This window comes from Rhodanobacter sp. C05 (genome assembly GCF_002001165.1).
Classification (GTDB): Bacteria; Pseudomonadota; Gammaproteobacteria; order Xanthomonadales; family Rhodanobacteraceae; genus Rhodanobacter.
Window position 1 is genome coordinate 115,344 of sequence record NZ_MUNQ01000007.1, and the last position, 208,509, is coordinate 323,852.

Here is a 208,509-nt window from a genome sequence, read left to right on the forward strand (position 1 = left end):
ACGCTGAAGATGGTGGTGCCGACTTTCGGGAGCTTCGTTTCAATCATCATCATTCAGCCGTATGGATGTCCATAAAGGTTAAAGCGTAGCGTATGGCGCCATTGCGTGCATCACGATGACGCCAATCACGGCCGGGGCAGTTCTTCCAGCGGGCGCAGCTTGCACTGTTCGTGCTTCAGCAATGTCGTGGCCGGCAGCCGTTCGGCCAGGAAATCGACCAGCGCACGTACACCCGGCAACATGCCGCGCCGGCTGGGATAGACGAAGTGCATGGTGCCTTCAGGCACACTCCAATCCGGCAGCACTACTTCGAGTTCGCCACGGGTGATCGCAGGCGCACAGACGAACTCCGGCAACAGCGCCACGCCCAGACCGCGGCGGGCGGATTCCAGCAGTACCGTGAAATCGCCGGTGATCAGGCGCGCCTGCACTTCGACATTGACCTGTTCGCCGTTCGCGCCAATCAGCTCCCACACCTGTGCGCCTTCATGCTCGCGCATCGACAGCGCCGGCAGCTTGGCCAATTCCTCCGGTGTGGCCGGACGTCCCTGGGCTTTCAGCAACGCGGGACTGGCCACCAGCTTGGTGCGCGACTGGCCAAAACTGCGCATCACCAGGTTCGCATCGCTGTCCAGCTTGCTGCGTACCCGGATCGCCAGATCGTAGCCTTCGCCGATCACGTCGACACGGCGATTGCTGGCCAGCAGCCGCACCTGCATCTTCGGGTATTGCGTCAGAAAATCCGGCAGCAAATACGCCAGCACCGTCTGCGCCAGCGACTCCGGACAGCTCAGGCGTACCACACCGCGTGGTTCGGCACGCAATTCATCCACCGCGTCCTGTGCTGCCTGCGCCTCTTCCAGCACGGCACGGCAATGCGCGTAAAAGCGCTCGCCGACCTCGGTCACCACGAAACGTCGCGTGGTCCGCTGCAACAGGCGCACGCCAAGGCGCTCCTCAAGCTGGGCCACACGCTTGCTCAGGCGTGATTTCGGTACGCCCAGCGCCCGGCCGGCCGCGGAAAAACCGCCGTGCTCTACCACCGCGGCAAAGAAATACAGGTCGTTGAGATCCTGCAGGGCACCACTCAATACCGTCATGATTGTTTCCTTGAACGGACTATACGTCCGATAAATGCCATCTTATCGCCGCATTGTTCTAAATATAACCTGATCACATCGCCGATTCGTCGGCCCGACCAGGAATCTCACCATGAAACTGTTGCATATCGACTCCAGCGCTCTGGGTGCCCATTCGGTGTCGCGCCAACTGACTACCGACATCGTAGCCGAGCTGAAGCGCCAGGCTGCCGGGATCGAAACCCAGTACCACGACCTGACTGCCGAACCCTTGCCGCACTGGTCGCCGGTGGCCGACGCCAGCGACCCCGCTGTGGCGCTGGGCAACCAGATGCTGGAAGACTTTCTCGCCTCCGACATCGTGGTGATCGGTGCGCCGATGTACAACTTCGGCATTCCCAGCCAGCTCAAGGCCTGGATTGACCGCATCGCCGTCGCCGGCAAGACCTTCCGCTATGGCGCCAACGGCCCCGAGGGGCTGGCTGGCGGCAAGCGGGTGATCATCGCCTCCAGCCGCGGTGGCATGTACGCCAGCGGCCCGGCAGCCGCGATGGATTTCCAGGAGTCCTATCTGCGTACCGTGTTTGGCTTCATCGGCATCACCCATGTCGAATTCGTGCGTGCCGAGGGGCTCAACATGGGCGACGAACCGAAAGCACAGGCATTGCAGTCGGCTCGGAATGCCATCGGCGCGCTGGGCGCCCCTGCCGCCAAAGTCGCCTGATCTCCAGCGCATGACATGCGCAGGCCCCGCAAGATGGGGCCGCTGGAAAACCCGGGTATTACAGACCTGGGGAGGCGGCAGATAGGTATACGCCGCACGCGATTGATCGCTTCAGACCCGTCCCACACCACGAAAGGCCAGCCACTGCGCTGGCTTTTTCGTTATTGGGCAATGACTTGCACTTATAGGCCATCAGTCATGTTGCGCAATCGCATCTTGGCTGTTGACAGCTCGAAACATAGTGTTATAGTTCACTACAACACCGGCTCACGAGATCACTAAGGAGACATGTCATGAATACGCATAAACTCATCGCCAGCGTCGCCGCCGTCTTGTTCACCACCGCCACCCTGGGTGTTCTGAATTACCACGTCGACAGCTATCAGGCACGAGACACCGAAATCAACGGCAGCAAGGTCATCGACCTGGCGCCAGTCAACGTCTACCCGAGCGCCAGCGAGCGCCGCGCTGCTGTCCTGCTGACGGACGTCGAAGTAGCTGGCATCACCATGATCCCGACCATCGGTCGTATGGGTGGCGGCGGCGGTACCGAGCAGTTCAGCCTGATCGGGTCCCAGCTGGCCATGCCCTACTATTCGTTTGGCAACAAGTTCGGCCGCATCAGCAAGGAATAAAACATGACCATTACCTGGAACGACAGCGTCCCGATCTATCGCCAACTGCACCAGCGTGTGGTGGCGATGATCCTGGACGGCGCCTTGAACGAGGGCGACCCGCTGCCGTCGGTACGCCAGGTGGCCGCGGATTATCAGATCAATCCGCTGACCGTATCCAAGGCATACCAGGAACTGGTCGACGAACAACTGGTTGAAAAACGGAGGGGGTTAGGCATGTTCGTCATCGAAGGCGCCCGCGAGGCGCTGCTGAAATCCGAACGCGAGCGGTTTCTGCGCGAAGAGTGGCCGACGCTGTTTGCCCGGCTGCAGCGACTGGGGCTGGATCTCAAGACACTGCTGCGCGAGGCCTGCACCGACAAGGAGGAGAAGTCATGAGCGCGGTGATCACAGCCAACGGCCTGAGCAAGCATTACAAGTCGTCGCTGGCGCTGGACAACGTCAGTTTCCAGATCGCGCCCGGTCGCATCGTCGGCCTGATCGGCCCGAACGGTGCCGGCAAGACCACCGCGCTGAAGGCGATCCTCGGCCTCACCGACTTCACCGGTCAGCTCAACGTGCTCGGTTTCGATCCGCGCAAGCAGCGCGACAAGCTGATGGGCGAAGTCTGCTTCATCGCCGACGTGGCGGTGCTGCCGCGCTGGATCCGTGTGCGTGAGGTGGTCGATTTCGTCGCCAACGTGCATCAGCGCTTCGACCGCAAGAAGTGCGAGGCGTTTCTGGCCCGCACCAAGCTCACGCCCGACCAGCGCGTGAAACAGATGTCCAAGGGCATGATCGTGCAATTGCATCTGGCGCTGGTCATGGCCATCGACGCCCGTCTGTTGATCCTGGACGAACCGACGCTGGGTCTGGACATCCTCTATCGCAAGCAGTTCTACCAGAGTCTGCTGGAGGACTACTTCGACGAGAACAAGACGATCATCGTCACCACCCATCAGGTCGAGGAAGTCGAACACATCCTCACCGACTTGATGTTCATCCGCGACGGCAAGATCGTACTGGACGCCGACATGGACGCGATCGGCGAGCGCTTCATCGAAGTGATGGTGAACTCCGACAACGCGGCTGCCGCCCGCACGCTGAAGCCGCTCGATGAGCGCCAGGTATTCGGCAAGAGCATCTTCCTGTTCGACGGTGTCGGGCGTGCGCAACTGGAGGCACTCGGCGAAATCCGCCGACCTTCCGTCAGCGACCTGTTCGTCGCCACCATGAAAGGAACGTACGCATGAAAACCTTCTATTGGTTGGTCAAACGCGAATTGTGGGAACACCGTGGCGGCTTCTTCTGGGCACCGGTGATCACCGGCGGCGTCTTTCTGCTGCTGAATCTGATGGGCATCATCACCGGCGAGGTGATGGGTGGCCGGCATGGATTCAACGTAGCCTTCGGTGGCGGCCAAAACAACCTGCACCTGCTCGCCAATGCACTGGACAAGCAGTCCATGGACACCGTCGGCGCCGGGCTGGACATGGTGATGTACTCGCCGACCATGATCATCAGCATGGTGCTGGGCTTCGTGGTGTTCTTCTACTGCCTCGGCGCGTTGTACGACGATCGCCGCGACCGCAGCCTGCTGTTCTGGAAATCGCTGCCGATCTCGGATACCGCCACCGTGTTGTCCAAGGTGGTGGCCGCGACGATCGTCGCCCCGTTCATCGCGGTGGTCACCGGCACGCTGACCGGTATCGTGATGCTGCTGATGTTTGCGGTCACGCTGTCCTTCCACGGCGTCGGCGTGTGGCATCTGCTGACCCTGTCGCACCCGCTGCAGGTAATCGCCAACCTGCTGGGGTCGATCCCGCTGTACCTGCTGTGGGCGCTGCCGACGGTGGGCTGGTTGATGCTCTGCTCGGCCTGGGCGCGCAGCAAGCCGTTCCTGTGGGCAGTGGTGCTTCCGGTGGCCACTGGCATCGTGCTCGGCTGGTTCAAGCTGATCGGCACCGTGGACATGTCGACGGCCTGGTACTGGCGCGACGTGCTGGCCCGCATCCTGTTCAGCGTATTCCCCGGCGGCTGGTTTACCCAGATGCAGCACATCGGTGGCAACAACCCCGCCGAGATGCTGTCGGGACTGAGCGTGCTCAACACCTACACCGTCCTGGCTTCGCCGAACCTCTGGATCGGAGTGGCAGCCGCAGCAGCCATGCTCGCCGGAGCGGTCTGGTTCCGCCGCTGGCGCGACGACAGCTGATGTCACTCGCAGCCGTGCAGGCCATTCCCTGCACGGCTGCCGTCATGACAACGAGATACATGCAAGACCGAAGGAGCCCAAGATGCGCGCTTACCTGTTACCCATGATGATCCTGATCGCCACAAGCGTGACGGGCTGCGATCGCAGTGACCACTACGACACCATCACCAACTACATCAGCATCCACGACGGCAGCATCGCAGTTCATGCACCCGGCCGTGCCGATGCCGACATCACGGCCGCAGGAGACCTGAACATCTCCGGCACCAGTGTCACGGTAACTACCGCACAACGCGACCTGCTCAAGCATTACTACAGCACCGCTCTGACCCTGCGTAATCATGGCATCGCCACAGGCAACGCAGGCATAGCGACGGCAGGCAAGGCCCTGAGCAGCGTGGCGTCAGGATTGGCCAGTGGCAACACCGACAAGATCGACAGCGACGTCAACGCCAGCGCGGCCAAGGTCGAAGCCCAGGCGGCCTTGATCTGCAACGATCTGGCCGATCTCAGGTCGACCCAGGAAACACTGGCCGACCAACTCCCCGCCTTCCAGCCCTACGCGTTGATCAAGGCCAACGAAGTCGAGGACTGCCGTGGCCGAAAAATATCACGCGAGTGATCATTGTGATGACCGAATGAAAAGCCACACCGATGGACAACATTCGAGAATGGAGAACACCGTATGAAGCCCACCACGTTCAGCGCGCTCGCACTGATGCTGCTACTGCCGCTGGCCGCTTGCGGCCAGTCCGGACAGACCGACTCCCAGCCGGATACCGCCGTCAACACGGCACAGACATCAAAGGACGCTGGCGAGCAAACCTCCCCGTCGGGAATTTCCGGAGAAATCCACAAGGCAATGCAGGAGGCCAAGCAAGAGTTGGCCACCAAGAACATCGACGTGGGTCGCATTCACATTGGCGATAGCCAACACCACGACAAGGATTCGCACTCCAAGGCCGAGATCACCCCGCAGGGCGAATTGCTGATCGCGGGCAAGCCGGTGCCAGCCACACCGGCGCAGCAGGCTCTGCTGCTGGACTACCGCCAACAGATCGTCGGTATCGCCGAAACCGGCATGGACATCGGGGCACAAGGCGCCGACCTGGGCATGAACGCAGCCAAGGAAGCACTATGGGGCGCGCTCGCGGGCAAAAGCGACAAGGACATCGAGGCGTCCATCAAGCCGCAAACCGACAAGATCCAAGCTGCCGCCCTCAAGCTGTGCCAGCGACTCCCCGATCTACTGTCCACGCAAAAGAAACTGGCCACGGCAATGCCCGAGTTCAGGCCCTACGCGACCATGCAGCAGAAGGATGTCGATGATTGCGGCAAGGACACGACTGACGCGAACGGCAAGAAAGGTTTCGCCGTATCCTCCGATTGATCCGGGCGCTCAAAGCCCTCTCGCACGATGCAGTGAGGGCTTTGGGCACATTCAACCGCCACCGCCTCCGCCGTGAATGCCGCCCTTGGTCAACGTCAGTGGATCGAGCAATTTCCTCAGCTCATCCTTCGACAAACCGGTGGTTTCCAGCGCCACGTCCATGATCGGCCGATGCTCCTTGTAAGCCTGTTTGGCGGTGGCCGCACCCTTCTCGTAGCCGATCACCGGGTTCAGCGCAGTGACCAGGATCGGGTTCATCGCCAGCGCTTGGTTGACCCGCGTGGTGTTGACCTTGAAACCGGCGATCGACTTGTCGGCCAGCAGTACGCTGACCTTGCTCAGGATCCCGATCGACTGCAGCAGGTTGTGCGCGATCAGCGGCAGCATCACGTTGAGCTGGAAGTTGCCGGACTGGCCAGCAATGGTGATCGAGGCATCGTTGCCGACCACTTGCGCAGCGACCATCGCAGTCGCTTCGGGAATCACCGGATTGACCTTGCCCGGCATGATCGACGAACCCGGCTGCAGCGCCGGCAGTTCGATCTCGCCCAGACCAGCCAGCGGGCCTGAATTCATCCAGCGCAGGTCGTTGGCAATCTTCATCAACGTCACCGCCAGCGTCTTCAGCTGGCCGGACAATTCCACCGCGGCATCCTGCGATGCCATGCCCTCGAAATAATTTTCCGCCGACTCGAACTTCACGCCGGTGAGCTTCTTCAGCTGTGCCGCCATCGCCGGGCCGAACTTCGGATCGGCATTGATGCCGGTGCCGACGGCAGTGCCACCCTGCGGCAGCCGGCGCATGCGCTTCAATGCATCTTCGATGCGCTCGATCGCCGAACCGATCTGTGCCGACCAGCCGGACAACTCCTGGCCGAAGGTGATCGGCATCGCATCCATCAGGTGGGTACGGCCGGTCTTGGGTGTATTCCGCAGCTCGCGGGCGCGCTTGTCGATGGTCTTCTGCAGATGCTTCAAGGCAGGCAGCAACTGCTCGCTGACCGTAAGCGTGGCACTGACGTGGATCGCGGTGGGGATCACGTCATTCGAACTCTGCCCGTAATTGACGTGGTCGTTCGGATGCACCTTGGTGCCGCCTTTCACTGCCAGATGCGTAATCACCTCGTTCGCATTCATGTTGGTGCTGGTGCCCGAACCGGTCTGGAAGATGTCGATCGGGAACTGCGCGTCGTACTGGCCATCTGCCACGGCCAGCGCCGCCTTGCGGATCGCCGTGGCCTGGTTCTTCTTCAGATAGCCCATCGACAGGTTGACCTCGGCCGCCGCCGCCTTGATCAGGCCCAGCGCGCGAATGAACGGGCGTGGCAGGTGCAGGCCCGAGATCGGAAAATTGTCGATCGCGCGCTGGGTCTGGGCTCCATATAGGGCGTCCCTGGGTACCTTCAGCTCGCCCATGCTGTCGTGTTCGGTGCGAAAACCGCTCATGGCCGTGTCCTTGAAGTTGGATATTGCCCAACTATAGGCCGCTGCCTGTCGGTGGCGCGACAACCCGATCCGAACCGGGATGGGCCGCGCCCATGTAAAATAGCTATTTACCCTGCCGGAATGCATCGATGTCCTCTCATGCCCTGACCGCCCTGTCCCCACTGGACGGCCGCTACGCCAGCAAGGTCGAGGCGCTGCGTCCGATCTTCAGCGAGTTCGGCCTGATGCACCGCCGAGTGCAGGTGGAGATCGAGTGGCTGCTGGCGCTGGCCGCCGATCCGCGCATCGTCGAATTGCCGGCATTCAATGCCGGACAGGTCGACACGTTGAAGGCGATCTCCACCCGCTTCAGCGTGGAAGACGGCAACCGGATCAAGGCCATCGAGGCGACCACCAACCACGACGTGAAAGCAGTCGAATACTTCATCAAGGAGCGCATCGGCGCCGATGCCGGTCTGGCCCAGGCGAAGGAATTCGTGCACTTCGCCTGCACCAGCGAGGACATCAACAACCTGTCCTATGCCCTGATGCTGCGCGATGCGCGCGAGCAGGTGCTGCTGCCGATGTTCGACGCCGTAATCGCCCAGCTGCGCGCACTGGCGCACGCGAACGCCGCGTTGCCGATGCTTTCGCGCACGCATGGCCAGACCGCCTCGCCCAGCACGCTGGGCAAGGAAATCGCCAACGTGGTGGCGCGTCTGGAGCGTCAGCGCAAGCAGCTTGCTGCCGTGGAGATCTCCGGCAAGATCAACGGCGCGGTCGGCAACTACAACGCGCATGCCATCACCTATCCGGAAGTCGACTGGCAGGCCTTCTCGCAGCGTTTCGTGGAAAGCCTTGGCCTCGGCTACAGCGCCTACACCACCCAGATCGAGCCGCACGATGGCGTCGCCGAATACTGCGATGCGGTGCGCCGCGCCAACATCATCCTGATCGACCTGGCTCGCGACATCTGGGGCTACATCTCGCTCGGCTACTTCAAGCAGTCGTTGAAGGCTGGCGAAGTCGGCTCCTCGACCATGCCGCACAAGGTCAACCCGATCGACTTCGAGAATGCCGAAGGCAACTTCGGCCTGGCGAATGCATTGCTTGGTCATTTCGCCGAAAAGCTGCCTATCAGCCGCTGGCAGCGCGACCTCACCGACTCCACCGTGCTGCGTGCGCTGGGTACCGCATTCGGCCACACCCTGGTGGCGCTGGAATCGCTGAAGAAGGGCCTCGGCAAGCTCACCGTCAATGCCGACCGCCTCGGCACCGACCTCGACACCAGCTGGGAAGTCCTGGCTGAAGCCGTGCAGACCGTGATGCGTCGCTACGGGCTGCCCGAGCCGTACGAACAGCTCAAGGCGCTGACCCGCGGCCAGGGTATCACCCGCGACTCGATGCGCACCTTCATCACCGGCCTCGACCTGCCGGCCGAGGCGAAACAGCGCCTGCTCGAATTGACACCCGCCAGCTATATCGGACTCGCCGAGACACTGGCGAAAGACGTCTGAGTCACACAACAAAAGGCCCGCAGATGCGGGCCTTTTGTTGTCACTCGATCTCGTCCGAGCCTTCGTTGACACCCTCGAACAGGAAGGTCGACAGATAGCGCTCGCCGGTATCCGGCAGCATCGCCAACAGCACCGAGCCATGCGGTGCATCCGTTGCGACCTGCAGTGCCGCGGCAAGCGTGGCACCGGACGATATCCCGACAAAGATGCCCTCCTGCTGCGCCAATGCCCTCGAGGTATCGCGGGCCAGCACATCGTCGACCGGCAAGATCGCATCGACCACCTTGCGGTTGAGTACGGCCGGCACGAAGTCCGGCGTCCAGCCCTGGATCTTGTGCGGCTGCCACTCCTTGCCCGACAGCAACGCCGCACCAGCCGGCTCGGTGGCGATGATCTTCACCTGTGGCCGCGCCACCTTGAGGACTTCACCGACGCCGGTAATGGTGCCACCAGTGCCCCAACCGCTGACGAAATAATCCAGCCGACGACCGGCGAAGTCGCGCAGGATCTCCGGCGCCGTGGTCTGGCGGTGATAGGCCGGGTTGGCCGGATTCTCGAACTGGCTGGCAAGGAACCAGCCGTGCTTCTGCGCCAGCTCTGCTGCCTTCTGCACCATGCCAGTGCCGCGAGCAGCAGCCGGTGTCAGCAGTACCTTGCCGCCGTAGGCGCGGATCAGCTTGCGTCGCTCGATCGAGAAGGTCTCGCTCATCACCGCTACGAACGGATAGCCGCGCGCTGCACACACCGCCGCCAGCGCCACGCCAGTATTGCCCGAGGTGGCCTCGATCACGGTCTGGCCCGGTTTTAGCGCGCCCCGCTGCTCGGCATCGAGGATGATCGCCAGCGCCAGGCGATCCTTCACCGAGCCGGCCGGATTGAACGCCTCCACCTTCACGTACAGCTCGACGTGCTTCGGCGCCAGGCGGTGGAGTTTGATGATCGGCGTATTGCCGATGGTGTCGAGAATGCTGTTGTAGATCATGGGTCACTCCATGGAAACCGGCGGGGAAACAGCGTCGGCGATGATGCGCCCACACAGGTAAAACTATCGTCAGCCACGGTGGATAGCGGCCAGCAGATCGGCATGCACCGGCGATGGCTGGATGCTGCTGCGCCTACCCGTCGCTGCCACGCGAATATCGTGCACCGTCGCACCCAGCGGTGGCTGACCGAACCAGGCCAACGACTGCGCCAGCGCCGCGACTTCGCCCAGGATCAGCAGCGCCGGCGAGCCCACGGCGTGCGCAGACGCGCGCTCGGCCAGGTTCGCCAAGGTGCCGGTGACCACCCGCTGTTCCGCGCGCGAGCCGTTTTCGATCAACGCAAACGGGGTCGTGGTTGCGCGACCGTGTTCGATCAAACGCGCCTGCAGCGACGCCAGTTCGCCCACGCCCATGTAGACCGCCAACGTCTGCCGCTCCTGCGCCAGCGCCACCCAGTCCAGCGTGTCGAGCGAACTGCGGCAGTGCGCAGTGACGAAACGTACCGACTGTGCATGATCGCGATGCGTCAACGGTATGCCGGCATAGGCTGCGCAAGCCACCGCAGCGGTAATGCCAGGCACCACCTCGTAGGGAATTTCGTGGCTGCGCAGGAACTCCAGCTCCTCGCCACCACGGCCGAACACAAACGGATCGCCGCCCTTCAACCGCACCACCCGCCGACCCGCACGCGCATGCTCCAGCAGCAAGGCATGGATGCCATCCTGGGTCGTGTGATGATTGCCCGCCTGCTTGCCGACCTCGATGCGTTCGGCATCGCGCCGCGCCAGTTCCAGCACCTCGGCACTGACCAGCCGGTCGTGCAGGATCACGTCCGCCTCGTTCAGTGCACGCAAGGCGCGCAGGGTCAGCAGACCGGGATCGCCGGGGCCGGCGCCCACCAGCACGACCGATCCCGTGTGCACCGGTGACGCCGAGGCGAGCGCCTGCTCCGCTGCCTGAAGTGCCTCCTTTGGCTGTCCTTGACGCAACAGCGCTGCGACCGGGCCGGCAAACAGAGTTTCGTAAAACTGCCGCCGCGCCGCCATGTCCGGCAGTCGGCTGCGGATGCGCCCACGCAGCCCGGCCGCCAGGGTTGTCAGCGCGCCCAGCGAATGGTCGAGCACGGTCTCCAGCCGTTCACGCAACAGCCGCGCCAGCATCGGTGCTTCGCCGCCACTGGAGATCGCAATGACCAGCGGCGCACGGTCGACCACCGCAGGCACATGGAAACTCGACAGCGACGCATCATCGACCACGTTGACGAAGATCCGCCGCAACCCTGCCAGCGTGGCGACCAGGGCATTCGTCTCGCGATCGGACGTAGCCGCCACCACCAGCCAGAGCCGATCGAGCCAGCCTTCCTGGAAGGCATCGGCACGATGCGCAACACGCCCTTCGCTGACCCAGCGACGCAGTTGCGGCGTCAGCGTCGGCGCATTCACCGTCACCTGGGCCTGCGCGCCTAGCAACGCAGCAACCTTGCGTTCGGCTACCGCACCACCGCCCACCACCAGCACGGCACGATGCGACAGATCCGCGAACAGCGGGTAGAGCTTCATGATGGGATGAACCTGCCTTGCGTGCATGGATGCAGAGCTACGCTACGAAGAGCACACCAGCCCGGCAAATGATTTGTTCCGGCGCGCATATGCCATTGGGTTATGGCCATCCATAAAAATGGTTGACTTATTTGTTAAATGGCCGTATAGACGTCTAACAATGAAAAGCACAACCAATCATCAAGCAAGCATCCACAACGTCCTTGGCATCGTTGCCTCCGCCGTGCCATGCACGATGCCGGCCAGTTCCATGCGATGTATCTGTACTTCGCTCGCGCCTCAATCCATCGACCACGACCGCCTACGGACCCATCGTCATGACACTTACCCAGTTGCGCTATCTCATCGCCATCGCCGACTCCGGCCTCAACATCACGCTTGCCGCCGAGCGCGTGCATGCCACCCAGCCCGGGCTGAGCAAGCAGCTAAGACAGCTTGAGGACGAGCTCGGCTTCCAGCTGTTTGTGCGCAAAGGCAAGAGCCTCGACGCAGTAACCCCAGCCGGCGCCCAGGTGCTGGAACGCGCACGCACGATCCTCGCCGAGGCCGGCAATATCCGTTCGATCGCCGCAAACCTGCGCAACGAGGCGCATGGCGAGCTGCGCATCGCCACCACCCATACTCAGGCACGTTTTGCCCTGCCAACCGCGATCGGCGCGCTCAATGCCGACTATCCGCAGGTCAGCGTGCACCTGCAGCCGGTACGTGATGCCGAAGTGCTGGCGCAGCTGGAGGCCGGCCGGGTCGATCTGGCCGTGGTCAGCAGCACCGGCGCACCGCCAGCGAACGGCATTGCGCTGCCGGCTTATCACTGGCAGCGGGTGATCGTCGTGCCGAGAGGCCATCCGCTGGCTACGCACAAGCAGCCGGTATCGCTGGAACAATTGGCGCAACTGCCGCTGATCAGCTACGACTCCTCGCAAAAAGCGGAGTCATCGCTGCGCCGCGCCTTCGATGCCGTCGATCTGTCACCGCAGATCGCGATGACCGCCAGTGACGCCGACCTGATCAAGACCTATGTACGTGCCGGGCTGGGCGTCGGTGTGCTGGCCGAGATGGCCATGCTGCCCACGGACACCGACCTGCATGTGTTGCCGGCCGATCACCTGTTCCCGCCTTGCACGACCTGGATCGTGCTGCGCCGTGAACGCGTGTTGCGTGCCTATGTGCTGGAGTTCATCAGCCTGTTCGCGCCACACCTGCAGCGCCGCGAAGTGGCGCGGGCGCTGGCCGCCGATGCGGCAGGCGACTGGCCGGCCGTGCCGCACTGGCGGGAACGCTCACGGGCAACGCTGCCGGACGCCGCCTGATCCACCAGCCCCCAGCCCATCGGCCCGGGGTCAACCCGGGCCGTGCAACCCGCATTCACGCTTCAACCCGAAGAAGCGGGTGTCTTCAGCCTCCATGCCAGGCTCCCAGCGACGAGTGGTATGGGTGTCGCCGATCGAGACATAGCCCTGATCCCATAGCGGGTGATAAGGCAAACCGTGGCGTTGCAGATACATGCCCACGTCGCGGTCGCTCCAGTCGGCGATCGGATGGAATTTCCAGCGGTCACGATTCCACTCGACAAACGCGATGTCCTGTCGGCTCCTTGACTGGCTGCGCCGCAGACCGGCAAACCAGCTCTGCACGCCCAGCTCGGTCAAGGCACGCTGCATCGGCTCCACCTTGCGGATATTGTTGTAACGGTCGATGCCGTCCACACCCTGCTCCCACAGTCGCCCGTAGCGTGCCTCGGCCCAGGCGCGGCCGATCGCCGGGCGGTAGACCTTGAGATTCAGTTCGAGGCGCTCGGCCAGCGTATCGACGAATTGATAGGTTTCGGCAAACAAGTAACCCGTGTCGATCAGGATCACCGGGATATCCGGCTGCTGACGCGTCAGCAGATGCAGCGAGACTGCAGCCTGCGCACCGAAGCTCGACGACAGCGCGTGCCTGCCGGGCGTGTGTTGCAACGCCCACGCCACACGCTGCTCGGCTGTCTGTCCGGCCAGCCAGTCATTCAACCTGGCCAGCGCACGTGGATCGCGCGGATTGCGTGGCAACTCGATCGCGCTCATGCGTTGACCTTGAGCGGAATCAACCGCGGCTGACTCAGTATCCCCACACGTAGCAGGAAATCACCGAAGCGCTCCTCCGTGTCGCGTTCACCGGCATAACGGGCAAACAGCTGGTCGAGCACTTCGAGCAAGACCGCTTCATCGACATTTTCCCGGTACAGCTGATTCAGGCGCTGCCCTCGGAAGTCCGCGCCAAGGCGTAGGTCGTAACGACCCGGAGCGCGTCCCACCAGGGCGATCTCGCCAAGGTACGGGCGCGAGCAGCCATTCGGGCAACCGGACAGGCGCAGCAGGATCGGCGCGTCGATCAGCCCATGACGATCGAGCAGCACTTCAAGCCTGGGCAACAGCTGCGGCAGATAGCGCTCGCTTTCGGCCATCGCCAGCCCGCAGGTGGGCAACGCCACGCAGGCGATCGCGTGCTGCCGGATGGCGCTGTGCTTCCGGTAGCCGTCCATGCCGTGACGGGCGACCAGCGCGTCGATGGCAGCACGATCCGCAGCCGCCACGCTGGCGATGATCAGGTTCTGGTTGCAGGTCAGGCGGATGTCGCCTTTGTGTATCGCAGCCAGCTCGCGCATACCGCTGAGCCAGGTGTGCGCTTCGGTATCGAGCAGACGGCCGGACTCGACCTGCAGAGTCAGATGCCAGCGACCGGCATGGCCTTCGATCCAGCCGTAACGATCGCCGTTGTGGTCGAAGCGAAACGCACGCTCCGGCTGCAGCGCAAAGCCGAGGCGATGTTCCAGCTCGGCCTTGAATGCGGCAAGCCCATGCCGGTCGATGGTGTATTTCAGGCGCGCATGTTTGCGCTCATTGCGATCTCCCCAGTCGCGCTGCACCGCAATCACGGTTTCGGCGAGCGCCAGCAGTTGCTCCGGCAGCACGAAGCCGATCACGTCGGCCAGCCGCGGATAGGTCGACGGGTCGCCATGGCTGGCGCCCATGCCACCGCCGATCGCTGCATTGAAGCCGGACAGCCGACCATCCTCGATGATCGCGATCAGACCCAGGTCCTGGGCAAACACGTCGATATCGTTGAGCGGCGGAATCGCCAGTCCGATCTTGAACTTGCGTGGCAGGTAGGTCGGTCCGTACAGCGGCTCGACCTCTTCTTCGCCGACCAGCTTTTCGCCGTCGAGCCAGAGCTCGTGATAGGCGCGGGTCTTCGGCTTGAGATGCTCGGACAGGCGCACCGCCCACGCATACGCTTGCTCATGCGCCTGCGATTCGACCGGGTTGGTATTGCACACCACGTTGCGGTTGACGTCGCCGCACGCGGCGATGGTGCTGGCCATGGCCGCATCGATCGCCGCGATGGTCGGCTTAAGGTTGCGCTTGATGATGCCGTGCCACTGGAAGGTCTGTCGCGTGGTGATGCGCAGACCACTGCTGGCGTAGTCCCCGGCGATCTTGTCGAACGCCAGCCATTGCGCCGTCGTCATCACTCCGCCAGGCAGGCGCGCGCGCACCATGAAAGCATACGCCGGCTCCAGCTTCTGGCGGCGACGCTCGTCCCGGATGTCGCGATCATCCTGCAGGTAGCTGCCGTGGAACTTGAGCAGCTTGTTGTCATCCTCGCTGATCGCACCGGTGACCGTGTCAGCCAGCCCTTCGGCGATGCTGCCGCGCAGGTAGCGGCTTTCTTGCTTGATTGTCTCGAGATGGGAAGGCATGGACTGACTCGTATCAATAGACATCGCGGGCGTAACGGCCCTGTTGCAGCAATTCGGCAAGCCAGGTTCTGGCATCTTCGACGGACAGGCCGCCGTGCGTGGCGACCACGTCCTGAAGCGCCTCATGCACATCCTTCGCCATGTGCGCAGAATCCCCGCAGACATAAAGATGGGCACCCTCGCGCAGCCATGCGTACAACTCGCGGCCGTTCTCGCGTATGCGCTGCTGGACATAGGTCTTCTGGACGGAATCCCGGGAGAACGCCAGATCAAGGCGATGCAATGCACCGCTACGCAGGGCTTCCTGCCATTCCACCTGGTAGAGGAAATCCTGTGAGAAATGACGGTTTCCGAAGATCAGCCAGTTGCGGCCACTGGCTGTCGTCGCCTGGCGCTCCTGCACGAAGGCGCGGAAGGGCGCAATGCCGGTACCAGGACCGATCATGATTACGTCGCGACTGCCATCGGCGGGCAGCCGGAAGCGCTCGTTCGACTCGACGAATACCGGTACCCGCGTGTCATCTCCAGCACCCGCGAGGAAGGCCGAAGCAGCTCCATAGTGAGCACTTCCGTACGCGGCGTACTCCACCACACCGACCGTCAGGTGGACTTCGTCGTGACCAACCAGCCCGGCGCTGGACGCGATCGAGTACAGCCGTGGCGTCAGTGGACGCAGTGTTGCCACCAACTGTGCTGCATCCCAGCTCGCCGGAAATTCGCGCAGCAGGTCGATCGGCTGATGGCTTTCCAGCAAAGTCGCGAAGGCGGCCTGCTGCCCCGGCTCAAGCACACGCTGCAGGTCAGCATGCCTGGTCACTGCGGCCTGAGCCGTCACCAGCGGCCGGGTCAACCGGGTAAGTTCACGCTCATGGCTGAGCCAGCGCGCCAGCGGCAGGCGGCGGCCCTCATGCTCGATCTCGCGCGAACCGTCGAGCCTCAACGCCGACAGCCACTGCTCGACGAGCACGGGTGGATTCTGCGGCCACACACCGATGGCATCACCGGGCTCGTAACGCAAGCCGGAACCTTCCAGCGAGAGCTCGATATGGCGCACGTCGCGAACACTGTCGCGCGACACGATGCGCTGGTTTTCCAGCACGGTGGCCGGAAACGGTTTGTCGCGGGAATGCAGCAACGGCGCACTGACCGCATGCAACGGGCCGGCATGGCGCACCGAGGCGACCGGCACGCTCAAAACCTCTCGTGCCGTCTCCAGCACACCAGCTGACCATTCGGCAGCGGTCGAATCGAAATCCACGTCCGCCTCACCAAGCGCAGCGAAGCGGCTGGCGCCGAGCTCGATCAGGCGCGCATCCAGCTCGCGGCTGACTGCACAGAACTTCGGATAGCTCGAATCACCCAGCCCCAGCACGGCAAACTTCAGCTGTGGCAACCTGGGCGCACGCTTGCCGGAAATGAACTCGATGAAGCCAATCGCATCATCCGGCGGATCGCCATCGCCCTGGCTGCTGATCACCACGACCAGATGGCGCTCCTGCACCAGCTCCCTCGACGGGTAGGCGCCGGCCCGCAACAGGCGCACCGCCAATCCGGCAGCTTCCGCCCTGCCCGCCAACTGCTCAGCCACGCGCCGCGAATTGCCGGTCTGGCTGCCGTAGACGATGCTCAGGCGTTCGCCTGCCTGAGCGATTGGAGCCATCAGTGGCCCGCCGACCACAGTCAGTCCGGCATGCTCCGTGGATCCCGCCGCCAGGGCCGCGCTGTATGCCGCGATCCAGTACAGGTCAGCCGCCGCCAGGCCGCTCGTCAGACTGGCCAGTTGGGCAAGCCGTCCTGCATCAAGTGTCGGGGCTGGCATCGACGGTTTCAGCGCAGCGTTCACGTGCATTCCTTTTGGACGTCTTTACGTCTCGATGTCCATATTACGTATCCATGAAAATCACCGGAAAGCATATGTTGGCATGTCGTTATGCCCGGCACTCATTTCTATGCACTGCGTTGCAGGGCTGATACTCTTCCGGGACGCCCTGAATGACCCGACAGACTTGATCGAACTGCTTACCTTCATCGCCGTCGGCGCTTTCGCCCAGCTGATCGACGGCGCGCTCGGCATGGCTTATGGCGTGACCTCGGCGGGGCTGCTGATGGGGCTTGGCATGCCGCCGGTCGCCGCCAGCGCCAGCGTCCATTACGCCGAGACGTTCACCTGCGGCGCCTCGGGTATCAGCCATCTGATGGCCGGCAATGTGCGGCGATCGCTTTTTCTTGCGCTGGTGATACCAGGCGTACTGGGTTCCCTGCTCGGCGTGCTGGTCGCCGTCAATGTGCCGCCACAATGGATGCGGATCGCACTGACACCGTATCTGCTGGGCATGGGTCTGTTTCTGCTGTTTCGCCGCAGCCACCGGCCGGGGGAACGCACCGACGTGCCACGTGGCACCTCACCCATGGCACTCGCTGCCGGGTTTGTCGACGCGATCGGCGGCGGCGGCTGGAGCGCGCTGACCGTCACTATCCTGATTGCACGTGGCCTGCCGCCACGCGTGGTGATCGGCAGCGTGCACCTGGCCAAATGCGTGGTGAGCATCGCTGCCAGCATGAGCTTCCTGCTTACCATCGGCACCAGTCATGGCATGGCGGTGATCGGCCTGATCATTGGCGGCGTGCTCGCCGCACCGTTCGGCGCGCTGTTCATCCGCCGCATTCCGGCGCGGGCCGCAACCTTGCTGGCCGGCCTCGCCGTGCTCGCCCTGGGCATCAACAACGCCGTTCGCATGTTCGGCTGAGGCCAATCCAAACCCGGCCGCCGCCACTACAATGGGCGGATGAAACCCGCCAACCACCTACCGATTGAAGTCCGCGGCAGTGCCGCGCATCCGCTGGGCATGAGCCCGGCCCGATTCCTGCGCGACTACTGGCAGAAACGGCCGTTGCTGATCCGTCGTGCATTCACGGATTTCAAGCCACCGCTGCAACCGGACGACCTGGCCGGCCTGGCCTGCGAAGATGGTGCATTGGCCCGGCTGATCATCCACGACGAGAAGCGTGACCGCTGGCACGTCAATCCCGGCCCGCTGACCGAGGCCGATTTCAGCAAGACTCCCAATACCAACTGGACCCTGCTGGTGCAGGATGTCGACAAGTGGGATGCGGACGTCGCCGGGCTGCTCGATCACTTCAGCTTCCTGCCGAGCTGGCGCGTGGACGACATCATGGTTTCCTACGCTGAGCCGGGTGGCGGTGTCGGTGCGCATGTTGACCAGTACGACGTCTTCCTGCTGCAGGGCCTGGGCCAGCGCCACTGGGCGATCAACGACGATCCGATGGCGCCGAAGGAATTCCGCCACGACGTGGAACTGAAGCAGCTCGCCCACTTCGAGCCCACCCACGAATGGCTGCTCGAACCGGGTGACATGCTGTATCTGCCGCCAGGCGTGCCGCACGACGGTGTGGCTTTCGGTGGCCCGTGCATGACGTTCTCGATCGGCATGCGCGCGCCCTCGCAAGCCGAACTGACCGGCGACCTCGCCGATCATATTGCCGAGCATCTGCCGGAAGAACTGCGTTATGCCGATCCGGACCTGAAACCGGCCAAGGCCAGCGGTGAGATCGATCGTGCCGCGATCGAGCGTCTGAAATCGGCCCTGCCGTTTGCCGCAGTGCTGCGTGACGACATGCTGCACGACTGGTTCGGCCGCTTCATCACCCGCTACCGCAACGCGCAGATACCGGCGCCGCTGGACAAGCCACTGAGCGAAGAGACATTGATCAAGCAGCTCGCTGCCGGCGCGCAGTTGCTACGTCATCCATGGTCACGGCTGGCCTGGAGCCAGGGCAAGTCCAACTGCACGCTATATGTCAGTGGCCACGCCTATCCGGCCACACCAGCGCTGGCACAGCAGCTTTGCGAACAACGCGTGCTCAGTTCCACCGGCAAACCGAACGCGACCGAACGCGCTCTGCTGCTGGCGCTGGTCAATGACGGCCATCTATTGCCGAGCAAATCCCGCCGTCGATGAAACTGCAGAACTTCCACGTCGAAGTCGCCGAATGGTCGCGCGAGGATCAGCGCACGGCCCTGCTCGATTTGCGCTACACGGTATTCGTGCAGGAACAAGGCGTTCCCGAGGCACGCGAGCGGGACGGCCTCGATGTGGATTGCTGGCACGTGCTGGCACGAGACGAAGCCGGCCAGCCGATCGGCTGCGGCCGGCTCACGCCGGCGCGCAAGATCGGCCGCATGGCCGTGTTGCCGACATGGCGTGGCCAGGGTGTCGGCGTGGCCTTGCTGCGTGAACTGATCGGACGCGCCCGCACCCAAGGCTTGCCGGAAGTCGCACTGGATGCCCAGGTCAGTGCACTCGGTTTCTACGAACGCGAAGGTTTCATTGCCTATGGCGATGAATTCGAGGACGCCGGCCTGCCGCACCGGAGCATGCGCCTGTCCCTGCCAGCGGACAGCATCGACGACGCACCAGCACGTGACATCGGTGCCTTGCCTGCCACCACGCGCAGCGAAACCGCCGCAGCGCGACTGCAGTTGCTGGGCGAGGCACGACATCGGTTGGCCATCTACATGCCGCAGCTTGGCAACGACAGCTACGCCAGCATGGAAGAACTGGCCGAACTGCGGCGCATCGCGACCTCCGGTCGCAGCGCGCAGATCCGCATCCTGCTGCATGACCCCGAGGCGGCCTTGCGCAACGACCATCGGCTGATCACGCTGGCGCAGCGCCTCCCGAGCATGATCCAGATCCGCATGCCGGTGGAGGAAGCCGATCTGACCTACGCTTCGGCCTATCTGCTCAACGACCTCGGTGGCTATCTGTTTCTGCCCGAGGCAGGTCGTGCCCAGGGCCGCGCAGCCCGTCACGACCGGGCTGCACACGCACCCCTGCAGCAGCATTTCAATGAAGTATGGGAGCGTGCCGAGCGCGCCGGCATGCTGCAGACGCTGGATATCTAGCTGCAAGCTGCGACTGAACACCAGCTGGCCGCCTGCCGCGGACACCAACTCACGGCAACAACCATGAAAGTGCATGAAACCGGTGTCTGCACCGCATGCCGATGGCACGGCGCCTGCCCACAGCCCATTTCCTGCCGCTTTCGGGGTGTCGCGGCGCAGCAGGCCAAGGCTATAATTGACCGGATTCTCTCCACTCGTCCGTTTGAGCGGTTGGTCGGACTTGAAAACCGACATAACGCTGCGACTTCCCAGCTCACACGGATGGCTGCAAGCATCCCTTCCCTGCCGGTGGTGACGTGAGTACAAACCTGATCCGCGAGTTCTTCGATTCCTCCCAACTCGCTGGCGGCAACGCCGATTACGTCGAATCGCTTTATGACGCCTGGTTGGCCGACACCTCTTCGGTGTCTGCCGATTGGGCCAGGTACTTTGAGACCTTCAAGGGCCGTGAGTCGGGAGACGTATCCCATACCGCGGCCATTGCACGTATCGAGGCCGCCCAGAGGCAGCGCCATGTCAACGGCGCAGCCGCTCCGATGAGTGACGAGCACGCACGCAAACAGGCCGGTGTGCTGCGCCTGCTGACCGCCTACCGCTCGCGCGGCCACCTCGCCGCCAATCTCGACCCGCTCGGCCTTGCCGAGAAGATGCCTGCGCCGGATCTCGGCCTGGCCTTCCATGGCCTCACCGATGCCGACCTGAACACCGAATTCGATACCGGCAACTATGCCGGTAGCGGTCAACGCCTGAAGCTGGGCGACCTGTTGAGCCGCTTGCAGAAGACCTATGCCAGCACGATCGGCGCCGAGTTCATGCACATCAGCAACCATGAGCAGCGCCACTGGATCTACAGCCGGCTTGAGCAGGCTGCCGGCAAGAGTCCGCTGGACAAGGCCGGCAAGCAGCGCGTGCTGGACGGCCTGACCGCAGCCGAAGGCCTGGAACGCTATCTGCACACGAAATACGTGGGCCAGAAGCGCTTCTCGCTGGAGGGCGGCGACAGCCTGATCCCGATGATCGACGACGTCGTGCGTGCCGCTGGCGACAACGGCATCAAGGAGCTGGTGATCGGCATGGCCCATCGTGGCCGCCTCAACGTGCTGGTCAACATCCTCGGCAAGCCGCCGAAGACGCTGTTCGACGAGTTCGAGGGTCGCTTCGAGCATCCGGACGACCCCGCACACTCCGGTGACGTGAAGTACCACATGGGCTTCTCCGCCGACGTCAAGACGCCCAACGGCGGCACGCACGTCGCGCTGGCGTTCAACCCGTCGCACCTGGAAATCGTCAATCCGGTGGTGACCGGTTCGGTGCATGCGCGCCAGACCCGCCGCCGCGACACCATGCACACGCAGTCGATGGCCGTGGTGATCCACGGTGATGCCGCGCTGGCCGGCCAGGGCGTGAACATGGAACTGTTCAACATGTCGCAGGCCCGCGGCTTCAAGATCGGCGGCAGCCTGCACATCGTGGTGAACAACCAGGTGGGCTTCACCACCTCGAATCCGCAGGACGCCCGCTCCACCATGTACTGCACCGATCTGGCCAAGATGGTCAATGCGCCGGTGCTGCACGTGAACGGCGACGATCCGGAAGCAGTGATTGCCGTCACCCGCCTCGCCTATGATTTCCGCAAGCAGTTCCGCAAGGATGTGGTGATCGACCTGGTCTGCTACCGCCGCCACGGTCACAACGAGGCCGACGAGCCGGCCGCCACCCAGCCGGTGATGTACCAGATCATCCGCGCCCGCCCGACCACGCGCGACCTCTACCAGCAGCAGCTGGTGAAGGATGGCGTGCTGGCCGAGGGCGACGCCCAGAAACAGTTCGAGGCCTATCGCGACCGTCTGGAAACCGGCGACACGATGACCGAGCTGGATCCCTCGCCGGCACGCGATATCCATATCGACTGGGCCCGCTTCAACGGCAAGCTGTCGACCAAGACCGATACCAGCGTGCCCAGGCAGCGGCTGGTCGAGCTGGCCAACACGATTCTCGACCTGCCGAAGGATATGGTGCTGCAGGCGCGCGTGGCCAAGATCTACGACGATCGCCGCAAGATGGCTGCCGGCGAGCTGCCCGGTGACTGGGGCTTTGCCGAGAATCTGGCCTACGCCACCTTGATCGACCAGCAGCACAACCTGCGTCTGGTCGGCCAGGATTCCGGCCGCGGCACATTCTTCCACCGTCATGCCGTGTTGCACGACCAGAAGGACGGCCATACTTATATGCCGCTGGCGATGGTGCGCGAAGGCGCCGACGTCGAAGTGATCGATTCCCTGCTCAGCGAGGAAGCGGTCATGGCGTTCGAATACGGCCACGCCACGACCGATCCCGATACGCTGCATATCTGGGAGGCCCAGTTCGGCGACTTCGCCAATGGTGCCCAGGTGGTGATCGACCAGTTCATCAGCTCCGGCGAATCGAAGTGGAACCGCCTGTGCGGTCTGGCGCTGTTCCTGCCGCACGGCTATGAAGGCCAGGGTCCGGAACATTCCTCCGCACGTCTGGAGCGCTTCCTGCAGCTGTGCGCATTCGACAACATGCAGGTCTGCGTGCCGACCACGCCGGCGCAGGATTTCCACATGATCCGCCGGCAGATGCTGCGCCCGGTGCGCAAGCCGCTGATCGTGATGACGCCGAAATCACTGCTACGCCACAAGCTGGCGGTGTCCACGCTGGACGAGCTGGCCAACGGCAGCTTCCAGCTGGTGATCGGCGAGCATCGCGAACTGCAGGCGAAGAAGGTCAAGCGGGTCGTGCTGTGCTCGGGCAAGGTCTATTACGACCTGCTGGAAGAATCCGACAAGCGCGGCTTGCAGGATGTCGCCATCGTGCGCGTCGAGCAGCTGTACCCGTTCCCGCGTGCCGAAGTCACCGCCGAACTGGACAAGTATCCTTCCGCCAAGGAAGTGATCTGGTGCCAGGAAGAGCCGATGAACCAGGGCGCATGGTTCCAGATCCGTCATCACCTGCAAGCCTGCATCGGCAGCAAGCACAGCCTTTCCTACGCGGGGCGCGCTCGCTCGCCGGCACCGGCTGCCGGTCATCTCAACACCCATGTTGCCGAACAGGCAGCGCTCGTCGAGCAGGCACTGGTCGCGCCAGTCGGCACCGACCACGCGGCAGAATAAAAACCAAGGATACCTATGTCCATCGAAGTCAAAGTCCCCGTTCTGCCCGAGTCCGTCTCCGACGCCACCATCGCCAGCTGGCACAAGAAGGCCGGCGACGCGGTGAAGCGCGACGAGAACCTGGTCGATCTCGAAACCGACAAGGTGGTGCTGGAAGTGCCCTCGCCGGTCGATGGCGTACTGAAGGAGATCCGCCAGCAGGTCGGCGACACGGTCAACAGTCAGCAGATCATCGCGATCATCGAGGAAGGTGCGGTTGCTGCCGCACCGGATCCGGTCGCAGCACCTGCAGCTGCGACACCGGCTCCGGCCGCCCCCAAGCCTGCTGCCAAGGGTGCCGCGGATCTCTCCCCGGCTGGCCTGCGCGTCGCCACCGAGCAGAGCATCGATCCGTCCAAGGTCGCCGGCACCGGCCGCGACGGCCGCGTGACCAAGGAAGACCTGGTCAATTACGGCAAAGGCGGTAACGCTCCAATCGCAGCTGCGCCGGCCGCCGCACCGACGCCTGGCTCGCGTCCGGAAGAGCGCGTGCCGATGACCCGCATGCGCGCCAAGATCGCCGAGCGCCTGATGCAGTCCAAGAACTCGATCGCCATGCTGACCTCGTTCAACGAGGTGAATCTGGCCGAGGTGGTGAAGATGCGCAAGACACTGGGCGAGCAGTTCGAAAAGTCGAACGGCGTCAAGCTCGGCTTCATGAGCTTCTTCGTCAAGGCCACTGCCGAGGCGCTGAAGCGTCACCCGATCGTCAACGCGTCGGTCGACGGCAACGACATCATCTATCACGGCTACCAGGACATCTCGATCGCGGTGTCCACCGAGAAAGGTCTGGTCACGCCGGTGCTGCGCGACGTGCAGGACATGAGTTTCGCCGATATCGAGAAGGGCATCATGGCGTACGCCAAGAAAGCCCGTGACGGCAAACTCGGCCTGGACGACCTGCAGGGCGGCACCTTCACGATCACCAATGGCGGCACCTTCGGCTCGCTGCTGTCCACGCCAATCGTCAATCCGCCGCAGAGCGCGATCCTCGGCATGCACACGATCAAGGATCGCGCCATCATCGAGAACGGCCAGGTCATTGCCGCCCCGATGATGTATATCGCGATCTCCTACGACCATCGCATCATCGACGGCAAGGACGCGGTGCTGTTCCTGGTCGACATCAAGAACCAGCTCGAGAATCCGCAACGTATGCTGCTCGGACTCTGATCGCTGCGCCACCTTGATCGCCATGGCGATCAAGGTGAATCGGCACCGAGGCTCCGACGTGTGAATCTTGCTGTGCATCGCTTTCAAGTGTTGCGTTTTCAGTCTTGATGCCCATCTCCGCTACATCCGCGAGTGAACTGACTCGCCGAATAAGGAAGATTTTCATGAGCGACAAATTCGACGTCATCGTCATCGGCGCCGGCCCGGCCGGCTATGTGGCCGCGATTCGCGCCGCACAGTTGGGCCTTAAGACCGCCTGCGTGGATGCCTTCGCCGGCAAGGACGGCAAGCAGGCACTCGGCGGCACCTGCCTCAACGTGGGCTGCATCCCGTCCAAGGCGCTGCTCGATTCCTCGCGCCAGTTCCACAACCTCACGCACAACTTCGGCGTGCACGGCATCACGGCCGACAACGCGAAAATCGACGTACCCACCTTCGTCGGCCGCAAGGACAAGATCGTCAAGCAGTTCACCGGCGGCGTGGCACAGCTGTTCAAGGCGAACAAGATCACACCGTACTTCGGTACCGGCAAGCTGCTCAAAGGCAACAACGTCGAGATCACCGGTGCCGATGGCGCCAAGCAGACGATCAGCGCGACCAATGTGATCCTCGCCTCCGGCTCGGTGCCGATCGAGCTGCCGTTCGCGAAGTTCGATGGCAAGTCGATTGTCGACAACGCTGGTGCACTGGACTTCACCGAAGTGCCGAAGCGCCTGGGCGTGATTGGCGCTGGCGTGATCGGTCTTGAGCTCGGCAGCGTGTGGAGCCGTCTCGGTGCCGAAGTCACCATCATCGAAGCACTGCCGGAATTCCTCGCCGTGGCCGATGCCGACGTGGCCAAGGTTGCCGCGAAGGAATTCGCCAAGCAGGGGCTGACCATCAAGCTCAACGCCAAGCTCAACAAGGCCGAAGCGAAGAAGGATGGCGTGCACCTCACCTATACCGACAAGGACGGCGAGCAGAACCTCGTCGTCGACAAGCTGCTGGTCGCAGTGGGTCGCCGCGCCTACACCGCCGGCCTGCTGGCCGATGACACCGGCGTGAAGCTGGACGAGCGCGGCCGCATCGTGGTCGACGAGCACTGCCATACCGGCGTCGACGGCGTGTGGGCGATTGGTGACGCCGTGCGCGGCCCGATGCTGGCGCACAAGGGTTCCGAGGAAGGCGTGGCCGTGGCTGAGTGGATCGCCGGCAAGGCCGGCCACGTCAACTACGATACGGTGCCATGGGTGATCTACACCGAGCCGGAAATCGCCTGGGCCGGCAAGACCGAGAAGGAATTGAAGGACGCCGGCATCCCGTACAAGATCGGCACGTTCCCATTCGCCGCGATCGGCCGTGCCGTTGCGATGAACGAAGCCGTCGGCCAGGTGAAGATGCTCGCCCATGCCGAGACCGATCGCATCCTCGGCGTGCACATGGTCGGCCCGGGCGTCTCCGAGCTGATCGCCGAGTGCGTCGTCGCGATGGAGTTCAAGGGCTCGTCCGAGGACCTGGCGCGCATCGTCCACGCACATCCGACCCTATCGGAAGCCGTGCACGAAGCCGCGCTGTCGGTCGACAAGCGCGCGATCCACAAGGGCAACTGAGGTCAGGACGACTTCATGCCGTGCAGGCCATGGATGGCCGGTGACACGGAATCCGCGGCCCGCTCGTGGCGACATGAGCGGGCCATTTGCTTTTGTGACATATGCCGAAGCACTCTTCACCGTCATTCCAGCGCAAGCTGGAACCCAGCGACTTTAGCGCCTGAGGCCGAAGGCACTGGATTCCAGCTTGCACTGGAATGACGAACACTTTCTTCTGCGCACCACGATATTCCCATGCCCAAGCCAAACTCTCTCTGCGTCTACTGCGGCTCCAGCCCCGGCCACCATCCCGAATACACCGAGCAAGCCCGTGCGTTTGGTACCGAAATGGCCCGTCGCGGCATCGCCCTGATCTACGGTGGCGGCAAGGTCGGCCTGATGGGCACCGTGGCCGATGCCGTGCTGGCAGGCGGCGGCAAGGTCATCGGCGTGATTCCGCGCCAGCTGGTGGAGCTCGAAGTGGCGCACCCCGGTCTGAGCGAGCTGCAGGTCGTCGAGACCATGCACCAGCGCAAGACGCGCATGTATGAACTGTCGGACGCGTTCGTCGCGTTGCCGGGTGGCTTCGGCACGATGGACGAGATGTTCGAGATGCTGACCTGGGCGCAGCTCGGCCTGCATCGCTATCCGTGCGCGTTCCTCGATGTACGTGGCTATTACAACGGCTTGCGTACCATGATGGATCACATGGTCAGCGAAGGTTTCGTGCGGGCCGGCCAGCGCGAAAGTGTGTGGCTCGGCGACTCGATGGCCGCACTGTTCGACTGGATGGACAGTTACGACGGTGGCAGCGCATCGCGCGTGATCGGCCCGTCCAGCATCAAGGCCTGAAACCGGAGATCCAGGATGAGCACGTTCCGCGCCTTTCGCATCCACAACGATGATGCCGGCTATCGCGCCGGCATCGAGAGCATGACCGCTGATGCACTGTCGCCTGGCGAAGTGCTGGTCAAGGCTGCGTATTCGTCAGTGAACTTCAAGGATGCACTGGCCGGTACCGGCAAAGGCAAGATCCTGCGTCAGTTTCCGCTCAACGGCGGCATCGACGTGGCCGGCCATGTGGTTGCCTCCACCGATCCCGTGTTCAGGGAAGGCGATGCGGTGTTGTGCACTGGCTCAGGCTTGTCGGAAACCCGCGATGGTGGTTACGGTGAGTACGCGCGTCTCGACGCGCGCTGGACGATCCCGCTGCCGTCAGGCCTGAGCCTGCGCGAAAGCATGATCCTCGGCACCGCCGGCTTCACCGCTGCGCTGGCGTTGTTGCGCATGCATGACAACCGGCAGACGCCGGCGCTCGGGCCACTTGCCGTGACCGGGGCCAGTGGTGGCGTCGGCCAGCTTGCGATCGATATCTTCACCCGCGCCGGCTACGAAGTGCATGCGATCAGCGGCAAGGCCGATCACTTCGATTTCCTGCGCAGTCTCGGCGCAACATCGTGCGTCGACCGCCATGCTCTCGCCTTCAGTGGCAAGCCGATGGATTCGGTTCGGTTCGGTGGCGCACTGGACAACGTCGGCGGCGCCATGCTGGCCGGCCTGCTGCCGCTGATCGCGCCCTACGGCAATGTGGCGATCTGCGGCAATGCCGGCGGCATCGCGTTCGACAGCACCGTGATGCCGTTCATCATCCGCGGCGCCAGCCTGCTCGGCATTGCTTCAGCCGGCACGGCCCGCGACATTCGCGACGAGGTCTGGCAGCATCTGGCCAGCGACTGGAAGCCGAGACACCTGGAGCGCATCGCCACGCGTGAAATCAGCCTCGATGAACTGCCCGGGGTGTTTGCGCACATGCTCGCCGGTGACTCGTTCGGCCGCACCTTGGTACGCATCGGCAGCACGGTTTGATGAAACCATGCTTGGAAGTCGCTTCGCCACAGCTTAGAATCAACGAAACTCGCTGGGGACCACCACCTTATGGCACGTATCCTGATCGTCGACGATTCCCCGTCCCAGTTGCTGGGCATCAAGCGGATCGTCGAAAAACTCGGGCATGAGACTCTTTCCGCCGAAGACGGCGCCGCTGGCGTGGAAGTAGCCAAGCAGGAAAAACCCGACCTGATCCTGATGGACGTGGTGATGCCCAATCTCAACGGATTCCAGGCCACCCGTACAATCAGCAAGAATGCCGACACCGCGCATATCCCGATCATCCTGGTGACCACCAAGGATCAGGAAACCGATCGGGTCTGGGGCATGCGCCAAGGTGCGAAGGCCTACGTGACCAAGCCGATCAAGGAAGAGGAACTGGTCAAGGCGCTGAACGAGTTCCTGCCGCACTGAGCCGATTCGGCAACGCTCCAGATTCAGCAAAACGGCGCCTCTCGGCGCCGTTTTTCATTGACTGACCGGGGCCCTGCTTAGCGACGCGGGTCATAATCCTTGAAGTGTTCGTGCAACGCTTCGTAGGCCGCGCGCTGATCGTCACTGTCCGCCAGCGGGATACGGATCGACAGTTCCACCATCTGATCGCCCGGATGCGCGCCTGGCATGCCACGACCCTTCAGGCGCAGCTTGCGGCCCGACTGCGAACCTGCAGGTATGCGCAGATCCACCGTACCAGCCAGGGTCGGCACCGGCACCGTGGCACCTAGCGCCGCTTCCCAAGGCGTGATCGGCAACACATGCACCACGTTGCGACCGTCCAGGCGGAAGCGCGCATCGTCGTGAATGCCCACTTCCAGCAGCAGATCCCCATTCGGCCCACCAGCCATGCCTGGCTGGCCCTGGCCGGAGAGGCGGATCACCTGTCCGGGATTGATGCCGGCCGGAATCTTCACTTCCAGCACGCGCTCGCCACCGGCCGGATCATGCATCGCCAACCGCGTACGACCACCGTCGAACGCCGTCTGCAGGTCGATCCGCACCGACGCCTGCACATCCTGGCCACGACGTGGTCGCGGCTGACCACGCTGTCCACCACCGGCTGCACCACGGCCGAACAGGCTCTCGAAGAAATCGCTGAAATCGCCGTCGTCTCCGCCACCGAAGCCTTGTTGCCCTTGCCAACCCGGTGGCGGGCGGAACTGCTCGCCCTGCCGATAGCCGCCGGCGCGCAGCTGGTCGTAGGAGCGCCGCTTCTCGGCGTCCTTCAGTACTTCGTTAGCCTCGTTGACCGACTTGAACTTCTCCTCGGCACCGGCTTCCTTGTTCTTGTCCGGATGGTATTTGCGCGCCAGCTTGCGATACGCCGCCTTGATCTCGGCTTCGCTGGCATCGGGCTTCACACCCAGGATCTCGTAATAGTCTTTGAATTCCACCAATACTCCCCAACTCACGCAAACCGCGGTGGATCGACTCCGCCACGGGCAAGACCTGCATCTGACTCAGTGATTGCTGCTGATGGTAATGCGTCCCGGCGTCGCCGGCGCTTTCTTCACCAGATGTCGCCGCGAATCGATTGCGCTCAATCACTACTTGTCACAAGAAGTAGGTCCAGCTGCCGACGATTCAAGGCGACAGCCCATCGCCGGGCGATTTAGCATGGCGAAGCTTCCCCCATCCCGAGACCCGCATGACCATCCAGCCTGGCAACACGATTCCCGATACCACCATTCAGGTCATCGACGGCGAGATAAGGCCAGACCATACCGGCGAACTGTTTGCCGGCCGAAAAGTCCTGCTGTTCGGCCTGCCCGGCGCATTCACCCCGACCTGCTCGAACAAACACCTGCCCGGCTATATCAGTCATTACGCCGAATTCCAGCAACGCGACATCAGCGTAATGTGCCTCGCCGTCAACGATGCCTACGTGATGCAGGCCTGGGCCGCCGCGCAACAGGTTCCCGCCGGGCTGCTGATGCTGGCCGACGGCAACGCCAGCTTCACCCGCGCACTGGGACTGGAACTGGATGGCACCGCGTTCGGCATGGGGCTGCGCACGAGGCGCTTTGCGCTGTACGCGGTAGATGGCGTGGTGCGTCTGCTGCAAGTCGAAGCGCCCGGCGAACTGCGGGTTTCCAGTGCGGAGGCGATGCTGGCGACGATCGGGCATTGAGGTACCCGAACTGATGCGTTTAACCCGATCGAGTCCTTTCTATATCAATGCTTGGGGATACTCCATGCGTCACGACGCTCGCAGTTTGTTCCTTGTCATCGTCATCCCTGTGCTTGTATCTGGATGCACCACCTTGGCGGGCAAAATGGTTTCAACGCACATCTACGAGATGCGTGTCGATGGCGGGAATGCGGTTTATTCCAAACCGGAGCATTGCAGCAATCCTAGCTATAGCGTCACTTATCATCCCAGCGATGATGCCAAGTTGACACTTACCGATATCTCGGGCAACGGAAACATTGAGTTTGATGTTGAGATAACACTTAAAACTAATGCGACGTTTTTTTTCGTTTCTTCAAGTATCACGGCATCGTCCAGCGAATGGAAAAAACCCATCAACGTTCCGTTGCCTAAATTCTCTTCCTATCAAAAAAATGGAACGCAAATTTTTCCATTGAGTGAACTTACAGGACCAAAAGAAAATACACCGACAGCGACGCCCTCGCCCTACTACACCACACATTTTTTTAGCTCGTACACTTATTCTGGAACGGTTGACGGCAATATTGATCGTGTTGATGAGCTCACCATTAATTTGCCTGCTGCTGTTGTGGATGGTAAACATGTCGAGTTCGGACCTATCGTTCTTCACGACAAAAAACTTACTTACTTTCAAAGCTCGTGCTTGCGCTAGAGGTATAAAAACCAGCCTCGCTATGCAGCTGCCGTACTATATGTGGCAGTGAGACACTCGTAGTAACTATCGAGAGGTCTACCTAGCTAATAATGGATTTGATGCACAAAAGAAAAACCCCGGCATGCCGGGGTTTTTCTTTCAAAACAACATCAGACTCATTCTTACGTGGCTGTCGGCTCAATCGTGTCCGAGTCTCCACCATCGACCGGCGCCGGAACATCGGCGACCACACCTTCCTCGCCATTATCCTCATCCGCATCCAGCCGCATCACGCTGACAAGTTTTTCATCAGCCGGCAGCTTGATCAGGGTGACGCCCTGGGTGTTGCGGCCGAGCTGCGAGACTTCCGCCACGCGGGTACGCACCAGCGTGCCCTGGTTGGAGATCAGCATCAGTTCGTGGGCTTCGGTGACCTGCACGGCACCGACCAGCGCGCCATTGCGTTCGGAGCACTGGATGCCGATCACGCCCTGGGTGCCGCGGCCCTTCTTGGTGAACTCGACCAGCTGGGTGCGCTTGCCGTAGCCACGTTCGGTCGCGGTGAGGATGTCACCTTCGGCGGCCACGATCAGCGAAACGACCTGCGCGCCTTCGGCCAGCCGCATGCCGCGCACGCCGGTGGCGGTACGGCCCATCGAACGCACGGTGTTCTCGTCGAAGCGGTTGACTTTGCCGTTCGACGCGAACAACAGGATGTCGCTGTTGCCGTCGGTGAGTTCGACATTGACCAGCGCATCGCCCTCGTCGAGCTTGATCGCGATCTTGCCCTTCTGCAGCTGGAACGCGAACTCGGTCAGCGGCGTTTTCTTCACCGTGCCATGTTTCGTTGCGAAGAACACGAAGCTGTCGTCGCGGTACTCGCGTACCGGCACCACGGCCTGCACCTTCTCGCCCGCGCCCAACGGCAGCAGGTTGATGATCGGCTTGCCGCGCGCGCCGGGGCCGGCGTCCGGCATCTGGTAGACCTTGAGCCAGTAGACGCGACCGGTGCTGGTGAAAGTGAGCAAGGTGTCGTGCGTGTTGACCACCCACAGCTGTTCGACGAAATCCTCGTCCTTCAGCGCCGAAGCGGAACGGCCCTTGCCGCCGCGCTTCTGCGCGCGATAGGTGCTCGCCGGCTGACGCTTGATGTAGCCGGTATGCGACAGCGTGACCACCACGTCTTCCGGCGCGATCAGGTCTAGGACGTTGAGATCTTCCTGCGAATGCTGGATCTCGGTGCGGCGGGCATCGCCGAATTCGGCCTTGACCGCTTCGAGTTCGCCACGGATCACCTCGAGCAAACGCTCGGGATTTTCCAGGATCTCGATGAGGCCGCGGATGGTTTCCAGGATCAGCCGGTATTCGTCGGAAAGCTTCTCCTGCTCCAAGCCGGTCAGGCGATGCAGACGCATCGCGAGGATTTCCTGCGCCTGCACGTCGGAGAGCTGGTAACCGTCGGCCTTCAGGCCATCGCGCGGATCCATGTCTTCCGGCCGCGACGCGCCGGCGCCGGTGGCCGACAACAGCGCACCGACCATGCCCGGCTGCCACTTGCGCGCCAGCATCCGCTCGCGCGCTTCGGCCGGCGAAGCCGAGTTCTTGATCAGCTCGATCATCTCGTCGATGTTGGCCAGCGCGACGGTCAGGCCTTCGAGGATATGCGCGCGGGCGCGGGCCTTGCGCAGCTCGAAGATGGTGCGACGGGTGACCACTTCGCGGCGGTGACGAATGAACGCCTCGAGGATGTCCTTGAGGTTCAGCAGCTTCGGCTGGCCATCCAGCAGCGCCACCATGTTGATGCCGAACGTCACCTGCAGCTGGGTCTGCTGGAACAGGTTGTTCAGCACCACATCGCCCATCGCATCCTTGCGGATCTCGATGACGACACGCATGCCGTCCTTGTCGGACTCGTCGCGCAGCTCGCTGATGCCTTCGAGCTTCTTTTCCTTGACCAGCTCGGCGATCTTCTCGATCAGCCGCGCCTTGTTCACCTGGTACGGCAGCTCGTGGACGATGATCGTCTCGCGGCCGTTCGGCTCGGTCTCGATCTCGGCCCGCGCGCGCACCAGGATGCGGCCGCGACCGGTGCGGTATGCCTCGATGATGCCGGACGAGCCGTTGATGATGCCGTAGGTCGGAAAATCCGGCCCCGGGATGTAATGCATCAGGTCGTCGATCGAGAGCGTCGGCTCATCGATCAGTGCCATCGTCGCCGCGATCACCTCGTTGAGGTTGTGCGGCGGGATGTTGGTGGCCATGCCGACGGCGATGCCGGCCGAACCGTTGATCAGCAGGTTCGGCACGCGCGCCGGCAGGACCAGCGGCTCGTGTTCGCTCTCGTCGTAGTTCGGCCCGAAGTCGACGGTTTCCTTGTCGATGTCGGCCAGCAGCTCATGCGTGAGCCGCGACATGCGCACCTCGGTGTAACGCATCGCGGCGGGATTGTCGCCGTCGACCGAACCGAAGTTGCCCTGGCCGTCGACCAGCATGTAGCGCAGCGAGAACGGTTGCGCCATGCGCACGATGGCATCGTAGACCGACGCATCGCCGTGCGGATGGTATTTACCGATCACGTCACCGACCACACGGGCAGATTTCTTGTACGGCTTGTTCCAGACGTTGCCCAGTTCATTCATCGCAAACAGCACGCGACGATGTACCGGCTTCAGACCGTCGCGTACATCCGGGAGAGCGCGACCCACGATCACGCTCATGGCGTAATCGAGATAACTCTGGCGCATCTCGTCTTCGATATTGACGCGAATGATTTCTTTGGCGAGTTCTGCCATGAATCGGCTTCCCTGATAACGAAAAAAAGGACGCTGGCACCGCGCCTCAAGCGCATGCGCGAGCGACCCGAAATCAACCTGAAGAGTGTAGCACGAATGTCATCAAAACGACAGGATTTAGTCGTTTAAAATCAGTGACTTACGATGATGTCTTGGTGACCTTGAAAAGCACTCCGCGCGCTGTCGAAAAATTGACCAGCGCGGCCACTGCCGAACCCGCGGCCGCCGCCACGGCGGGCCAGCGATGCAGCGCGGGAAAGTTCATCAGCAACAGGGCATAAATCCCGTAATTGATCACTGCACCGAAGCTCATCAGCCCCACCCAGTGCAGCCATTCGGCATGCGCGGCACGATCGCTGGAGCGTGCGGCGAAGGTATAGCGACGATTCCACCACCAGGTGAACGTGGCCGCCAGCAGGAACGACAACACCCGGGCCAGGTAGGGGTTCCAGTTTTCGATGCCCACCAGCAGCTGCACGATGCCGGCGTCGACCACCAGGCCTCCGACACCACCCACTGCAAACAGCGTGATTTCGCGCGACAGCCTGATCATCCGAACATGGCCTGCATCGCGATGCTGTTCGGCCGCTCGATCACGCCGCGTTCGGTCACGATGGCGTCGATCAGCTCGGCAGGTGCCACGTCGAATACCGGGTTCCAAGCCTGCGCGCCGTCGATCACGGTACGCACGCCGTTGGTGCTGAGCAACTCGGCAGAATCGCGCAACTCGATCTCGATTTCCTCGCCACTGCCGGTGCGCATGTCGACCGTGGATGACGGCGCCACCACCATGAACTTCACGCCGTGGTACTTCGCGGCGATCGCCAGCTGGTAGGTACCGATCTTGTTGGCGGTATCGCCGTTGGCAGCGATCCGGTCAGCACCCACGATCACCCATTGCACGGCACCGGATTTCATCAGATGCGCCGCGGCGGAATCGGCAATCAGCTGTGCCGGAATGCCATCGCGCACCAGTTCCCACATGGTCAGGCGCGCACCCTGCTGCCACGGCCGGGTTTCGCCGGCATAAACCCGGCTGATCCGCCCCGCCGCCACGCCGGCACGGATCACGCCCAGCGCGGTACCGAAACCAGCCGTGGCCAGCGAGCCGGTATTGCAGTGGGTCAGCACGCCCGAACCGGATGTGATAAGCGAGGCGCCCAGTTCACCCATATGCCGGTTCGCAGCCAGATCCTCGTCCTGGATTGCCTGCGCCTCGCGTACCAATGCCTCGCCGTCGGCCCCGGCAGCGATACGCTTCTTCATGCGATCCAGCGCCCACATCAGGTTCACCGCAGTGGGCCGTGCCGCGCGCAGCATCGCCAGCACGTCATCCAGCGCGGCATGTTGCTGTGCTGCCATCGCCGTACCCCAGGCCGCGGCAATGCCGATCGCGGGAGCGCCGCGTACAGCGAGGTCCCTGATCGCCTGGGTTACCTGCGCGGCATCGCGGCAATCGATCCAGAGTTCCTCATGCGGCAGCCGGCGTTGGTCCAGCAGGCGCAGATGATCGCCGCGCCATTGCACGGCGCGGATGCGGTCGTATCGGTCGTAGTCCATCGGAATGATCTTTTACTCGAACAGGAACGGTGCCAGCGGATGACCCGAAGCCCTAGTGCATCAGGGCGCTTCGGGCATCACCAACCACATGATCAGATACAGCAGGATGCCGGATCCGCCCATCAGTGTAAGGATGATCCAGCCGACGCGCACCAGGGTCGGATCCCAGCCGTAATACTCGGCAATGCCACCGCACACGCCGGCAAGCGAGCGGTAGCGGCGAGAACGATACAGACGCTTTTCCAAGAATTACACCTCGCTGGTCGTGGGTATCAATCGCGTGCCCGCAGCCACTGGTGGATTGCCGGTGGCACTTCGCGCTGCGCGCGGCCTGACACGTAGATGCCGATATGGCCACCCTTGAACGCGAGCTGGGTGTAATCGGTAGTGCCAACGTGCCTGCCCATTGCACGCGAGGCATCCGGCGGCACCAGGTGATCCTGCTCGGCAAAGATGTTCAGTACCGGATGGGTCACCAAGCCCAGGTCCACCGGCTTGCCGCCGATCTCCAGGGTGCCCTTGACCAGCTTGTTGCCCTGGTAGAAATCCTTGATGAACTGGCGGAACGCCTCGCCGGCCTGATCCGGCGAATCGAAGATCCAGCGCTCCATGCGCAGGAAATTTTCAAGCTCGGCCGGATTGTCGAGGATGTCGACCATGCCGATGTACTTCTGCTGGTTCAGCCGCACCGGCTTCAGCGTGAGGTAGACGTAGTTCATCAGCCCGGCGGGGATATTGCCCATGGTGTCGACAAACAGGTCCACGTCCATGTTGCGGCACCAGTGCGACAGCATGTTGTCCGGCGTATGAAAATCCACCGGCGTGACCATCGTGATCAGATTCTTCACCTTGTCCGCGTGCAGCGCGGTGTAGCAGAGCGAGAAAGCGCCACCCTGGCAGATGCCGAGCAGGTTGATCGCATCCAGGCCGTGCCGCTTGCGCACCACATCGACGCAACGATCGAGGTAACCGTTGATGTAATCATCAAGGGTCAGCCAGCGATCGGCACCATCGGGATAACCCCAGTCGATCAGGTAAACGTCCTCGCCCTGCTCCAGCAGGTTGCGCACCATCGAGCGGTCGGCCTGCAGGTCGGTCATCCACACCGTGTTGACCAGCGCATAGACGATCAGCAGCGGCGTCTTGGAGGTTGGCCTGCCAGTGCCCTTGAAATGCCACACCTGCAGCTTGTCTTCGCTGTAGACCAGTTCACGCGGCGTATTCGCGTATTCGGGTTCGCGCATGCTGCGCAGGTGACCCATGCCTGCCGCGAGCTTGCGCTGGAACGTGGCGATGTCGCCCAGAGCCTTGCTCGGATCGATGCGCAATGGCGTATGCATGACGAAGTCTCCTTACTTGCGCTTGGACGAGCTGTTGCGGGACTTGGAAGCGGCCGCGCTCTTGCGCGGCGCCGCAGCCGGAGACTTGCTGACGATCTTTCCTGCCGCCGATGCGTGTGTCTTCTTTGCAGCGGCGGCCGGCTTGGCGGTGGACGCAGCCACTACCGGAGCACTGGCGAGCTGGCGTTTGAGTGCCGCCAGTTCGCGGCGCAACGCCATGATTTCGTCGGCATGATCCTCCGGTGCCGACGTCTGACTGGCACGGAACTCGCGACGCAATGCCTGCAGCCTCTCACCAAGACTGGATACTTCGCTGCGTGTCGGCACACCCAGTTGCTGGCACATCTGTTCGGTCTGCTGCTGCTGCAACTGGCGTACATGCATCTGCGTGTTGACCATCTCGCCATAGGCTTCGCGGAATTCGTCCGAGAGCGCGATCTCGGCATAAGCTTCCTCGGCCGAATCCACCCAGAGGTCGTACAACGCCTTCAGCGAATCGATCTGGCGACCCGGCTCGGCATGTTGAGCCAGCTTGCCCTGCAGCCGCTCCATGCCTTGCGTGTTGGCGCGCTGGATCAGCGCCTGGTAACGCGCTGAAGCCTGCAACGAGGCCAGCACCGCGGCGCTCATCGCCTGCTGCTGCATTTGCTGTTCGCGGTTCAGTCCGAATGCCGGTGCCGGTCCATGCGTGCCGGGCAGATCGCCGAAGCCGCCGTGCTGTGCCGCCTGCCACCAGGACTGCCATTGCCGGGCAAAACCTTCTGCGCCGGCGCTGTCGATGCCGCTGAACGCCTGGGCAAACGGCTGGCTGGCGCCGCCGAACAACTGTTGCACTTGCTGACGCCAGTCAGCCGGCGGCGCCGCGGCACCGCCGGCGGCTGCACCCTGCATCCAGTCGAAATATCCCTTCAGACCGGCCAGGGTGCGTTCCAGCGTGTCGTTGCCGGATGCAGGTGCTGCTGGCGGTGTGAAAAAAGGATTGGCGACAGGCTGAGCTTGCTGCTGTTGCAGCTGACGTGTCCAGGCGTCCCACGATTGTTGTGCCAGCGTCTGGTAGTCCCTGATGAAATCGTTTGCCGGGTCAGCCATCGGTGCATCCTCGTACAAGGTTCCCTGCATCCTAGCAAAAGCCTGTTGCACAAAATCATCACCCTCGAAACGCACAAGGCCCGGCATGAGCCGGGCCTTGTGTATTCACACTACCGTGCAACTCAGGCGTTGGCGCTTTCGTCTTCCAGCACAGCCTTCATCGACAGGCGGATACGACCCTGCTTGTCCACTTCCAGCACCTTGACCTTGACGATATCGCCTTCCTTGAGCTTGTCGGAAACCTTCTCGACGCGCTCGCTGGAGATCTGCGACACGTGCACCAGACCATCCTTGCCCGGCATGATCGTCACGAATGCACCGAAGTCCATCAGCTTGGCGACCTTGCCCTCGTAGATGCGACCCGGCTCGACGTCAGAAGTGATCTGCTCGATGCGCTTCTTCGCCGCCTCACCTGCCTCACGATTGACCGAACCGATGATGATGGTGCCGTCGTCGCTGATGTCGATCGTGGTGCCGGTCTCTTCGGTGATCGAACGGATCGTGGCGCCACCCTTGCCGATCACTTCGCGGATCTTGTCCGGATGAATCTTGATGGTGATCAGACGCGGGGCGTACTCGCTCATCTCCGCACGGGCGGTGGTGATGACCTTGGCCATTTCGCCGAGGATGTGCAGACGACCACGCTTGGCCTGGGCCAGCGCCACCTTCATGATCTCTTCGGTGATGCCGTCGATCTTGATGTCCATCTGCAGCGCGGAGATGCCATCGGCGCTACCGGCCACCTTGAAGTCCATGTCGCCGAGGTGATCTTCGTCGCCCAGGATGTCGGACAGCACGACGAAGTCGTTGCCTTCCTTGACCAGACCCATCGCGATACCAGCCACCGGTGCTTTCAACGGCACGCCTGCGTCCATCATCGCCAGCGAGGAACCGCACACCGAAGCCATCGACGAGGAACCGTTGGACTCGGTGATTTCCGAGACCACGCGCACCACGTACGGGAATTCCTCGATGGTCGGCTTGACCGCCTGCACGCCGCGCTTGGCGAGACGACCGTGACCGATCTCGCGACGCTTCGGCGCACCGAAACGACCAGCCTCACCCACCGAGAACGGAGGGAAGTTGTAATGGAACAGGAACGGATCCTTCGACTCGCCTTCCGGTGCGTCGATGATCTGCGCGTCACGCGTGGTGCCCAGCGTGGCCACGACCAGCGCCTGCGTCTCGCCACGGGTGAACAGCGCCGAACCGTGGGTACGCGGCAGCACGCCGACGCGCACGGTGATCGCGCGCACGTCGTCGAGCTGACGGCCGTCGATACGCACCTTGGTCTTCAGCACGCTGTCGCGCATGGTGTGGTACTCAAGCTCGCCGAATTCCTTCGACAGCTCGCCTGCCGACCAGCCATTGGCTTCGGCCTGCGCCTTGAGCTCGCCCAGCACGTCGGCCTTGATCGCGGAGATCGCATCGCGGCGCTGCAGCTTGTCGCGCACCTGGAAGGCTTCTTCCAGCTTGCTGCCGACCGCGCCCTTGAGGGTGGCAACCAGCGACTCGTTGCGGGCCGGCGCCTGCCAGTCCCACGACGGCTTGGCCGCTTCGGCAGCCAGCTCGGCGATCGCACGGATCGCGACCTGCATCTGCTGGTGACCGAACATCACCGCGCCGAGCATGACGTCCTCGGACAGCAGCTTGGCTTCGGATTCCACCATCAGCACCGCACCGGCAGTACCGGCGACGACCAGATCCAGCTCGGAGGTCTTCAGTTCGGTGTGCGACGGGTTCAGCAGGTACTGGCCATTCGCGTAGCCGACGCGGGCGGCGCCGATCGGACCCTTGAACGGGATGCCGGCCAGCGACAGCGCGGCGGAGGCGCCGAGCAGCGCGACGATGTCGCCGTCAACCTCGGGGTTGAGCGAAACGACCTGCGCGATAACCTGCACTTCATTCTTGAAATCTTCCGGGAACAGCGGACGCACCGGACGATCGATCAGACGCGAGGTCAGCGTTTCCTTCTCGGTCGGACGGCCTTCGCGCTTGAAGAAGCCGCCCGGGATGCGGCCGGCGGAGTAGAACTTTTCCACGTAGTCGACGGTGAGCGGGAAGAAATCCTGCCCTTCCTTCTGCTTGGTGGCAGCCACTGCGGTGACCAGCACCACGGTGCCGCCCATGCTGGCCATCACCGCACCGGACGCCTGGCGGGCAATTTCGCCCGTCTCCAGCGTGACTTCGTGACTACCGTACTGGAATGACTTGGTTACTTTTGCCACGTTGTTCTACTCCTCGTCCGGTGGATTAACGGCGCAGGCCGAGGCGTTCGATCAGGGTCTGGTAGCGCGCAAGATCGCGATCTTTCAGGTAGCTGAGCAGACGCTTGCGCTGGTTGACCAACTTCAGCAGACCACGGCGGGAATGATGATCCTGCTTGTGTTCCTTGAAGTGGCCGGTGAGATGGTCGATGCGGGCGGACAGCAGGGCCACCTGAACTTCGGTCGAACCGGTGTCGTTCGGCACGCGGCCGAAATCAGCAATGATCTTGCCGGTCTGTTCTGCGGTAAGGGACATGGGTATACGTTTCCTTGGAAAGGCGATGCGAAGCTTGTGCTTGCATCATCGCGATGACGCAAGCACAAGCTTCGCCTAGATGAATGAAAGCGTTGAAATAACCTGTCTATTCTACTGACGGGAGTGGTGTTACAACAAGTGCGGAGCAGCTTATCCGCGCAATTTCTTCAGTCGGGCGGCAGGTTGAAGCCGCGCAGGATGCGCGCACGACCACCATCGTCCAGTTCCAGCAGCGCCAGCAGCGCACCATCGCTGGCAAACGCGGCAAAGCATCCACTTGATGGAGCCGACGGCAGCGCAATCTGCTGACCACGCGAGATTGCCATGCTCTGCACCTCATCGAGCCGCAGTGCCGGCAAATCGGACAATCCGGCCGATACCGGCAACAGATGCGCCAGCAACGCCTCATCACTCTGTTCCGATGCCTGCTGCAACGCTTCCAGCGTTACCATGCGCGGCTCGCGGAACGGCTCCACCCACAGCCGGCGCAGTGCGGTCAGATGCGCACCACAGCCCAGATCCTCGCCCAGATCCACCGCCAGCGAACGGACATAGGTACCGGAGCCGCATTCCACATGCAGCCTCAGTGTGTCGTCTGCGCGCGCCAGCAACTCGAGCTGGTGGATCTCCACCTCGCGCGGCGGCACGTCGACGATTTCGCCACGGCGCGCCTTCGCGTACAGCCGCTCGCCATCCTGCTTGAGTGCCGAGTACATCGGCGGCACCTGCTGGATGCGCCCACGCAACTTCGCCAGCGCCGCCTCGATGCGGGCATCATCGATCGCCGGCACCGGACGCTGCTGCATCATTTCGCCTTCGCAGTCGGCCGTATCGGTGGTGATGCCAAGCCGGCACTCGGCCACATAGGCCTTGCGCGCCCCAAGCAGGCTGCCGGCCAGCTTGGTCGCCTCACCGAAACACAGTGGCAACAGGCCGGTTGCCAGCGGATCGAGCGCACCGGTATGGCCGCCCTTGGCTGCGCGCAGCAAACGGCGCACGGATTGCAGCGCCTGGTTGGAGCTCAGACCCAGCGGCTTGTCGAGCAGGACGATGCCGTGCAGATCACGGTGCTGGATACGCGGAAGACGACTCATCGGTTCAACGAAACCCTGCTTTTCCAGCTCAGTCCTGCTTGTCACCGGTGGGTGGCAACAGGTCCCGCGCCTGTCCGCGCAGCAGCGATTCGATGCGCTCGCCCTTGTCGACCGAATCGTCGTACTTGAATTTCAACTCCGGCACCCGGCGCATGCGCATGCCGCTGTGCGCCAGTGAATGGCGGATTTCGTGACTGATCGCGTTCAGTGCCTTCACCGTCGGCAAACCCTGCTCGGGCAGCATGGCGGTCACCCATACCGTGGCCCAATCCAGGTCACGAGTGATTTCCACGTCCGACACGCTGACCGACGGCAGCCCGTGATCGCGCACGGCCGCATGCACCAGCAAACCCAGTTCGCGGCGCAACTCGGCACCGATGCGGTCGGTACGTTTGAAATCACGGGATGGCATGAGAGTCTCCAGATCAGATCGAGGTCCATCGCCGCATCACGGCGACGGACCTCGCCCTTCCCCCTTTGCAGGGGAAAGGCAACAGTTCATTACAGGGTCCGCGCTACTTCCGTGCGCTCGAAGCACTCGATCTGGTCGCCCGGCTTGACGTCGTTGTACTGCTTGACGGCAATGCCGCACTCCATGCCGTTGCGCACTTCGTCGACCAGGTCCTTGAAACGGCGCAGCGATTCCAGCTCGCCCTCGAAGATCACCACGTTGTCGCGCAGCACGCGGATCGGCTTGCTGCGCTTGACCGAGCCTTCGGTGACCATGCAACCGGCCACGGCGCCGAACTTGGAGCTGCGGAACACGTCGCGAACCTCGGCGGTGCCGATGATGTCCTCGCGCACTTCCATGCCGAGCAGACCGGTCGCCGCCTGGGTCACCTGATCGATCACGTCATAGATGATCGAGAAGTAACGCACGTCGAGGCCAGCTGTCTCGATCACCTTGCGTGCGGATGCATCGGCACGCACGTTGAAGCCGATGACCAGCGCCTTCGAAGCGGCCGCCAGGGTGGCGTCGGATTCGTTGATGCCACCCACGCCGGACGAGACCACGTTGACCCTGACCCGATCGTTGCCGATCTGGGTCAGCGACTCGCGCAGTGCCTCGACCGAACCCTGCACGTCACCCTTGACCAGGATGTTGAGCGTCTGCTGCTCCACGCCCTGACCCATCTTGGCGATGATGTCCTCGAGGCGGTTGCTCTTGCTGACCATGCGTGTTTCGCGGCGCTTGAGTTCACGCTCCTGCGCGACCTCGCGGGCGAGACGCTCGTCTTCGACGCAGACGAAGTCGTCGCCGGTTTCCGGTACGCCGGACAGACCCAGTACCTGCACGGGAATCGACGGACCGGCCTCCAGCACCTGCTGGCCAGTTTCATCAATCAGCGCGCGCATGCGACCGTATTCGATACCGCAGACGACGAAGTCGCCCTTGCGCAACGTACCCTGCTGCACCAGCACCGTCGCAACCGGGCCACGACCGCGGTCCAGACGGGACTCGATCACCACACCGGAGGCGCGGCCATCGGCCACGGCCTTGAGCTCCATCACCTCAGCCTGGATCGAGATCGCATCGAGCAGATCCTCGACGCCAGCGCCGGTCTTGGCCGACACCGGCACGAACTGGACGTCGCCGCCCCAGTCTTCCGGCACCACTTCGTACTGCACCAGACCCTGCTTGACGTTGTCCGGGTTGGCGCCGTCCTTGTCCATCTTGTTGACCGCGACGATCAGCGGCACCTTGGCGGCGCGCGCATGCTTCACGGCTTCCACAGTCTGCGGCATCACGCCGTCATCGGCGGCGACGACCAACACCACCAGATCGGTCGACTGCGCGCCACGGGCACGCATCGAGGTGAAGGCGGCGTGGCCCGGGGTGTCCAGGAACGTGATCACGCCCTTGGAGGTTTCCACGTGGTACGCACCGATGTGCTGGGTAATGCCGCCGGCTTCGCCGGCAGCGACCTTGGTACGACGGATGTAATCGAGCAGCGAGGTCTTGCCGTGGTCGACATGGCCCATGATCGTCACCACCGGTGGGCGCGTGGTTTTCTCGCCTTCCAGTTCGACGTTCTGGGTATGTGCTGCCAGCGCTTCCTCGGCATTGTTCTGGTTGTCGGCAACCGGCGTATGGCCAAGCTCCTCGACCACCAGCACTGCAGTATCGTGATCGATGGTCTGGTTGATGGTCGCCATGACGCCCATCTTGAACAGCGCCTTGACCACCTCGGAACCCTTGACGGCCATCTTCTGCGCCAGCTCGGCAACGACGTTGGCGTCACCCACCACCACTTCGCGCACCACCGGTGCGGTTGGGCGCGAGAAACCATGCGGGCCGGACGGCGCATTGTTGCTGCCACGCGACAGTTCGCGGACATTGCCGCGTCCGGGTTTGCCGCGCTTGTTGCTGGAGGAGGAACGGCGAGCCCGGTCGGCATCGCTCAGGTGCATCTGGCCGCCGGCGAAACGCTTGCTGCCATCGCGCTCTTCCTTGCTGTTGGTCTCCTCGCGTTCGCGACCATGCTTGGGCTTGCCACGGGCATCGCTGGCAGGAGCCGGTGCCGCCGCGGGGCCACCCACACTGGGGCGCGCGGTAGGCTTCACTGGGGCCACTGGGGCTGTTGGCGCTACGGGTGCTGCCACTGGTGCGGCTACCGGCTTGACCAGCTTTTCGCGTTTGCGCGGCTCGTGGATGCGCGGCAGGATCATGCCCAGGTCGCGCTGGTCCATGCGCTGCACAGCCGCGGATTCATCTTCGGGCTTGTCCGCAGGGGTTGCTTCGACGACCGGAGCCGGCTCTGGCGCAGACGCAACCACATCACTCTCGTCGGCGACCTTGGCCTCAGCCTGGCGCCGCTCCTGTTCCTGCTGCTCGTGGAGGGCGCGCTGCTGCGCCTCTTCCTGACGGCGCTGTTCGGCCTCGATCCGCTCGCGCTCTTCCTGCTCACGCTGCTGCTGGGATTCCTGCAGCTTGCGCACGGCATCCTCGCGCTCGCCGTCGGCACCGGCTTCCTCGGCGATCACGCTGCGCTTGACGTAGGTACGCTTGGCGCGCACCTCGACGTTGACCGTCTTGGCTGCACCGGCCGCACCGCGACCACCCGGCGTGGCCACTTTCAGCTCGCCAACTGTGCGACGCTTGAGAGTGATCTGGCGTGGTGCGCTGTCCTCGACCTCGGCGGCAGCTTCGTTCTTGCCGTGCGTGCGGCGCAGGAAACCAAGCAGTTTCACCTTTTCGGTGCTGCTGATGACCTGCTCCTGATCGGAGAATTTCATGCCTGCCTCGCCAAGCTGCGACAGCAACTTGTCGACCGGCATGCCCAGTACCTGGGCTAGTTGTTTGATCGTGACGTCCGACATCGTGTTCTCTGCTCCGCCGTTCCCGCGCTTGGGCCTTTCGGCCCTTATCGTCAGTGCGACATTATCCATGCCGCCACCTCCATCCTTGGTGAAAGGCTCCGTAAAGCCTTTCTCGGCACACCCATCCAGGGTGTTGCCGTCCGCGGTTAGCCGCCTTTCTCCAGCCGCTCGATCATCGGTGCACGCGCGGCCATGATCAGTGCCGCAGCGCGCTCCTCGTCCATGCCTTCGATATCAATCAGGTCGTCCACCGCCAGATCGGCCAGATCGTCGACCGTACTCACTTCGCGGGCCGCCAGCGTATAGGCAGTCGCTTCGTCCATGCCAGGCAGTGCGAGCAGTCCGGCGGACGGCTGATGCTCGTCGACGCCCTCCTCCACAGCCAGTGCCTCGGTGAGCAGCGCGTCGCGTGCACGGGCGCGCAGTTCCTCAACGATGTCCTCGTCGAAACCTTCCACCGCCAGCAGCTCCGCGCTGGGCACGTAGGCAATTTCCTCGATACTGGAGAAACCTTCCTGCACCAGGATGACGGCAATCTCCTGATCCACTTCGAGCTTGTCCATGAACAGCTGGCGCGCGGCCTCCTGCTCGGACTCGCTCTTGGCGGTGACCTGGTCCTGGGTCATCACGTTGAGCTGCCAGCCGGTCAACTTGCTGGCAAGACGCACGTTCTGGCCACCACGACCGATCGCCTGGGACAGCTTGTCCTCGGCCACCGCGATGTCCATCGAGTGCTTTTCCTCGTCCATGATGATGGACTGCACTTCGGCCGGCGCCATCGCATTGATGACGAACTGCGCCTGGTTCTCGTGCCACAGGATGATGTCGACGCGTTCGCCGTTCAGATCGTTGGATACTGCCTGCACGCGCGAACCGCGCATGCCGATGCAGGCGCCGATCGGATCGGTGCGGCTGTCATGCGCCAGCACGGCGATCTTCGCGCGATCGCCCGGGTCGCGGGCGCAGCCCTTGATCTCGACCAGGCCCTGACCGACTTCCGGCACTTCCAGCTTGAACAGCTCGATCATGAACTCCGGCGCCGCACGCGACACGAACAGCTGCGGGCCGCGCGCCTCGGACTTCACTTCGTACAGGTAACCGCGAACACGATCGCCGACGCGTGCCGATTCACGTGGAATCGTCTTGTCGCGCGGGATGAACGCCTCGGCATTGCTGCCCAGGTCGAGGTAGATGTTGCCGCGCTCGACGCGCTTGACGATGCCGGTGACCAGTTCGCCGACGCGATCGGCAAAGGCATCGACCACCTGCTGGCGCTCGGCTTCGCGCACGCGCTGGACAATCACCTGCTTGGCGGCCTGCGCGGCAATACGGCCGAATTCGGCGTTCTCGATCTGCTGTTCGATGTACTCGCCCACTTCGGCGTCGGCACGCTCGTCCAGCGCATCCATCAGGCGCAGCTGGTAGAACGGCGATTCCATCTCGCCATCGTCGGCAATGACTTCCCAGCGGCGGAACGTCTGGTATTCGCCGGTATCGTGGTCGATCGACACGCGGATGTCCGGTTCCTCTTCCGGATAGCGCTTCTTCGCGGCCGAGGCCAGTGCGGCCTCCATCGCCTCGAAAATCACATCCAGCGGCACGCCCTTTTCATTGGCGACTGCCTCGACGACCAGCAAAAGTTCTTTGCTCATTGCAGCAACTCCATAGGCGCCCAGCGGCGTCCAAATCGTTAGCTTTTGCGCTCATCCCTGAGCGCGAGGATCAAAAAGCGGCCATCCATGGCCGCACTATTCACTTTCAATCAGCCTGCTTCTTGCCGGGCGTCTTGCCGCCGCGCTTGGGCTGTGGCGCATAACCCAGCGCCACCCAGTCCGGCACCACACGCGCACTTTCCACCAGCGCATGCTCGAATTCGAATGTCTTGCCTTCCGCTTCCAGCACAATGTGCTCGCCTTCCACCGACACCAGCTTGCCGCGCAGGCGACGACGACCTTCCAGCGACGCCTTCAGCAGCAACTTCACTTCTTGTCCGCTGACTCGCGCAAACTGCTCCGCGGTGAACAACGGCCGATCAATTCCGGGCGAGGAAACCTCCAGCACGTAATGGCCTGGAATCGGATCCTCTACGTCGAGCAACGCGGACAGCTCGCGACTGGCACTCTCGCAGTCCTCGATGCCGACCTCGCGACGTTCGCCCTCATTGCCCATGTCGGGCTCGCCCTTGTCGAGCAAGTCCAGGTAAACGCGCAGCGTACTCTGTCCATGCGACGGGGTGAACTCCACGCCGAGGCATTCCAGGCCCAGATCGGCCAGTACCTCGGTGAAGCGTTGTGCCAGTGCCTGTGTATCCATGGATTTGTCTTCCTTCCCAGCTCACTCTCTCAGAACAGCAGAAACAAAAAATGGGCTCCAACGGCCCATTTCCTTATCTCGCCGATGTTCCTCCCTGCGCAGCTCCTTCCGGCACCCGAATCAGTCTTGGATCCGGTGCGACGCATCCGTGCGCCCAACAAAAAAGCCTCACGAGGAGGCTTTCTTGCATCAAGAAAGATCTGGTAGCGGGGGTAGGATTCGAACCTACGACCTTCGGGTTATGAGCCCGACGAGCTGCCAGACTGCTCCACCCCGCATCAGAGTCCGAAGAGTTTATCGGGATGGCCAGCTTCTTGCAAGCCTCAACTTAACAATCTGTTGCTTTGTCACTGTGCAGTGAACCATCTCAGCATGACACGATGGTTTCCACACCCGCATCGATCAAAGGCCGAACGCTGACCGGCACCAGCCCAGCAGCGGCCCCCAGTACAGACCCAGCACCAGCAACGACAGCGCGTTCAACGACAACACCACGCGCAGGGACGCATCCGGCTTGGCCTTCAACTCACTGCCCTCGGCCGGCTTGTCGAAGTACATCACCTTGATCACGTGCAGGTAGTAGTACAGACCGATGATCGCGAACACGATACCGACGATGGCCAACCACAACATGTTCGCGTGGATCGCCGCTTCCAGCACCAGGACCTTGGCCCAGAAACCGAACAGCGGCGGCACACCGGCCAGCGAGAACATCGCCAGCAGCATCAGGAACGCCATCCACGGAGACTTCTGGTTGAGTCCCTTCAGGTCGGCAATTTCCTCGCACTCGAAACCCGCACGGGTCAGCGCCAGCATCACGCCGAACGCAGCCACACCCATCAGCGCATAGCAGATCGCATAGAACATCGCCGCGGCATAGCCTTCCGGCCCGGCCGCGGCCAGACCCAGCAGCAGGTAGCCCATGTGCGAGATGGTCGAATACGCCAGCATGCGCTTGAGGTTGGTCTGCACGATCGCGACCAGATTGCCGATCGCCAGCGAAACGACTGCCAGCACCGCCAGCATCAACTGCCAATGCTGCGACAGGTCGCCCATGCCCGAACTGAGCAGGCGGTACGCCATGCCGAAGGCAGCCAGCTTTGAGCCCGAGGCAATGAAGGTGGTGACTGGCGTCGGCGCACCCTGGTAGACGTCAGGAATCCACATGTGGAATGGTGCAGCACCCAGCTTGAAGCCGATGCCGACGATCATGAAGATCAGTCCGAACAGCAGCAGCTTCGGCGCCGTGGTGTACGCCATCACGTTGTGCAGTTGCGCCAGATCCAGGCTCGGCGTGCCGCCCATGCCGGAGGCACCGTAGACCATCGACATGCCGTACAGCAGCATGCCCGAGGCCAGTGCGCCCAGCACGAAGTACTTGATCGCCGCCTCGGACGGCAATCGTGCATCACGGTTCAATGCGACCAGTGCATACGACGACAGCGACAGCAGCTCCAGTCCCAGGTACACGGTGACCAGGTTGCCGGCTGACACCAGCAGCATGATGCCGATCACCGCGAAGATCATCAGCGTGTAGAACTCGCCGATCAGCAGCTTGCGGTCGATCAGGTAGGGCCGCGCGTACACCATCACCAGCACGGTGGTCAGCAACGCAAAGATCTTGAGGATATCCGCCACCCGGTCACGCACGAACATGTCGCCGAAGGCGGTTACCGCCGGCTCCTGCTGGCCCGCAATCAGCATATAGACGGCCACCAGCAGCACGACGATCGAAATCCAGTGCAGCATGGGGCGCTGCTCGGGTTTCATGAAGGCATCCAGCAGCAACAGCAAGCACGCCGCTGCGACCAGATAAAACTCCGGTGCCATGATCAGGATGTCAATAAAAGTCGGCATGTTCGATCCCGATCAAATCTTGTGAATGGCAATCTGGTGCACCAGCTGCGATACCGAACTGTCCATCAGATGGACCAGCGGTTGCGGCCAGATGCCCAGCGCCAGTACGGCGGCGGCGAAGGCCACCAGCACGAACGTTTCGCGGCCGTTGATTTCCTTCATCTCGGCCACGTGCGAATTGGTGATGTCGCCCCACAGTACGCGCTTGACCAGCCACAACGTGTAGGCCGCACCGATGATCAGGGTGAACGCGGCAAACAGGGCGATCCACGGATTTGCCGCGAAGCTGGCCAGGATCACCATGAACTCGCCGACAAAGCCGCTGGTGCCCGGCAGACCGCAGTTTGCCATCGCAAACAGCACATAGAAGAAGCCGAACCACGGCATCACGTTGATGACACCACCGTAATCCTTGATCGAGCGGGTGTGCATGCGGTCGTACAGCACGCCGATGCAGGTAAACATCGCGCCGGAGACGAAACCGTGCGAGATCATCTGCACCATCGCGCCCTGCATGCCCAGCTGCGCCATATCGATGTTGCCCGATTCACGCACCAGCATGAACGCGATGAAGATGCCCAGGGTGACGAAGCCCATATGGGCCACAGATGAATACGCCACCAGCTTCTTCATGTCCTCCTGCACCAGCGCCACGTAACCGATGTAGACCACCGCGATCAGGCTCAGCGCGATCACCACCCAGGCGAAGTGCTCGGAGGCGTCCGGCACGATCGGCAGCGAGAAGCGCAGGAACCCGTATCCGCCGATCTTCAGCATCACTGCCGCCAGCACCACCGAGCCGCCAGTCGGCGCCTCCACGTGGGCATCCGGCAACCAGGTATGCACCGGCACCATCGGCACCTTGATCGCAAACGCGATCAGGAACGCGAAGAAGATCCAGCTCTGCTCCTTCATCGTCAACGGCAGAGCGGCCAGCGTGGCGAGGTCGAACGTATGCGCCTTCTCGTACAGGTACAGCAGCGCGATCAACATGAAGACCGAGCCGAAGAACGTGTAGATGAAGAACTTCAGCGTGGCGTATACCCGCCGCGGACCACCCCAGATACCGATCAGGATGAACATCGGGATCAGGATTGCCTCGAACAGCGCATAGAACAGCAGCGCGTCGGTGGCGCAGAACACGCCGATCAGCAGACCTTCGAGGATCAGCATCGCGGCCATGTACTGGTGCGGCTTGTCCTGGATGACTTCCCATGCACCGGCGATCACCAGGATGCCGACGAAGGTGGTCATCAGGATCAGCGCCACCGAGATGCCGTCGACCGCCAGCCCGTAGTGGACGCCCCACGAAGCGATCCACAGATAGCTTTCGGTCAGTTGCATGCCTCCGGTATCGGGGTTGTACTGCACCAGCAGGAACAGGCTGACCGCGAAGGTCAGCACGGCCACCAGCAGCGACAACCAGCGTGCCAGATTGGGACGGGTGGAGCCGGCAAGCAGCACCGGGATGGCGCCGGCAACGGGGAGCCAGATCAGCAGGCTGAGCAAGTGATTGAACATGTGTGCTTGCTTCCCTTATTGCCCGATCAGGCCGGAACCGATCGGCCCAGAACCAAAGAACCAGTACCCGCCAAGCAGCAGGATCAGGCCAAGAATCATCGCGAAGGCGTAGTGGTAGAGATAACCCGACTGCAGACGGCGCGTAGCGGCAGCGATACGGTGAATCAGGCTCACCGAGCCGTTGACCATGGTGTCGTCGATCACCGCCGTGTCACCCGCCTTCCAGAACAGGCGACCGAGTTTGAGGCCGCCGCGGGCGAACACCGCGAAGTAGACGTCGTCGACCCAGTACTTGCGGTCGAGCACGGTCCACAACGGCTTCAACGCCGACTTGATCTTGTCGGCCATCGAGGGGTTGAACAGATAGATGTATGTCTGGATCACGAAAGCCAGCAGCACTAGGCCGAACGGGCCGATCAGGGAGAACCCGTGCAGGGCCATAGAGAGTGAACCGTGGAATTCCTGACCGAGTTCGGCCAGTACGTTGTTCGCTTCGTCAACGTGGATCGCGCTGCCGAACCAATTGCCGAACAACATCGGCCCGACCGTGAAGAAACCGACCAGCAGCGACGGGATCGCCAGCAGCACCAGCGGCAGCGTCACCACCCACGGCGATTCCTTCGGGGCATGTTCCAGCACGCCCGGCTCATGGTGGCCATGATCGTCGTGATGATCGTCATGCGCATCGTGATGCGCGTGACCATGGTGAGCGACGACGGTGAAGCGCTCTTTGCCATGGAACGTCAGATACATCTGGCGGAAAGTGTAAAGCGACGTGACCAGCGCACCAGCCATCACGCAGAAATAGGCGTAGCCCGAACCCCAGCGATGCGATTCGCCGACCGCTTCGATGATCGCGTCCTTCGAATAGAAGCCTGAGAAGAACGGCACGCCGCACAGCGCCAGCGAACCGATCCACATGGTGATCCAGGTGATCGGCATGTACTTGCGCAGGCCGCCCATGTAGCGCATGTCCTGCTCGTGATGCATCGCGATGATCACCGAGCCGGCGCCGAGGAACAACAGCGCCTTGAAGAACGCGTGCGTCATCAGGTGATACACCGCACCGCTGTACATCGACACGCCCAGCGCCACCGTCATGTAGCCCAGCTGCGACAACGTCGAGTACGCAATCACTCGCTTGATATCGTTCTGCACGATGCCGATCAAGCCGGTAAACAGCGCGGTGGTGGCACCGATCACCAGCACGAAACTGAGCGCAGTTGACGACAACTCGAACAGCGGCGACATGCGCGCCACCATGAAGATGCCCGCGGTCACCATCGTGGCTGCATGGATCAGCGCGGAGATCGGGGTCGGGCCTTCCATCGAGTCGGGCAACCACACGTGCAGCGGCACCTGCGCCGACTTGCCCATCGCACCGATGAACAGGCAGATGCAGATCACCGTGGCGGCATCCCACTGCGTACCCGCGGTGATCTGCAGGGTCTTGCCGATCAGCGAGGGCGCCGAGCCGAACGCGGTGGCGTAATCCAGCGTGCCGAGGAAATACAGCACCGCCGCGATGCCGAGCAGGAAGCCGAAATCGCCCACGCGGTTGACCAGGAACGCTTTCAGGTTCGCGAAGATCGCGGTCGGCCGCTTGTACCAGAAGCCGATCAGCAGGTACGACACCAGGCCTACCGCTTCCCAGCCGAAGAACAGCTGCATGAAGTTGTTGCTCATCACCAGCATGAACATCGAGAAGGTGAACAGCGAGATGTAGCTGAAGAAGCGCTTGTAGCCATCGTCGTCGGCCATGTAGCCGATGGTGTACACGTGCACCAGCAGCGACACGAAGCTCACCACCACCAGCATCATCGCGGTCAGGCGGTCGACCAGGAAGCCGACGCTGGCGTTGAAGTGGCCGATCTGGAACCAGGTGTAGATGTTCTGGTTGTACGTCTCGGCGCCACCCAGGGTGAGCTGGTACAGCACATAGAACGACAGCGCACAGGAGATCGCCACGCCGAGGATGGTGACGCTGTGCGAGCCAGTGCGCCCGAGGAACTTGCCCAGGAAGCCGGCCAGCACGCAACCGACCAGCGGGGCCAGCGCGATCGTCAGCAGAATGGATGTCGAAAGCTGCATCGGATCAACCCTTCATGCTGTCGATGTCGGCGATATTGATCGTGCTGCGATTGCGGAACAGCAGCACCAGGATCGCCAGGCCGATGGCTGCTTCTGCCGCGGCCACGGTGAGGATGAAGAACACGAACACCTGCCCCGACACATCGCCGAGGAAGCGCGAGAACGCCACGAAATTCATGTTCACCGCAAGCAGCATCAGCTCGATCGACATCAGCAGCACGATCACGTTCTTGCGGTTGATGAACAGGCCGGCGACGGCGATGCAGAACAGCACCGCGCCAAGCACGATGTAGTGCGATAGCGTGATCATGATTTGGATTCCTGCGACGGGGCCGCCGTTTCGTCGACGGGGCGCTCGGCCGCCATCTTCACGAGGCGGACGCGGTCACGCGGGTTGACCTTGACCTGCTGGCTGGCCGACTCGTAACGCGCGTCGACACGCTGGCGCAGGGTCAGCGCCACCGCTGCGACCACGCCCACGGTGAGGATCAGCGCGGCGACTTCGAACGGCAGCAGGTATTGCGTATACAGCGCACGACCCAGCCACGCCGTATTGGACGTACCCGCTGCGGCAGCCGGATCGGCCCCCATGACCTGCGTGTGCATCGCGCGCACGCCGATCAGGCCGAGCATCTCCACCAGCATCGCCGCCGCCACGATCAGGCCGACCGGCAGGAACTTCACGAAGCCCTCGCGCATCTTCTCCTGGTCGATGTCGAGCATCATCACCACGAACAGGAACAGCACCATTACCGCGCCGACATAGACCACGATCAGCGCCAGCGCCAGGAACTCGGCGTCCAGCAGCATCCACAGGCAGGCCGCGCTGAAGAACGTCAGCACCAGCGCCAGCACCGCGTGCACGGTGTTCTTCAGCGTGATCACCGACAGTGCGGCGGCCACGGTGACGAAGCCGAAGGCGTAGAAACAGATGAGTTGGAACAGTTGGGGATTCATCGTTGGCCTCAGCGGTACGCCGCGTCTTGCGCACGGTCGGCGGCAATCTGCTGCTCGAAGCGATCACCGATGGCCAGCAGCTGCTGCTTGGTCACCACGTTCTCGCCGCGATGCTCGAAGTGATACTCGTGGATGCTGGTCTCGACGATCGAGTCGACCGGGCAGCTCTCTTCGCAGAAGCCGCAGAAGATGCACTTGAACAGGTCGATGTCGTAGCGCGTGGTACGGCGCTGGCCGTCGCTCTCGCGCGGAGCCGAGTCGATCGTGATCGCCAGCGCCGGGCACACCGCCTCGCACAACTTGCACGCGATGCAGCGTTCCTCGCCGTTCGCATAGCGACGCAGCGCATGCAGGCCGCGGAAGCGGTTCGACTTCGGAATGTGCTCCATCGGATAGCGCACGGTGTACTTCGGCTTGAACATGTAACGCAGGGTCAGGCCCATGCCCTGGAACAACTCGACCAGCAGCAGGCTCTTGAAATAATGGGTAATGCGGGACATGACTTTCTTCAGACCCCCGTGCCGATGGTGACCAGGCCGTAGTACTTCATGCAGCCGGCCACGAGAACCCACACGATGGCGATGGGGATGAACACCTTCCAGCCCAGCCGCATGATCTGGTCATAGCGGTAGCGCGGAAAGGTGGCGCGAAACCACAGGAACATGAAGGCGAACAGGAACGCCTTGATGAACAGCCAGATGAAGCCGCCCTGGCCGATGAAGCCCCACGTATCGGGGAATGGCGACAGCCAGCCACCCATGAACAGAATCGCGGCCAGGAAGCTGACCAGGATCATGTTGGCGTATTCGGCCAGGAAGAAGATCGCGAAGGCCGAACCGGAATATTCCACATGGAAACCGGCGACGATTTCCGACTCGCCCTCGGCCACGTCGAACGGCGCGCGGTTGGTCTCGGCCACGCCGGAGATGAAATAGATCACGAACACCGGCAGCAGCGGCAGCCAGAACCAGCCGAACAGGCCCTTGTGGCCCGCCTGTGCGTTGACGATGTCGGTCAAGTTCAGCGAACCGGCCAGCACCAGCACGCAGACCAGGCACAGACCCATCGCCAGTTCATACGAGATCACCTGCGCCGCCGAACGCATCGCACCGAGCAGTGCGTAGCGCGAATTGGACGCCCAGCCGGCCAGGATGATGCCGTACACACCCATCGAGGTCATCGCCAGCAGATACAGCACGCCGGCATTCGCGTTGGACAGCACCATCTTGCTGCTGAACGGAACCACCGCCCATGCCGCCAGCGCCGGGATCAGCGCCAGCAACGGCGCCAGGTAATACAGCGCCCGGTTCGCCTTGGTCGGCAGGATCACTTCCTTGATCAACAGCTTGACCACGTCGGCGAATGCCTGCAGCAGGCCGAACGGACCGATCTTGTTCGGCCCCATGCGTACATGCATCCAGCCGATGACCTTGCGCTCCCAGTACACGAACATCGCCACCGCGATGATCAGCGGCAACACGATGGCCACGATGTACAGCACCGGGATCAGGAGCTGATGGATAAGTTGATCAGCCATGATGCTTATGCCTTGCTCAAGGTGATGGCCGCGCCATACGGCGGCAGCGTGGCAGTGAGATCCTGGGCGGCCTCGATCCATGCCGCGCCATCCGGCACGGCCACATCGACGACCAACGGCAGCAACACGTCGCCTATGCGCACCTGCGCACCATCGGTCAGGCCGAGCCGCTGCGCCTCAGCCGCATTCAGACGTACCGCGGGGGTACGATTGAGCGGATGCGCATTCAACGCAGTGGCACGACGCAATACCGCATCGCCACGATAGATCGGCCAGGTGGCGAGACGGGTCAGGCCAGCGGCAGCCGTACGTGTGGCCAGATCGCTGCGCGGCGCCACTGCACGTTCGCTGATGCCGTCACGCAGACCAGCCAGGTCGTCGAACTCGAAACCGGCCAGCTGCAAGGCTCCACCCAATGCACGCAACACCTTCCAGCCCGGGCGGGCCTGACCGGGTGCCTTGGCGCCGGCGCTGACACCCTGTGCCAGGCCATCGACATTGACCACGGTGGCGTCAATCTCCGGCAGCAGCGCGATCGGCAGGATCACGTCGGCCACTTCACGCAACGCTGCGCTGGCGTAGGCGCTGAACGCTACTACCTGCTCCGCACTGCGCAATGCCTTCAGGGTTGCCGTGCCATCGGCGAAATCGTGCGGTGGCTCGACGCCATACAGCACATAGCTCATGCGCGGCTGCGCCAGCATCGCCTGCGCGTCGAGTCCGCCGTTACCCGGCAGCACGCCGAGCTTGGCCAGACCCACGGCATTCGCGCCCACCGGCAGTTCGTTGTAACCGGCGCCAGTGGCGTCGGCAATGAACCGGGCCAGTGCACGCAGCCATGAAGCCTGCGGATGCGTGACCGCGGCTTCACCGAGAATCACCACTGCACTGCCCGATTTCAGCGCAGCGATCGCATCGCTGTCGCCCTGATCGCCAGTCGCAGCATCGATCGCGTCGACCAGCGTCGCCGGTGCCGTTGCACCGGCGGCCACGGCCGACTTGGCCAGTGCCAGCAGCGCATCGACCAGCGTCTGCGGCGCGACGATGGATTCGCCAGCCAGGTTGTAATTGAAATCGAAGCTCGCAGGATTGACCGTGTAGACCTTGGCGCCCTTCTTCACCGCCTGATGCAGGCGATGGTTGAGCAAGGGCATTTCGTGACGCAGATCGGAGCCGACCAGCAAGGCAGCCTTGACCTGCGCGACGTCGGTGACTGGCAGCGCGAAACTGCTGGCAAAGGCGTTGTCGGCAAAGTCGAGCTGACGCAGACGATGATCGACATGTGCGCTGCCCAGACCACGGGCCAGACGCATCAGCAGATCGCCTTCCTCGTTCGAGCTGCCCGGATGCACCAGGATGCCGAGCTCGCTGCCCGGCACCTTCTTCAGCGCCTCACCGGCAAACTGCAAGGCATCTTCCCAGGTGGTCGTCTGCCACTGGCCGTTGCGCTTCACTTCCGGCGCATGGATGCGGTCGGCCGCGTACAGGCCCTGGTGGCTGTAGCGGTCGCGATCGGACAGCCAGCATTCGTTGATCGTTTCGTTGTCGCGCGGCACCGTGCGCAGCACTTCACCGCGGCGCGTATGCAGCCACAGGTTGGAGCCGAGCGCGTCGTGATAAGCAATCGACGGCTTGGCAATCAGCTCCCAGGCGCGCGCCTGGAACTGGAACGGCTTGTTGGTCAGCGCGCCAACCGGGCAGACGTCGACGATATTGCCGGACAGCTCCGTCTCGATCGTCTTGCCGATATAAGTGCCAATCTGCAGGTTCTCGCCACGACTCATGCCGCCCAGTTCATAGGTGCCGGCAATCTCGCTGGTGAAGCGCACGCAGCGCGTGCACTGGATGCAGCGGGTCATCTCGGTGGCGACCAGCGGCCCGAGGTTCTCGTCGGCGATGGTGCGCTTGCGTTCGGTGTAGCGCGACACGCTGCGGCCGTAACCCAGCGCCACGTCCTGCAGCTCGCACTCGCCGCCCTGATCGCAGATCGGGCAGTCGAGCGGATGGTTGATCAGCAGGAACTCCATCACGTCTTTCTGGAATTTCAGCGCCTTGTCCGAGCGCGTCATCACCTTCATGCCTTCCGCTACTGGAGTAGCACACGCCGGCTGCGGCTTGGGCATCAGCTTGCCGCCCATTTCCACGTCGACCAGGCACATGCGGCAGTTCGCGGCGATCGGCAGTTTGCGGTGATAGCAGAAGCGCGGGATCGCGACGCCGATCGCGTCGGCCGCCTCGATGATCATCGCGCCCTTGCGGATCTGCGTGGGCTTGCCATCGACCTCGATGTTGATCAGGTCGGGCGCGGTGTTATTGCTGGGCTGCGCACTCATGCGGCAACTCCCTGGTTGGCTTCGGCCAGTTGGTCATCAACCATCGAGCGCCCGTGCTGCACAAAATATTCGAATTCGTTCCAGAAACGCGCGAGGAAACCCTGCACCGGCCACGCCGCAGCTTCGCCGAACGCGCAGATGGTGTGACCCTCGATCTGGCCGGCAATCGCCTTCAGGCGGTGCAGGTCGTCCTGGGTGCCCTTGCCTTCGACGATGCGCGAAAGCACGCGGTACATCCAGCCGGTACCTTCGCGGCACGGCGTGCACTGACCGCAGGACTCGGCCATGTAGAAACGCGAGATGCGATGACAGACCTTGACCATGCAGGTGGTCTCGTCCATCACGATCACCGCGCCGGAACCGAGGCCCGAACCGGCCTTCTGCAGGCAGTCATAGTCCATCGTGCTCTCGAGCATGATGTCGGCCGGCAGCACCTTCATCGAGGAACCGCCAGGAATCACTGCCTTGAGCTTGTGGCCGTTGCGCACGCCGCCGGCCATGTCCAGCAAGTCCTTGAACGATGTGCCGAGACGAATCTCGAAGTTGCCCGGGTTGTTGACGTGACCGGACACCGAGAAGATCTTCGGGCCGCCGTTGTTCGGCTTGCCGAGATTGAGAAACCAGTCGGCGCCATTGCGCAGGATCGCCGGCACCGAGGCATAGGTCTCGGTGTTGTTGATCGTCGTTGGCTTGCCATACAGGCCGAAACCGGCCGGAAACGGCGGCTTGAAGCGCGGCTGGCCCTTCTTGCCTTCCAGCGATTCCATCAGTGCGGTTTCCTCACCGCAGATGTAGGCGCCGGCGCCGAGCGCGTTGTAGATATCCACGTCGATGCCACTGCCCTGCACGTTCTTGCCAAGCAGGCCGGCCGCATACGCTTCCTTGAGCGCTTCTTCGAGGTGTTCGTACGGCTCGTGATGGAATTCGCCACGCAGGTAGTTGTAGGCCACGGTCGAGCCGGTGCAATAGCAGGCGATGGCCATGCCCTCGATCACCGAATGCGGGTTGTAGCGCAGGATGTCGCGATCCTTTGACGTGCCCGGTTCGGATTCGTCCGAGTTGCACAGGATGTATTTCTGCATCGTGCCTTTGGGCATGAACGACCACTTCAGCCCGGTCGGGAAACCCGCGCCACCGCGACCGCGCAGGCTGCTCTTCTTGATTTCCTCGATCAATGCGGCCGGATCGGGCTTCTCGGCGAGGATCTTTCTCCATGCCTTGTAGCCATCGACCTTCTCGTAGCTTTCCATCGCCCACGGCTTGTCGAAATGCAGCGTGGTGTAGACGACCTGATGTTCCTGCGGTGCGGGTCCGACTGCCATGGCTTATTCCAACCCGTCCAGAATTTCGTCGAGCTTCACGGTGGTGAGACGCTCGTGGTAATGCCCATTCACCGTCATCGCCGGCGCGTACACGCAAGCGGCGATGCATTCCTCTTCCTGCTTCAGATAGATGCGGCCGTCCGGTGTGCTCTCGCCGGTCTTGATACCGAGCTTCTTCTCGCAATGGCGCACCAAGCCTTCCGCGCCGTTGAGCCAGCACGAGATGTTGGTGCAGATCGCCACGTTATTGCGGCCGACCGGCTTGGTCTCGAGCATCGAGTAGAAGCTGGAAACCTCGTAAGCCCACACCGCTGGCAGGTCGAGATACTTCGCGACCGCAGTGATCAGTTCGTCGGTGAGGAAGCCCTGGTTCTGCTCCTGCGCGGCAAACAGCGCCTGGATCAGCGCCGAGCGCTTGCGATCCGGCGGGAACTTGGCCACCCACTCATCGATGTGATGGCGGGTGTGGTCGTTGAGTACGACGAGCGGATCGACGTTCCTGACCTGCTCGAAATGTCCGGTGGCTTTCATGCGTTTCTCCGTCGTGCCGGCTCAGCGATCCACTTCGCCGAACACGAGGTCATAGGTACCGATCATGGCCACCACGTCAGCGAGCATGTGGCCGCGCACGATGGTGTCCATGGATGACAGGTGGGCAAAACCCGGTGCGCGCAGGTGCACGCGGAACGGCTTGTTGGCGCCATCAGAAACCAGATAGCAGCCGAACTCGCCCTTCGGCGCCTCGACCGCGGCATAGGTCTCGCCGGCCGGCACGCAGTAGCCTTCGGTGAACAATTTGAAGTGATGGATCATGGCTTCCATGTCCTCCTTCATCTCGACCCGCGACGGCGGCGCGACCTTGAAGTTCTCGACCATCACCGGGCCGGGATTCGCCTTCAGCCACTTCACGCACTGCTGGATGATCCGGTTCGACTGGCGCATCTCTTCGACGCGGCACAGGTAACGGTCGTAGCAATCGCCGCCGACGCCGACCGGGATGTCGAAATCCATCTCGGCGTACTTCGCATACGGCTGCTTCTTGCGCAGATCCCATTCGACGCCCGAACCGCGCAGCATCACGCCGGTCATGCCCCACTGCTGGGCCAGCTCCGGGCTGATCACGCCGATGCCGACGGTGCGCTGCTTCCAGATGCGGTTGTTCGTCAGCAGATCTTCGTACTCGTCCACCTTCGACGGGAAGTCGCTGGTGAACGCTTCGAGATAGTCCAGCATCGAACCTTCGCGCCAGCTGTTGATGCGCTTGAGGTCGTTGCCCTTGTGCCACGGCGACTCGCGATACTGCGACATCTGCGCCGGCAGGTCGCGGTAGACGCCGCCTGGACGATAGTAGGTCGCATGCATGCGCGCGCCCGACACCGCCTCGTACACGTCCATCAGCTCTTCGCGCTCACGGAACGCGTACAGGAACACCGCCATCGCACCGAGATCGAGCGCGTTCGAGCCGATCCACATCAGGTGGTTCAGGATGCGGGTGATCTCGTCGAACATGGTGCGGATGTACTGCGCGCGTTCCGGCGCCTCGATCCCCAGCAGGTTCTCGATCGCCTTCACGTAGGCGTGCTCGTTGCACATCATCGAGACGTAGTCGAGCCGGTCCATGTAACCGATCGACTGGTTGAACGGCTTGGACTCGGCCAGCTTCTCGGTACCACGATGCAACAAGCCCACGTGCGGATCGGCACGGATGATCGTCTCGCCGTCCATCTCCATGATCAGGCGCAGCACGCCGTGCGCGGCCGGGTGCTGCGGGCCGAAGTTCATCGTGTAATTGCGAATTTCTTGCACGATCAGTTCCTCTGCCAATCGTCGGCCGCTTCGGCCTTGGCTTGCATCAGGTCGGCGTCGTTGCGGATGGTGCGCGGTACCAGCACGCGCGGCTCGATCGATACCGGCTCGTAGATCACCCGCTTCTGCTCGGGGTCGTAGCGCACTTCGACATTGCCGATCAGCGGGAAGTCCTTGCGGAACGGATGGCCGACGAAACCGTAGTCGGTCAGGATGCGGCGCAGATCCGGATGGCCATCGAAGATGATGCCGTACAGATCGAACGCTTCGCGCTCGAACCAGTTCACGCCCGGCCACACCAGGGTCAACGACGGCACCACCGGCATGCTGTCGTCCGCGCAGAACACGCGCAGGCGCAGGCGGCGGTTGTGTTCGATCGACAGCAGATGAACCACCGAGGCGAAGCGACGCGGCTCGTCGTTGCCGCGTGGGCGCCCTGCCCAGTCGAAACGACCCATCGCCTGGCCTTCCACGCCACGCGAAAAACCGGTCCACGAGATATCGGTCGTATCCCACTCGGTCTGGCCGTAACCGAGGTAGTCGACGCCGCACAGGTCGATCAGCTCGGTGAAGCGGAAGCCCGGCTCGTCGCGCAGCGCGGTGGCCACCGCGATCAGGTCGGCAGCAGCCAGCTCGGCGGTGATTTCGTTGCGCTGCGTGCTGATGGTCAGCGTGTCGCCGAATCGCGCAGCGAGGCGTTCGGCCAGCGAGGTCGCAGGTGTGTCGGACATATCAGGGCCTCACGAACGCGCGATGGTGCTGGTGCGGCGGATCTTCTTCTGCAACTGCAGGATGCCGTGGATCAGCGCTTCGGCCGTGGGCGGGCAGCCCGGCACGTAGATGTCCACCGGCACGATGCGATCGCAACCGCGCACCACCGAATAGGAATAGTGGTAATAACCACCGCCGTTCGCGCAGCTGCCCATCGAGATCACCCACTTCGGCTCGGGCATCTGGTCATAGACCTTGCGCAGCGCCGGGGCCATCTTGTTGACCAGGGTACCGGCCACGATCATCACGTCGGACTGGCGGGGGCTGGGACGGAAGATAACGCCGTAGCGATCCAGATCCAGTCGCGCCGCACCGGCATGCATCATCTCGACCGCGCAGCAGGCCAGGCCGAATGTCATCGGCCACATCGAGCCGGTGCGCGCCCAGTTCATCAGCGCATCGACGCTGGTGGTGGCGAAGCCACGCTGCACGATCGGGTTGTCGCCGGCCGGCCGCAGGATATCGTCGACAAGATTCAGCGGCTGCGGGTTATGCATCACCTTGTCGATGGAGGAGATCACTCCCATTCCAGTGCTCCCTTCTTCCACACGTAGGCAAAACCGATGACCAGCAGCAGCAGGAACAGCGCCATCTCGATCAACGCGATGATGCCGATCTGCTGGAACACGACCGCCCATGGAAACAGGAAGGCGATTTCCAGATCGAAAATGATGAACAGGATGGCGAGCAGGTAGTAGCGCACGTCGAAACGCATGCGCGCGTCTTCGAATGCCTCGAAGCCGCACTCGTAAGGCGCGAGTTTTTCCGCCTCGGGACGGCTAGGCCCTACCAGCAGGCCGACGGCCAGCAACACCAGGCCAAGGCCGGTGGCGACGCCGATGAACAACAGAACGGGCCAGTATTCGGCAAGCACGATGCAACTTACCTCCGCGCCATCAGGCGCATCAGTGACCGTGGCGACTTGTCCAGTAACTCACGGTCCGGCGACTTCGATTCGGCAGGCCGAGGCAGCCATGGGCTGCTCGACCACACTTGCGGGCATTGAAGCCGCAAGCATCCGATGTTCCGCGAGATGAACTCGCGAATCCCGCCATTGTATCAGCGCGCATGGGTACAACGACAAGCCTTGACGGCTGACAGCATGCGGACTATCGCCATGCGTTGCGGCCATGGCGTGACGGTATCGTCACATGGTGTGGGTGGCACGCTCCGAGTTCAGCGTACCGGCAAGGATGTTCTCGATGCGGCTACGCGCAGCTTCGGCGTCGCCCGACTCGTTGAAGTGGATGCCGATGCCGGCGGTACGATTGCCTTGCGCACCCAGCGGACTGATCCAGACCACCTTGCCGACCACCGACAGCCGCTCGGTTTCCTCGGCCAGGGTGACCAGCAGCACCACTTCATCACCCAGCGAATAGGCTTGCGCGGTTGGCGCGAACAGGCCGCCATGCTTGAGAAACGGCATGTACGCGTTGTACAGCGAGGCCGCATCCTTGATTTTCAGTGAAATGATGCCCTGACGGGCGCCCATGGGTTTCATGCGGGACTCCTGCCGGACGATTCCGCCGCCCGATCAATGATACTGATCTTAGACGCTACAATCCGCTGGTGCCACCACGGCGGCGCAGCCACGACATCATGCATTGTCGGATTGACTGGACAGCAGTGATTGTCGCTCGTTCACGAGTCGACCCCACGAAGCCGGCGGCACCCAGTCAGTGACCCAGGCCGGCACGGCGTCAGCCGCCATCGGACGCGAGATCGAAAAACCCTGTAGCTGGTGGCAGCCCAGCGAAGCCAGCAGATCACCCTGCTCCGCCGTCTCGACCCCTTCGGCAATCACCGTCTTCGCCAGCATGCGGGCGGTGGTAATGACGCCTGCGGCAATCGCCATGTTGCGCTCGTCGCTGAGGATATTGCGTACGAAACTCTGATCCAGCTTGATGTGCTCGATATCCAGTTTCTGGATATGGCTGAGCGACGCGCTACCCGTGCCGAAATCGTCCAGGCCGACGCGAATGCCGCGCCGACGACACTCCTCGATGACGGTTTTCGCGCGGGAATGATCCATCGAAGGACCGGTCTCGGTGACCTCGATGCCGAAGCCCACATCCATCACGTCCGGATAAGTATCGAGCACGGCGTCGATGTCGTTGAAAAACGCCGGATGCAGCAGATGACGGGTGCTGATGTTGATCGACACCGGAATCGAGATGCCTTCACGCATCCATGCCTGACAACGACGCAACGCCTCATCCAGCACATAGCGGCCAATCGGGCGCGCCAGCTGGGGATCGTCCAGCACATGCATGAAGCTGGCAGGCTCGATCAGTCCCTGCTCGGTGTCCTTCAGGCGAAGCAAGGCTTCCATTCCCGCCACTCCATGCCGCCCTGGCAGACCGTCGATGAACACAATCGGCTGAAACAGCAGCTGCAGATGTGACTGCTGCAACGCCTGGGCGATCCGTTCGCGCATCGCCTGCAGCCGCAGCTGCTCCAGCTCCATCACCGGCTCGTAAAGCGAGCCCCGATCCTTGCCATCTTCCTTGGCCGCATACATCGCCAGATCGGCATGCCGCACCAACCCTTCAGCATCGGACCCATCAAGCGGAAACAGGGTCCAGCCGATGCTGGCGGACAGATAAAGCTGCTCGCCCATGACATTGAACGGTGCCCGCAACGCCTGCAGGATGCAGCGACTGATCACGTCAAGCTGCTCCTGGCTGTCAAGACCGGAGATCACCAGCGCGAATTCATCACCACCGAAACGGGCCAGTACGTCTGCTTCACGCAGCATGCCCAGGATCCGTGCCGCCGCTTCCGCCAGCACACGATCGCCGCCGCCATGCCCGATCGTGTCATTGACGCTCTTGAAGCGATCCAGATCGAGCACGCCGACGGCAAGTTGTGACTGATCCCTGCCGGCCCGCGTTCTCGCCTGCTCCAGCAACTCGAACAACAGGCGCCGGTTCGGCAAGCCCGTGACCACGTCGTAGAAGGCCAGCCGCTCGACCCTGGCCTCGTGCATCTTCTGTTCGGTGATGTCGCGCTGCTGCCACAACCGCCCCTGCGGCACACCATCGATCCTGATCGGCACAAAGTCACGCAGGAAAATGCGGCCGCCCCGCATGGAGATCTCCTCGGCCTCGACCGGCTCGCCGCGAGCCAGAATCTGCTGGATCCTGGCCCACTCCCGCTCAGGGTCCTCATAGGCCGGTTTCAGAGAGTCATACATCCTGGATGCAGGTTGATTCTCCAGCTCGGCCGGTGTCTCGGACAAACCGAACAGGTTGCAGAAAGCCTCGTTGGCAAACTTCACGCGATTGTCTTCGGAAACCACCAGGATGCCGGTGTACTGGTTCGACAGGATGGTGCGGAAATGCTGCAGACTCAGCCGCAGATTGTGCTCAGCCACGACACGGGCAGCGCGCGCTCGCTGCATCTGGATACCCAGGCCGAGCTCGACCGTCATTTCCGAGAAGACCTGAACCTCCACCGCGTTGAAAGCATCCGTTCCAACCGCGCCAATCACGAACACTCCGATGATTGCCCCGTCCACCCGCAGCGGCAGGGCCAGCAATGCGTGCAAGGCTCCCATGCCTGTCCCCGACGGCCAGTCCATGCGACCCGACGACAGCCGATGACGGATATGCGCCTGACCTGTTGTCATGGCGATCACGGTTGCATCGTCTGCATGGCCGGGATCGCTCAGATCGAGCCTGACATTCGCGCCGATCTCCGGAATCAAACCATCATGGGCACGCAATTGCAGCAGCGTGCCGGAGTCTTCCTGCAGCAGACCGATCCACGCTGCCTGATAGCCGCCGGTACGCCTGGCCACACGACAGGCATCGGTCAGCAGCACCTGTTCGTCCACGCTGTGCGTTGCAAGCTTGATCATCTCGCTGAGCAATCGCAGCGCGCAGCGCTGGCGCGCCTCGTCCTGCACCGATTGCAGCAACCGCGTGCGCTGCGCGTCCGCCTCCAGCCCCAGCCCGATGCTTGCCGCGACCTGCTGCAGCAATTCGATCATCTGCGGTGAAAAGAAGCTGGCGTGCGACGACCGTATGACCAGTCCGGCACACACTTCACCAAACTTCAGCACCGGCACGGCGACGACAGAGGTGACCCCATGCCGCACATAGGCCGGGCGGAACATCTCCAGACCAGGGGTATGCCGGATATCAGCCTCCACCTGCGGTGCGCCCTGCCAGAACGTCGGGCGTGCAACCGAGAACGACATGCCTTCGGGGTAGATATCGCCCATGCCTGGGGCCACCCGTGCCGGCGCTATGCGGCGGAATTGGCTGCTGCCGCGATCAAGCTCACCCACCATCACAAAGCGGGCACCGATCCGGCGCTCAAGTACTTCGATGACTCCCTCGTACAGTACCGACGGGGCCAGTGAGCGGACCAGCAACTGACCGATCTCCGAGAGCGCTGCATAGAAGCTCTCACTGGACGCGTTGACCGCTCCCGTATCGACCTGCATCGAGTTCTGATCCGGATTGTGCATTCACGTGACCAGTCAGTGGATGGAATCGCCGCTACTGCCTAGATCTGCCACATCGGCGGTCGGCTGAAACAGTCGTCGACACGGGAGGATAGCCCGACACCGAGGCAAGCGCGCAGCCATGCCGTGATGATTCGCCACCATTGGTCGCACCCCCTGGTTCCCCTTGGCACCACGCTAGCCCTGTCAATCGACCTATGCAAGGCCGGCACCATGACGTGACAGATCGCACGGCAGCTCGCACCAGCCCCAATGATCGAAAATCCACGGCGATGGCAGGGTGGAAGCCAATCTGGCGAACTGTGATTGCCCTGCCATTCCGCCAGTTGGCGACAACCGATAACCACCACCCGGGACATGCTGCAGCGGGGCCTCATGCCAGTTCCAGCTCTGCGCACCTCTCGCACTGACCAGACTCAGTCGCAGCCATGGTCGCAGCCATCGGGGTGGCTGCCACGGCAGAACGGCAGATGACACTGCCGGCACTGTGAGGTAACTCTCGGCACGCATGGCCAGTCGTCGCATGCGCTGGCCGCTCAAGGCCATCTGGCTCTCATGTGCATCCAACGCCGCCAGCTTGTTCATCATTTGCTCGCGCGAGCCTTCAATTTCCACGAACCCGGCATGCCTGGCATGACCATGCACCAGATAGGTCAGCAGCTGCGGCGCGGCGGCCTGACTCGCCAACGCCAGCCGTACCAGCACGTGCGCCGCGCCATGATCGGGATGACGGTCATCGATCGATGGCAATGCGATCAGGCTGGGCCGAAACCGGCCGATTGTCGTGGCCAGCAGTGATACCGCCAGGCTTTCCGGCTGCAACAGGCAGGCATTGAGCCCCATGTCCGGCCAGCCCATGCATTCCAGCGCCGACTCCGGCAGATCAAGCTGTTGCATTGCTTGCCGCATTTCAGCCTGACGACGCTGCCCCCAGCGCTGCCTGTCGGCGTCGCGGATCCACAGTCGCCGCTCCAGCCAGCGCTGTGGCCACGGATTGTTGTCGCCGGCGGTCAACAGCAGAATGCGCACCTCGCCGCCCGCCGCCACCACCTGCTGGATCAACAGGCCAGTGGCGATAGTCTCGTCATCCGGGTGTGGCGCTATCACCAACAGCCGCGTCTGCCCGGAAAAAGCCGGCAACTCTGGCGCTGTCATCGCTGGCAACGCGTTGGCGACGACTCCCGTCAACGCCACTGCGCCAGCAGCTCCAGCAGCAGCAGATCGCCGCGCAGCGGACCGCGCAAGCCTTCGCGGGTGCGATTGAGGGCGTCGTACCAGTGCCCCAGCGCTTCAACGTCCATTGCGCTGGCCAGCGGCCCCGTGCTTCCCGCCGCGCGTGCCTTGATCTCGTCGGCCGTAGCCTGGGCAGCAAACCACAAGCGCTGGGCCGGCTCGCTATCCAGCCAGCGCTTGATCACCTCGGTCGACTGGCCGCGCCCGGCTGCCAGCGCGGCCAGGTCCTTGCGCACTTCCAGCCGTCGCTCCAGCGCTCCTTCCTGTGCCCAGAGATAGGCCTGACCCGGATTGCCGCTTGCGGCAACGAGTGCTGTCGCAGCGTCACTCACGCCTACGGCCTGCAACCAGGCCAAAGCATCGGCGGCAGCCGGCAACTGAAACTCGATCCGCTGGCAGCGGCTGCGGATGGTCTGTGGCATCCGCCATGGCGCATCGGCGAGCAGGATCAGCATGGTCTGTTGCGATGGTTCCTCCAGCGTCTTCAGCAACGCGTTGGCGGCGGCGGTATTCATCGCGTCGGCCGGGTCGATCATGGCTACCTGCCAGCCGCCGAACTGGCTGCGCATGGCCAGCCGCGCCGACAGCTCGCGGATCTGCTCGACCACGATCTCGCTGCGCTGTACGCCGTCCTTGCGCAGGCCGAAGCTCAGCGCAACCAGGTCCGGGTGCGAGCCAGCCGCCAGCAGCAGGCAACTGCGGCAACCACCGCAGGCTTCGCCGTCGATCGGTCGCTCGCACAGCAAGCCCTGCACGAAACGCTGGGCGAATGCGCGCTTGCCGAGTCCAGCCGGTCCGCATAGCAACAGCGCATGCGGCAGCGCATCGCGCTGGCGGCGTGCCTGCAGGCGCAGCCAGTGTTCCGCATGCCAGGGCATGGTGCTCATGTGATCGCCTCGAACAGATGCGCCATCGCAACCATCGCTGCCTGGAGCACATCGGACGGTGACTGACCGGCATCGATCATGCGGAAGCGCTGCGGTTCGGCAGCGGCACGCTGGCGATACGTTGCGCGCACGCGCTCGAAGAAGCTGTCCGCTTCGACCTCGATGCGATCAGCATCGCCGCGACCGGCAGCACGCGCCCGTCCGGTCGCCACCGGCAGATCGAGCAACAACGTCAGGTCTGGCCTGATACCGGCACAGGCCCAGTGCTCAAGTTCGGCAATGCGCGACTCCGGCTGACCGCGACCGCCGCCCTGATAGGCGTAGCTGGCATCGGCAAACCGGTCGCACAGCACCCACTTGCCCGCGCGCAGTGCCGGTTCGATCAATTCGCGCACCAATTGCGCGCGCGAGGCGAACATCAGCAACAGTTCGGTCTCGGCGGCCAGGTCGTGCAGCGCCGGATCGAGCACGATGGTGCGCACCGCCTCGCCCACCCGCGTGCCACCGGGTTCGCGAGTCTGCACCAGGGCGATGCCGTGCTGCTCGATGCAGGCGCGCAACCCGGCCAGCAGGGTGCTCTTGCCGGCACCCTCGCCGCCTTCGAGGCTGATGAATTTCCCACGCGCGGCTTCCATGGACGATGCGCTCATCATTGGCAATGCTTCCGCTGGTAGCAGTCGACGTTGCGGTTGTGCTCGTCCAGCGTGCTGGAAAACGCATGGGCGCCGTCGCCACGGGCAACGAAGTAGAGCTCGGTGCCGGGTGCCGGGTGCAAGGTCGCCAGCAGCGCCGGCTTGCCCGGCAGCGCGATCGGCGTCGGTGGCAAACCCGGTCGGGTATAGGTGTTGTACGGCGTATCGGTGGCGAGGTCGCTCTTGTGGATATTGCCGGTGTAACTCGCGCCCATGCCGTAGATCACGCTGGGGTCGGTTTGCAGCAGCATGTGATTTTCCAGACGCCGTACGAACACGCCGGCGATCCGCGCACGCTCATCGGCACGGCCGGTTTCCTTCTCCACGATCGAGGCCAGGATCAGCGCATCGTACGGCATGGCCAAAGGCAAATCCTTGTCACGTGCAGGCCATAGCGCATCGAGCGTCTTGACCATGTCGGCGTGCGCGCGCTTGAGAATGTCCAGATCACCATCCCCTTTCACATAGGCGTAGGTCTCCGGCAGGAAACGTCCTTCCGGCGCCTCCCCGGGAGCACCGATCTTCTGCATGATCGTTGCATCGTCCAGACTGGCACTGTCGTGGTCGAGCTTGTCGGCCTTGGCCAGTGCCTGGCGCAATTCGGCGAAAGTCCAGCCGTCCACGATGGTGAAGTTGCGCTGCATCACCTTGCCGGCCGCCATGTTGGCGAGCAGCTGGCGTGGCGTGATGCCCGTCGTCAGCGCGTACTCGCCGGCATGCAGCTTGCCTGCCACTCGCATCTGCTCGGCCAGCAGCCGCCAGTACAGCGGATTGGCCATGCTCAGCTTGCGCTGGTTCAGTTCACCAACGATGTTCCTGAAGCTGGTACCACGACCGATATCGATGCTGTCGCCCTGCGTGGTCACCTGCAGAGGCGTGTTGCTGAAACGATTGAAGTCGTTCCAGCCATACAGCAGCGCACCGCCGATCGCCAGCAGCGCGAGCAGTATCCATGGCCATGCGCGTCCGCGCATCGATCGGTGACTCATCCGTCCTGCTCCATCGAAAAACCCAGATTGTGCCAGTGCAGTTGCAGCCGGCGTGTGAGTACGCCTGGGGCATACGCCCGATCATCCAGCGACTGTACCGGCAGGATGCCGCGCACGCTGGAACTGAGAAAGACCTCGCTGGCACCCAACAAGGCATCCAGTGTCAGTTCGCCCACTTGCGCCTGCGGGCATGCCGCCAACACTTCGGCACGGGCCACGCCAGCCACGCCGCAGCGATCCAGCGCCGGCGTCAGCAGTACACCATCAACCACGGCAAACAGGTTGGCCATGGTTGCCGAAATCACTCGACCGTGGCTATCGCAAAGCACACCCTCGGCGATCGCCTCATCGTCCCACTCGGCACGCGCAAGCACCTGTTCCAGCCGGTTCAGATGTTTCATGCCGGCGAGCCGCGGTTGTTCGGCCAGACGGAGATCGCACACACGCATGCGCACGCCCTGCACATGCGCCGAGTCCGCGACCTTCGGCGGTGCGAAAGCTGCCACTACACGCATCGGCTGCGGCGATACCGGCAACGCGTAACCGCGCTCGCCGACACCGCGGGTTACGGTGATGCGTACCACCGCCTGCGGCATGTCGCGAATGACTTCCAAGGCCTCGCGCCACAATTGCGCCGTATCAGGCGCCGGTATCCGCAGGCGTTCGCAGCTTTCGCTGAGCCGTTGCATGTGGCGCGACCACAACGGCGCCACGGTACCGACAAAACGGATGCTCTCGAACAGGCCGTCGCCGTAAGCCAGGCCGCGATCCCGTGCCGGAACCCGGTCGGCCGCTGCGCCGTTGATCAGCATGCGCGCCGTCATCAGTCCGGCACTCCCAGCGCACGCAGCAGACCTCGCGCCTTGGCGCGGGTTTCATCGAGCTCCAGCTCAGCCACCGAATCAGCGACGATTCCGGCACCCGCGCGCAGGCTGACTTCATCGCCGGTCAGGGTCAGGGTGCGGATCAGGATGTTCAAGTCGAGGTCACCGTTGCGATCGAGATAGCCCAGCGCGCCGGTATAGGCGCCACGCGGAGCGTCTTCCAGTGCGGCGATGATTTCCATGCAGCGCACCTTGGGACAGCCAGTGATGGTGCCGCCGGGGAACGTGGCGGCGATGACTTCACCGGGCGTCACTTCGGCCCGCAGGCGGCCTCGTACATTGGAGACAATGTGGTGAACGTGGGCGTAACTTTCCACCGCCATCAACTCGTCGACCTCGACCGTGCCCGGCACGCAGACGCGACCGAGATCGTTGCGCTCCAGATCGATCAGCATCACATGTTCGGCGCGTTCCTTCGGATGCGCGCTCAATTCGCGGATGCGGGCCAGCTCGTCATCGCCAGGCAATCGCGGTCGCGTGCCGGCGATCGGCCGGGTCTGCGCCAGGCCACGACGCACCTCGACCAGCCGTTCCGGCGAGGAACTCACCACGGCCCAGGCCGGTTGCTGCAGCAGGCCGGCAAACGGGGCCGGATTGGCCCGGCGCAGCACGTCATACAACGCCGCCGGCGTGGGTGGTTGCGCATAGCGAGCACACCAGGCGCGCGACAGGTTCACCTGAAAAATATCGCCGGCATAAAGGTGTTCGTGGATGCGTGCAACACCATCGAGAAACAATGGCGGCGCATCCTCTTCCCATGTGGTCGGTGCAGGCAACGACGGGATCAGCGGTGCGGCGGCGAGATCTGACTCCAACATGTCGAGCAAATCCTCATGGCCAGCCTCGGCAAGCAGGATCGTGCAGTCGCGCGCGTGATCGACGATTACCGCGGCCGGGCAGCGCACAGCCAGTGCCACCGGCAAGGCAGACGGCGGCCGCAACCTCAGCTTCGGCTCGATCTCGCCTGCCAGTTCGTACGCCAGCAGCAGCACCCAGCCACCATGGAATGGCAGCTCATCGTCAGCTGGCGGCAATCGTTCGGCTTGCCAGGCCGCATCCAGCGCATCGAGGAAACGCCCACTCTGCAGATTTCCGGCGCCATCACACAGACGGCCATCCGCGTACAGCGTGAGCCGATCGCGGGGGAACCCGAAAAGGATGTCGTAACGCGACTGCGCGGTGCCGCGCACCACGCTTTCGAGCAGGCACGGGTAGCGTTCCGGAAACGAAGCGGCCGGCGCGAGCAAATCGCGCCGGCCGGCCAGAATACGACGATGGCAGGTCACTCTCAGACGCGGCGGAATGCCAGCGTGCCGTTGGTGCCGCCAAAGCCGAACGAGTTGGAGATCGCCACGTCGAGCTTGGCTTCGCGCGCGGTGTGCGGCACGAAATCCAGATCGCAGCCTTCGCTCGGCTCGTCCAGGTTGATTGTCGGTGGCAACACCTGGTCGCGCAGCGCCAGGATGGTGAAGATTGCCTCGACGCCGCCGGCTGCACCAAGCAGGTGGCCGGTGGTCGACTTGGTCGAGCTCATCGCCAGCTTGTAGGCGTGATCACCGAAGACCTTCTTCGCTGCCATCACCTCACCCAGATCGCCAAGTGGTGTGGAGGTGCCATGCGCGTTGATGTACTGCACGTCGGCCGGGGCAAGCTGGGCATCGTTCAAGGCGCTCTGCATGCAGCGCGCCGCACCCTCGCCGCCCTCGCTCGGCGCGGTCATGTGGAAGGCGTCGCCGCTCATGCCGAAGCCCGCCAGCTCGGCATAGATCCGGGCGCCGCGCGCCTTGGCATGTTCGTACTCTTCCAGCATCAGCACGCCGGCGCCGTCGGACAGCACGAAGCCGTCACGATCCTTGTCCCACGGACGACTGGCCTTGGTCGGCTCGTCATTGCGGGTGGACATCGCCTTGGCCGAACAGAAGCCGGCCATCGCAGTACCGGTGGTGGCGAACTCGGCGCCGCCGGCGATCATCGCATCGGCATCGCCGTACTGGATCATCCGCGCGGCCAGACCGATGTTGTGGGTCGCCGTGGTGCATGCGGTAACGCAAGCGATATTCGGCCCCTTCAGGCCGAACATGATCGACAGCTGGCCCGAGACCATGTTGATGATCGAGCTGGGCACGTAGAACGGCGACACCCGGCGCGGTCCCTTGGCGGCAAGTTCGAGCGTGGTCGCTTCGATCGTGTACAAACCGCCGATGCCGGCGCCGACGGCCACACCGATGCGCGGTGCGTTCTCTTCGGTCACTTCCAGCCCGGAATCACGCAAAGCCTGGGTACCCGCCGCCACGCCATAGTGGATGAACGGGTCCATCTTCTTGACGTCCTTGAGCGGCATCCACTGGGACGGATCGAAACCGCTGACCTGGCCGGCGATGCGCGTGGAATAAGCTGAGGTGTCGAAATGGGTGACCGGGCCGATCCCGCTGACACCCTTGAGGACACGCTCCCAGGCGCTGGCGAGTTCGTTGCCGACCGGCGAGATGATGCCCATGCCGGTCACTACCACACGTCGCTTGCTCATGCTGATCTTCCTTCGTGATTCCGTAAACCCGCGGCGGGCGTGCGCCTCGCGACACGGATCGCAGATACGTCATCAACCTCGGCTTAGGCGCATCCTGCGCACCATACGGGGTCGGACGTTACAAATTGCAGAAACGAAAACTGCGCCAAGAAGGCGCAGCATTCAGTATCGCTGTATGAACCGACTGGCTCGCAGAGTGCAGGCCAGTCAGGCGCACAGCGATCAATGGCGAACCGATCAATCCTTGGAGTGGGCCTTGATGTAGTCAACGGCCTGCTGCACGGTGGTGATCTTCTCGGCATCTTCGTCGGGAATCTCGGTCTCGAACTCTTCCTCGAGCGCCATCACCAGTTCCACCGTGTCCAGCGAGTCTGCGCCCAGATCGTCCACGAACGAAGCGTTCGCCGTGACTTCATCTTCCTTCACGCCCAACTGCTCGATGACGATTTTCTTGACGCGCTCTTCGATGGTGCTCATGTTGCCCATACCTCTCAAGGAGTAAATGTTTGTCTGTGCCGGCGTAATGCCCGCAAAAGGCCGGCGGCATTGTAGTGGTTAAACCGCGAAGCCGCCACGATCCGCCGGTGATACCAGGACGCAGCCCAAATGGGCCGACGCGAAAGCGCAATTGTCGCCTAAAACGAGCCCGCTGGCGACAACTGCCTGCGCATGCCTTACGGCATGTACATGCCGCCGTTGACGTGCAGGGTCTCGCCAGTGATATAGGCCGCCGCCGGCGAGGCCAGGAAACCCACCGCCTTGGCGATGTCAGCCACCTCGCCAAGCCGGCCCAGAGCGATCTGGCCGAGCAGCGCCTGCTTCGACTCTTCGGGCAAGGCGCGGGTCATGTCGGTATCGATGAAGCCTGGCGCCACCACGTTGACGGTGATGCCGCGGGTGCCGATTTCGCGCGCCAGCGACTTGGAGAACGCAATGATGCCGGCCTTCGCCGCCGCGTAATTCGCCTGGCCCGGATTGCCGGTAAGGCCGATCACCGAGGCGATCGAGATGATGCGGCCCTTGCGTGCCTTCATCATCCCGCGCATTACCGCCTTGGAGGTGCGATAGACCGAGCTGAGGTTGGTATCGAGGATGACGTTCCAGTCTTCCTCGCGCATGCGCATCAGCAGCTGGTCGCGGGTGATGCCGGCGTTGTTGACCAGGATCGACACCGCGCCGAATTCCCTCGCGATGCTGTCGACCAGCGCGTCGACCGCGGCGCTGTCGGTGACATTCAGCACGCGACCATGGCCACCATGTGCTGCCAGTCGATCACCGATCGCCGCAGCACCACTCTCGCTGGTCGCGGTGCCGATCACGGTGGCGCCCATCGCTGCCAGTTCGTCGGCAATCGCCGCACCGATGCCGCGGCTGGCGCCGGTGACCAGCGCGATTTCACCTTGCAGTGGCTTGCTCATCTGTTGAGGTTCCTGACATTCAATCAATGGAAGAAATCATGAGTACCGGGGAAGGTCACGCCCATTCGGCGAACGCAGCATCCAATTCGGCCGGTGCACCGATCGCACGTGCATCGACCGTCTTGTCGATGCGCTTGATCAGGCCGCTCAGCACCTTGCCGGGGCCACACTCCGCAATGCGGGTAGCACCACCAGCAGCCAGCGCCTGCACGCATTCAGTCCAGCGCACAGGCAGGTACAGCTGGCGCTGCAGCGCGCCGCGAATTTCATCAACCGAGCCGTAGCTGCGCGCTTCGGCGTTCTGTACCACAGGGATCGACGGCAGCTGCCAGCTGATCGAGCCCATGCGTTCACCCAGCTTGTCAGCGGCATCGCGCATCAAGGCGCAATGCGATGGCACCGAGACAGCCAGCCTGATCACCTTCTTCACGCCCAGCTCGGCAACCCTCGCCAGCGCACGATCGACCGCCTCGGCATTACCGGCGATCACCAGTTGGCCGGGTGAATTGAAGTTCGCCGGCGACACCACCTGTCCCTGCGCCACCTCTTCGCACACCGCAGCAATCTGCGCATCGTCGCCACCGAGGATCGCCGCCATCGCGCCCACGCCGGCCGGCACGGCTGCCTGCATCAAACGACCGCGCTCGGCCACCAGCGCTGCCGCATCATGCAGGGACAGTGCGCCGGCACAGACCAGCGCGCTGTACTCGCCCAGGCTGTGACCTGACAACTGTGCCGGCTGCACGCCACCCAGCTTCTGCCACACCCGCCATACCGCCACGCTGGCAGCGAGGAGTGCCGGCTGGGTGTTCTCGGTACGGTTGAGCTGGTCTTCCGGCCCGCGAGCGCTCAAGTTCCACAGATCGAGCCCGGCACCCTGCGAGGCCTCTGCAAACGTCGCCTGCACTTCGGCATGCGCGGCGGCAAGCTCGGCCAGCATGCCGACCGATTGCGAGCCCTGACCGGGGAAAACAAAAGCGAGCGAGGCGGAAGTTGAACTCATGGATGCGGAGATTCCATCGACGAAAACCGCCATGGTGCCAGCATCGCTGCCCATACGCAGCTGTATTCGTTATTTTTGCAGGGTGGAAAAGCACAATGCCACCCGAAGGCGGCATTGTAGAGAAAACCTGAACTGCTCCGGCTCAGTAGCGCAGCAGCGCCGAAGCCCAGGTGAAGCCGCCGCCGAACGCTTCCAGCAACAGGTTCTGGCCACGCTGCACCTTGCCCGAACGCACCGCGTAATCGAGCGCCAGCGGCACCGAACCGGACGAAGTATTGGCGTGCTTGTCGACCGTGACGATGACCCGGTCCATGGACATCTTCAGCCGCTTGGCGGTGGCCTCGATGATGCGCAGGTTCGCCTGATGCGGGATCAGCCAGTCGATGTCCGACTCCACCATATTGGCAGCCTGCAGGGTTTCCTCCACCAGCGAGTCGAGCGTCTTCACCGCGACCTTGAACACTTCACGACCTGACATGTTGATGCGCACGCCGTGATTGGGCTCGTCCTTGAAACCGACCGACACGCCCACCGGGTTGTACAACAGATGCTTGAAGCCGCCATCGGCATGCAGGCAGGTGGCATAGATGCCAGGCTCGCTGGAAGCTTCCAGCACCACGGCGCCCGCACCGTCGCCAAACAGCACGCAACTTTCACGTTCGGTCCAGTCGACCATCCGGGTCAGCGTCTCGGCACCGATCACCAGCACCTTCTTCGACTGCCCGCTCTTGATGAACTTGTCGGCAATGCCCAGCGCATAGACAAAGCCCGAACAGGCGGCATTGACGTCGAACGCGGCGCAGCCGTTCGCACCGAGTCGATGCTGCACCAGGCAGGCGGTGGACGGAAAGATGATGTCCGGCGTGGTGGTGCCAAGCACGATCAGGTCAAGCTCGGACGCCTTGACACCGGCCGCTTCCAGCGCACGCTGCGCGGCAAGGAATGCAAGGTCGCCAGTGGTTTCCCCGTCAGCAGCAATATGGCGCTGACGAATACCCGTGCGGGTATGGATCCACTCGTCGCTGGTATCGACGATCTTTTCCAGATCGGCATTGGTGACCACGCGCTCTGGCAGCGCGCTGCCGGTGGCAATGATGCGGGAGTAGATCTGGGCCATTCAGCTATCCATCAATGAAACGGAGGATTGAACGCCTTGGGTGGCGTCTGCGCAATGCCGTACTGGATATTCCGGCATCCATGAACGCAAAACGGCGCGTCGCCGCGCCGTCTCGCATGATCGTGTCCCGGAACCCCTGAGGGTTCCGCCGAACCGATCAATCCTCGACCGACACCGCACCCTTGGTTTCGATCACTTTCTTGCCGCGGTAGTAGCCATCCTTGGTGACGTGATGGCGCAGATGCACTTCGCCACTGGTCGGATCGGTGGACAGCTGCACGGTCTTCAGCGCGTCGTGCGAACGACGCATGCCGCGGGTGGACGGGGTACGGCGGCTCTTGGCAACTGCCATGGTAATTCTCCAACGGAAACTTGATGATCTGTTGCGACAAAACCAGGATCGGATGATCCGGGTCGGTGTTTACTTCTTCAGTTCGCGCAATACCGCGAACGGATTTTCGGAGCGCCCCTCACCGGCGGAATTCTCTTCCGGTTCGTGGCCTGTCACTTCGTCGGGCAGACTGCTGTCCGGATTGATCGGAATCAGCGGCAGCGCCAACAGCAATTCGTCTTCGATGACATCTGCCGGTTTCAACCGGCCATCCTCAGCCACCAGCAGTGGTTCGCAATCGGGCGGCAAGCCGGCCTCATCGCGCTCCAGCTTGATCAGGCCAAGCCGGGTGTTCACCACCACTGGCAGTACAAACGGTTCCAGCGTGCGTTGGCAGACCAGCGTGAGCGAAGCCTGCGCGCGAACATCGAGATAGTCCGTACCCAGGCTGTCGCGCCCGAAATCCAGCTCGAATTGCGCCACCCCATCGGGGCCCGCCAGTGCCTCGCACAGGCGTGACATGGCCGCGATGGGTAGCGTTCCCTCAAACGAACGCCGCGCCGAGACCATGCGCCAAGCGTCCACGGACTCTGGCAGTGTCACGGACATAATCGCGAAATATTAGGTATGAAGCCGTCCCAAGTCAACTGGTATGGCTATCCAGAGCCATGAAACACCCCTTTCAGAGGCTTATTTTGCCTGATCCGGCCTCGATGCGGCAGACTGAATCCCTTCGCCACCTGAACTGCCACTCGTGAATGACTATCTGACGCCCGGCGTCACCATACTGTTGTTGCTGCTGGTTGCCGGCGTTGGCTGGGCCCTCCTCATGCGTCGACGCCAGGCGCTGCGCAGCCGCAGCCTGCAGACTCTGCTCGATCTGGCCGATCGGCTCGAAACAGACCTCAAGACCTGCCGCTCCGGCCTGCAGCAGGCGCATGCCGTAATGTCGCTCAATCCCGACCTGCCCGCCGCCAGCGAACAGGATGCCCAGCATGCCATCGATGGTGGCCTGCGTGCCTTGTTGCAACAGCGGCTGTGGATTCGTGATCAGTCGGCACATGCCAGCCAGCGTGAGCTGGACGAAGCTGCCAACTCGATGCGCCATACGCGCGATCGCCTGCAACCCCTGTTGCAGGCGCTTACCCAAGCCCAGCACGACCTGAACAGCGCCATGCGCGAACACATCCGTCGCGAATCCGATACATGACAGCCTCGGCGCTGGCAGCGCCCCGACTGGTGCTGGGCTCCACTTCGCGTTACCGCGCCGAGCTGCTGCACCGGCTGGCGCTCGATTTCGAGCAATGCGCACCCGGCACGGACGAATCTGCGTTGCCCGGCGAGCTTCCCGCAGCACGCGCGCTACGCCTGGCGATTGCCAAGGCCGACGCTGCGGCGAATGGGCTGCGCGATGCATTGGTGATCGGTTCCGACCAGGTGGCCGAACTCGACGGACTGACCCTCGACAAGCCCGGTACGAACGAACGCGCCCGCGCCCAGCTCAGCGTCAGCTCGGGTCGCGAGGTGCATTTCCATACTGCGCTGTGCCTGCTCGACACCCGCGACGGTCGTCGGCAAACCCATGTCGATCACACCCGCGTGCGCTTCCGTGTATTGAGCGCAGGGGAAATCGAACGCTATATCGAACGCGAGCAACCGCTCGACTGCGCTGGCAGTTTCAAGTGCGAAGGTCTGGGTATCAGCCTGTTCGAGGCTATCGACAATCACGACCCCAGCGCGCTGATCGGATTGCCGCTGATCGCGCTGGCGCGATTGCTGCGCGAGGCCGGCATCGAACTGCCATAGGACCGGCTTTGCCGGACAATCGCTACACTGCCTCCGTGCCCCTCAACCCGCCCTGCACCGAAGGAATCATGTCAGCCATCTCCACGCTTCGCGATGAAGGACTGCAACAGCGCCTGGACGCCGCCATGGCCCAGGTCAACCAAGTGCTGCTGGGCAAGCCGCGCCAGGTGAAGCTGGCGTTCACCTGTCTGATTGCGGGTGGTCACCTGCTGCTGGAGGACATACCCGGCGTCGGCAAGACCACCCTCGCCCATGCATTGGCTGCCACCTTCGCACTCGACTTCCAGCGCGTGCAGTTCACCAGCGACCTGCTGCCGTCGGACATCGTCGGCGTCAGCATATACGAACGCGAAACCAGTCAGTTCCGCTTTCATCCCGGCCCGATCTTCACCGGCCTGCTGCTGGCCGACGAAATCAACCGTGCCAGCCCGAAGACACAGAGCGCACTGCTGGAGGCGATGGCCGAACATCAAGTCACCGTGGACGGCCAGACCCATCTGCTGGCGCAGCCGTTCTTCGTCGTTGCCACGCAGAACCCGCTCGACCTCAATGGCACCTTCCCGCTGCCCGACTCGCAGCTCGACCGTTTCATGTTGCGGCTGTCGCTGGATTATCCGGATGCCACTGCCGAACGCGCCCTGCTCACCGGCAGCGATCGCCGCGATCTGCTGGCCCAGTTGACACCGCAACTCGACGGCGCCGCCCTGCTCGCGCTGCACCGGCAGGCGCAGACGATCACCGCCAGCGCCGCCCTGCTCGACTATCTGCAGGCCTTGCTTGCAGCCAGCCGCCGGCATGCCGAGATTCGCGTGGGCCTGTCGCCACGTGCAGGGCTTGCCTTGTTGAGCGCTGCACGTGCATGGGCGCTGCTCAGCAACCGCATCCATGTCTTGCCCGAAGATATCCAGGCGCTGTTCGTGCCGCTGGCTGCCCATCGCCTGCTGTCGGTACGTGGCGCCAGTGGTGACACGCTGGCACGACAGCTGCTGGCTGAGGTGGCGGTGGATTGATGCGCAGCATCTTAGAGCCTGTTCACGGTCTCCCTGCGCCCCGCGCCGGGAGCTGTTTGCGCGCAGGCCAAGGAAGAACGAGGAAGTGTACGTCCGTACACGACCGAGTGATGACGCCGGCATGCGGGCAAACAGACCCGGCCCGAAGGGTTGCCGTTGAGTGGCCGCCATGCGGCTGCGCGCGGCTTGACCTGACCGCCAGTCAGGCGCTGCGCCGCACACAACCACCTGACGGCCACTCAACGGCAACGCGAGGTGCAGGGAGACCGTGAACAGGCTCTTACAGCGCATGCAAACCTGGGCGGAAAGCCGGCTACCCGCACTCACCCGTTATCGTCGCCCCGAAAGCCTGCCGATCGAGTTGCATCGACGACGCATCTATATCGTGCCGACTGGCTTCGGCATGGGTTTTTCGGTGCTGCTGCTGGTGATGATGGTCGGTGCGCTGAACTACACCAACAACGCCGCACTGCTGCTCACCTGTCTGCTTGGTGCAGCCAGTGCCACCAGCATGCTGGTGGCGTTTCGCAGCCTCGATGGCCTGCGACTGACTCACGTGCGCGCCGGACATGCCGTTGCCGGCGAGCCAATCGAACTCACGTTGGTACTGGAGTCGCAACGCCGCCGCAATGCGATCCGCGTCGATCTGGGGCAAGACTCCATAGCCTTCGCCATCGATACGAACGGCATCGCCCAGATAGCGCTGGCGTTGCCGACCCTGCGCCGCGGCTGGCAGCCATTGCCGCGTCTGCGCTTGTGGAGCAGTTGGCCACTGGGGCTGTTTCGCGCATGGAGCTGGTTGCACCCGGAGCAATCGATCCTGGTATGGCCACGCCCGGAAACCGCTGGCCCGCCGCCACACGCCGCGGCGGACGACGCCCGCCACATGCGCCTGCACCGTGGCGACGAACTGGCTGCGCTGCGCGACTATCGCGCAGGCGATCCGCAGCGGCATATCGCCTGGAAAGCCAGCGCCCGTCATATCAACCTGCTGGTGAAGGACTTCGAGCAGCCACAGAGCCGCCCGCAGTGGCAACTGGACTGGCGACAGCTGCGCGGACTGGACAACGAAGCCCGTATCGCCCGACTGGCCCGCTGGCTGGGCGAGGCTCAGGCCCAACGACGAAATTACAGCCTGTGGCTGCCGGATAATCAGATCGCCAGCGGTAGTGGCCTCTTGCATTACGCGCACTGCATGAACGCTCTGGCGCAACTGCCATGATGACGCTGCCATCGCGCAAGGCCCTCGCCGAATTGCCGATCGACACCCGTGCGTTCGACCTGCTCAGCCTGACCATGGCCTTCGTGCTCGGCCTGCATGCAGCGCATCTGCCGTGGTGGCTCAGCATCGCGCTGGCACTCACGCTTGGCTGGCGCTGGTGGCAACGCCGCCAGCGCACCGGTCGCGTACCGCGCTGGCTCAAGCTGCCCTTGCTGGTGCTGCTGACGCTTGCGGTCATTACCCACTACGGGAACATTTTCGGCCGCGAGCCGGGAGCAGCGCTCGCCGTTGGTCTGCTGATCCTGAAATTGCTGGAGACCGAATCCGCACGCGATGTTCGAGTGGGCATAAGCTTTGCCTGCTTCACGCTGATGACGGCCCTGCTTTTCGATCAGGGACTCATCGCCACGGTCATCGTGGCACTCGGCCTGTTGCCAGCGCTTGCGACGCTGCGCGCGCTGGAACCGGCACAGACATCAGCTACGCTCCAGCGATCATTGCTGCCAGGCCTCGGCCTGCTGGCAGCGGCATTGCCACTGGCCTTGCTTGGATTTCTGCTGGTGCCACGACTGAGCTCGCCGTTGTGGGGAGCACCCGCACCGCGGGATGCGCGTACCGGACTGAGCGACAACATGTCGCCAGGCGACTTTACCGATCTGCTCGTCGACGATCACCCGGCGATGCGGGTAAGTTTTGAAGGCACACCCCCACCGCCGGACCAGCGCTATTTCCGCGCCTATGTCATGTGGGACTACGACGGTTCGCGCTGGAAATACGTCGACATCGTCAATCGGACGCCGGTCGAACTGCAGGCATCCCGTACCGTCGTCGGATACCAGATCAGCATGGAACCGACGCATCAATACGTGCTGCCCATGCTGGATGTGCCACTCGACGCCCCTGCCAGCACAGTGCTCCGTCAGGATCGTGTGGTCATGGCTGACAAACCGGTCAACGACCCGCTTGCCTATGCGGGACGATCGGCCATCCAATACCGCCTGCAACCGGAGCTGGGCATCCGGGCGCGCCAGCGTGGGCTATACCTGCCCACCGGTTTCAACCCGCGGACCCTCGCGCTGGGGCAATCGTGGCGTCAGCGCTATGGCGTCGACGATGCCGCGATCGTGCAGGCCGCGCTTTCGTTGTTCCACGATGGCGGCTTCAGCTACACATTGTCGCCGGCACCGCTGGGCCGCGATGCGATGGACGACTTTCTGTTCGATACCCATGAGGGTTTCTGCGAGCAGTACTCGTCGGCATTCACCGTACTGATGCGCGCGGCCGGCATTCCCGCGCGGGTCGTCACCGGCTACCAGGGCGGTTACTGGAACACACTGGGCAATTACCTGCTGGTACGTTATTCCGACGCCCACGCCTGGAGCGAAGTGTGGTTGAGCGGTCGTGGCTGGGTGCGCGTCGACCCGACGGGCGCGGTACGGCCGCAGCGCGTGAGTCTGGGCGCCGCGGCGGCGGCTGATGGCCAGTTGCCGTGGTATGAGAACGGCTGGCTGCAATCAATGCGCAATCACTGGGACATCGTCAACCGCTGGTGGGGGCAAGGCGTTACCGGTTTCGATGCACTGCGCCAGCGTGGCCTGTTGACTCCATTCGGCATTCGCGACGCCGACACGACGACCCTGGGCACGCTGCTCGCAATCGGCAGCATGCTGTTCATTGCGATCGGCCTGGGCTGGGCATTATTGCGGCGACAGGCGCGCGATCCGTTGCGCGCTGCGCTGCGCGAACTGGAGCGAAAGCTGGCGCGCAAGGGTATCGTGCGCCGACCCAGCGAAGGTCCGCAGCATTACCTGAGCCGCGCTGCCCGGGCACTGCCGGAGCAACGTGGTGAACTTGCGCTATTGATGACTTGTTACCTGGAGTTGCGTTATGCCCATGACGAACCGCCGCCTGAATCGTTGCGCGACTTTCAGCGTGCGGTGCGGGATTTTCGGGCCGTCCGCGTGGTCAAATGAAAGCCGACGCGATGACGCATGTCATCGCCCATGATGGAGAAGCTGCCATGTCCCTGTACCGCCCTCTTGTTCTCGCCGCAGCTATCGCCCTGCTGGGTGGATGCGCCACGGTCCCCCAACCGCTGCAAGGCAACTACACCAATATTTCCACTGCCAGCGCCCAACAGGGTGGTGCCGGTGGCACCCGCGTACGCTGGGGTGGCGAAATCATCAAGACCGAACCGGGTCAGCAGGAGACCTGTTTCTATCTGCTGTCGCGACCGCTGGACAGCGAGGCACGCCCAGCCGCAGGTAACGCTGGCGACAACCAGGGTCGCTTCGTTGTCTGCCATGCTGGCTTCTACGACCCCGAGGTGTTTACCCGCGGGCGTGAGCTGACGATCACCGGCACCCTGCACGGAACGGTTTCGCAAAAGGTGGGTGATTTTGATTATGCCTATCCGCGCGTGGAAGCCGACGTGGTCTATCTGTGGCCGAAGCGTCCACGTTATGAAGCCTATCCGCCGGGTTACTACGACCCGTTCTGGGGCCCCGGTTTCGGCCCGTATTGGGGTGGACCATGGGGCTATTACGGGTACGGCGGCCCGCGGGTGATCGTGGTGCGACCACCACCGCCGACAGGCAAGTAATCGCAAACAGGAACGCCGGCATCAAGCCGGCGTTCTTTTATCCGTGGTGGCCACCGTTGCTGTTGCGTCAGCCCGGCGGCCAGTGCAGGCGGCGCCCGGCCAGCAGGTGCACGTGCAGGTGGAACACCGTCTGGCCGCCATCTTCGTTGCAGTTGATCACGGTGCGATAACCCTGTTCGGCAAAACCCTGCTGTTTCGCGTAATCGGCGGCGGCCAGCAATAACCTGCCCAGCAACTCGGCATCGCCCGCCACAGCATCATTGAGCGTGGCCAGCGTTCGCTTGGGAATGAACAGCACGTGCACCGGCGCCTGCGGATTCAGATCGCGGAAGGCCAGCACCTCATCGTTCTCGTAAACGATGTCAGCCGGTATCTCGTGGCGGATGATCTTGCTGAAGATGGTATCGGCCATGTCCGCTTGCTCCGTATGAGTCAGTCCAGCAACTGCCGACTGCCGAACGCATGCGCCAGCGTACTGCGATCGACGTATTCCAGCTCTCCGCCCAACGGCACGCCGTGCGCCAGCCGGGTTGGCCGTACGCCACCTGCACGTGCCAGCTGCGCCAGGTAATGGGCAGTGGCCTCGCCCTCCACCGTGGGATTGGTGGCAATGATCAGCTCCTCGATCTCGCCCTCGCCCAGTCGCTGGGTCAGCTGCGCCAGCCCCAACTCCTCCGGTCCCAGGCCATCCAGCGGCGATAACCGTCCCATCAGCACGAAGTACTGGCCACGATACCCGGTGGCCTGCTCGATTGCCGCCAGGTCGGTCGGCGACTCCACTACGCACAGCACCTGCCGGTCACGGCTGCTGCTGGCGCAGAGTGAGCACAGCGGCTCCTCGCTGAAGTTGCGACACTGCTTGCAATGACCGATGCGCTGCATCGCCTGCTCCAGCACGGCAGCCAGCTTCAGCCCACGCTCGCGCTCGCGCTCCAGCAGATGGAAGGCCATCCGCTGCGCACTCTTGCCGCCCACGCCGGGCAGGCAGCGCAGCGCTTCGATCAAGTCAGCGAGAAGGCTGGAGCCGTTGCTCACGATCAATCAGAACGGCATCTTGAAGCCGGCCGGCAGGTTCATCCCGGCGGTGACACCGCCGAGCTTGTTCTTGCTGACCTCGGCCACCTTGTTCACTGCGTCGTTGATCGCGGCAGCAACCAGGTCCTCAGCCATTTCCGGGTCGTCGGCAAACGTCTGCCGGTCGATCTGCACGCGACGCACTTCATGCACACCAGTCATCACCACGGTGACCAGACCACCGCCGGCGCTGCCCGTAACTTCCAATTTGGCGATCTCTTCCTGCGCACGCTTCATGTCCTCCTGCATGCGCTGAGCCTGCTGCATCAGCTGACCGATCTGTCCTCTCATCTCACTGCTCCGGCTTCAACTTCAAGGATTCAACTATCAAGGGGTTTGACGGACTGCGGTACCACGCGCGCACCGAACTCGCGCTTCAGCGACTGCACCAGCGGATCGCCCTCGATCGCCTGTTCGGCAGCTGTCTGAGCGGTATCGCGCGCCTGTGCGGCGCGCGCCGCCGGCGTCTGCGCACCCGCTTCCCGGCTGTTGCTGACAAAGCGCAGACGGATGCGCTCGCCAAGTACCTGACCGATGCGCTCTTCCATCTGGCTGACCATCGGCTCCACCGCCAGATTCATGTGAGCCGGCTGCAGCGCGAGCACCAGGGTCTGGCCGTCGCGTTCGCGCAACACGGCATTCTGTGCCAGCAGACCGAACGGACCGCGCAAGCCAGCCTGTTCGATCAAGGCCTCCCAGTTCGGCAAGCCATTGGCATCCCGCGCCACCGGAGCCGTCACGGCAGTCACTGTCGGTTCCGGGCGCGCTACCGGATCCACACGCGGCCGTGGCGGAGAATCCTGCTGGCGCTCGGCCACGGCTGCAGGGCGCGCAGGCGCTACTGCACTTGATCGTGGAGATGACGCTGATGGCACCGCATTGCTGGCAGCAACCGGCTTTTCGGTACGCGCCGCTGGTGCGCCATCGCCCGGCCGAAACGCCAGCATGCGCAGCAGTGCCATCTCGAAACCGGTACGTGCATCCGGCGCCAGCACCAGATCGCGCCGACCGGAGGTGGCAATCTGGTAATACAGCTGCACGTCTTCCGGCGTCATCCGCTCGGCCAATGCGACCAGCGCACCATCGTCATCGCTGCCTTCCTCCGGCTGGTAGCCGGGAATCAGCTGGATCAGCTGCAGGCGGTGCAGCACGCTGGCCAGGTCATCCAGTACGCCGCCGAAATCCGGCGAGTACGAAGCAATCTGCGTGCACTCGGTGAGCAGTCGTTCACCGTCGCCCGCGGCCAGTGCATCGATTACACCCAGTACCTGTCCACGCGCCACGCTACCAAGCATCGTGCGCACGTCATCGGCATGCAGCGCACCGCCGCCGTAGGCAATCGCCTGGTCGAGCAGCGACAGGCCATCGCGCAGCGAACCATCTGCAGCACGTGCCAGCTCGCCAATTGCGCTGTCTTCGTAAGCAATATTTTCCGCGCCAAGGATGTGCCGCATCTGGCCGGAGATCTGCTCGGGCAGCAAACGCTTCAGGTTGAACTTCAGGCAGCGCGACAGCACCGTCACCGGCAGCTTCTGCGGATCGGTCGTGGCGAGCAGGAACTTCACATGCGGCGGCGGCTCTTCCAGCGTCTTCAGCAACGCGTTGAACGCATTCTTCGACAGCATGTGCACCTCATCGACCAGGTACACCTTGAAGCGACCGCGCGACGGCGCGTACTGCGCGTTCTCGATCACCTCGCGCACATCGTCCACGCCGGTATTGCTGGCCGCATCGATTTCCAGCAGGTCGACAAAACGCCCTTCATCCACCGAGGTACACACCGAGCATTCGCCGCAGGGATCAGCCGACTGCCCGCGTTCGCAGTTCAGCGACTTGGCGAAGATGCGCGCGATGGTGGTCTTGCCGACACCACGAGTGCCGGTGAACAGGTAGGCGTGATGCATGCGCCCGGTCTCGAGCGCATTGGTGAGGGCGCGCACCACATGCTCCTGCCCGACCAGCTCAGCGAACTTGCGCGGGCGCCACTTGCGTGCGAGTACCTGATAAGACATGGCTACCAACGTGGGGGCAAAGGTCGATTGTGCCAAGTCGGGGACGGCAAGTCAGTAACCGCTGACTTACTTCGATACGTGGCGGGCGGCGGCGTCGGATGACGGGAGCCCGAAAAGGCGGCGGCCCCGCCAGCCACACCCCGGCACCCGAATCATTCGCTACCGTTGCTTCCTTCCGGACCTGGCGGAGTTTGCGAACTATCGTCGCGGGGGGACCGACGGGGCCACCATAGACGTGGGCGGCTAGGCCCGGAAACTGCGTGAAACCTGCAAGTTGGCGGAGAGAGCGGGATTCGAACCCGCGATACGTTTTACCGTATACACACTTTCCAGGCGTGCTCCTTCAACCACTCGGACACCTCTCCGCATGAACCTCTCTTTGTCGGGCATCCGGCCCGGCAAAGAAGCGGAAGAATAGCGGCAGGCCCGGTTACAGGCAAGCGGACGCAGCCGAATTCAGCCCGCATCGGCCCGCGGTGCAGATGGTTCGCCCACGGTTATCCGGTCACCCATGGCCGCGATGCGGTAGCCGAGCGCGGCCAGCGCGGTGCCATCGGCCACACTGCCGTAGTGGTACAGCAGCAGTCGGGAGCGCATTGCTTCGCCCGGATATTCACGCTCGATGTCGTCGATGCCCGTGTGCGACGGATTACCGACCAGGCTGCAATCGTGCGCGATCACTTCATTGCCGCTGGCATAACGCGCCAAAGCTTCGGGGATCGGCCGGGTATCGCCGGTATAGACGAAGCTGCCATCCAGCGCGAGGCCGTACGACGTACCCGGCACATGATGCCGGGTAGCGAATACGTCGAACCACAACCCATCCAGCCAGAAGCCCCGGGTGCATGGCACCAGGCGGAACGCTTCCCAGAAATTGACGCCACCCTCGGCGAGCGCGCCCGGGTAATCCGCCACGCGCGCCTGCAGCCAGGGAATCAGCCCGGCATGGGCAAACAGCCGGGTGGTGCCGCGCAGGTGCGGATCGAACCACAGCCGGAAGAACAGCCGCTCCAATCCGGCCACGTGATCCATGTGGGTATGCGTGATGAACAACGCCGGCGGCAACGCATCGTAGGCGGCCACGTAGCGATCCAGCGTGTCGGGACCGCAGTCGATCAGCAGCTGCGGCACGCCGGCGCGTTCAAGCACCACGGCCGATGAGCCGAGTTCCACCGCATGTGCGGCGCCCACACCGAGAAAATGCAGATGCCAGTTCATGGGGTCAGCGTACGCCCGTATCGGTCAAGTAACGGTTGCCAGATGTCTTTCTCGAATAGTGCTTCACCGTGACCGGCAGCCCCCAGCTTGAGCAGCGAGCGACGCAGGCGCTGCAGGTTGGCCTGCTGCCAGGCAGTGGCAGGCTTGCGCATGCAGCCGCGATCGAAGTCGATCAGGTAAAGCCCACGGGACGTCACCAGCACATTGTGCGCATTCAGATCGGCATGCCAGATGCCGGCACGATGAAAGCGCGCGACCAGTGCACCAACCTTGGTAGCCAGCTCACCATCCAGCTGCCCTGCCGCAAGGCATTCGGCCAAGGTATGCGCATCAGCAATGCGCCGGGTGATCAGGTCGGCGTTGTAGGACAGGCCCTGCCTGACATAGCGCGCAGCTACTGGTACCGGCCCGGGCAGACCGAGCCGGGCGATTTCGCCGAGCAGACGGAATTCCGCAAACGGGCGCGTGCGATCGCTGCCAGTCCACAGATAACGATCCCCCATCAACGCAGCGACCATGCCGCCACGGTGATAATGCCGCAGCACACACTCGCCGGCCGGAGTCGCGATGATCGACACACCACCACGCCCGCCAGCCTGCGTGCGCAAGGCACCCTGCCGATGCCAGTAATCCGGCACAAACCAGTCAGGCCCAACTTGTGGCGATACCGTAGCGTCGAACAGAATCGCGCCGGCGGCACTCTTGTATGTGCGTTCCTGCATCATCATGCCTATTGATTACCCCGATTCTAACCCAGCCCCATGACCCGGAACCCGATGACTGCCGCTGCCTCGATCTGCCTGTTGCGCACCTCCGCCATCGGCGATGTCACCCACGTGGTGCCGCTCGTGCGCACCCTGCAACAGGCATGGCCCAACACTGCGCTGACCTGGGTGGTGGGCAAGCTGGAACACAAACTGGTCGGTGACCTGCCCGACGTGGAGTTCATCACGTTCGACAAGGTGGCCGGCTGGGCTGGCATGCGCGCGGTACGTGATGCATTGCGCGGGCGACGTTTCGATGCGCTGCTGCAGATGCAGGTAGCGATGCGCTCAAACCTGCTGAGTCTGGGCATCAAGGCCGATCGACGCATCGGCTACGACCACGCACGCGCGAAGGATCTGCACGGCCTGGTCATCAACGAACGCATTCCGGCACGCAGTGGCGAACATGTGCTGGACGCGATCGGCAGCTTCTGCGAACCGCTTGGATTGAAGCAGACCTCGGTGCAGTGGGGCATCCCGGTCCCCGACGAGGCGCATGCGTGGGCTGCGGAACAACTGCCCGGCGACACGCCGACCTTGCTGGTCAGCCCCACTTCCAGCCACACGCTACGCAACTGGCAGCCAGAGCGCTATGCCGCCGTGATGGATCATGTCGCCGCCCGCGGCTGGCGTGTGGCGCTGGTGGGCGGACCTTCGGCCGATGAGCGTGCCATGGCCGATGCGGTGCTGGCAGCATGTCAGCGCATGCCGCTGGACCTCACCGGCAAGGACACACTGAAGAAACTGATGGCCTTGCTTGGTCGCGCGCAGCTGTTGCTGACACCGGACTCCGGGCCGATGCACATGGCTAACGCCGTCGGCACCCGGGTGCTGGGCCTGCACGCGGCAAGCAATCCGGACCGTTCGGGCCCCTACTCCGACCGTCGATGGTGCGTGAACAAGTACGACGAGGCGGCGCGCAAGTATCTGGGCAAGCCAGCCAGCGAGATTCCGTGGGGCAGCAAGATCGAATACCCCGGCGTAATGGATCTGATCGGCGTCGATGAGGTAATCGAGCGCTACCAAGCCGCAGCGCGCGATCTCAAACTGTTGTAGGAACGCACCCTGTGCGCGAGCTCTTGGCTCGACCAAGCCTCAAAACTCGCGCACAGAGTGCGCTCCAACACGAAGATCAGACCGCGCGGTAATCCTGGTAAGACTATCGGACACGTTGCTGCGCATAGCTTTCCAAGGCAATTGACGTTTTAGCTACCCATAGAGCTACCCATTTGCGTAGCGCATGCAGGCTTGCAGCATCTGCCGGTATCGCGCGCGAGCGTATTTGTCGCCCATCGCACTTAATCGCACTTTGCGATAAGTCACTCCATCCCTCGCGCACGCTGGCGATGGCAAGGGAATCCTCTTCTCCACCCGTCGCCTTCGGCATCTGGGCCAACATCTCGCCAGCGCGGCGCTCGATTTGAAAAACATTGATGCCTTTTTCAAACAACGTCGGTTCGTGCGTCGGTGGATCGCACTCTGCGAAGGCTGCCAAAGTTATTCGCACGCACAGGCACGCACGTACTGGTCACCATCCTTGTGGCAACCTCGACGTTATCCACAAGCGGTCGCGCACGCGACGTGTGCTTGAACAGGTGGTACTCAAACGCACAGGCGCACAGGTGCGGCTGGCTCACGGCGAGTGTGGCATCAGGGACGAAGCCGCGAGGACAATTTTAGTGCCCGCACTCGCGCTGCATCAATGTCAACCGGCCATTAGGAAATGTCGGCTTATACCAAGGCGACGCACTGTTGCGCAGAAAATCGAATATTTCGCCATGCGTCCCGAGCGATTGCACATTGCGCATACGTCCAGAGGCGCAGTCAATTTCGAACAGCATTTTTTGAGCCAGACCGCTCGTGTGGTAAGTAGTGCCACCTATTTCAGATGGATTTGCATCGACGATATCGTTTGCTACCTTGCGTATTTCTGCGGGGACTTCACTATCCTCTAACCCGGTTGCGTAGACGCTTTTGCCTTCGCGCATACTGATGGCGTCGGCCAACGCAAACGCACTGTAATCTTCAGTCCAAATAAAAATATGCCCGCCCGATGGGTTTGGGTCATTGATAAATATTATATCGTTGCCACCGTCTTGCCCAACAAAGTGCCAATGCGAACTTGACGGCTGAAATCTGATGACCGGAACTTCCGACTTGGGCCGGATGACAGAGCCGTTGTATATGATGCTGCCGCACTGCCAGTCCCTCCCGTAAACGGCGTCCGTCGATTGGACAAGGGTCGGCTGTTTGCAATTTCTGATAGACAAGGCTATCCCGGGGTACGTGCTTTGGAGCGACTTTTGCAAATAGCGAACTCCAGAAAAGTCTCCTGAAAAATCTCCTGAGATATCGCCCAGCAACTTCCCTTTTCCGTCTATGACTTTCCAATGTAGGCCTGTCGCGTTCGCCGCACTGACAATCACAACAATAAAAAAAATAGCAATAATCAATCGTTTAAAATTAGAAGGTCTACCCGAAAGTGTGGACAGAAATTTCATAGACGTCAGATTCCAAGCAATTCTATTGAGTAACGGGCCTGGCGTTTTCCAGCTTCCAGTGATGCCATTGGTAAACTCTACCACTCGAATCACCTCGCGCATGGGTGCACGTTTGCTAATATGCGACGGGCCGGCGTAGGTTCGCCGTAACCGCCGCCTTACCCTCGACCGTTCGCGGACCTGTGGACATGCCGCCGTTCCATTTGCAACGCCGCTTACTCGGCACGCTGAGGGCTTGGCAGGGCTGGCCATCATGGCGTCGACGAGCTCCGCACACCACGCTGTTGTCGCACGCCATCTTGCGCTGGCGCTTTTGTTCCCTAGCCAACTTTTTTGCAGAGTCATTCACGCGCGCGCGCCTGCGCGATGGCATCGGTAATTCCGGAAGCGCTCACGGTCTAGCCCTGCCCGCCGTTTCTAAATCGTCCTATTTTATTCCGGAAGGCCATCCGCACCAGCTCGTCAATAACGCTCGACTGGTCGCCTCCGACGCGGCCATGCGTGCGTTCGCGGATCAGGGCCAGCACATCCTCGGAGGGGTAGTAGTCGATTCTTGGATGCCTGCCGCGACGATGGCGCTGCTGCTCCAGCTTGCGGGCCTTACGCCATGCCTGCCAGTCGACACGGTCACTGGCGCTCAATACAGGCCGTCCGGGTTGCCATGTCATGCGGTTGGCTCCCTTTTAGGGGCTGTAGTTATTCCGGAATCACGGACAGGCAAGGTGGCCAGCAACTCCATCTTGTTCGCGCGCAGGGCATCCACCAGTTGCGGCGGTATCGCTCCCTTTGGTGCTTCAACGTGAAGGTTGTCGCCGTCGCGGGTGAGCACACCGCCAGCGGCCCAGACCAGCAACAGGGTTTGCAGCGGGTTCGGATTCATATCGTCGTGACCTCCTTGTCACTGGATCGCGAGGGCACCGTGCAAACCTCATGGGCATGTGCCACAACTGCCAATGTGCCATCGGCAAGCGGTTCGGCTGGCAGTTTTGGCACTTGTGGCAGTTCCCCACGGGGCTTGCACGATAGGGTCAGGTACTGGTTATCCGCCTTCTTGTCGTGCTCGACGTGGATGCCGACACTGCGTAGAGATGGCCCCAGCCGACGGAGGATCGTCTGCAAGCCCTTCGGTGAGTGCGGCCAACCGGGTACATTCCGGTCAGCTTCGGCTTCTTGATTCAACCGGGACAATAGCTCGCGGGCCGTACCCTTCCACCGGCTTTGTCGCTCGGCAAAGCTGCGTATGGTGCAGGCCACGGTGGACGATTCCAGCCCCAGCGCCACGGCATCGGCCTGATTGCTCCGGTACGCGGTAATGAACTGTTCGCTGGTGAAGCCAAGTGCAGGCACGCCGGCAGCGGCCCACTTGGCGAAGTCTGCCATACGGGGCAACGGGCCAATGTTGACGGTATCCACCTCGCTCAGTCCCAACACCAAGCCGTCCAGCAGGGCCGCCATAATCTTCGGCGCGTCCACCTTGAACTGTGCCGCCAGATCGGCCTCGGTAGCGCGTGTGGTGAGCGGAGGCAGGGTCAGGTGGATGCATCGCTCGGCCAGATCGGGACGTGACGCCAGATCGTCGATGCCGTTCAAGATGACGGGGCGCTGGATGTTATGCGCCGATTCTTCAATGTCGGTGTAGAGCTTGCGTCCGGCCAGTGCTCCGCCGGTGGCAAGGCGGCACAGAGCATCCGACAGTTGTGGCGTTGCTCCGCTCAGATTGTCCAGTGCCAGCACCCACGAATTAAGCGCGGCCACCAGCAAGTCACGGTCATCACGCGGAGGTGGTCGCAATGGCACGCCGGACGGATCGGTGAGCGACTTCATGGTGCGGCTGGAATTGGACTTGCCAGTGCCCTGTTCCCCGAGTAGCAGCAGGATCGGAAACGGGCCATGCGGGCGCATTGCTGCCAGTGCCCAGCCAGCCACCAGCACACGGTCAGCCCGTTCCACGTTGACGTACTTCCAGATCAGATTGAAGTCAGCGCTACTGGCTACAGGCAAGGCAGCCGCTTTCGTGGTGCGCCGAAAGTTTGCGCTGTGCTGGTGCGCTATCCGCCATCCGTAAGAGTCAACCTGGATCACGGCCCAGTTGCTGCCGCCGGTGTCGATCACGATGCCGTCATCGCTGGCACCGACGCGCAGGTGGACGGGTTCCTCCGGGCCTGCATAACGTGCGGTCGCGGTGAGCGTGGCAACGGCATCAGTAATCGCATTGCGGTTCGCTCCCGCGCCGGTTAGCAGGTAGTAGGCCCGGCCCAGCAGGTCGCGGTACTCGCTGCCAGCAATACGGAAGACCTCGGCATGATCGGCGACCGCTACCCGTGCAAACGCTCCGCTGTCTGGATCGTGAAACAAGTGGTGCTGCTGGCCTATCTCGGTGAGCACCGTGGCTTGCGCCTTGCGCTGGCCGTTGCTATCGAACAGGGCGATGCGGCCGGCGGCCGTCTGCAATGCTTCCTCCCGGGCTGCCATATCGTCGGGGCCGCCGCTGAAGGTTTCAGTTTCCATGAAGCACCTCCGCCGCGTCGAAAATCCGAAGCGTGCCCACGCGAACGCGCGTCAGGTCAGCATCATTCAAGGGCCGGTTGTCGGCGAGCTGATTGGATGCAGCCAAGACCACGTTGGCCTCAGTCACCAGCACATTCAATGCCGCGTGCCAGCGCGGGATCAATGCCGCCTGTCGGAGCTGGCTTCGTTCCGATGGCGTCATGCTGCGCAGGTCTTTCCGGATGAACAGGTCGGCGACGGTCAGGCCCACGGCGGCTAGTACCGCATACGTGTCGTGGCAACTGAAACAAGTCACCAGCAGTGTGCCGTTATCGCCCTCGGCAATGGCCAGCTTTTGACCCTTGCCGCCACAGTGCGGGCAACGTGCGCGCCAGCCTTTGCCGGTCTTGATGACAGCTTCAAGACGTGGCAACAGCAGTGCGGAGGGACTCAGACTCGCAATGGCCGTCATGATTGCGCTGCCTTATCCAGAAGATCGGCGACCCTATCCAGCAGGTCGGCAGCTTCGACAACTTCCCATGCAGGAGTGTCCGTAGCGTCGGCGTAGTCGCGCAGGTGGTTGCGGCTATCGTCGGTGGCTCCGATGGCCAGACTTAACAGGTTCATGCCGCACCCCGCGACGCGGCGATGCGCTCGGTAACCCACCGTTGCACCTCTGCCTCTACCCAACCCACATTGCGACCACATAACGGGACTGGCTTCGGGAAAGAGCCGGCTGCAATACCGTCGTAAATAGAACTGCGCGCCAGACCCGTCTGATGCATGACTTCGGGGAGTCGGATTAGGCGGACCGGTTGAACTGCAACGCTGCCAGACTTCGGCGCGGGCTGGGTACAGAATGGTTCGTGGGGGTTTTGCATGGACGTCTCCGAACCCGTGCGGAATGCTGGATTCGGTTACGTAAGCTATGCGCACATAGACGCTGAAACTATTGCGTGAAAGTCAGATTGTTTTGCTTTTTCGCGCACTGCGTAAACTTGGTGACTTTTCCTGAGTTTGCGCGGGGCGTCTCTTCACCGGAGCGATACGCGTGACGTCTCTCTCGGTAACTTCATGCCCCGTCAGCAACCTTGTGAGCTCAACCACTAGGCGGCGCTGCGGACGTCCAAAGTTGCTGTGGAAAAAATCAGTCATTTTGCGAATAAAGTAGTCTCGGCACATGCGGTCACGGCCTCCCGCGTGATGTGCGTATGGCTTTGTTTTGGCCCATGCTCGGGCAGAGGCATCGAGCGTTGCGAGGACGTTCCTCGCTCCCTCTCGGAAAAAGAGGTCATGCACAACCAAGCCTGCTTTCATCCGCCCCATTGCGTCGCTTGCCCATTGAGGTCCTTCCGTACCGACCCCGAACGTATGGGCCTCATACGCACCGTGAACCAGATCTCCCAATGGGCCACTGATTTCCGGTGGCGGCTGCCCTTTGTTTGCCAGATACATCAGTTCACGACTTAGCTGCTTAGCCAATTTCGCGATTTTCGCACCGCGCTCCTTTCGCTCGACGGCTGAGATAAAGCTATCAGGACTAGGCCCAGAAAGTGCCAGTTTTGCTTCCCACAAAAAGCGATGAAAAGGAATGTTGCGCAGGTGATCGCGTTCATCGAGTGTAGAGTCGTTCATTCGCGAATGGATGACACCCCAGACGTCTCCGCACCTTTCATCATGAATAATTTTGCTAAAAATCTCCGCCTCTGTGGCAGTTTGAATATCGCCGCCGGATGACTTGATCCATGCCAGATAATCAGCGCTCTTTTGGTATTCGTACCACACCAAATCCGGAACCCACCCCGGCTGTTTTTCGCTCCGACGCATACGCACACCTCTGCGCCCTTCAATAGGTGCCGCGCCAGCCATGGAAGGTGCATAGCGTTCAGTGATCAGCCTAGGCGCGGCGTTGAAAATGTCAGATTGCGTTGTGCTTGATCGGCACGACCTTGCCGCCAGCCTTCAATCCATCCAAGTAGTCACCCCATTGCACGAACGCATCGGCCACCTGCTCGGGCTGCACGATGTCATAGACACCCGGTAATCCCGGAAGGCTATGGTTCAAGGCACGTTCGCAGATTTCCACCCGAATGTTCAACGCACGCATGCCGCTACGAACGCTGCTGCGCAAATCGTGAAAGACGATAGCTGGGAAGTTCGGCAATGTCGCGGCGTAATCCTTGAGCCGATCCAGTGCGCGTTCGTGATCCATGCTGCGATCCTGCCCACCAGCCAGTGCAGGGAAAACCCAGCGTGAGCCGGCAGACAAGGCACGCAACCGCTCGAAAACGGCCCGCGTCGAAGGATGCAGCCGGATAACGAACGCCGAATCGGCCATGCGTTTACGGGTTTTGATTTTCTCGCGCGGTATGTGCCACTCGCCGGCATGGACGTCTACCCATTCCGCACTCAGGGCCTCACCTATGCGCACGCCAGTGCGTAGCAGCAGTTCGGCCAGCGCGGCGTCGATTGGCGCGAGCGTAGGCAGTCCCAGCATAAAGGTGCGCATCTGCTCCGCGTTCAATGCAACGCGTTGCCGCTTGGCAGGTTGGGCGGCAATGCTCGGCATGTTCACTGCACGAAACGGGTTCGCCACCACGATGCGACGGGCGCGGGCATGCTTGAACAGCGCGATGCCCGCTTTGCGAGCATTCGCACCGGCCCAATAGCTGCGCCCCGTCGCACGTTCGATCAGGGATTGAGCGTCATCTGGCGTTACGTCACGGGCGACACGCGAGCCCAGCGCCGGCAGGATGTCCGTGCGCATGTAATTCAGCAGGCCGAAAGCGGTACTAGCGGCCAGACCCGGTGCAACACGGGTTTCATAGTCTCGCAGCAATTCGCGCACCGTCCATGCCAGCGCATCAGCTGCCTTGCGCCGCTGTTTCTCGACAGCCACATCCACGCCGGACTCGACCTGCACGCGCGCCTTCGCTGCGGCCTTGCGAGCATCTACCAGCTTCAGGTCGGGATACCGGCCCAGCGTTAGTTCACGGCGACGTCCGCCGATGCGGTAGCGCAGCGTCCACGCGGCAGTTCCACCAGCTGACAAGGTGAAGGTCAGACCATCGCCATCGGACAACGCACAAGGAATGCCAGATGCGACGCGGCTGCGCAGATTGGAGTCCTCTAACACTTTGCTTTGACGCTTTGGCATGGCGGCGCATTCGTTGGGTAGCTAGAGCGAAAGCTACCCGCCTAGCTACCCAATTTGCAAGCGTCCGAGCGATTCCAAGCTGAACCGACAAGATACGGAATCACATATTTTCAATCACTTATGAATCATCAACGGACACCAGCGGACGCGCTCGGCCCTCTAGCGGTAATCCTGGTAAGACTTCTCTTCGACCAGCTGCGAGCCGAGCTTGAGGTTGATCTCGCGCTTGAACGCCGCGCGCTCGTCGTTACGGAAATACACCGCACGCGCCAGCTCGATGAACTCCTGATCGAACGCCTGGGCGCGTTCCTTCAGCCGGATCTGGTCCTCGATATCCCACAGCAATTCGTTCACTGCCAGCAGGCGTGCACGCTCAGCGCTGATGTCCGTGTGTGAAGCAGCATCGTTGGCCCAGGTCGCACTGAGCAAGTCCAGCTCGTTGCGCACATTGGCCAGCTTGGCCTCGTCGCCGATGCGGCGCGACTTGATTTCCAGGATGGTGATCTTGTCGATCAGCTCTCCATAGGACACAGGGGTTTGAATCAGGCTCATGGACTTGTTTCCGTCAAGATTATGTTCAGGCAGCGGAGCGAAACGCACCCTGCTGCACCAGGGCACAGACGGTACGCACCTCGCCATCCATCGCACGATCGCGATGCATGAAGCTGATGTGCTGGCGCAGGATCGCATGCGCATCGCGCACGCTGGCACCGGCATGAAAATCTTCGGCATTGGCCAGCGCAGAGGCGAATTGCTGCACCTCGGCGACGAATTGCGCGTAGTGCGGCTGATCCTCGCGTGGGGCGTTGGAAATCTTCGCCGCCAGCGCCTTCCAGCCACCACGTGCCGCCAATCGATGTGCAGCATTCAGCATCGCCTGACGGTAGTCCAGCGCCTGTGCAGCGGTATACAGCTCCAGCGCCAGCACGTGACTGAGATCCTCAGTCATCTCCAGCACATGACGCGCTTCGTTGGCACCCATCGACACATGATCCTCTGCATTCGCACTGGTCGGCACCGAATACACGCTGGCCGGATGCGCGCGGGTGGCCAGGTCATTGACCAGTGCCGCCGCGGTGTATTGCACGATCATGAAACCGGAGTCGGTGCCGTCCTCGTTGCCGGTGAGAAATGCCGGCAGGCCATCATTGGTGGCCGAATCGACCAGCTTGTTGAGACGCCGTTCCGAGATCGAGGCCAGCACGGGGATCGCCACCTTCACGTAACTCATCGCCAGCGCCAGCGGCATGCCGTGGAAGTGGCCGGCCGAAATCACCTGCTCCTCGATGAACTGCGCGTCCTCGTTGTCCGGGAAGATCAGCGGATTGTCGGTGACCGAATTCAGTTCGATGTCGAACACGCGACAAGCCTGTGCCCATGCATCGCGCACCGCGCCATGCACCTGCGGCATGCAGCGCAGGCTGTAGGCATCCTGCGGCTGATGCTTCTTGCCGCCCTTGAACGGCAGGAAGCGGCTGTAGAACGCCTCGCGGCCATGCCGCTGGTTGGCCGGCACCCAGTCCCAGCCAATGTCGAAACTGAGCGCCTGGTCGTCCGGTTCACTCCACGCCTCAGCACTCCACGACTTGAAGCGCGGCACCAGGTGATACGGAATATCGACCAGGGTGGAACCAGCCAGCAGTCCACGCACACGCTCGGCAGTTTCGACCTGCCCAGGATGCGGACGCAGCGCATGTACTTCAGGGCGCAAGGCGCCACTGCGACCGGCGAACGCGTCCAGCGTCATCGACGCGGCGAGGTCGGCGGTATCCAGCAATCGCTCCAGCGTATCCAGCGCCAGTACACCTGTCGCCAGCATCTGTGCCGTGCCGTTGTTGAGTGCGAGCCCTTCCTTGAACGACAGGTGGATCGGCGTGAGGCCGGCGCGCTTCAGCGCTTCCGCGCCCGATACCCGCTCGCCCTGATAAAACGCCTCGCCACCACCGAGCAGCACGATCGCCAGATGCGACAGCGGCGCCAGATCGCCACTGGCGCCGACCGAACCCTTCTCCGGCACCACCGGCACTACACCGGCATTGAGCATCGCGGTCAGCGCTTCGAGCGTGCTCACGCGGATACCCGAATGGCCACGCATCAGCGTATTGATGCGGATCAGCAGCATCGCGCGCACCACGTCTTCGCCGAACGGCTTGCCCACGCATACGGCATGGGTGGTGATCAGGTTGTGCTGCAGCTCTTCCAGCAGCGTACCTTCGGGCTTGTGCGGATTCCCGCCCGGCAATTCGTCGCGCAGACGATGCGCACCGAGCAGCTTGTCCGCATTGCTGCCGAAACCGGTGGTGACGCCATAGGTCGGCTCGCCACAGCTGACTTTCTCGGCGAGAAAATCAGCGGCGCGCTGCACCCGCTTGAGTCCTGCCGGGTCCAGTGAAACATTGGCTGCGTTGCGTGCCACCGCCACCAGCTGGGCGCGGGTGAGGCTGTTGCCGTCGAGAAGAATGATTTCGCTCACTTTAAAGAGTGCTCCGGACATAGCTACACACTACAAACTGTCGTCATTCCCGCGAAAGCGGGAGGTGCTTTATAACAACGAAACTGACCATCCATTTTGCCGCTGTATCCTTGGGGATATGCACGGCTGGCATCCGCACTGATCAATCCAGCAATTCTTCCCAAAGATCTCGCCACGATGGGTTGTTTGCCTCAATCAATTCCAGCTTCCATGCGCGATTCCACTTCTTCAATTGCTTCTCGCGTGCAATGGCCGATGGAAAGTCCGGCTGAAACCCGAACCAGACCAGGCATTTCACGCCGTAACGCTTAGTGAAACCTTCGACCATACCGGCCCGGTGTTCCCATACGCGCAGTTTTAAATCTCCTGTTACGCCGATGTACAACGCGCCGCGTTCCTGACTTGCCATCATGTAGACGGCTGGTTGTTTCGAGGTCATCCATGCCTCCGTATCTTTTGGCCGTCATTCCCGATCTTTTGGCCGTCATTCCCGCGAAAGCGGGAATCCATCTTCGGCGTACAGCCAAGATCAAAATGGATTCCCGCTTTCGCGGGAATGACGGCATTTAAGAGCAGTTCTAGCCTTGCGTCCTCAGCCCATCGCTGCAGCCTGCTCCAGCTCCACCCGCAAGGTCTTGATCAGCTCGCTGCGCGCCACTTCGAATTGATCCTCGCGGCGCAGATCCTTCACTGTGACTACGCCCTTGGCGATCTCATCCTCACCCAGCACGATCACGAAGCGGATGCCCGCACGGTCGGCATACTTGAACTGCTTGCCGAGCTTGCCACCTTCCAGCACCACCTCGGTGGCGATGCCGGCACCACGCAGCTCACCGGCCAGCGCGAGATAAGCCGGCAGCTGTGCCGCATCCATCTGGGTCACCAGCACATCGACCGTACTGGTCGCGGTACTGATCAAACCGGCATCGCGCAGCTGCCAGTACAGACGGGTGAGGCCGATCGAGATGCCAACGCCGGGCAGCTGCGACTTGGTGTACTGGCTGGCCAGGTTCTCGTAGCGGCCACCCGAGCAGATCGAGCCGATCTGCGGATGATCGTTCAGCGTGGTCTCGTAGACCGTGCCCGTGTAGTAGTCGAGGCCACGGGCGATCGACAGGTTCAGCACGTAATGCGTTTCCGGCACGCCGAACGCATGGATCAGGCCCAGCACTTCCTTCAGCTCCGCACGCCCCTGCTCCATGGCCTCGGGACCGGGGCCCAGCGCATCGAGCTTGTCGTACGCATCCTGCAACGACGTGGAGCGCACCTGCACGAAAGCGAGGATTTTCTGCGCCACCTCGGCACTCAAGCCAAACGTCTCGCCGGTCAGCGTGTCGCGCACGTAATCGGCGCCACGCTTGTCCAGCTTGTCCACCTCGCGCAGCACCAGCATCTGCTGTTCGCCGTCAATGATGCCCAGACTCTCGAAATAGCCGCGCATCAGCTTGCGATTGTTGAGCTGGATGGTGAACGCACCGATGTTCAGCTCGCGGAACACGCTGTAGATCACCGCCGGAATCTCGGCGTCGTAACGCACCGACAGTGCATCCTTGCCGATCACGTCGATGTCGCACTGATAGAACTCGCGGAAACGACCGCGCTGGGCGCGCTCGCCGCGGTACACCTTCTGCATCTGGTAGCGACGGAACGGGAAGCTCAGGTCGCGCTCATGCTCGGCCACATAGCGCGCCAGCGGCACGGTGAGATCGAAGCGCAGCGCCAGTTCGGGCATGCCCTCGTCGTCCTTCGCGGCGTTCAGCGCCCCGGTCGACTGCACGAAGTACACCTGCCGTTCGGTCTCGCCGCCAGTCTTGGTCAGCAGCACGTCGGAGTATTCGATCACCGGCGTCTCGATCGGCAGGAAGCCGAAACGCTCGTAATTGCGACGGATCACGTCGAGCATGCGCTGGAACGCGATCTGGTCGAGCGGCAACAGCTCAAGCACGCCGGGCATGGTGCGGGCCGGGGTAAGCGCCATGGAATCCTCTACTGACGATGGGGAACATTCCGTCCGGCGGCTGACCGCGCGACGACAGCCGTCAAGATTAGCAGAACGCCTTGCGCCCTCCGCAGCCGCGTCGGCAGCAAGATGCGTCGAAACTGTTGCCAAGCCCCCGCCTGACGATTAAGATACGCGGCTTCCCACGGGGTGTAGCTCAGCCTGGTAGAGCGCTACGTTCGGGACGTAGAAGTCGCAGGTTCGAATCCTGTCTCCCCGACCAAAATTCGATGAAGAAGCCGACCTTGCGTCGGCTTTTTTGTGCCCGCGAAGGATATTCCTACAGTGCTGCGCGGCTTTCCAGCGCCAGCGCCGTGAGCCGATCAAGTTCCTCTTCGACAAACCCTGCCTCGCGCCGGGCCGGCAGATTGAACGGGCCGCGCAGGCTGACGCCCATGTAGTCACGCAACAACGCGAAGAACGTATCAACCGGATCAACACCATCACGCTCGCAGCAATGGTGATACCAGCGAGTGCCGGCGGCGACATGGGCGACTTCCTCGTGCAGGATCACTTCGAGGATCGCCACCGTGGCGGTATCGCCCAGATGACGCAGGCGCTCGATCATGCCGGGCGTGACATCCAACCCGCGCGCTTCCAGCACGCGCGGCACCAGCGCCATGCGCGCGGTATCGTTGTCAGCGGTTTTCTCGGCCATCGCCCACAGGCCGTCGTGGGCATCGAAGTCGCCGTAGGCATGCCCCAGCTCGGCCAGTCGCCCGGACAGCATCGCGAAGTGGCGTGCCTCGTCGTTGGCGCAACTGGCCCAGTCGCGGTAATACGCATCGGGTTTGTCGCGGTAGCGGTAGACCGCATCCCACGCCAGGTTGATCGCGTTGAACTCGATATGCGCCACCGCGTGCACCAGAGCAGCACGCCCCTCTGCGCTGCCGAGTCCACGCTGCGGCACCTGGCGTGCGTTGACCAGTTGCGGTTTCGTCGGGCGACCCGGCGCACCGATCGGCTCGGGCGATGGCGATGCGCGATCGGCGCGCAACTCGCCCGCGAGGAGAGCCTGCCAGGCTTCGTGGGTCAGGCGCAGCTTCTCTGCCGGGTCGGTAGCGTCAAGGCAGCGTTTGGCGACAGCGTGGAGATCGGTCATGGAATTCTCGGTGAGCACCCGTCACTCACCTCGGCCATCTCCCTTTCGAGGGAGAAGAGGCAGTTGCAAGTCACACCACCCGGCGGGCGGCCTTGGCATCGTCCGAGCGCAGCATCTGGATCTGTTCCAGATAGCGCTGGTCGAGGCCGGTGACGTATTCGCCGGAGAAGCACGAGGTGTCGAACTGCTTCAGGTTCTCGTTGCCGTCCTGCACGGCCCAGATCAGGTCTTTCAGATCCTGATAGATCAGCCAGTCGGCGCCGAGCATCGTTTCCACTTCCTGCTCGGTATGGCCGGCGGCAACCAGTTCGGAGACCGATGGCATGTCGATGCCGTAGACGTTCGGATAGCGCACCGGCGGCGCAGCGGAGGCGAAATAGACATTCTTCGCCCCAGCATCGCGAGCCATCTGGATGATCTGCTTCGAAGTGGTGCCGCGCACGATCGAGTCGTCGACCAGCAGCACGTTCTTCTTGCGGAACTCCAGCTCGACCGGGTTGAGCTTGCGGCGCACCGATTTCACCCGTTCACCCTGCCCCGGCATGATGAAGGTGCGGCCGATGTAGCGGTTCTTGACGAAGCCCTCGCGGAACGGCACGCCGAGCGCCTCGGCCAGCGCGCTGGCCGCGGTGCGCGCAGTGTCGGGAATCGGGATCACCGCGTCGATGCCATGGTCGGGCCGCTCGCGCAGGATCTTTTCAGCCAGCTTCTCGCCCATGCGCAGGCGTGCCTTGTACACCGAGACGTCCTCCATCATCGAATCGGGCCGTGCCAGATAGACATATTCGAAGATGCACGGCGTATGTGATGCGCCCTCGGCGCAGCGGCGGCTGTGCAGCTGGCCCTGGTCGGTGATGATCACCGCCTCGCCCGGCATGATGTCGCGGAGGCGCTTGAAACCGAGCACGTCGAACGCGACCGACTCCGAAGCCACCGCATATTCGCGACCTTCCGCGGTAACCCGCTCGCCCAGCACCAGTGGACGGATGCCGTGCGGATCACGGAACGCGACCAGGCCGTACCCGAGCACCAGCGCCACACAGGCATAACCGCCGCTGGCACGCGCATGCACGCCGGCCACGGCCTTGAAGATATGGTCCGGGGTCAGCTCCATCCGGTCCTGTATCTGCAGTTCGTGCGCGAGCACGTTGAGCAACACTTCGGAATCGGACTCGGTGTTGATGTGGCGGCGGTCGTCCTCGAACATCTCGCGACGCAGCACGTCGGTGTTGACCAGGTTGCCGTTGTGCGCGAACGCGATGCCATACGGCGAATTCACATAGAACGGCTGGGCCTCAGCCGAACCTTCGGAACCAGCGGTGGGGTAGCGGCAATGGCCGATGCCGATACGCCCGCGCAGGCCGCTCATCGCTGCCTGGCCGAACACGTCGCGCACCAGCCCGTTGCCCTTGTGCAGGCGCAGTCGCGAACCGTCCACCGTGGCGATGCCGGCGGCATCCTGGCCGCGGTGCTGCAGTACCGTCAGTCCGTCATAAAGCGCCGATGCCACTTCGGTGGTACCGACAATGCCGATGATTCCGCACATGGTGTGTTGCCTGCTTCAGGATGTCGCGTTCAGGGATTCTTGGGATGACCGGCTACGCTGGTGCCAGCTGCCGGTGCAACCGTGTGTGCCGATGTCGCCGCCGAAGCCGGCGTCGATCCGGATATGGGGTTCGCCAGCGCGGCTGGCAAGCTGGGCAGATGATCAAGTACGGCTGAGGGGTGCAGATGCTCGGCCACGCTCGGCGGCACCCGCTGTTCCAGCCACGCCGCCACCCGCTGGAACTGCGGCAGCAGGACCGATTGCTGCCACCACGGGTCACGCGTGAATGCGGTAAAGCCGACCAGGAACACCAGCAGACTTACCAGCAGCACACCGCGCGCAAAGCCGAACAACATGCCAAGCAGGCGATCGGTTCCGGACAAGCCCGTGGTTTCGATCAGCTTGTTGATCACGAAACGCAGCAACGCGCCGAGAATCAGCACCGTCACGAAGCAGATGCCGTAACCGACGATGATCCGTGCCGACGGCAGCTCGATGATGTGGTCGAAATGCGCCGCAACCACCGGACCGAATGTCCAGGCCACCCAGAACGCCGCGATCCAGATCGCCAGCGCCAGCACCTCGGAAACCAGGCCGCGCCACAGCCCGATCAGGACCGACAGGGCGAGCACGCCGATGATGATGTAGTCAGTCCAGTTCATCCGCTCACCTGCCCGGTTCGTATGGTGGTGCGTGCATGCTCAAGGTACCGGGACGATATTGCCGTCGGTACCCAGCTTCACTTTGATCTGGTCGCGCAGGCGCACTGCATCGGCGCGTTGCGTCTGCGGGCCGGCACGCACGCGCCAGAGCTGCTTGCCGCCAGCCTGCACGGTATCCACGAAGCCGTCGAAACCGTTCGCGCGCAACTTGTCGCGCAACGCATTCGCATCGGCCTGATTGCTCATCGCGGCCAGTTGCACCGCCCAGCCACCGGCCCTGGCCGTTGCAGGCGACACGGGGCTGGCTGCGACCGCGTCTTCGTGGCTGGCGTCCTGTTCCAGCCGCGCCGGCACGCCGGGGATCGATTGGGTGACCTTCAGTCGCGCCGCCTCGGCGGCAGCGCGCGTCTCGAACGGCCCCGCAAGCACCAGAGTGCGCGACTGTCCGGCCTGGGTGATGAGACGAGTGCTCACCGGATAGCCCAGCGCACGCACGCGGTGTTCCAGATTCGCGACACTGGCCGCACTGGCATAGGCACTGAGGTTGAGGCTGTAGTTGCCGCGTCCGATCGCTGCAGGTGCCACCGAGGCAACGGCCGATTGTTGGACCGGCGTCGGCTGGGAAGCGACAGCAACCGGCTGTGGCCGGCTCGCCGGCACATTGGCCGTCTGCTTGGTCTGCATTGGAATGATCGGCTGGCTCGGTGAAGTACCCGCACCAGTAGTTACCGTCGTCGGTGTCGGGGTCTTGCCGGCATTGGGATCGGTTTCGACATCACGCGGACGGGTGGAACCAATGTTCACCGTAGCAAGCTGGTCACCCGCACCGGGCGCAACGGAGGTAGCTGCTGGCGGAGTCACGGGTGCAGCGCCTGACGGCGCCGCCGCCGTCGACGTGGTCACCGGCGCATTCGGGTTCAGGCTCATCGTCTTGGTTTGCAGATCGCGATCCGGGGCCGGCGGAATCGCCAGGCTCACGCTCTGGTCGCCACCGGCTGCCGGCGGCTTGCCGGAAAAGAACATCGGCACAAACAGAACCGCCAAGCCAATCAGGACGGCAGCACCCAGCAGGCGTGTATTCAAGACTTCACTCCGTGGCGACAAACATGGCACGTAACAAGGTGATTATACCTGTCCGTGCAGGTCACCATGGCTGACCCGTTCACGCGGTCCGGTTCCTGCGTTCAGGCGGCAGCTTCGGCAAGCACGGCACTGGCCACGAAAAACGAGCCAAATGCGAGGATGAGCTCGCCCGGCTGTGCTGCCGCTCGCGCTGCCCGCAGGGCACTCGCCACATCGCTGTGAGTATCGAATGCTGCCTGCGGCAAGGTCTGCTGAAGTATTCCAGCCAGCGCCATCACGGTCAGGCCGCGTGGCGTGGCGTGATCCAGCCTGGCGAGATGCCAGTGCGCGATACGTGCATCCAGCGCGCCGATCACGCCGGATACGTCCTTGTCCGCCAGCGCACCGTATACCGCATGTACGCGAACAGCCGGCTGCGCATCCAGCCATTCGGCCAGTGCACGTGCCGCCTGCGGGTTGTGGCCTACGTCCACGACCAGAACCGGATCGCCACCGAGCGACTGCAGCCGTGCCGGCACCCGCACTCCGTGCAGGCCAGCGCTGACCGCAGCGAAGACATCCTTGGACGCAAACGATACGTCGCCGGCCCACAGCGCATGCAGCGCGGCAATCGCCGCTGCTGCGTTGGCGAACTGCACCGGCGCCGCCAGCGCAGGGTCAGGCAACTCCATCGCACTGCCATCGCGATGGAGCCAGCGCCAGCCATCGGCATGACGCTCAGCCCGAAAATCGAGACCGGCACGCTCGACCCGTGCACGACACTCGGCCAACGCATCCAGCAGACCAGCCGGCGGCTCAAGCTCACCGAGAATGACCGGCCGCCCGGCGCGGGCAATGCCGGCCTTCTCGCGACCGATGCTGTCGCGATCCGGCCCCAGCCAGTCCATATGGTCCAGATCCACCGTGGTGATGATCGCCACGTCGGCGTCGATGATGTTCACCGCGTCCAGCCGACCGCCCAGCCCCACTTCCAGCACGGCCACATCAAGGCCGGCACGGGCAAACAGAACCAGCGCAGCCAGCGTGCCGAACTCGAAATAGGTCAGTGGCATGTCACCGCGCGCCGCCTCGATCCGTTCGAACGCGCCGATCAGGCTGGCATCGTCGACATTCGCACCGTTGATGCGTACCCGTTCGTTGTAATCCAGCAGATGCGGCGACGTGAAACTGCCCACCCGCAGGCCCGCTGCCTTCAGCATGGCCTCGAGCATGGCCACGGTGGAGCCCTTGCCATTGGTGCCGCCAACTGTGATCACACGCCGTGCCGGTGCGGGCGCACCCATCCGCTGCCATACATGCCGTACACGATCGAGTCCCAGCTCGATGCTGTGCACGTTGGTGTGTTCCTGATACGCCAGCCATTCGGCGAGAGTGCGGGTCATGCGCTGATTTTGTGCCTGTGAGTGAATCAGCACCCAGCGCTACCGTCGTATCGCATGGATGTGCATGCACAAGTCTAAAGCATCACCTCAACCGAACAGATGGATACCGCTGTAATGCAGTGCCATGTACATGCCGAACACCGTCCAGAACATTTTCTTGAGCGCCTTGCCGGCCAGCAGGGCCACCAGCAGGCCAAGCAGCAGCGGCATGTGTTTCTCCAGTGTGCCGCGGGTGTCGTTGATGACGTTCATGGTGATCTCCCGTACCAGGCCTGATGCAGGCCGGTGTCGATGACGAAGAAGGTTGGAAGGATGTCGACAGGTGAATGCCGCGCTGTCGGGCGTGCTCAGACTGGCAGTGCAATGCTGGCGTGGCAGAGCGCGAACGCCACCACCGCCGTTGCCGTCGCGGCGACCAGCAGTGCGAGGCACTTGTCCAGGATCGGATACTTGATGAAGGTCTTCATGTCAGTTCTCCCCGCACCGTCGTGGTGCGGGAGGAATGATCGGCGGATCGCCCCGATGGCGACAGGCGCAGCCGTCAGCGATCGCTGGTGACAATCGTCACAGCCGTATTTGCCGCAGCCGCAGCGCATTGCTCACCACCGAGACCGAGGACAGGCTCATCGCCAGCGCGGCGATCATCGGCGACAGCGTGATGCCGAACCACGGGTACAGCATGCCGGCCGCCAGTGGCACGCCGACCGCGTTGTAGACGAAGGCAAAGAACAGGTTCTGCCGGATATTGCGCACCGTTGCCTGGGACAGCGTGCGTGCACGCAGGATCGCGCCCAACTCGCCCTTGATCAGGGTCACCTGCGCGCTTTCCATCGCTATGTCGGTACCACTGCCCATCGCGATGCCGATGTCGGCCGCAGCCAGCGCGGGCGCATCGTTGATGCCATCGCCGGCCATCGCCACGCGGCGGCCGGCGGCACGCAAGGCGTTCACCACGGTGGTTTTGTCAATCGGCGAGACATCCGCATGCACGTCGTCGATGCCCAACTCACGTGCCACCGCTTTCGCGGTGATGATGTTGTCACCGGTCAGCATCACGATGCGCAGGCCAGCCGCGCGCAATGCCTTGAGTGCAGCTAGCGTGTCTGGCTTGATCTGGTCAGCTACCGCGAGCAAGGCTGCTAGCGCGCCGTCAACGGCCATGAAAATCACCGTGGCGCCCTGTCCGCGCAGTTGCTCGGCGCGTGCGCTGACGGTATCGGCAATCGCGATGTGCCACTCCGCCATCAACTTCGCGTTGCCCAGCGCTACCTCGCTACCGCTTACCTTCGCGCCGACACCACGACCGGTCAGCGAACGGAAATCCGTGGTTGCCACCCCCGGCACGCTCTCCGCTTCCGCTGCGATCACGATCGCCCGCGCCAGCGGATGTTCGCTCGATCGCTCCAGCGCAGCAGCCAGCGCCAACAGGTGCTCGCGCGGTTGACCGCCAAGGCTTGTCAACTCGGTCAACACCGGCTTGCCCATGGTCAGCGTGCCGGTCTTGTCCACGACCAGTGTGTCGATCCCGCGCAGCGCCTCGATCGCGCTGGCGTCCCTGAACAGCACGCCGTTCTGCGCGCCGCGGCCACTGGCCACCATGATCGAAATCGGCGTGGCCAGGCCCAGCGCACACGGACAGGCGATGATCAACACCGATACCGCCGCTATCAACGCATGCGTGAACCGTGGCTCCGGCCCCAGCAGTGCCCACAGTGCAAACGCCAGCAGCGCCACGGCCACGACTGTCGGCACAAACCACGCCGCCACCCGATCGGCCACGCGCTGCAGCGGTGCCTTGCTGCGTTGCGCCTGCGCCACCAGCGCCACGATCTGCGCCAGCATCGTCGCGCCACCGACCTTCTGGGCGCGCATGATCAGCGCGCCATCCTGATTCACCGTGCCGCCGGTGAGCGCATCGTTCTTCGCCTTGGCCACCGGCATCGGCTCGCCGGTGAGCATCGACTCGTCGACATGGCTCTCGCCTTCCAGCACCACGCCATCGACCGGCACCTTTTCGCCGGGACGCACGCGCAGCACGTCGCCGGCATGCACTTCGTCCAGCGGCACATCGGCCTCGCTGCCGTCCGCAGCGATCCGCCATGCGGTCTTCGGCGCCAGGCCGAGCAGCGCCTTCAACGCCGCGCCGGTACGGCGACGCGCGCGCAACTCCAGGAAATCACCCAGCGTGACCAAAGTGACGATCACCGCCGCCGATTCGAAATACACCGCGACGTTGCCGTGCATGTCGCGGAAGCCGGCCGGGAAAATTCCCGGCAGCAGGAGCGCCACCGCGCTGTACAGCCACGCCACGCCGGTGCCCAGCGCGATCAGGGTATACATGTTCGGATGCCACGGCTTCAACGAGCGCCAACCACGCGCGAAGAACGGCGCGCCGCCCCATAGCACCACGACCGTTGCCAGCGGCGCCTCGACCCAACCAGCCATGCCGCCCCACGGCGTCGGTAGATGCCAGCCAAATAGATGCGGCCCCATCGCCAGCACGAATACCGGCACGGTCAACGTCAGCAGCGTCCAGAAACGCCGCGTCATCGACGACAGCTCACCACCGTCATCCTCGTCCAGGCTCGGCATCATCGGCTCCAGCGCCATGCCGCACTTCGGGCAATCGCCGGGGCCGACCTGCTGCACTTCCGGGTGCATCGGACAGGTGTAGATCGCGCCTGGCGCTGCCGGCGACGGGGCGGCGCGACCTTCCAGATAAGCGGACGGCTCGGCCACGAACTTCTCGCGACAACGCGCGGAGCAGAAGTGGTACGGACGGCCGTCGTGCTCGGCGTGATGTTTCGCGGTACGCGGATCCACGGTCATGCCGCAGACCGGATCCTTCACCGCGTGGACGTGGCCGTGATGCGGATGGTCATGGTGAGCGTGTGCATGATCGTGGGCCGCCACAGGCTTCACCACACAGCAAGCCGACGACGTCACCTTCAAACCAGGCACGCGCAGATATGTCGCCGGCGCCGCTACGAACTTCGCCTTGCAACCAGCGCAGCAGAAATGAAACACCTGCCCGTCGTGCGTGGCTTGATGTCTCGATGCGGCCGTATCCACCTGCATGCCGCAGACCGGATCAGTCGCCGTCGCCTTCACGGGTTGATCGCCCCCATGGCAACGGGAAGCGTGCTCGTCCATCACGACAGCACCTCGTCGCTCAGCGCACGCAGGATCGGACATTCCTCTGGCTTGCCATGCCCCGGACAAGACTCGACCAGCTGCGCCAACCCATCGCGCACGCGCTGCAGTTCCGTAATCCGCAGCTCGATCGCCGCCAGGCGCTGCTGCGCCCGCTGCTTCACCGCCTTCACCCCACGTTGCCGATCTGCCGACAACACCAGCAGTTCACGGATCTCCTCCAGCGTGAAGCCGAGATCCTTGGCGCGGCGGATAAAGCGCAACTGCGCAATCGTGCCTTCGCCATAACTGCGATAACCCGAGGCACGCCGCACTGGCTCGGGCAGCAGCCCCTCGCGTTCGTAGTAACGGATCGTGTCGATCGCCACACCGACGCGCTTGGCGACGGCACCGATGGTGAGTGAGATGTGTTGTGTGTTCATGGCTCAAGTCTAGACCCGTGATCCAGGTCTAGAGTCAAGGGCTGTGTCGAGTGCATTGCCAGCAACTTCCGGCTATCCGGATGCCGTCGCTCCCGCCGGAGCCGATAGGCCAGTCGCCTATCGAGGTGCGCGCAGCGCGGACTCGCGTAGCGCGGACTCGTGCTGAATTTCGTCGAGACACGCTGTTTCTTCGGTGTCCAAGGCGCAGTGTGGCAGGCGATGCATGCCAGTCGGTGAAGTCGTGGCTTCCGCGGTGCCACTTTTGTCGAGATCGGCATCGGCCGTAGTTTTTGTGCTCATGGTTCAGCCCTTGAGATTTCGAGAGCGCAGCCTTTAGCTCGGTAGCTGACTAACAAGCTCGACGGCTGCAATTTGTCAACTTGTCTTGGCTGGACTCTGAATACACGGGTACAGCGCGGCGATAGTCATATAGATAATCGCAATGGGCGGCTGTGTCTTCATCTCAGGGCGTTTCTGCATGTAAAGGATTGCTCCGTTGGCGATCCTTTGATTCGAAGCGTTATTCAGGTCTATGCAAGATATGTCCTTCTTGTCCTCATATGCTTGCGCACGAACAGCCTGAAAAACCCCTGTTATGAAGCTGTTCGTCCATAAAAGACCGATAAATTTGCCTTGTGGCAATGGAGAAAATGGCTTTGTCGGCTCATAGATAGCGATCCGCTCAAGGTAAGGCAAAAGCTCCTCGCCAGTACGAGGAAGATGATCAGCATCCTGAACTGCTCCAAAGCTTGAGGCAGATATCAAGCAACCCAAAATTGCAGATAGCAGTTGTTTCGCGAATCTGGTGTGCATTGCTCTTTCCACTCCCCATGAACGTATCCAGTGTCCGCAGTCGAAAGCAGACACCGATATTTATTATCCGATACCCACACGACGCAGCAGCTTACCCAACAACTCCATACATTCCCTGATGCGCATCAGATAGGTCAATGCGAAATAGGCCACGCCGTAAATGCCAAGCACGTAGATCGCCGTCAGTATCGGACTATGGCTCGGCACCACGTACTCGGCTGCGCATGCTGCGAGAGCCGCCAGACACGCCGCCGACCACAGCTTGAACATGATCGCGACCGGCACACCAGTCGGCCCAAGCTTCATGTTCATCTTTCGCCGCAGCAGATAGAACTCGATCCAGCCGGCCACGCCGGCCGATGCGGTAAGGCCCACCGCACCCCACTGCGCCGGTATACCGAGCATCGAAGGCAGCAGGAAGGCGCTGGCGAGCCCCAGGACTGCCGTGACGGCCAGCCGCACCAGTGCGAAGCGCAAGGGCGTCTTGGTGTCACGCATCGCGTAATAGGTTGAAGAATACAGACGGCCAAACGTCGAGGCGAGCAGGCCCACGCCCGAGCCGGCAAGGATCGCCCACACGTAGTAGGAATCCTTGCTGGTGAATTCGCCGGACTGGTAGAGCGCCGCCACGATCACATTGCCCAGGGCGAAAAATGCCACGGCCGAGGGCACGACGAAGAACGCAATGCGCTCCAGCCCGCTGTCCAGTCGCGCAGAAAGACTCACTGCGGTGGTCTCGTCGAGTTCCTGCCCGGCCATCCGCGACAGGGTCGGCAGCTCCGCGGCCGATACCGCCATGCCGAACAGGCTGATCGGCAACATGTTGATCGAGGCCGCCGTGGTCATCGCCGCCATCGCGCCGCGGCCGAGCAGGGTCGAGATCGCCTGGTCGACGAAGGCACTGATCTGCACCACGCCGCGTCCTACCGCCACCGACATGAAGCTGCCGACGACCTGCCGCACATGCAGGCTGCGCATATCGAGGCGAAACCGCATGTCGGGCACCAGCTTCAGCACCGACGGGAGCTGGACCAGGAACTGCAGCAGGCAACCCAGCACGGTGCCCCACGCCAGGTACACGATCAACGTGTCGGACGGCAGGTTCCTGAAGACCAGCAGCGTCACGATCATCGACAGGTTCCACACCACCGGCGCGACGTAGGACAGGAAGAACTTGTGGTGGCTGTTGAGGATGCCCAGGCACCACGCCGACCAGACCAGGACCCCGGTACCGGGAAACAGGATCCGCACGATCAGGATCGTCAGCTCGCGCTTCTCGCCGGTGTAACCGGGTGCGATCAGCCACAGCAGCCAGGGCGTTGCCACCACGCCAACGGCAACGATGATGGAAATGACCAGGGCCAGGATGGCGGCGATCGCCCCGGCCAGACGTCCGGCTTCCTCGCGCTTGCCCTGGCCCAGCAGGCCGGCGTAGACCGGGATGAAGGACGCGGAGAGGACGCCTTCACCGAACAGGTTCTGCAGGAAGTTGGGCACGCGCAGTGCCGAACTGAAGATGTCGGCGGCGTCCGACAGGCCGAAGTAGTGCGAGAAAACCCGCTGGCGCACCAGGCCGAAGATGCGGCTGCAGAGGATGCCCGCCCCGACCAGTACGGCGTGCTTTCGACCAGCCTCCTTCACCATGCTCACACGCCCGCTCAAAACGCCGAGCCTATCATTTACGCGAGTGATGCCTCTACGTCCATCTACAGCAGCTTGCGGTAAACGACGAAGCCGGACTTCTCGGCAACCCGGTCGTAGAGCTGCATGGCGGTCGCATTGGTCTCGTGGGTCTGCCAGTAGACACGCGGACTGCCAGCCTCGCGGGCTCGCCGGCAGACCTCCTCGATAAGCGCACGCCCTATCCCCTTGCCCCTCGCTGCGTCGAGCGTGAACAGATCCTGCAGATAGCAGCTGGGACCAAGTTGGGTGGTGCTGCGGTGGTAAAGGAAGTGCGCCAGACCCAGCAGCTGACCTTCGCTTTCGGCGACGAGAGCATGCACCGGCTCGTAGGCATCGAAGAAACGCGACCAGGTCATCGGCGTGATATCCGCCGGCAACGCGGTCGGGCCGCTCCTCCCGTAAAAGGCGTTATAGCCATCCCAGAGCAGTTTCCAAGCCGGAAAGTCTTCTTGCCGGACCGACCTTATCGCGACGTTCTGATTCACACTGAGTCCCTGAATTTTACGCAATACGAACAGGTTGCGTCATCCGCTAGCAGCAGCTGAATGGCACTTATTTAATTTAATTTAAGCACCGTCATTCCTGCGAAAGCGGGAATGACGGTGTGACTGTTGGAGCAAAAGGCACTGGATTCCCGCTTTCGCGGGAATGACGAAAAATGAGGCTTTGCGCTTAAGAAAGTGAGGCTTTGCACTTAAATTTGCGCTTAAGTAAGCACCAGCCCCATCAGGGCTCGACATCGCAGGCCTGATCAACGAGGCAGCCACGGCTGCAACGCTCACGCCACGGCATCCTCGGCCGCCACAAAGCCGCCGGTCTGCCGCTTCCACAATCGCGCGTACAAGCCTTCGTGTGCGATCAGTTCCGCATGGGTGCCGGTTTCCACGACCTGCCCCTTGTCCAGCACTACCAGCCGGTCCATCCGCGCGATGGTGGAAAGCCGGTGTGCGATGGCGATCACCGTCTTGCCCTGCATCAGGATGTCGAGGCTGTCCTGGATCGCCGCTTCGGCTTCGGAGTCGAGTGCGGAAGTGGCTTCGTCCAGCACCAGGATCGGCGCGTCCTTGAGCAGCACGCGGGCGATCGCGATGCGCTGGCGCTGGCCGCCGCTGAGTTTCACGCCACGCTCGCCGACCAGCGCCTCGTAGCCGACGCGGCCTTCACCGTCGATCAGCTGCGGGATGAATTCGTCGGCACGGGCCTTGCGCACGGCGTCGAGAATCTGCGCTTCGCTGGCGTCAGGACGGCCATACAGCAGGTTGTCGCGGATCGAACGATGCAGCAGCGAGGTGTCCTGGGTCACCACGCCGATTTGCGAGCGCAGGCTTTCCTGGGTCACCTGTGCGATGTCCTGGCCGTCGATCAGGATGCGGCCACCTTCGAGGTCGTACAGCCGCAGCAGCACATTGACCAGGGTGGACTTGCCCGCACCGGACGGTCCGACCACACCGATCTTCTCGCCCGCGCGCACGCCAAGATCCAGCCCGGCGATCACCCCGCCCTTTTTCCCGTAATGGAAATGGATCTGTTCGAAGTGCACCGCACCGTTGACCACTTCCAGCGGCATTGCGCCTTCGCGGTCCTGCACCGCGCGCGGTTGCGAGATGGTGGTGATGCCGTCCTGCACGGTGCCGACGTTCTCGAAGATGCCGTTGACCACCCACATGATCCAGCCGGACATGTTGTTGATGCGGATCACCAGCCCGGTCGACAGTGCGATCGCACCCACGGTCACCTTGCCCTGGCTCCACAACCAGATCGCCAGCGCCGAAGTGCCGACAATCAGGAAGCCGTTGAGCGTGGTAATGCTCGCGTCCATCGCGGTGGTGAGCCGGGTCATCCGGCGCAGCTTGCCGGTCTGCTCGGCCATCGCTTCGGCCACGTAGCTTTCCTCGCGCCGCGTGTGCGCGAACAGCTTCAACGTCAGCACATTGCCGTAGCCGTCGACGATCCGGCCCATCAGTTTGGACTTCGCCTCCGAGGCCAGCCACGAACGCTGCTTGGTGCGCGGAATGAAGAACGCCAGCGTGCCGACATAGGCAAACAGCCACAGCACCAGCGGCGCGGCCAGCCAGAAATCGGCCTTGGCAAACAGCACGATCGCGCTGCCGGTATAGATGGTGACGTACCAGATCGCATCGACGATCTGCACCGCCGACTCACGCAGGGAGGCGCCGGTCTGCATGATGCGGTTGGCGATGCGCCCGGCGTAATCGTTCTGGAAGAAGCCCAGACTTTGCCGGATCACGTAGCGATGGTTCTGCCAGCGGATGCGGTTGGTCAGACTGGGTGCGATCGACTGGTTCACCAGCAGGTCGTGCGCGCCGATCACCAGCGGGCGCGCGATCAGCGCCACGAAGCCCATCCACAGCAACTCGTGGCCGTGCTGCCGGAAGAAGTCAGGCGCCGGCACGCCCTTCGCCATGTCGACGATGCTGCCGATGAAACCGAACAGCGATACCTCGACGATCGCCACGCCGAAACCCACCACGATCGCCGCCGCGAACACCGGCCATACCTGGCGCAGGTAGAACAGGTAAAACCGCCCCACCGACGGCGGTGGCATGTCGTCGACCGGTTCCTTGAACGGATCGATGAAGGATTCGAACCAGCGGAAGATCATCAGGTGTTCCCGACTTGCATATGTCCATATTGTGCTTGAAGCACGCCCGATGCGGTGTGACGATATCGCGTCATGCATCACCTCATCGACGCAATACGGGAGAACCCACCGTGACGACTGAAGCGCTGGAAGGCGCCTGCACCTGCAGCGCCATCCGTTATCGACTGACCAGCGAACCGATGTTCGTGCACTGCTGCCATTGCAGCTGGTGCCAGCGCGAAACCGGCAGCGCCTTCGCCTTGAATGCAGTGATCGAAACCGATCGCGTGATCCCGCTGCAGGGTGAGCCCATCATGGTCGACACGCCGTCGCTCAGCGGCAAGGGCCAGCAGATCGCGCGTTGTGCGCAATGCCATGTCGCGTTGTGGAGTCATTATCCAGGCGGTGGCAAGGCGATGGCTTTCGTGCGCGTGGGCACGCTGAAGGAACCGGGTCGGTTGTCGCCGGACATCCACATCTTCACCTCGACCAGGCAACCCTGGGTGATGCTTCCGCCAGGCGTGCCCGCCGTGGAGGAATTCTACAAACTCAGCGAGTACTGGCCTGCGGCGAGCCTTGCACGACGCGAGGCACTGCTGGCCAGCAGTCAGCGCTGAACTGCCGGACCGAATGGCGGCGCGGTGGATCGCCAAGCCTGAACACCACGTCAAAGCCGGAACATCGCGCGGGTCATTTCGATTGACCCGTTGCGACCGGGCCGTGATCATCGGCGAATGCCTACCCTGTCCCGTTATCTCCTCGTCCTGTTGCTGGCGCTGCCCAGCAGCCATTTGTTGGCGCAAGACACCTCGAATGCGACTGCAACTGTCACGACACCAGCACAGACTCCCGCGCAGACACTCGCCCAGTTGCGCTCCCAACTGGACAGCATCAAGGCCACGGTGGATGCCAGCAAGGGCGATGTACCACTGACCGACGTGCGTGCCAGTGCGCTCGCCATACAGCAGCAAGCGGAGCAAGTTGGCTCCAACCTGATGCCGCAATCCGCCAGCCTGCAGGCGCGGCTGGACGTACTCGGTCCCCCACCCGCCAAGGGAACGCCAGCCGAGTCAACCGAACTCAGTACGCAACGCCGGCAGCTGGACAAAGCCAAGAATGACCTGGATGGCCAGATCAAGCAGGCCAATTCGCTCAGCACGGAAGCCACCCAGCTGGCAGCCCACGTCGCCGAGTTGCGGGTGGATCAGTTTCAGGCCCAGCTCGCCTCACGCACAGCCACGCCATTCAGTCGCGCCTTCTGGGCCGATCCGATCAAGGCATTTCCAGATGATGCGACACGTGCCGCGCGACTGGGCAGCGATGCCTCGGCGGTGGTCAGACAAGCCTGGCAACCACCCAATCGCACGCCGTTCGTGCTGTGCCTGATCATTGCCGTATTGCTGCTCAGCGTGGGGCGCTGGCTGATCGAACGCCTGCTGGTGGATGTGACCACCAACCGCATGCCCGCTGGCCGACTGCGGCGCAGTGCGCTGGCGATCGCGATAACGCTGGCCTATACGCTGGCGATCGGACTGACCGCACATTTCGCCTATCTCGCGCTGAACTGGAACGATCTGCTGAACGACGACCAGGACGAATTGGCGCGGAAGCTGGTGCAGCTGGTGACTTTCGCTGCCTTCATGACCGGCCTGGGCCGTGCGATGCTTTCCAACAAGCGCCCGTCGTGGCGACTTTCGAGCCTGTCCGACGATGCCGCACATCGGCTGCGCGCATTTCCCTGGCTGCTGGGCGGTGCAGCGCTGCTGCCAGGCGTCATCGAACATGTCAACAGCGCGATCGGTGCCAGCCTTGCACTCACGGTAACCACGCGCGGGTTGCTCGCCGTGATGATCGGGTTGCTGGTGGGTAGCGCGCTGCTGCGCCTGGGTCAGTCGCGGCGCGCCACGCTGGCTATTGGCGACGTGCCCGGACAACGTCCGCTATGGATAGGCCTGGTGCTGGCAGCCGCCTATGTCGGCGTGGGCATCACCCTGCTCGGCGTGGCCACGGGCTACATCGCCTTCGCGTTCTTTATCGCGCGACAAATGCTGTGGGTCGGCGTGATCCTGACGACGCTGTACCTGCTGATGCATCTGATCGATGACATCTTCGACACGGTGTTCGCGCCCAAGGGACGCACTGGCAAGCGCATGCAGAGCAGTTTCGGCTTGCCTGCAAGCGCATTGGAACAGACCGGCACACTGCTCTCCGGTATTACCCGCGCAGTCTTGCTGATACTGGCCGTGGCAATCGTGCTGGCACCGTTTGGCGCCGGACCGCAGGAACTGGTGGGACGTGTTGGCACCCTGCTGTCGGGTGGCTCACTGGGCTCGCTCAAGATCGTGCCTGGCAACATCTTCGATGCGGCGCTGGTGTCCGCGCTCGGCTTGATTGTATTGCGCGTCCTCAAGCGCTGGTTGAGCGATCAGCTGCTGCCGAAGACCTCGCTCGATCTGGGCATGCAGAACTCGATGATCACCCTGCTGGGCTATGTCGGCGGCGTGCTGGTATTCGTGCTGGCACTCGCCAGCCTGAACGTGGATTTGCAAAGCATCGCCTGGATGGCCAGCGCGCTCTCGGTCGGCATCGGCTTCGGCCTGCAGGCGATCGTGCAGAATTTCATCTCCGGCCTGATCCTCCTCGCCGAGCGTCCGGTGAAGGTGGGCGACTGGGTCAGCATCGGCGGCGTCGAGGGCGATATCCGTCGTATCAACGTGCGCGCCACCGAAATCCAGATGAGCGACCGCTCCACCATGATCGTGCCGAACTCGCAGTTCATCACGCAGAACGTACGCAACGTGACCCTGGCCAATGCGCAGGGTCGCGTGCAGATCAAGCTGCCGATGCCGCTGGACACTGACGCGAGCAAGGCGCGCGAACTGATCCTGGAGGTTTTGCGTGCGCATCCCGGCACACTCGGCGCACCGGCGCCAAGCGTGCAGCTGGATAACCTCGATGGCGGCTCGATGCTGTTCAGCTGCACCGCCTACGTCAACAGCCCACGCGATGTCAGCAGCGTGAAGAGCGATCTGCTGTTCGAGACGCTCGAACGCCTGCGCGACGCCAAGCTGCCGATGACGAGTCCGCAGAGCATGGTGGTGCGCAACCTGCCGCCGATTGCCGAAAACAATGACGACAAGGATTGAGTGCGGCTCGCATTGACGATGTAGCGATTGACCGGGACCTCGAATAACCGCCTTTTTCCCGTCATCTGGTTTTTCGCGGTTCCCTGTCGAAACAGCTTCACATGACGGCAACCTGCCACAGCGCTAGCCTGATGTCCGGTTCCCGCCACCGGAGTCACCGCCATGCCCACATCCGCAACAACCGGCAGCACGATCATTCCCGGCCTGCGCTACCGCGACGCCCATGCCGCGATCGACTGGTTGTGCAAGGCCTTCGGTTTCGAAAAGCATGCCGTCTACGAGAACGACCAGGGCGGCGTCGAACACGCCCAACTCTCTTACGGCAGCGGCATGATCATGCTCGGTGACGTGCGCGACAATGAATTTGGTCGGCACATGGCGCAGCCCGAAGAGGTCGGTGGCCGCGAGACGCAATGCCCCTATGTGGTCGTCGCCAATTGCAAGTCGCACTATCAGCAGGCCAGGGACATGGGCGCGGTGATCGTCGACGACTACGCCGAGAAGGACTATGGCGGCGCCGGCTACAGCTGCCGCGACCCGGAAGGCCATCTATGGTCTTTTGGCAGCTACGATCCATGGCATGCGTCATGAAACAAAACAACGGGCCGGCGTGAACCGGCCCGTTGTTGATGCCTAGCGGTCGAAACCGCGGATTACGAGCACTTCTCGCCTTTGGCCGCGTGATAACCCGCTGCCGCCGCGTCCGAGGCGCTCATGTACTTGCCCTGCTTGGTGGTGCCGTACCACTTGCTGCCTTGGCAGTGATACGCCTTGCTCTTGCTGCCGGTATTGACCCATACCTGGCCCGGACCACCGCCCGCTGCTGCTGTGGCGGCTGGTGCCGACGCACCCATCTTGGAGGGTGCTGCCGCAGCAGCTGGAGCTGCAGCCGCGGCTGGCGCAGCTGCGGCGGCTGGTGCTGCGGGGGCTGCAGCTGCGGCCGGAGCCGCTGCAGCAGCTGGTGTGCTCGCTGCGGCATACCACTCCTTCACGCCCTTGTGCCCCTTGCACGCACCCTTCTTGCTGGCCTGACTGGAGTAGCTGCCGTCCTTGCACTGGCCGGTGGAACCAGCAGGCGCGGAGGCTTGCTGCGCATAAACGGCGGAACCGGCAAACAGACAGGCCAGCGCCACTGCAAACAAAGCTGACGATTTCATCTTAGGACTCCCTCCAACGTGAATTCGCATAGCGGAACGGGTAACCGCGATCAGCCTGTGTGTGGGCCACCCTTCCCGCCTTGTCTGTCCCATGCCGGTTGCCTTCCGCATCACGCGGTATGCGACTGCCTGTGACGACACCCAGGCACCCGCAACGCGTGCCTGCATCATGACTATGCCGCAAAATCGTGACAGCGAGGCATAGAGAGTTTCAGGCGTTCATTTGGCGGATGGCTGCGTCGAAATAACTTGCGAATCAGCCATCCGTCAACACTCAGGGCCCAGCCGCCACGGGCGTCTTCAACGTCGAGCCCGGCCGCGCAGTCGCATACATCTCCCAGCTGATCTGCTTGAGCAGACCCTGCCGATCCTCACCTTGCTTGTACAGGTCGAAGTGTGTGCGATCCGGCAGAAAATGGAAGGCGGACTTTGCATGCAAGCCGTCCAGCACCGCCTGCAGCTTGTGCGCGGCGCCATCCAGATAGAACGTATCGGCGGTGCCGACGTACAGATGGATCTTGCCGTCCAGATCGGCCTTGAGCTGTGGCCATTGCTGCTGCAGTCGGTACGCGATGTCGTAGTGATCGCGCCAGTAGACAACGACCGCTGGGTCGACAGCGCCAGTGTCGCGGTCGAACATCGGCTCGGGCTGGCCATCCCTGCCGCGTGGCGAGAAGACCCATTCGAACGAGGCCAGCTGGCCGCCATAGGAGCCAAGCACACGCTCGAGTTTCGCGAACTGCTCGAATGTGCCGAGCACCTTGGCATGGTCGCGCACCAGCGGATACGTCGAGCCGTCAGTCCGGTGGTAGGCATTGGCATCCGGTGCATACAGGTCGATGCCGGTGAAGTCATGGAAGTCGCCGGGATCGGGCGAGGTCGACCAGGTTCCGCCGAAGATTTTCGGATAACGCGTCTGCAGCCACAGCGTGGCCCAGCCACCGGAGGAGTGCCCGTTGAGGAAACGCCCGTTCGGGCGACCATCCATCCGGTACTGCGACTCCAGTTGCGGGATCAGTTCCTCGGTGAGCGCGCGCCCCCACGGACCGTTGTTCACCGAATCGGCGAATTCGTGCGTGCCGGTCGGACTCGACTCGTCGAGGAACACCCAGATCATCGGCGGCATCTCGCCCTTTGCCATCGCCGAATTCACGTACGACAACGGCCCCATGACGCGATCGTTGTTGCCGCCGAACCCTTGTGTGTAATACACCGTGGGGTAGCGCCTGGTGGCCTTGGCATCGTAACCCGGCGGGGTCAACACCCAGCCGCGCATGTGGATCGGACGCCCCCAGAACGCGCTCAGCACAGGACTGGTGAAGTCCACCAGCGTCGCATGCAGGCGCGCCGCTGCGACCGCCTCGCGCATCGATGCTGCCGCCGATGCGGGCACCACCCACGGATCGCGTGCCGGCAACGCCTTGACCAGGGTCAGCGTCGGAATGCTGCTCGTTGGCAGATGGACCTTCACCACCTCGCTGACCAGATCGCCAGCGCCACGACCGGTGTAGTTGTAGCTGTGATCGACGTCGAGCACTGCCTGCATGTAGTAATCGCCCGGCGGCAGTTGCGAATAGCCGGCGGGAAACGCCAACCGATCAGCATCGATGTCGATGCTCTGGTCCGGCATCCAATGGCTCACTTCGCGCGCAGCCACGCTGGTTTCGGTGGCACGGAACGGATTGGCGTCAACCGCATCCACCACGCTGCTCTTGCCGTCGGAGTCTGCCTTTGCTTCGGCTTCGGCGGTCTTCGCCTCGATCGCGAACAACAGCAGTCGACCCGAGGTTGGCTGTGCCGAAGCGGCGCCAAGCTGCACGTGGAAGATGCGATGGGCGGCAACCGCAGGCGCATCCTGCCGCGCGATGGCCGTGCCGGACAGCAACCCAAGACACAGCAACGCAACAACAGCATGACGGCGATAGTGCATCACGAGCCCCTTTGGTGATCGAATGTTCGAAAGCGCACCGTCTTGCCTGCAGCCAGGTCGCGCGCCACTTCCGTGCAGCTTAACTTGTCCGTTTCAGCACCAGCGCATCGTGGCCATCACGCCGGCTGATGACGCCAACCACCTTGCCGTCAGCACCACGCTGAACGATCCGGCGCAGTCGTGGCTGGCCGGGCGTGAACAACACGTCCTTCAGTTCCGCCTTCATCGCATAAGGCTTGCCGCCATTCACTGCACCGGTGAGCTCGTCGCCATGACGGGCAATCACGTAGGTGAAATCCGGACCTGCCTTGTACGTACCGGCGTATTCATCCAGCACCGTCGTCGGCAACGTGATGGCTGGCGGATCCTGCGGTACGGCGATGGTCTGGCTGGAAATCATGCGCCAGCCGGCAGCCTCCTTCTGCCATACCTCGGTCGAACGATAGTCTGTATGCGACACCTGCCCGGCCACGGTGACCGTGGACTGGTCGGTGAAGCGCGTCACCGCCACCGTGCCATAGACCTCGACGTTGAAATCGGTCTGCACGAGACGGTTGGACATGCCGTTCGGAGCCGGGCCAGCGCTGGCAACGATGTCGTGCTTCGACACCACGCTGCCATCCTCGATCATGAAGGTCACCCGATCATCGAGATAGCGATCGAGCACGGCAGCATTGCCGCTGGCCGAGGCATCGGAGAACTCCTGCGATTGACGCTTGATCAGCGCAGCGACATCTTCCGCGGCAAATGCTGGCAAACAACCCACCAGCAGTACGAACAGGGTGACGATGGACAGGACACGATGACGGTATGACATGCGAACCCCCTAGCATGGGTTGTGGAATCACGACATCGAACAGAAGGTCCGCCTGCGTACGAGTACGCCGGGCAAACTCCTGATCTTCACTCTTCTTCGGCAGCAGGTTTGAGTGGAGCCAGCCGCAGATCCTGGAAATCGAAGCTGAAATCGGTCAATGGCGACATCGGCTGCATGCGCACTTCGCGGATATGGCCGTCCACATCCATGCTGAAGTTGACGAACGCATCGGCGTTGAGCGCACGATCGTCCCAGCGCACGGTGAAAGTGTCGTGCTGCCACGGTGTCATCGTGCCGACCAGCTGCGCGGTCTTCGAGAAACGCAGACGCAGCTTGCCGTTCTCGTGACTGATGATGACGTCGCCGTACCACGGATCGCGATAGGTACCGGCGTACTGCGCCAATGGCAGCGAGGGCCTGCTGTTCTTGTCGCGAGCAGCTTCATGCTTGGCCAGGCTGTCGTCAGCCTTGGCTTCGCCGAGCTTCACCGCCTTGTCGTACACCGCCACCCAGTCCGTCAATGAAGCCGCCGTCTTCTTGTCCGGATTCAGATAGGCGTCGAGCACGCGGTAAGTCACTGCATTGAATGCAGCACCGGATTCCTGGTTGGTCAGCACCACGACACCCAGATGCAACTCGGGAACCAGTGTCACGCGCGACACCATGCCCGGCCAGCCACCGGTATGCCAGACCAGCCGCTGGCCGCGGTAGTCGGACAGGAACCAGCTCTCGCCGTAGCCGTAGAAGTGCGGCACCAGCGGAGCCAGCTCCGGAATCGGTGGTTTGCCAATGGTGATCGGGGTCAGCATCGACCACATCTGCTGCTGGCTGTCCGCGGAAAACAATCGGACCGGCTTGCCGTCCGCGCCAATGGTCGGCAACACGCCGCCGTCCAACTGCACGTTCATCCACTTGGCCAGGTCATGCACGCTGGCATAGATGCCACCGGCACCGGGATCGTTGAGCCAGGCCATCGGCGGCACCGGCTCGAGGTCCTTGAAGTTGGCCTTGGCGTGACCGATCGCCACGTCCATGCCGGGCTTGAGATAGGTCTTGTCGATCAGCGACTCGTCCATGCCGACCGGCTGGAAGATGTGCTCGCGCACGTAGTCGGCATAGCTCTGGCCGGAGGCCTGCTCGATCACCAGCGTGGCCACCGCGAACAGGATGTTGTCGTAGGCGTAGTTGCTGCGAAAGCTGTTCTTGATCGGCACGTTGCGCAGCCGCTCGACCACTTCCTTCGTGGTGTAGGAAGTCGGCGGCCAGTACAGCAGATCGCCCGCGCCGAGCGAGAGGCCGCTGCGATGCGCCAGCAGGTCGCGGATACGCATTTCATGTGTCACGTACGGCTCGGACATGCGGAACCACGGCAGGTGGTCGATCACCCGATCGTCCATCTTCAGCTTGCCCTGCTCGGCCAGCTGCTGCAGCGATGCGGCAGTAAACGCCTTGGTGTTGGAGGCGATCGCGAACAGCGTGTGCGCGTCGACCGGGTCCGGCTTGCCGATTTCACGCAGGCCGAAGCCCTGCTCCATCACCACCTTGCCGTCCTTGACGATCGCCACGGCGATGCCCGGCACGTCGAATGTCTTGCGCGCGCTGTCGACGTATGCACCGAAGTCCTGCAGCTGCCCAGGCAGAGCAGGTGCAGTGGATGACGTGGTCGTCGCCGGTGTTGTCGTCGAGACCGCAGGCGTCTGTGCCAGCACGGCAGTGGCGAACACGAACAATGCGCAACATCCCGCCAGACGCGGGGGAAGGTATCGCAGGGACATCAGCGACTCCACGGGTTGGAAGCGGGCCACTATCGCGGCAAACGCAAGCTGAGGCCAGCGCTGGAAGTCATGGGTCGCAACGCAGCCTCTCGACGCGTCGAGCGTCAGCACCGATCATTCACCCTTTGCACGATGCGCAACCTGCTGTAGTGCACCAAGGATTGAAGGACGAAATGAACACCCTTGTGGACTGGATCGCGACCCATGCACTGCTGCTATGGACTCTCCTGCCGTTGCTGGCCGTGCTGGCCGGCAACCTGGCCTGGCGGTGCAGCGCACGTCGGCGCGTGATCGCCGTGGCTGATGGCCGCCAGCCGGACGTGATGCAGTCGCGCACCATAGCCACGCTGGGCGCACTGGCAGCTCTGCTGTTCGCCACCATCGCATTCGCCATCGGCGAACCCGGTGCATTGGTGCGCTTCGACACCGCCCTTGCCGCAGACATCCACACCCAGCTGCCGCCATCCGCCTTGCCTGTGCTTTCCACCGTCAGCCTGCTTGGTGGCACGCCATGGGTGGTCACGGCATCCACGCTGATGCTGCTGATCCTGCTGCTGCGTCGGCAATGGAGCCTGTCGGCCTGCTGGGCCATCGCGCAAATCGGCATTCTGCCCATCGCCCACGGCATCAAGGCATGCTTCCAGCGGACACGGCCGCCGCATGACCCACGCTTCGTCACCGATGTCGGCTGGAGCTTTCCGAGCGGTCACGCGATCAGCTCCGCCGTGTTCTACGGCATGCTTGCCTACGTGCTGCTCCGTCTGCTGCCACCGCGCTGGCATCGCGTGGTGATCGCCGCCACTCTTCTGCCGGCCGGCCTGATCGGCCTCAGCCGCATCCTGTTGCAGGCGCATTATTTCAGCGACGTCGTCGCCGGCTATGCCTGCGGCCTGACGTGGCTGATGCTGTGCATCGGGCTGGCAGAGCATCTACGTCGACGCGACACAGTGCGCAGTCTTGCCGGGAAACCACGCCGATGAGCCTATCGAATGGCGACCTGTTCGCCCCAGCCTCTTCCAGTGGTCCGCGCATCCGCGTCGGCATCGGCGGCTGGAACTACGCGCCGTGGCGCAACAACTTCTACCCGGCCGGACTGGTGCAGCGGCGTGAGCTGGAATACGCCAGCCGCCAGCTGCGCACGATCGAGATCAACGGCACTTATTACGGCGCGCAGAAAGCAGCGACCTACGCCAAGTGGGCGGCGGAGACCCCGGACGACTTTGTATTCTCGCTGAAGGCGCCGCGCTACATCACCGAAGGCAAGCGACTGGCCGAGGTCGGCAAGGGCATCGGCAGCTTCGTGCACGGCGGTCTGGCTGAAATGGGCGACCGGCTGGGACCGATCCTGTGGCAGCTGCCGCCATCGCGGCCATTCGATGCCAAAGACCTGGCGGGATTCCTCGATGCGCTGCCACGCGAGCTGAATGGCCAGCCGCTGCGGCATGTGCTCGAAGTGCGCCACCCCAGCTTCATGGATGAGCGCTACGTGGCACTGGCGCGCAGCCATGCGGTGCCGACCGTATTCACCGATTCACCCGACTACCCGTCGCTGGCCGACCTCACCGGTGATTTCACGTATGCGCGGTTGATGCGCAGCGCCGACGGGATTTCCACCGGCTATGCACCTGAGGCACTGGATCATTGGGCCGAACACGCACATGGCTGGGCTGCGGGCAACGACATTGGTGAACTGCCGCATGCAGCCGCTCTGCCACCGGCGAACCGGCCACGCGACGTGTTCGTGTTCTTCATCAGCAGCGCCAAGCATCGCAATCCGGCCGCAGCGATGGCGCTGCAGTCACGTGTCGACGGCAGCCGCTGAATGCAGCGCGCAGCCGGTCGCATGCCTCAACCCATGCAGAACGCGTTGAGCTTGTTGCCTTCGATATCCCTGAAATAACCGGCGTAGAAGCCGTCACCGCGCTCGCCCGGCGCGCCCTCGTCGCTGCCACCCAGTGCCAGCGCCTTGGCATGCAACCGATCCACCTTGTCGCGACTGTTCATCACCAGCGCCACCATGACGCCATTGCCGACGCTGGCAGGCTGGCCGTCGAACGGCTTGATCATGACCAGGCTGGGCTTGTCAAAGGACACGCCCCAGAAAATGTAGCGATCGCTTTCCATCAGGCGTTTGACACCAGACTCGCCGAACAGCTCGTCGTAGAACGCTGCCGCGCGCGGCATGTCGTTGGTACCCAGAGTGACGTAACCGATCATGGCGATCTCCAGTGCAGTGGATGGATGGCAACGCGTCAGCATCGTGCAATCACACCTCGCTGTCACCTGCCGTTGTATCGACGGGCGCAGCCTGCATTAAGCTCGACACCTGCCCCACACCGGCCCATCCGCATGCGTCGACTCACCCCGCTGATCCTGCTCGCTGCCCTGGTCGTTGCCATGGTGCTGTGGCGGCAGCACACACCCGCGCCGCCGAGCCTGCCGAATCAAGCCGCAACGACAACCGTCAGCGACGGCACAGCTGCAGCGTTGCCGACATTCCTGCCACCGGAAGCGCATGCCACACTGGACCTGATCGCCCGCGGCGGCCCGTTCCCGCACAGCCAGGATGGTGTGGTGTTCGGCAACTACGAACACCTGCTACCGGCCCAGCCGCGTGGCTACTATCACGAGTACACGGTGGAAACACCTGGCGCGAGTACGCGCGGCACACGGCGCATCATCACCGGTGGCACGCCACCCGAGATCTACTACTACACCGACGATCACTACCACAGCTTCCGCAGTTTCAAGGTAAGCCAGTGACCGCACACGGTCTCGATCCGGACCTGACCCGACCGACCCAGAGCGGCGTGTATTTCGTCGGCGCCCACGATCCCGATCGCCTGGCCAAAACCGCCCGGCAGTATGAGCTGCACGTCTGCCGCACCGACCTGACTGGCTGTCACGACAAGGACGAACTGTTGCGGCGTCTTGCGGTATCGCTGTCCTTGCCGGCCTCGTTCGGTCACAACTGGGATGCGCTGGCCGACTGTCTGCGCGATCTGCACTGGATCCCGGCCTGGGGCTATGTGCTGCTGTTCGAGCATGCCGACGAACTGCGCCAGGCCGCCGAAGCCGACTACAACATCCTGCTCGGCATTCTCGACGACGCGGCGACGTTCGGCGCCGAGCATGAGATACCGTGGTTCGCCTTCCTGACTTTGCCCGATGACGCATTCGACAGCCGCCACGCCAGCGCCTGAAGCTGTGTCACCCTATGCACCCCTGAAATGCCGGAACATCATGCAAACCATCGAATTCGAACTGGAAGGCACCTACGTCGAGCTCAACATGCTGCTGAAGCTGACTGGCCTGTGCGACAGCGGCGGCGCCGGCAAGGCCATCGTTGCCACCGGCGCCGTCTCGGTGGACAAGCAGATCGAGCTGCGCAAGACCTGCAAGATCCACGCGGGCCAGGTGGTCAACATCGACGAGATCGAGATCCACGTGCTGGCCGATTCGGGCGCGGAATAATCCGGATAGCCGCAGGAATCACGACGGCAGGTTGTCCAATCGTCGGTCGAGGTCAGCGTAATCAGGCACGCGCAACAGGAACTCGTGTTCCATGACACGGCGTATCTCCGCGCTGTCGCGCAAAGTGTGCCGTTCGGGCTCGTGTCCCAGGCGGCGTACCGTGAACTCGCGGTTGAGCAGGCTCAGGCGCCGATCGGCTGCGGTGCGCGCCATGATCAAGTTGCCGACAAATCGCGACGCCGGGTGCGTGGACACATAGTGGTTGGCCACCACGTAGTCGACCGGCTGGCTTGGCTTGAGGTCGAAGCGATATAGCGACAACCACTGCCCGCGCACCAGCGACTGCATGCGCCAGTCGCCATCCCGCATGATCAGCCGGAACGGTTCGTGGGCCGTGGCTTGCTCGATATCGGCCTGCAGGCGCAGGGCTCCGGTAAGTACCTGGCCGCCGAAACCGACATCGACGAGCCAACTCTCGCCCGCCAGCTCGACGCGCAACAGCATGTGGGTCTGCGCGGTAACCGCATCCTCCGGCTGGTTCCACAGCACCCGCGCGATCAACCCCGACACTTCGAAACCGATGGCCCGCAACACCCCTGCGAACAGCAGGTTCTGCTCGAAGCAGTAACCGCCACGGCCGTCCTGCACCAGCTTGCGCTGCAGCGCAGCCAGCTCCAGATCGACCGGCAGGCCTAGCAACGGATTGAGATTCTCGAACGGAATGGCGGCCACATGGGCGATCGCCAGTGCGTGTAGGGTCGACAGCTGCGGTACGACGGCGCCCACATGGCCAATGCGCCGGAGGTAGGCATCCAGGTCGATGGGTTCGCTCATGCTCAGATCCATGGAAATCGGGGCCACGATAGTACCTTCCCGCTGATGCCTGCCATGCGGGTAACCCAAGCCGCGTGGCCAGCGAATAGACAGTATCCGACGCATGCAACGGTATTCACTCTGTCTATCGTTGCATCTGTCGCTGGCGCTTCCACGTAACTTCATGGAACGAAGCTCAGCCCGATACAAACTACTTCAGCGAGGCACACCATGATTCGTCGAACTGCCTTCCACGTTATCCCGCTGGTCGCCGCCTTGATGGTGGCCGGGCTGAGCGCCTGCCAACCCGCTGCCGCGGCCAACGAAACGCAGGCTTTGCCCGCACCCACGGTGGATGCACCAAAGACCGCCGCCGCGGGCGAGCAGACCGCCGTACTGGCCGGCGGCTGCTTCTGGGGCATCGAGGCCGTGTTCGAGCACGTCAAGGGCGTGCACAAGGTGGTCTCCGGGTTTTCCGGCGGCGCCGCCGACACGGCGCACTATGACGAGGTCAGCGATGGCGATACCGGCCATGCGGAGTCGGTCAGGGTGCAGTTCGACCCCGCCAAGGTCAGCTACGGCCAGTTGCTGCAGGTGTTCTTCTCGGTCGCGCTCGATCCCACCGAACTCAACCGGCAAGGTCCGGACAGCGGTACGCAATACCGTTCGGTGATCTTCTACGGCAACGACGAGCAGAAGAAGATCGCCACCGACTACATCGCCCAGCTGACGGCAGCGAAGTCCTTCCCGGCACCGATTGTGACCCAGGTCGTGCCATTGAAGGCGTTCTATCCGGCCGAGGCCTATCACCAGCACTACTTCAGCGAGCACCCGGACAATCCGTACATCGTCATCAACGATGCGCCGAAAGTCGCGAATCTGCAGAAACTGTTTCCGACCCTGTATCAGCCGGAACAGCAAGTGGTGGATGTCCAACTGCACTGAGCTGGATCAAGTTTGACTTGCATGAGGCGGCAAGACCCCCATGTCTGGACTTCCGCGCCCCTCACGCGCCTGCCCTGACCTGCTCCCCACGTGCCGCCTCACGCTCATTCATCGCCGGCTGAATCCACCGAGCTCACCCGCAGCTTCCTGGGCGTATTCCGCTACAGCGGGCGGGCGCTGGAACTGGTGTGGAGTACCAGCCGCCCGTTGACCGTGGCGCTGGCGTTGCTAACGCTGATTGCCGGTCTGCTGCCCGCCGGCGTGGCATATGTCGGCGCACATATCGTCGATGCGGTGGTGACTGCCAGCCGCCTGTGGGCGAGCACCGGCCATGCGCCGCTGACAACTGTGTTCAAGTGGGTGGCGCTGGAAGGCATCCTGGTGGCAGCCCTCGCCGGTGCACAGCGTGGCCTGTCGATGTGCCAGTCGCTGCTGCGCGCGCAGCTGGGACAACGCGTCAACGTGATGATCCTGGAGAAGGCGCTGACGCTGGAGCTTGCGCACTTCGAGGATTCCGAGTTCTACGACAAGCTCACCCGTGCCCGCCGCGAGGCGTCGACACGACCGCTATCGCTGGTCACCCGCACGTTCGGGCTGGGCCAGAACGCGATCTCGCTGATCAGCTACGGCACCTTGCTGTTCCATTTCTCGCCATGGGCGGTGGCGGTATTGCTGCTGGCCGGGCTGCCCTCGTTCCTGTCCGAAACCAAGTTTTCCGGCGATGCGTTCCGGCTGTTCCGCTGGCGTTCGCCGGAAACGCGCATGCAGCTGTATCTGGAAACCGTGCTGGCGCGCGAGGACCACGCCAAGGAGGTCAAGCTGTACGAGCTCGGCCCGTTGCTGCTGGATCGCTACCGCGACATCTTCGACAAGCTCTACGGCGAGGACCGCGACCTGACCGTCCGCCGCGAAAGCTGGGGCTTCGGACTCGGCCTGCTGGGCACGATCACGCTGTACGGCGCGTATGCCTGGATCGCCATGACCACGGTGATCGGCCGCATCACACTGGGCCAGATGACCATGTATCTGTCGCTGTTCCGGCAGGGTCAGTCGGCGGTCTCGGCGATGCTGTCGGCGATCGGCGGCATGTACGAGGACAACCTGTATCTGTCGACCCTGTACGAGTATCTGGAAACGCCGGTGCCACCGTCACATGGTATGGCCCAGCGCGGCGCGAAGCCGGACGACGGCATCCGCTTCGAGCAGGTCAGCTTCACCTATCCCGGCGCCAGCGAGCCGGCGCTGCACGACATCAACCTGCATATTCGCCCCGGCGAATCGCTGGCTCTGGTCGGCCAGAACGGCTCCGGCAAGACCACCCTGATCAAGCTGCTGACGCGGCTGTACTCGCCCGACAGCGGCCGCATCCTGCTCGACGGCACCGACCTGCGCGACTGGGACGAAAGCACCCTGCTGCAACGCATCGGCGTGATCTTCCAGGATTTCGCGCGCTACCAGATGCGCGTGGGCGAGAACGTCGGCGCCGGCGACGTCAGCCATTTCGAGGACGAGGCACGCTGGCGCGAGGCCAGCGACAAGGGCATGGCCAGCGAATTCATCGACGGCCTGCCGTCCGGCTTCAACACCCAGCTCGGCAAGTGGTTCCGCGAGGGACGCGAACTGTCCGGTGGCCAGTGGCAGAAGATCGCACTGGCGCGCGCCTTCATGCGCTCGCGCGCGGACATCCTGGTGCTGGACGAACCGACCGCCGCGATGGATGCCCAGGCCGAGGCGAGCATCTTCGCGCATTTCCGCGAACTGGCCGGCAACCGCATCGCGATCCTGATTTCGCACCGCTTCTCCACCGTGCGCATGGCCGACCAGATCATCGTGATCCAGGACGGCCGCATCATCGAGCACGGCAGCCACGAACAGTTGATGGCGCAGGACGGCCACTATGCGCACCTGTTCTCGCTGCAGGCGCAAGGTTACCGGTAATCAACTGATACCCATTCCATTAGCGCAGATCATCAAAGCCCGTTCGGGCTGAGCGTAGCGCCGCAGGCGCGAAGTCGAAGCCGCGCGCCGAACCCTTCGACTTCGCCGCTACGCGACTACGCTCAGAGCCTGCCCCGGACTTGATCCGGGGGTGAACGGGACAAAACACGACTGTGCATGGATCACCGGCTTGACCCTGCCCGCCCCCGCGCCCCATGCTTTGCCGTCTGTCTGGATCGAAATACACGCATGAGCAGTCGCTACAACGCCGCCGATATCGAAGTCCTCTCCGGCCTGGATCCGGTCAAACGCCGCCCTGGCATGTACACCGACACCACCCGCCCGAATCATCTGGTGCAGGAGGTGGTCGACAACTCGGTGGATGAGGCGCTGGCCGGCCACGCCAGCTCGATCGAGGTGATGCTGTACAACGACGGTTCGGTGGAAGTGAGCGACGACGGCCGCGGCATGCCGGTGGACATCCATCCGGAAGAGGGCGTCTCCGGTGTCGAACTGATCATGACCCGGCTGCACGCGGGCGGTAAGTTCAGCGGCAAGAACTACAACTTCTCCGGCGGCCTGCACGGCGTCGGCGTCTCGGTGGTCAATGCGCTGTCCGACCGGGTCGAGGTGAACATCCGCCGCGATGGCTCCGAATATCAAATGGTGTTCGCGCACGGCGACAAGATCAGCCCGCTGGAAGTCATCGGCACAGTACCGAAGAAGCGCAGCGGCACCACCTTGCGGTTCTGGCCGGAAGCGAAGTATTTCGATTCACCGAAGATCTCGCTGTCGAAGCTCAAGCACTTGCTGCGCGCCAAGGCCGTGCTGTGCGCCGGCCTCAACGTCAAGCTCACCGACGAAGCCAGCGGCGAAACGATCGAGTGGCATTACGAGGATGGCCTGCGCGACTACCTGCGTGGTGAACTCGACGGTAGCGAGGCCTTGCCGAACGAGCTGTTCGTGCACCACATGGCGCGCGACGTGGAAGGTCTGGAAGTGGCGCTGGCCTGGTTGCCGGAAGGCGAATTGGTGCAGGAGAGCTACGTCAACCTGATCCCCACCGCGCAGGGCGGCACCCACGTCAACGGTTTGCGCACCGGATTGACCACTGCGATCCGCGAGTTCTGCGAGATCCGCAACCTGCTGCCGCGCAGCGTCAAGCTGGCACCGGAAGATGTGTGGGAACGGCTCGCCTTCGTGCTGTCGGCCAAGCTGCAGGACCCGCAGTTCGCCGGCCAGACCAAGGAAAGACTCTCATCGCGGCAGACCGCCGGCATGGTCGAGAACGTCATCCACGATGCCTTCAGCCTGTGGCTCAATCAGAACGTGGAGATGGGCGAGCGGATTGCCCAGCTGGCGATCGAGCGCGCCAGCGCGCGGCTGAAAGCGGCCAAGCAGATCGTGCGCAAGAAGATCACCCAGGGCCCGCAACTGCCCGGCAAACTGGCCGACTGCACGGCCACCGACCTCACCCGCACCGAACTGTTTCTCGTCGAGGGCGACTCCGCGGGCGGGAGCGCCAAGCAGGCGCGCGACAAGGAGTTCCAGGCGATCCTGCCGCTGCGCGGCAAGATCCTCAACACCTGGGAAGTCGAGTCGACCTCGGTGCTGGCGTCGGAAGAAGTGCACAACCTCGCCGTGGCGATCGGCTGCGACCCAGGCAAAGATGACCTGTCCGGCCTGCGCTACGGCAAGGTGATCATTCTCGCCGATGCGGACTCGGATGGCCTGCACATCGCCACGCTGCTGGCGGCGTTGTTCCTTAAACATTTCCCCACGCTGGTCAGCGAAGGCCATGTGTTCGTGGCGATGCCGCCGCTGTTCCGCGTCGATGTCGGCAAGCAGGTGTTCTATTGCCTCGACGAAAGCGAGAAGGAAGCGATGTTGCAGCGGATCGAGCGCGAGAAGATCAAGGGCGCGGTCAGCACCACCCGCTTCAAGGGTCTGGGCGAAATGAACCCGCCGCAGCTGCGCGAATCGACCATCCATCCGGACACGCGCCGGTTGGTCCAGCTGACCATCGGTAACGACGACGGCACCGCCAAGCTGATGGACATGCTGCTGGCGAAGAAGCGCGCCGGCGATCGCAAGGCATGGCTGGAAGAGAAAGGTGATCTGGCCACGCTGGAAGTCTGATTCGTCGGATGTCTTGCCCGCGCGCAATGCAGCCTTCATGCTGACGCCATGCCGATTGAGCACCTTGCAATCCGTACGTCGAGCACACCCCGTCTCATGCCGGATGGCAAGGCCACATGCCTGTGAGCAGCAGCCCGGTCGAACCTGAGGAGTTGACCCGTCTGCTGATCCACACGGGCCGCGGTGATCAACACGCCTTTGCCGAGCTGTACCAGCGCACCTCATCGAAACTGTTTGGCGTATGCCTGCGCATGCTGCGTGAACGCAGCGAAGCCGAAGAGGTATTGCAGGAAACCTACATGACCGTATGGCGCCGCGCCGCCAGTTTCGATGCATCCAAGGCCAGCGCCATCACCTGGCTGGTAACGCTGGCCCGCAACAAGGCGATCGATCGGCTGCGCCAACACCGCGAAGAACAGCTGGACGACCCGCTCCGGCTCGAAGAAACCGCCGATGTGCAGCCCACACCAGCCGCCGACGCCGAAATCAGCCAGGAGCGCCAACGTCTGCAGCGATGTCTGGACGAACTGGAATCGCCGCAGCGCGCTGCCGTGCGTGAAGCCTTTTTCACCGGCGCGACGTATAACGAACTGGCGACCCGCTGCAAGGTGCCGCTGGGCACCATGAAAAGCTGGATCCGCCGCAGCCTGCTGCAACTACGCACCTGTCTGGAACGATGAACACACCTGCCGACCACCGCCACGACGATCTGCGCTATGCCGAGTACGTACTCGGTGTGCTGGACGCCGATGCGCGCGCGGCGGTGGAGCGGGAGATTCAGGTCAATCCGCAAGCCGCCGCAGCGGTCGCCCTGTGGCAACGTCATTTGACGCCACTGGCCGACGATGTCGGCGACATGGCTCCGGCGCCGTATGTCTGGGCACGCATCCGCGATTCACTGCAATTGGCTGCACCGGCAACGCCGCAGCCACGCACCAGCCTATGGGACAACCTGCGCCTGTGGCGCTGGCTCGGCATCGGCGCCAGCATGGTGGCGGCAGCCTGCGTGGCGGTCATGTTTGCACTGCCACGCCTGGCAACCACGCCATCGGTGGTCAACGCCGGTTACATGGCCGCCACCATCACGCAGGACAATGGTGTCACCGGCTGGACCGCCACGATGGATCTTCAGCATGCGCGAATGATCGTGGTACCGGCCACGCCGACCGCGTTTGTGCAGGGGCGCGCACCCGAGCTGTGGCTGATCCCGCCGGGTGAAAAGCCCATCTCACTGGGCGTGATCGCACGCGACAAACCCACGACCATCGCCTTGCGCACCCAATTGCTGACACGCCTGAGCGCCCAGGCTCTGCTTGCCGTATCGGTGGAACCGGTTGGCGGCTCACCCACCGGCCAGCCCACCGGCCCGGTGATGGCCAAGGGTGCAATCACCGGCGCCTGACCGGCTTGTTGCATGGCTGGGTTGGGATCAACTTATTTTTGTCCCGTTTGCATCCGTAACCACATCTGCTGCGTATCTCCTCCCGCTTCCGATCCGCGAAGCGGACATCACTGGAGAACGAGATGAAGATCAATCAGCACATGCGCACCGTTGCCCTTGGCTTTTCTCTGGCATTGGCCACGGCGGCTGCAGCACCGATGGCCATGGCCGGCTCGATGAGCATGGAAAAGACCGTGATGGTCGGCGGTGCGGCGATGTACCCGTCGAAGAACATCATCCAGAACGCGGTCAACTCGAAGGATCACACCACCCTGGTCGCCGCGGTGAAGGCTGCCGGCCTGGTCGACACCCTTTCCGGCACGGGTCCGTTCACGGTGTTCGCGCCAACCAACGAGGCGTTTGCGGCGCTGCCCGCAGGCACCGTCGACAATCTGCTGAAGCCTGAGAACAGGGCCACGCTGACCAAGATTCTTACCTACCATGTGGTGGCCGGAAAGATGACCTCGCATGACCTCGAAAAGGCAGTCATGACAGGCGGCGGCAAGGCCGTGCTGAAGACTGTCGAAGGTGATTCGATCACGGTCGCAAAGAGCGGCAGCGCCTGGACTGTCACCGACGACAAGGGCAACGCGGCCAACATCACCATCGCGGACGTGATCCAGTCGAATGGCGTGATCTTCGTGATCGACAAGGTACTGATGCCGTAATCGGCAGTAACGCTTCATTGCATCGGCCGCCCCGATTCCATCGTCGGGGCGGCTTTTTTTGCGACGACATCGGCGCTAAGGTGCTTGCTGGTTTTCGTGGGAATTTCGCATGGCCCTGCTAGCTCCGCTCGACCTCCAGCGCTGGATCGACGAACACCGCCACCTGCTCAAACCGCCGGTAGGCAACAAGTGCATCGTCGACGGCGACTTCATCATCATGATCGTCGGCGGCCCCAACGCGCGTACCGATTACCACCACGACGAAGGCCCGGAGTTCTTCTACCAGCTCGAGGGCGAGATGGTGTTGAAGGTGCAGGACGATGGCCACGCGCGCGATATCCCGATTCGCGCCGGCGAAATCTTTTACCTGCCGCCGTGCGTACCGCACTCGCCACAGCGCCTGCCTGATTCGATCGGCCTGGTGATCGAACGGCGCCGCGTCCGCGGTGAGAAGGATGGTCTGCTGTGGTTTTGCGAGCGTTGCAACCACAAGCTGTACGAGGAATATTTCGTGCTCGACAGCATCGAACGCGATTTCCCGCCGGTGTTCGACCGCTTCTACGGTTCACGCGATGCGCGCAGCTGTGACGCCTGCGGGCACCTGAACCCGGCACCGGCGAAATACGCCGAATACCACCCCTGACGTCATGCCCGCGAAAGCGGGCATCCATGTAACTGTTCGCCATGGATTCCCGCTATTGCGGGAAAGACGGCATGCTCTGAGCTTTCCCTATGCGTTAGCGTCATCTCGAGCCAGCCATTTGCGCGCCATCCGCTGCAACGAGGTATCCAGGCTGGAATCATCGGCCACATCCGCCACCTGGCGCCACGCCAGCGCCAGTGATTCCTCGTTGATTGTGAAGCGCTCATCCTCGCCAGCATGCACGACATAGCGAACATCGTAATGCCAGTGATCCGGCTGACTGCCGCGTGCCGCAATCCGGTGACGATCGATGTCGAAGATGCCAGCTTCAACACGTAGACCCACCACGCCGGTTTCTTCCTCTGCTTCGCGCAACGCTACCCGCGCCAGATCCACATCACCGTCAGCATGACCTCCCGGCTGCAGCCAGCGGTCCAGCTTGCGATGGTGCATCAGCAGCACGCGCATGCCGTCTGCACTGACCAGCCATGCCGAGCCGGTGAAGTGACCCGAGAGATGACTGCGCTCGAACACGGCAGGATGGGACTGCAGGAAACCGGTGAACCGGGCAACCGAGGCAACATCCCCGGGAGTACGCGAGGCGTATTCCTCGAAGTCGAGCCGCATTCGCGAAAAATCAGACAGCATGACTTGAGACATGGGATGCGGGAACGGCGTCCATCATAGCTGCGTCGCAGCTTGTTCCCCTTCCGCCACTCCGTTATGGTTGCTTGTCACATCGGCTCGTCGCGTCATACTCGTCGCGGTTCCAGGCGAGCGTGCATTGGTTTTCACGGGGAGTCACCAAATGCTTTTCCAGCGCGTCAAGTCACTCGATCAGATTCTCGCCACCGCCGAGAAGAAAAGCCTCACACGTCAGCTCGGCCCCATCCAGCTCACCCTGCTCGGTATCGGCGCCATCATCGGCACCGGCATTTTCGTGCTGACCGCCGAAGCGGGCCAGAAAGCAGGTCCCGGCATGATGATCGCCTTCGTGATCGCCGCGGTGGTCTGCGCGCTTGCCGCGCTGGCCTACGCCGAACTGGCTTCGATGATACCGGTGGCCGGGTCCGCCTATACCTACACCTATGGTGTGATTGGCGAGAGCGTGGCTTGGGTGGTCGGCTGGGCACTCGTGCTGGAATACACGGTCGCCGCCAGTACGGTCTGCGTGGGCTGGTCAGGATACGTGAACGGGCTGCTTGCCCACAGCGGATTCGGGCTGCCGGAATTCCTGCGCACGGGCCCGATGGACGGCGGCACCTTCAACCTGCTCGCCTTCCTGATCGGAATTGCCGTCACTCTCCTGCTGGTTGTCGGCACCTCCAAGTCAGCCAAGGTCAATGCCTTCCTGGTGCTGATCAAAGTCGCGGCATTGACCGTGTTCATCTACGTGGCGCTGCCCGCCGTGAAGGATCCGAACTTCAAGCCCTTCGTGCCCAACGGCTGGGGCAGCCCGATGGGCGGCATTGGCGTGCTTGGCGCCGCCGCCTCGATCTTCTTCGCCTATGTCGGCTTCGACGCCGTATCGACGGCAGCGGAAGAGACCAAGAATCCGAACCGCAACATCCCGATCGGCCTGATCGGCTCACTCGGCGTTTGCACCATCTACTACCTGCTGGTGAGCTACGCGGCCGTCGGCTCGGTGGGTGCGCAACCGATGCTCGGCCCGGATGGCCTCGCACTGCAGCCAGGCACACCCGAAATGGCGGTGGCCTGCCATGCCTCGCAGGCACTGGTCTGCAGCAAGGAAGCACTGGCGCACGTCATGCGCCTGCTCAACCACAATCAGCTGGGCAACATGATCGGCTTCGCGGCGAGCATCGCGTTGCCGTCGGTCATCCTCACGATGACCTACGGACAGACCCGCATCTTCTTCACCATGGCCCGCGACGGCCTGCTGCCGAATTCGCTCGCGAAGATCCATCCACGCTTCCACACGCCATACGTGATCACGCTGATCACCGGCGTCTTCGTATCCCTGTTCGGCGCCATGTTCCCGGTGGGTGCGCTCGCTGACGTCACGAATTCGGGCACCCTGTTTGCCTTCATGATGGTGTCACTTGGCGTACTGATCCTTCGCATCAAGCAGCCTGACCGTCATCGTCCGTTCCGCACGCCGTTGCCCTGGGTGGTCTGCCCGCTTGCCGTGTTCGGTTGCCTGCTGCTGTTCTTCAACCTTTCGACCAAGACCATTGTCATCTTCTTCAGCTGGGCGGCGATTGGTCTGGTGATCTATTACCTCTATGGCTATCGCAAGAGCCATCTGGCCAACGGCACCGAGCCGGATTGATCCTGCGCCCCTCTATTCAGCCTGCAACATTGCCGGCACGGTGCCCACCGTGCCGGTGTTATATCCGGAACGCCCATGCTCAAGCAGCTACTCGCGCGCAAGACCGATTTCTCGAATGTCGATGAAGGTGACGGCCCAGGCCTGAAACGGACGCTGGGCCCGTGGGGTCTCACCGCGCTGGGCATCGGCGCCGTGATCGGCGGGGGCATCTTCGTGATCACCGGCCAGGCTGCTGCCGAGCATGCCGGCCCGGCGATCATCCTCTCGTTCGTGATCGCCGCCATCTGCTGCAGTTTCACGGCGCTTTGCTATGCCGAGTTCGCGACATTGATCCCGATGTCGGGCAGCTCGTATTCCTACGCGTACGCCACCCTGGGCGAGCTGGTGGCCTGGTTCATTGGCTGGAACATGGTGCTGGAATACGGTGTGTCAGCCTCCGCCGTCGCGGTGAGCTGGACCGGTTATTTCGTCAGCCTGCTGGATAACTGCGGCCTCCATTTGCCCGACGTGCTGACCAATGCGCCACTCGCCTATACGGACGGTCACCTCGTGACGACCGGTGCCCTGTTCAATATGCCAGCAGTTGCAATCGTGCTGGTCCTGACCTGGTTGTGTTACGTCGGCATCAAGGAATCCAGCGGCGCAAATCTCGCCATGGTGATCCTCAAGGTCGGCCTGATCGTGATCGTGATCGTCGCCGGCTGGCATTACGTGAACCCGAGTTACTGGCATCCCTTCATACCGGCCAACCAGAGTCCGGAAAAATACGGCTGGTCCGGCATCATGCGGGCGGCGACCCTGGTGTTCTTCGCCTATATCGGCTTCGAGGCCACCTCGACCGCCGCGCAGGAAGCGAAGAATCCGCAGCGCGATCTGCCGATCGCCACGCTGGCATCGCTGGCCATCTGTACTGTTTTGTACATCGGTGTCGCCGCGGTGATCACCGGACTGCTGCCGTTCGACCAGCTCGGCACCGCCGAGCCCGTCGTGACGGCAGTCAGGGCACATCCGGAACTCGGCTGGCTGCGCTGGGTGGTCGAAATCGGCGCGCTGATCGGATTGTCGTCGGTGATCCTGGTCATGATCATCGCGCAGCCTCGCATCTTCATGATCATGAGCCGCGACGGCATGCTGCCCAAGGTGTTCTCCAAAATCCACCCGCGCTATCGCACACCGCACATCAACACCGTGATCACCGGCATCGGCATCGCAGCACTCGCTGCGGTGTTCCCGCTCGACATACTCGGTGACCTCGTCTCGATGGGCACCTTGATCGCCTTCGTCGCGGTCTGTGCCGGCGTGCTGATCCTGCGTCACACGCAACCCGACCTGCCACGCACCTTCCGCGTGCCATGGGCGCCGGTCACCTGCGTACTCGGCGTGCTCAGCTGCCTTGGCTTGCTCTACTGGGAAAACTGGTACCAGTGGCTGATGCTCGGCATCTGGACGGTGATCGGCCTGGCGATCTACTTCGGCTATGGCCGCAAGCATAGTCAGCTGCGGAATCTGCCTCAGGCATGACTTGGCTGAAAAGTTGCCATTTGCGTTAATTGGCATCAAAAAGCTTCGAACATCCTTGATATTCGCAGAAGTGGCATTTGTGTCACCAAGGCACACTTCTAATGAAAATAATCAAGAATTTTTACTCAAGTCATTGTTTTTAATATATTTAACGAGATTTTTTCGATAGATCTTCGGTAGCTGATCGCCCATTCGCCAATCGCGGGAGTATCATCCTCAGTCCGCGGGTTGATCACTTGGCAGTGGGCCCCGGATCGCCGCCCGGCGCATCAGGTGAGTCAGCTCCTCAGCTTGATGCGTCGGGCAGCACTTTCTTCGGGCCAGCCGCCCCGCACTTCCCCCTCACCCGACTTTTCCAGTGCTTCGCCACAGGCGATGCACCCTCATCACGCGCATCAAAAGAAAAGGCCGGCGATATGCCGGCCTTCAAATGATCCGCATGCGCTACTGACGTAGTGCGATCAGGACTTCTTTGGCGTGTGTGACACGCACCAGCCTTTCGCATTCACCGACTTGCCCGGGAACAGCTGGCACGGCCCGCGACCGGTGGCGCCGCCGGAATAGAACTGGCAATTGGAGCAGCTGTCACCCGCCTTGTGTTTCGCGTCGGTGGACTTGCTGGCATCTTCCACGTAACCAAGCGCCTTGGCGGTCGGATCGGCCTCGGTCACCGGCGGCAGATCGGCAGCACGTGCGAAGCGCGGCAAGCCGCCGATGACCAAGGCAGCGACGGTGGTGCCGGCTGCGACCTTGAGGAATCGGCGACGCGATTCGTTATCTTGTTCGTTCGACATGGACAAGCCTCCGTCGGGATCTATCCGGCGCACCCTGCCCCGGATTACTGCTGGATGGTACGCCCGCCACCGCAATCTTTCATGACTTGCGAGAATGGCTCTCATTTAAACAAGGCAGCCGCCTCGCACATGTTATCATGGACCCTCATTTGGACGTCCAAACACCATGAGCCAAGACCTCCCCGCCACGATCGCCACAGATACGTTCGATGCCTGTGCAGACGCCATCGCGGATACGGCGCGCGAGCTGTCGGCGATGGGCTGGACACCGGCTACGAGCAGCAATTTCTCGATGCGGGTCGATGCAGAGCATGCGGCCATCACCATCTCCGGCCGACACAAGGGTCGGCTCGGTCGCAGCGACATCATGCTGATCGATCTGAATGGCAACGCCGTCGGTACCGACGCTCGACCCAGTGCCGAGACTGCCCTGCACACCCATATCTACCGGCGCTGGGCAGACATGTGCGCAGTGCTGCACACCCACTCGCACACTCAGAGCGTGGCATCCAGGCTGTTCGCCAGTGAGGGGATGATTCGCCTGCAAGGCTGGGAGCTGCAGAAGGCGATCACCGGCTACCACACGCATGAGAGCGTGCTGGAGATTCCGGTGTTCCCGAATACCCAGCACATGCCCGAACTGGTCACCCAGGTCGACGCCTGGCTGGATGCCGGCAAGCCCTTGCACGCCTATCTGATCGACGGCCACGGCATCTACACCTGGGGCCGCGACATGGCCGAGGCGCAACGCCATCTGGAAGCGCTGGAGTTCCTGCTCAGCTGCGAACTGGACCTGAAAAAACTGAGGGCATCATGAGCCGCCTGCGTATCTTCGACGAATCCCAGCCGCAATCGCCGCTGACGGAGCATCTTGAGCACGCCTCGATCGCCCATGAACTGGGCAAGGTCGGCGTCCGTTTCGAGGAATGGGAAGCGAGTCAACCGATCGCGCCCGGCGCAAGCCAGGACGAAGTGATCGCCGCGTACCGCGGCGATATCGATCGCTTGAAGGAAGAGAGGGGCTATCAGGCGGTCGATGTGATCAGCCTTGCGCCCGACCACCCTGACCGCGCCACGCTGCGGCAGAAATTCCTCAGCGAGCACACCCACAGCGAGGACGAAGTGCGTTTCTTCGTCGCCGGCTCCGGCCAGTTCACCTTGCACATCGCCGGCAAGGTCTACGACATCCTGTGCGAACAGGGTGACCTGATCGGCGTGCCGGACGGCACTCGCCACTGGTTCGACATGAGCGAGGCACCCTACTTCGTGGCAATCCGGCTGTTCACCAACAAGGAAGGCTGGGTAGCGCAATTCACCGGCGACGACATCGCACAGCGCTTTCCTCGGATGCAGCCGCGCCAGGCAATGACGGGCTGAGGGGCGCATGGCGGGCCGGGGAATGGCAGGCTGATTGCGACAACCGCGGCGACGCGCACATTCGCGACCCCAACCCGCGACGCAACCAGGCAGCCATTCGTTTATGCTGGTGATCCTTTTTCCACCAGTGCCGCCATGATCGAAATCCGCGCCATCGTCACCGACATCGAGGGCACTACCAGCTCGATCAGTTTCGTCCGCGACGTGCTGTTCCCCTATGCGCGCAAGCGGCTGCCGGCTTTCATCGAAACCCATGGCGACCAGCCCGAAGTGCAGCACTGGCTGCATGAGGCTGCCAGGGAGGCCGGGCTGGTCGAAGCCAGTCGCCAGGACATCATCGAACTGCTGCTGCAGTGGATCGACCAGGATCGCAAATCCACCGCATTGAAAGCGCTGCAGGGGATGATCTGGAAAGATGGCTACGCAACCGGCGACTATCGTGCCCACATGTACCCCGAAGTCGCTGCGCGGTTGCGCGACTGGCGCGCCGACGGACTGCGCCTGTACGTCTATTCTTCCGGCTCGGTGCCGGCACAGCAGCTGCTTTTCCGTTACAGCGAGGCCGGTGACCTGACCCCGCTGTTTGCCGGCTATTTCGATACCGAAACCGGCCCGAAACGCGAGACCGAATCCTACCGGCGTATCGCCGATGCCATCGGCGAACAGCCCGGGCACATCCTGTTCCTTTCCGACATCGTGGAAGAACTCGACGCGGCGCAGGCCGCCGGTTTCCACACCGGCTGGCTGATCCGCGAACCGCTGGCGTGGCCGGATACACGGCAGCATCCGGCCTACCGCGATTTCGACGCCATCACTCTCTGAACCGGCCGCAGATTCCGCCATGCGTACTGTCCTGACTGCCCTGCTTGCCTTCGCCGCTGGCGTGCTTCTGATGATATGGCTGCCCAACCATTCAACAGCGCCAACCGGTGCCAGCCTGCCAGCACCCTCCGCCTCGGCTCCGAGCAGCGCGGACAGCAGCGCAGCAGAAGCATCCTCGACTGACGCCACCAATGGAGATGACTGGCCTAACACCGCCCCGACTCCGGAGCAGGTGTTCTACGCGCAGCCGCAGATGGTTCACGAGGCTCTGTCAAAACTGACTCCACGTGTGGCTGGCAAGCCCAACCTGTACGTGGTGACTTTTGCCGGCGACGGCGGCGAAGACGTGTTCCGCAACGAAGCCGAGTACACCGCCCAATTGTTTGCAGGGCGCTTCGGTGCTACTGCGCATACCCTGGTACTCGAAAACAATCCGGGCACGCTGGCGACTCATCCCCTGGCCAGTTGGAGCAATCTTGAAAGCACGCTCGATGGCCTGACCAAGGTGATGCAGCCGGACCAGGACATCCTCATGCTATATGTCACCAGCCACGGCGACGAAGATCACAATCTGCTGGTCGACATGGACCCGCTGCCGCTCGACCAGATCGGCGCCCCTGATCTGGCCAGCATCCTGGCCAAGCACCCGTTCAAGTGGAAGGTGCTGGTGATCAACTCGTGCTACTCGGGAGGCTTCGTGCCGTCGCTGCACAATCCCGGCACGCTGATACTCACCGCCGCCCGCACCGACCGCAGTTCGTTCGGCTGCGGCAGCGACTCGGACGCCACCTATTTCGGCAAGGCGTGGCTTATCGATGCACTCAACCGCACACCGGATTTCATCGAAGCGTTCAAGCAGGCCAGTAGCGAGATCAGCCAGTGGGAGCAGAAGGACAAGCTCACTGCGTCGGAACCGCAGATCGATATCGGCAGCGGCATCGCGGATCAGCTCGCGCAGTGGCGCAAAGGCTTCACGCCGGGCCCCGCAGTGGCTTTCAAGCCAGCAGTGCCAGCGCAGGCCAGCACGACAGCGATAGCGCAGTAGTCCATCCGTACGTCTCTTAAGTACAGTCCTACTCAATGCCCCTTGCGCGCGCTGTGCCGCGTGGCCAGCAGCAGCGCAACATCCGTCAGTGATAGCCCGCGTGCACGCAACATCACGGTGAGATGGAAGATCAAGTCGGCTGACTCACCAAGTAGTTCGGCATCGTCCTGCACCACCGCGGCCAGCGCCGTCTCGACGCCTTCCTCACCGACCTTCTGCGCCATCCGGCGAATCCCGCCTTCGAACAGCTTGGTGGTGTAACTACCCCCAGGACGCTCGGCATGGCGCTGCGCGACCATTGCGTCGAGTTCGGCGAGGAAGCCAAGCGGTGGTTGCACGGCTTCGCCGAAGCAGCTGTACGTTCCAAGATGGCAGGTCGACCCATGCGGCTCGGCCTGCACCAGCAAGGTGTCGGCGTCGCAGTCGATGCGGATCGACTTCAATACCAGCACGTGGCCGGAGCTTTCGCCCTTGGTCCACAGGCGCTGCTTGCTGCGGCTGTAGAACGTGACCTTGCCGCTGGCCTGCGTCTGCGCCAGCGCTTCGGCATTCATGTAGCCAAGCATCAACACCTCGCCGCTCAGCCAGTGCTGCACGATCGCCGGCAGCAGGCCGTCGCCCTTGGCCCAATCGAGGCGGCTGAAGTCGGTATTGGAATCGCTCATCGCTGCTTGTCCTTGGATGCTCACAGGCGGACTGCCACGCGCTGCCCGTGCAGATAATGCTTGAGTGCGGGGATCGCGATTGCGCCGGAGTGGAATACGCTGGCGGCCAGTGCGCCGTCCACGTCGGCCTCGACGAAGGCGTCGCGGAAATGCCCTGGCGCACCGGCACCGCCGGAAGCGATCAGCGGCACCTGGCAGATCGCGCGCGCAATCGACAACTGTTCCAGGTCGTAGCCCTGGCGCACACCGTCGCTGCCCATGCAGTTGAGCACGATCTCGCCGGCACCACGCTGCTGCGCCTCGATCATCCAGTCCAGCGTCTTGCGTGCCAACGCCTGCGTCTTGGTGGGATCGCCGGTGTACTGGCGCACGCGCCATGCGCCATCCTCATCGCGCAGCGAATCGATGCCGACCACCACGCACTGCACACCGAACGCGGCGGCCAGTTCATCGATCAATGCAGGCCGCTCCAACGCCGGCGAGTTCACCGAAATCTTGTCGGCGCCGGCATGCAGCACCGTGCGCGCCTCGTCCGCCGAACGAATACCACCGGCGACGCAGAACGGGATGTCGATCACCCGTGCCACCCGTTCGACCCAGCTTCGATCCACGCTTCGCCCTTCCGGACTGGCGGTGATGTCGTAGAACACCAGCTCATCGGCACCCTCGTCGCGATAACGCAGCGCGAGGTCGACGATCTCGCCCATCACCACGTGATCGCGGAAACGCACGCCCTTGACCACCTTGCCCTCGCGCACGTCCAGGCAGGGAATGATGCGGCGGCTCAGCATCGTATCTCTCCCTTGCTCACCTGCGAGGTGCGCAGGAGCGATGCCGAAATCACGCTCCCTCCCCTGCTTGCAGGGGAGGGCTGGGGAGGGGTTGCTCTTGATCTCAAAGTCAAAAGCTCTGCACCCTCCTCCCAAAAGGGGGATTCCCTCCGGTCACAACCTCTCTCTGCAAACAGGGGGAGGAGCAGAGCTGGCAAGCACGCGTTGATACTCATGCAATCATGGCCTCCTGCACGGTGAAGCGCCCTTCCAGCAAGGCACGCCCGAGGATCACGCCCCGCGCACCGGCCTCGCGTGCCGCGCGAATATCATCCAGCGAACGCACGCCACCGGAGGCCTGCACGGCCAGTTGCGGCACGCGGTCGGCGAGATGGCGATACAGCTCCAGATTGAAACCGGCCAGCATGCCGTCGCGGTCGATGTCGGTGCACAGCAGATGGCATGCGCCACGCGCGGCGTACCACGGCGCGAGTTCGTCCAGCGTGCGCTCCTCGACTTCAGTCCAGCCGGCGCTGGGCAAGGCCCAGCGACTGTCGATGCGGCGTGTGTCGAGTGCGATGGTCAGCCGCTCGGCACCGTATTGGGCCAGCCAGCCGGCGACCAGATCGGGATCGCGGATCGCCACGCTGCCCAGTACCACGCGCTGCACACCGGCATCGAACAGACGCTGGAGATCGGCCTCTTCACGCACGCCACCACCAGCCTGAATCTGCATGCCGTCGGCAGCGATGGCCTGGATGACGGCCAGGTTGTCGAGGCTGCCGGAACGGGCACCGTCCAGATCGACCAGATGCAGCCAGCGTGCGCCGGCAGCAGCATAGCGCTGCGCCAGTTCGCGCGGGTCCACCGCATAAGTAGTTTGCTGCGCGTAGTCGCCCTGCTTCAAGCGCACCACCTGGCCGCCACGCAGATCGATCGCCGGAATTACTTCAAATGTCATAGCGCGAGAAAATTCTGCAGGAACTTCGCGCCGACGGCCGCGGAACGTTCGGGGTGAAATTGCATGCCGTGGAAGTTGTCGCGCGCGATCACCGCCGAGAACGCCTCGCCGTAGTCGCTGGTGGCAAGACTCCAGTCGCCCACCGGCACCGCATAGCTGTGCACGAAGTACGCCTGATCATCATCGCCCAGCCCGGCCAGCAGCGGATGCGGTTGTTTCGTGCGCAGTTGATTCCAGCCCATGTGAGGCACGCGCATGCCGGGAGCTTCGACGAAGCGGCGCACCGGCGCCGGTATCAGCCCGAGGCATGTGGTATCGCCCTCCTCCGAATGCGCGCACAGCAACTGCATGCCCAGGCATACGCCGAGCACCGGCTGGGTCAGCGAACGCATCAGTTCGACCAGCCCCAGCTCACGCAGTCGTGCCATGCCGGGACCAGCCGCACCGACGCCGGGCAGGATCACCTTGTCGGCGGCCCGAATCACTGCAGCATCCGCGGTCAGCGCGGCATCCACGCCCAGCCGCTGCAGCGCATAGCGCACCGAGCCGATATTGGTACCACCCGCATCGACGAGGACCACGCTCATTACAGTGTGCCCTTGGTGCTCGGCAGCTCACTGCCCTCGCGACGAATCGCCTGGCGCAACGTACGCGCGACCACTTTGAAACAGGCTTCGACCATGTGATGCGCGTTGTCGCCCTGCACGGCCAGATGCAGATTCGCGCCCAGCGTCTCGCACAGCGAGCGGAAGAAGTGCGGCACCAGTTCGGTCGGTACCTCACCTACGCGTTCGCGCGGGAAGCTGCCTTCGAACACGAAGTACGGGCGTCCGGACAGATCCAGGGCCGCGCTGGCCTGCGACTCATCCATGGGAAGAGTAAAACCGTAGCGACCGATGCCGCGCTTGTCGCCCAGCGCCTGCTTCAGCGCCTGACCCAGCGCCAACGCGCAGTCCTCGATGGTGTGGTGCTCGTCGATATGGGTGTCGCCATCGCAGTTCAGCTCCAGCGCGAAACCACCGTGCTTGCCGATCTGTTCCAGCATGTGGTCGAAGAAACCCAGCCCCGTATGCGCCTTCGGCTCGGCCACCTTGTCCAGATCCACGCTGACCGTGATGCGGGTTTCCTTGGTATTGCGCACCACTGTCGCCGTGCGCGGCGCATCCAGCAACTGGTGTGCCAGTTCATCCCAGCTCACGCCGAATGGGCCGACACGGAGGCCGCGCACGCCGATATTCGCGGCGAACTGCAGATCCGTTTCGCGATCGCCAACCATAGCCGAAGCAGCCCGGCTCCAGCCGTCGTCGGCAAGGTAATGGCGCAACATGCCGATGCCCGGCTTGCGGGTGTCCTTGCCCTCATGCGGGAAACTGCGGTCGATCAGCACTTCACGGAAACGCACACCCTGCGAGGCGAAGATGCGCATCAGCAGTTCATGCGGTCCGGTGAAGTGCGGCTCGGGGAAACTGTCGGTACCGAGGCCATCCTGGTTTGTCACCATCACCAGCTCGTAGCCGGCAGCGACAAAACGTTGCAGCGCTGCGATTACGCCGGGCAACAGGGCCAGCTTCTCGTAGCTGTCGATCTGCTGGTCGGCCGGCTCCTCGATCAGGCAACCGTCGCGGTCGACGAAAAGAATCTTGCGGCTCATGCGTAGTCACCCGATGCCGGTTTGCCGACAAAACCACGGCCGGCGATGGCCGCCATTTTCAACTCGCTCAGCACACGATCGTTTTCATCGGGCGTACCGATGGTGATGCGCAGCGCGTCGCCGAGATTCGGATAGCGGCGTACATCGCGCACCACGATGCCGGCGGCGAGCAGCTGTTGATATACCGCAGCCGCATCGTCGAAACGCACAGCCAGGAAATTGGCCTGCGACGGCAGCACCTCGCGCACACCGGGCAGTTGGCGCAACGCTTCCTGCATCCGCACCCGCTGATTGCGCACGATGGCGACGTGATTACGCGCATTCACCTGACCCCAGCCGGACAACGCGATCAGCGCAGCTTCCACGCACGGCAACGGCAGCGGATACGGCGGCATGATCCGCTTGAGCAGCGCGATCACCTCGGCATTCGCCAGCAAGGTTCCTATGCGCGCGCCAGCCAAGGCCCAAGCCTTCGACAAGGTGCGCAGTACGGCAAGATTGTCGTAGCGGTCGATCAGGTCGGCCACGCTGGCATCGCCAGCATCCGTGAATTCCACATAGGCTTCGTCCACCACCAACAAGGCGCGACCAGCCAGTGCTTGCGCGAGTTGTTCGACACTCGCACGCGGCACCAATTGGCCAGTGGGATTGTTCGGGGTGCAGATGAAGACCAGCTTCACCGCTGGCGTCACGGCAGCGAGTATCACGTCCACATCCAACGTGAAATCGGCCTTCAGCGCCACCTCGATCACGCCAGCATTCTGGATCCGTGCGCATACCGCGTACATGCCGAAGGTCGGCGGCTGAATCAGGATCGCGTCTTGGCCGGCGCGACAGAACGCACGCACCAGCAGGTCGATCGCCTCGTCGCTACCGCGACCCACCAGAAGCTGCTCGCGGCACACGCCGTAGAGCGCGGCCAGAGCGTCGACCAAAGCCGCTGGCTGCGGCTCGGGGTAGCGGTTGCAACCGAGGCCGTCGTCGCCTACCGGCGCCCATGCGGATTCATTCGCATTGAGGAACACCTGGCCGCCGCTGGCTTCCATGCGCGCCGAGGAATACGGCTGCATCGTGCGGATTTCCGGCCGTGCCAGATCGAGCACGCTCATGACTGTGCCTCCAGTGCTGCCAGCCGCAACGTCACAGCGCGACGGTGTGCCTCCAGCTGTTCAGCCGCTGCCAGCGTCGCCGTGCACGGGCCGATATTGCGCAAACCTTCTTCACTCACTTCCTGCACCGTAATCTGCTTCTGGTAGCTCGCCACTGATACGCCGCTGTAGCTGCGCGCATAACCGTAAGTCGGCAGCACATGATTGCTTCCGCTGCAATAGTCGCCCACCGATTCGGGCGTCCATTGACCGAGGAAGATCGAGCCGGCGCTGTCGATACCATCCAGCAAGGCGCGTGGCTCGGCCACCTGCAGGATCAGGTGTTCGGGCGCGTAGCGGTTGCTCACCGCGACCGCCTGGTTCAGCGACTCGACGGCGATCAAGCGACTCTGTACCAGCGCCCTCTGCGCGATATCTCCACGCGGCAGTTCGGCACACTGCCGATCGACCTCGATCGCCACTTTGTCCAGTAATGCCGCGGAAGGACTCAGCAGGATCACCTGCGAATCCGGCCCATGCTCGGCCTGTGACAGCAGATCGGCAGCGACGAAGGCCGGATTGGCCTCTGCATCGGCAATCACCAGCACCTCGGACGGACCCGCCGGCATGTCGATCGCCGCGCCGTCCGGATCGGCGGAAACTTGCAGCTTCGCCTCGGTAACCCAGGCGTTGCCGGGGCCGAACAACTTGTCGCACTTCGGTACGCTAGCCGTGCCATAAGCCATCGCCGCGATCGCCTGTGCACCGCCGAGCTTGAATACCTTGTGCACGCCGGTGACGCGCGCGGCATACAGCACCGCCTCGTCGCAGGATCCGTCGGCGCGTGCCGGCGAACACAGCACCACCTGACGGCAACCGGCGATCTGCGCCGGGATGCCGAGCATCAACGCGGTCGACGGCAGCGGCGCCGTGCCCGCCGGCACGTACAGGCCAACCCGGCTGATCGGACGCAGGATCCGTTCCACCCGTACACCAGGCGCGGTATCCACACCCACGGGCTGCGGCGCAGCGGCACGGTGGAACAGTTCGATGCGTGCGGCCGCTTCGTGGATCGCAGCTTTCAGGGCCGGATCGAGCGAGGCTTCGGCTGCAGCGAATTCGGCCTCGTCCACTTCGATCGCATCCAGCGTGCAACGGTCGTATTTCGCACTGAGTTCCCGCAATGCGGTATCACCACGTTCGCGCACGGCGGCGACGATCTGCTCGACACCGCGCCGCAGCTCATCGGCACGCGATTGTGCGGGGCGCGCCAATGCCTCGCCTCGCGCAGTCTCGTCCAATGCATTCCAGTCGATACGGTTCATGCGAGCCTGCTCATGCCAGCATCTTCTCCACCGGCAGCACGTACATCTCGCGCGCGCCGGCCTTCTTGATCTCTTCCAGCTGCCGCCAGCTCACCTCGCCAGCGCACAGCGCCTGCAACATCAGCTGATCCGGCTGACCGGCTACCGACAGCAAGGTTGGCTGTGGCCCACCCGGCAGCAGGCGGGTGACTGCCTCCAGCGTGTGGCGCGAGGTCTGCAGCAGCAGCAGACGTGACTCGCGCACCTGGATCACGCCATCCAGCCGCTTCAGCAGCAGCTCCAGCATGTCACCGCGCTCATCGACGGGCAGCGTCAACGGACCCGCCAGCACCGCCTCACTTTCCAGCAGTACCTCGGCCTCGCGCAGCTGGTTCGCGACCAGGGTGCCGCCGCTCTGCACCAGGTCGCAGATCGCGTCCGCAGTGCCCAGCTTCGGCGCAATCTCGACCGAGCCTGCCAGTATCACCACGCCGGCATTCACGGCATGCGTGCGCAGCCATTCGCCGAGCAGGCCGGGATACGAGGTGGCGATACGCCGGCCTTCCAGCTGCTGCGGCGCGTGATAATCCAGCTCCTGTGGCACCGCGATCGACAGCCGGCAACGACCGAAACCGAGCGGCCGCAGTTCGCTGAGTGGTGCGAGCTCGTGGCCGGCGGTGAGCTGGAATTCGCTGAGCACATTGCGTCCGACGATACCGAGGTCGCATACGCCCTGTGCGATCAACCCGGGGATGTCGTCGTCGCGCACGAGCAGCAGGTCGACCGGCTCGCCTTCGCCGAAACAGAACAGCTTGTCGCGACTCTGCCGGAAAGTGAGTCCGCAACGGGTGAGCAGTTCCAGCGCAGGCTCGGTGAGCCGGCCGGATTTCTGCATCGCAATACGCAAACGGTCACGCGTCTTCATGCCTTCGCCTTCTTCGCCGCCAGCGATTGCCGCCGCGCCGCACGTGCTGCCGCGGCCAGATAGCCGCCATTGCCCTGGTTGAGATAGCGCGCCACCCGCCCGATGGTGGTGATGCTGACCGCGGTGCGCTCGTGGATCTCCCGGTAGGCGATGCCTTCCAGCAGATACGGCACCACCCGCCAGCGATCCACCAGCACCTCCAGCTCGGCCGGCGTGCACAGGTCACCGAGGAAGGCGCCCATCTCGCTGGCGTTCTTCATCGACAGCAGCGCCTCGCACAGACTCAGCTTGGCTGACTCAACAGGGGTTTCAGGATCAAGCGATCGACGCTTCATAATGTACTAATGCATTAATACAGTGGATCGCATCATACACAGCATGCGGCAGCGCGGCAAACCCGCTAGCGGCGTGTGTCAACCGACATTCAGATTCCGGCGGTGAGAACAGCGGCTTTTCGCGTCGACTCGATGCGCGGTGCAAGACGTCGGCTACTTGCCCATCTGCGCCACAGCAACTTGCTTGACCTTGTCTGTGACTTTGAACTACCTTTATCAAATATGATAAAGGTATCGCACTCCTTGACTAAAAAGACTGCCGTTGATGTCTTGCTACACCCGATACGCCTGAGGATCGTGCGTGCGTTTGTAGGAGGAACGGAGCTCACTGCTCGCGACTTGGCGCAAAGGCTTGACGATGTCCCACAAGCGACGCTTTACCGACACGTGAAGCGATTGGCCGAAGCCGGCACTTTGATCGTCACTTCGGAAACACCCGTACGCGGTGCCCTTGAGCGCACTTACCGACTCGATCCCAACACCGGAAAGGTGGCTCCGGAAGACATCGGAACCATCGACCCAGAAACGCATCTGAAATATTTCTCGATCTTTCTCGCGTCGCTACTTGAGGACTTTGGCCGCTACATGCGTGCCGATGACGTCGACGTGGTGCGTGATGACGTCCACTACTTGCAGGTGACTTTTAACGCGGGATCGAAGGAATTCGCGGGTTTTATGAAAGAGCTAGAGGCACTCATTCAGCAGTTTGCAAAACGTGGCCCCACCAAGAATCAAGTGCAACGAACAGTATCCATCGTCACTCTCCCGGAACGGCCCATGAGGGCAAAGTAACGGCCGCGATCGCCAATTTTTGATTCCGGGAAAGGGGAAAAGCATACCCAGCCACTCTTACCGGCATTTGAACGGCGGTTTCGTAGCTGACCAGGCTCCAGTTGGTGGCGTGTAACACGAGATGCAAAGACGGATCCAAGGATCCGTACATTCAATGGTTAACCCTCCGGATAGGGATATATCTAATGCCGCAGCTTCTATATCTCGGTCTTTTCGTGGCGCTTTTCGGGTCACCACTTTTGTTGATGTTTTTCAGGTGGCTGCGTTTCGATCAATTTTCACCGGTTCCGCGCCTCACCCTTTGGGTGGCTGCTGTAGGTGTGCTCGTCATCGCTGCTGCAAACATTGAGGCTTGGCATGTGGATTTCGGCCTGGAACGGCTCACATGGCAAAGTCTGGGGCTGGCCATTCTTGCCGCTGCGATCCTGTTTGTTGTGCTCAGCGCCTATGTCTCCTTGCGAGGCAAATTTGCTGCCGCTTCGCCGAATCAGCTCGAACTGCAGAAAAGTCTTTTGCGCCTGCCGTTCGGCCATAGGTGCTTCGTGGTGATGACGGCGGCTGTTACTGAAGAGGTGCTGTATCGCGGCTACGCAATCGGTGTAGGTCAACATCTGCTCGGTAGCATCTGGTTGGCGTGCGTTCTCTCTGTCGTTGCGTTCACGCTTGGTCATTTGCGCTTGGGGCTTGCTCACCTCGTCCCGGTTTTTATGTGCGCACTTGTTATTACGCTCCTCTTTACGTTCACCCAAAATCTCTGGGTCTGCATCATCGTGCATGCAATTCTTGATGGCGCCGGGGTTCTTGTTATGCCAGTCCTCGCAAAACGCAGGCAAACGGCACAGAGCACTGGCTAACCCTCGATAAGCGGACCATCCTGACCGGCAGCTCCGGGGTGACAAGCGACCCTAGGTCGGGTGGTCAGTTGGTTGGCGATCCCAGTCGAGTTGAGTGGCGATCTTGGTCGACTGTGCTGGCAACAACACGCAGCGGATCGACAGGACGGGCCGCGCTGTTCGCTGCGTCCACAGACATCACTGCAATACAGGCGCGCATGATCAGGTGATCCATGCGACTGATCCATGCGGCCCGGACGAATCCATATCCCTGAAAACAAAAACCCCCGCCGTGGCGGGGGTCTTGTCTGCCCAGCGAGACTCAGCTCAGGCGGATTTCTTTTTCGGCGCAGCCTTCTTGGCGGCGGCCGGCTTGGTCACGGTCGGCTTGGCGCCAACGACGGCCGGCAGCGTGCCGTGCGCGCGGGTATTGCCATAGCTGCCGCGGTAGGTCTTGCCGCGACGAGTCTTGCGATCGCCCTTGCCCATGGGAACTCCTTGATTCGTTAGATGAATGATCGAGCATCATAGCAGGTTGGCCCGATGCACCATAGTCAGGGATGACCATGCCCCGTACAGTTCTGCGGCTGGTCCAGGCACTCGCCCGGGTCGATCTGCACGGTCACGTGCTGAATGCCGAAATTCTCCAGCAACATCCGCTTGATCGCCCGCAAGGCTTGCGCGCTGTCGGCAGGTTCTTGCAGCTCGGCATGCAGGGTCGCCATGCGCGAGCCCGAGGCCAGCTGCCATACATGCAGATGATGGACATTCCGGATCGATGGGTCGGCGCCACGTAGCGACACCTCCACCGCTGCGCTGTCCATGCCGTCAGGCACACCTTCCAGCAGAATGTGTGCAGACATCCGCAACAGCCGCCACGCACTGTTGAGGATCAAAAGCCCCACCAGCAACGACAACACAGGATCGGCCCACAGCCAGCCAAACCAGCGGATTGCCAGCGCGGCGAGAACTGCCGCCACCGAGCCGAGCAGGTCGCCCAGTACATGCAGGCTTGCCCCAGCCAGATTGACGTCGTCATGTGCATGCCCGTGCAACATGCGCAGCACCAGCACGTTCACCAGCAAGCCGATGATCGCCACCACAAACATCACGCCGGACAGGATTTCCCCGGGATGCAGCAACCGGGTAACTGCTTCGTAGATGATCCAGCCGACCAGCACGAACTGGCTCAGCGCATTGACGAAACCGATCAGCACTTCCATCCGGCCATAGCCGTAACTGCGTCGCGCATCGGCAGGCCGGGTCGCCATCCAGGCGCCGACAAACGCCAGCAGCAGCGCCAACGCATCGACCATCATGTGGCCGGCATCGGCAATCAGCGCCAGCGAACCGGACCATGCTCCGCCGACCACCTCGGCCACCATCATCAAGGTGGTCAGGACAAATGCGAACAGCAGCTTGCGGCTACGACCGTCGCCTGAATCCGCATGCTCGTGCACATGCGGGTGGTCATGGGAATGGGTATGGCTATGCGACATGCTCATCCGCGCATGCTAGAAACGGCAGCTGCCGTTACACAATCACGATGCATCGGCATGCGCGACTCAGTGCGCACACTGCGGCCCATGCACATGGGCATGGCCGTGGCGACGATCGTTGTGCAGATTGACGAAATGCGCTGAAGCCACCAACAGACCACCACACGTCACCAGCACGCTGTGCAGGATGATCGAGTAGTGCTCGGCGTAGGTGACGCCGAGCAGCAGCAGGGCGAGCCCCGGCACGGCCAACAGCAGCGGCAGCGAAACTTGATGCCGGCGATAGCCGCGGACCATGGCAAACAGGGCCAACGTGCAAGCGAACAAGACAAAGCCGCGCTCGAAACGATGATCGGCGAGGAATTCAAGACCAACAAAAGGCAACAACGCCAGCACGAATGGCAGCAGCGCACAGTGGATCGCGCACAGGAACGAGGCCGTCGCACCAACGCGATCGGCCACGCGCCACCAGCGGGATTTGCTCGCCTGTTCGGAGTCCATCGACCTATTCTGGCATCGCCAAGTGTGGCGATTTGTGAATTCCAGTGGTTGAAATGTTACTTTATAACACTTCAAAATGCCATACCCGCTAGCCCGCACTCCACGGGAGCCGCCCCGTGCGGGGCAACGCCATCTGTGCCGATCTCGCGCATGCGTTGCCACACGCCGGATCACACGCGCCATGCATACTCGAACGAACAGATTCAGGCCTTGCGGCAATTCTTGCAGGTGCCGTGCACTTCCAGCGTCTGCGCCTGCGGCCGGAAGCCAAGCGCCGCGGCCTGTGCCTCGATCAGCTCAGCCACCCGCTCATCGCAAACCTCCTCTGCACTGGAACAGGTATCGCAGATCAGGAACGGCACCTGATGCGCCTCGGCTGGATGGTGGCAGGAGACGAAGGCGTTGATCGATTCCAGCTTGTGGATGAAGCCGTTCTCCAGCAGGAAATCGAGTGCGCGATAGACCGTGGGCGGTGCCGCATTGCCATGCTTTTCGCGCAGCAGATCGAGCAGGTCGTAGGCTTTGATCGGCTTGTGCACGGCAGCGATCAGCTCCAGTACTTCCTTGCGCAAGGGCGTGAGCCGAAGGCCGCGCTCCTCGCTGGCATGCTCCACTGCGCGCACGAAACCCTTCGCATCGTGATGATGCGGGTGATGCGGGTGCGTGTGGTGGGCAGTGTCGTGGCTCAAGGGTTTCACCTCTGGATGAATCATACACTGGCACCACCACACAGCCTGGCGAAACTCACCGTCGCAACGGTGGCGGCTGCGCAGGCGGCTTGGGCCGGGGCTTGGCGAGGATCACGATCCAGCCGATCGGCCCCAGCACGAGCGCCCAGACGATGCCTTCCGCCGTTCGGCCGCGCCACCAGCCAAGCAGTGCGCCGACAGCGATGAACAGCAGGTTCCACCAGAACATGGCGGCCCACGGCAGCATATTCAACAGATTGACGAAGATCTGCCAGAACGCGCCGGGTGCGTCGGGATCGACGCCCTGGGAGGCTCTGGCGAGCAGTTCATCCATGTCGAAGCAGATTCGTCATCGACATGGCGACAGGATCAACCCTGCGCCAGGGCGATCGCAGCGTCGATGCGCTTGAGCGCCTCGCTGCGACCGGCCAGATAGATCGTGTATTCGATCGAGGGCGACACCTGGGTGCCGGTCATCGCCACGCGCAGCGGCTGGGCGATCTTGCCCATGCCCAACTCCAGCCTGGCGGCAACCTGCTCGATCACCTGATGGATCGGCTCGGGCTTCCACTCGCAATCGGCCAGCAACGACTTCGCCGCATTGAGCACGGCCACCGCACTGTCGTTCTTCAGATGCTTGCCGACCGCCTTGTCGTCCCATTCCGTGATCGGGCCGTACCAGATCTTCGCGCGCTCGGCCATTTCCTTCAGTGTGTGTACGCGATCGCGCAACGCCACGATCACGTCGACCGGCGCCGGGCCATGCGCGGTGTCGATGCCGGCCTGTGCCAGATGCCAGGTGAACTCCGCCACCAGTGTCTTCGGCTCGTCGGTCTTCAGATAGTGCTGGTTGAGCCAGGCCAGCTTCTCGGTATCGAAGCGTGAGGCAGCCTTGTTGACGTCACTGATGTCGAACAGCGCGATCATCTGCTCGCGCGAGAAGATCTCCTGATCGCCGTGCGACCAGCCCAGCCGCACCAGATAGTTCAGCAGCGCGTGCGGCACGAAACCGTCGGCACGGTAATCCATCACGCTGACCGCGCTGGTGCGCTTGGACAGCTTCTTGCCTTCCTTGTCGAGGATCATCGGCAGATGCGCGAACTCCGGCACCTTGGCACCCAGCGCGTGATAGATGTTGATCTGGCGCGGCGTGTTGTTGACGTGGTCGTCGCCGCGGATCACCTCGGTGATGCCCATGTCGATGTCGTCGACCACCACCGCGAAGTTGTAGGTCGGCCAGCCGTCGGAGCGGAAGATCACCAGGTCGTCCAGCTCGGTGTTCGCCCACTCGATCCGGCCCTTCACCTTGTCGTCGAACACCACCGAGCCTTCACTCGGATTGCGGAAGCGAATCACCCTATTGGGATCGTCGCGCAAGGGTTCATGGCGATCACGGTAGTAGCCGTTGTAACGGGGCTTCTCGCCCTTCGCCATCGCAGCCTCGCGCATCGCCTCGATCTCGTCCTTGCTCTCATAGGCGTAATACGCCTTGCCGGCAGCAACCAGCTCGTCGGCCACCTGCTTGTACCGCTCCAGCCGCTGAGTCTGGTAGAACGGACCTTCGTCGGCATCGAGATCGAGCCAGTGCATCGCGTCGATGATGGCTTTCACTGCCTCGTCGGTCGAACGCTCGCGGTCGGTATCCTCGATGCGCAGGATGAACTCGCCGCCGCGACGACGCGATTCCAGCCAGCAATAAAGCGCGGTACGGGCACCGCCGATATGCAGGAAACCGGTGGGGCTGGGGGCGAAGCGGGTGCGGACAGTCATGGGAACTCAAAGGATGCGAAGCGAAGTGATGGATTTTAGCCGATACCGGAGCACAAACCGTTGCCCGCGTAAGCATGCGCGACGAAGCGTGCCCATCACGGCACTCGCCATGCTCATGCTGGGCGTTACCCTGCCTGCACTGGCCGACAACCCGGGCTACGACCGCCCTGGCTATGGCTTCACTCCCGTGGTGCTCGGCGCCGGTGACATCACCGTCGAACAGGGATTGCCGGACTGGAGCCGTAATCGGCAGGATGACCTCACCAGTTCGCAATACAGCGCCGACAGCCTGCTGCGTATCGGCATCGGCGGTCCCCTGGAATTGCAGCTGGGCAGCTCGCCATGGAATTCACTGCAACAGAACGGCTCAATCCGCGATAACAGCCAAGGGCATGGCGACTCGATACTCGGACTGAAACTGGCACTGCCCTCCTCCAGCCAGGCCTTCAGCTGGGGCCTGCTGGGCAGCGTGGAATTCACCGACGGCGCGAAGGCATTCCGCAGCGCCCAGCGCCAATACCTGCTCGGCGCCCAGTTCAACCTGCAGGCAGACGAGCGCAACTCGCTGGGCCTGTATCTGCAGGATGCGCGCAGCGGTGGCGCGGACAGCACCACCGCTGCGGTCAGCGACAACTACGCAATAAGCAAGACACTGACGCTGTATGCCGAAACCGCATGGCTGCACGCGCCGGATCAAGGCAGCGGCACGGTGGCTGGTGCCGGCCTGGCATGGATGATCACGCCACGCGTGCAGTTCGACGCCGGCTTCGATCGGCGACTGGGCGGGGCAGCGCCCGAATGGCAGACCAATCTCGGTGTCTCGATCTACTTCGGGCACTGAGCGCAGCTGGCAAGCCGATGGCGCCTGAAGCTCACTTGACGTGAATGGTGATCTTCTTCGACACCAGCGGCGGATCGAACGGGATGTGGTTCTGGTCGCCAAGTTCCAGCTGCAACGTATGCGTGCCGGGTTTCAGCTTCAGCATGGTCTCGGTCTGGCCACCACCGAAGTGGAGATGGTTATCGTCCTTCGGAATCGGCAGACCAGCGGGCGGCAGCTCCTTTACGTCGACCAGCAGATGATGGTGGCCGGTTTGTTCCCTGGCGACACCTGCCGGCGCCACGCCCATGCCTTTGAGGCCGAAACGGACGGTGAACTCCTGACCGACAGTCGCGCCATCGCTGGGCGAGATGATGTAGACCGCGGCGTCGACGGGAGCCTTGGTGACCGGCAACGCCGGCGCATCGGCAGCCATCACCGTGCCGACCAGTCCACCCAGGGCAAGCGCAAGCAGGATGCATTTCATCGGTGATCTCCTCACTGGCAGAAAGACCCAGTGTAGGCGTGTCGACCTGGACAGGACACTCCTGGGTGGATGACGTCGTCACCGTGGCGTCATGCACCCGCCACACCGCCGAAACGCCGGCGGTCGATGCTATGCCAAGCCAGCACAGGTATTGTCATGCGCATCGGCATTGTCAGCGAAACGTATCCACCCGAAGTCAACGGTGTCGCACTGACCGTGCACAGTCTGGCCGCCGGGCTCGCCGCCCGCGGCCACCACGTGGATCTGATCCGTCCACGTCAGCCGAAACCCCACCCCGATGAACCCGGGATCCACGTACTCGATGTGCGCGGCAGCGCCCTGCCCCGTTACCCGGGACTGCGCTTTGGGCTGCCCGCCGGCCGCACACTGCGCCGGCACTGGCAGCAGCAGCGCCCGGATGCGATCTACGTCGCTACCGAAGGCCCGCTCGGCTGGTCGGCCGTACGCGCAGCAGCGCGACTGGGCATTCCGATCAGCAGCGGCTTTCATACCCGCTTCGACAGCTACGCCGACCACTATGGCCTGGGCCTGCTCACGCCGGTGGTGCGCGGCTACCTTCGCCGCTTTCACCGGCGCGCCGCCGCGACCCTGGTGCCCACTGACGCACTCGCACAGGAGCTGCACACCATGGGTATCTCCAACGCCCGCCTGCTGCGCCGGGCTGTAGACACGCAACTGTTCCACCCCAACCGGCGCGATGACAACCTGCGCGACGCCTGGGGCGCCGATGCCAGCACGCCGGTGGTGCTGTACGTGGGGCGTATCGCGCCGGAAAAGAATCTCGAGCTGGCCGTGCAGGCCTTTCGCGCCATCCAGCAACACATGCCACGCGCCCGTTATGTGTGGATCGGCGATGGCCCGGCACGCGCCGCGCTGGAAGCAGCCCATCCGGACTTCATCTTTGCCGGCGTGCAGCGTGGGGAAGCACTGGCACGACATGTCGCCAGCGCAGACCTGTTCCCGTTTCCCAGCCTCAGCGAAACCTTCGGCAATGTGATTCTCGAGGCATTGGCCGCCGGCCTGCCCGTGGTGGCCTATGCCGAAGGTGCAGCACGCGAACATCTGACTGACGGTGTCAACGGTTATTGCGTCGAGTCGGGCAACGCAGCGGCCTTCATCAACGCGGCAACCCGGCTGGCCAGCAATCCGGGCCTGATCCGGCACATGGGTCGCGCCGCGCATGCCGGCGTGGCCGGACTTTCACCGGATGCAGTGATCCGCGATTTCGAAACCCTCTTGCGCGAGATGGCCGAGGAGAACCTGCATGAACACATTGCCGCCGCTGCACACGCCTGAGTTGTCGCTCGGATCAACACGTTTTGCGCTGGATCGCCGCGTCTGCGTGGCAGCCAATCGCTGGGGCGCACGACGCGCCGTGGGCCTGTTCTTCGGTGCCATCAGCCGGCTCGGCGACGGCATGTTCTGGTATGCACTGATGGCCGTGCTGGCCGTGGTCGGTGGCCAGCGAGGACTCGCCGCCGCCGCGCACATGGCAGCCACCGGACTGACTGCGTTATTGCTGTATCGCCTGCTGAAACGCTGGACGCGCCGGCCGCGACCTTACCGCGTCTGCCCGGGCGTGATCGCCCATGTGCCAGCACTGGATGAATTCAGCTTTCCATCGGGGCATACCTTGCAGGCGGTGAGCTTCAGCATCGTCGCACTGGCCTGGTATCCGCACCTCGCACCGCTGCTGCTCGGTTTTACTGCGCTGGTTGCTGCTTCGCGCGTGATCCTTGGCCTGCACTATCCCAGCGACGTGCTCGCGGCAATCCTCATCGGCAGCGGGCTGGGCGCTTCGTCGCTGTGGCTGTTGTCGCTGGCAACGAAACTGGCCTGAACTTGCACCACCACTGAGCAGCATTTGCGCACGCTGTCACAAGCGCCTTTGTGGTCAGACAGATAGCGTACTTGTCCACAGGCTTTACCGGTCACGCTCCACAATCGCTGTGGATTACTGCGCATCGAACTGGCTGGCACTGCGCAAAATGTCAGCATGCCGTGCCAAGTGCCTGTCGACAAAAGGGCTGAGCAAGGTTGTCCACAGGCTTTCATGACGGGCATGCACAGTTGCTGTGGAAAACTGTGCCGCCGGATACGACGCTCCCCATGCGTCACTCGTCGTTGTTGCGTTACACGCCTGTGCAATTCCTGACCAGTGCGTAGCAAGTGCCTGATCGACAAGCGGCAGATGTGTTTTGTCCACAGGCTTTACCTGCAGGCTTCCACATTGGCTGTGGAAAACCCATGCACAGAAAACCGGGACGCGAAAACGACGATGCCGCCTGACGGCGGCATCGCTATGCACAACGGCACATCATCAGGCCGCGCGCGGCGCCTTCATCAGAATGCCGAGCAGGTCGGCCAGCTTGTCGCGCATCTCGCGGCGGTCGACGATCAGATCGATCGCCCCGTGCTCGACCAGGAACTCCGAACGCTGGAAGCCTTCCGGCAAGGTTTCGCGCACGGTCTGCTCGATCACACGCGGACCGGCAAAACCGATCAGCGCCTTCGGCTCGCCGATGTTGATGTCGCCGAGCATCGCCAGACTGGCCGACACGCCGCCGGTGGTCGGATTGGTCAGCACGCTGATGTACGGCACGCCGGCATCGCGCAGGCGCGCCAGCGCAGCCGAGGTCTTGGCCATCTGCATCAGCGAGAACAGTGCTTCCTGCATGCGCGCACCGCCGGTGGCAGAGAAGCACACCAGTGCGCTCTTGTCGGCCAGTGCGCGTTCGGCGGCACGCGCGAATTTCTCGCCGACCACCGAACCCATCGAACCGCCCATGTAGGCGAACTCGAACGCCACCGCCATCAGCGGACGACCCTTGAGCTTGCCGCTCATCGCCAGCAGCGCATCCTTCTCGCCGAGCTTTTTCTGCGTGGCGACGATGCGGTCGCGATACTTCTTGGAGTCGCGGAATTTCAGCGGATCGGTAGGCTCCAGGCTGGCCCACAGCTCCTGCGCGGAACCTTCATCGAGCAAGGTATCCAGTCGCATGCGCGCACTGATGTAGTGATGATGGCCGCATTTCGGGCACACCATCAGGTTGCGTTCGAGTTCCGGCCGGTACAGCACGGTGCCGCAACCGCCGCACTTCTCCCACACGCCTTCGGGTACCGAACCCTTGCCGCCGTTCGTACCCTGCGGGCGGGTGCGCGGGTTCATGATTTTCTGCAGCCAATTCATCGCATCACCCTACCATTCTTGAGCGCACCACCCGCAGGTGGCACGCCTTCTCAATGCGCATCGAGCGCAGTGCGGATCGGCGCGAGAAACTCGCAAACCCGCACGGTTATCTCTTCGGCATCCTTCGCCTCGGCCAGCCGCTCGACCAGCGCACTGCCGATCACCACGGCATCGGCAAAACCGGCAATCGCCACCGCACTCGCCGCATCGCGGATGCCAAAGCCTACCGCTACCGGTGCCTTCGCGTGGGCGCGGATATCCGCCACGCGCGCGGCGATATCGCCGGTACTCAAGTGTGCCGCACCAGTGATGCCGGCAAACGAGACATAGTACAGGAAACCCTCGGCCAACTCGCACAGCTGCAACATACGCGCGGGTGCGGTAGTCGGTGCAGCAAGCAATATCTGCTGCAGGCCGGCGTCGCGCAGCGGCTGCAACACGGCCGATTCTTCCAGCGGGCAATCCACCAGCAGCACGCCATCGACACCTGCCTGTACGGCTTCCTGTGCGAAGCGCGCATAGCCGTGGATCTCGACCGGATTCAGGTAGCCCATCAGCACGATCGGTGTGTCCGTATCACGCTGGCGGAACGCGGTGACCCAGCCCAGCACTTCGTTGAGGCCAACACCCTTTGCGATCGCCCGTTCGCTGGCGTGCTGGATCACCGGGCCATCCGCCATCGGGTCGGAAAACGGCACACCCAACTCGATCAGGTCGGCACCGGCATCGACCAGAGCATGCATCAACGCCACCATGTGCTCGGGTGACGGATCGCCCGCGGTGACGAACGGAATCAGGCCGGTGCGATGGGCGGCTTTCAAGGCGGCGAAACGACGGTCGATGCGGCTCATACCTCGACTCCTTCGCGCGCGGCGATCGTATGCACGTCCTTGTCGCCACGGCCGGAGAGATTGCACAACACGATGCCGTCCTTCGGATACTCGCGCGCCAGCTTGATCGCCTGCGCCACCGCGTGGCTGGATTCCAGCGCAGCCAGAATGCCTTCGGTACGCGCCAGCAAGTGGAACGCTTCCATCGCCTCGTCGTCGGTCACTCCGACGTAGTCGGCGCGACCGGCATCCTTGAGGAAAGCATGCTCGGGACCGACGCCGGGATAATCGAGTCCGGCCGAGATCGAATGCGTTTCGGTGATCTGGCCGTTGTCGTCGCACAGCACATAGGTGCGGTTGCCGTGTAGTACACCGGGCCTGCCAGCAGCCAGCGACGCGGCGTGATGTCCCGTCGCGATGCCCTCGCCGGCCGCCTCGGCGCCAACCATGCGCACATCCGCGTCGTTGAGGAACGCGTGGAACAGGCCGATCGCATTGGAGCCGCCGCCGACGCAGGCGGTCAGCACGTCCGGCAAGCGGCCGTACTGCTCCAGCATCTGCGCACGTGCCTCGCGGCCGACGATCGCGTTGAAGTCGCGTACCATCAGCGGATACGGATGCGGGCCGGCTACGGTGCCGATGATGTAGAAGGTGTCGGCGACGTTGGTGACCCAGTCGCGCATCGCCTCGTTCAGCGCATCCTTCAGCGTCTTCGAGCCAGACGTCACCGGCACGACTTCCGCGCCGAGCAGCTTCATGCGGTAGACGTTGATCTTCTGCCGCTCGATATCGACCGCGCCCATGTAGACCACGCACTTCAGGCCGAGTCGCGCGGCCACCGTGGCGCTGGCCACGCCGTGCTGGCCGGCACCGGTCTCGGCGATGATGCGCGGCTTCCCCATGCGCTTGGCAACCAGTGCCTGGCCCACGGTGTTGTTGATCTTGTGCGCACCGGTGTGGTTCAGATCCTCGCGCTTGAACAGGATGCGCGCACCGCCGACGTGCTGCGACAGCCGCTCGGCGTGATAGATCGGGCTGGGCCGGCCGACGTAATGCTTCAAGTCACGATCGAGCTCGGCGATGAATTCCGGATCATCGCGCAGGCGCAGATACGCTTCGGTCAGTTCGGCCAGCGGCGCCATCAGCGTCTCGGCCACATACATGCCGCCGTAGTTGCCGAAGCGTCCGTGCGCATCGGGCCAGGCGTGGAAATCGTCGATCGTGGGCATTACCGTCACTCGTCTCGGGGAAACCGCCGCCGCGCCCGCGCGCTGCGGCAAGGCGCCCACCGTAGCGCAGTGGGGTGCCTGGCAAAAGCGATAAGATCACCGCGACCTGTCAGAAAAACTCACAGATACCATGTCCCGCGAACTGCCTTCGCTGAATGCCATGCGTGCCTTCGAGGCCACAGCCCGTCTGGAAAGCGTGAGCCATGCCGCTGCCGAACTGCATGTAACCCACGGCGCGGTCAGCCGGCAAATCCGTGCGCTGGAAACCGAGCTGGGCGTACCACTGTTCGGCCGCGAAGGACGTGGGCTGACGCTGACTCCTGCGGGCCGCCAGTTGCGCGATGGCGCCGCCAGTGCCTTCGCGCAACTGCGCCAGACCTGCGACAAGCTGCGCCGCGAGACGAGCCAGGCACCGCTCGTGCTCGGCTGTTCCGGCAGTGTGCTGGCACGCTGGGTGATTCCACGGCTGGAACGGCTGGGCCGCGACCTGCCCGACCTGAAACTGCATCTGTCTGCCGTCGAGGATCTACCCACGCCTGCCCTGCCCGGCCTGGACGCCGCCCTGCTGCTGGCCGAACCGCCGTGGCCGGCGACATGGCAGGCACATGTGCTGTCACCGGAGCGGATCGGCCCCGTGCTCAGCCCGCGCCATCCACGCTATGCCAGCCTGCGCAAGGCCAGTGCGAGCACGCTGTGCAAGGAAGCACTGCTGCATACGGCCTCGCGCCCACAAGCATGGCCGGCGTGGGCGCGTGCGCAGCGGATCGCCGCACGTCGGCTGCATTACGGGCAATCGTTCGAGCATCTCTACTATCTGCTGGAAGCGGCTGTGGCCGGCCTCGGCGTGGCGATCGCACCGCAGCCGCTGGTAGCCGACGACCTCGCCGCCGGCCGGCTGGTCGCGCCGTGGGGCTTCCGCACCACGCGGGCCAGCTGGGTGCTATGCGCACCAAGGCGTGCCAGCGATGTGCGTCTGGCCGCGCTGACGAACTGGCTGCAACGAGAACTGGCAGAGGCTTGAAGCCGCGCCGCGTCAGAGGTTCAGGCGCGCGCCCTGCTTCAACTGTTCCACCGTTTCAGGTGTCAACGGACCGAGCACGCCGCGGCGATGCTCGGGAATGTGCGCAATGGCCTCTTCGTCGCCAAACACATAGTGGTCCAGCAAATTCTTCCAGCCGGCCCGCTCAGCAGGCGGCAGCGTGCGGAAGGCGAGCAGGCAGTGGTACAGCGCAGCCCGTGCATGACCCGTGGTGAAACCCTCAACCTGCACAGGACTCCACCAGTAGTTCACCAGCGCGTTGAGCTGTCCGAGCGACTCGACGTTGTGCCACCACAGGGGCGGCATGTAGATCGCATCGCCCGGATGCAGCTCGGCCACCTGCGCGGTAGCCAGCGCCAGTCTCAGGCGCGGGTAACGCGGGTCGTCCGGCCGGTCCAGCCGGGCCATGCTGATCGCCGCGCCGGTGGGTGCGAAATCCAGCGGGCCAATGTAGAGATTGGGCAACTGTTCCGGCGGGAACAGTGTGAAGCGGCGCGAGCCGCATACCACGCAGGCGATGTTGTGCTGCGAGTCGAAATGCGTGGGCGTGGTGACTTGGTTGCCCATCCACAGCCGCGGTTCCACCTTCGGATCGAGAAAGGGCAACGCATGCTCCGCGAGGAATCCGGGCAGGCAATCGCGGATCGGCGCGCTCTGGATCACCATCCCCGGCGCGTTGTCGCGCCGGCTGTAACTGGCCAGCCGCTGCAGGCCGAGGGTCACCGGCACCTTGAAGTGCTGGTAGCTGAGGTCGCTCATGTCCGGCGCGTAGCCGATGATGCCATCGGCATCCGGCGCGATCATCAGCGTGCTCACGTCGGCACCGTTGTCCAGCTCAGCCAGTCGCTGCGCGAAGGCGGTATCCGACTGCCGCGCCAGCTTCACGATAGGCCAGTCGTTCACCAAACCGCGAATCACCAGCGGGCGGTCGCGGCCCAGCACGTCGTCGAGGCCAAACGGGCGATCGCCGCTGGCGTGGCATTCCTCGATGGCGGCGGGTGCGGGGATCGCATCGGAAAGTTCACTCATGATTGTTCTTCCGTCCTGTCCGCGGCACGCACGGCAGCCATAAAGCCCATCAGCCTGCTCGCATCCTTGATGCCTGGTGCCGATTCCACACCGCTGGCCACATCGACCGCCCACGGCCGCGCCATGCGGATCGCCGCGCCCACGTTGCCCGCATGCAGGCCGCCAGCAAGAATCAGCGGCTGCGCGAGGTCATGCGGCAGCAGAGACCAGTCGAACGCCTTGCCGCTGCCACCGGCCTCGCCTAGGCCGTGACCATCCAGCAGCAGCCCCACCGCGCCGGGGTGGGCGCGCAGCTGCGGCAAAGCCGCCGTGCCCTCGCCCATGGCGATGGCCTTGAGCCAAGGGCGGCGGAACTGCGCGCACCAGTCGTCGCGCTCGTCGCCGTGGAACTGCAGCAGGTCCGGCTGCACCGCCGCAATCACCTCCTCGACGAAGGCCGCCTCGTCGTCCATGAACAGTGCCACGCAGGCGACGAATGGCGGCAGTGTGCGACGGATCGTCTGCGCCTGCGTAATCGTCACCCGCCGTTTGCTGTTCCCGGTGAACACCACGCCGATAGCATCGGCGCCAAGCCTGGCCGCCAGCAGGGCGTCCTCGACGCGGGTCATGCCGCAGCACTTGATGCGTGTTCGTGTCATTCGCCGGCACCTGCGAGGCAGACTTCCATTGGCAAGCCCCAGTAAGTCTCATAGCGCGGACCGACAAAGGTCAGCCCGGTGGCCGGCGCGGTCGGCCCGGCCAGCTGGCGGTCGCAGCCCGCGAGCAATTCGGCCACCCATTCAACCGGCTGTTCACCGCGACCGATCGGCAGCAGCGAACCCACGATATTGCGCACCATGTGATGCAGGAAGGCATTCGCCTCGATCTCGACGAAGACCTGCTCGCCTTCGCGTCGCACGCTCACCGCCAGCACCGTGCGACGCGGATGCGTTGCCTGGCACGAAAGTGCGCGAAACGCGCTGAAGTCGTGCTCACCCAACAAAACCTGTGCCGCCTGATGCATGCGTTCGGCGTCCAGTGGCAGACGCTCCCAGGTGACGTAGCGCGCATCCAGCGCCGCGCGTACCGGTCGATTGAGTATCTGATAGCGATAGCGACGGCTGCGCGCGGCGTAGCGCGCATGGAAGCTTTCCAGCACCGGCTGCGCCCACAACACGGCCACGCTGGCGGGCAGATTGGAACACGTACCCAGAACCCAGCCGCGCATGTCACGCCCGGCTTCGCTGTCGAAATGCACTACCTGGCAACGGCCATGCACACCGGCATCGGTGCGCCCGGCGCAGCTGATTTCAACCGAGTGCGCAGCAACCTTCGACAGCGCCTGCTCCACCGCTCCCTGCACGCTGGCGTCGACTTTCAGGCGCTGCCAGCCGGAAAAGTCGGTGCCGTCGTATTCGATGCCGAGAGCAATACGCATGAGGTTGTGCAAGGGCCTGCTGAAGGCATTCAAGATTAGCAGCCCATCAACGAAATCGGGCCGGCAAAGCCGACCCGATTTCGTCATGTCAAGGCGCTTGCCGCAGTTCAGTGCAGACTATCGAGCAGACGCTTGGCGGTATCCCGCTGCATCTGGCTACCTTCCTTCATCACCTCGCTAAGCATCGCGCGGGCGCCATCGGCATCACCCATGTCCACATAGGCTCGCGCCAGATCGAGCTTGGTGTCGATCGGGTCATCGTTGAATTCACCCGGATCATTGCCGTGGTCGTCGGCATGATGCTGATGTGCGCTGTCCGATTCATCGAAGTGCCAGCTCGAAGTCGGTTCGGCATCGTGATGAGCTTCTGCTGCATGCGCATCCGACACCAGCGGTGCTATCACGGTGGCGTCATCCGGAGCAGCAGGCTTGTGTGCCGCAGCATCCGTGGCATTGGCCGGATGGGTCAGATCGAAATTGAAGCTGTATTCGCTGACCTTCTTCGGAGCCTGCGGGGGCAGCGGTGGCATCGACGACACCACCGTGGCTGCATCGTCATCGGCATGGTAATCGTCGATGTTGAAGGGACGATGTGCCTCGGTTTCCTCATGCATCGGCGGTTCGACGTGGTGGTCGAACAACGGATGGCCCGGTACCAGGTCTTCACCCATGTGCACCACGTCCTGCCACTCGTCCTGCTGCGGGTCGGTGATGTGTGCATGCATCGCCTCGGCCGCTGCCTCGAAATGCTCGACGTCGCGCCGCGAGTAGTACAGGGTGACCAGCTCCAGATGCAGGCCGATGTCGTCCGGATGCTCGGCCAGTTGGTCGAGCAGTTCTTCCTGATCGATATCGTCGCCACCGACCAGATCCTGACCCGCGGCCGGAGCCGTGCCGAAGCGGTCGGCCAGCGACGAGGCAGATTTCCCCGCCACTCCCGCCGTCGACTTGCGTTTGCGACCGAGCAGGGCCAGCAGGAGCAGCACCAGGATCGCGCCAGCACCAGCCGCCCAGGCCCAGGTCTGCATGTACCAAGGCTCCTCGACCGGCACAGGGCTCAGTGGAGCTACAGGCTTGATTGCCGGCTTGCTCGGGGCTGCTGTGGCAGCAACCGCTGTGGACGCCGTGGCTGGCGCACTGGAAGTGACAACCGCCGGAGCTGTCGTCGTCGCGGTCGATGCAGCGACAGGCGCTGCGTTCGCATTGCTTGCAGTGCTGGCCGATGCAACTTCAGGTTTGGCCTGTGAGGCAGCCGGCGCCACCGAGGCTGAAGCGACACTGGAGGTCACTGCAGGCTTGGCCACCGTCGCGGCATTCGCCAGCGCCGCAACAGGCTGGCCTGCCGCCTTGCGTGCAGCTGCCAGCTTGTTCTGCAATTCCGCGATCTCGGTGTCCTTGAGCGAAAGCAGGTGTTCGTTCTTGCCATTGATGTCCGTCAGATCCTTCAGACGGGTCTTCAGGTCGGCGCTCTGCTGCTGCAGGCTGGCCAGGCTCTCCTGGGTACGCAGCAGGTCCTGACGCAGGCCGGCGGCGGACTTGTCGCCCTTGCCCTCGGCACTGCCACCTTCGGCACCGGATCCGTTGATGTCCTTCGCCGGCACCAGTGCAAGATGGTCACCCGTGCCACTGGAAGCGTTGCTGGATGCACCGGAAGCCGACGCACGGGTCGCCGCATCGGCCACCACGCTGGGCTTGCCCGGTGTGCCGGCACGCCAGTCGCTGTTCTGGCGGCGCACCTCGGCAACTGCCGCGGCAATCGTCATGGCCTGCGCTTCCGCGGAAGTGGGCACGCGCAGAACCGCACCGGTTTTCAGCGCATTGATGTTGTCACGATAAAACGCATCCGGGTTGGCCTGTTTCAACGCCAGCATCATCTGCTGCACGTCGATACCGGACGGTGCCGTACTGCGGGCAATCGACGACAGCGTCTGGCCGCGCTCGACCGGGCCGTACTGACCGTTGCCTGCAGCAGCTGGTGTCTTGGCTGTCGCCACATGTGCCGGTTTCGAGGCCGCCGCTGCCGTGGTGGTGCTGGCGCGATTGTTGTGGGTTGGTGTTGTCTGCACTGGAGCGGCAGCTGGGGCAGCGGCCTGCGCACCCGGCGGGTCCAGCAGGATGGCGAACTCACGCACGCTCTTGCCGGCATGACCGTTCACCTCGATCAACAGGTCGAGATAGGGATCGTCCACGGCCACGCTGCTGGTGATGCGGATGACCGGATGGCCTGTACCGGCATCGGCAACACTGAAATGCAGCGGGACCGCAGTACGTCCGCCGGTAATACCGGCGCGGACGAAATCCTCGCTGGACGCGAGCTGGACGGTGAGGTTCTTCAGTTCACCCGGATTGGCCGGATGCAGGGGGATTTCAGCCAGCAGCGGCTGTCCCAGCGCCGATTTGACCTGGATCTGGCCGAAATCGACTGCCATCACCTGGCTGCTGCCCAGTGCCAATGCCATCAACATCGACAACTTCAACGAACGATTCATCGCGTGCTCCCCCGAACGATCCCTGGCACCATTTTTGGTATTACCGCGGTAACGGCTGCGGTCCAAACGAGTTGCCACTTTAGTTACATGCAGGCCAATCAACAATAGGTGGGGCGAATACTTGCGATGCATTGCTGCAGTGCGTTCTCACTGCCGCGACATCCTCAGTGCTGCGTGGCCGACGATTGGTCATGCAGCGCAGTCAGCTGTTTCCGGAGTTCGGCGAGTGTCTGATCCTGCTGTTTCAGGCGCTCACTGGCCTGTTTGCTGTCCGATTCCTGCCGGTCGACATCCTGCTCAAGACGCCTTACTTCAGCCTCATGCCGCTCCAGGCGTTGCCTTGCCTGCTGCAGCGACGCCGACGACGCCGGCACCGGCTTACTGCCATCAGCGGCCCAAACGGTCGCCGACAGCATAAAAACCATCACACCAAGGATTTTCAGGTAACGCATCGTCAGAGATAGTCCTCGATCAGCAGTTCGGCGATCTGCACGGCGTTCAGCGCCGCGCCCTTGCGGATATTGTCCGAGACGACCCACAGATCCAGCCCGCGTTCGTGCGAGATATCCTCGCGAATGCGCCCGACATACACCGCATCGTTGCCGGCCGCCTCGCCCACCGGAGTCGGATAACCGCCCGGCTTGCGCTCGTCCACCAGCACCACGCCCGGCGCCTGCCGCAGCAGTTCGCGGGCCTGTTCGGCGGTGATCTTGTCGCTGGTCTCGATATGCACTGCCTCGGAATGGCCATAGAACACCGGCACGCGCACCGCGGTCGGGTTCACCTGGATCGACTCGTCCTCCAGGATCTTGCGGGTTTCCCACACCAGCTTCATTTCTTCCTTGGTGTAGCCGTTCGGCTGGAAGTCGTCGATCTGCGGAATCACATTGAACGCGATCTGGGCGGGGAATTTCTTGCCCGGCTCCACGCTTTGGAAGTTCAGCAGCGCAGCGGTCTGCTTGCCGAGCTCCTCCATGCCGGTGCGACCGGCACCGGATACCGACTGGTAGGTGGCCACGTTGATCCGCTCGATCTGCACCGCGCGATGGATCGGCGCCAGCGCCACCAGCATCTGCATGGTCGAGCAGTTCGGGTTGGCGATGATGCCGCGGCGCGTGTAGTCGGCGATCGCGTGCGGGTTGACCTCGCTGATCACCAGCGGGATGTCGTCCTGGTAGCGAAACTCCGAGGTGTTGTCGATCACCACCGCGCCGGCCGCCGCCGCGCGCGGCGCATGCTCGCGGCTGACCGAACCGCCGGCCGAGAAGAAGGCGATGTCGATGCCGGCGAAATCGTAGGTGTCCAGCAATTGCACGGTGATTTCCTTGCCGCCGAACGTGACCTTGCTGCCGGCCGAACGCTCGCTGGCCAAGGGCACCAGTTCGCTGACCGGAAAATCGCGCTCGGCAAGGATTGCCAGCAGGGTCTCGCCGACCGCACCGGTGGCGCCGACCATGGCGACCTTGTAACTGCTCTTCTGACTCATGGGTGGGGTTCTTTGCTCAGGGGAATGGTCGGGCTGGCTCAAGCCAGCACGTTGGGATTGAGGATGGTGGGTGGTCGCCCGGCATGCGGGCCATGACCGAACAGCGCCAGGACATTGTCGACGGCGAGTGCGGTCATTGCGCGGCGCGTTTCCTGACTGGCGCTGGCGATATGCGGGCTGAGCACGACATTGTCCAGCTCGAGCAGACCCGGATGCACGGCCGGTTCGCGCTCGAACACGTCCAGCGCGGCTCCGGCGAGCCGCTTCTCGCGCAAGGCCGTCGCCAATGCCGCGTCATCCACGATGCCGCCACGCGCCACATTCACCAGCATCGCGGTCGGCTTCATCTGCGCCAGTTCGGGCGCACCGATCGCGTGCCGGGTCTGTGGCGTCAGCGGCAGTACCAGGATCAGGAAATCGGATTCACGCAGCAATTGCGACTTGTCCACATAGCGTGCGTTGCAGGCGCGCTCGTCCGCCTCCGACAGCGGCGAGCGGTTGTGATAGATCACCGGCATCCCGAAACCGACCGCACGCCGCGCAATCGCCTGGCCGATGCGTCCCATGCCGAGAATGCCCAGCGTGTGGCCACGGACGTCCGTGCCAAGCCATTGCCTGAACTCGGTGGCATGCCAGTGTCCGGCACGCAGCCAGCGCTCGGCGGCATTCATCCGGCGTGCCGCACCGAGCATCAACGCCCAGGCGTAGTCGGCCACACTCTCGTTGAGCACGTCGGCCGTGTTCGAAGCGGCAATGCCCGCCGCGCTGAGCGCGTCCAGATCGAGGTTGTCGTAACCGACGCCGAGGTTGGCAACGATGCGCAGCCTTGTCGCCTGGCCAATTTCTGCCGGACCGATGCGATCCTTCAGGCCGACAATCGCAGCATCCTGACCAGCCAGTCTTGCCGCCAGCTCCGAGGCACTGAACTTCCTTTCCTCCGCCTCGGCCGTCACCTCGAAATGCGGCTCAAGCCGGGCAATGATGCCGGGAAAGGTAGGACGCGAAATCCAGACGCGTGGCTTGTCGGTCATGAACGTGACTCCGGATACGGCATGTGTCGCGTCACGGGATGCGCGGCCCCACCACGCCCACGTCTGCGCACTGGGCACGATGACGCAGCGCGTGATCCATCAGCACCATGGCCATCATCGCCTCGGCGATGGGTGTGGCGCGGATGCCGACGCAGGGATCGTGGCGCCCCTTGGTCACCACCTCCACCGGCTCGCCGGCCAGGTTCACGCTGTGGCCGGGAATCAGGATGCTGGAAGTGGGCTTGAGCACGATCGAGGCAGTGACGGCCTGTCCCGTGCTGATGCCACCAAGGATGCCACCAGCATGATTGGACGTAAAGCCGTCCAAATACATCTCGTCCCGATGCTGGCTTCCACGCTGGCTGACCGCGGCGAAACCGTCACCGATCTCCACGCCCTTCACTGCGTTGATCGACATCAGCGCGCTGGCCAGGTCGCCGTCCAGCTTGCCGTAGATCGGCTCGCCCCAGCCCGGCGGCACGCCATCGGCGACCACGTTGACGCGCGCACCGACCGAATCACCGGATTTGCGCAGCGCATTGACATAGGCTTCAAGCGCCGGCACCTGCTCCGCGTCGGGCCAGAAGAACGGATTCTGCTCCACCGCATTCCAGTCGAATGCATCGGGCGTGACCTCGCCCATCTGCGCCAGATAGCCGCGCACATGCACGCCATGGCGTTCGGCCAGCCATTTCTTGGCGATCACCGCAGCAGCCACCCGCATGGTGGTTTCGCGTGCCGAGGAACGTCCGCCACCACGCGGGTCGCGGATACCGTATTTCTGCCAGTAGGTGTAATCGGCGTGCCCGGGACGGAAGGTCGACACGATGCCGCCGTAATCCTTGCTGCGCTGATCGGTATTGCGGATCAGCAACGCGATCGGCGTGCCGGTGGTCTGGCCTTCATAGACTCCCGAAAGGATTTCCACCTCGTCGGCCTCATGCCGCTGCGAGGTATAGCGGCTTCGACCCGTGGCTCGACGATCCAGATCCTGGCGAAATTCTTCGGTGCCGATCGGAAGCCCCGGTGGGCAACCGTCGATAACGCAGCCGATAGCCGGGCCGTGGCTTTCGCCAAAGGTGGTGACAGTGAAGAGCTTGCCGAAGGAGTTGCTGGACACGAGGATGGGACGCCCGAGGGAAACCCTCACAGCTTAACGCGATGGCGCCCCGATCGGGTCAGTCAGCCAACCGCGAAGCGCGCCATTCGCTGGACAGCAGCGCAAACACCACATCATCGACCCACTCGCCGTGCAGCCACAGGCTTTCACGGTGATGTGCCTCCTGCCGCATGCCCAGCCGGCGCAACATCGCCATGCTGGCGAGGTTGCGCGGATCGACCGAGGCGTGAATGCGATGCAGGCCGAGCTGACCGAATACCAGCTCGAACAAGGCACGCACGGCCTCGCTGGCATACCCGGACCCCTGATGATACGGCGCGATGCTGACCCCGAACTCAACCGAAGCCTCGGTCTGCTCCGGCAGATGCACACCCAAGTCGCCGATCAGCGTCCCGTCATCACAAAGACGGATGGCGCGCTGGAACCAGCCGCCCGCCCGATCCGGTGTCGCTGCCGTCTGGGCGTCGATGAACTCGCGCGCGGCAGCCAGATCGACTGGGCACCAGCCCTGGAAACGGGCAACCACAGGATTGGCACGATAGGCAAACAGCGCCTCGGCGTCATCCGGGCGCAGTGCATCGAGCCGCAGTCGCGCCGTGCTGAGCTTCATCCGCCAGGCTTAACCTGGACGGCGTACGGCGGCCGCCGCACGGATGGTCTCGGCATGCTCGACCAGATCGCGCCGCTCCAGCGCGAAGATGCCCATCTGACCGACCTTGAACTCGATCCATATGAAGGGCACCTGCGGCAGCAATGCAGCCAATGCGTGCTCACTCTCGCCCACCTCGACGATCAACAGGCCATCATCGGTGAGATGGTCGGCCGCCTCATCCAGCATGCGCAGGCACAGATCCAGACCATCGATACCCGAGGTGAGACCCAGCTTCGGTTCGTGCGTGTACTCACCCGGCAACGCGATGTACTCGTCCTCGGTGACATACGGCGGATTGGAGACAATCAGGTCGTACCTACGCCCCTTCACGCCGGCGAACAGATCCGACTGGATCGCTTCAACCCGACCCTCGACATGCTGGAACACGATGTTCTCGCGCGCCAGCGACAACGCCTCGTCGCTGATGTCCACGATGTCGACCTGCCACTCCGGGTTGTACTCGGCCATCGCGATGCCGATGCAGCCCGAACCGGTGCACAGATCCAGCGCGCGCTCGATGTGGCGCTCGTCCAGCCACGGTGCAAAACCCGACTCGATCAGTTCGGCAATCGGTGAGCGCGGCACCAGCGCGCGGCGATCGCTCTTGAACTTCAGCCCGGCGAACCAGGTCTCGCCGACCAGGTAGGCCACCGGCAGGCGCTCGGTCACGCGACGCTCGATCAGCGCCAGCACGTTCTCGCGCTCGGCCGCGGTGAGCTTGCCGGCGCCGTACGCCGGCGGAATGTCCGGCGGCAGGTGCAGACTGGCCAGCACCAGATGGGTCGCCTCGTCGATCGGGTTGTCATGGCTGTGACCGAAGGTCAGCCCGGCCGCCGAAAAACGGCTGGCACCGTAGCGGATGAAGTCGATGATGGAGGCGAGTTCGGCAGTCACGGTGATCCAGAGTGCAACGGAATGGCCGGCGATTATAAGGCCTGCGGGCAGTCCAGCCCGTATACTGGGCGGATGACTTTCAACGTATTCCTGCAGTACATCCTGCCGCACCGCTTCCTGTCGCGCATCGTCTACTGGGCCACGCGCTGGACCTTCGCGCCATGGAAGAACTGGCTGATCGGCACCATCGTGCGCAATTACCACGTGAACATGGCCGAGGCCGCGCAGCCCGATCCGCTGGCCTACCAGCACTTCAATGCGTTCTTCACGCGCAAGCTGCGTCCCGACGCACGCCATGCGGATGCGGACCCGACTGCACTGCTCAGCCCCGCCGATGGCCGCATCAGCCAGTCCGGCGCGATCGTCGATGGCCGCATCTTCCAGGCCAAGGGTCAGGAGTACACCGCCGCCGAGCTGCTCGGTGGCGACGAGGCTGCCGCCACGCCGTATCGCAACGGTCGCTTCGTCACGGTCTACCTGTCTCCGCGCGACTACCACCGCGTGCACATGCCATTGAAAGGCACACTAAAGGAAACCGTGCACGTGCCCGGTCGCATCTTCAGCGTGGCGCCGTTCGCGGTGGAGGCTATCCCACGTCTGTTCGCACGCAATGAGCGGCTGGTCTGCCATTTCGAGGGTGAACACGGCCCGTTCGTGGTGGTGATGGTCGGTGCGATCCTGGTCTCGTCGGTGGCCACCGTGTGGGATGGCCTGGTGATCCCGCCGTATGCCTCGTCGATCCGACGCAAGTCGTTTGCCGGCCAGCACATCGCGCTGGAACGGTTCGCCGAGATGGCGCGTTTCAACATGGGCTCCACCGTGATCCTGCTGCTGCCCGAGGGCACGTTCGAACTCGATGCGCTGCAGCCGCAACAGGCGGTACAAGTGGGACAGCGTCTCGGCCACTGCTGAGACAACAACCTCAATTCGCCCCGAAAGCTGACGTCGCGCGTCATTTTGTGACGCTTTGCGCGCTATTTCAAAGGCATCCCCGATAGGCTCAGCGCTTGGCTGCGCGTCAGTGCTGCCGCATTCCAGCACCGGGGAGATTCATGCAACTGCTCACTCCATTCTTCGTGATGATGCGTGCGCGCCAGCTTGGCCGCCAGTTCCGTGACATCGAGCGCAATATCCGCGCCCTGCCAAGGCGCAGCCGCACGCGCCTGAGCACGCTGACCCTGCGCGAGATCGGCCAGGCGTCACGCAGCGACTTCCCGCATCTCTATGGCACGCCACCGGAGGCGCGCTACCAGCCCTGGGGCCAGGGCACCGAGGCTGGTTACGAGCGCGCCTGCTCGACCAATCCCGAAGTGGCGTTACGCGGCATCGCGCTGTGGCTCGCGGTGGCCTATCACGAAACCAAGAACTCCCCGCACACCAGCCTGCAGCCACAACACCGGCAGCTGATGCAGCTGCTGCGCGAACTGAAGGAAGTCCACAGCAGCGGCAATACGGTGGAAAGCTGGATGCAGAGCAGCGCGGTTGCCTGAATTCGGGCAACCGCAGGCGACCTCATAGGCAGACCGGGAGCTTGAGTTCCTGACCGACAGCGAGATGGTGGTGCTTGAGCCCGTTCATCTCGGAGACCTCCTGCACGCTCGAGCAATGCAGGTTACGCACGATACTGACCAGCGTATCTCCGCGACGCACCTTGTAGCGACGCTCCCTGCGCACCGTCGGCACTTGTTCCGGCGATGGTGGTGCCTGGACCACCGGTACCACGGCACTGTGCAGGTCATGTGCGAGGATCGGCCACGGACCATCGACACAGCGCGACGCATACACCCGTTCCAGCGGTTTGGGTATCTGCAGTGAGGCACCGACCGGCTGGGTCACCTGCGGATCCAGTCTGGGATTGAGATTGCGCAAGGTGCGGAACCAACCATCCTCCATGCCGGCAGTCGAGCCCAGGCAAACAGTGAGCTCGGAAAGCGAAGCCGGGCGCTGCAAGGTAATCGAGCCAGGCGCGCCGTCAGTCCGAGGGAAGCGCAGGTTATAGCTGTCCGGATGCAGGAACAGCCATGCCGCCGCGAGTACGGACGGCACATAGTCGCGGGTTTCCTGCGACAGCTGGTTGTAGATGCGCGGATCGTAGAAGCTCACCGATGTGTCATCGCCGACCAGCCGGTGCATGCGGCCCTCACCGCCGTTGTAGGCACCGATCGTGAGTTCCAGGTTGTTGTTGAAGATCTGCAACTGCTCGTTGATGTATTCGGCATTGGCCCGAGCGGACGCCTGTGGATCGAAGCGCGTGTCGAAACCGTTGTCGTTACCCAGGCCGAAGCGCATGCCGGTGGCGTACATGAACTGCAAGGGGCCAGCAGCGCCCGAGCGCGACACCGCATGCACCTTGCCGCCCGACTCCTTGGCCATGAGCCCGAACAGCAGCGCCTCGGGCAAATCAGCCTTCTGGTACTGCGGCCACATCTCGTAGCGCAGGTACTGGTAGTTGACGTAGGCGTCCATCAACTGCGGCCGCCCCTGGGTCAGCCACATTTCCAGTGCCGCCTTCACCGGGCCGTTCATGGCGATCAGCTCGGACAGTTTCTGCCCGTGCAGCAGGGTCACGCTGCGCTGCGCCTCAGGCAGGCTGGCCGCACCGGTCTTGCCGGCAGCCAGCGCTGCCTGCGATGGATCGACATCACTGTTCAGATCCTGGCCTTCGTCGAAATCGCCATCCTTCAGACGCAGCAGACGGTCAAACACCGAGAAAAACCGTTGTGGATCGCAACCTGGCGTATTGCCGCACTGCGCCGACGCCATCTTCAACTGATCCAGCGACCTGGTGAGCGTCAGCTGCGAGGCTTCCAGATCGCCTGCGCGCGACTGCTGCAAGGCATTCTCGTAACCTTTGCTGGCCTGATCAAGCTGGCCGTAGAGCGCATTGACTGGTGCCGATGGCCGGCTGCCACCGGAACTGGCGCAGGCCGCAAGCAATCCCAGCACGGCTGCAATGGGCGCCAGGCGCAGGGAACGAACAGTGGAACGCAGCACCATTGGAGACTTCACTCGCGCAAAAGCGACACCATAACCGGCACGGCGCCATGACTCAACGCAAACCGGCCGCAGAACGCCTGCAAGAGGCTCCTGGCTACAATCAGACCGGCATCAACGAACGGCATGCCATGACCAGGAGCCACATCAACCACTGCGACAACATCTGTATCAGCCTCGATTCGCATCATGGCTGTCATCACGGCGAACACTGAACGGACATCACAGCCATGCCGAGAATCGAGCTGATCGATCCACGCCTGCCACTTTCACAGCAATTGCTGGATGCGCTGCGCTATCCGCTACGGGGTGCCGCCGTGCCCGCGCTCGCTGCATTTACTCTCGCCCATTACCTGGCGCTGCTGCCAGTGGCGGGCTGGCTGCTCGAGCTGGTGATCTGGGCAGCTACCTACCTGTATGCACTGGAATGCCTGCGGCACACCGCGGACGGCTATGCGGCGCCACCGGAGTTCGCGGAGCCTGGCCACGGTGGCTGGGCACTGGTGGCAATCCTGTTGTGGTCCACCGTGCTGACCTTGCTGGTGAAACTGAACTTCGACGGCGGCACCTGGATCATCACCCTGTTGATGGCCGTCAGCCTGCCGGCCATCGCCATGTCGCTGGCGCTCGATGGCAGCGTCGGACACGCGTTGAATCCGCTGACCTGGATTCAGGTCATGTCGCGTTTTGGCTTGCCCTACCTGTTGCTGATTGGCGTGCAATGCCTGATCGCGATCATTGTCGGCGTGGCACAGATAGCCTTCGAATCCACATTTCCGCGGGTAATTTCGTTGCCGCTGTTCTACCTGGTGGCCAACTACGCCACCTTGTTCAACTTCCATCTGATGGGCGCACTGATCCACCAGCGTCATGAGCATTTCGGTGTGCAACCACAGGCGCATCGACTGGCTCGGGAAATCCATCAGGACGCCGACCAACGACTGCTCGATGAGGTAGCGACACTCGCACCCAAACAGCCGCAGGCTGCGCTTGAGCTGCTGGTGCCACGCCTGCGCGATCACGCCGCACCGGCCTCACTGCATCACGCTTACCGTCAGCTGCTGCAACGCCAGGGCCTCAAGGACGCGTTGCTGGTGCATGGACAGATCTGGATGGCCGCACTGATCGCCCAGCGCGAATCGCGTCGCGCACTTGGCGTGCTGCAGGAGTGCTGTGGCATGGATACCAGCTTCTTTCCGGACGATCCGCGTACCTGCGGTGAATTGGCTGATCTGGCCGCGCGGCTCGGCATGAGCCGGCTCGCCCTGCACCTCTGCCGTAGCTATCTCGTGCAATGGCCACGCGACCAGCAAGTACCGCACTACGGCCTGCTCGCCGCACGTCTGCTTGGCGAACACGCCGATCAACACGCCGAAGCGGCGCAACTGCTGGATCAGCTCGCCACCGCCTGGCCCGACCATCCGTTGCACGCCGACATCGACGCCCAGCGGCAGCGACTGGCGAATCCCGCATGAGCCGCTGGCGCCCGCCCTCACCCGCGTCTACCGCAATCATCACCCGCGATGGTTTCGAGCGGCTCAAGGCCGAACTCGATCACCTCTGGCATGTCTTGCGCCCGGAAGTGGTGAAGGCACTCGCCGCCGCCGCTGCGGAAGGTGACCGCTCGGAAAACGCCGAATACATCTACCGCAAGAAGCAGTTGGGCGAGATCGACCGCCGTGCGCGCTATCTCAGCAAGCGCATTCCCTCGCTCAAGGTGGCGGAAGGCGCGTCGAGCGATCGCGGGCTGGTGTTCTTCGGCGCACGGATCGAACTGGAGAACGTCGATACTGGCGAGACGCTTCGCTATCGCATCGTCGGCCCTGACGAAACCGACGCAAAGCTTGGCTGGATCAGCATCGATTCACCGCTGGCGCGAGCCGTACTCAAGAAACGCGTTGATGACGAATTTACCGCCGAACTTCCGGATGGCCCCACCCAGTTTGTCGTACTGGGCGTGGATTACGGCTGATGCCGTGGTTTGCAGGGCTGACTTTTATCTTTGACTGGCACCACACATGGCGGAACCTGGCATGCGGCACACCCCCGATGCATCCATCGTTTTTCAATGCAATATATGCGATCGGGAAAATCAGGCTGACCTGCATCAACTGACACGCGACGATCCCAGTTGCAGCAAATGCGGGTCCAGCGTACGGCTACGCTCCATCGTGCAGATTCTCACTACCGAGCTGTTCGGTTGCAGTCTTCGCATTTCCGAAATACCACGAAGTCCCGAACTGGTGGGCATCGGCATGAGCTGCTGGGAAGGATATGCCGACCGGCTGGCTCGACACATGCATTATCGAAATACGTTCTATCACCAGGAACCGCGTCTCGACATCACCCGGATTGACCCGGCAATGAAGGGGTCACTGGATTTCGTCATTGCCACGGACGTCTTTGAACATGTCGGGCCACCTGTCTCAACCGCCTTCGAAAACACCAGGAAGCTGTTGAAGCCGGATGGTGTCTTCATTTTTTCGGTACCCTTCACGCATCCAGGGGGTGAGCGGCAACCGACCCTGGAACATTTCCCCGAGTTGCATGACTACGAAATCGAGGAAGTGGATGGTCGCTTCCGATTGAAAAACACGACGCATGCAGGAGCCGTTCAATATTTCGATGACCTGGTATTCCACGGCGGCCCGGGCAGCACACTGGAAATGCGGCTGTTTTCCGAATGGTCGATCGTCAACGAAATGGAAAATGCAGGACTCCACGACATCACCATCTATAGCGGCTCGGATCTGCGGCATGGCATTTACTGGCCACATCCATGGTCGACACCTATGGCTGCACGAGTCCATCCCAGGCAGACCTGAAATCCGCCACTTTTCCGCAATCGCCGGCGCATCCGCCGGGCACACTCGCCAGTAGCGCCTATTGCGGCAGCAGTTTCTGCAAATCCCGCTGGTGGTCGTGATCGATTTCTGCGAGTCGCGCCAGCCGCGCCTGCGGACTGACCCACTGGCCATGCTCGGCCTCTTGTCGCAGCAAGACGTACTGCATGTCCACGAACGGCTGCAGCACACGATTGTTCTGCGGAGCAAAGCCACCCAGATCCGGGATGCGGGCAAGCTGGCCACGTTCGCGCGCACCCGCCTCGCCGGGTGCGTTGCCATAAGTGAGGATGAACGCGGTCAGCTGCCGGCGCAGTTCAGTCGCCAGTCCTTCGCGTACGACCAGAACGCCGGATGGAATCAGCGGCGACTGCCAGATCACCCTGAGCTGGGCAGCTTCGCCAGGAAAGTTGTGGCGGAACAGGTCCATGTCCGGATTGTTGCTGCTCGCCACATCAGCCTCACGGTTGACTACGGCCAGCAGATTGCTCTGGTGATCGCCTACCTGAACATTGGCGAAAAAGGTGTCGGAATTGAGGCCGTGCGGCGCGAATACGTCTGCCTCCGGCGCGGTGTAACCGGTGACCGAAAGCTGCTCGCTGCGCGCATAGCGCCAACGACCGGGATTGGCCAGCAAGCCGGCGAGACTGCGGATCGGACTGTCGCCGCGTACCACCAGCATGGCGACATTGCCCCTGGCGCCGTCGCTGCGCACAAACTGGGCGAACACCTGCATGTGCTGATGTATCACCGCCTCCACGGCTAGCTTGCCGGAAAGGAAGGCGACATCTACCCGTTGCGCGCCGATGGCGCCGGAAAGGCCGGCATAGCTGCTTACCGACACGGTAGTCACTCGACGGCCAAGCCGCTTCTGCAGCTCTTCCAGCAGTGGCCGCCATTGCTCCAGCGATTCGGCGGCACTACCAATCGGCAGGATGCCGAAACGGATCGGTGCTGCCTGGGCAGCAAGCTGCCCCGATGCTTGTGCACTTGCACCGAACAGCAGCAGGCCGAGGCTCAACCCGACCGAAGCGATGCGCGCCAGGCAATGGCGGGCGCACAACCGATGCAGCCAAGATGCGTTCACTGCCATGGATCCCCTGACCTGCTCGCTATGCCTTTATCTCGCTATGCCTTTATATAGTCGGGTTCATCCACCGGGGCAAGGTTGATCGACAGGTCAGGCTTGCCAAGGCACAGGCGGGTACACGCGTCCGGCACGACGCGGCTGGTAGCAGACCGTAGTGAGATGAAACGCTTCATCGGCATTGTCGGCATGCCAGCCCGGCAGCCCTGACAACGGCAACGGGCGCAACTCCAGCGGGTCGCACAGTAGCTTGCCTGCGGCAATCGCTGCTGCACATTCAGCACGGACGTGCCGCACGTCGAGGTCATGCGGCGACTGGAAAACCAGCGCTTTGCCCACCAGCAGCTTGTCCGGGTTCAAGGCATGTTCGAGCACGGCGTGTCCGAACAGTTCCAGCCGGATGGCACCGTCCAGCCACGCCTGCCGCCGTCGCCAGAACAGACCGTGCCAGTCGTGGGCGTCCCATAGCGCCAGCAACGCAGGATCCTGCAGCACGACGATCACGCCAGCCTCGTCGAAATGGGTCATCGCGTATTGCGGACGCGAGCGGTCCTTCGGCCCCATCCGGGCGATTTCGGCCATCTGGCGCTGGTTCAGCGCCTGCTTGATCGAAGGGCAGCGCAGCCACACCAGCGCATTGAGCAGGTCATGCCAGTTGCCTGTGCGTGTGGCGATCTGTCCACGTTCGGCGATGCGCTGCTCGTAGTGCAGGCCATCGGCCAGCAGCTGATGATCCTGCGCCACGAAGCGGGCACGCGCATCCGCTGGCCACAAGGCATTGAGCGCATCAAGCACAGGCCAGTGCGGACCTTCCAGCAAGCCTGCGTATTCGCGCCATGCTTCCAGCGGCATGCGGCCAAACACCTGCGGATCGACCGTACCGCGTGCCGGCGCGATGTAACGCATGATGCTGGCTTACATCAGCTTGAGTTTGGGATGAGCGAGCCGCGCATGCAGGTCATGCTCACTGGCGGCCTCGACCACCACGTCGACGAACTGGCCCGACTTCAGCGCGTGGCCGTCGGCGATCAGCACGGTGCCGTCGATCTCCGGCGCATCCGCCGCCGAACGCGCCACCGCGCCGTCGGCACCGGCTTCGTCGACCAGCACGGTGATCGTGCGGCCGATCTTGCGCTGCAACTTGGCAGCAGAGATTTCCGCCTGCACCGCCATGAACTGTTCCAGGCGATCTTCCTTCAGTTCCTCGGAAACCGGATCGGGCAGCTCGTTCGCCTTGGCGCCATCGACCGGCGAATACGCAAACGCACCGACGCGATCCAGCTCGGCCTCGCGCAGGAAGTCGAGCAGTTCCTCGAACTCGGCATCGGTCTCGCCAGGGAAGCCGACGATGAAGGTGCTGCGGATGGTCAGGTCAGGCACGACCTTGCGCCAGTTCTGGATGCGTTCCAGCGTCTTGTCGATATTGCCCGGGCGCTTCATCAGTTTCAGGATACGCGGGCTGGCGTGCTGGAACGGGATATCGAGGTACGGCAGCAGCTTGCCGGCCGCCATCAGCGGCATCACCTCGTCCACGTGCGGGTACGGATAGACGTAATGCAGCCGCGACCACACGCCCAGCTCGGACAGGCCTTCGCACAACTCGGTCATGCGCGTGCGGTAGCTCTTGTCGCGCCATTGGCGCTCGGCGTACTTGATGTCCACGCCGTAGGCGCTGGTGTCCTGCGAGATCACCAGCAGCTCCTTGACGCCACCCTTGACCAGCCGCTCAGCCTCCAGCAGCACCTCGTCGACCGGACGCGAGACCAGGTTGCCGCGCATCGACGGGATGATGCAGAAGCTGCAGCGGTGATTGCAGCCTTCTGAAATCTTCAGATAGGCGTAGTGCTTCGGGGTCAGCTTGACGCCGGTGTCCGGCACGATATCGAGAAAGCGGTTGCGCTGCGGCGGCAACGCGGTATGCACCGCGTTCATCACGCTGACGTAGTCCTGCGGGCCGCTGATCGACAGCACGTCCGGATACGCCTCGCGGATCAGCGCCTCACGCTTGCCGAGGCAGCCGGTGACGATCACCTTGCCGTTCTCATGCAGGGCGGTGCCAATCGAATCCAGCGACTCCTGCACCGCCGCGTCGATGAAGCCGCAGGTGTTCACCACCACCGCATCGGCCTCGCCGTAGCTGGGCACGATCTGGTAACCCTCGACCTTCAGCTGGGTGAGGATGCGCTCGGAATCGACCAGCGCCTTGGGGCAGCCGAGGCTGACGAAACCGATCTTGTGTGCAGCCTGGGACATGAGCTTGGGTTACCGTGAAAATGTGCGTGGAAACAGACGATTATACGTCAGCTCGCGGGCGATGCCGCGGCAGCTAAGATCACGGCTTCGAAACCGCGAGCATCCAGCCATGGGCCAGCAGATCAATCTACCCACCACCCGCACCCAGTGCATCGGCGCGTACCTGGCCCAGCCGCAGGGCAAGCCGAAGGGCGGCATCGTGGTGATCCAGGAGATCTTCGGCGTCAATGCGCACATGCGCAGCGTGGCCGATCGCTTCGCCGAGCACGGCTATACCGCGATCGCGCCGGCGTTCTTCGACCATCTGGAAACCGGCGTGGAGCTGGGCTATGACGAAGCCGGCTATGCCAGGGGCAAGCAGCTGGTCACCGAACTGGGGCTGGATCGTGCAGTGGAGGACGTCGCCAGCGCGGCCGAGGCGATCGCTTCGGCGGGAAAGATCGGCACCGTCGGCTATTGCTGGGGTGGCACCATAGCGCTGCTGTCCGCATTGCGCCTGGGCCTGCCGTCGGTGAGCTATTACGGCGCGCGCAACCTGCCGTTCCTGCACGAAACACCGAAGGCGCCGGTGATGTTCCACTTCGGTGAGAAGGACCAGCACATCACACCCGAGATGGTGGCCAAGCATCGCGAAGCGTTGCCGCAGATGGAGACCTTCACCTATCCGGCCGATCACGGCTTCAACCGCGATGTCGGCGCCAGTTACGACGAGGCCAGCGCCAGGCTCGCGCTGCAGCGCACCCTGGCATTCTTCGACAAATACCTGGCTGGCGCATGAGCAAGCCCGATTTCGTACTCGACGCCCGGCTTGAGGCGGATACGCGACTGGTCGCATCACTCGCACTATGCGATGTGCGACTGATGAACGACACGCGCTACGCCTGGCTGGTACTGGTGCCTCGTCAGGCCGGACTGGTGGAGATCACCGACCTGGCCGCCAACGAGCAGACGCTGCTGTGGCAGGAAGTGAATCGTGCCTCGGCGGCCCTGCGTGAGATCGCTCCGTGCGACAAGCTCAACCTCGGCGCACTCGGCAACATCGTGCGCCAGCTGCATGTGCATATCGTCGCGCGCCGCGAGGGCGACGCCGCATGGCCCGGTCCGGTATGGGGTCACGGCCACGCTCAGCCGTATGCCGATACCAGCCTGGCCGCACGGCTGGATGCGCTGCGGCAAGCGCTCGCCAAGATCACCGGATAACGCCGCGATGCTGCCGGCCATCCAGTTCGAAGCGCTGGCCGAGGATGCGCTATTGCTGCGTTTTGGCGAGCGCATCGATATCGAACTCAATGCGCGCGTGCAGGCCGCAACCGCCTGCCTGCGCCAGCGTCTGCCGCAACTGGAATGCGTGCCGGCTTATGCCAGCGTGCTGCTGCGCTTCGATCCGCAGCACTGGCCCGGCGGCGACCCGCATCAACAAGTACAGGCAGCCGCCTGCGCGATCCTGGACGCACCGGATCCGTTCGTCATCGCATCACGTGAGTTGGTGATTCCGGTCTGCTATGGCGGCGAGCACGGCCCGGATCTGGCCGAGGTTTCCGCCCACTGTCGGCTCGATGCGGATGCGGTGATCGCCCACCACACTGCCGCCGACTACCGCGTGGCGATGCTCGGCTTCGCACCAGGCTTTCCCTATCTGCTTGGACTCGATCCGCGGCTGGCCGTGCCACGCCGCCCCGATCCGCGCCAACGCGTGCCGGCGGGCAGCGTGGCGATCGGCGGCAGCCAGACCGGCATCTATCCGGAGACGCTGCCCGGCGGCTGGCAACTGATCGGACGCACGCCCATGCGCCTGTTCGACATCACGGCGAACACGCCATCGCTGTTCACGCCAGGCGATCGCGTGCGCTTTGAGGCGATCGACGAAGACCAGTTCCGCGACCTGGCAGCGACCAACCCGGCATGAACGTCACCGTCATCAAACCGGGCTTGCTGAGCAGTCTGCAGGATGCCGGACGCTCAGGCCATGCTGCGCTCGGCGTGGGGCGTGCCGGCGCGATGGATCCGCCCGCGTGGCAGCTGGCCAACGCGCTGGTCGGCAATGTCGGCAGCGAGGCAGCGATCGAATGCACCCTGACTGGCCCCAGCTTGCGCTTCGAACAAGCGGCAGTGATCGCGCTGACTGGCGCGCCGATCACGGCCCGCGTCGGTGAGCGCAGCGTGCCGATGTGGACCACCTTCCACTTGGCCGCCGGCAGCGTGCTGCACCTGGGCGGCATGGTCAGCGGCTTTCGCAGCTATCTCGCCGTGCGCGGCGGCTTCGACGTGCCGACCCTGCTTGGCAGCCGCAGCAGCGACTTGCACGCGCGCATCGGCTATGACCGCGGCCGCGCGCTGCGCGCCGGCGATGTGCTACCTGTTGGCACCGCTGCAGCATTGCCCGGTTTTACCGCTGGCTACGACGTGCAGCAACTTGACTGGAGTCTCGATCCCCAGCCCTGGTTCGACTTCGCTCAGCGTCCGTTGGCGCTGCTGTGCGGCAGCCACTGGTCACAACTGGATGCAGCGTCGCAACAGCTCCTGTTCAGCGGAAAATTTTCCCTGAGCAAGGACAGCAACCGCACCGCCAGTCGTCTGGATGGCCATATGCTGCAATTGCGGGCACCGCTGGAACTGATTTCCGAGGCAGCACTGCCCGGCACCGTGCAATTGCCGCCGTCCGGCCAGCCGATCGCCCTGCTGGCCGAGGCGCCAGTGACCGGCGGTTACCCGCGGATCGGCCAGATCGCCATGGTGGATCTGCCGCGATTGGCGCAACGGCGCCCGGGCGATACCGTATGCTTCCGCGAGACCACGCTGGACGAGGCGTTGACGCGGCTGGCCGCACATCGGCAGCGGCTGGCACGCCTGCTCGGCACGATCGCACAACGACTGGAACGCACTTGATTGAGTCAACCCGCATGAACCGCATCGACCTCAACGGCGACCTCGGCGAATCGTTTGGCGCATGGCGCATGGGCGACGACGACGCACTGCTGGCGCTGCTCAGTTCGGCCAACATCGCCTGCGGCTTTCATGCGGGTGACCCGCAGATCATGCGCTACACGGTGGCGCAGGCGGTGGCGCACGGCGTGGCAATCGGCGCGCACGTCTCGCTACCCGACCTGCAGGGTTTCGGGCGCCGCGAAATGAGCGTCACGGCCGCCGAAGCGCATGCGCTGACGCTGTACCAGATCGGTGCCCTGCACGCGTTCACCTGTGCCGCCGGCACGCGGCTGACCCACGTCAAGCCGCATGGCGCGCTGTACAACATGGCTGCACGCGATGCGGTGCTGGCCAACGCGATCGCCCGCGCCGTGCGCGACTTCGATCCGCAGCTGCGGCTGTTCGGCTTGGCCGGCTCGGCCCTGATCGAGGCCGGCCAGACCCTGGGCCTGGCGGTTGTTGCCGAGGCCTTCGTCGACCGCCGCTATCGCGCTGATGGCTCGTTGCAGCCACGCCGCGAAACCGGCTCCGTGATCGAGGATATGGATCAGGCGCTGGCGCAGGCACTCGGCATTGCCCGCGACGGCGTGGCGCATACGCTGGATGGCCGGCACGTGCAACTACGCGCCGACACGCTGTGCCTGCATGGTGATGGCGCCCATGCCGTGCAGTTGGCGCGCAAGCTGCGCAGTGAGCTCGAAGCAGCAGGCCTGCAGATCGCCGCACCAGGAGCTGCATGATGCCCTTCCTTCGCTGCGACGAAGATCGCTCATGAATTACTGGCCACTGCTCGGCGTCGCGGTGATCGTGGTCGGCTTTCTGCTGCGCTTCAATCCGGTCCTGGTGGTGGTCACCGCAGCGATCAGCAGCGCCATGCTGGCCGGTTTCACGGTACCGGCGCTGCTCGCCCTGCTCGGCAAGAGCTTCGTATCCAGTCGCATGCTGCTGATCTTTGTGCTGACCCTGCCGGTGATTGGGCTGCTGGAACGTGCGGGATTGCGCGAACACGCGCAACGCTGGATAGGTCGCCTGCACGGACTGACCCTGGCACGACTGCTGATCGGCTATCTGCTGTTGCGTCAGTTGCTGGCCATGCTTGGCCTCACTGGCGTAGCGGGCCCCGCACAAACGGTGCGCCCGCTGCTTGCGCCGATGGGTGAAGCCGCTGCGGAAAAGATCCTGCCGACACTGAGCGATGCCGATCGCGACGAGTTGCGCGCGATGGCCGCCGCCACCGACAACATCGGCCGTTTCTTCGGTGAGGACGTATTCATCGCACTCGGCGCGGTGCTGCTGGTCCAGGGCTTCTATGCGCAGCACGGTATCGAGCTGACTCCCTTGTCGATCGCGTTGTGGGCGCTACCCACGGCGATCGCAGCCTTCATCATCCAGTCCGTGCGGGTATGGCTGTACCAGCGCCGGCTGCAGCGTCGCGCGGCATCCGCACGCACCGAATCGGCGAGCTGAGCATGCTGCGCATCGAATACGCCTACTGGCTGATCGCTGCCTTCCTGCTCTACACCGGCCTGCGCAATCTGCGCGAGCAGCACGGCTGGCACGCTGCGTTCTGGCTGGTGCTCGGCACGCTGTTCGGCAGCGGCGATTACGTGTTGGCGCAACAGGCCACCGGCCACGCGCTACCGGCGCAACTGGCTGGTATCGGGGTGATCGTGCTGGCGCTGCTGGCACCACGCCTGCGCCGCCACGCACATGTTGAAGGCAACAACGCCGAGCAACGCCTGCAATCGGCGATCCGACTCGGTCACAAGTTGTTCGTGCCCGCCTTGCTGATTCCACTGGTAACCCTGCTGGTGGCGTTGTTCGGCGCGCATCTTTTCATTGCAGGACATGCCGTATTCGCCACGCCGCAGATGACCCTGACCGGACTGGCGCTGGCCTGCCTGGTCTCACTGTTCGCAGCGGCGCGGGTGGCGCATGCGCCGATGCGCGACGGCCTGGCCGAAGGCCGACGCCTGCTCGATGCGATCGGCTGGGCGGCGCTGCTGCCACTGCTGCTGGCGGCGCTGGGCGAGGTGTTCACTCAAAGCGGCGTGGGCGCGGCGATCGCCGCACTGGCCGGCACCTTCCTGCCGACCGGCAGCGCCTTTGCCTGCCTGCTCGCCTTCGCACTCGGCATGGTGTTGTTCACCGTGATCATGGGCAACGCGTTCGCGGCGTTTCCGGTGATGATGGCCGGCATCGGCCTGCCGCTGCTGATCCATCAGCACGGTGCGAATCCGGCGATCCTCGGTTCGATGGGCATGCTGTGCGGCTACTGCGGCACCCTGCTGACACCGATGGCAGCCGACTTCAACCTGGTGCCGGCTGCGCTGCTGGAACTGCGCAGCCCGTACGGAGTGATCCGCGCGCAGGTATGGAGCGCGTTGTGGATTCTCGCCACTACCTTCATGTTGATGTGGCTGCTGGTATTCCGCTGAATTCGATGAGGTCTGCATGAGCACCGTCCCACGTATCCTGCTGACCGGTTTCGATCCGTTCGGCGGCGAAAGCATCAATCCGTCGTGGGAGGCCGTGCGGACACTGCACGGCAAACGCATCGGCGGACATCGTGTTGTCGCGTTGCAGTTGCCGACGGAGTTTGCCAGTTCGCTGCGCATGCTCAAGGCGGCGGTGCGCGAGCTGACCCCGGTGATCCTGCTCGGCGTAGGCCAGGCTGGTGGACGGTCGCAGCTGTCGATCGAGCGGGTGGCGATCAACCTGCAGGATGCGCGCATTCCCGACAACGCCGGGGCGCAGCCGGTGGACGAACCTGTGATCGCCGGCGCACCGGCCGCCTACTTCAGCACGCTGCCGATCAAGGCGATGCTGGCTGCAATGCATGCGCAAGGCCTGCCGGCCGAGATATCGAACAGCGCCGGTACCTATGTCTGCAACCAGATCGCCTACGCCATGCTGTATCTGGCAGCGAAGCGGCGTGGCGTACGCGCCGGCTTCATCCACATTCCGTACTCGCCAACACAGGCGGCACCGCGACACGGTGCCGCCAGCATGGCGCTGACTGATGTGGTGCGCGGCCTGGAGATCGCCTTGCGCACAGCGATCACCACGCCGGTTGATCGCAAGCTTGGCGCCGGCGCACTCGACTGAGCGCAACACCTCTCGTCACCCGCCACGCATGAAAAAGCCCGCGGATTGCTCCGCGGGCCGTCGATAAAAGTCCGTGCGTCCGGTATTGCGCGGATCAGTACTGGGCGCCTGGCGTGTGATCCTGCGGCGGCGGCGCGTCGGGTGTCGGAGCACGCTCGTGGTGATCCTGCAAGGCGCGCGCCTTGGTGTCCTGCGGGTTGATCTCCATAAGCGTGCCCTTGTTGTCGTAGTACGTACGGAACCCGTAGTCGAGCTGCATGCGCGCCATGTACTGCAGGTGGATCTTGCGGATCTTCGAATCGTCGCTGTTCTGCAGCAGCACGGTCTTGGGCAACTTGCCCTGATCCTTCAGGTAGGCAAAGTGGCTGCCGAGATCGACCGCCGACAGCACGGCACCGTCAACCACGAACTGGCCTTCCTTGTAGGCCTGGATGGTGGCGTCGAATTGTCCCTGCATCGAAGCCGTGGTGACTCCCTTGGTGCCGCCAAAGTGACAACCGGCAAGCAGCAATGTGCTGCCCAGCATGATCGCGACGGCAGCGCGCGTCAGCAATGTGGAAAAACGGATCATGCAGGTCTCCTGAAAATCAAACAATTGAATCAATAATTGGGAAGTGTAACGCCGGACGGTGACATGGGCAGCTGTGGCAGATGCCCGCCGTTCAGCCACCTGCCTTCGACAGGGCCGTCCGGTTCAAGTTCGCGGCAGCGTCACGCCCTGCTGGCCCTGATATTTGCCGCCGCGATCCTTGTAGCTGGTCTCGCATTCCTCGTCGGATTCGAGGAACAGCATCTGCGCCACACCCTCGTTGGCGTAGATTTTTGCGGGCAGCGGCGTGGTGTTGGAGAACTCCAGCGTCACATGGCCTTCCCACTCCGGCTCCAGCGGCGTCACGTTGACGATGATGCCGCAGCGCGCGTAGGTGCTCTTGCCGAGGCAGATCGTCAGCACCTGGCGTGGAATGCGGAAATACTCGACCGTGCGCGCCAGCGCGAACGAGTTCGGCGGAATGATGCACACGTCCGCTTCGACGTCGACGAAGCTGGTTGGATCGAACGCCTTCGGGTCGACGATGGTCGAGTTGATATTGGTGAAGATCTTGAATTCGCGCGCACAGCGCACGTCATAGCCGTAGCTGGAGGTGCCATAGGACACCAGCTTCTGGCCATCGCGCAGCTTGACCTGGCCAGCCTCGAACGGCTCGATCATGCCGTGGCTCTCGGCCATGCGGCGAATCCACTTGTCGGACTTGATGCTCACGCGGACTCCGGTCGGTAACAGGATCGCCCGGTCGAGCCGGGCGCAAACGACAAAAATACATGGTCAGACCGCTACCACGCCAGCCTGCAGGCTTCACGTCACAGCCAGTTCTGCGACGAGCACAGTCAGCGCAGCACGCAATTCCATGCAGCGTTCGGCACTGGCCAACACTTGCGCCACGCTGCAGCCTGCGCCCGGCAATGCCACCAGGAACGGCTGCGTGGTCAGCAATTGGGCGGACATTGTGCGCAGGATCTCGCCCAGCGCGTCCTGCGCATGATGCGAACCACGCGCTGCGGTATTCAGCAACAGTACCCGCTTGCCAGGGAACTCCAGGCTACCCACCAGCCAGTCGAGCAGGTTCTTGAACGCGCCGGGCACACCGTGCGCATATTCGGGACAGGCGACCAGCAAGGCATCGGCACGCCCCACCGCCTCGCGCAACTCAACCACGGAGGCAGGTAACAGTGCGGCTTCGTCATCCGGATTGAACAGCGGTAGCGCGCCGAGACCCTCATAAAGATCGAGTTCCAGCATGTCCGTTGCAAGCTGCCGTGCCGCCTGCAAGGCAGCCGTGTTTGCCGAAACTCGGCGCAGGCTGCCGGATAGACACAACACCCGTCGTCGCGTCGCCGTCATGCGACAGGCGCGCCCTGCACCACGATCTTGCCCAGTCCCAGTGACTTGTTGCGTGGCTGGCGCGAAAGTCGCCCTGCGGCATTGCGGGCAATTTCGCGGTAACGGGCCGCCAGATCGGAATCCGGCATCGCCACCACCGTAGGTGTGCCGCCATCGGCCTGCTCGCGGATGCGGATGTCCAGCGGCAGCGAACCGAGGTAAGGCACGCCGTATTGCGTTGACATCCGCTCGCCGCCGCCTTCGCCAAAGATATGCTCCTCGTGGCCGCAGTTCGAGCAGACATGCGTGGCCATGTTCTCCACCACGCCGAGCACCGGCACCTCGACCTTTTCGAACATCTTGAGCGCCTTGCGCGCATCCAGCAGCGCGATGTCCTGCGGCGTGGTGACGATCACTGCGCCAGCCACCGGCACCTTCTGCGACAGCGTGAGCTGGATGTCGCCGGTGCCCGGCGGCAGGTCGATGATCAGATAGTCCAGTTGCTCCCAGCGCGTGTCGGTGAGCAGCTGCATCATCGCCTGCGTCACCATCGGGCCGCGCCAGATCATCGGCGTGTCCGCTTCCACCAGAAAACCGATCGACATCACCGGCATGCCGTGCGCCTGCATCGGGATGATGCTCTTGCCATCGGGCGATTCCGGCTTGCCGCTGACGCCCAGCATGGTCGGCTGGCTGGGCCCGTAGATGTCGGCATCCAGCACGCCGACCTTCGCACCCTCGGCCTGCAGCGCGAGCGCCAGGTTCGCCGACACGGTGGACTTGCCTACACCGCCTTTGCCCGAGGCCACCACGATGATGTTCTTCACGTTCGGCAACGGCCCCAGCGTGCCCTGCACCTTGTGCACGTGGACGCGGCTGGTGATCGAGACAGCAGCCGATTCGATCGCCGGATCGCTCTCCAAGGCCTGCCGAACACGCCCAGTCAGACTGTCGATCGCACCCGCGGCCGGATAACCAAGCTGAATGTCCACCGACACGCGCGCACCGTCCACGCCGACCGCACGCAAGGACTCGACCAGCGGCGCGCCGGTATGGGTGTCGATCAGCTCGCCGAGAAGGCGACGGACCAGGGCTTCGTTCGCCTGTGTCATGGGGGCTCGAATGGTATGGGGACTGCTTATTATGCCAGCCCGCATCACGGTACCGCCGACCTGGGTCAACCAGATCGCGCAGCACATGGCGCAATGCAGCTTGACGCTCCGCACAGGCCCCGGCAGGCTCCAGCCATACGCTTTCGTACGGGAGGTCAACATGAAGCCACTGTTCCGACTCGCCATCGCCGCCAGCCTGCTGCTGGGCGCCAGCGCCGCTTTTGCCGCCAACGACTCCCCCGTGGGGACGTGGAAACAAGTGGACGATGCAACGCACAAACCCACCTCGATCATCCAGATCACCGAAGACAACGGCAAACTGCAGGGCAAGGTGCTGCAGGTGATGAATGCGACGCCGGAGGACATTGCCCGCGACGGCAATCCTCCCAAATGTACGCAGTGCAGCGGCGCCAACAAGGATCAGCCAATCATTGGCATGACCATCATGTGGGGCGTGAGCAAGGACGACGACGTGTGGAACGGGGGCAAGATCCTCGACCCGAAGACCGGCAAGATCTACAAGGTAAAGCTCACCTTGAGCGATGGCGGCCAGAAACTCGACGTGCACGGCTATATCGGCTTCGCCCTGCTGGGTCGCAGCCAGGTGTGGGAGCGGCAGTAACAGGCACCAGCGTCAAACGCCTTGTCCGTGTAGTACCAAACCCCATGCCGGGGCTCCGGCATGGGGTTTTTCATTGGCCTCAGGCAGGCCTATAGGGCTTATGTCCTGCCTCATGCCGCTGGCGCCTCAGCCCGATGCACCGTCAGCCCATGCGCGCTGAATGTTGCACGAAGCGCACGACCGACATCGTGCTCGACCACCAGATGCTGCACTTCGTCGATACCAGCCACCCGATGCGTCGCCACGGTACCGAGCTTGTCGCTGGTGGCGACGACAACGACCTCACCGCTGGCCTCGACCATCGCCCGCTTCAGCAGGACTTCCTCGCTGTCGAAACCCCATAGGCCGCCGTCCGCATCAACGGCGCAGGCGCCGGGAAAGCACAGATCGGCACGTACCCGCTGGATCTCCTGCACCGCCTGCGCACCGACAGCGGCACCAATCCGTGCATCGATTCGGCCGCCGATCAGCAGGATCTCGAAGCCTTCACGCTCCAGCAGGATCTGCGCGATCTCCGGCGCATTGGTCACCACGGTCAGTCCGAAATCCGGTGGTAACACGGCGGCGATCGCCGCGTTGGTCGAACCGGCATCGATCAGCAACACCTGTCCTTGCCGCACCAGGGCCACCGCCTTGCGTGCCAAGGCCAGCTTGCGACCGGCATGTTCGTGGCGCCGCTGCTTGAGCGGCGCCACGGCGGCGGACAAGGGCAGCGCACCGCCGTATACGCGCTTGCACAGACCTTGTGCGGCCAGCTCGCGCAGATCGCGCCGGACCGAATCCTCGGACACCGCGAATTCCGTCGCCAGCTCCACTGCCACCACGCGACCGCGCTGGTGCAGTCGATCGAGTATCCATTGCTGGCGCTCCTGCGGCAGCATCTCGCCGGGATTCACCTTAGCCATGCTCACGCATCTCCGGCGATGCGGCGTCGAGCAAGCCCAGCGAAACCAGTTCAGCGCGCAATGTCGTTGCATCACGGAACTGCAGCGCGTGCATGCCGAGCTTCGCCGCCGCAGCCACATTGCGCGGAGCGTCGTCGATAAAGACGGCGCGTTCCGGCTGAACACCGTAACGGTTCAGCAGTACGTGGAAGATCGCCGGATCGGGCTTGATCATCCGCTCCGCCCCGGACACCACAATGCCCTCGAATACCTGCAGGAACGCATAGCGCTCGAACGCCAGCGGAAAGGTTTCCTGCGACCAGTTGGTCAAGGCATACAGGCGCATGCCGCGCACACGCAGCTCATGGAATATCGCCAGGCTGTCGTGCAGCGGGCCGCGCAACATCTCGTCCCAGCGTGCACGGTAGGCGGCGATCAGCGCAGCGTGTTCGGGGAACTCCGCGCTACGCAGCCGGATGGCTTCATCCCATGGACGCCCGGCGTCCTGTTGCTCGTTCCACGGCGAATTGCACACCTCGGCCAGGAACCGCTCCATCGCCTGCTCGTCATCGAATAGCTGGCGATACAGATAGCGCGGATTCCAGTCGATCAGGACACCGCCGAGATCGAAGATCACCGTGTCCACTGCCGCATGCCCCGGTCCACGTTCGCTCATTTCGTCATCCTCATCATGCATGTCATTCAACGCCGCACGATTCGCGCCGAGGCTGCCACCAGCAACAGCATGCCGGCGACCACGGCCAGCGCCACCGGCAGGTTGCTGGCATGGGCCAGGAAACCGATCAGTGCCGGGCCACTAAGCAGACCGGCATAGCCCAGCGTGGTCACCGTGGCGATGGAAATGGCTGGCGGGATACCCGGCAGGCGGCCCGCCGCACTGAACATCACCGGCACGATGTTCGACGCGCCCAGGCCAATCAACACGAAACCGGACAGCGAAACCGGTGGCCATGGCGACATCGCTGCCAGCAGGAACCCGAGCGCAGCGGTACCGGCACCGACGCGCACCGCCCACACCGGACCCAATCGCCCGACCACCCGATCGCCGGCAAGTCGGCCGACGGCCATCGCCACCGAGAAACATGCGTAACCGATACCGGCGGATGCCGCGGAGAAACCGCGGAAGTCGCGCAGCAACACGGCGCTCCAGTCGAGCATCGAGCCCTCGGCCAGGAAACTGACAAAGCACAGCACGCCAAGCAGCAACACCAGTCCGCGCGGCAGACGGAACACCGCCGCCCGTTCGGCCGCATCGTCCACACGGGAAAGCAGGCTGCTGCGCTGGCTGAGCACGATCAGCGCCAGTAGCAGCGCGATCACCACGGCGCCGGCCCACAGCGGCAGACCCAGCGCCAGCAACGCGCTCATGATCGCGGCACCAGCCAGGCCGCCAATGCTGAAAAGCCCATGAAAACCGGACATCAACGCGCGACCGTCACGCCGCTCCACCTCGACCGCATGCGCGTTCATCGCCACATCCACCGCACCCAGCATCGCGCCGAAGTACAGCAGCGTCACCGTCAGCGAAAGCACGGTCGGCACGATCGCGAGCAGCGGAATCGCCACGCACAGCAGCAGCCCGGCCACGCCGATCACCTTGCGGTTGCCATAGCGATGGGTCAACAAGCCGATCAGCGGCATCGACAGCATCGAGCCACCACCGAAGGCCAGCAGCACCAGGCCGAGACCCGCATCGTCCAGCCCCAGCCGCGCCTTGGCATACGGCACCATCGGCGCCCAGCTGGCCATGCCGATGCCGGACACCAGGAAGATAAGCCGGGTGGCGCGGGTAGCTGCTCCGAGCCGCTCGCGGCCCGCTGATCTTGATTTACTCAGCACGTTCGTTGTCCGATCCACAATGCAAAACATGCATGAATGTACATAAACGCGATAAATCGTGCAATCAGGAAAATGTGCATTCCGGGATCAGCATCCCGCCTCGAATCAGTTGCGGTCGCATCAAACCCGTCGAGATCGATGCCTCGTGCAGGCCCTGAGTTACGGCCAGTCGCAGGCCCGCATGCAATAATGCGCAGTCATTCCGGAGTGCCTGTCTGCCATGAGTCGTCGCCTGCTCGTCACCCACGCTTTGCCCTATGCCAATGGCCCGCTGCATCTGGGCCATATGCTTGGCTATATCCAGACGGATATCTGGGTGCGTGCGCAGCGGATGATGGGCAACGAAGTGCATTTCGTCGCAGCCGACGACGCGCACGGCACGCCGATCATGCTGGCCGCCGAAAAGGCCGGCATGACGCCGGAGGCGTTCATCGCCGGGATCCGCGAAGGCCATGAGGCCGACTTCGCGGATTTCCAATTCAGTTTCGACCATTACCACACCACGCACTCGGAAGAGAACCGCGAGCTGGCCTCGCTGATCTATACACGCCTGCGCGACAGCGGCTATATCGCCAAACGCAGCATCCAGCAGCTGTTCGATCCCGAAAAGCAGATGTTCCTGCCGGATCGTTACATCAAGGGCGTATGCCCGAACTGCGGCACGCCGGATCAGTACGGCGACAACTGCGAGCACTGCGGCGCCACCTATGCCCCGACCGACCTGATCAACCCCTATTCGGTGATGTCCGGCGCCACGCCGGTATTGCGCGATTCGGAGCATTACTTCTTCGAGCTGAGCAAGTTCGAGGGGCTGCTGCGCGACTGGTTCGCCGGCAAGTTCACCGGTGGCAAACCGGTGGCGAACAGCGGTGTCGCGGCTAAGTTGCGGGAGTGGCTGGATGGTGGCCTGAAGGACTGGGACATCTCGCGCGACGCGCCCTACTTCGGCTTTCCGATACCCGATGCACCCGGCAAGTTTTTCTACGTCTGGCTGGATGCGCCAGTGGGTTACCTCGCCAGCTTCAAGGCGCTGTGCGACCAGACCGGCCTGAAATTCGACGACTTCCTCGGTCCCGACAGCACCGCCGAGATGCACCACTTCATCGGCAAGGACATCATCAACTTCCACGGTCTGTTCTGGCCGGCGATGCTGCATGGCGCGAACTTCCGCACGCCCACCGCGCTGCACGTGAACGGCTACCTCACGGTGAATGGCGCGAAGATGTCCAAGTCGCGCGGCACCTTCATCCAGGCGCGCACGTATCTCGACGCTGGGCTGCATCCGGAATTCCTGCGCTACTACTTCGCGACCATGCTCAGCGATGCACCGGTCGATGTGGATCTCGACCTCAAGGCGTTCGAGGAACGCGTCAACTCGCACCTGGTCGGCAAGTGGGTGAACATCGCCAGCCGCACGGCTGGCTTCGTGCAGAAATTCTTTGATGGCAAGCTGGCCGATCGTTTCGACGCCGAAGAAGCCGCGCTGTGGCAAACCCTGCTGTCGCATTACGACGGCATCGACCAGCTTTACGAAGACGGTGAATTCGCCGAGGTGACACGGCGCTTCGTGCTGATGGCCGACCTGGTGAATGGCCACATCGCCGCCAAGGCGCCGTGGCTGATGGCCAAGGACGAAGCACAGCGCGACGCACTGCATCAGGTGTGCTCGTTTGCATTGAGCGCCTTCCGTCTGCTGGCTGGCCTGCTCAAGCCGGTCATGCCCGCCACCGTGGCTGCCGCCGAGCAGTTCCTCGCCGCACCGATCACTGACTTCAACGATGCCCGCCGCGAACTGCACGGCCACACCGTCAACGCGTTTGAACCATTGCTCGCCCGCATCGACCCCAAGCGCATCGAGGCGATGGTGGAAGCATCGAAGGAATCGCTCGGCAGTTCCGGTGCTGAAGCCAAGCCTGCACCGGCCAAGAAATCCAAGGAACCCAGCAAGACCATGAGCGAAGCCAGCAGCACTTCGAACGCCCCCGCCAACGGTAACGCCGTCGATGGCGCCGCCATCATCGGCATCGACGACTTCGCCAAGCTCGACCTGCGCGTCGGCAAGGTCATCGCCTGCGAATTCGTCGAGGGTTCCGACAAGCTGCTGCGCTTCGAACTGGATGCCGGCCCGCTGGGCAAGCGACAGATTTTCTCCGGCATCCGTGCCGCCTACGGCGAACCGGAGAAGCTGGTCGGCCGCAACGTGGTGTTCATCGCCAACCTGGCGCCGCGCAAGATGCGCTTCGGCCTGTCCGAGGGCATGATCCTGTCGGCCGGCGACGGTGGCAGCGACCTGTTCCTGCTCGACGCCGACAGCGGCGTGACTGCTGGCGCAACGGTCAAATAAGCGATTCCTTCCATAAAAAAACCTCCCGCTGCGAGGCGGGAGGTTTTTTTATTTGCCCAGGTCAGTTCAGGCCAGTTCGTTGGCATTCGCGATGATCTTGCCCACCAGCCCATAAGCCTCGGCGGCTTCCGCGGACATCCAGTAATCGCGCTCGGTGTCCTTGGCGATGCGCTCTACCGGCTGGCCGGTCTCGCGCGCGAAGATCTCGTTGAGGCGCTGGCGCATCCGGATGATCTCGCGTGCATGGATCTCGATCTCGCTGGCCGAACCACCGGCGCCGCCGGAGGGTTGATGCAGCAGGAAGCGGGTATTGGGCAGGCTGAAGCGGTTCTCGCGTTTGGCCGCGGCGTAGATCAATGCGCCCGCGCTGGCCACCCAGCCGGTGCCGACGATGCGTACTTCCGGCTTCACGAACTTGATCATGTCGTAAATGGTGTCGCCTGATTCGACGTGACCGCCCTGGCTATTGATGAAGATGGTGATCGGCTCGTCGCTCTCGTACTGCAACGCCAGCATGCGCGCGGTGACACGCTCGGCGAGCTTCTGGTCAATCCCGCCATAGATCAGGATGGTGCGCGCCTTGAACAGGCGGTCCTCGATCTGCGGTGGCCGTTTTTCCGGCGTTACGGTTTCGGCTTCCTTGGCCAGCGAAGCCGGGGTGCGGTCGATGGAATGCATGTGTGGTTCCTTGATGATCGTGCCGGAGCACCGATGATGGCACTTCCATTCGGACCCGTGTTCGCGGCCGATGGTCTCCGCAATACGAGATGGCGACAAATGGCAGCACTTCAAGCTGGGGATGTTCGAGCAGTTTGCGCGACAATGGACGCCTATGACGTTACATCCCGCCATGAACGATTCCGCAGCCAGTCTCGCCGACCGCATCGACGCGATCCTGCCGCAAACCCAGTGCGAGCAGTGCGGCTATCGCGGCTGCCGCCCGTATGCGGAAGCGATTGCGTGTGGCGAAGCCGAGATCAATCAGTGCCCGCCCGGTGGCGCGGCAGGCATCGAGAAGCTGGCCGCGCTGCTGCAACGTCCATTGCTGCCACTGAGTCCCGAGCATGGCATCGAGAAGCCACGCACGCTGGCGCGCATCGTCGAGGCCGACTGCATCGGCTGCACCAAGTGCATCCAGGCCTGTCCGGTCGATGCAATCGTCGGTGCGTCGAAGCTGATGCATACCGTGATCGCCGACGACTGCACCGGCTGCGAACTGTGCGTGCCAGCCTGCCCGGTCGACTGCATCGTGCTGTTGCCGATGTCGGTCGAGCAGATCGATACAGCCCACGCCGATGCCGCCCGTGTGCATTTCCAACGCCGTGAGGCACGACTGGAACGCCAGCACGTACAGCGCGAAGCCGAGCTGGCCGCACGCAAGGTGGCGGTGGACGCCACGGCCGGCCCGGTCAATCCCGTGCTGGCGGCGCTGGCCCGCGCCAAGGCGAAACAACAGGAGCCGAAGCCGTGAAGCGCGCCGAAGTAATCGACATGTTCACACGCCTGCGCGAACTCAACCCGCACCCGACCACCGAACTCGTCTACACCACGCCATTCGAGCTGCTGGTCGCGGTGGTGCTGTCGGCACAGGCCACCGATGTGGGCGTAAACAAGGCCACGAAGAAGCTCTATCCGGTAGCGAACACCCCACAGGCGATCCTCGCTCTCGGCGAGGAAAGCCTGAAGCGTTATATCAGCACGATCGGCCTGTTCAATGCGAAAGCGAAGAACGTGATCGCGCTGTGCCGGCTGCTGATCGAGCTGCATGATGGCGAGGTACCGCACAATCGCGAAGCACTGGAAGCGCTGCCCGGCGTAGGCCGCAAGACTGCCAACGTGGTGCTCAACACCGCGTTCGGCGAACCGACCATCGCGGTGGACACACATATCTTCCGCGTCGCCAACCGTACCGGGCTGGCACCGGGCAAGGACGTACGCACGGTCGAGGACAAGCTGGAGAAGGTGATCCCGGCCGAGTTCAAGCAGGACGCCCATCACTGGCTGATCCTGCACGGCCGCTACGTGTGCAAGGCACGCAAGCCGGATTGCCCGCACTGCGCAATCCGCGACCTGTGCCGCTACAAGGACAAGACCGTCGCCGACTGAACCATGCAGCTGTGTCCCTCCCCTGCTCGCAGGGGAGGGCTGGGGTGGGGTTGCTCTTCGCCATGAAGATCAAAAGCTTCACTCCCTCCCCACCTCCCCCTGCGACCCTAGGGAGTCCCCTCTTCGGAACGAGCAAGGGGAGGAGCACATCGAGGTTCCAGCAAGCATTCAGGCCGGCAGCTGCGCCCGCTCCAGCGCCGCAATGTGACGTTCCAGCCGCGGCCCGAGGTAGCAGTGCGAGCCGCATGGCAGCAGTCCAACCTCACCGAATTCGCGCAGATACCAGGCCGGTGCGCGCGATACGAAACCGTGGTGGTCGCCGGCCACATCATCGCGACTGGTGAATACCTCCAGGAACGCCACGCCTTCGAGCATCTCGCCGATGCCCTGCAGGCCTGCGCGGATCTCGGTCGGCTTCAGGTAGTGCAACACGTCGGTGCACACGATCAGGTCGAAACGGGTGTCGAAACGCAACTGTTCGAGTTGGCCAAAACGCGCCAGGCCAATGTTGCGGCTGCGGCCGTAGCGCGCCACCACGTATTCGCTGGCATCCAGCCCGCGATAGGCGATATCCGGCCGCAGTGCGCGCAGTGGCGCGCGCCAGGTCGCCTCACCGCAACCGACATCGAGCACGTTGCGGATCGGCCGACCGAGGTAGTACTCGGCTTGCGCCACCACCATCGCCACCTTGCGCTTGAGTTCAGCCGGCGAACCGACCGCATGCTGCGGATCGCGATACCACTTGTCGAAATAGTCGCGGTCGTAGGTCTTGGGCATGGCAGGCTCCGGCGGGTGTCGCATGGTAACTGCCGTCGCGCGCAATGAGCACTTCGGCTGAATCGCGTCGGAATATGCGCTGTCTGTCACGTTGCGGCAGTCAGCCAAACGGCACCCATTGCGTTAACACTACGCAACGCCCATCACCGGAGTACGGACGCATGCCTGCCGCCACCCCGCTTCGCTGCCGTACGCTGGCTCTCGGCCTGCTGCTGACGCTCGCTCCGGCACTGGCTTGTGCCGGTGACGGAAAGCCGCCAGACCGAATGCCGACCACGAAGGTTACCGCGAAGGTAGACGGCCTGCGTCTGGGCGATATCGCGTGGCTGCGCCGCGACAGCTTCGGTCTCGACAGCGCCACGCTGGCGCGTTACCGCGAACTGGGCCGCACACGCTTCCTAGACGAACAGCTTGCCGGCGACGACAGCCTGCCGCCGCAGGTTGCCGCGCAGATCAACAGCCTGGCCGTCATCAGCACGCCGCTGGGGCAGCAGCTGGCCGACTACCAGGAGCGCGCGCAGCAGTTCAAGCAGGTGCCGGCTGGCCCGGCCAAGGACGCCGCGAAGACGGCCTTCCAGCAGTACCGTCGCGATATCTACCTGCAGGCCGCGCAGGCCGAGATGCTGCACGCGATCTACGGCAGCGACCAGCTGAAGGAACAACTGGTGTGGTTCTGGCTCAACCACTTCAGCGTGTATGCGGACAAGGGGCCGGTACGCCTGTTCGCCGCCGACTACGAGGAACACGTGATTCGCCCGCGTGCGCTGGGCAAATTCAAGGATCTGGTCATGGCCACGCTGCAGAGCCCGGCCATGCTGGTGTTCCTCGACAACGAGCACAACGTCAAGGACAAGACCAACGAGAACTACGCACGGGAGCTGATGGAACTGCATACGCTGGGCGTGAACTCCGGCTACAGCCAGCAGGACGTGCAGCAGCTGATGCGCATCCTCACCGGCGCCGGCCTGCTGCCGGCAAAGCCGGCTGCGCGACGCAACCTGTTCGCCCATGCGCGTCCCGGCCTGGTACACGACGGCCTGTTCCTGTTCAACCCGAACCAGCACGATTTCGGTGAAAAGAACTTCCTCGGTCAGACCATCAAGGGCAGCGGCTACGACGAGATCGCCCAGGCCGTGGATATGATCGTGAGCCAGCCGGCATGTGCACATTTCATCTCGCAGCAGCTCGCCACTTACTTCATCGCCGACCAGCCACCGGCTTCGCTGGTCGATGCGATGGCGAAGACGTTCCAGCGCAGCGACGGCGACATCGCCGCGGTCATGCGCACGATGCTGCGGTCGCCGGAAGCTGCCTCTATCGACGGACACAAGTTCAAGGACCCGATGCGTTTCCTGGTCTCGGCGATGCGGCTTACCTATGACGGCCAGCCAATTCCGAATGCGGTGCCGCTGGTGAACTGGCTGCGACAGATGGACGAGCCGCTGTATGGCCGCATCACGCCCGATGGCTGGCCGCTGGATTCAGCCAGCTGGACCGGCTCGGGCCAGATGAGCAAACGCTTCGACTTCGCTCGCGTGATAGGCAGCGGACGCAACCGGTTGTTCGTGGATAGCGGCGACCCTGCGCTGCCTGGCGTTCCTGCGAATCCGCCGCGGGATGCTCCCGCGTTGCGTGACTCTGCGCTGTATCGCGACGCGATAGCGCAAGGGCTATCCACTGCCACCGGCACCGCGCTGAGCCAGGCCAAGTCGCCGATGGAATGGAACACGTTCCTGCTGTCGTCGCCCGATTTCAATTACCGCTGACGTTTTGCTCCTTCCGCATGGACGAGCTTGCCGACCATCACCGAGGTGCTCCATGAACCGCCGCGAATTCCTGTTTGCCGCCGCCAGCGCCACCGTTGCGTTGCCGGCCCTGTCATTCTCCGGAAAATTGTTCGCCACGCCGACCAACGCGCCCCGCTTCCTGCTGGTGTTCCTGCGCGGTGGCTACGACTGCAACAACCTGCTGGTACCCCACAGCAGCGACTTTTATTACGAGTCGCGACCGACGCTGGCGATCGCCAAGCCTGACTCCGGCAACCCGAACAGCGCAATCGCACTGGACGCAAACTGGGGCCTCAATCCCGTGCTGCGCGACTCGGTCTATCCGCTGTGGCAGCGCAAGCAGATCGCGTTCGTGCCGTTCGCTGGCACCGATGATCTGTCGCGCAGCCATTTCGAGACGCAAGACAATATCGAATCCGGTGAACCTACTGCCAAACGCGGCAACTTCCGTTCCGGCTTTCTCGCCCGCCTGTCCGGCACGCTACCCGGCGTGCCGCCGATCGCATTCACGAATACCCTGCCCCTGAGCTTTCAGGGCGCTGGCCATGACATTCCCAACATCTCGCTGAAAGGCGATACCAAACCGCATTTCGACGCGCGCCAGTCGGCGATCCTCACCCAGATGTACCAGGGTACCTCACTGGCTGCCGCCACTGCAGATGGCCTGGCGCTGCCGAACACCGTCTCGCAGGACCTGCGCGATGAAATGGTTCATGCCAGTCGCGGCGCACCCAGCGCGAAAGGCTTTGCCGCCGAAACACAGCGCATTGCCACGCTGATGCGCGACCGCTATCGGCTCGGTTTCATCGATGTGGGCGGTTGGGATACTCACGTGAACCAGGGCAGCGTCACCGGCGGCCTTGCCAACAACCTGCAGAACCTCGGCGCTGGCCTCGCCGCTTACGCCGACGCACTCGGTGACGAGTGGAACAACACCGTGGTGGTGGTGGTTTCCGAGTTCGGTCGCACCTTCCGCGAAAACGGCGACAAGGGCACCGACCACGGTCACGGCACCGTGCACTGGGTACTCGGCGGCAAGGTCAACGGCGGCCGCATCGCCGGCGAGCAGGTTGCCGTCAATCGGCAGAGCCTGCTGCAGAACCGCGACTATCCCGTGCTCAACAATTACCGCGACGTGCTTGGCGGCATGCTCGGACATGTGTGGGGCCTGTCAGGCAAGCAATTGCAGACCGTGTTCCCGGGCGCGCAGCCCCGCGATCTGCAACTGGTCTGAGACAGCACTCACGCCACCGAACTGGGCACCAGCAGATGCTTGGCGATCTGCCCGTGCAGGCGACCAATGCCACGGACCAGATGCAAGGTAGCGAACAGCAGCACGACACCGACGAAACAAAGCGCGATCGTGCCAGCCCAGTCCGGGCCGTAGTAGCTGAAACCATCGACATCCATGTTGATCACGTTGAAACCGAACGCCTTGACGAAGGGCGAACCAATGAAGGCCAGTGACACACTCAGCAGCGTCACCGCGATCGTGAAGTAGATGATGCCGAGCGGCAGCATCAGAAGCATGTAGAACAACGTGCCCCAGGTGCGTCCGTCGGTGAACATCGCACCGATGCGCTTCAGCAGCGGCTGCCCTTGCTGCGACGGATACAGTGGCCGGCGCGGCATGCGCACTCCCAACATGGTTTCGACGATGCGTCCCTCCAGCAGCGACAGCCCGCGCACGCTGCCAAGGAACAGCAGGAAGAACGGGATACCGATGATCAGGATCGACAGGCCGGCTGACAATGAAAGGCCAGTCACTGCCCAGGTGAAATAGAAAATACCGGTGACCAGCGACAGCAACAGGTAAAACAACGCACCGTAGGTGTGCGGATCTGCCGCGACACCGAAGAATCGTCCCAGTACCGAATGGCGCGGCGGCGGCGGCGGCGGTCGGATCGCGCGTTGGATCTTGATTTCCTGGTCGCGGTAGATCTCCGCCACTTCGTCCGGTGCGCCATAGCTGCCAACGACATGATCGAGCATCGCAGCCTCGTCACGACCCGGTTGTTCGGCCAGCTCGGCGCGAAGATGTTCCTCAGCGTCGTAGAGGGCATCCTGGATCAGGGCAGGATCGGCGCCACGTAGAGCGCTGCGCAGTTGATCCAGATATTCATTGATGGTGCGTGGCGCGTTCATTACACCCCTCCTTGCAAGACGTTATCGACGGAGTCGCGGGTTGCGGTCCAGGCCGCCACCCACTCGCGCAAGACCTCGCGCCCCGGTTTGGTGATGCGGTAATAGCGGCGCGGCGGCCCGCTGATCGATGGCTCGACTTCGCTGCCCAGCAACCCCGCCGCTTCCAGATTGCGCAATACGGGATACAGCGCGCTCTGTTTGCCAGCCAGCACGCCCTCACCCACTTCCTCCAGCCGCTTGGCGATCTGGTAGCCATACATCGGCTGGCGCGACTGGCCGAGCACCGCCAGCAGCACCAGCGACACGGTGCCGCTGGAAAGCTCCTTCTGGAACTTCTTCAACTGGCTGGCGTTGTCTTCCATTCGCTCACCCGTACTGCCGCTTAGACATGAGTGAACCATAGTGTGAACTTGATACTAGTGCATGGGCCTGAAGTCATGCCTCCGGCAATTTGGCGCCCAGGCTCTGCTAAGTTGCTCTTCTGCCGATCAGCCGCCTGAAGGGGAACCGCATGTTTCGTCGCCACTATCTCGTCGCAGCCGCTGCATTGAGTGCCGGCCTGCTTGCACTATCCGCCCTCGCGGACCAGAGCAAACCCACGCCGACTACCCAGGAGTTGCTGGCAAAATCCGGCGCAGTCGAATGGCGTCAGCCTGACCCAAACAATCTGCTGGTGATCCAGCTGTCCACCGGCCGCGTCCTGATCGAACTGGCACCGGACTTCACCCCGTTGCATGCCGCAAATATCCGCACCCTGATAAAGCAACACTATTTCGACGGACTGGCGATCGTGCGGGTGCAGGACAACTTCGTGACCCAATGGGACGATCCGGCCGGCGACGATGGCGGTGACCCGAAAAAAGTACGCTCGCTGGGCAACGCCAAGAACACCTTGCCACCGGAATTCACCCGCCCGATCGATCCCAAACTGGCATGGACCGCGTTGCCTGACGGCGACGTCTATGCACCTGAAGTCGGTTTCTCCGAAGGCTTTCCGGTGGCACGTGACCCGGCCAGCGGACAGGAATGGCTGGCCCACTGCTACGGCATGGTCGGCGTCGGACGCGACAACGGCCCGGAAACCGGCAATGGCAGTGCACTGTATGCCGTGATCGGCCAGGCACCACGCAGGCTGGATCGCAATCTGGCGGTGATCGGTCGCGTGCTGGAAGGCATGCCGTTGCTGTCCGGTTTGCCCCGGGGTACTGGCCCGATGGGTTTCTACAGCCAGCCAACTCAGCGCACGGTGATCCAGTCTGTACGTCTGGCAGCCGATATACCCGTTGCCAGACGTCCTGTGATCGAAGTGCTGCGCACGGACAGCACCACGTTTGCCACCTTGATCGAGGCGAAGCGCAATCGTCGCGATACCTTCTATGCAGTCCCCGCCGGCAAGATCGACCTGTGTGGCATCGATGTACCGGTACGCGAACCGACCTCGGCGGGCACTGCGGTACACCAAGCCCATTGATCCGGCTCATGCGAACATCCTGTTCAGCCATATCGGTTACCTTGCAGCCAGGCTTGATCATGTCGGAAACCGCTACATGCCACTGAACGATACCGTCGCCTTCTTGCGCGCGTGGCTGCGAGCCCCGCGCCGGATTGGCGCCGTCACGCCATCCGGCGCGGCACTTGCCCGCCTGATGACAGCCCATGTGAGCCAGCTCGATGGACCGGTCATCGAGCTTGGGCCAGGCACCGGCGCCTTGACCCGGGCACTGCTGGCACACGGTGTGCCTCCGCATCGGCTCGCGTTGATCGAAGCCGATCCGCACTTTGCCGACGCCCTGGCCCGACGCTATCCGAAAACGAAGATCCTGCGCATGGACGCAGCACAACTCGGGCACACCCAGCCGCTGTTCGGTGATGAGCGTGCCTGCGCCGTGGTCAGCGGCCTCCCGCTGTTGTCGATGCCGGCGGCGCAGGTGGCCGCCATCGTGCAGGGCGTGTTCGATCGCCAGCTGCGTGCCGACGGCATGTTCTACCAGTTCACCTACGGCCCGCGTTGTCCGCTCCCGGCAAGCCTGCTCAAGCGGTTGCATCTGCAGGCGCGGCGCGTCGGAGGCGTCATGCTCAACCTGCCACCGGCATCGGTCTACTGCATCAGCCGGCGCCCGGATATCCAGGTTGCCGCCTGAGACACCGTCCTGCCGGCAGGCACGCCACGCGCCATGCGTTCATTGTGCCAATGGG

At 63.0% G+C, this 208,509-nt stretch carries 212 protein-coding genes, 3 tRNA genes and 1 other RNA gene (1 of these 216 cut by a window edge); 76 read left to right on the forward strand and 140 right to left on the reverse strand.

The genetic code is table 11. From position 1 onward, the window contains the following. Together B0E51_RS05045 and B0E51_RS05050 are read right to left on the reverse strand one after the other, a co-directional pair. Nucleotides 1-47, reverse strand: the 5' portion of a protein-coding gene (locus B0E51_RS05045) for a pyridoxal phosphate-dependent aminotransferase (RefSeq protein ID WP_077443951.1). The gene continues 1,096 nt to the left of window position 1, outside the view; 47 of the gene's 1,143 nt are visible here — the first part of the coding sequence; it begins with the start codon at nt 45-47; its stop codon lies off the left edge, out of view. Nucleotides 48-125: 78 nt separating this feature from the next. Further along, a complete protein-coding gene (locus tag B0E51_RS05050) occupies nt 126-1,100 on the reverse strand; it encodes a LysR substrate-binding domain-containing protein (protein WP_077443767.1) in 975 nt (324 codons plus the stop codon). 112 nt (nt 1,101-1,212) lie between these two features. On the opposite strand from B0E51_RS05050, the gene B0E51_RS05055 reads away from it, so the two are divergent. The 7 genes from B0E51_RS05055 to B0E51_RS05085 all read left to right on the forward strand — a co-directional run bounded on the left by B0E51_RS05055 (nt 1,213) and on the right by B0E51_RS05085 (nt 6,022). After that, nucleotides 1,213-1,803: an FMN-dependent NADH-azoreductase gene (locus tag B0E51_RS05055; RefSeq protein WP_077443768.1), complete on the forward strand. Its 591-nt coding sequence runs from the start codon at nt 1,213-1,215 to the stop codon at nt 1,801-1,803. A 293-nt stretch (nt 1,804-2,096) separates the two neighbouring features. Beyond that, a complete protein-coding gene (locus B0E51_RS05060) occupies nt 2,097-2,438 on the forward strand; it encodes a hypothetical protein (protein WP_077443769.1) in 342 nt (113 codons plus the stop codon). A 3-nt stretch (nt 2,439-2,441) separates the two neighbouring features. Further along, entirely contained in the window at nt 2,442-2,816 is a 375-nt protein-coding gene (locus B0E51_RS05065) for a GntR family transcriptional regulator (protein ID WP_077443770.1), read from the forward strand. Beyond that, nucleotides 2,813-3,670 carry an ABC transporter ATP-binding protein gene (locus B0E51_RS05070; protein WP_077443771.1) on the forward strand — a complete coding sequence of 286 codons (858 nt, stop codon included), beginning with the start codon at nt 2,813-2,815 and terminating at the stop codon, nt 3,668-3,670. The genes B0E51_RS05065 and B0E51_RS05070 overlap by 4 nt, the downstream gene beginning before the upstream one ends. Beyond that, nucleotides 3,667-4,632, forward strand: coding sequence for a hypothetical protein (locus B0E51_RS05075; protein WP_077443772.1), 966 nt, complete (start codon nt 3,667-3,669; stop codon nt 4,630-4,632). The genes B0E51_RS05070 and B0E51_RS05075 overlap by 4 nt, the downstream gene beginning before the upstream one ends. A gap of 82 nt (nt 4,633-4,714) precedes the next feature. Further along, nucleotides 4,715-5,254: a hypothetical protein gene (locus B0E51_RS05080; protein WP_143525794.1), complete on the forward strand. Its 540-nt coding sequence runs from the start codon at nt 4,715-4,717 to the stop codon at nt 5,252-5,254. 63 nt (nt 5,255-5,317) lie between these two features. Then, nucleotides 5,318-6,022, forward strand: coding sequence for a hypothetical protein (locus tag B0E51_RS05085; protein WP_077443774.1), 705 nt, complete (start codon nt 5,318-5,320; stop codon nt 6,020-6,022). A 51-nt stretch (nt 6,023-6,073) separates the two neighbouring features. On the opposite strand, the gene B0E51_RS05090 is transcribed toward B0E51_RS05085, so the two are convergent. Then, nucleotides 6,074-7,468, reverse strand: coding sequence for a class II fumarate hydratase (locus tag B0E51_RS05090; protein ID WP_077443775.1), 1,395 nt, complete (start codon nt 7,466-7,468; stop codon nt 6,074-6,076). Nucleotides 7,469-7,596: 128 nt separating this feature from the next. Here B0E51_RS05090 and purB point away from each other — a divergent pair, with 128 nt between their 5' ends. Then, nucleotides 7,597-8,964 carry an adenylosuccinate lyase gene (gene purB / locus B0E51_RS05095; RefSeq protein ID WP_077443776.1) on the forward strand — a complete coding sequence of 456 codons (1,368 nt, stop codon included), beginning with the start codon at nt 7,597-7,599 and terminating at the stop codon, nt 8,962-8,964. 40 nt (nt 8,965-9,004) lie between these two features. Here purB and cysK read toward each other — a convergent pair whose 3' ends face one another. Next, nucleotides 9,005-9,946, reverse strand: a complete 942-nt coding sequence (cysK, locus tag B0E51_RS05100) for a cysteine synthase A (RefSeq protein ID WP_077443777.1) — start codon at nt 9,944-9,946, stop codon at nt 9,005-9,007. 69 nt (nt 9,947-10,015) lie between these two features. Continuing rightward, nucleotides 10,016-11,506 (reverse strand): siroheme synthase CysG, encoded by a 1,491-nt coding sequence (gene cysG / locus B0E51_RS05105; RefSeq protein WP_077443778.1) that lies wholly within the window; start codon nt 11,504-11,506, stop codon nt 10,016-10,018. Between the two features lie 317 nt (nt 11,507-11,823). Here cysG and B0E51_RS05110 point away from each other — a divergent pair, with 317 nt between their 5' ends. Then, nucleotides 11,824-12,816 carry a LysR substrate-binding domain-containing protein gene (locus B0E51_RS05110; RefSeq protein ID WP_077443779.1) on the forward strand — a complete coding sequence of 331 codons (993 nt, stop codon included), beginning with the start codon at nt 11,824-11,826 and terminating at the stop codon, nt 12,814-12,816. 30 nt (nt 12,817-12,846) lie between these two features. On the opposite strand, the gene B0E51_RS05115 is transcribed toward B0E51_RS05110, so the two are convergent. Genes B0E51_RS05115 through B0E51_RS05125 form a run of 3 tightly spaced genes read right to left on the reverse strand, consistent with a single transcriptional unit; the run spans nt 12,847 to nt 17,064 of the window. Beyond that, a complete protein-coding gene (locus B0E51_RS05115; RefSeq protein WP_077443780.1) occupies nt 12,847-13,569 on the reverse strand; it encodes a phosphoadenylyl-sulfate reductase in 723 nt (240 codons plus the stop codon). Next, a complete protein-coding gene (gene cysI, locus B0E51_RS05120; RefSeq protein WP_256364101.1) occupies nt 13,566-15,269 on the reverse strand; it encodes an assimilatory sulfite reductase (NADPH) hemoprotein subunit in 1,704 nt (567 codons plus the stop codon). Before cysI ends, B0E51_RS05115 begins: the two co-directional genes overlap by 4 nt. Continuing rightward, nucleotides 15,259-17,064: an assimilatory sulfite reductase (NADPH) flavoprotein subunit gene (locus tag B0E51_RS05125; protein ID WP_143525805.1), complete on the reverse strand. Its 1,806-nt coding sequence runs from the start codon at nt 17,062-17,064 to the stop codon at nt 15,259-15,261. The genes cysI and B0E51_RS05125 overlap by 11 nt, the downstream gene beginning before the upstream one ends. Before the next feature lie 187 nt (nt 17,065-17,251). Between B0E51_RS05125 and B0E51_RS05130 the strand changes: the two genes are divergently transcribed. The 9 genes from B0E51_RS05130 to B0E51_RS05170 all read left to right on the forward strand — a co-directional run bounded on the left by B0E51_RS05130 (nt 17,252) and on the right by B0E51_RS05170 (nt 28,387). Continuing rightward, the gene (locus tag B0E51_RS05130) at nt 17,252-17,992 is read left to right on the forward strand and encodes a sulfite exporter TauE/SafE family protein (RefSeq protein WP_254424415.1); all 741 of its coding nucleotides are present in this window, start codon (nt 17,252-17,254) and stop codon (nt 17,990-17,992) included. A 39-nt stretch (nt 17,993-18,031) separates the two neighbouring features. Further along, nucleotides 18,032-19,225 carry a cupin domain-containing protein gene (locus B0E51_RS05135; RefSeq protein WP_077443784.1) on the forward strand — a complete coding sequence of 398 codons (1,194 nt, stop codon included), beginning with the start codon at nt 18,032-18,034 and terminating at the stop codon, nt 19,223-19,225. After that, nucleotides 19,222-20,172, forward strand: coding sequence for a GNAT family N-acetyltransferase (locus B0E51_RS05140; protein ID WP_077443785.1), 951 nt, complete (start codon nt 19,222-19,224; stop codon nt 20,170-20,172). The genes B0E51_RS05135 and B0E51_RS05140 overlap by 4 nt, the downstream gene beginning before the upstream one ends. A gap of 296 nt (nt 20,173-20,468) precedes the next feature. Beyond that, the gene (locus B0E51_RS05145) at nt 20,469-23,306 is read left to right on the forward strand and encodes a 2-oxoglutarate dehydrogenase E1 component (protein WP_077443786.1); all 2,838 of its coding nucleotides are present in this window, start codon (nt 20,469-20,471) and stop codon (nt 23,304-23,306) included. A gap of 15 nt (nt 23,307-23,321) precedes the next feature. Further along, nucleotides 23,322-24,518, forward strand: coding sequence for a 2-oxoglutarate dehydrogenase complex dihydrolipoyllysine-residue succinyltransferase (gene odhB / locus B0E51_RS05150; RefSeq protein ID WP_077443787.1), 1,197 nt, complete (start codon nt 23,322-23,324; stop codon nt 24,516-24,518). 164 nt (nt 24,519-24,682) lie between these two features. Beyond that, nucleotides 24,683-26,107, forward strand: coding sequence for a dihydrolipoyl dehydrogenase (lpdA, locus tag B0E51_RS05155; RefSeq protein WP_077443788.1), 1,425 nt, complete (start codon nt 24,683-24,685; stop codon nt 26,105-26,107). A 234-nt stretch (nt 26,108-26,341) separates the two neighbouring features. Next, nucleotides 26,342-26,938, forward strand: coding sequence for a TIGR00730 family Rossman fold protein (locus B0E51_RS05160; RefSeq protein ID WP_077443789.1), 597 nt, complete (start codon nt 26,342-26,344; stop codon nt 26,936-26,938). Nucleotides 26,939-26,953: 15 nt separating this feature from the next. Then, complete coding sequence (locus B0E51_RS05165; protein WP_077443790.1) at nt 26,954-27,952, forward strand: YhdH/YhfP family quinone oxidoreductase; 999 nt, start codon at nt 26,954-26,956, stop codon at nt 27,950-27,952. A 69-nt stretch (nt 27,953-28,021) separates the two neighbouring features. Then, nucleotides 28,022-28,387: a response regulator gene (locus B0E51_RS05170; RefSeq protein ID WP_077443791.1), complete on the forward strand. Its 366-nt coding sequence runs from the start codon at nt 28,022-28,024 to the stop codon at nt 28,385-28,387. A 77-nt stretch (nt 28,388-28,464) separates the two neighbouring features. On the opposite strand, the gene B0E51_RS05175 is transcribed toward B0E51_RS05170, so the two are convergent. Further along, complete coding sequence (locus tag B0E51_RS05175; protein WP_077443952.1) at nt 28,465-29,364, reverse strand: DnaJ C-terminal domain-containing protein; 900 nt, start codon at nt 29,362-29,364, stop codon at nt 28,465-28,467. 254 nt (nt 29,365-29,618) lie between these two features. Between B0E51_RS05175 and B0E51_RS05180 the strand changes: the two genes are divergently transcribed. Both B0E51_RS05180 and B0E51_RS19110 read left to right on the forward strand, forming a co-directional pair. Further along, the gene (locus tag B0E51_RS05180) at nt 29,619-30,101 is read left to right on the forward strand and encodes a peroxiredoxin (RefSeq protein WP_077443792.1); all 483 of its coding nucleotides are present in this window, start codon (nt 29,619-29,621) and stop codon (nt 30,099-30,101) included. Nucleotides 30,102-30,165: 64 nt separating this feature from the next. Continuing rightward, nucleotides 30,166-30,795: a hypothetical protein gene (locus tag B0E51_RS19110; RefSeq protein ID WP_143525795.1), complete on the forward strand. Its 630-nt coding sequence runs from the start codon at nt 30,166-30,168 to the stop codon at nt 30,793-30,795. Between the two features lie 164 nt (nt 30,796-30,959). Here B0E51_RS19110 and gyrA read toward each other — a convergent pair whose 3' ends face one another. The 43 genes from gyrA to B0E51_RS05395 all read right to left on the reverse strand — a co-directional run bounded on the left by gyrA (nt 30,960) and on the right by B0E51_RS05395 (nt 77,129). Beyond that, the gene (gene gyrA / locus B0E51_RS05185; protein ID WP_077443793.1) at nt 30,960-33,569 is read right to left on the reverse strand and encodes a DNA gyrase subunit A; all 2,610 of its coding nucleotides are present in this window, start codon (nt 33,567-33,569) and stop codon (nt 30,960-30,962) included. Between the two features lie 139 nt (nt 33,570-33,708). After that, nucleotides 33,709-34,122, reverse strand: coding sequence for a GtrA family protein (locus B0E51_RS05190; protein ID WP_143525796.1), 414 nt, complete (start codon nt 34,120-34,122; stop codon nt 33,709-33,711). Continuing rightward, nucleotides 34,119-35,129 carry an S-methyl-5-thioribose-1-phosphate isomerase gene (mtnA, locus tag B0E51_RS05195; RefSeq protein WP_077443794.1) on the reverse strand — a complete coding sequence of 337 codons (1,011 nt, stop codon included), beginning with the start codon at nt 35,127-35,129 and terminating at the stop codon, nt 34,119-34,121. Before mtnA ends, B0E51_RS05190 begins: the two co-directional genes overlap by 4 nt. 60 nt (nt 35,130-35,189) lie before the next feature. Then, nucleotides 35,190-35,375: a PspC domain-containing protein gene (locus B0E51_RS05200; RefSeq protein WP_077443795.1), complete on the reverse strand. Its 186-nt coding sequence runs from the start codon at nt 35,373-35,375 to the stop codon at nt 35,190-35,192. A gap of 26 nt (nt 35,376-35,401) precedes the next feature. Further along, a complete protein-coding gene (locus B0E51_RS05205) occupies nt 35,402-36,469 on the reverse strand; it encodes a class III poly(R)-hydroxyalkanoic acid synthase subunit PhaC (protein ID WP_077443796.1) in 1,068 nt (355 codons plus the stop codon). A 12-nt stretch (nt 36,470-36,481) separates the two neighbouring features. After that, nucleotides 36,482-37,558: a poly(R)-hydroxyalkanoic acid synthase subunit PhaE gene (locus tag B0E51_RS05210; RefSeq protein WP_077443954.1), complete on the reverse strand. Its 1,077-nt coding sequence runs from the start codon at nt 37,556-37,558 to the stop codon at nt 36,482-36,484. 122 nt (nt 37,559-37,680) lie between these two features. Then, entirely contained in the window at nt 37,681-39,786 is a 2,106-nt protein-coding gene (gene pnp / locus B0E51_RS05215) for a polyribonucleotide nucleotidyltransferase (protein ID WP_077443797.1), read from the reverse strand. Between the two features lie 25 nt (nt 39,787-39,811). Next, nucleotides 39,812-40,081 carry a 30S ribosomal protein S15 gene (rpsO, locus tag B0E51_RS05220; protein ID WP_007513234.1) on the reverse strand — a complete coding sequence of 90 codons (270 nt, stop codon included), beginning with the start codon at nt 40,079-40,081 and terminating at the stop codon, nt 39,812-39,814. Nucleotides 40,082-40,248: 167 nt separating this feature from the next. After that, nucleotides 40,249-41,175, reverse strand: coding sequence for a tRNA pseudouridine(55) synthase TruB (truB, locus tag B0E51_RS05225; RefSeq protein ID WP_077443798.1), 927 nt, complete (start codon nt 41,173-41,175; stop codon nt 40,249-40,251). A 28-nt stretch (nt 41,176-41,203) separates the two neighbouring features. Next, entirely contained in the window at nt 41,204-41,587 is a 384-nt protein-coding gene (gene rbfA / locus B0E51_RS05230) for a 30S ribosome-binding factor RbfA (RefSeq protein ID WP_077443799.1), read from the reverse strand. 89 nt (nt 41,588-41,676) lie between these two features. Beyond that, nucleotides 41,677-44,496: a translation initiation factor IF-2 gene (gene infB, locus B0E51_RS05235; protein ID WP_077443800.1), complete on the reverse strand. Its 2,820-nt coding sequence runs from the start codon at nt 44,494-44,496 to the stop codon at nt 41,677-41,679. Between the two features lie 146 nt (nt 44,497-44,642). Next, nucleotides 44,643-46,148: a transcription termination factor NusA gene (nusA, locus tag B0E51_RS05240; protein WP_077443801.1), complete on the reverse strand. Its 1,506-nt coding sequence runs from the start codon at nt 46,146-46,148 to the stop codon at nt 44,643-44,645. Nucleotides 46,149-46,254: 106 nt separating this feature from the next. Then, the gene (gene rimP, locus B0E51_RS05245) at nt 46,255-46,809 is read right to left on the reverse strand and encodes a ribosome maturation factor RimP (RefSeq protein WP_077443802.1); all 555 of its coding nucleotides are present in this window, start codon (nt 46,807-46,809) and stop codon (nt 46,255-46,257) included. A 201-nt stretch (nt 46,810-47,010) separates the two neighbouring features. After that, a tRNA-Met gene (locus B0E51_RS05250) sits at nt 47,011-47,087 on the reverse strand. 124 nt (nt 47,088-47,211) lie between these two features. Further along, nucleotides 47,212-48,666: an NADH-quinone oxidoreductase subunit NuoN gene (gene nuoN / locus B0E51_RS05255; RefSeq protein ID WP_077443803.1), complete on the reverse strand. Its 1,455-nt coding sequence runs from the start codon at nt 48,664-48,666 to the stop codon at nt 47,212-47,214. A gap of 12 nt (nt 48,667-48,678) precedes the next feature. Beyond that, complete coding sequence (locus tag B0E51_RS05260) at nt 48,679-50,187, reverse strand: NADH-quinone oxidoreductase subunit M (RefSeq protein ID WP_077443804.1); 1,509 nt, start codon at nt 50,185-50,187, stop codon at nt 48,679-48,681. 15 nt (nt 50,188-50,202) lie between these two features. After that, entirely contained in the window at nt 50,203-52,278 is a 2,076-nt protein-coding gene (gene nuoL / locus B0E51_RS05265; RefSeq protein WP_077443805.1) for an NADH-quinone oxidoreductase subunit L, read from the reverse strand. A gap of 4 nt (nt 52,279-52,282) precedes the next feature. Next, nucleotides 52,283-52,591, reverse strand: a complete 309-nt coding sequence (gene nuoK / locus B0E51_RS05270; protein WP_217318004.1) for an NADH-quinone oxidoreductase subunit NuoK — start codon at nt 52,589-52,591, stop codon at nt 52,283-52,285. Next, a complete protein-coding gene (locus B0E51_RS05275) occupies nt 52,585-53,235 on the reverse strand; it encodes an NADH-quinone oxidoreductase subunit J (RefSeq protein ID WP_077443806.1) in 651 nt (216 codons plus the stop codon). The genes nuoK and B0E51_RS05275 overlap by 7 nt, the downstream gene beginning before the upstream one ends. 8 nt (nt 53,236-53,243) lie before the next feature. Then, nucleotides 53,244-53,735, reverse strand: a complete 492-nt coding sequence (nuoI, locus tag B0E51_RS05280) for an NADH-quinone oxidoreductase subunit NuoI (protein WP_077443807.1) — start codon at nt 53,733-53,735, stop codon at nt 53,244-53,246. Between the two features lie 8 nt (nt 53,736-53,743). After that, complete coding sequence (gene nuoH / locus B0E51_RS05285) at nt 53,744-54,772, reverse strand: NADH-quinone oxidoreductase subunit NuoH (protein WP_077443808.1); 1,029 nt, start codon at nt 54,770-54,772, stop codon at nt 53,744-53,746. 5 nt (nt 54,773-54,777) lie between these two features. Next, nucleotides 54,778-57,105 carry an NADH-quinone oxidoreductase subunit NuoG gene (gene nuoG / locus B0E51_RS05290; RefSeq protein ID WP_077443809.1) on the reverse strand — a complete coding sequence of 776 codons (2,328 nt, stop codon included), beginning with the start codon at nt 57,103-57,105 and terminating at the stop codon, nt 54,778-54,780. Beyond that, on the reverse strand, nt 57,102-58,427 hold the full coding sequence (nuoF, locus tag B0E51_RS05295; protein ID WP_077443810.1) for an NADH-quinone oxidoreductase subunit NuoF: 1,326 nt from the start codon (nt 58,425-58,427) through the stop codon (nt 57,102-57,104). Before nuoF ends, nuoG begins: the two co-directional genes overlap by 4 nt. A 3-nt stretch (nt 58,428-58,430) precedes the next feature. After that, entirely contained in the window at nt 58,431-58,958 is a 528-nt protein-coding gene (gene nuoE / locus B0E51_RS05300) for an NADH-quinone oxidoreductase subunit NuoE (RefSeq protein WP_077443811.1), read from the reverse strand. A 21-nt stretch (nt 58,959-58,979) separates the two neighbouring features. After that, entirely contained in the window at nt 58,980-60,209 is a 1,230-nt protein-coding gene (locus B0E51_RS05305) for an NADH-quinone oxidoreductase subunit D (protein WP_254424427.1), read from the reverse strand. A 26-nt stretch (nt 60,210-60,235) separates the two neighbouring features. After that, complete coding sequence (locus B0E51_RS05310) at nt 60,236-60,964, reverse strand: NADH-quinone oxidoreductase subunit C (protein WP_077443812.1); 729 nt, start codon at nt 60,962-60,964, stop codon at nt 60,236-60,238. 9 nt (nt 60,965-60,973) lie between these two features. After that, nucleotides 60,974-61,531 carry an NADH-quinone oxidoreductase subunit B gene (locus B0E51_RS05315; protein ID WP_077443813.1) on the reverse strand — a complete coding sequence of 186 codons (558 nt, stop codon included), beginning with the start codon at nt 61,529-61,531 and terminating at the stop codon, nt 60,974-60,976. After that, nucleotides 61,522-61,878 (reverse strand): NADH-quinone oxidoreductase subunit A, encoded by a 357-nt coding sequence (gene ndhC, locus B0E51_RS05320; RefSeq protein WP_077443814.1) that lies wholly within the window; start codon nt 61,876-61,878, stop codon nt 61,522-61,524. Before ndhC ends, B0E51_RS05315 begins: the two co-directional genes overlap by 10 nt. A 273-nt stretch (nt 61,879-62,151) precedes the next feature. Continuing rightward, complete coding sequence (locus B0E51_RS05325) at nt 62,152-62,505, reverse strand: PilZ domain-containing protein (protein ID WP_077443815.1); 354 nt, start codon at nt 62,503-62,505, stop codon at nt 62,152-62,154. A 96-nt stretch (nt 62,506-62,601) separates the two neighbouring features. Next, nucleotides 62,602-65,481, reverse strand: a complete 2,880-nt coding sequence (locus B0E51_RS05330) for an EAL domain-containing protein (protein WP_254424416.1) — start codon at nt 65,479-65,481, stop codon at nt 62,602-62,604. Nucleotides 65,482-65,673: 192 nt separating this feature from the next. Then, nucleotides 65,674-66,672 (reverse strand): PIG-L deacetylase family protein, encoded by a 999-nt coding sequence (locus B0E51_RS05335; protein ID WP_343124658.1) that lies wholly within the window; start codon nt 66,670-66,672, stop codon nt 65,674-65,676. Next, complete coding sequence (holB, locus tag B0E51_RS05340) at nt 66,663-67,598, reverse strand: DNA polymerase III subunit delta' (RefSeq protein WP_077443817.1); 936 nt, start codon at nt 67,596-67,598, stop codon at nt 66,663-66,665. The genes B0E51_RS05335 and holB overlap by 10 nt, the downstream gene beginning before the upstream one ends. Continuing rightward, nucleotides 67,595-68,233, reverse strand: coding sequence for a dTMP kinase (gene tmk / locus B0E51_RS05345; protein ID WP_077443818.1), 639 nt, complete (start codon nt 68,231-68,233; stop codon nt 67,595-67,597). Before tmk ends, holB begins: the two co-directional genes overlap by 4 nt. A gap of 14 nt (nt 68,234-68,247) precedes the next feature. After that, on the reverse strand, nt 68,248-69,279 hold the full coding sequence (gene mltG / locus B0E51_RS05350; RefSeq protein ID WP_077443819.1) for an endolytic transglycosylase MltG: 1,032 nt from the start codon (nt 69,277-69,279) through the stop codon (nt 68,248-68,250). Beyond that, nucleotides 69,276-70,103, reverse strand: coding sequence for an aminodeoxychorismate lyase (pabC, locus tag B0E51_RS05355; protein WP_077443820.1), 828 nt, complete (start codon nt 70,101-70,103; stop codon nt 69,276-69,278). Before pabC ends, mltG begins: the two co-directional genes overlap by 4 nt. Beyond that, the gene (locus B0E51_RS05360) at nt 70,103-71,449 is read right to left on the reverse strand and encodes an aminodeoxychorismate synthase component I (protein ID WP_077443821.1); all 1,347 of its coding nucleotides are present in this window, start codon (nt 71,447-71,449) and stop codon (nt 70,103-70,105) included. The genes pabC and B0E51_RS05360 overlap by 1 nt, the downstream gene beginning before the upstream one ends. A 2-nt stretch (nt 71,450-71,451) precedes the next feature. Then, nucleotides 71,452-72,690 carry a beta-ketoacyl-ACP synthase II gene (fabF, locus tag B0E51_RS05365; protein ID WP_077443822.1) on the reverse strand — a complete coding sequence of 413 codons (1,239 nt, stop codon included), beginning with the start codon at nt 72,688-72,690 and terminating at the stop codon, nt 71,452-71,454. Between the two features lie 237 nt (nt 72,691-72,927). Beyond that, on the reverse strand, nt 72,928-73,167 hold the full coding sequence (gene acpP / locus B0E51_RS05370) for an acyl carrier protein (protein WP_007805185.1): 240 nt from the start codon (nt 73,165-73,167) through the stop codon (nt 72,928-72,930). 197 nt (nt 73,168-73,364) lie between these two features. Beyond that, nucleotides 73,365-74,108: a 3-oxoacyl-ACP reductase FabG gene (gene fabG, locus B0E51_RS05375; protein WP_077443823.1), complete on the reverse strand. Its 744-nt coding sequence runs from the start codon at nt 74,106-74,108 to the stop codon at nt 73,365-73,367. A gap of 55 nt (nt 74,109-74,163) precedes the next feature. Beyond that, complete coding sequence (gene fabD, locus B0E51_RS05380) at nt 74,164-75,111, reverse strand: ACP S-malonyltransferase (RefSeq protein WP_077443957.1); 948 nt, start codon at nt 75,109-75,111, stop codon at nt 74,164-74,166. Between the two features lie 142 nt (nt 75,112-75,253). Next, the gene (locus tag B0E51_RS05385) at nt 75,254-76,228 is read right to left on the reverse strand and encodes a beta-ketoacyl-ACP synthase III (protein ID WP_077443824.1); all 975 of its coding nucleotides are present in this window, start codon (nt 76,226-76,228) and stop codon (nt 75,254-75,256) included. Nucleotides 76,229-76,385: 157 nt separating this feature from the next. Beyond that, nucleotides 76,386-76,580, reverse strand: a complete 195-nt coding sequence (rpmF, locus tag B0E51_RS05390; RefSeq protein WP_077441856.1) for a 50S ribosomal protein L32 — start codon at nt 76,578-76,580, stop codon at nt 76,386-76,388. Between the two features lie 69 nt (nt 76,581-76,649). Further along, nucleotides 76,650-77,129, reverse strand: coding sequence for a YceD family protein (locus B0E51_RS05395; protein ID WP_077443958.1), 480 nt, complete (start codon nt 77,127-77,129; stop codon nt 76,650-76,652). A gap of 184 nt (nt 77,130-77,313) precedes the next feature. On the opposite strand from B0E51_RS05395, the gene B0E51_RS05400 reads away from it, so the two are divergent. The 6 genes from B0E51_RS05400 (at nt 77,314) to B0E51_RS05425 (ending at nt 83,199) form a co-directional block, all read left to right on the forward strand. Continuing rightward, nucleotides 77,314-77,769: a hypothetical protein gene (locus B0E51_RS05400; protein WP_077443825.1), complete on the forward strand. Its 456-nt coding sequence runs from the start codon at nt 77,314-77,316 to the stop codon at nt 77,767-77,769. Further along, nucleotides 77,766-78,365, forward strand: coding sequence for a Maf family nucleotide pyrophosphatase (locus tag B0E51_RS05405; RefSeq protein WP_077443826.1), 600 nt, complete (start codon nt 77,766-77,768; stop codon nt 78,363-78,365). Before B0E51_RS05400 ends, B0E51_RS05405 begins: the two co-directional genes overlap by 4 nt. A 68-nt stretch (nt 78,366-78,433) precedes the next feature. Next, entirely contained in the window at nt 78,434-79,375 is a 942-nt protein-coding gene (locus tag B0E51_RS05410) for a MoxR family ATPase (RefSeq protein WP_077443959.1), read from the forward strand. A gap of 268 nt (nt 79,376-79,643) precedes the next feature. Continuing rightward, nucleotides 79,644-80,597, forward strand: a complete 954-nt coding sequence (locus B0E51_RS05415; protein ID WP_143525797.1) for a DUF58 domain-containing protein — start codon at nt 79,644-79,646, stop codon at nt 80,595-80,597. After that, nucleotides 80,597-82,570, forward strand: a complete 1,974-nt coding sequence (locus B0E51_RS05420; RefSeq protein WP_077443828.1) for a DUF3488 and transglutaminase-like domain-containing protein — start codon at nt 80,597-80,599, stop codon at nt 82,568-82,570. The genes B0E51_RS05415 and B0E51_RS05420 overlap by 1 nt, the downstream gene beginning before the upstream one ends. A gap of 47 nt (nt 82,571-82,617) precedes the next feature. Continuing rightward, on the forward strand, nt 82,618-83,199 hold the full coding sequence (locus B0E51_RS05425; RefSeq protein WP_077443960.1) for a Slp family lipoprotein: 582 nt from the start codon (nt 82,618-82,620) through the stop codon (nt 83,197-83,199). Nucleotides 83,200-83,266: 67 nt separating this feature from the next. Here B0E51_RS05425 and B0E51_RS05430 read toward each other — a convergent pair whose 3' ends face one another. The 8 genes from B0E51_RS05430 to B0E51_RS05465 form a co-directional block, all read right to left on the reverse strand. Continuing rightward, on the reverse strand, nt 83,267-83,611 hold the full coding sequence (locus B0E51_RS05430) for a histidine triad nucleotide-binding protein (protein WP_077443829.1): 345 nt from the start codon (nt 83,609-83,611) through the stop codon (nt 83,267-83,269). 20 nt (nt 83,612-83,631) lie between these two features. Beyond that, nucleotides 83,632-84,234 (reverse strand): recombination mediator RecR, encoded by a 603-nt coding sequence (gene recR, locus B0E51_RS05435; RefSeq protein ID WP_077443961.1) that lies wholly within the window; start codon nt 84,232-84,234, stop codon nt 83,632-83,634. A 6-nt stretch (nt 84,235-84,240) separates the two neighbouring features. After that, entirely contained in the window at nt 84,241-84,564 is a 324-nt protein-coding gene (locus tag B0E51_RS05440) for a YbaB/EbfC family nucleoid-associated protein (RefSeq protein ID WP_077443830.1), read from the reverse strand. A gap of 29 nt (nt 84,565-84,593) precedes the next feature. Then, nucleotides 84,594-86,285, reverse strand: coding sequence for a DNA polymerase III subunit gamma/tau (dnaX, locus tag B0E51_RS05445; protein WP_077443831.1), 1,692 nt, complete (start codon nt 86,283-86,285; stop codon nt 84,594-84,596). Nucleotides 86,286-86,409: 124 nt separating this feature from the next. Next, nucleotides 86,410-86,506: signal recognition particle sRNA small type (ffs, locus tag B0E51_RS05450), an RNA gene on the reverse strand. Between the two features lie 54 nt (nt 86,507-86,560). Further along, nucleotides 86,561-86,650 (reverse strand) — tRNA-Ser (locus B0E51_RS05455). Nucleotides 86,651-86,741: 91 nt separating this feature from the next. Beyond that, on the reverse strand, nt 86,742-87,503 hold the full coding sequence (locus B0E51_RS05460) for an MBL fold metallo-hydrolase (RefSeq protein WP_077443832.1): 762 nt from the start codon (nt 87,501-87,503) through the stop codon (nt 86,742-86,744). Continuing rightward, nucleotides 87,500-88,231: a 3-deoxy-D-manno-octulosonic acid kinase gene (locus B0E51_RS05465; protein WP_077443833.1), complete on the reverse strand. Its 732-nt coding sequence runs from the start codon at nt 88,229-88,231 to the stop codon at nt 87,500-87,502. Before B0E51_RS05465 ends, B0E51_RS05460 begins: the two co-directional genes overlap by 4 nt. Nucleotides 88,232-88,279: 48 nt before the next feature. On the opposite strand from B0E51_RS05465, the gene B0E51_RS05470 reads away from it, so the two are divergent. Further along, nucleotides 88,280-89,323 carry a glycosyltransferase family 9 protein gene (locus tag B0E51_RS05470; RefSeq protein ID WP_077443962.1) on the forward strand — a complete coding sequence of 348 codons (1,044 nt, stop codon included), beginning with the start codon at nt 88,280-88,282 and terminating at the stop codon, nt 89,321-89,323. 103 nt (nt 89,324-89,426) lie between these two features. Here the strand turns inward: B0E51_RS05470 and B0E51_RS19115 are convergent, their stop codons facing one another. The 14 genes from B0E51_RS19115 to hisS form a co-directional block, all read right to left on the reverse strand. Next, entirely contained in the window at nt 89,427-89,717 is a 291-nt protein-coding gene (locus B0E51_RS19115) for a hypothetical protein (protein ID WP_143525798.1), read from the reverse strand. A 226-nt stretch (nt 89,718-89,943) separates the two neighbouring features. Then, nucleotides 89,944-90,870 carry a hypothetical protein gene (locus B0E51_RS05475; RefSeq protein WP_143525799.1) on the reverse strand — a complete coding sequence of 309 codons (927 nt, stop codon included), beginning with the start codon at nt 90,868-90,870 and terminating at the stop codon, nt 89,944-89,946. A gap of 296 nt (nt 90,871-91,166) precedes the next feature. Further along, complete coding sequence (locus tag B0E51_RS05480) at nt 91,167-91,436, reverse strand: hypothetical protein (RefSeq protein WP_143525801.1); 270 nt, start codon at nt 91,434-91,436, stop codon at nt 91,167-91,169. Continuing rightward, a complete protein-coding gene (locus B0E51_RS05485; protein ID WP_077443836.1) occupies nt 91,433-91,648 on the reverse strand; it encodes a hypothetical protein in 216 nt (71 codons plus the stop codon). Before B0E51_RS05485 ends, B0E51_RS05480 begins: the two co-directional genes overlap by 4 nt. Next, on the reverse strand, nt 91,645-93,276 hold the full coding sequence (locus tag B0E51_RS05490) for a hypothetical protein (RefSeq protein ID WP_077443837.1): 1,632 nt from the start codon (nt 93,274-93,276) through the stop codon (nt 91,645-91,647). The genes B0E51_RS05485 and B0E51_RS05490 overlap by 4 nt, the downstream gene beginning before the upstream one ends. Beyond that, entirely contained in the window at nt 93,266-93,727 is a 462-nt protein-coding gene (locus B0E51_RS05495; RefSeq protein ID WP_077443838.1) for a hypothetical protein, read from the reverse strand. Before B0E51_RS05495 ends, B0E51_RS05490 begins: the two co-directional genes overlap by 11 nt. Beyond that, the gene (locus B0E51_RS19455; RefSeq protein ID WP_168172576.1) at nt 93,724-93,882 is read right to left on the reverse strand and encodes a hypothetical protein; all 159 of its coding nucleotides are present in this window, start codon (nt 93,880-93,882) and stop codon (nt 93,724-93,726) included. Before B0E51_RS19455 ends, B0E51_RS05495 begins: the two co-directional genes overlap by 4 nt. Next, nucleotides 93,879-94,136 carry an AlpA family transcriptional regulator gene (locus B0E51_RS19810; RefSeq protein ID WP_077443839.1) on the reverse strand — a complete coding sequence of 86 codons (258 nt, stop codon included), beginning with the start codon at nt 94,134-94,136 and terminating at the stop codon, nt 93,879-93,881. Before B0E51_RS19810 ends, B0E51_RS19455 begins: the two co-directional genes overlap by 4 nt. Nucleotides 94,137-94,218: 82 nt before the next feature. Next, nucleotides 94,219-95,082, reverse strand: coding sequence for a hypothetical protein (locus B0E51_RS05505; protein WP_077443840.1), 864 nt, complete (start codon nt 95,080-95,082; stop codon nt 94,219-94,221). Between the two features lie 91 nt (nt 95,083-95,173). Further along, nucleotides 95,174-96,412, reverse strand: coding sequence for an integrase arm-type DNA-binding domain-containing protein (locus B0E51_RS05510; protein WP_077443841.1), 1,239 nt, complete (start codon nt 96,410-96,412; stop codon nt 95,174-95,176). A 159-nt stretch (nt 96,413-96,571) separates the two neighbouring features. Further along, nucleotides 96,572-96,964, reverse strand: coding sequence for a DUF6165 family protein (locus B0E51_RS05515; protein ID WP_077443842.1), 393 nt, complete (start codon nt 96,962-96,964; stop codon nt 96,572-96,574). Nucleotides 96,965-96,989: 25 nt separating this feature from the next. Further along, the gene (locus tag B0E51_RS05520) at nt 96,990-98,906 is read right to left on the reverse strand and encodes an aromatic amino acid ammonia-lyase (protein WP_077443843.1); all 1,917 of its coding nucleotides are present in this window, start codon (nt 98,904-98,906) and stop codon (nt 96,990-96,992) included. 121 nt (nt 98,907-99,027) lie between these two features. After that, nucleotides 99,028-99,324 (reverse strand): GIY-YIG nuclease family protein, encoded by a 297-nt coding sequence (locus tag B0E51_RS05525; protein ID WP_077443844.1) that lies wholly within the window; start codon nt 99,322-99,324, stop codon nt 99,028-99,030. Nucleotides 99,325-99,477: 153 nt separating this feature from the next. Continuing rightward, nucleotides 99,478-100,863, reverse strand: coding sequence for a histidine--tRNA ligase (gene hisS, locus B0E51_RS05530; protein WP_077443845.1), 1,386 nt, complete (start codon nt 100,861-100,863; stop codon nt 99,478-99,480). Nucleotides 100,864-101,030: 167 nt separating this feature from the next. Here hisS and B0E51_RS05535 point away from each other — a divergent pair. After that, nucleotides 101,031-101,107: transfer RNA gene (locus tag B0E51_RS05535), tRNA-Pro, on the forward strand. Between the two features lie 57 nt (nt 101,108-101,164). On the opposite strand, the gene B0E51_RS05540 is transcribed toward B0E51_RS05535, so the two are convergent. The 12 genes from B0E51_RS05540 to B0E51_RS05590 form a co-directional block, all read right to left on the reverse strand. Next, complete coding sequence (locus B0E51_RS05540; RefSeq protein ID WP_077443846.1) at nt 101,165-101,986, reverse strand: ferritin-like domain-containing protein; 822 nt, start codon at nt 101,984-101,986, stop codon at nt 101,165-101,167. Nucleotides 101,987-102,056: 70 nt separating this feature from the next. Continuing rightward, on the reverse strand, nt 102,057-103,532 hold the full coding sequence (gene purF, locus B0E51_RS05545) for an amidophosphoribosyltransferase (RefSeq protein ID WP_077443847.1): 1,476 nt from the start codon (nt 103,530-103,532) through the stop codon (nt 102,057-102,059). 29 nt (nt 103,533-103,561) lie between these two features. Further along, complete coding sequence (locus B0E51_RS05550; protein ID WP_077443848.1) at nt 103,562-104,194, reverse strand: CvpA family protein; 633 nt, start codon at nt 104,192-104,194, stop codon at nt 103,562-103,564. A 39-nt stretch (nt 104,195-104,233) separates the two neighbouring features. Further along, nucleotides 104,234-105,277, reverse strand: a complete 1,044-nt coding sequence (locus B0E51_RS05555; RefSeq protein ID WP_077443963.1) for an SPOR domain-containing protein — start codon at nt 105,275-105,277, stop codon at nt 104,234-104,236. A 101-nt stretch (nt 105,278-105,378) separates the two neighbouring features. Continuing rightward, nucleotides 105,379-106,659 (reverse strand): bifunctional tetrahydrofolate synthase/dihydrofolate synthase, encoded by a 1,281-nt coding sequence (folC, locus tag B0E51_RS05560; protein ID WP_077443849.1) that lies wholly within the window; start codon nt 106,657-106,659, stop codon nt 105,379-105,381. An 87-nt stretch (nt 106,660-106,746) separates the two neighbouring features. Next, nucleotides 106,747-106,911 (reverse strand): hypothetical protein, encoded by a 165-nt coding sequence (locus tag B0E51_RS19460; RefSeq protein ID WP_168172577.1) that lies wholly within the window; start codon nt 106,909-106,911, stop codon nt 106,747-106,749. 312 nt (nt 106,912-107,223) lie between these two features. Beyond that, the gene (locus B0E51_RS05565; protein ID WP_077443850.1) at nt 107,224-109,812 is read right to left on the reverse strand and encodes a heavy metal translocating P-type ATPase; all 2,589 of its coding nucleotides are present in this window, start codon (nt 109,810-109,812) and stop codon (nt 107,224-107,226) included. Further along, entirely contained in the window at nt 109,812-110,234 is a 423-nt protein-coding gene (locus tag B0E51_RS05570) for a MerR family transcriptional regulator (protein ID WP_077443851.1), read from the reverse strand. Before B0E51_RS05570 ends, B0E51_RS05565 begins: the two co-directional genes overlap by 1 nt. 375 nt (nt 110,235-110,609) lie before the next feature. Next, the gene (locus tag B0E51_RS05575) at nt 110,610-111,047 is read right to left on the reverse strand and encodes a Rap1a/Tai family immunity protein (protein ID WP_077443852.1); all 438 of its coding nucleotides are present in this window, start codon (nt 111,045-111,047) and stop codon (nt 110,610-110,612) included. Between the two features lie 63 nt (nt 111,048-111,110). Beyond that, on the reverse strand, nt 111,111-112,691 hold the full coding sequence (murJ, locus tag B0E51_RS05580; protein WP_168172578.1) for a murein biosynthesis integral membrane protein MurJ: 1,581 nt from the start codon (nt 112,689-112,691) through the stop codon (nt 111,111-111,113). A 62-nt stretch (nt 112,692-112,753) separates the two neighbouring features. After that, nucleotides 112,754-113,215, reverse strand: a complete 462-nt coding sequence (locus B0E51_RS05585) for a GNAT family N-acetyltransferase (RefSeq protein ID WP_077443965.1) — start codon at nt 113,213-113,215, stop codon at nt 112,754-112,756. A 293-nt stretch (nt 113,216-113,508) separates the two neighbouring features. Further along, nucleotides 113,509-115,350: an ABC transporter ATP-binding protein gene (locus B0E51_RS05590; RefSeq protein ID WP_168172582.1), complete on the reverse strand. Its 1,842-nt coding sequence runs from the start codon at nt 115,348-115,350 to the stop codon at nt 113,509-113,511. A 113-nt stretch (nt 115,351-115,463) separates the two neighbouring features. On the opposite strand from B0E51_RS05590, the gene B0E51_RS05595 reads away from it, so the two are divergent. The 3 genes from B0E51_RS05595 to B0E51_RS05605 all read left to right on the forward strand — a co-directional run bounded on the left by B0E51_RS05595 (nt 115,464) and on the right by B0E51_RS05605 (nt 119,069). Further along, the gene (locus tag B0E51_RS05595) at nt 115,464-115,949 is read left to right on the forward strand and encodes a GFA family protein (protein ID WP_254424418.1); all 486 of its coding nucleotides are present in this window, start codon (nt 115,464-115,466) and stop codon (nt 115,947-115,949) included. A gap of 117 nt (nt 115,950-116,066) precedes the next feature. Beyond that, a complete protein-coding gene (locus tag B0E51_RS05600) occupies nt 116,067-118,478 on the forward strand; it encodes a DUF3772 domain-containing protein (protein WP_077443855.1) in 2,412 nt (803 codons plus the stop codon). Between the two features lie 162 nt (nt 118,479-118,640). After that, complete coding sequence (locus B0E51_RS05605; protein ID WP_077443856.1) at nt 118,641-119,069, forward strand: VOC family protein; 429 nt, start codon at nt 118,641-118,643, stop codon at nt 119,067-119,069. A 62-nt stretch (nt 119,070-119,131) separates the two neighbouring features. Here B0E51_RS05605 and B0E51_RS05610 read toward each other — a convergent pair whose 3' ends face one another. The 4 genes from B0E51_RS05610 to B0E51_RS05625 all read right to left on the reverse strand — a co-directional run bounded on the left by B0E51_RS05610 (nt 119,132) and on the right by B0E51_RS05625 (nt 124,157). Beyond that, nucleotides 119,132-119,635, reverse strand: a complete 504-nt coding sequence (locus B0E51_RS05610) for a DUF3761 domain-containing protein (protein WP_077443857.1) — start codon at nt 119,633-119,635, stop codon at nt 119,132-119,134. A gap of 274 nt (nt 119,636-119,909) precedes the next feature. Further along, entirely contained in the window at nt 119,910-121,565 is a 1,656-nt protein-coding gene (locus B0E51_RS05615) for an alpha/beta hydrolase-fold protein (RefSeq protein ID WP_077443858.1), read from the reverse strand. 79 nt (nt 121,566-121,644) lie between these two features. Next, nucleotides 121,645-122,382 carry a nuclear transport factor 2 family protein gene (locus B0E51_RS05620; RefSeq protein ID WP_077443859.1) on the reverse strand — a complete coding sequence of 246 codons (738 nt, stop codon included), beginning with the start codon at nt 122,380-122,382 and terminating at the stop codon, nt 121,645-121,647. An 86-nt stretch (nt 122,383-122,468) separates the two neighbouring features. Further along, complete coding sequence (locus B0E51_RS05625; RefSeq protein ID WP_077443966.1) at nt 122,469-124,157, reverse strand: serine hydrolase; 1,689 nt, start codon at nt 124,155-124,157, stop codon at nt 122,469-122,471. Between the two features lie 173 nt (nt 124,158-124,330). Between B0E51_RS05625 and B0E51_RS05630 the strand changes: the two genes are divergently transcribed. Then, entirely contained in the window at nt 124,331-125,137 is an 807-nt protein-coding gene (locus B0E51_RS05630; RefSeq protein WP_077443860.1) for a phosphatase PAP2 family protein, read from the forward strand. Beyond that, nucleotides 125,134-125,979 (forward strand): DUF72 domain-containing protein, encoded by an 846-nt coding sequence (locus B0E51_RS05635; RefSeq protein ID WP_077443861.1) that lies wholly within the window; start codon nt 125,134-125,136, stop codon nt 125,977-125,979. Before B0E51_RS05630 ends, B0E51_RS05635 begins: the two co-directional genes overlap by 4 nt. Nucleotides 125,980-126,005: 26 nt before the next feature. On the opposite strand, the gene B0E51_RS05640 is transcribed toward B0E51_RS05635, so the two are convergent. Then, complete coding sequence (locus B0E51_RS05640; RefSeq protein ID WP_217333068.1) at nt 126,006-126,416, reverse strand: VOC family protein; 411 nt, start codon at nt 126,414-126,416, stop codon at nt 126,006-126,008. A 90-nt stretch (nt 126,417-126,506) separates the two neighbouring features. Here B0E51_RS05640 and B0E51_RS05645 point away from each other — a divergent pair, with 90 nt between their 5' ends. The 3 genes from B0E51_RS05645 to B0E51_RS05655 are packed head-to-tail and all read left to right on the forward strand — an operon-like array spanning nt 126,507 to nt 127,631. Further along, nucleotides 126,507-126,920 (forward strand): ribonuclease, encoded by a 414-nt coding sequence (locus tag B0E51_RS05645; RefSeq protein ID WP_077443862.1) that lies wholly within the window; start codon nt 126,507-126,509, stop codon nt 126,918-126,920. Continuing rightward, nucleotides 126,917-127,360: a barstar family protein gene (locus B0E51_RS05650; protein WP_077443863.1), complete on the forward strand. Its 444-nt coding sequence runs from the start codon at nt 126,917-126,919 to the stop codon at nt 127,358-127,360. Before B0E51_RS05645 ends, B0E51_RS05650 begins: the two co-directional genes overlap by 4 nt. Before the next feature lie 40 nt (nt 127,361-127,400). Further along, nucleotides 127,401-127,631 (forward strand): RNA-binding S4 domain-containing protein, encoded by a 231-nt coding sequence (locus B0E51_RS05655; protein ID WP_077443864.1) that lies wholly within the window; start codon nt 127,401-127,403, stop codon nt 127,629-127,631. 18 nt (nt 127,632-127,649) lie between these two features. On the opposite strand, the gene B0E51_RS05660 is transcribed toward B0E51_RS05655, so the two are convergent. Next, nucleotides 127,650-128,465, reverse strand: coding sequence for an arylamine N-acetyltransferase (locus B0E51_RS05660; RefSeq protein ID WP_077443968.1), 816 nt, complete (start codon nt 128,463-128,465; stop codon nt 127,650-127,652). A 210-nt stretch (nt 128,466-128,675) separates the two neighbouring features. Between B0E51_RS05660 and msrA the strand changes: the two genes are divergently transcribed. From msrA to B0E51_RS05695, 7 genes are all read left to right on the forward strand, one after another. After that, a complete protein-coding gene (gene msrA, locus B0E51_RS05665) occupies nt 128,676-129,389 on the forward strand; it encodes a peptide-methionine (S)-S-oxide reductase MsrA (protein WP_077443865.1) in 714 nt (237 codons plus the stop codon). 90 nt (nt 129,390-129,479) lie between these two features. Continuing rightward, the gene (locus tag B0E51_RS05670; RefSeq protein WP_254424419.1) at nt 129,480-131,327 is read left to right on the forward strand and encodes an ABC transporter ATP-binding protein; all 1,848 of its coding nucleotides are present in this window, start codon (nt 129,480-129,482) and stop codon (nt 131,325-131,327) included. A 249-nt stretch (nt 131,328-131,576) separates the two neighbouring features. Further along, nucleotides 131,577-133,466, forward strand: a complete 1,890-nt coding sequence (gene parE, locus B0E51_RS05675; protein ID WP_077443866.1) for a DNA topoisomerase IV subunit B — start codon at nt 131,577-131,579, stop codon at nt 133,464-133,466. A 122-nt stretch (nt 133,467-133,588) separates the two neighbouring features. Beyond that, nucleotides 133,589-134,146 (forward strand): sigma-70 family RNA polymerase sigma factor, encoded by a 558-nt coding sequence (locus B0E51_RS05680; protein WP_217333071.1) that lies wholly within the window; start codon nt 133,589-133,591, stop codon nt 134,144-134,146. Further along, nucleotides 134,143-134,868 carry an anti-sigma factor gene (locus tag B0E51_RS05685; protein WP_077443868.1) on the forward strand — a complete coding sequence of 242 codons (726 nt, stop codon included), beginning with the start codon at nt 134,143-134,145 and terminating at the stop codon, nt 134,866-134,868. Before B0E51_RS05680 ends, B0E51_RS05685 begins: the two co-directional genes overlap by 4 nt. 122 nt (nt 134,869-134,990) lie before the next feature. Further along, the gene (locus tag B0E51_RS05690) at nt 134,991-135,575 is read left to right on the forward strand and encodes a fasciclin domain-containing protein (protein WP_077443869.1); all 585 of its coding nucleotides are present in this window, start codon (nt 134,991-134,993) and stop codon (nt 135,573-135,575) included. Nucleotides 135,576-135,684: 109 nt separating this feature from the next. Continuing rightward, complete coding sequence (locus tag B0E51_RS05695) at nt 135,685-136,218, forward strand: 3-hydroxyanthranilate 3,4-dioxygenase (protein ID WP_077443870.1); 534 nt, start codon at nt 135,685-135,687, stop codon at nt 136,216-136,218. 87 nt (nt 136,219-136,305) lie between these two features. Here B0E51_RS05695 and B0E51_RS05700 read toward each other — a convergent pair whose 3' ends face one another. Next, on the reverse strand, nt 136,306-136,866 hold the full coding sequence (locus B0E51_RS05700) for an NUDIX hydrolase (protein WP_077443871.1): 561 nt from the start codon (nt 136,864-136,866) through the stop codon (nt 136,306-136,308). 160 nt (nt 136,867-137,026) lie between these two features. Here B0E51_RS05700 and B0E51_RS05705 point away from each other — a divergent pair, with 160 nt between their 5' ends. Continuing rightward, nucleotides 137,027-138,511, forward strand: a complete 1,485-nt coding sequence (locus B0E51_RS05705; RefSeq protein WP_077443872.1) for an amino acid permease — start codon at nt 137,027-137,029, stop codon at nt 138,509-138,511. Between the two features lie 75 nt (nt 138,512-138,586). After that, a complete protein-coding gene (locus B0E51_RS05710) occupies nt 138,587-140,032 on the forward strand; it encodes an amino acid permease (protein WP_077443873.1) in 1,446 nt (481 codons plus the stop codon). 461 nt (nt 140,033-140,493) lie between these two features. Here the strand turns inward: B0E51_RS05710 and B0E51_RS05715 are convergent, their stop codons facing one another. After that, the gene (locus B0E51_RS05715; protein WP_077443874.1) at nt 140,494-140,826 is read right to left on the reverse strand and encodes a high-potential iron-sulfur protein; all 333 of its coding nucleotides are present in this window, start codon (nt 140,824-140,826) and stop codon (nt 140,494-140,496) included. Nucleotides 140,827-140,992: 166 nt separating this feature from the next. Here B0E51_RS05715 and B0E51_RS05720 point away from each other — a divergent pair, with 166 nt between their 5' ends. The 4 genes from B0E51_RS05720 to B0E51_RS05735 all read left to right on the forward strand — a co-directional run bounded on the left by B0E51_RS05720 (nt 140,993) and on the right by B0E51_RS05735 (nt 144,070). Beyond that, nucleotides 140,993-141,643: a methylthioribulose 1-phosphate dehydratase gene (locus tag B0E51_RS05720; protein WP_077443875.1), complete on the forward strand. Its 651-nt coding sequence runs from the start codon at nt 140,993-140,995 to the stop codon at nt 141,641-141,643. Then, a complete protein-coding gene (locus B0E51_RS05725; protein WP_077443876.1) occupies nt 141,640-142,203 on the forward strand; it encodes an acireductone dioxygenase in 564 nt (187 codons plus the stop codon). Before B0E51_RS05720 ends, B0E51_RS05725 begins: the two co-directional genes overlap by 4 nt. A 135-nt stretch (nt 142,204-142,338) precedes the next feature. Beyond that, complete coding sequence (gene mtnC / locus B0E51_RS05730) at nt 142,339-143,025, forward strand: acireductone synthase (protein WP_077443877.1); 687 nt, start codon at nt 142,339-142,341, stop codon at nt 143,023-143,025. A gap of 19 nt (nt 143,026-143,044) precedes the next feature. Continuing rightward, the gene (locus B0E51_RS05735; protein WP_077443878.1) at nt 143,045-144,070 is read left to right on the forward strand and encodes a C13 family peptidase; all 1,026 of its coding nucleotides are present in this window, start codon (nt 143,045-143,047) and stop codon (nt 144,068-144,070) included. A gap of 32 nt (nt 144,071-144,102) precedes the next feature. Here B0E51_RS05735 and hisIE read toward each other — a convergent pair whose 3' ends face one another. From hisIE to B0E51_RS05780, 9 genes are all read right to left on the reverse strand, one after another. Next, on the reverse strand, nt 144,103-144,735 hold the full coding sequence (gene hisIE / locus B0E51_RS05740; protein ID WP_077443879.1) for a bifunctional phosphoribosyl-AMP cyclohydrolase/phosphoribosyl-ATP diphosphatase HisIE: 633 nt from the start codon (nt 144,733-144,735) through the stop codon (nt 144,103-144,105). 20 nt (nt 144,736-144,755) lie between these two features. After that, a complete protein-coding gene (gene hisF, locus B0E51_RS05745; protein ID WP_077443880.1) occupies nt 144,756-145,526 on the reverse strand; it encodes an imidazole glycerol phosphate synthase subunit HisF in 771 nt (256 codons plus the stop codon). Nucleotides 145,527-145,737: 211 nt separating this feature from the next. Next, entirely contained in the window at nt 145,738-146,466 is a 729-nt protein-coding gene (gene hisA / locus B0E51_RS05750) for a 1-(5-phosphoribosyl)-5-[(5-phosphoribosylamino)methylideneamino]imidazole-4-carboxamide isomerase (RefSeq protein WP_077443881.1), read from the reverse strand. Beyond that, on the reverse strand, nt 146,463-147,053 hold the full coding sequence (hisH, locus tag B0E51_RS05755) for an imidazole glycerol phosphate synthase subunit HisH (protein ID WP_077443882.1): 591 nt from the start codon (nt 147,051-147,053) through the stop codon (nt 146,463-146,465). The genes hisA and hisH overlap by 4 nt, the downstream gene beginning before the upstream one ends. Further along, on the reverse strand, nt 147,053-148,117 hold the full coding sequence (hisB, locus tag B0E51_RS05760) for a bifunctional histidinol-phosphatase/imidazoleglycerol-phosphate dehydratase HisB (RefSeq protein ID WP_077443883.1): 1,065 nt from the start codon (nt 148,115-148,117) through the stop codon (nt 147,053-147,055). Before hisB ends, hisH begins: the two co-directional genes overlap by 1 nt. After that, a complete protein-coding gene (hisC, locus tag B0E51_RS05765) occupies nt 148,114-149,226 on the reverse strand; it encodes a histidinol-phosphate transaminase (protein ID WP_077443884.1) in 1,113 nt (370 codons plus the stop codon). Before hisC ends, hisB begins: the two co-directional genes overlap by 4 nt. Beyond that, on the reverse strand, nt 149,223-150,530 hold the full coding sequence (hisD, locus tag B0E51_RS05770; protein WP_077443885.1) for a histidinol dehydrogenase: 1,308 nt from the start codon (nt 150,528-150,530) through the stop codon (nt 149,223-149,225). Before hisD ends, hisC begins: the two co-directional genes overlap by 4 nt. Nucleotides 150,531-150,540: 10 nt before the next feature. Then, nucleotides 150,541-151,434 carry an ATP phosphoribosyltransferase gene (gene hisG, locus B0E51_RS05775; RefSeq protein WP_077443886.1) on the reverse strand — a complete coding sequence of 298 codons (894 nt, stop codon included), beginning with the start codon at nt 151,432-151,434 and terminating at the stop codon, nt 150,541-150,543. Continuing rightward, nucleotides 151,431-151,769 carry a YerC/YecD family TrpR-related protein gene (locus tag B0E51_RS05780; protein WP_077443887.1) on the reverse strand — a complete coding sequence of 113 codons (339 nt, stop codon included), beginning with the start codon at nt 151,767-151,769 and terminating at the stop codon, nt 151,431-151,433. Before B0E51_RS05780 ends, hisG begins: the two co-directional genes overlap by 4 nt. A 243-nt stretch (nt 151,770-152,012) precedes the next feature. On the opposite strand from B0E51_RS05780, the gene B0E51_RS05785 reads away from it, so the two are divergent. Continuing rightward, nucleotides 152,013-152,561, forward strand: a complete 549-nt coding sequence (locus tag B0E51_RS05785) for a helix-turn-helix domain-containing protein (protein WP_168172579.1) — start codon at nt 152,013-152,015, stop codon at nt 152,559-152,561. Between the two features lie 185 nt (nt 152,562-152,746). Further along, entirely contained in the window at nt 152,747-153,415 is a 669-nt protein-coding gene (locus B0E51_RS05790; protein ID WP_077443889.1) for a type II CAAX endopeptidase family protein, read from the forward strand. A 64-nt stretch (nt 153,416-153,479) separates the two neighbouring features. Here the strand turns inward: B0E51_RS05790 and B0E51_RS19465 are convergent, their stop codons facing one another. From B0E51_RS19465 to gltX, 7 genes are all read right to left on the reverse strand, one after another. Continuing rightward, entirely contained in the window at nt 153,480-153,629 is a 150-nt protein-coding gene (locus B0E51_RS19465) for a hypothetical protein (RefSeq protein ID WP_168172580.1), read from the reverse strand. Nucleotides 153,630-153,721: 92 nt separating this feature from the next. After that, on the reverse strand, nt 153,722-153,883 hold the full coding sequence (locus B0E51_RS05795) for a 30S ribosomal protein THX (protein ID WP_077443890.1): 162 nt from the start codon (nt 153,881-153,883) through the stop codon (nt 153,722-153,724). Nucleotides 153,884-153,948: 65 nt separating this feature from the next. Further along, on the reverse strand, nt 153,949-154,899 hold the full coding sequence (locus B0E51_RS05800; protein ID WP_077443891.1) for a cation diffusion facilitator family transporter: 951 nt from the start codon (nt 154,897-154,899) through the stop codon (nt 153,949-153,951). 60 nt (nt 154,900-154,959) lie between these two features. Further along, nucleotides 154,960-155,394 (reverse strand): MerC domain-containing protein, encoded by a 435-nt coding sequence (locus B0E51_RS05805; protein WP_077443892.1) that lies wholly within the window; start codon nt 155,392-155,394, stop codon nt 154,960-154,962. A gap of 203 nt (nt 155,395-155,597) precedes the next feature. Then, nucleotides 155,598-156,107 carry a transcriptional repressor gene (locus tag B0E51_RS05810; RefSeq protein WP_077443893.1) on the reverse strand — a complete coding sequence of 170 codons (510 nt, stop codon included), beginning with the start codon at nt 156,105-156,107 and terminating at the stop codon, nt 155,598-155,600. Nucleotides 156,108-156,138: 31 nt separating this feature from the next. Continuing rightward, a complete protein-coding gene (locus B0E51_RS05815) occupies nt 156,139-156,417 on the reverse strand; it encodes a hypothetical protein (RefSeq protein ID WP_077443894.1) in 279 nt (92 codons plus the stop codon). 35 nt (nt 156,418-156,452) lie between these two features. After that, complete coding sequence (gene gltX, locus B0E51_RS05820) at nt 156,453-157,853, reverse strand: glutamate--tRNA ligase (protein ID WP_077443895.1); 1,401 nt, start codon at nt 157,851-157,853, stop codon at nt 156,453-156,455. A gap of 109 nt (nt 157,854-157,962) precedes the next feature. On the opposite strand from gltX, the gene B0E51_RS05825 reads away from it, so the two are divergent. Beyond that, nucleotides 157,963-158,694, forward strand: coding sequence for a transporter (locus tag B0E51_RS05825; protein ID WP_254424420.1), 732 nt, complete (start codon nt 157,963-157,965; stop codon nt 158,692-158,694). A 31-nt stretch (nt 158,695-158,725) separates the two neighbouring features. On the opposite strand, the gene B0E51_RS05830 is transcribed toward B0E51_RS05825, so the two are convergent. Beyond that, a complete protein-coding gene (locus B0E51_RS05830) occupies nt 158,726-159,160 on the reverse strand; it encodes a DUF4399 domain-containing protein (RefSeq protein ID WP_077443896.1) in 435 nt (144 codons plus the stop codon). Nucleotides 159,161-159,316: 156 nt separating this feature from the next. On the opposite strand from B0E51_RS05830, the gene B0E51_RS05835 reads away from it, so the two are divergent. Next, nucleotides 159,317-160,477, forward strand: a complete 1,161-nt coding sequence (locus tag B0E51_RS05835; RefSeq protein ID WP_077443897.1) for a glycosyltransferase family 1 protein — start codon at nt 159,317-159,319, stop codon at nt 160,475-160,477. After that, on the forward strand, nt 160,446-161,021 hold the full coding sequence (locus tag B0E51_RS05840; RefSeq protein WP_077443898.1) for a phosphatase PAP2 family protein: 576 nt from the start codon (nt 160,446-160,448) through the stop codon (nt 161,019-161,021). The genes B0E51_RS05835 and B0E51_RS05840 overlap by 32 nt, the downstream gene beginning before the upstream one ends. 480 nt (nt 161,022-161,501) lie before the next feature. Here B0E51_RS05840 and accD read toward each other — a convergent pair whose 3' ends face one another. Genes accD through trpB form a run of 3 tightly spaced genes read right to left on the reverse strand, consistent with a single transcriptional unit; the run spans nt 161,502 to nt 164,430 of the window. Further along, the gene (gene accD, locus B0E51_RS05845) at nt 161,502-162,371 is read right to left on the reverse strand and encodes an acetyl-CoA carboxylase, carboxyltransferase subunit beta (protein WP_077443899.1); all 870 of its coding nucleotides are present in this window, start codon (nt 162,369-162,371) and stop codon (nt 161,502-161,504) included. Nucleotides 162,372-162,421: 50 nt separating this feature from the next. Then, nucleotides 162,422-163,222 carry a tryptophan synthase subunit alpha gene (gene trpA / locus B0E51_RS05850; protein ID WP_077443900.1) on the reverse strand — a complete coding sequence of 267 codons (801 nt, stop codon included), beginning with the start codon at nt 163,220-163,222 and terminating at the stop codon, nt 162,422-162,424. Beyond that, a complete protein-coding gene (gene trpB, locus B0E51_RS05855) occupies nt 163,219-164,430 on the reverse strand; it encodes a tryptophan synthase subunit beta (protein ID WP_077443901.1) in 1,212 nt (403 codons plus the stop codon). The genes trpA and trpB overlap by 4 nt, the downstream gene beginning before the upstream one ends. Nucleotides 164,431-164,560: 130 nt before the next feature. Here trpB and B0E51_RS05860 point away from each other — a divergent pair, with 130 nt between their 5' ends. Continuing rightward, complete coding sequence (locus tag B0E51_RS05860) at nt 164,561-165,451, forward strand: LysR family transcriptional regulator (protein WP_077443902.1); 891 nt, start codon at nt 164,561-164,563, stop codon at nt 165,449-165,451. 12 nt (nt 165,452-165,463) lie between these two features. Here B0E51_RS05860 and B0E51_RS05865 read toward each other — a convergent pair whose 3' ends face one another. The 10 genes from B0E51_RS05865 to prmB form a co-directional block, all read right to left on the reverse strand. Next, nucleotides 165,464-166,498 (reverse strand): cupin-like domain-containing protein, encoded by a 1,035-nt coding sequence (locus tag B0E51_RS05865; protein WP_077443903.1) that lies wholly within the window; start codon nt 166,496-166,498, stop codon nt 165,464-165,466. Further along, nucleotides 166,495-167,136, reverse strand: a complete 642-nt coding sequence (locus B0E51_RS05870; protein WP_077443904.1) for a phosphoribosylanthranilate isomerase — start codon at nt 167,134-167,136, stop codon at nt 166,495-166,497. The genes B0E51_RS05865 and B0E51_RS05870 overlap by 4 nt, the downstream gene beginning before the upstream one ends. Then, nucleotides 167,133-167,915, reverse strand: a complete 783-nt coding sequence (truA, locus tag B0E51_RS05875; protein WP_077443905.1) for a tRNA pseudouridine(38-40) synthase TruA — start codon at nt 167,913-167,915, stop codon at nt 167,133-167,135. Before truA ends, B0E51_RS05870 begins: the two co-directional genes overlap by 4 nt. 107 nt (nt 167,916-168,022) lie before the next feature. Further along, nucleotides 168,023-170,404, reverse strand: a complete 2,382-nt coding sequence (locus B0E51_RS05880) for a FimV/HubP family polar landmark protein (protein ID WP_077443906.1) — start codon at nt 170,402-170,404, stop codon at nt 168,023-168,025. A gap of 164 nt (nt 170,405-170,568) precedes the next feature. Further along, nucleotides 170,569-170,856 carry a hypothetical protein gene (locus B0E51_RS05885; protein ID WP_254424421.1) on the reverse strand — a complete coding sequence of 96 codons (288 nt, stop codon included), beginning with the start codon at nt 170,854-170,856 and terminating at the stop codon, nt 170,569-170,571. 2 nt (nt 170,857-170,858) lie between these two features. Beyond that, nucleotides 170,859-171,890 carry an aspartate-semialdehyde dehydrogenase gene (locus B0E51_RS05890; protein WP_077443907.1) on the reverse strand — a complete coding sequence of 344 codons (1,032 nt, stop codon included), beginning with the start codon at nt 171,888-171,890 and terminating at the stop codon, nt 170,859-170,861. A 38-nt stretch (nt 171,891-171,928) separates the two neighbouring features. Beyond that, nucleotides 171,929-172,921 carry a D-glycerate dehydrogenase gene (locus tag B0E51_RS05895; RefSeq protein WP_077443908.1) on the reverse strand — a complete coding sequence of 331 codons (993 nt, stop codon included), beginning with the start codon at nt 172,919-172,921 and terminating at the stop codon, nt 171,929-171,931. A gap of 31 nt (nt 172,922-172,952) precedes the next feature. Further along, nucleotides 172,953-174,041 carry a chorismate synthase gene (aroC, locus tag B0E51_RS05900; protein ID WP_077443909.1) on the reverse strand — a complete coding sequence of 363 codons (1,089 nt, stop codon included), beginning with the start codon at nt 174,039-174,041 and terminating at the stop codon, nt 172,953-172,955. Between the two features lie 58 nt (nt 174,042-174,099). Then, nucleotides 174,100-174,651 carry a GNAT family protein gene (locus B0E51_RS05905; protein ID WP_077443910.1) on the reverse strand — a complete coding sequence of 184 codons (552 nt, stop codon included), beginning with the start codon at nt 174,649-174,651 and terminating at the stop codon, nt 174,100-174,102. Nucleotides 174,652-174,660: 9 nt separating this feature from the next. Next, nucleotides 174,661-175,587 (reverse strand): 50S ribosomal protein L3 N(5)-glutamine methyltransferase, encoded by a 927-nt coding sequence (gene prmB / locus B0E51_RS05910; RefSeq protein WP_077443911.1) that lies wholly within the window; start codon nt 175,585-175,587, stop codon nt 174,661-174,663. Nucleotides 175,588-175,659: 72 nt separating this feature from the next. Between prmB and asd the strand changes: the two genes are divergently transcribed. Together asd and B0E51_RS05920 are read left to right on the forward strand one after the other, a co-directional pair. Beyond that, nucleotides 175,660-176,499, forward strand: a complete 840-nt coding sequence (gene asd, locus B0E51_RS05915) for an archaetidylserine decarboxylase (RefSeq protein ID WP_077443973.1) — start codon at nt 175,660-175,662, stop codon at nt 176,497-176,499. 140 nt (nt 176,500-176,639) lie between these two features. Further along, entirely contained in the window at nt 176,640-177,077 is a 438-nt protein-coding gene (locus tag B0E51_RS05920) for a hypothetical protein (protein ID WP_254424422.1), read from the forward strand. A gap of 22 nt (nt 177,078-177,099) precedes the next feature. Here B0E51_RS05920 and B0E51_RS05925 read toward each other — a convergent pair whose 3' ends face one another. Together B0E51_RS05925 and B0E51_RS19125 are read right to left on the reverse strand one after the other, a co-directional pair. After that, nucleotides 177,100-178,584: a transglycosylase SLT domain-containing protein gene (locus tag B0E51_RS05925; RefSeq protein WP_077443912.1), complete on the reverse strand. Its 1,485-nt coding sequence runs from the start codon at nt 178,582-178,584 to the stop codon at nt 177,100-177,102. Between the two features lie 8 nt (nt 178,585-178,592). After that, nucleotides 178,593-178,772, reverse strand: coding sequence for a hypothetical protein (locus tag B0E51_RS19125; protein ID WP_143525803.1), 180 nt, complete (start codon nt 178,770-178,772; stop codon nt 178,593-178,595). Nucleotides 178,773-178,811: 39 nt separating this feature from the next. On the opposite strand from B0E51_RS19125, the gene B0E51_RS05930 reads away from it, so the two are divergent. From B0E51_RS05930 to B0E51_RS05940, 3 genes are all read left to right on the forward strand, one after another. Next, on the forward strand, nt 178,812-180,056 hold the full coding sequence (locus B0E51_RS05930; protein ID WP_077443913.1) for a DUF4013 domain-containing protein: 1,245 nt from the start codon (nt 178,812-178,814) through the stop codon (nt 180,054-180,056). Continuing rightward, entirely contained in the window at nt 180,053-180,553 is a 501-nt protein-coding gene (greB, locus tag B0E51_RS05935) for a transcription elongation factor GreB (protein WP_077443914.1), read from the forward strand. The genes B0E51_RS05930 and greB overlap by 4 nt, the downstream gene beginning before the upstream one ends. Nucleotides 180,554-180,614: 61 nt before the next feature. Next, on the forward strand, nt 180,615-181,406 hold the full coding sequence (locus B0E51_RS05940; RefSeq protein WP_168172581.1) for a class I SAM-dependent methyltransferase: 792 nt from the start codon (nt 180,615-180,617) through the stop codon (nt 181,404-181,406). Between the two features lie 58 nt (nt 181,407-181,464). Here B0E51_RS05940 and phnD read toward each other — a convergent pair whose 3' ends face one another. The 3 genes from phnD to rimO all read right to left on the reverse strand — a co-directional run bounded on the left by phnD (nt 181,465) and on the right by rimO (nt 184,764). Next, a complete protein-coding gene (gene phnD / locus B0E51_RS05945) occupies nt 181,465-182,511 on the reverse strand; it encodes a phosphate/phosphite/phosphonate ABC transporter substrate-binding protein (RefSeq protein ID WP_254424423.1) in 1,047 nt (348 codons plus the stop codon). Between the two features lie 93 nt (nt 182,512-182,604). Continuing rightward, a complete protein-coding gene (locus B0E51_RS05950; RefSeq protein WP_077443917.1) occupies nt 182,605-183,417 on the reverse strand; it encodes a DUF3025 domain-containing protein in 813 nt (270 codons plus the stop codon). A 9-nt stretch (nt 183,418-183,426) separates the two neighbouring features. Beyond that, the gene (rimO, locus tag B0E51_RS05955; RefSeq protein ID WP_077443918.1) at nt 183,427-184,764 is read right to left on the reverse strand and encodes a 30S ribosomal protein S12 methylthiotransferase RimO; all 1,338 of its coding nucleotides are present in this window, start codon (nt 184,762-184,764) and stop codon (nt 183,427-183,429) included. Between the two features lie 109 nt (nt 184,765-184,873). Here rimO and B0E51_RS05960 point away from each other — a divergent pair, with 109 nt between their 5' ends. The 8 genes from B0E51_RS05960 to pcp are packed head-to-tail and all read left to right on the forward strand — an operon-like array spanning nt 184,874 to nt 190,797. Then, the gene (locus B0E51_RS05960; RefSeq protein ID WP_077443919.1) at nt 184,874-185,542 is read left to right on the forward strand and encodes a dienelactone hydrolase family protein; all 669 of its coding nucleotides are present in this window, start codon (nt 184,874-184,876) and stop codon (nt 185,540-185,542) included. Continuing rightward, the gene (locus tag B0E51_RS05965) at nt 185,539-185,964 is read left to right on the forward strand and encodes an HIT family protein (protein WP_077443920.1); all 426 of its coding nucleotides are present in this window, start codon (nt 185,539-185,541) and stop codon (nt 185,962-185,964) included. Before B0E51_RS05960 ends, B0E51_RS05965 begins: the two co-directional genes overlap by 4 nt. A gap of 7 nt (nt 185,965-185,971) precedes the next feature. Next, nucleotides 185,972-186,670 (forward strand): 5-oxoprolinase subunit PxpB, encoded by a 699-nt coding sequence (gene pxpB / locus B0E51_RS05970; protein ID WP_254424424.1) that lies wholly within the window; start codon nt 185,972-185,974, stop codon nt 186,668-186,670. Beyond that, nucleotides 186,667-187,650 (forward strand): biotin-dependent carboxyltransferase family protein, encoded by a 984-nt coding sequence (locus tag B0E51_RS05975; RefSeq protein ID WP_077443922.1) that lies wholly within the window; start codon nt 186,667-186,669, stop codon nt 187,648-187,650. The genes pxpB and B0E51_RS05975 overlap by 4 nt, the downstream gene beginning before the upstream one ends. Nucleotides 187,651-187,664: 14 nt before the next feature. Next, on the forward strand, nt 187,665-188,429 hold the full coding sequence (locus B0E51_RS05980) for a 5-oxoprolinase subunit PxpA (protein WP_077443923.1): 765 nt from the start codon (nt 187,665-187,667) through the stop codon (nt 188,427-188,429). A gap of 31 nt (nt 188,430-188,460) precedes the next feature. After that, nucleotides 188,461-189,156, forward strand: coding sequence for a DUF969 domain-containing protein (locus B0E51_RS05985; protein WP_077443924.1), 696 nt, complete (start codon nt 188,461-188,463; stop codon nt 189,154-189,156). Between the two features lie 2 nt (nt 189,157-189,158). Further along, nucleotides 189,159-190,127, forward strand: coding sequence for a DUF979 family protein (locus tag B0E51_RS05990; RefSeq protein ID WP_077443977.1), 969 nt, complete (start codon nt 189,159-189,161; stop codon nt 190,125-190,127). Between the two features lie 16 nt (nt 190,128-190,143). Then, on the forward strand, nt 190,144-190,797 hold the full coding sequence (gene pcp / locus B0E51_RS05995) for a pyroglutamyl-peptidase I (RefSeq protein ID WP_077443925.1): 654 nt from the start codon (nt 190,144-190,146) through the stop codon (nt 190,795-190,797). Nucleotides 190,798-190,891: 94 nt separating this feature from the next. Here pcp and B0E51_RS06000 read toward each other — a convergent pair whose 3' ends face one another. The 4 genes from B0E51_RS06000 to apbC form a co-directional block, all read right to left on the reverse strand. Beyond that, nucleotides 190,892-191,368 (reverse strand): hypothetical protein, encoded by a 477-nt coding sequence (locus tag B0E51_RS06000; RefSeq protein ID WP_077443926.1) that lies wholly within the window; start codon nt 191,366-191,368, stop codon nt 190,892-190,894. Between the two features lie 123 nt (nt 191,369-191,491). Then, complete coding sequence (dcd, locus tag B0E51_RS06005) at nt 191,492-192,058, reverse strand: dCTP deaminase (RefSeq protein WP_072761435.1); 567 nt, start codon at nt 192,056-192,058, stop codon at nt 191,492-191,494. Nucleotides 192,059-192,151: 93 nt separating this feature from the next. Next, the gene (locus B0E51_RS06010; RefSeq protein ID WP_077443927.1) at nt 192,152-192,697 is read right to left on the reverse strand and encodes an NADPH-dependent FMN reductase; all 546 of its coding nucleotides are present in this window, start codon (nt 192,695-192,697) and stop codon (nt 192,152-192,154) included. After that, nucleotides 192,694-193,788: an iron-sulfur cluster carrier protein ApbC gene (gene apbC / locus B0E51_RS06015; protein WP_077443928.1), complete on the reverse strand. Its 1,095-nt coding sequence runs from the start codon at nt 193,786-193,788 to the stop codon at nt 192,694-192,696. The genes B0E51_RS06010 and apbC overlap by 4 nt, the downstream gene beginning before the upstream one ends. A 160-nt stretch (nt 193,789-193,948) precedes the next feature. Between apbC and B0E51_RS06020 the strand changes: the two genes are divergently transcribed. Then, nucleotides 193,949-194,410 (forward strand): DUF2147 domain-containing protein, encoded by a 462-nt coding sequence (locus tag B0E51_RS06020; protein WP_077443978.1) that lies wholly within the window; start codon nt 193,949-193,951, stop codon nt 194,408-194,410. A 110-nt stretch (nt 194,411-194,520) separates the two neighbouring features. Here B0E51_RS06020 and B0E51_RS06025 read toward each other — a convergent pair whose 3' ends face one another. From B0E51_RS06025 to B0E51_RS06035, 3 genes are read right to left on the reverse strand one after another with little or no spacing between them, the layout of a single operon-like run. Further along, on the reverse strand, nt 194,521-195,315 hold the full coding sequence (locus B0E51_RS06025; protein WP_077443929.1) for a DeoR/GlpR family DNA-binding transcription regulator: 795 nt from the start codon (nt 195,313-195,315) through the stop codon (nt 194,521-194,523). Next, nucleotides 195,308-195,970, reverse strand: coding sequence for an HAD family phosphatase (locus B0E51_RS06030; RefSeq protein WP_077443980.1), 663 nt, complete (start codon nt 195,968-195,970; stop codon nt 195,308-195,310). Before B0E51_RS06030 ends, B0E51_RS06025 begins: the two co-directional genes overlap by 8 nt. A gap of 26 nt (nt 195,971-195,996) precedes the next feature. After that, nucleotides 195,997-197,154: an MFS transporter gene (locus tag B0E51_RS06035; protein ID WP_256364102.1), complete on the reverse strand. Its 1,158-nt coding sequence runs from the start codon at nt 197,152-197,154 to the stop codon at nt 195,997-195,999. Nucleotides 197,155-197,374: 220 nt separating this feature from the next. On the opposite strand from B0E51_RS06035, the gene metG reads away from it, so the two are divergent. Beyond that, a complete protein-coding gene (gene metG / locus B0E51_RS06040; protein WP_077443931.1) occupies nt 197,375-199,498 on the forward strand; it encodes a methionine--tRNA ligase in 2,124 nt (707 codons plus the stop codon). 66 nt (nt 199,499-199,564) lie between these two features. On the opposite strand, the gene B0E51_RS06045 is transcribed toward metG, so the two are convergent. Continuing rightward, nucleotides 199,565-200,176, reverse strand: a complete 612-nt coding sequence (locus B0E51_RS06045) for an ATP-dependent Clp protease proteolytic subunit (protein ID WP_077443932.1) — start codon at nt 200,174-200,176, stop codon at nt 199,565-199,567. A 172-nt stretch (nt 200,177-200,348) separates the two neighbouring features. Here B0E51_RS06045 and B0E51_RS06050 point away from each other — a divergent pair, with 172 nt between their 5' ends. Beyond that, nucleotides 200,349-200,969 (forward strand): RnfABCDGE type electron transport complex subunit B, encoded by a 621-nt coding sequence (locus tag B0E51_RS06050; RefSeq protein ID WP_077443933.1) that lies wholly within the window; start codon nt 200,349-200,351, stop codon nt 200,967-200,969. Continuing rightward, nucleotides 200,966-201,604: an endonuclease III gene (nth, locus tag B0E51_RS06055; protein WP_077443934.1), complete on the forward strand. Its 639-nt coding sequence runs from the start codon at nt 200,966-200,968 to the stop codon at nt 201,602-201,604. The genes B0E51_RS06050 and nth overlap by 4 nt, the downstream gene beginning before the upstream one ends. 168 nt (nt 201,605-201,772) lie before the next feature. Here the strand turns inward: nth and B0E51_RS06060 are convergent, their stop codons facing one another. Continuing rightward, nucleotides 201,773-202,381 carry a class I SAM-dependent methyltransferase gene (locus tag B0E51_RS06060; protein WP_077443935.1) on the reverse strand — a complete coding sequence of 203 codons (609 nt, stop codon included), beginning with the start codon at nt 202,379-202,381 and terminating at the stop codon, nt 201,773-201,775. 161 nt (nt 202,382-202,542) lie between these two features. Here B0E51_RS06060 and B0E51_RS06065 point away from each other — a divergent pair, with 161 nt between their 5' ends. Then, entirely contained in the window at nt 202,543-204,147 is a 1,605-nt protein-coding gene (locus B0E51_RS06065) for a DUF1800 domain-containing protein (protein ID WP_077443936.1), read from the forward strand. A gap of 52 nt (nt 204,148-204,199) precedes the next feature. Further along, the gene (locus tag B0E51_RS06070; RefSeq protein WP_077443937.1) at nt 204,200-205,402 is read left to right on the forward strand and encodes a DUF1501 domain-containing protein; all 1,203 of its coding nucleotides are present in this window, start codon (nt 204,200-204,202) and stop codon (nt 205,400-205,402) included. 8 nt (nt 205,403-205,410) lie between these two features. On the opposite strand, the gene B0E51_RS06075 is transcribed toward B0E51_RS06070, so the two are convergent. Further along, entirely contained in the window at nt 205,411-206,313 is a 903-nt protein-coding gene (locus B0E51_RS06075; protein WP_077443938.1) for a sensor domain-containing protein, read from the reverse strand. After that, nucleotides 206,313-206,675 carry a PadR family transcriptional regulator gene (locus B0E51_RS06080; protein WP_077443939.1) on the reverse strand — a complete coding sequence of 121 codons (363 nt, stop codon included), beginning with the start codon at nt 206,673-206,675 and terminating at the stop codon, nt 206,313-206,315. Before B0E51_RS06080 ends, B0E51_RS06075 begins: the two co-directional genes overlap by 1 nt. A gap of 149 nt (nt 206,676-206,824) precedes the next feature. Between B0E51_RS06080 and B0E51_RS06085 the strand changes: the two genes are divergently transcribed. Both B0E51_RS06085 and B0E51_RS06090 read left to right on the forward strand, forming a co-directional pair. Further along, on the forward strand, nt 206,825-207,784 hold the full coding sequence (locus B0E51_RS06085) for a peptidylprolyl isomerase (protein ID WP_077443940.1): 960 nt from the start codon (nt 206,825-206,827) through the stop codon (nt 207,782-207,784). A 76-nt stretch (nt 207,785-207,860) separates the two neighbouring features. After that, nucleotides 207,861-208,454: a phospholipid methyltransferase gene (locus B0E51_RS06090; protein ID WP_077443941.1), complete on the forward strand. Its 594-nt coding sequence runs from the start codon at nt 207,861-207,863 to the stop codon at nt 208,452-208,454. Nucleotides 208,455-208,509 lie beyond the last annotated feature (55 nt).

What these genes read in the sequence shown, in the direction of transcription:
- B0E51_RS05050 (WP_077443767.1), bottom strand. Translation starts at nt 1,100, where the DNA reads ATGACGGTATTGAGTGGTGCCCTGCAGGATCTCAACGACCTGTATTTC.
- B0E51_RS05055 (WP_077443768.1), top strand. Translation starts at nt 1,213, where the DNA reads ATGAAACTGTTGCATATCGACTCCAGCGCTCTGGGTGCCCATTCGGTG.
- B0E51_RS05060 (WP_077443769.1), top strand. Translation starts at nt 2,097, where the DNA reads ATGAATACGCATAAACTCATCGCCAGCGTCGCCGCCGTCTTGTTCACC.
- B0E51_RS05065 (WP_077443770.1), top strand. Translation starts at nt 2,442, where the DNA reads ATGACCATTACCTGGAACGACAGCGTCCCGATCTATCGCCAACTGCAC.
- B0E51_RS05070 (WP_077443771.1), top strand. Translation starts at nt 2,813, where the DNA reads ATGAGCGCGGTGATCACAGCCAACGGCCTGAGCAAGCATTACAAGTCG.
- B0E51_RS05075 (WP_077443772.1), top strand. Translation starts at nt 3,667, where the DNA reads ATGAAAACCTTCTATTGGTTGGTCAAACGCGAATTGTGGGAACACCGT.
- B0E51_RS05080 (WP_143525794.1), top strand. Translation starts at nt 4,715, where the DNA reads ATGCGCGCTTACCTGTTACCCATGATGATCCTGATCGCCACAAGCGTG.
- B0E51_RS05085 (WP_077443774.1), top strand. Translation starts at nt 5,318, where the DNA reads ATGAAGCCCACCACGTTCAGCGCGCTCGCACTGATGCTGCTACTGCCG.
- B0E51_RS05090 (WP_077443775.1), bottom strand. Translation starts at nt 7,468, where the DNA reads ATGAGCGGTTTTCGCACCGAACACGACAGCATGGGCGAGCTGAAGGTA.
- purB (WP_077443776.1), top strand. Translation starts at nt 7,597, where the DNA reads ATGTCCTCTCATGCCCTGACCGCCCTGTCCCCACTGGACGGCCGCTAC.
- cysK (WP_077443777.1), bottom strand. Translation starts at nt 9,946, where the DNA reads ATGATCTACAACAGCATTCTCGACACCATCGGCAATACGCCGATCATC.
- cysG (WP_077443778.1), bottom strand. Translation starts at nt 11,506, where the DNA reads ATGAAGCTCTACCCGCTGTTCGCGGATCTGTCGCATCGTGCCGTGCTG.
- B0E51_RS05110 (WP_077443779.1), top strand. Translation starts at nt 11,824, where the DNA reads ATGACACTTACCCAGTTGCGCTATCTCATCGCCATCGCCGACTCCGGC.
- B0E51_RS05115 (WP_077443780.1), bottom strand. Translation starts at nt 13,569, where the DNA reads ATGAGCGCGATCGAGTTGCCACGCAATCCGCGCGATCCACGTGCGCTG.
- cysI (WP_256364101.1), bottom strand. Translation starts at nt 15,269, where the DNA reads ATGTCTATTGATACGAGTCAGTCCATGCCTTCCCATCTCGAGACAATC.
- B0E51_RS05125 (WP_143525805.1), bottom strand. Translation starts at nt 17,064, where the DNA reads ATGCCAGCCCCGACACTTGATGCAGGACGGCTTGCCCAACTGGCCAGT.
- B0E51_RS05135 (WP_077443784.1), top strand. Translation starts at nt 18,032, where the DNA reads ATGAAACCCGCCAACCACCTACCGATTGAAGTCCGCGGCAGTGCCGCG.
- B0E51_RS05140 (WP_077443785.1), top strand. Translation starts at nt 19,222, where the DNA reads ATGAAACTGCAGAACTTCCACGTCGAAGTCGCCGAATGGTCGCGCGAG.
- odhB (WP_077443787.1), top strand. Translation starts at nt 23,322, where the DNA reads ATGTCCATCGAAGTCAAAGTCCCCGTTCTGCCCGAGTCCGTCTCCGAC.
- lpdA (WP_077443788.1), top strand. Translation starts at nt 24,683, where the DNA reads ATGAGCGACAAATTCGACGTCATCGTCATCGGCGCCGGCCCGGCCGGC.
- B0E51_RS05160 (WP_077443789.1), top strand. Translation starts at nt 26,342, where the DNA reads ATGCCCAAGCCAAACTCTCTCTGCGTCTACTGCGGCTCCAGCCCCGGC.
- B0E51_RS05165 (WP_077443790.1), top strand. Translation starts at nt 26,954, where the DNA reads ATGAGCACGTTCCGCGCCTTTCGCATCCACAACGATGATGCCGGCTAT.
- B0E51_RS05170 (WP_077443791.1), top strand. Translation starts at nt 28,022, where the DNA reads ATGGCACGTATCCTGATCGTCGACGATTCCCCGTCCCAGTTGCTGGGC.
- B0E51_RS05180 (WP_077443792.1), top strand. Translation starts at nt 29,619, where the DNA reads ATGACCATCCAGCCTGGCAACACGATTCCCGATACCACCATTCAGGTC.
- B0E51_RS19110 (WP_143525795.1), top strand. Translation starts at nt 30,166, where the DNA reads ATGCGTCACGACGCTCGCAGTTTGTTCCTTGTCATCGTCATCCCTGTG.
- gyrA (WP_077443793.1), bottom strand. Translation starts at nt 33,569, where the DNA reads ATGGCAGAACTCGCCAAAGAAATCATTCGCGTCAATATCGAAGACGAG.
- B0E51_RS05190 (WP_143525796.1), bottom strand. Translation starts at nt 34,122, where the DNA reads ATGATCAGGCTGTCGCGCGAAATCACGCTGTTTGCAGTGGGTGGTGTC.
- mtnA (WP_077443794.1), bottom strand. Translation starts at nt 35,129, where the DNA reads ATGGACTACGACCGATACGACCGCATCCGCGCCGTGCAATGGCGCGGC.
- B0E51_RS05205 (WP_077443796.1), bottom strand. Translation starts at nt 36,469, where the DNA reads ATGCATACGCCATTGCGCATCGATCCGAGCAAGGCTCTGGGCGACATC.
- B0E51_RS05210 (WP_077443954.1), bottom strand. Translation starts at nt 37,558, where the DNA reads ATGGCTGACCCGGCAAACGATTTCATCAGGGACTACCAGACGCTGGCA.
- rpsO (WP_007513234.1), bottom strand. Translation starts at nt 40,081, where the DNA reads ATGTCCCTTACCGCAGAACAGACCGGCAAGATCATTGCTGATTTCGGC.
- truB (WP_077443798.1), bottom strand. Translation starts at nt 41,175, where the DNA reads ATGAGTCGTCTTCCGCGTATCCAGCACCGTGATCTGCACGGCATCGTC.
- rbfA (WP_077443799.1), bottom strand. Translation starts at nt 41,587, where the DNA reads ATGCCATCCCGTGATTTCAAACGTACCGACCGCATCGGTGCCGAGTTG.
- infB (WP_077443800.1), bottom strand. Translation starts at nt 44,496, where the DNA reads ATGTCGGACGTCACGATCAAACAACTAGCCCAGGTACTGGGCATGCCG.
- nusA (WP_077443801.1), bottom strand. Translation starts at nt 46,148, where the DNA reads ATGAGCAAAGAACTTTTGCTGGTCGTCGAGGCAGTCGCCAATGAAAAG.
- rimP (WP_077443802.1), bottom strand. Translation starts at nt 46,809, where the DNA reads ATGGATACACAGGCACTGGCACAACGCTTCACCGAGGTACTGGCCGAT.
- nuoN (WP_077443803.1), bottom strand. Translation starts at nt 48,666, where the DNA reads ATGCCGACTTTTATTGACATCCTGATCATGGCACCGGAGTTTTATCTG.
- B0E51_RS05260 (WP_077443804.1), bottom strand. Translation starts at nt 50,187, where the DNA reads ATGTTCAATCACTTGCTCAGCCTGCTGATCTGGCTCCCCGTTGCCGGC.
- nuoL (WP_077443805.1), bottom strand. Translation starts at nt 52,278, where the DNA reads ATGCAGCTTTCGACATCCATTCTGCTGACGATCGCGCTGGCCCCGCTG.
- B0E51_RS05275 (WP_077443806.1), bottom strand. Translation starts at nt 53,235, where the DNA reads ATGAATCCCCAACTGTTCCAACTCATCTGTTTCTACGCCTTCGGCTTC.
- nuoI (WP_077443807.1), bottom strand. Translation starts at nt 53,735, where the DNA reads ATGTCCCGCATTACCCATTATTTCAAGAGCCTGCTGCTGGTCGAGTTG.
- nuoH (WP_077443808.1), bottom strand. Translation starts at nt 54,772, where the DNA reads ATGGCTGATCAACTTATCCATCAGCTCCTGATCCCGGTGCTGTACATC.
- nuoG (WP_077443809.1), bottom strand. Translation starts at nt 57,105, where the DNA reads ATGAGTGCGCAGCCCAGCAATAACACCGCGCCCGACCTGATCAACATC.
- nuoF (WP_077443810.1), bottom strand. Translation starts at nt 58,427, where the DNA reads ATGGCAGTCGGACCCGCACCGCAGGAACATCAGGTCGTCTACACCACG.
- nuoE (WP_077443811.1), bottom strand. Translation starts at nt 58,958, where the DNA reads ATGAAAGCCACCGGACATTTCGAGCAGGTCAGGAACGTCGATCCGCTC.
- B0E51_RS05305 (WP_254424427.1), bottom strand. Translation starts at nt 60,209, where the DNA reads ATGAACTTCGGCCCGCAGCACCCGGCCGCGCACGGCGTGCTGCGCCTG.
- B0E51_RS05310 (WP_077443812.1), bottom strand. Translation starts at nt 60,964, where the DNA reads ATGTCCGACACACCTGCGACCTCGCTGGCCGAACGCCTCGCTGCGCGA.
- B0E51_RS05315 (WP_077443813.1), bottom strand. Translation starts at nt 61,531, where the DNA reads ATGGGAGTGATCTCCTCCATCGACAAGGTGATGCATAACCCGCAGCCG.
- B0E51_RS05325 (WP_077443815.1), bottom strand. Translation starts at nt 62,505, where the DNA reads ATGAAACCCATGGGCGCCCGTCAGGGCATCATTTCACTGAAAATCAAG.
- B0E51_RS05330 (WP_254424416.1), bottom strand. Translation starts at nt 65,481, where the DNA reads ATGCACAATCCGGATCAGAACTCGATGCAGGTCGATACGGGAGCGGTC.
- holB (WP_077443817.1), bottom strand. Translation starts at nt 67,598, where the DNA reads ATGAGCACCATGCCCTGGCATGCGGAACACTGGCTGCGCCTGCAGGCA.
- tmk (WP_077443818.1), bottom strand. Translation starts at nt 68,233, where the DNA reads ATGGAAGCCGCGCGTGGGAAATTCATCAGCCTCGAAGGCGGCGAGGGT.
- mltG (WP_077443819.1), bottom strand. Translation starts at nt 69,279, where the DNA reads ATGAGTCACCGATCGATGCGCGGACGCGCATGGCCATGGATACTGCTC.
- pabC (WP_077443820.1), bottom strand. Translation starts at nt 70,103, where the DNA reads ATGACGGCGCGCATGCTGATCAACGGCGCAGCGGCCGACCGGGTTCCG.
- fabF (WP_077443822.1), bottom strand. Translation starts at nt 72,690, where the DNA reads ATGAGCAAGCGACGTGTGGTAGTGACCGGCATGGGCATCATCTCGCCG.
- acpP (WP_007805185.1), bottom strand. Translation starts at nt 73,167, where the DNA reads ATGAGCACCATCGAAGAGCGCGTCAAGAAAATCGTCATCGAGCAGTTG.
- fabG (WP_077443823.1), bottom strand. Translation starts at nt 74,108, where the DNA reads ATGAGCAAGCCACTGCAAGGTGAAATCGCGCTGGTCACCGGCGCCAGC.
- fabD (WP_077443957.1), bottom strand. Translation starts at nt 75,111, where the DNA reads ATGAGTTCAACTTCCGCCTCGCTCGCTTTTGTTTTCCCCGGTCAGGGC.
- B0E51_RS05385 (WP_077443824.1), bottom strand. Translation starts at nt 76,228, where the DNA reads ATGGCCCAGATCTACTCCCGCATCATTGCCACCGGCAGCGCGCTGCCA.
- rpmF (WP_077441856.1), bottom strand. Translation starts at nt 76,580, where the DNA reads ATGGCAGTTGCCAAGAGCCGCCGTACCCCGTCCACCCGCGGCATGCGT.
- B0E51_RS05395 (WP_077443958.1), bottom strand. Translation starts at nt 77,129, where the DNA reads ATGGTCTCGGCGCGGCGTTCGTTTGAGGGAACGCTACCCATCGCGGCC.
- B0E51_RS05405 (WP_077443826.1), top strand. Translation starts at nt 77,766, where the DNA reads ATGACAGCCTCGGCGCTGGCAGCGCCCCGACTGGTGCTGGGCTCCACT.
- B0E51_RS05410 (WP_077443959.1), top strand. Translation starts at nt 78,434, where the DNA reads ATGTCAGCCATCTCCACGCTTCGCGATGAAGGACTGCAACAGCGCCTG.
- B0E51_RS05420 (WP_077443828.1), top strand. Translation starts at nt 80,597, where the DNA reads ATGACGCTGCCATCGCGCAAGGCCCTCGCCGAATTGCCGATCGACACC.
- B0E51_RS05425 (WP_077443960.1), top strand. Translation starts at nt 82,618, where the DNA reads ATGTCCCTGTACCGCCCTCTTGTTCTCGCCGCAGCTATCGCCCTGCTG.
- B0E51_RS05430 (WP_077443829.1), bottom strand. Translation starts at nt 83,611, where the DNA reads ATGGCCGATACCATCTTCAGCAAGATCATCCGCCACGAGATACCGGCT.
- B0E51_RS05440 (WP_077443830.1), bottom strand. Translation starts at nt 84,564, where the DNA reads ATGAGAGGACAGATCGGTCAGCTGATGCAGCAGGCTCAGCGCATGCAG.
- dnaX (WP_077443831.1), bottom strand. Translation starts at nt 86,285, where the DNA reads ATGTCTTATCAGGTACTCGCACGCAAGTGGCGCCCGCGCAAGTTCGCT.
- B0E51_RS05460 (WP_077443832.1), bottom strand. Translation starts at nt 87,503, where the DNA reads ATGAACTGGCATCTGCATTTTCTCGGTGTGGGCGCCGCACATGCGGTG.
- B0E51_RS05465 (WP_077443833.1), bottom strand. Translation starts at nt 88,231, where the DNA reads ATGATGATGCAGGAACGCACATACAAGAGTGCCGCCGGCGCGATTCTG.
- B0E51_RS05470 (WP_077443962.1), top strand. Translation starts at nt 88,280, where the DNA reads ATGACTGCCGCTGCCTCGATCTGCCTGTTGCGCACCTCCGCCATCGGC.
- B0E51_RS05475 (WP_143525799.1), bottom strand. Translation starts at nt 90,870, where the DNA reads ATGCGCGAGGTGATTCGAGTGGTAGAGTTTACCAATGGCATCACTGGA.
- B0E51_RS05480 (WP_143525801.1), bottom strand. Translation starts at nt 91,436, where the DNA reads ATGACATGGCAACCCGGACGGCCTGTATTGAGCGCCAGTGACCGTGTC.
- B0E51_RS05485 (WP_077443836.1), bottom strand. Translation starts at nt 91,648, where the DNA reads ATGAATCCGAACCCGCTGCAAACCCTGTTGCTGGTCTGGGCCGCTGGC.
- B0E51_RS05490 (WP_077443837.1), bottom strand. Translation starts at nt 93,276, where the DNA reads ATGGAAACTGAAACCTTCAGCGGCGGCCCCGACGATATGGCAGCCCGG.
- B0E51_RS05495 (WP_077443838.1), bottom strand. Translation starts at nt 93,727, where the DNA reads ATGACGGCCATTGCGAGTCTGAGTCCCTCCGCACTGCTGTTGCCACGT.
- B0E51_RS19455 (WP_168172576.1), bottom strand. Translation starts at nt 93,882, where the DNA reads ATGAACCTGTTAAGTCTGGCCATCGGAGCCACCGACGATAGCCGCAAC.
- B0E51_RS19810 (WP_077443839.1), bottom strand. Translation starts at nt 94,136, where the DNA reads ATGCAAAACCCCCACGAACCATTCTGTACCCAGCCCGCGCCGAAGTCT.
- B0E51_RS05505 (WP_077443840.1), bottom strand. Translation starts at nt 95,082, where the DNA reads ATGCGTCGGAGCGAAAAACAGCCGGGGTGGGTTCCGGATTTGGTGTGG.
- B0E51_RS05510 (WP_077443841.1), bottom strand. Translation starts at nt 96,412, where the DNA reads ATGCCAAAGCGTCAAAGCAAAGTGTTAGAGGACTCCAATCTGCGCAGC.
- B0E51_RS05515 (WP_077443842.1), bottom strand. Translation starts at nt 96,964, where the DNA reads ATGAGCCTGATTCAAACCCCTGTGTCCTATGGAGAGCTGATCGACAAG.
- B0E51_RS05520 (WP_077443843.1), bottom strand. Translation starts at nt 98,906, where the DNA reads ATGTCCGGAGCACTCTTTAAAGTGAGCGAAATCATTCTTCTCGACGGC.
- B0E51_RS05525 (WP_077443844.1), bottom strand. Translation starts at nt 99,324, where the DNA reads ATGACCTCGAAACAACCAGCCGTCTACATGATGGCAAGTCAGGAACGC.
- hisS (WP_077443845.1), bottom strand. Translation starts at nt 100,863, where the DNA reads ATGGCGCTTACCCCGGCCCGCACCATGCCCGGCGTGCTTGAGCTGTTG.
- B0E51_RS05540 (WP_077443846.1), bottom strand. Translation starts at nt 101,986, where the DNA reads ATGACCGATCTCCACGCTGTCGCCAAACGCTGCCTTGACGCTACCGAC.
- purF (WP_077443847.1), bottom strand. Translation starts at nt 103,532, where the DNA reads ATGTGCGGAATCATCGGCATTGTCGGTACCACCGAAGTGGCATCGGCG.
- B0E51_RS05550 (WP_077443848.1), bottom strand. Translation starts at nt 104,194, where the DNA reads ATGAACTGGACTGACTACATCATCATCGGCGTGCTCGCCCTGTCGGTC.
- folC (WP_077443849.1), bottom strand. Translation starts at nt 106,659, where the DNA reads ATGACCCGCACTCTCGCCGAATGGCTGGCGTATCAGGAACACACCAAC.
- B0E51_RS19460 (WP_168172577.1), bottom strand. Translation starts at nt 106,911, where the DNA reads ATGAACGTCATCAACGACACCCGCGGCACACTGGAGAAACACATGCCG.
- B0E51_RS05565 (WP_077443850.1), bottom strand. Translation starts at nt 109,812, where the DNA reads ATGGACGAGCACGCTTCCCGTTGCCATGGGGGCGATCAACCCGTGAAG.
- B0E51_RS05570 (WP_077443851.1), bottom strand. Translation starts at nt 110,234, where the DNA reads ATGAACACACAACACATCTCACTCACCATCGGTGCCGTCGCCAAGCGC.
- B0E51_RS05575 (WP_077443852.1), bottom strand. Translation starts at nt 111,047, where the DNA reads ATGCACACCAGATTCGCGAAACAACTGCTATCTGCAATTTTGGGTTGC.
- murJ (WP_168172578.1), bottom strand. Translation starts at nt 112,691, where the DNA reads ATGGTGAAGGAGGCTGGTCGAAAGCACGCCGTACTGGTCGGGGCGGGC.
- B0E51_RS05600 (WP_077443855.1), top strand. Translation starts at nt 116,067, where the DNA reads ATGCCTACCCTGTCCCGTTATCTCCTCGTCCTGTTGCTGGCGCTGCCC.
- B0E51_RS05605 (WP_077443856.1), top strand. Translation starts at nt 118,641, where the DNA reads ATGCCCACATCCGCAACAACCGGCAGCACGATCATTCCCGGCCTGCGC.
- B0E51_RS05610 (WP_077443857.1), bottom strand. Translation starts at nt 119,635, where the DNA reads ATGAAATCGTCAGCTTTGTTTGCAGTGGCGCTGGCCTGTCTGTTTGCC.
- B0E51_RS05615 (WP_077443858.1), bottom strand. Translation starts at nt 121,565, where the DNA reads ATGCACTATCGCCGTCATGCTGTTGTTGCGTTGCTGTGTCTTGGGTTG.
- B0E51_RS05620 (WP_077443859.1), bottom strand. Translation starts at nt 122,382, where the DNA reads ATGTCATACCGTCATCGTGTCCTGTCCATCGTCACCCTGTTCGTACTG.
- B0E51_RS05625 (WP_077443966.1), bottom strand. Translation starts at nt 124,157, where the DNA reads ATGTCCCTGCGATACCTTCCCCCGCGTCTGGCGGGATGTTGCGCATTG.
- B0E51_RS05630 (WP_077443860.1), top strand. Translation starts at nt 124,331, where the DNA reads ATGAACACCCTTGTGGACTGGATCGCGACCCATGCACTGCTGCTATGG.
- B0E51_RS05635 (WP_077443861.1), top strand. Translation starts at nt 125,134, where the DNA reads ATGAGCCTATCGAATGGCGACCTGTTCGCCCCAGCCTCTTCCAGTGGT.
- B0E51_RS05640 (WP_217333068.1), bottom strand. Translation starts at nt 126,416, where the DNA reads ATGCTGACGCGTTGCCATCCATCCACTGCACTGGAGATCGCCATGATC.
- B0E51_RS05645 (WP_077443862.1), top strand. Translation starts at nt 126,507, where the DNA reads ATGCGTCGACTCACCCCGCTGATCCTGCTCGCTGCCCTGGTCGTTGCC.
- B0E51_RS05655 (WP_077443864.1), top strand. Translation starts at nt 127,401, where the DNA reads ATGCAAACCATCGAATTCGAACTGGAAGGCACCTACGTCGAGCTCAAC.
- B0E51_RS05660 (WP_077443968.1), bottom strand. Translation starts at nt 128,465, where the DNA reads ATGAGCGAACCCATCGACCTGGATGCCTACCTCCGGCGCATTGGCCAT.
- msrA (WP_077443865.1), top strand. Translation starts at nt 128,676, where the DNA reads ATGATTCGTCGAACTGCCTTCCACGTTATCCCGCTGGTCGCCGCCTTG.
- parE (WP_077443866.1), top strand. Translation starts at nt 131,577, where the DNA reads ATGAGCAGTCGCTACAACGCCGCCGATATCGAAGTCCTCTCCGGCCTG.
- B0E51_RS05685 (WP_077443868.1), top strand. Translation starts at nt 134,143, where the DNA reads ATGAACACACCTGCCGACCACCGCCACGACGATCTGCGCTATGCCGAG.
- B0E51_RS05690 (WP_077443869.1), top strand. Translation starts at nt 134,991, where the DNA reads ATGAAGATCAATCAGCACATGCGCACCGTTGCCCTTGGCTTTTCTCTG.
- B0E51_RS05695 (WP_077443870.1), top strand. Translation starts at nt 135,685, where the DNA reads ATGGCCCTGCTAGCTCCGCTCGACCTCCAGCGCTGGATCGACGAACAC.
- B0E51_RS05700 (WP_077443871.1), bottom strand. Translation starts at nt 136,866, where the DNA reads ATGCTGTCTGATTTTTCGCGAATGCGGCTCGACTTCGAGGAATACGCC.
- B0E51_RS05705 (WP_077443872.1), top strand. Translation starts at nt 137,027, where the DNA reads ATGCTTTTCCAGCGCGTCAAGTCACTCGATCAGATTCTCGCCACCGCC.
- B0E51_RS05710 (WP_077443873.1), top strand. Translation starts at nt 138,587, where the DNA reads ATGCTCAAGCAGCTACTCGCGCGCAAGACCGATTTCTCGAATGTCGAT.
- B0E51_RS05715 (WP_077443874.1), bottom strand. Translation starts at nt 140,826, where the DNA reads ATGTCGAACGAACAAGATAACGAATCGCGTCGCCGATTCCTCAAGGTC.
- B0E51_RS05720 (WP_077443875.1), top strand. Translation starts at nt 140,993, where the DNA reads ATGAGCCAAGACCTCCCCGCCACGATCGCCACAGATACGTTCGATGCC.
- B0E51_RS05725 (WP_077443876.1), top strand. Translation starts at nt 141,640, where the DNA reads ATGAGCCGCCTGCGTATCTTCGACGAATCCCAGCCGCAATCGCCGCTG.
- mtnC (WP_077443877.1), top strand. Translation starts at nt 142,339, where the DNA reads ATGATCGAAATCCGCGCCATCGTCACCGACATCGAGGGCACTACCAGC.
- B0E51_RS05735 (WP_077443878.1), top strand. Translation starts at nt 143,045, where the DNA reads ATGCGTACTGTCCTGACTGCCCTGCTTGCCTTCGCCGCTGGCGTGCTT.
- hisIE (WP_077443879.1), bottom strand. Translation starts at nt 144,735, where the DNA reads ATGAGCGATTCCAATACCGACTTCAGCCGCCTCGATTGGGCCAAGGGC.
- hisF (WP_077443880.1), bottom strand. Translation starts at nt 145,526, where the DNA reads ATGCTGAGCCGCCGCATCATTCCCTGCCTGGACGTGCGCGAGGGCAAG.
- hisA (WP_077443881.1), bottom strand. Translation starts at nt 146,466, where the DNA reads ATGACATTTGAAGTAATTCCGGCGATCGATCTGCGTGGCGGCCAGGTG.
- hisH (WP_077443882.1), bottom strand. Translation starts at nt 147,053, where the DNA reads ATGAGCGTGGTCCTCGTCGATGCGGGTGGTACCAATATCGGCTCGGTG.
- hisB (WP_077443883.1), bottom strand. Translation starts at nt 148,117, where the DNA reads ATGAGCCGCAAGATTCTTTTCGTCGACCGCGACGGTTGCCTGATCGAG.
- hisC (WP_077443884.1), bottom strand. Translation starts at nt 149,226, where the DNA reads ATGAGCGTGCTCGATCTGGCACGGCCGGAAATCCGCACGATGCAGCCG.
- hisD (WP_077443885.1), bottom strand. Translation starts at nt 150,530, where the DNA reads ATGAACCGTATCGACTGGAATGCATTGGACGAGACTGCGCGAGGCGAG.
- hisG (WP_077443886.1), bottom strand. Translation starts at nt 151,434, where the DNA reads ATGAAGACGCGTGACCGTTTGCGTATTGCGATGCAGAAATCCGGCCGG.
- B0E51_RS05780 (WP_077443887.1), bottom strand. Translation starts at nt 151,769, where the DNA reads ATGAAGCGTCGATCGCTTGATCCTGAAACCCCTGTTGAGTCAGCCAAG.
- B0E51_RS05790 (WP_077443889.1), top strand. Translation starts at nt 152,747, where the DNA reads ATGCCGCAGCTTCTATATCTCGGTCTTTTCGTGGCGCTTTTCGGGTCA.
- B0E51_RS19465 (WP_168172580.1), bottom strand. Translation starts at nt 153,629, where the DNA reads ATGGATCACCTGATCATGCGCGCCTGTATTGCAGTGATGTCTGTGGAC.
- B0E51_RS05795 (WP_077443890.1), bottom strand. Translation starts at nt 153,883, where the DNA reads ATGGGCAAGGGCGATCGCAAGACTCGTCGCGGCAAGACCTACCGCGGC.
- B0E51_RS05800 (WP_077443891.1), bottom strand. Translation starts at nt 154,899, where the DNA reads ATGAGCATGTCGCATAGCCATACCCATTCCCATGACCACCCGCATGTG.
- B0E51_RS05805 (WP_077443892.1), bottom strand. Translation starts at nt 155,394, where the DNA reads ATGGACTCCGAACAGGCGAGCAAATCCCGCTGGTGGCGCGTGGCCGAT.
- B0E51_RS05810 (WP_077443893.1), bottom strand. Translation starts at nt 156,107, where the DNA reads ATGATTCATCCAGAGGTGAAACCCTTGAGCCACGACACTGCCCACCAC.
- B0E51_RS05815 (WP_077443894.1), bottom strand. Translation starts at nt 156,417, where the DNA reads ATGGATGAACTGCTCGCCAGAGCCTCCCAGGGCGTCGATCCCGACGCA.
- gltX (WP_077443895.1), bottom strand. Translation starts at nt 157,853, where the DNA reads ATGACTGTCCGCACCCGCTTCGCCCCCAGCCCCACCGGTTTCCTGCAT.
- B0E51_RS05825 (WP_254424420.1), top strand. Translation starts at nt 157,963, where the DNA reads ATGCTCATGCTGGGCGTTACCCTGCCTGCACTGGCCGACAACCCGGGC.
- B0E51_RS05830 (WP_077443896.1), bottom strand. Translation starts at nt 159,160, where the DNA reads ATGAAATGCATCCTGCTTGCGCTTGCCCTGGGTGGACTGGTCGGCACG.
- B0E51_RS05835 (WP_077443897.1), top strand. Translation starts at nt 159,317, where the DNA reads ATGCGCATCGGCATTGTCAGCGAAACGTATCCACCCGAAGTCAACGGT.
- B0E51_RS05840 (WP_077443898.1), top strand. Translation starts at nt 160,446, where the DNA reads ATGAACACATTGCCGCCGCTGCACACGCCTGAGTTGTCGCTCGGATCA.
- accD (WP_077443899.1), bottom strand. Translation starts at nt 162,371, where the DNA reads ATGAATTGGCTGCAGAAAATCATGAACCCGCGCACCCGCCCGCAGGGT.
- trpA (WP_077443900.1), bottom strand. Translation starts at nt 163,222, where the DNA reads ATGAGCCGCATCGACCGTCGTTTCGCCGCCTTGAAAGCCGCCCATCGC.
- trpB (WP_077443901.1), bottom strand. Translation starts at nt 164,430, where the DNA reads ATGCCCACGATCGACGATTTCCACGCCTGGCCCGATGCGCACGGACGC.
- B0E51_RS05860 (WP_077443902.1), top strand. Translation starts at nt 164,561, where the DNA reads ATGTCCCGCGAACTGCCTTCGCTGAATGCCATGCGTGCCTTCGAGGCC.
- B0E51_RS05865 (WP_077443903.1), bottom strand. Translation starts at nt 166,498, where the DNA reads ATGAGTGAACTTTCCGATGCGATCCCCGCACCCGCCGCCATCGAGGAA.
- B0E51_RS05870 (WP_077443904.1), bottom strand. Translation starts at nt 167,136, where the DNA reads ATGACACGAACACGCATCAAGTGCTGCGGCATGACCCGCGTCGAGGAC.
- truA (WP_077443905.1), bottom strand. Translation starts at nt 167,915, where the DNA reads ATGCGTATTGCTCTCGGCATCGAATACGACGGCACCGACTTTTCCGGC.
- B0E51_RS05880 (WP_077443906.1), bottom strand. Translation starts at nt 170,404, where the DNA reads ATGAATCGTTCGTTGAAGTTGTCGATGTTGATGGCATTGGCACTGGGC.
- B0E51_RS05885 (WP_254424421.1), bottom strand. Translation starts at nt 170,856, where the DNA reads ATGCGTTACCTGAAAATCCTTGGTGTGATGGTTTTTATGCTGTCGGCG.
- B0E51_RS05890 (WP_077443907.1), bottom strand. Translation starts at nt 171,890, where the DNA reads ATGAGTCAGAAGAGCAGTTACAAGGTCGCCATGGTCGGCGCCACCGGT.
- B0E51_RS05895 (WP_077443908.1), bottom strand. Translation starts at nt 172,921, where the DNA reads ATGACCGACAAGCCACGCGTCTGGATTTCGCGTCCTACCTTTCCCGGC.
- B0E51_RS05905 (WP_077443910.1), bottom strand. Translation starts at nt 174,651, where the DNA reads ATGAAGCTCAGCACGGCGCGACTGCGGCTCGATGCACTGCGCCCGGAT.
- asd (WP_077443973.1), top strand. Translation starts at nt 175,660, where the DNA reads ATGACTTTCAACGTATTCCTGCAGTACATCCTGCCGCACCGCTTCCTG.
- B0E51_RS05920 (WP_254424422.1), top strand. Translation starts at nt 176,640, where the DNA reads ATGCAACTGCTCACTCCATTCTTCGTGATGATGCGTGCGCGCCAGCTT.
- B0E51_RS05925 (WP_077443912.1), bottom strand. Translation starts at nt 178,584, where the DNA reads ATGGTGCTGCGTTCCACTGTTCGTTCCCTGCGCCTGGCGCCCATTGCA.
- B0E51_RS19125 (WP_143525803.1), bottom strand. Translation starts at nt 178,772, where the DNA reads ATGATGCGAATCGAGGCTGATACAGATGTTGTCGCAGTGGTTGATGTG.
- B0E51_RS05930 (WP_077443913.1), top strand. Translation starts at nt 178,812, where the DNA reads ATGCCGAGAATCGAGCTGATCGATCCACGCCTGCCACTTTCACAGCAA.
- greB (WP_077443914.1), top strand. Translation starts at nt 180,053, where the DNA reads ATGAGCCGCTGGCGCCCGCCCTCACCCGCGTCTACCGCAATCATCACC.
- B0E51_RS05940 (WP_168172581.1), top strand. Translation starts at nt 180,615, where the DNA reads ATGCGGCACACCCCCGATGCATCCATCGTTTTTCAATGCAATATATGC.
- B0E51_RS05950 (WP_077443917.1), bottom strand. Translation starts at nt 183,417, where the DNA reads ATGCGTTACATCGCGCCGGCACGCGGTACGGTCGATCCGCAGGTGTTT.
- rimO (WP_077443918.1), bottom strand. Translation starts at nt 184,764, where the DNA reads ATGTCCCAGGCTGCACACAAGATCGGTTTCGTCAGCCTCGGCTGCCCC.
- B0E51_RS05960 (WP_077443919.1), top strand. Translation starts at nt 184,874, where the DNA reads ATGGGCCAGCAGATCAATCTACCCACCACCCGCACCCAGTGCATCGGC.
- B0E51_RS05965 (WP_077443920.1), top strand. Translation starts at nt 185,539, where the DNA reads ATGAGCAAGCCCGATTTCGTACTCGACGCCCGGCTTGAGGCGGATACG.
- pxpB (WP_254424424.1), top strand. Translation starts at nt 185,972, where the DNA reads ATGCTGCCGGCCATCCAGTTCGAAGCGCTGGCCGAGGATGCGCTATTG.
- B0E51_RS05975 (WP_077443922.1), top strand. Translation starts at nt 186,667, where the DNA reads ATGAACGTCACCGTCATCAAACCGGGCTTGCTGAGCAGTCTGCAGGAT.
- B0E51_RS05980 (WP_077443923.1), top strand. Translation starts at nt 187,665, where the DNA reads ATGAACCGCATCGACCTCAACGGCGACCTCGGCGAATCGTTTGGCGCA.
- B0E51_RS05985 (WP_077443924.1), top strand. Translation starts at nt 188,461, where the DNA reads ATGAATTACTGGCCACTGCTCGGCGTCGCGGTGATCGTGGTCGGCTTT.
- B0E51_RS05990 (WP_077443977.1), top strand. Translation starts at nt 189,159, where the DNA reads ATGCTGCGCATCGAATACGCCTACTGGCTGATCGCTGCCTTCCTGCTC.
- pcp (WP_077443925.1), top strand. Translation starts at nt 190,144, where the DNA reads ATGAGCACCGTCCCACGTATCCTGCTGACCGGTTTCGATCCGTTCGGC.
- B0E51_RS06000 (WP_077443926.1), bottom strand. Translation starts at nt 191,368, where the DNA reads ATGATCCGTTTTTCCACATTGCTGACGCGCGCTGCCGTCGCGATCATG.
- B0E51_RS06010 (WP_077443927.1), bottom strand. Translation starts at nt 192,697, where the DNA reads ATGACGGCGACGCGACGACGGGTGTTGTGTCTATCCGGCAGCCTGCGC.
- apbC (WP_077443928.1), bottom strand. Translation starts at nt 193,788, where the DNA reads ATGACACAGGCGAACGAAGCCCTGGTCCGTCGCCTTCTCGGCGAGCTG.
- B0E51_RS06020 (WP_077443978.1), top strand. Translation starts at nt 193,949, where the DNA reads ATGAAGCCACTGTTCCGACTCGCCATCGCCGCCAGCCTGCTGCTGGGC.
- B0E51_RS06025 (WP_077443929.1), bottom strand. Translation starts at nt 195,315, where the DNA reads ATGGCTAAGGTGAATCCCGGCGAGATGCTGCCGCAGGAGCGCCAGCAA.
- B0E51_RS06030 (WP_077443980.1), bottom strand. Translation starts at nt 195,970, where the DNA reads ATGAGCGAACGTGGACCGGGGCATGCGGCAGTGGACACGGTGATCTTC.
- metG (WP_077443931.1), top strand. Translation starts at nt 197,375, where the DNA reads ATGAGTCGTCGCCTGCTCGTCACCCACGCTTTGCCCTATGCCAATGGC.
- B0E51_RS06045 (WP_077443932.1), bottom strand. Translation starts at nt 200,176, where the DNA reads ATGCATTCCATCGACCGCACCCCGGCTTCGCTGGCCAAGGAAGCCGAA.
- B0E51_RS06050 (WP_077443933.1), top strand. Translation starts at nt 200,349, where the DNA reads ATGAACGATTCCGCAGCCAGTCTCGCCGACCGCATCGACGCGATCCTG.
- B0E51_RS06060 (WP_077443935.1), bottom strand. Translation starts at nt 202,381, where the DNA reads ATGCCCAAGACCTACGACCGCGACTATTTCGACAAGTGGTATCGCGAT.
- B0E51_RS06065 (WP_077443936.1), top strand. Translation starts at nt 202,543, where the DNA reads ATGCCTGCCGCCACCCCGCTTCGCTGCCGTACGCTGGCTCTCGGCCTG.
- B0E51_RS06070 (WP_077443937.1), top strand. Translation starts at nt 204,200, where the DNA reads ATGAACCGCCGCGAATTCCTGTTTGCCGCCGCCAGCGCCACCGTTGCG.
- B0E51_RS06075 (WP_077443938.1), bottom strand. Translation starts at nt 206,313, where the DNA reads ATGAACGCGCCACGCACCATCAATGAATATCTGGATCAACTGCGCAGC.
- B0E51_RS06080 (WP_077443939.1), bottom strand. Translation starts at nt 206,675, where the DNA reads ATGGAAGACAACGCCAGCCAGTTGAAGAAGTTCCAGAAGGAGCTTTCC.
- B0E51_RS06085 (WP_077443940.1), top strand. Translation starts at nt 206,825, where the DNA reads ATGTTTCGTCGCCACTATCTCGTCGCAGCCGCTGCATTGAGTGCCGGC.
- B0E51_RS06090 (WP_077443941.1), top strand. Translation starts at nt 207,861, where the DNA reads ATGCCACTGAACGATACCGTCGCCTTCTTGCGCGCGTGGCTGCGAGCC.